General features: G+C 47.0%; 216 protein-coding genes and 6 tRNA genes (1 of these 222 cut by a window edge). 112 read left to right on the top strand and 110 right to left on the bottom strand.

Annotated elements, in window-relative coordinates; genetic code table 11:
* Positions 1 to 547: the final stretch of an aminomethyl-transferring glycine dehydrogenase gene (gcvP, locus tag B9N89_RS02265; RefSeq protein ID WP_132314428.1), read on the top strand. The gene continues 2324 nt to the left of window position 1, outside the view; only the last 547 of its 2871 coding nucleotides appear in the window; its start codon lies off the left edge, out of view; its stop codon occupies positions 545 to 547.
* Positions 548 to 587: 40 nt separating this feature from the next.
* Here the strand turns inward: gcvP and B9N89_RS02260 are convergent, their stop codons facing one another.
* From B9N89_RS02260 to B9N89_RS02215, 10 genes are all read right to left on the bottom strand, one after another.
* The gene (locus tag B9N89_RS02260) at positions 588 to 1898 is read right to left on the bottom strand and encodes a TRAP transporter large permease (protein ID WP_132314429.1); all 1311 of its coding nucleotides are present in this window, start codon (positions 1896 to 1898) and stop codon (positions 588 to 590) included.
* A gap of 8 nt (positions 1899 to 1906) precedes the next feature.
* A complete protein-coding gene (locus B9N89_RS02255; protein WP_159455085.1) occupies positions 1907 to 2455 on the bottom strand; it encodes a TRAP transporter small permease subunit in 549 nt (182 codons plus the stop codon).
* Positions 2452 to 3531 (bottom strand): TRAP transporter substrate-binding protein, encoded by a 1080-nt coding sequence (locus tag B9N89_RS02250; RefSeq protein WP_132314431.1) that lies wholly within the window; start codon positions 3529 to 3531, stop codon positions 2452 to 2454. The genes B9N89_RS02255 and B9N89_RS02250 overlap by 4 nt, the downstream gene beginning before the upstream one ends.
* Before the next feature lie 103 nt (positions 3532 to 3634).
* A complete protein-coding gene (gene rapZ / locus B9N89_RS02245) occupies positions 3635 to 4516 on the bottom strand; it encodes an RNase adapter RapZ (protein ID WP_132314432.1) in 882 nt (293 codons plus the stop codon).
* Positions 4517 to 4528: 12 nt separating this feature from the next.
* Positions 4529 to 5989: an RNA polymerase factor sigma-54 gene (gene rpoN, locus B9N89_RS02240; protein ID WP_132314433.1), complete on the bottom strand. Its 1461-nt coding sequence runs from the start codon at positions 5987 to 5989 to the stop codon at positions 4529 to 4531.
* A gap of 70 nt (positions 5990 to 6059) precedes the next feature.
* Positions 6060 to 6794, bottom strand: a complete 735-nt coding sequence (gene lptB / locus B9N89_RS02235; RefSeq protein ID WP_132314434.1) for an LPS export ABC transporter ATP-binding protein — start codon at positions 6792 to 6794, stop codon at positions 6060 to 6062.
* Between the two features lies 1 nt (position 6795).
* Positions 6796 to 7458, bottom strand: coding sequence for a lipopolysaccharide transport periplasmic protein LptA (gene lptA, locus B9N89_RS02230; protein ID WP_132314435.1), 663 nt, complete (start codon positions 7456 to 7458; stop codon positions 6796 to 6798).
* A complete protein-coding gene (gene lptC, locus B9N89_RS02225) occupies positions 7436 to 8026 on the bottom strand; it encodes an LPS export ABC transporter periplasmic protein LptC (protein ID WP_165931677.1) in 591 nt (196 codons plus the stop codon). The genes lptA and lptC overlap by 23 nt, the downstream gene beginning before the upstream one ends.
* A 61-nt stretch (positions 8027 to 8087) precedes the next feature.
* Complete coding sequence (locus tag B9N89_RS02220) at positions 8088 to 9059, bottom strand: KpsF/GutQ family sugar-phosphate isomerase (protein ID WP_159455083.1); 972 nt, start codon at positions 9057 to 9059, stop codon at positions 8088 to 8090.
* On the bottom strand, positions 9049 to 10674 hold the full coding sequence (locus B9N89_RS02215; RefSeq protein ID WP_132314438.1) for a CTP synthase: 1626 nt from the start codon (positions 10672 to 10674) through the stop codon (positions 9049 to 9051). Before B9N89_RS02215 ends, B9N89_RS02220 begins: the two co-directional genes overlap by 11 nt.
* Before the next feature lie 221 nt (positions 10675 to 10895).
* Here B9N89_RS02215 and B9N89_RS02210 point away from each other — a divergent pair, with 221 nt between their 5' ends.
* The gene (locus tag B9N89_RS02210) at positions 10896 to 12113 is read left to right on the top strand and encodes a hypothetical protein (protein WP_132314439.1); all 1218 of its coding nucleotides are present in this window, start codon (positions 10896 to 10898) and stop codon (positions 12111 to 12113) included.
* Positions 12114 to 13157 carry a hypothetical protein gene (locus B9N89_RS02205; protein WP_132314440.1) on the top strand — a complete coding sequence of 348 codons (1044 nt, stop codon included), beginning with the start codon at positions 12114 to 12116 and terminating at the stop codon, positions 13155 to 13157. It abuts the gene before it with no gap.
* Positions 13158 to 13189: 32 nt separating this feature from the next.
* Here B9N89_RS02205 and B9N89_RS02200 read toward each other — a convergent pair whose 3' ends face one another.
* The 9 genes from B9N89_RS02200 to dnaA form a co-directional block, all read right to left on the bottom strand.
* Complete coding sequence (locus B9N89_RS02200; protein WP_132314441.1) at positions 13190 to 14311, bottom strand: NAD(P)/FAD-dependent oxidoreductase; 1122 nt, start codon at positions 14309 to 14311, stop codon at positions 13190 to 13192.
* Positions 14301 to 15344 carry a serine hydrolase domain-containing protein gene (locus B9N89_RS02195; protein WP_132314442.1) on the bottom strand — a complete coding sequence of 348 codons (1044 nt, stop codon included), beginning with the start codon at positions 15342 to 15344 and terminating at the stop codon, positions 14301 to 14303. Before B9N89_RS02195 ends, B9N89_RS02200 begins: the two co-directional genes overlap by 11 nt.
* The gene (gatB, locus tag B9N89_RS02190; protein WP_200820646.1) at positions 15328 to 16812 is read right to left on the bottom strand and encodes an Asp-tRNA(Asn)/Glu-tRNA(Gln) amidotransferase subunit GatB; all 1485 of its coding nucleotides are present in this window, start codon (positions 16810 to 16812) and stop codon (positions 15328 to 15330) included. Before gatB ends, B9N89_RS02195 begins: the two co-directional genes overlap by 17 nt.
* Positions 16793 to 18247, bottom strand: coding sequence for an Asp-tRNA(Asn)/Glu-tRNA(Gln) amidotransferase subunit GatA (gene gatA / locus B9N89_RS02185; protein ID WP_132314443.1), 1455 nt, complete (start codon positions 18245 to 18247; stop codon positions 16793 to 16795). Before gatA ends, gatB begins: the two co-directional genes overlap by 20 nt.
* 8 nt (positions 18248 to 18255) lie before the next feature.
* Positions 18256 to 18549 (bottom strand): Asp-tRNA(Asn)/Glu-tRNA(Gln) amidotransferase subunit GatC, encoded by a 294-nt coding sequence (gene gatC / locus B9N89_RS02180; RefSeq protein WP_132314444.1) that lies wholly within the window; start codon positions 18547 to 18549, stop codon positions 18256 to 18258.
* A 3-nt stretch (positions 18550 to 18552) separates the two neighbouring features.
* Positions 18553 to 20994: a DNA gyrase subunit A gene (gene gyrA / locus B9N89_RS02175; RefSeq protein ID WP_132314445.1), complete on the bottom strand. Its 2442-nt coding sequence runs from the start codon at positions 20992 to 20994 to the stop codon at positions 18553 to 18555.
* Between the two features lie 15 nt (positions 20995 to 21009).
* Complete coding sequence (gene gyrB / locus B9N89_RS02170) at positions 21010 to 23451, bottom strand: DNA topoisomerase (ATP-hydrolyzing) subunit B (protein ID WP_132314446.1); 2442 nt, start codon at positions 23449 to 23451, stop codon at positions 21010 to 21012.
* Positions 23452 to 23506: 55 nt separating this feature from the next.
* Positions 23507 to 24625: a DNA polymerase III subunit beta gene (gene dnaN, locus B9N89_RS02165; RefSeq protein ID WP_132314447.1), complete on the bottom strand. Its 1119-nt coding sequence runs from the start codon at positions 24623 to 24625 to the stop codon at positions 23507 to 23509.
* Between the two features lie 256 nt (positions 24626 to 24881).
* Positions 24882 to 26351 (bottom strand): chromosomal replication initiator protein DnaA, encoded by a 1470-nt coding sequence (gene dnaA / locus B9N89_RS02160; protein WP_132314448.1) that lies wholly within the window; start codon positions 26349 to 26351, stop codon positions 24882 to 24884.
* Between the two features lie 181 nt (positions 26352 to 26532).
* Here dnaA and B9N89_RS02155 point away from each other — a divergent pair, with 181 nt between their 5' ends.
* From B9N89_RS02155 to B9N89_RS02085, 15 genes are all read left to right on the top strand, one after another.
* Complete coding sequence (locus B9N89_RS02155) at positions 26533 to 26778, top strand: hypothetical protein (RefSeq protein WP_143478094.1); 246 nt, start codon at positions 26533 to 26535, stop codon at positions 26776 to 26778.
* Complete coding sequence (locus tag B9N89_RS02150) at positions 26775 to 27161, top strand: hypothetical protein (protein ID WP_132314450.1); 387 nt, start codon at positions 26775 to 26777, stop codon at positions 27159 to 27161. The genes B9N89_RS02155 and B9N89_RS02150 overlap by 4 nt, the downstream gene beginning before the upstream one ends.
* Positions 27162 to 27262: 101 nt before the next feature.
* Complete coding sequence (gene atpB, locus B9N89_RS02145; protein ID WP_132314451.1) at positions 27263 to 28069, top strand: F0F1 ATP synthase subunit A; 807 nt, start codon at positions 27263 to 27265, stop codon at positions 28067 to 28069.
* A 35-nt stretch (positions 28070 to 28104) separates the two neighbouring features.
* On the top strand, positions 28105 to 28410 hold the full coding sequence (locus tag B9N89_RS02140) for an ATP synthase F0 subunit C (RefSeq protein ID WP_132314452.1): 306 nt from the start codon (positions 28105 to 28107) through the stop codon (positions 28408 to 28410).
* A gap of 1197 nt (positions 28411 to 29607) precedes the next feature.
* Positions 29608 to 30453 carry a ParA family protein gene (locus B9N89_RS02135; protein ID WP_132314453.1) on the top strand — a complete coding sequence of 282 codons (846 nt, stop codon included), beginning with the start codon at positions 29608 to 29610 and terminating at the stop codon, positions 30451 to 30453.
* Positions 30446 to 31363, top strand: a complete 918-nt coding sequence (locus tag B9N89_RS02130) for a ParB/RepB/Spo0J family partition protein (protein WP_132314454.1) — start codon at positions 30446 to 30448, stop codon at positions 31361 to 31363. The genes B9N89_RS02135 and B9N89_RS02130 overlap by 8 nt, the downstream gene beginning before the upstream one ends.
* A 148-nt stretch (positions 31364 to 31511) precedes the next feature.
* A complete protein-coding gene (locus B9N89_RS02125) occupies positions 31512 to 31946 on the top strand; it encodes an ATP synthase F0 subunit B (protein WP_132314455.1) in 435 nt (144 codons plus the stop codon).
* Between the two features lie 10 nt (positions 31947 to 31956).
* Positions 31957 to 32457 (top strand): ATP synthase F0 subunit B, encoded by a 501-nt coding sequence (locus B9N89_RS02120; protein ID WP_132314456.1) that lies wholly within the window; start codon positions 31957 to 31959, stop codon positions 32455 to 32457.
* Between the two features lie 2 nt (positions 32458 to 32459).
* Positions 32460 to 32999 (top strand): ATP synthase F1 subunit delta, encoded by a 540-nt coding sequence (atpH, locus tag B9N89_RS02115; RefSeq protein ID WP_132314457.1) that lies wholly within the window; start codon positions 32460 to 32462, stop codon positions 32997 to 32999.
* A 16-nt stretch (positions 33000 to 33015) separates the two neighbouring features.
* Positions 33016 to 34530, top strand: coding sequence for a F0F1 ATP synthase subunit alpha (atpA, locus tag B9N89_RS02110; RefSeq protein ID WP_132314458.1), 1515 nt, complete (start codon positions 33016 to 33018; stop codon positions 34528 to 34530).
* On the top strand, positions 34523 to 35395 hold the full coding sequence (gene atpG / locus B9N89_RS02105) for an ATP synthase F1 subunit gamma (protein WP_132314459.1): 873 nt from the start codon (positions 34523 to 34525) through the stop codon (positions 35393 to 35395). The genes atpA and atpG overlap by 8 nt, the downstream gene beginning before the upstream one ends.
* Positions 35396 to 35430: 35 nt before the next feature.
* Entirely contained in the window at positions 35431 to 36834 is a 1404-nt protein-coding gene (gene atpD / locus B9N89_RS02100; protein WP_132314460.1) for a F0F1 ATP synthase subunit beta, read from the top strand.
* A gap of 10 nt (positions 36835 to 36844) precedes the next feature.
* The gene (gene atpC / locus B9N89_RS02095; protein WP_132314461.1) at positions 36845 to 37261 is read left to right on the top strand and encodes an ATP synthase F1 subunit epsilon; all 417 of its coding nucleotides are present in this window, start codon (positions 36845 to 36847) and stop codon (positions 37259 to 37261) included.
* A 57-nt stretch (positions 37262 to 37318) separates the two neighbouring features.
* Positions 37319 to 38392, top strand: coding sequence for a glycosyltransferase family 4 protein (locus B9N89_RS02090; protein ID WP_132314462.1), 1074 nt, complete (start codon positions 37319 to 37321; stop codon positions 38390 to 38392).
* A 59-nt stretch (positions 38393 to 38451) separates the two neighbouring features.
* On the top strand, positions 38452 to 39408 hold the full coding sequence (locus B9N89_RS02085) for an SDR family oxidoreductase (RefSeq protein WP_159455082.1): 957 nt from the start codon (positions 38452 to 38454) through the stop codon (positions 39406 to 39408).
* A 31-nt stretch (positions 39409 to 39439) separates the two neighbouring features.
* Here B9N89_RS02085 and ftsZ read toward each other — a convergent pair whose 3' ends face one another.
* The 11 genes from ftsZ to rsmH form a co-directional block, all read right to left on the bottom strand.
* Positions 39440 to 40813 carry a cell division protein FtsZ gene (gene ftsZ, locus B9N89_RS02080; RefSeq protein WP_132314464.1) on the bottom strand — a complete coding sequence of 458 codons (1374 nt, stop codon included), beginning with the start codon at positions 40811 to 40813 and terminating at the stop codon, positions 39440 to 39442.
* A gap of 118 nt (positions 40814 to 40931) precedes the next feature.
* The gene (gene ftsA, locus B9N89_RS02075; protein ID WP_132314465.1) at positions 40932 to 42128 is read right to left on the bottom strand and encodes a cell division protein FtsA; all 1197 of its coding nucleotides are present in this window, start codon (positions 42126 to 42128) and stop codon (positions 40932 to 40934) included.
* 9 nt (positions 42129 to 42137) lie between these two features.
* The gene (locus B9N89_RS02070; protein WP_132314466.1) at positions 42138 to 42962 is read right to left on the bottom strand and encodes a cell division protein FtsQ/DivIB; all 825 of its coding nucleotides are present in this window, start codon (positions 42960 to 42962) and stop codon (positions 42138 to 42140) included.
* On the bottom strand, positions 42937 to 44334 hold the full coding sequence (murC, locus tag B9N89_RS02065; RefSeq protein ID WP_159455081.1) for a UDP-N-acetylmuramate--L-alanine ligase: 1398 nt from the start codon (positions 44332 to 44334) through the stop codon (positions 42937 to 42939). Before murC ends, B9N89_RS02070 begins: the two co-directional genes overlap by 26 nt.
* A complete protein-coding gene (gene ftsW, locus B9N89_RS02060; RefSeq protein ID WP_132314468.1) occupies positions 44321 to 45433 on the bottom strand; it encodes a putative lipid II flippase FtsW in 1113 nt (370 codons plus the stop codon). Before ftsW ends, murC begins: the two co-directional genes overlap by 14 nt.
* A gap of 8 nt (positions 45434 to 45441) precedes the next feature.
* Positions 45442 to 46788, bottom strand: a complete 1347-nt coding sequence (gene murD / locus B9N89_RS02055; protein ID WP_132314469.1) for a UDP-N-acetylmuramoyl-L-alanine--D-glutamate ligase — start codon at positions 46786 to 46788, stop codon at positions 45442 to 45444.
* Positions 46785 to 47858: a phospho-N-acetylmuramoyl-pentapeptide-transferase gene (gene mraY / locus B9N89_RS02050; protein WP_132314470.1), complete on the bottom strand. Its 1074-nt coding sequence runs from the start codon at positions 47856 to 47858 to the stop codon at positions 46785 to 46787. The genes murD and mraY overlap by 4 nt, the downstream gene beginning before the upstream one ends.
* 44 nt (positions 47859 to 47902) lie before the next feature.
* Entirely contained in the window at positions 47903 to 49303 is a 1401-nt protein-coding gene (locus tag B9N89_RS02045) for a UDP-N-acetylmuramoyl-tripeptide--D-alanyl-D-alanine ligase (RefSeq protein ID WP_132314471.1), read from the bottom strand.
* Positions 49303 to 50982 (bottom strand): peptidoglycan D,D-transpeptidase FtsI family protein, encoded by a 1680-nt coding sequence (locus B9N89_RS02040; protein ID WP_234996055.1) that lies wholly within the window; start codon positions 50980 to 50982, stop codon positions 49303 to 49305. Before B9N89_RS02040 ends, B9N89_RS02045 begins: the two co-directional genes overlap by 1 nt.
* A gap of 85 nt (positions 50983 to 51067) precedes the next feature.
* The gene (locus B9N89_RS02035; RefSeq protein ID WP_132314473.1) at positions 51068 to 51352 is read right to left on the bottom strand and encodes a hypothetical protein; all 285 of its coding nucleotides are present in this window, start codon (positions 51350 to 51352) and stop codon (positions 51068 to 51070) included.
* A 7-nt stretch (positions 51353 to 51359) separates the two neighbouring features.
* The gene (rsmH, locus tag B9N89_RS02030; RefSeq protein WP_132314474.1) at positions 51360 to 52340 is read right to left on the bottom strand and encodes a 16S rRNA (cytosine(1402)-N(4))-methyltransferase RsmH; all 981 of its coding nucleotides are present in this window, start codon (positions 52338 to 52340) and stop codon (positions 51360 to 51362) included.
* 453 nt (positions 52341 to 52793) lie between these two features.
* Here rsmH and B9N89_RS02025 point away from each other — a divergent pair, with 453 nt between their 5' ends.
* On the top strand, positions 52794 to 54017 hold the full coding sequence (locus tag B9N89_RS02025) for a LysM peptidoglycan-binding domain-containing protein (RefSeq protein WP_132314475.1): 1224 nt from the start codon (positions 52794 to 52796) through the stop codon (positions 54015 to 54017).
* 216 nt (positions 54018 to 54233) lie between these two features.
* Here B9N89_RS02025 and B9N89_RS02020 read toward each other — a convergent pair whose 3' ends face one another.
* The 3 genes from B9N89_RS02020 to B9N89_RS02010 are packed head-to-tail and all read right to left on the bottom strand — an operon-like array spanning position 54234 to position 57238.
* Entirely contained in the window at positions 54234 to 55184 is a 951-nt protein-coding gene (locus B9N89_RS02020; RefSeq protein WP_132314476.1) for a nucleotidyltransferase family protein, read from the bottom strand.
* Positions 55185 to 55191: 7 nt separating this feature from the next.
* Positions 55192 to 56259 (bottom strand): aminoglycoside phosphotransferase family protein, encoded by a 1068-nt coding sequence (locus B9N89_RS02015; RefSeq protein ID WP_159455080.1) that lies wholly within the window; start codon positions 56257 to 56259, stop codon positions 55192 to 55194.
* Positions 56260 to 56305: 46 nt separating this feature from the next.
* On the bottom strand, positions 56306 to 57238 hold the full coding sequence (locus B9N89_RS02010; protein WP_132314478.1) for a diacylglycerol/lipid kinase family protein: 933 nt from the start codon (positions 57236 to 57238) through the stop codon (positions 56306 to 56308).
* A 31-nt stretch (positions 57239 to 57269) separates the two neighbouring features.
* Here B9N89_RS02010 and B9N89_RS02005 point away from each other — a divergent pair, with 31 nt between their 5' ends.
* The gene (locus B9N89_RS02005; protein ID WP_159455079.1) at positions 57270 to 58163 is read left to right on the top strand and encodes an RNA polymerase factor sigma-32; all 894 of its coding nucleotides are present in this window, start codon (positions 57270 to 57272) and stop codon (positions 58161 to 58163) included.
* Between the two features lie 47 nt (positions 58164 to 58210).
* Here B9N89_RS02005 and B9N89_RS02000 read toward each other — a convergent pair whose 3' ends face one another.
* On the bottom strand, positions 58211 to 60268 hold the full coding sequence (locus B9N89_RS02000) for an ATP-dependent helicase (RefSeq protein WP_159455078.1): 2058 nt from the start codon (positions 60266 to 60268) through the stop codon (positions 58211 to 58213).
* Positions 60269 to 60411: 143 nt separating this feature from the next.
* Between B9N89_RS02000 and B9N89_RS01995 the strand changes: the two genes are divergently transcribed.
* From B9N89_RS01995 to purF, 8 genes are all read left to right on the top strand, one after another.
* Positions 60412 to 60993: an isoprenylcysteine carboxylmethyltransferase family protein gene (locus tag B9N89_RS01995; RefSeq protein ID WP_132314481.1), complete on the top strand. Its 582-nt coding sequence runs from the start codon at positions 60412 to 60414 to the stop codon at positions 60991 to 60993.
* A 57-nt stretch (positions 60994 to 61050) separates the two neighbouring features.
* The gene (gene yajC / locus B9N89_RS01990) at positions 61051 to 61383 is read left to right on the top strand and encodes a preprotein translocase subunit YajC (RefSeq protein ID WP_159455077.1); all 333 of its coding nucleotides are present in this window, start codon (positions 61051 to 61053) and stop codon (positions 61381 to 61383) included.
* Positions 61384 to 61453: 70 nt separating this feature from the next.
* Complete coding sequence (locus B9N89_RS01985; protein ID WP_132314483.1) at positions 61454 to 62425, top strand: PorV/PorQ family protein; 972 nt, start codon at positions 61454 to 61456, stop codon at positions 62423 to 62425.
* A 19-nt stretch (positions 62426 to 62444) separates the two neighbouring features.
* A complete protein-coding gene (locus tag B9N89_RS01980) occupies positions 62445 to 65015 on the top strand; it encodes a M16 family metallopeptidase (protein ID WP_132314484.1) in 2571 nt (856 codons plus the stop codon).
* A 191-nt stretch (positions 65016 to 65206) separates the two neighbouring features.
* A complete protein-coding gene (locus B9N89_RS01975) occupies positions 65207 to 65884 on the top strand; it encodes a succinate dehydrogenase cytochrome b subunit (RefSeq protein ID WP_132314485.1) in 678 nt (225 codons plus the stop codon).
* 41 nt (positions 65885 to 65925) lie between these two features.
* Positions 65926 to 67839: a fumarate reductase/succinate dehydrogenase flavoprotein subunit gene (locus tag B9N89_RS01970; RefSeq protein WP_132314486.1), complete on the top strand. Its 1914-nt coding sequence runs from the start codon at positions 65926 to 65928 to the stop codon at positions 67837 to 67839.
* A complete protein-coding gene (locus B9N89_RS01965; RefSeq protein WP_132314487.1) occupies positions 67839 to 68588 on the top strand; it encodes a succinate dehydrogenase/fumarate reductase iron-sulfur subunit in 750 nt (249 codons plus the stop codon). Before B9N89_RS01970 ends, B9N89_RS01965 begins: the two co-directional genes overlap by 1 nt.
* 15 nt (positions 68589 to 68603) lie before the next feature.
* Complete coding sequence (purF, locus tag B9N89_RS01960; protein WP_132314488.1) at positions 68604 to 70028, top strand: amidophosphoribosyltransferase; 1425 nt, start codon at positions 68604 to 68606, stop codon at positions 70026 to 70028.
* On the opposite strand, the gene B9N89_RS01955 is transcribed toward purF, so the two are convergent.
* The gene (locus B9N89_RS01955) at positions 70017 to 70220 is read right to left on the bottom strand and encodes a hypothetical protein (RefSeq protein WP_132314489.1); all 204 of its coding nucleotides are present in this window, start codon (positions 70218 to 70220) and stop codon (positions 70017 to 70019) included. The two genes, purF and B9N89_RS01955, sit on opposite strands and share 12 nt — an antisense overlap.
* A 105-nt stretch (positions 70221 to 70325) precedes the next feature.
* Here B9N89_RS01955 and B9N89_RS31180 point away from each other — a divergent pair, with 105 nt between their 5' ends.
* The gene (locus B9N89_RS31180) at positions 70326 to 70487 is read left to right on the top strand and encodes a C1orf53 family protein (protein WP_159455076.1); all 162 of its coding nucleotides are present in this window, start codon (positions 70326 to 70328) and stop codon (positions 70485 to 70487) included.
* On the opposite strand, the gene rph is transcribed toward B9N89_RS31180, so the two are convergent.
* The 13 genes from rph to B9N89_RS01890 form a co-directional block, all read right to left on the bottom strand.
* Positions 70484 to 71218, bottom strand: a complete 735-nt coding sequence (rph, locus tag B9N89_RS01950; RefSeq protein WP_132314490.1) for a ribonuclease PH — start codon at positions 71216 to 71218, stop codon at positions 70484 to 70486. The genes B9N89_RS31180 and rph overlap by 4 nt on opposite strands.
* 127 nt (positions 71219 to 71345) lie before the next feature.
* Positions 71346 to 71717 carry a hypothetical protein gene (locus B9N89_RS01945; protein WP_132314491.1) on the bottom strand — a complete coding sequence of 124 codons (372 nt, stop codon included), beginning with the start codon at positions 71715 to 71717 and terminating at the stop codon, positions 71346 to 71348.
* A gap of 94 nt (positions 71718 to 71811) precedes the next feature.
* Positions 71812 to 74445, bottom strand: a complete 2634-nt coding sequence (gene secA / locus B9N89_RS01940; protein WP_132314492.1) for a preprotein translocase subunit SecA — start codon at positions 74443 to 74445, stop codon at positions 71812 to 71814.
* A 189-nt stretch (positions 74446 to 74634) separates the two neighbouring features.
* Positions 74635 to 75579: a M23 family metallopeptidase gene (locus B9N89_RS01935; RefSeq protein WP_132314493.1), complete on the bottom strand. Its 945-nt coding sequence runs from the start codon at positions 75577 to 75579 to the stop codon at positions 74635 to 74637.
* 17 nt (positions 75580 to 75596) lie between these two features.
* Positions 75597 to 76346: a Stp1/IreP family PP2C-type Ser/Thr phosphatase gene (locus B9N89_RS01930; RefSeq protein WP_132314494.1), complete on the bottom strand. Its 750-nt coding sequence runs from the start codon at positions 76344 to 76346 to the stop codon at positions 75597 to 75599.
* 147 nt (positions 76347 to 76493) lie between these two features.
* The gene (locus tag B9N89_RS01925; protein ID WP_132314495.1) at positions 76494 to 77489 is read right to left on the bottom strand and encodes an isocitrate/isopropylmalate dehydrogenase family protein; all 996 of its coding nucleotides are present in this window, start codon (positions 77487 to 77489) and stop codon (positions 76494 to 76496) included.
* Between the two features lie 112 nt (positions 77490 to 77601).
* The gene (locus B9N89_RS01920) at positions 77602 to 78147 is read right to left on the bottom strand and encodes an NUDIX hydrolase (protein ID WP_159455075.1); all 546 of its coding nucleotides are present in this window, start codon (positions 78145 to 78147) and stop codon (positions 77602 to 77604) included.
* A 13-nt stretch (positions 78148 to 78160) separates the two neighbouring features.
* Positions 78161 to 79792 carry a ribonuclease J gene (locus B9N89_RS01915; protein WP_159455074.1) on the bottom strand — a complete coding sequence of 544 codons (1632 nt, stop codon included), beginning with the start codon at positions 79790 to 79792 and terminating at the stop codon, positions 78161 to 78163.
* A gap of 65 nt (positions 79793 to 79857) precedes the next feature.
* Complete coding sequence (locus tag B9N89_RS01910) at positions 79858 to 81471, bottom strand: AgmX/PglI C-terminal domain-containing protein (protein ID WP_234996054.1); 1614 nt, start codon at positions 81469 to 81471, stop codon at positions 79858 to 79860.
* A gap of 45 nt (positions 81472 to 81516) precedes the next feature.
* Positions 81517 to 82041: a hypothetical protein gene (locus B9N89_RS01905; RefSeq protein ID WP_132314499.1), complete on the bottom strand. Its 525-nt coding sequence runs from the start codon at positions 82039 to 82041 to the stop codon at positions 81517 to 81519.
* Positions 82038 to 82508: a hypothetical protein gene (locus B9N89_RS01900; RefSeq protein ID WP_143478093.1), complete on the bottom strand. Its 471-nt coding sequence runs from the start codon at positions 82506 to 82508 to the stop codon at positions 82038 to 82040. The genes B9N89_RS01905 and B9N89_RS01900 overlap by 4 nt, the downstream gene beginning before the upstream one ends.
* A 37-nt stretch (positions 82509 to 82545) precedes the next feature.
* On the bottom strand, positions 82546 to 83343 hold the full coding sequence (locus B9N89_RS01895; protein ID WP_132314501.1) for a MotA/TolQ/ExbB proton channel family protein: 798 nt from the start codon (positions 83341 to 83343) through the stop codon (positions 82546 to 82548).
* 221 nt (positions 83344 to 83564) lie between these two features.
* Complete coding sequence (locus tag B9N89_RS01890; RefSeq protein ID WP_132314502.1) at positions 83565 to 85112, bottom strand: HD domain-containing phosphohydrolase; 1548 nt, start codon at positions 85110 to 85112, stop codon at positions 83565 to 83567.
* Positions 85113 to 85275: 163 nt separating this feature from the next.
* Between B9N89_RS01890 and B9N89_RS01885 the strand changes: the two genes are divergently transcribed.
* Both B9N89_RS01885 and B9N89_RS01880 read left to right on the top strand, forming a co-directional pair.
* Positions 85276 to 85707, top strand: coding sequence for a hypothetical protein (locus tag B9N89_RS01885; protein WP_132314503.1), 432 nt, complete (start codon positions 85276 to 85278; stop codon positions 85705 to 85707).
* 182 nt (positions 85708 to 85889) lie between these two features.
* Complete coding sequence (locus B9N89_RS01880; protein WP_132314504.1) at positions 85890 to 86471, top strand: phosphatase PAP2 family protein; 582 nt, start codon at positions 85890 to 85892, stop codon at positions 86469 to 86471.
* 166 nt (positions 86472 to 86637) lie between these two features.
* Here the strand turns inward: B9N89_RS01880 and B9N89_RS01875 are convergent, their stop codons facing one another.
* Positions 86638 to 88779, bottom strand: a complete 2142-nt coding sequence (locus tag B9N89_RS01875; RefSeq protein ID WP_132314505.1) for a 3-hydroxyacyl-CoA dehydrogenase NAD-binding domain-containing protein — start codon at positions 88777 to 88779, stop codon at positions 86638 to 86640.
* A gap of 11 nt (positions 88780 to 88790) precedes the next feature.
* Positions 88791 to 90110 carry an acetyl-CoA C-acyltransferase gene (locus B9N89_RS01870; protein ID WP_132314506.1) on the bottom strand — a complete coding sequence of 440 codons (1320 nt, stop codon included), beginning with the start codon at positions 90108 to 90110 and terminating at the stop codon, positions 88791 to 88793.
* Between the two features lie 183 nt (positions 90111 to 90293).
* On the opposite strand from B9N89_RS01870, the gene B9N89_RS01865 reads away from it, so the two are divergent.
* Positions 90294 to 92270, top strand: a complete 1977-nt coding sequence (locus B9N89_RS01865) for a hypothetical protein (protein WP_159455073.1) — start codon at positions 90294 to 90296, stop codon at positions 92268 to 92270.
* A 12-nt stretch (positions 92271 to 92282) separates the two neighbouring features.
* Here the strand turns inward: B9N89_RS01865 and B9N89_RS01860 are convergent, their stop codons facing one another.
* Together B9N89_RS01860 and B9N89_RS01855 are read right to left on the bottom strand one after the other, a co-directional pair.
* Positions 92283 to 92666: a PilZ domain-containing protein gene (locus B9N89_RS01860; protein ID WP_132314508.1), complete on the bottom strand. Its 384-nt coding sequence runs from the start codon at positions 92664 to 92666 to the stop codon at positions 92283 to 92285.
* A 95-nt stretch (positions 92667 to 92761) separates the two neighbouring features.
* Entirely contained in the window at positions 92762 to 94024 is a 1263-nt protein-coding gene (locus B9N89_RS01855) for a hypothetical protein (protein WP_132314509.1), read from the bottom strand.
* Positions 94025 to 94209: 185 nt separating this feature from the next.
* On the opposite strand from B9N89_RS01855, the gene ileS reads away from it, so the two are divergent.
* From ileS to B9N89_RS01830, 5 genes are read left to right on the top strand one after another with little or no spacing between them, the layout of a single operon-like run.
* The gene (ileS, locus tag B9N89_RS01850) at positions 94210 to 97386 is read left to right on the top strand and encodes an isoleucine--tRNA ligase (RefSeq protein ID WP_132314510.1); all 3177 of its coding nucleotides are present in this window, start codon (positions 94210 to 94212) and stop codon (positions 97384 to 97386) included.
* Between the two features lie 59 nt (positions 97387 to 97445).
* Entirely contained in the window at positions 97446 to 98477 is a 1032-nt protein-coding gene (locus B9N89_RS01845; protein WP_132314511.1) for an aminopeptidase, read from the top strand.
* A gap of 1 nt (position 98478) precedes the next feature.
* A complete protein-coding gene (gene mgtE, locus B9N89_RS01840) occupies positions 98479 to 99843 on the top strand; it encodes a magnesium transporter (RefSeq protein ID WP_159455072.1) in 1365 nt (454 codons plus the stop codon).
* Between the two features lie 3 nt (positions 99844 to 99846).
* Positions 99847 to 100518, top strand: a complete 672-nt coding sequence (locus tag B9N89_RS01835; RefSeq protein ID WP_132314513.1) for a lipoyl protein ligase domain-containing protein — start codon at positions 99847 to 99849, stop codon at positions 100516 to 100518.
* Between the two features lie 35 nt (positions 100519 to 100553).
* Positions 100554 to 101192, top strand: coding sequence for an alpha/beta hydrolase (locus tag B9N89_RS01830; protein ID WP_132314514.1), 639 nt, complete (start codon positions 100554 to 100556; stop codon positions 101190 to 101192).
* Here the strand turns inward: B9N89_RS01830 and B9N89_RS01825 are convergent.
* Together B9N89_RS01825 and B9N89_RS01820 are read right to left on the bottom strand one after the other, a co-directional pair.
* The gene (locus tag B9N89_RS01825) at positions 101187 to 101540 is read right to left on the bottom strand and encodes an arsenate reductase family protein (RefSeq protein ID WP_234996059.1); all 354 of its coding nucleotides are present in this window, start codon (positions 101538 to 101540) and stop codon (positions 101187 to 101189) included. The two genes, B9N89_RS01830 and B9N89_RS01825, sit on opposite strands and share 6 nt — an antisense overlap.
* Positions 101524 to 102441, bottom strand: coding sequence for a hypothetical protein (locus tag B9N89_RS01820; protein ID WP_132314516.1), 918 nt, complete (start codon positions 102439 to 102441; stop codon positions 101524 to 101526). The genes B9N89_RS01825 and B9N89_RS01820 overlap by 17 nt, the downstream gene beginning before the upstream one ends.
* Before the next feature lie 25 nt (positions 102442 to 102466).
* Here B9N89_RS01820 and B9N89_RS01815 point away from each other — a divergent pair, with 25 nt between their 5' ends.
* A complete protein-coding gene (locus tag B9N89_RS01815) occupies positions 102467 to 103129 on the top strand; it encodes a radical SAM protein (RefSeq protein WP_132314517.1) in 663 nt (220 codons plus the stop codon).
* Entirely contained in the window at positions 103129 to 104370 is a 1242-nt protein-coding gene (locus tag B9N89_RS01810; protein ID WP_132314518.1) for an aspartate aminotransferase family protein, read from the top strand. The genes B9N89_RS01815 and B9N89_RS01810 overlap by 1 nt, the downstream gene beginning before the upstream one ends.
* A gap of 3 nt (positions 104371 to 104373) precedes the next feature.
* Here the strand turns inward: B9N89_RS01810 and B9N89_RS01805 are convergent, their stop codons facing one another.
* The 5 genes from B9N89_RS01805 to B9N89_RS01785 all read right to left on the bottom strand — a co-directional run bounded on the left by B9N89_RS01805 (position 104374) and on the right by B9N89_RS01785 (position 110471).
* Positions 104374 to 107034: a valine--tRNA ligase gene (locus tag B9N89_RS01805; protein WP_132314519.1), complete on the bottom strand. Its 2661-nt coding sequence runs from the start codon at positions 107032 to 107034 to the stop codon at positions 104374 to 104376.
* A gap of 151 nt (positions 107035 to 107185) precedes the next feature.
* A complete protein-coding gene (locus tag B9N89_RS01800; protein ID WP_132314520.1) occupies positions 107186 to 108073 on the bottom strand; it encodes a matrixin family metalloprotease in 888 nt (295 codons plus the stop codon).
* Between the two features lie 183 nt (positions 108074 to 108256).
* Positions 108257 to 109090: a LysM peptidoglycan-binding domain-containing protein gene (locus tag B9N89_RS01795; protein WP_132314521.1), complete on the bottom strand. Its 834-nt coding sequence runs from the start codon at positions 109088 to 109090 to the stop codon at positions 108257 to 108259.
* Positions 109091 to 109180: 90 nt separating this feature from the next.
* Complete coding sequence (locus B9N89_RS01790) at positions 109181 to 109459, bottom strand: hypothetical protein (RefSeq protein WP_132314522.1); 279 nt, start codon at positions 109457 to 109459, stop codon at positions 109181 to 109183.
* Positions 109460 to 109505: 46 nt separating this feature from the next.
* Positions 109506 to 110471 carry an ATP-grasp domain-containing protein gene (locus tag B9N89_RS01785; RefSeq protein ID WP_132314523.1) on the bottom strand — a complete coding sequence of 322 codons (966 nt, stop codon included), beginning with the start codon at positions 110469 to 110471 and terminating at the stop codon, positions 109506 to 109508.
* Positions 110472 to 110571: 100 nt separating this feature from the next.
* Between B9N89_RS01785 and B9N89_RS31800 the strand changes: the two genes are divergently transcribed.
* The 8 genes from B9N89_RS31800 (at position 110572) to B9N89_RS01745 (ending at position 120138) form a co-directional block, all read left to right on the top strand.
* Positions 110572 to 111759: a phosphoglycerate kinase gene (locus B9N89_RS31800; protein ID WP_132314524.1), complete on the top strand. Its 1188-nt coding sequence runs from the start codon at positions 110572 to 110574 to the stop codon at positions 111757 to 111759.
* Between the two features lie 15 nt (positions 111760 to 111774).
* A complete protein-coding gene (gene tpiA, locus B9N89_RS31795) occupies positions 111775 to 112527 on the top strand; it encodes a triose-phosphate isomerase (RefSeq protein WP_132314525.1) in 753 nt (250 codons plus the stop codon).
* Between the two features lie 100 nt (positions 112528 to 112627).
* On the top strand, positions 112628 to 113968 hold the full coding sequence (gene trmFO, locus B9N89_RS01770; RefSeq protein ID WP_132314526.1) for a methylenetetrahydrofolate--tRNA-(uracil(54)-C(5))-methyltransferase (FADH(2)-oxidizing) TrmFO: 1341 nt from the start codon (positions 112628 to 112630) through the stop codon (positions 113966 to 113968).
* Positions 113969 to 114094: 126 nt separating this feature from the next.
* On the top strand, positions 114095 to 114937 hold the full coding sequence (gene asd / locus B9N89_RS01765) for an archaetidylserine decarboxylase (RefSeq protein WP_132314527.1): 843 nt from the start codon (positions 114095 to 114097) through the stop codon (positions 114935 to 114937).
* A gap of 12 nt (positions 114938 to 114949) precedes the next feature.
* Positions 114950 to 116365 (top strand): pyruvate kinase, encoded by a 1416-nt coding sequence (locus B9N89_RS01760; protein ID WP_132314528.1) that lies wholly within the window; start codon positions 114950 to 114952, stop codon positions 116363 to 116365.
* A gap of 95 nt (positions 116366 to 116460) precedes the next feature.
* The gene (locus tag B9N89_RS01755; RefSeq protein ID WP_132314529.1) at positions 116461 to 117408 is read left to right on the top strand and encodes a hypothetical protein; all 948 of its coding nucleotides are present in this window, start codon (positions 116461 to 116463) and stop codon (positions 117406 to 117408) included.
* Between the two features lie 8 nt (positions 117409 to 117416).
* The gene (locus B9N89_RS01750) at positions 117417 to 117995 is read left to right on the top strand and encodes a CYTH domain-containing protein (RefSeq protein ID WP_159455071.1); all 579 of its coding nucleotides are present in this window, start codon (positions 117417 to 117419) and stop codon (positions 117993 to 117995) included.
* Between the two features lie 184 nt (positions 117996 to 118179).
* Positions 118180 to 120138 carry a hypothetical protein gene (locus B9N89_RS01745; RefSeq protein WP_132314531.1) on the top strand — a complete coding sequence of 653 codons (1959 nt, stop codon included), beginning with the start codon at positions 118180 to 118182 and terminating at the stop codon, positions 120136 to 120138.
* Here the strand turns inward: B9N89_RS01745 and dapB are convergent.
* From dapB to B9N89_RS01700, 10 genes are all read right to left on the bottom strand, one after another.
* Positions 120135 to 120917: a 4-hydroxy-tetrahydrodipicolinate reductase gene (dapB, locus tag B9N89_RS01740; protein WP_132314532.1), complete on the bottom strand. Its 783-nt coding sequence runs from the start codon at positions 120915 to 120917 to the stop codon at positions 120135 to 120137. The two genes, B9N89_RS01745 and dapB, sit on opposite strands and share 4 nt — an antisense overlap.
* Entirely contained in the window at positions 120914 to 121816 is a 903-nt protein-coding gene (gene dapA / locus B9N89_RS01735; protein WP_159455070.1) for a 4-hydroxy-tetrahydrodipicolinate synthase, read from the bottom strand. Before dapA ends, dapB begins: the two co-directional genes overlap by 4 nt.
* Complete coding sequence (locus tag B9N89_RS31175; protein ID WP_159455069.1) at positions 121806 to 121991, bottom strand: hypothetical protein; 186 nt, start codon at positions 121989 to 121991, stop codon at positions 121806 to 121808. The genes dapA and B9N89_RS31175 overlap by 11 nt, the downstream gene beginning before the upstream one ends.
* A complete protein-coding gene (locus B9N89_RS01730) occupies positions 121988 to 123184 on the bottom strand; it encodes a hypothetical protein (RefSeq protein WP_132314534.1) in 1197 nt (398 codons plus the stop codon). Before B9N89_RS01730 ends, B9N89_RS31175 begins: the two co-directional genes overlap by 4 nt.
* Positions 123185 to 123258: 74 nt before the next feature.
* Positions 123259 to 124875, bottom strand: coding sequence for a hypothetical protein (locus tag B9N89_RS01725; RefSeq protein WP_132314535.1), 1617 nt, complete (start codon positions 124873 to 124875; stop codon positions 123259 to 123261).
* A gap of 159 nt (positions 124876 to 125034) precedes the next feature.
* Positions 125035 to 125865, bottom strand: a complete 831-nt coding sequence (locus B9N89_RS01720; RefSeq protein ID WP_132314536.1) for a TIGR00282 family metallophosphoesterase — start codon at positions 125863 to 125865, stop codon at positions 125035 to 125037.
* Entirely contained in the window at positions 125862 to 127427 is a 1566-nt protein-coding gene (gene rny / locus B9N89_RS01715; protein ID WP_200820644.1) for a ribonuclease Y, read from the bottom strand. The genes B9N89_RS01720 and rny overlap by 4 nt, the downstream gene beginning before the upstream one ends.
* Positions 127428 to 127715: 288 nt before the next feature.
* The gene (gene pal / locus B9N89_RS01710) at positions 127716 to 128210 is read right to left on the bottom strand and encodes a peptidoglycan-associated lipoprotein Pal (RefSeq protein WP_132314537.1); all 495 of its coding nucleotides are present in this window, start codon (positions 128208 to 128210) and stop codon (positions 127716 to 127718) included.
* Between the two features lie 137 nt (positions 128211 to 128347).
* On the bottom strand, positions 128348 to 129787 hold the full coding sequence (locus tag B9N89_RS01705) for a UDP-N-acetylmuramate--L-alanine ligase (protein ID WP_159455068.1): 1440 nt from the start codon (positions 129785 to 129787) through the stop codon (positions 128348 to 128350).
* Entirely contained in the window at positions 129787 to 130668 is an 882-nt protein-coding gene (locus tag B9N89_RS01700) for a S66 peptidase family protein (protein ID WP_132314539.1), read from the bottom strand. The genes B9N89_RS01705 and B9N89_RS01700 overlap by 1 nt, the downstream gene beginning before the upstream one ends.
* 47 nt (positions 130669 to 130715) lie before the next feature.
* Here B9N89_RS01700 and B9N89_RS01695 point away from each other — a divergent pair, with 47 nt between their 5' ends.
* Both B9N89_RS01695 and B9N89_RS01690 read left to right on the top strand, forming a co-directional pair.
* The gene (locus B9N89_RS01695) at positions 130716 to 131843 is read left to right on the top strand and encodes a glycosyltransferase family 9 protein (protein WP_132314540.1); all 1128 of its coding nucleotides are present in this window, start codon (positions 130716 to 130718) and stop codon (positions 131841 to 131843) included.
* Between the two features lie 156 nt (positions 131844 to 131999).
* On the top strand, positions 132000 to 132830 hold the full coding sequence (locus tag B9N89_RS01690) for a DUF3050 domain-containing protein (RefSeq protein ID WP_132314541.1): 831 nt from the start codon (positions 132000 to 132002) through the stop codon (positions 132828 to 132830).
* Here B9N89_RS01690 and B9N89_RS01685 read toward each other — a convergent pair.
* Positions 132801 to 133466, bottom strand: coding sequence for an HAD family hydrolase (locus tag B9N89_RS01685; RefSeq protein WP_132314542.1), 666 nt, complete (start codon positions 133464 to 133466; stop codon positions 132801 to 132803). The genes B9N89_RS01690 and B9N89_RS01685 overlap by 30 nt on opposite strands.
* 76 nt (positions 133467 to 133542) lie before the next feature.
* On the opposite strand from B9N89_RS01685, the gene B9N89_RS01680 reads away from it, so the two are divergent.
* The 3 genes from B9N89_RS01680 (at position 133543) to B9N89_RS01670 (ending at position 138609) form a co-directional block, all read left to right on the top strand.
* The gene (locus tag B9N89_RS01680) at positions 133543 to 135993 is read left to right on the top strand and encodes an ATP-dependent Clp protease ATP-binding subunit (RefSeq protein WP_132314543.1); all 2451 of its coding nucleotides are present in this window, start codon (positions 133543 to 133545) and stop codon (positions 135991 to 135993) included.
* A 7-nt stretch (positions 135994 to 136000) separates the two neighbouring features.
* The gene (locus tag B9N89_RS01675) at positions 136001 to 137947 is read left to right on the top strand and encodes a transglycosylase SLT domain-containing protein (protein WP_159455067.1); all 1947 of its coding nucleotides are present in this window, start codon (positions 136001 to 136003) and stop codon (positions 137945 to 137947) included.
* An 80-nt stretch (positions 137948 to 138027) separates the two neighbouring features.
* The gene (locus B9N89_RS01670; RefSeq protein WP_132314545.1) at positions 138028 to 138609 is read left to right on the top strand and encodes a hypothetical protein; all 582 of its coding nucleotides are present in this window, start codon (positions 138028 to 138030) and stop codon (positions 138607 to 138609) included.
* On the opposite strand, the gene queA is transcribed toward B9N89_RS01670, so the two are convergent.
* Together queA and B9N89_RS01660 are read right to left on the bottom strand one after the other, a co-directional pair.
* Positions 138599 to 139693 carry a tRNA preQ1(34) S-adenosylmethionine ribosyltransferase-isomerase QueA gene (gene queA / locus B9N89_RS01665; RefSeq protein WP_132314546.1) on the bottom strand — a complete coding sequence of 365 codons (1095 nt, stop codon included), beginning with the start codon at positions 139691 to 139693 and terminating at the stop codon, positions 138599 to 138601. The genes B9N89_RS01670 and queA overlap by 11 nt on opposite strands.
* The gene (locus B9N89_RS01660) at positions 139687 to 141801 is read right to left on the bottom strand and encodes a hypothetical protein (protein WP_132314547.1); all 2115 of its coding nucleotides are present in this window, start codon (positions 141799 to 141801) and stop codon (positions 139687 to 139689) included. Before B9N89_RS01660 ends, queA begins: the two co-directional genes overlap by 7 nt.
* A gap of 188 nt (positions 141802 to 141989) precedes the next feature.
* Here B9N89_RS01660 and B9N89_RS01655 point away from each other — a divergent pair, with 188 nt between their 5' ends.
* The 4 genes from B9N89_RS01655 to B9N89_RS01640 are packed head-to-tail and all read left to right on the top strand — an operon-like array spanning position 141990 to position 145700.
* Positions 141990 to 142781: a segregation and condensation protein A gene (locus B9N89_RS01655; protein ID WP_132314548.1), complete on the top strand. Its 792-nt coding sequence runs from the start codon at positions 141990 to 141992 to the stop codon at positions 142779 to 142781.
* A gap of 18 nt (positions 142782 to 142799) precedes the next feature.
* The gene (gene scpB / locus B9N89_RS01650) at positions 142800 to 144047 is read left to right on the top strand and encodes an SMC-Scp complex subunit ScpB (protein WP_132314549.1); all 1248 of its coding nucleotides are present in this window, start codon (positions 142800 to 142802) and stop codon (positions 144045 to 144047) included.
* Positions 143956 to 144708 (top strand): pseudouridine synthase, encoded by a 753-nt coding sequence (locus B9N89_RS01645; protein ID WP_159455066.1) that lies wholly within the window; start codon positions 143956 to 143958, stop codon positions 144706 to 144708. The genes scpB and B9N89_RS01645 overlap by 92 nt, the downstream gene beginning before the upstream one ends.
* Before the next feature lie 8 nt (positions 144709 to 144716).
* Positions 144717 to 145700: a fumarylacetoacetate hydrolase family protein gene (locus B9N89_RS01640; RefSeq protein ID WP_132314551.1), complete on the top strand. Its 984-nt coding sequence runs from the start codon at positions 144717 to 144719 to the stop codon at positions 145698 to 145700.
* Between the two features lie 14 nt (positions 145701 to 145714).
* Here B9N89_RS01640 and B9N89_RS01635 read toward each other — a convergent pair whose 3' ends face one another.
* The 3 genes from B9N89_RS01635 to B9N89_RS01625 form a co-directional block, all read right to left on the bottom strand.
* Positions 145715 to 146491 carry an SDR family NAD(P)-dependent oxidoreductase gene (locus B9N89_RS01635; RefSeq protein ID WP_132314552.1) on the bottom strand — a complete coding sequence of 259 codons (777 nt, stop codon included), beginning with the start codon at positions 146489 to 146491 and terminating at the stop codon, positions 145715 to 145717.
* Complete coding sequence (locus B9N89_RS01630; protein ID WP_132314553.1) at positions 146481 to 147266, bottom strand: R3H domain-containing nucleic acid-binding protein; 786 nt, start codon at positions 147264 to 147266, stop codon at positions 146481 to 146483. Before B9N89_RS01630 ends, B9N89_RS01635 begins: the two co-directional genes overlap by 11 nt.
* 227 nt (positions 147267 to 147493) lie before the next feature.
* Positions 147494 to 147799: a hypothetical protein gene (locus B9N89_RS01625; protein WP_143478091.1), complete on the bottom strand. Its 306-nt coding sequence runs from the start codon at positions 147797 to 147799 to the stop codon at positions 147494 to 147496.
* 169 nt (positions 147800 to 147968) lie between these two features.
* On the opposite strand from B9N89_RS01625, the gene B9N89_RS01620 reads away from it, so the two are divergent.
* From B9N89_RS01620 to recN, 3 genes are all read left to right on the top strand, one after another.
* Positions 147969 to 148044: transfer RNA gene (locus tag B9N89_RS01620), tRNA-Lys, on the top strand.
* Positions 148045 to 148060: 16 nt separating this feature from the next.
* Positions 148061 to 148138: transfer RNA gene (locus B9N89_RS01615), tRNA-Glu, on the top strand.
* 110 nt (positions 148139 to 148248) lie between these two features.
* Complete coding sequence (recN, locus tag B9N89_RS01610; protein ID WP_132314555.1) at positions 148249 to 150009, top strand: DNA repair protein RecN; 1761 nt, start codon at positions 148249 to 148251, stop codon at positions 150007 to 150009.
* On the opposite strand, the gene B9N89_RS01605 is transcribed toward recN, so the two are convergent.
* The 3 genes from B9N89_RS01605 to B9N89_RS01595 form a co-directional block, all read right to left on the bottom strand.
* Positions 150003 to 151541, bottom strand: coding sequence for a hypothetical protein (locus B9N89_RS01605; protein WP_132314556.1), 1539 nt, complete (start codon positions 151539 to 151541; stop codon positions 150003 to 150005). The genes recN and B9N89_RS01605 overlap by 7 nt on opposite strands.
* A 113-nt stretch (positions 151542 to 151654) precedes the next feature.
* Entirely contained in the window at positions 151655 to 152371 is a 717-nt protein-coding gene (locus B9N89_RS01600; RefSeq protein ID WP_132314557.1) for an outer membrane beta-barrel protein, read from the bottom strand.
* 17 nt (positions 152372 to 152388) lie between these two features.
* Positions 152389 to 153495, bottom strand: coding sequence for a PorV/PorQ family protein (locus B9N89_RS01595; RefSeq protein ID WP_132314558.1), 1107 nt, complete (start codon positions 153493 to 153495; stop codon positions 152389 to 152391).
* Between the two features lie 261 nt (positions 153496 to 153756).
* Between B9N89_RS01595 and B9N89_RS01590 the strand changes: the two genes are divergently transcribed.
* From B9N89_RS01590 to lpxC, 5 genes are all read left to right on the top strand, one after another.
* Complete coding sequence (locus B9N89_RS01590) at positions 153757 to 154350, top strand: TetR/AcrR family transcriptional regulator (RefSeq protein ID WP_132314559.1); 594 nt, start codon at positions 153757 to 153759, stop codon at positions 154348 to 154350.
* Between the two features lie 100 nt (positions 154351 to 154450).
* The gene (locus B9N89_RS01585) at positions 154451 to 155539 is read left to right on the top strand and encodes a tetratricopeptide repeat protein (RefSeq protein WP_234996053.1); all 1089 of its coding nucleotides are present in this window, start codon (positions 154451 to 154453) and stop codon (positions 155537 to 155539) included.
* On the top strand, positions 155536 to 156450 hold the full coding sequence (locus B9N89_RS01580) for a hypothetical protein (RefSeq protein WP_132314561.1): 915 nt from the start codon (positions 155536 to 155538) through the stop codon (positions 156448 to 156450). Before B9N89_RS01585 ends, B9N89_RS01580 begins: the two co-directional genes overlap by 4 nt.
* Positions 156422 to 158230 (top strand): hypothetical protein, encoded by a 1809-nt coding sequence (locus B9N89_RS01575; RefSeq protein ID WP_132314562.1) that lies wholly within the window; start codon positions 156422 to 156424, stop codon positions 158228 to 158230. The genes B9N89_RS01580 and B9N89_RS01575 overlap by 29 nt, the downstream gene beginning before the upstream one ends.
* A 196-nt stretch (positions 158231 to 158426) precedes the next feature.
* Complete coding sequence (gene lpxC / locus B9N89_RS01570; RefSeq protein WP_132314563.1) at positions 158427 to 159365, top strand: UDP-3-O-acyl-N-acetylglucosamine deacetylase; 939 nt, start codon at positions 158427 to 158429, stop codon at positions 159363 to 159365.
* Between the two features lie 21 nt (positions 159366 to 159386).
* Here the strand turns inward: lpxC and B9N89_RS01565 are convergent, their stop codons facing one another.
* Entirely contained in the window at positions 159387 to 160358 is a 972-nt protein-coding gene (locus tag B9N89_RS01565) for a tetratricopeptide repeat protein (protein ID WP_132314564.1), read from the bottom strand.
* A 79-nt stretch (positions 160359 to 160437) separates the two neighbouring features.
* Between B9N89_RS01565 and B9N89_RS01560 the strand changes: the two genes are divergently transcribed.
* Together B9N89_RS01560 and B9N89_RS01555 are read left to right on the top strand one after the other, a co-directional pair.
* Positions 160438 to 161727: a ComEC/Rec2 family competence protein gene (locus tag B9N89_RS01560; RefSeq protein ID WP_132314565.1), complete on the top strand. Its 1290-nt coding sequence runs from the start codon at positions 160438 to 160440 to the stop codon at positions 161725 to 161727.
* A gap of 39 nt (positions 161728 to 161766) precedes the next feature.
* Positions 161767 to 162174: a response regulator transcription factor gene (locus B9N89_RS01555; RefSeq protein WP_132314566.1), complete on the top strand. Its 408-nt coding sequence runs from the start codon at positions 161767 to 161769 to the stop codon at positions 162172 to 162174.
* Positions 162175 to 162220: 46 nt separating this feature from the next.
* Here the strand turns inward: B9N89_RS01555 and B9N89_RS01550 are convergent, their stop codons facing one another.
* Entirely contained in the window at positions 162221 to 163348 is a 1128-nt protein-coding gene (locus B9N89_RS01550; protein WP_132314567.1) for a hypothetical protein, read from the bottom strand.
* Between the two features lie 176 nt (positions 163349 to 163524).
* On the opposite strand from B9N89_RS01550, the gene dnaK reads away from it, so the two are divergent.
* On the top strand, positions 163525 to 165432 hold the full coding sequence (gene dnaK / locus B9N89_RS01545) for a molecular chaperone DnaK (protein WP_132314568.1): 1908 nt from the start codon (positions 163525 to 163527) through the stop codon (positions 165430 to 165432).
* Positions 165433 to 165495: 63 nt separating this feature from the next.
* On the opposite strand, the gene B9N89_RS01540 is transcribed toward dnaK, so the two are convergent.
* The 4 genes from B9N89_RS01540 to B9N89_RS01525 are packed head-to-tail and all read right to left on the bottom strand — an operon-like array spanning position 165496 to position 170071.
* Positions 165496 to 166140, bottom strand: a complete 645-nt coding sequence (locus B9N89_RS01540; protein ID WP_132314569.1) for a hypothetical protein — start codon at positions 166138 to 166140, stop codon at positions 165496 to 165498.
* 41 nt (positions 166141 to 166181) lie between these two features.
* Positions 166182 to 167696, bottom strand: coding sequence for a tetratricopeptide repeat protein (locus B9N89_RS01535; RefSeq protein ID WP_132314570.1), 1515 nt, complete (start codon positions 167694 to 167696; stop codon positions 166182 to 166184).
* 48 nt (positions 167697 to 167744) lie between these two features.
* On the bottom strand, positions 167745 to 168476 hold the full coding sequence (locus B9N89_RS01530) for a tetratricopeptide repeat protein (protein ID WP_132314571.1): 732 nt from the start codon (positions 168474 to 168476) through the stop codon (positions 167745 to 167747).
* A gap of 8 nt (positions 168477 to 168484) precedes the next feature.
* A complete protein-coding gene (locus B9N89_RS01525) occupies positions 168485 to 170071 on the bottom strand; it encodes an HDIG domain-containing metalloprotein (RefSeq protein WP_132314572.1) in 1587 nt (528 codons plus the stop codon).
* 198 nt (positions 170072 to 170269) lie between these two features.
* Here B9N89_RS01525 and B9N89_RS01520 point away from each other — a divergent pair, with 198 nt between their 5' ends.
* The 4 genes from B9N89_RS01520 (at position 170270) to rplT (ending at position 172668) form a co-directional block, all read left to right on the top strand.
* Entirely contained in the window at positions 170270 to 171073 is an 804-nt protein-coding gene (locus B9N89_RS01520) for an inositol monophosphatase family protein (RefSeq protein WP_132314573.1), read from the top strand.
* Between the two features lie 58 nt (positions 171074 to 171131).
* Positions 171132 to 171875, top strand: coding sequence for a hypothetical protein (locus B9N89_RS01515; protein ID WP_132314574.1), 744 nt, complete (start codon positions 171132 to 171134; stop codon positions 171873 to 171875).
* Between the two features lie 209 nt (positions 171876 to 172084).
* Positions 172085 to 172282, top strand: coding sequence for a 50S ribosomal protein L35 (rpmI, locus tag B9N89_RS01510; RefSeq protein ID WP_132314575.1), 198 nt, complete (start codon positions 172085 to 172087; stop codon positions 172280 to 172282).
* Between the two features lie 29 nt (positions 172283 to 172311).
* The gene (gene rplT / locus B9N89_RS01505) at positions 172312 to 172668 is read left to right on the top strand and encodes a 50S ribosomal protein L20 (RefSeq protein WP_132314576.1); all 357 of its coding nucleotides are present in this window, start codon (positions 172312 to 172314) and stop codon (positions 172666 to 172668) included.
* A 237-nt stretch (positions 172669 to 172905) separates the two neighbouring features.
* Here rplT and B9N89_RS01500 read toward each other — a convergent pair.
* Positions 172906 to 172989: transfer RNA gene (locus B9N89_RS01500), tRNA-Leu, on the bottom strand.
* Positions 172990 to 173121: 132 nt separating this feature from the next.
* Here B9N89_RS01500 and B9N89_RS01495 point away from each other — a divergent pair.
* The 9 genes from B9N89_RS01495 to dnaB all read left to right on the top strand — a co-directional run bounded on the left by B9N89_RS01495 (position 173122) and on the right by dnaB (position 180575).
* Positions 173122 to 173373 carry a DUF1844 domain-containing protein gene (locus B9N89_RS01495; RefSeq protein ID WP_132314577.1) on the top strand — a complete coding sequence of 84 codons (252 nt, stop codon included), beginning with the start codon at positions 173122 to 173124 and terminating at the stop codon, positions 173371 to 173373.
* A 71-nt stretch (positions 173374 to 173444) separates the two neighbouring features.
* Entirely contained in the window at positions 173445 to 176078 is a 2634-nt protein-coding gene (locus tag B9N89_RS01490; protein WP_132314578.1) for an ATP-dependent Clp protease ATP-binding subunit, read from the top strand.
* A 100-nt stretch (positions 176079 to 176178) separates the two neighbouring features.
* Positions 176179 to 176253, top strand: a tRNA-Gln gene (locus B9N89_RS01485).
* Positions 176254 to 176340: 87 nt separating this feature from the next.
* Complete coding sequence (locus tag B9N89_RS01480; RefSeq protein ID WP_132314579.1) at positions 176341 to 177276, top strand: ribose-phosphate pyrophosphokinase; 936 nt, start codon at positions 176341 to 176343, stop codon at positions 177274 to 177276.
* 171 nt (positions 177277 to 177447) lie between these two features.
* Complete coding sequence (locus B9N89_RS01475) at positions 177448 to 177729, top strand: hypothetical protein (RefSeq protein ID WP_159455064.1); 282 nt, start codon at positions 177448 to 177450, stop codon at positions 177727 to 177729.
* A gap of 14 nt (positions 177730 to 177743) precedes the next feature.
* The gene (gene pth / locus B9N89_RS01470) at positions 177744 to 178286 is read left to right on the top strand and encodes an aminoacyl-tRNA hydrolase (RefSeq protein WP_132314581.1); all 543 of its coding nucleotides are present in this window, start codon (positions 177744 to 177746) and stop codon (positions 178284 to 178286) included.
* A 61-nt stretch (positions 178287 to 178347) separates the two neighbouring features.
* Positions 178348 to 178704, top strand: coding sequence for a 30S ribosomal protein S6 (rpsF, locus tag B9N89_RS01465; protein ID WP_132314582.1), 357 nt, complete (start codon positions 178348 to 178350; stop codon positions 178702 to 178704).
* Positions 178705 to 178706: 2 nt separating this feature from the next.
* Complete coding sequence (gene rplI / locus B9N89_RS01460) at positions 178707 to 179150, top strand: 50S ribosomal protein L9 (RefSeq protein ID WP_132314583.1); 444 nt, start codon at positions 178707 to 178709, stop codon at positions 179148 to 179150.
* A 51-nt stretch (positions 179151 to 179201) separates the two neighbouring features.
* Positions 179202 to 180575 carry a replicative DNA helicase gene (dnaB, locus tag B9N89_RS01455; protein ID WP_159455063.1) on the top strand — a complete coding sequence of 458 codons (1374 nt, stop codon included), beginning with the start codon at positions 179202 to 179204 and terminating at the stop codon, positions 180573 to 180575.
* A 31-nt stretch (positions 180576 to 180606) separates the two neighbouring features.
* Here dnaB and B9N89_RS01450 read toward each other — a convergent pair whose 3' ends face one another.
* On the bottom strand, positions 180607 to 180969 hold the full coding sequence (locus B9N89_RS01450; RefSeq protein WP_132314585.1) for a helix-turn-helix domain-containing protein: 363 nt from the start codon (positions 180967 to 180969) through the stop codon (positions 180607 to 180609).
* A gap of 312 nt (positions 180970 to 181281) precedes the next feature.
* Between B9N89_RS01450 and grpE the strand changes: the two genes are divergently transcribed.
* The 10 genes from grpE (at position 181282) to B9N89_RS01400 (ending at position 190945) form a co-directional block, all read left to right on the top strand.
* Entirely contained in the window at positions 181282 to 181881 is a 600-nt protein-coding gene (gene grpE / locus B9N89_RS01445) for a nucleotide exchange factor GrpE (protein WP_132314586.1), read from the top strand.
* A 5-nt stretch (positions 181882 to 181886) separates the two neighbouring features.
* Positions 181887 to 182279: a DnaJ C-terminal domain-containing protein gene (locus B9N89_RS01440; RefSeq protein ID WP_132314587.1), complete on the top strand. Its 393-nt coding sequence runs from the start codon at positions 181887 to 181889 to the stop codon at positions 182277 to 182279.
* 123 nt (positions 182280 to 182402) lie between these two features.
* A complete protein-coding gene (lon, locus tag B9N89_RS01435) occupies positions 182403 to 184847 on the top strand; it encodes an endopeptidase La (protein ID WP_132314588.1) in 2445 nt (814 codons plus the stop codon).
* 12 nt (positions 184848 to 184859) lie between these two features.
* Complete coding sequence (locus tag B9N89_RS01430; protein ID WP_132314589.1) at positions 184860 to 185102, top strand: hypothetical protein; 243 nt, start codon at positions 184860 to 184862, stop codon at positions 185100 to 185102.
* Between the two features lie 124 nt (positions 185103 to 185226).
* Complete coding sequence (gene def / locus B9N89_RS01425) at positions 185227 to 185787, top strand: peptide deformylase (protein ID WP_132314590.1); 561 nt, start codon at positions 185227 to 185229, stop codon at positions 185785 to 185787.
* On the top strand, positions 185784 to 186449 hold the full coding sequence (gene rpe, locus B9N89_RS01420) for a ribulose-phosphate 3-epimerase (protein ID WP_132314591.1): 666 nt from the start codon (positions 185784 to 185786) through the stop codon (positions 186447 to 186449). The genes def and rpe overlap by 4 nt, the downstream gene beginning before the upstream one ends.
* A 36-nt stretch (positions 186450 to 186485) precedes the next feature.
* The gene (hutH, locus tag B9N89_RS01415) at positions 186486 to 188015 is read left to right on the top strand and encodes a histidine ammonia-lyase (RefSeq protein ID WP_132314592.1); all 1530 of its coding nucleotides are present in this window, start codon (positions 186486 to 186488) and stop codon (positions 188013 to 188015) included.
* Between the two features lie 10 nt (positions 188016 to 188025).
* Positions 188026 to 188439: a hypothetical protein gene (locus B9N89_RS01410; RefSeq protein WP_132314593.1), complete on the top strand. Its 414-nt coding sequence runs from the start codon at positions 188026 to 188028 to the stop codon at positions 188437 to 188439.
* 12 nt (positions 188440 to 188451) lie between these two features.
* On the top strand, positions 188452 to 189501 hold the full coding sequence (locus B9N89_RS01405; RefSeq protein WP_132314594.1) for a rhomboid family intramembrane serine protease: 1050 nt from the start codon (positions 188452 to 188454) through the stop codon (positions 189499 to 189501).
* 130 nt (positions 189502 to 189631) lie between these two features.
* Positions 189632 to 190945, top strand: coding sequence for a citrate synthase (locus tag B9N89_RS01400; RefSeq protein WP_234996052.1), 1314 nt, complete (start codon positions 189632 to 189634; stop codon positions 190943 to 190945).
* A gap of 58 nt (positions 190946 to 191003) precedes the next feature.
* Here the strand turns inward: B9N89_RS01400 and B9N89_RS01395 are convergent, their stop codons facing one another.
* Positions 191004 to 191603, bottom strand: coding sequence for a hypothetical protein (locus B9N89_RS01395; RefSeq protein WP_132314595.1), 600 nt, complete (start codon positions 191601 to 191603; stop codon positions 191004 to 191006).
* Between the two features lie 210 nt (positions 191604 to 191813).
* On the opposite strand from B9N89_RS01395, the gene B9N89_RS01390 reads away from it, so the two are divergent.
* Complete coding sequence (locus tag B9N89_RS01390; protein ID WP_132314596.1) at positions 191814 to 192170, top strand: hypothetical protein; 357 nt, start codon at positions 191814 to 191816, stop codon at positions 192168 to 192170.
* 54 nt (positions 192171 to 192224) lie between these two features.
* Here the strand turns inward: B9N89_RS01390 and B9N89_RS01385 are convergent, their stop codons facing one another.
* Together B9N89_RS01385 and B9N89_RS01380 are read right to left on the bottom strand one after the other, a co-directional pair.
* Positions 192225 to 193334, bottom strand: coding sequence for a tetratricopeptide repeat protein (locus tag B9N89_RS01385; protein WP_132314597.1), 1110 nt, complete (start codon positions 193332 to 193334; stop codon positions 192225 to 192227).
* Positions 193335 to 193450: 116 nt separating this feature from the next.
* The gene (locus B9N89_RS01380; RefSeq protein WP_132314598.1) at positions 193451 to 193780 is read right to left on the bottom strand and encodes a hypothetical protein; all 330 of its coding nucleotides are present in this window, start codon (positions 193778 to 193780) and stop codon (positions 193451 to 193453) included.
* 76 nt (positions 193781 to 193856) lie between these two features.
* On the opposite strand from B9N89_RS01380, the gene B9N89_RS01375 reads away from it, so the two are divergent.
* The gene (locus tag B9N89_RS01375; RefSeq protein ID WP_132314599.1) at positions 193857 to 195059 is read left to right on the top strand and encodes a hypothetical protein; all 1203 of its coding nucleotides are present in this window, start codon (positions 193857 to 193859) and stop codon (positions 195057 to 195059) included.
* 8 nt (positions 195060 to 195067) lie between these two features.
* Positions 195068 to 195685, top strand: coding sequence for a winged helix-turn-helix domain-containing protein (locus B9N89_RS01370; protein WP_132314600.1), 618 nt, complete (start codon positions 195068 to 195070; stop codon positions 195683 to 195685).
* Here B9N89_RS01370 and B9N89_RS01365 read toward each other — a convergent pair.
* From B9N89_RS01365 to scpA, 3 genes are read right to left on the bottom strand one after another with little or no spacing between them, the layout of a single operon-like run.
* Entirely contained in the window at positions 195661 to 196044 is a 384-nt protein-coding gene (locus B9N89_RS01365) for a HesB/IscA family protein (protein ID WP_132314601.1), read from the bottom strand. The genes B9N89_RS01370 and B9N89_RS01365 overlap by 25 nt on opposite strands.
* Positions 196044 to 197021, bottom strand: coding sequence for a methylmalonyl Co-A mutase-associated GTPase MeaB (gene meaB / locus B9N89_RS01360; protein WP_132314602.1), 978 nt, complete (start codon positions 197019 to 197021; stop codon positions 196044 to 196046). The genes B9N89_RS01365 and meaB overlap by 1 nt, the downstream gene beginning before the upstream one ends.
* Positions 197021 to 199156 (bottom strand): methylmalonyl-CoA mutase, encoded by a 2136-nt coding sequence (gene scpA, locus B9N89_RS01355; RefSeq protein ID WP_132314603.1) that lies wholly within the window; start codon positions 199154 to 199156, stop codon positions 197021 to 197023. Before scpA ends, meaB begins: the two co-directional genes overlap by 1 nt.
* A 164-nt stretch (positions 199157 to 199320) precedes the next feature.
* Here scpA and B9N89_RS01350 point away from each other — a divergent pair, with 164 nt between their 5' ends.
* The 4 genes from B9N89_RS01350 (at position 199321) to rplS (ending at position 201980) form a co-directional block, all read left to right on the top strand.
* Positions 199321 to 200052: a glycerophosphodiester phosphodiesterase gene (locus B9N89_RS01350; protein WP_132314604.1), complete on the top strand. Its 732-nt coding sequence runs from the start codon at positions 199321 to 199323 to the stop codon at positions 200050 to 200052.
* A complete protein-coding gene (locus B9N89_RS01345) occupies positions 200042 to 200851 on the top strand; it encodes a c-type cytochrome (protein WP_132314605.1) in 810 nt (269 codons plus the stop codon). The genes B9N89_RS01350 and B9N89_RS01345 overlap by 11 nt, the downstream gene beginning before the upstream one ends.
* 149 nt (positions 200852 to 201000) lie before the next feature.
* A complete protein-coding gene (locus B9N89_RS01340) occupies positions 201001 to 201459 on the top strand; it encodes a hypothetical protein (protein WP_132314606.1) in 459 nt (152 codons plus the stop codon).
* Between the two features lie 143 nt (positions 201460 to 201602).
* Entirely contained in the window at positions 201603 to 201980 is a 378-nt protein-coding gene (gene rplS / locus B9N89_RS01335; RefSeq protein WP_132314607.1) for a 50S ribosomal protein L19, read from the top strand.
* A 13-nt stretch (positions 201981 to 201993) separates the two neighbouring features.
* On the opposite strand, the gene B9N89_RS01330 is transcribed toward rplS, so the two are convergent.
* Genes B9N89_RS01330 through B9N89_RS01310 form a run of 5 tightly spaced genes read right to left on the bottom strand, consistent with a single transcriptional unit; the run spans position 201994 to position 204151 of the window.
* Complete coding sequence (locus B9N89_RS01330; protein ID WP_132314608.1) at positions 201994 to 202362, bottom strand: YraN family protein; 369 nt, start codon at positions 202360 to 202362, stop codon at positions 201994 to 201996.
* Positions 202359 to 203018, bottom strand: a complete 660-nt coding sequence (locus B9N89_RS01325) for a ribonuclease HII (protein ID WP_132314609.1) — start codon at positions 203016 to 203018, stop codon at positions 202359 to 202361. The genes B9N89_RS01330 and B9N89_RS01325 overlap by 4 nt, the downstream gene beginning before the upstream one ends.
* A complete protein-coding gene (locus B9N89_RS01320) occupies positions 203008 to 203337 on the bottom strand; it encodes a thioredoxin family protein (protein WP_132314610.1) in 330 nt (109 codons plus the stop codon). The genes B9N89_RS01325 and B9N89_RS01320 overlap by 11 nt, the downstream gene beginning before the upstream one ends.
* Positions 203318 to 203632: a hypothetical protein gene (locus B9N89_RS01315; protein ID WP_132314611.1), complete on the bottom strand. Its 315-nt coding sequence runs from the start codon at positions 203630 to 203632 to the stop codon at positions 203318 to 203320. The genes B9N89_RS01320 and B9N89_RS01315 overlap by 20 nt, the downstream gene beginning before the upstream one ends.
* 9 nt (positions 203633 to 203641) lie before the next feature.
* Positions 203642 to 204151 carry a hypothetical protein gene (locus B9N89_RS01310; RefSeq protein WP_132314612.1) on the bottom strand — a complete coding sequence of 170 codons (510 nt, stop codon included), beginning with the start codon at positions 204149 to 204151 and terminating at the stop codon, positions 203642 to 203644.
* Between the two features lie 77 nt (positions 204152 to 204228).
* On the opposite strand from B9N89_RS01310, the gene B9N89_RS01305 reads away from it, so the two are divergent.
* The 6 genes from B9N89_RS01305 to B9N89_RS01280 all read left to right on the top strand — a co-directional run bounded on the left by B9N89_RS01305 (position 204229) and on the right by B9N89_RS01280 (position 210464).
* Positions 204229 to 205254 (top strand): GHMP family kinase ATP-binding protein, encoded by a 1026-nt coding sequence (locus B9N89_RS01305; RefSeq protein WP_159455062.1) that lies wholly within the window; start codon positions 204229 to 204231, stop codon positions 205252 to 205254.
* Positions 205255 to 205274: 20 nt separating this feature from the next.
* Positions 205275 to 207530 (top strand): lytic transglycosylase domain-containing protein, encoded by a 2256-nt coding sequence (locus B9N89_RS01300; protein ID WP_159455061.1) that lies wholly within the window; start codon positions 205275 to 205277, stop codon positions 207528 to 207530.
* A 322-nt stretch (positions 207531 to 207852) separates the two neighbouring features.
* Positions 207853 to 208776 (top strand): heme o synthase, encoded by a 924-nt coding sequence (locus tag B9N89_RS01295; protein WP_132314615.1) that lies wholly within the window; start codon positions 207853 to 207855, stop codon positions 208774 to 208776.
* On the top strand, positions 208773 to 209711 hold the full coding sequence (locus B9N89_RS01290; RefSeq protein WP_132314616.1) for a phosphoglycerate dehydrogenase: 939 nt from the start codon (positions 208773 to 208775) through the stop codon (positions 209709 to 209711). The genes B9N89_RS01295 and B9N89_RS01290 overlap by 4 nt, the downstream gene beginning before the upstream one ends.
* A gap of 38 nt (positions 209712 to 209749) precedes the next feature.
* A complete protein-coding gene (locus B9N89_RS01285) occupies positions 209750 to 209971 on the top strand; it encodes a NifU family protein (protein ID WP_132314617.1) in 222 nt (73 codons plus the stop codon).
* 190 nt (positions 209972 to 210161) lie between these two features.
* The gene (locus tag B9N89_RS01280; protein ID WP_132314618.1) at positions 210162 to 210464 is read left to right on the top strand and encodes a hypothetical protein; all 303 of its coding nucleotides are present in this window, start codon (positions 210162 to 210164) and stop codon (positions 210462 to 210464) included.
* On the opposite strand, the gene map is transcribed toward B9N89_RS01280, so the two are convergent.
* Entirely contained in the window at positions 210461 to 211231 is a 771-nt protein-coding gene (map, locus tag B9N89_RS01275) for a type I methionyl aminopeptidase (RefSeq protein WP_234996051.1), read from the bottom strand. The genes B9N89_RS01280 and map overlap by 4 nt on opposite strands.
* Before the next feature lie 161 nt (positions 211232 to 211392).
* Between map and B9N89_RS01270 the strand changes: the two genes are divergently transcribed.
* Together B9N89_RS01270 and B9N89_RS01265 are read left to right on the top strand one after the other, a co-directional pair.
* Entirely contained in the window at positions 211393 to 212508 is a 1116-nt protein-coding gene (locus B9N89_RS01270; RefSeq protein ID WP_132314619.1) for an FAD-dependent oxidoreductase, read from the top strand.
* Positions 212505 to 212693 carry a DNA gyrase inhibitor YacG gene (locus B9N89_RS01265; RefSeq protein WP_132314620.1) on the top strand — a complete coding sequence of 63 codons (189 nt, stop codon included), beginning with the start codon at positions 212505 to 212507 and terminating at the stop codon, positions 212691 to 212693. The genes B9N89_RS01270 and B9N89_RS01265 overlap by 4 nt, the downstream gene beginning before the upstream one ends.
* On the opposite strand, the gene B9N89_RS01260 is transcribed toward B9N89_RS01265, so the two are convergent.
* From B9N89_RS01260 to ppk1, 4 genes are all read right to left on the bottom strand, one after another.
* Entirely contained in the window at positions 212656 to 213492 is an 837-nt protein-coding gene (locus B9N89_RS01260) for a hypothetical protein (protein WP_132314621.1), read from the bottom strand. The two genes, B9N89_RS01265 and B9N89_RS01260, sit on opposite strands and share 38 nt — an antisense overlap.
* A gap of 155 nt (positions 213493 to 213647) precedes the next feature.
* Complete coding sequence (gene holA, locus B9N89_RS01255; RefSeq protein ID WP_132314622.1) at positions 213648 to 214652, bottom strand: DNA polymerase III subunit delta; 1005 nt, start codon at positions 214650 to 214652, stop codon at positions 213648 to 213650.
* Positions 214649 to 216199 (bottom strand): Ppx/GppA phosphatase family protein, encoded by a 1551-nt coding sequence (locus B9N89_RS01250; RefSeq protein WP_132314623.1) that lies wholly within the window; start codon positions 216197 to 216199, stop codon positions 214649 to 214651. Before B9N89_RS01250 ends, holA begins: the two co-directional genes overlap by 4 nt.
* Positions 216200 to 216227: 28 nt before the next feature.
* A complete protein-coding gene (gene ppk1 / locus B9N89_RS01245) occupies positions 216228 to 218468 on the bottom strand; it encodes a polyphosphate kinase 1 (RefSeq protein WP_132314624.1) in 2241 nt (746 codons plus the stop codon).
* A 101-nt stretch (positions 218469 to 218569) separates the two neighbouring features.
* On the opposite strand from ppk1, the gene B9N89_RS01240 reads away from it, so the two are divergent.
* Entirely contained in the window at positions 218570 to 220003 is a 1434-nt protein-coding gene (locus B9N89_RS01240) for a hypothetical protein (protein WP_132314625.1), read from the top strand.
* Here the strand turns inward: B9N89_RS01240 and B9N89_RS01235 are convergent.
* Complete coding sequence (locus tag B9N89_RS01235) at positions 219981 to 220964, bottom strand: bifunctional riboflavin kinase/FAD synthetase (protein WP_165931678.1); 984 nt, start codon at positions 220962 to 220964, stop codon at positions 219981 to 219983. The two genes, B9N89_RS01240 and B9N89_RS01235, sit on opposite strands and share 23 nt — an antisense overlap.
* 204 nt (positions 220965 to 221168) lie before the next feature.
* On the opposite strand from B9N89_RS01235, the gene B9N89_RS01230 reads away from it, so the two are divergent.
* Both B9N89_RS01230 and B9N89_RS01225 read left to right on the top strand, forming a co-directional pair.
* Complete coding sequence (locus B9N89_RS01230) at positions 221169 to 221582, top strand: hypothetical protein (RefSeq protein WP_132314627.1); 414 nt, start codon at positions 221169 to 221171, stop codon at positions 221580 to 221582.
* Between the two features lie 20 nt (positions 221583 to 221602).
* A complete protein-coding gene (locus B9N89_RS01225; RefSeq protein ID WP_159455060.1) occupies positions 221603 to 222439 on the top strand; it encodes a shikimate dehydrogenase family protein in 837 nt (278 codons plus the stop codon).
* On the opposite strand, the gene B9N89_RS01220 is transcribed toward B9N89_RS01225, so the two are convergent.
* Entirely contained in the window at positions 222426 to 222851 is a 426-nt protein-coding gene (locus B9N89_RS01220) for a VOC family protein (RefSeq protein WP_132314629.1), read from the bottom strand. The two genes, B9N89_RS01225 and B9N89_RS01220, sit on opposite strands and share 14 nt — an antisense overlap.
* Positions 222852 to 222898: 47 nt before the next feature.
* Here B9N89_RS01220 and queG point away from each other — a divergent pair, with 47 nt between their 5' ends.
* Complete coding sequence (gene queG / locus B9N89_RS01215) at positions 222899 to 223960, top strand: tRNA epoxyqueuosine(34) reductase QueG (protein ID WP_132314630.1); 1062 nt, start codon at positions 222899 to 222901, stop codon at positions 223958 to 223960.
* A gap of 45 nt (positions 223961 to 224005) precedes the next feature.
* On the opposite strand, the gene B9N89_RS01210 is transcribed toward queG, so the two are convergent.
* The 3 genes from B9N89_RS01210 to B9N89_RS01200 form a co-directional block, all read right to left on the bottom strand.
* Positions 224006 to 224090 (bottom strand) — tRNA-Leu (locus tag B9N89_RS01210).
* A 17-nt stretch (positions 224091 to 224107) separates the two neighbouring features.
* Positions 224108 to 224440 (bottom strand): preprotein translocase subunit SecG, encoded by a 333-nt coding sequence (gene secG, locus B9N89_RS01205; RefSeq protein WP_132314631.1) that lies wholly within the window; start codon positions 224438 to 224440, stop codon positions 224108 to 224110.
* A gap of 22 nt (positions 224441 to 224462) precedes the next feature.
* Positions 224463 to 224538: transfer RNA gene (locus tag B9N89_RS01200), tRNA-Phe, on the bottom strand.
* A gap of 157 nt (positions 224539 to 224695) precedes the next feature.
* On the opposite strand from B9N89_RS01200, the gene kdsA reads away from it, so the two are divergent.
* Genes kdsA through B9N89_RS01185 form a run of 3 tightly spaced genes read left to right on the top strand, consistent with a single transcriptional unit; the run spans position 224696 to position 226529 of the window.
* Entirely contained in the window at positions 224696 to 225556 is an 861-nt protein-coding gene (kdsA, locus tag B9N89_RS01195; RefSeq protein WP_132314632.1) for a 3-deoxy-8-phosphooctulonate synthase, read from the top strand.
* 58 nt (positions 225557 to 225614) lie between these two features.
* Entirely contained in the window at positions 225615 to 226307 is a 693-nt protein-coding gene (locus tag B9N89_RS01190) for a TVP38/TMEM64 family protein (RefSeq protein ID WP_132314633.1), read from the top strand.
* Positions 226308 to 226310: 3 nt separating this feature from the next.
* Positions 226311 to 226529 carry a hypothetical protein gene (locus tag B9N89_RS01185; RefSeq protein ID WP_132314634.1) on the top strand — a complete coding sequence of 73 codons (219 nt, stop codon included), beginning with the start codon at positions 226311 to 226313 and terminating at the stop codon, positions 226527 to 226529.
* Between the two features lie 16 nt (positions 226530 to 226545).
* On the opposite strand, the gene B9N89_RS01180 is transcribed toward B9N89_RS01185, so the two are convergent.
* The 3 genes from B9N89_RS01180 to pilB are packed head-to-tail and all read right to left on the bottom strand — an operon-like array spanning position 226546 to position 230644.
* Positions 226546 to 227811, bottom strand: coding sequence for a type II secretion system F family protein (locus B9N89_RS01180; RefSeq protein ID WP_132314635.1), 1266 nt, complete (start codon positions 227809 to 227811; stop codon positions 226546 to 226548).
* 2 nt (positions 227812 to 227813) lie between these two features.
* Positions 227814 to 228917, bottom strand: coding sequence for a type IV pilus twitching motility protein PilT (locus B9N89_RS01175; protein ID WP_132314636.1), 1104 nt, complete (start codon positions 228915 to 228917; stop codon positions 227814 to 227816).
* Positions 228917 to 230644: a type IV-A pilus assembly ATPase PilB gene (gene pilB, locus B9N89_RS01170; protein ID WP_159455059.1), complete on the bottom strand. Its 1728-nt coding sequence runs from the start codon at positions 230642 to 230644 to the stop codon at positions 228917 to 228919. Before pilB ends, B9N89_RS01175 begins: the two co-directional genes overlap by 1 nt.
* Positions 230645 to 230686 lie beyond the last annotated feature (42 nt).

The raw sequence follows: 230686 nt of genomic DNA, 5'->3' as shown, positions 1-230686 counted from the left end.
GAAGGCCACTCAAGTTGCCATCCTCAATGCCAACTACATGGCGAAGCGTTTGGAAGGAGCATTCTCAGTAGTTTATCGTGGTAATAAAGGCCTGGTAGCTCATGAGTGCATCATCGACCTTAAAGAGGTCAAAAAGACAGCAGGAATCACCGTTGATGACATCGCCAAACGATTGATCGACTATGGTTATCATGCTCCAACAGTATCTTGGCCTGTACCGAATTCAATGATGATCGAGCCCACAGAATCAGAATCGAAAGCCGAATTGGATCGTTTCTGTGATGCTATGATCTCTATTCGCGAAGAGATTCGCGAGATCGAGTCCGGCAAGGCGGATAAGGATCAAAATCCACTGAAGCATGCGCCTCACACTGCCGCTATGATAGGCTCCGATGCCTGGGATCAGGCCTACTCCCGAGAGCAAGCAGCATATCCATTGCCTTACGTGCGGGACAATAAGTTCTGGCCGTTCGTGGCTCGGATTGATAACGCTTTTGGAGATCGCAACTTAGTGTGTTCTTGCCCTCCTCTTGAAGACTACGAATAGACTTTAATCGATAGAGGCCCCTTTGATGGGGGCCTTTTTGTTAAAAAACGATCTTAGGTAGCCACAGAACAAGTTGCGGGAACACCGTAATCAATACTAAGGCAAGCATCTGGATACCCACAAAGGGCAGGACTCCCCGATAGATATCCATAGTCTTGATGTCCTTTGGCGCAACTCCTTTTAGGTAAAATAGGGCGAAACCGAAAGGTGGGGTGAGAAACGACGTTTGCAGGTTGACGGCGATCAAGATAGCCAACCAAAGTGGGTCAAATCCAAGACCAGTCATAATCGGCATGATGATTGGGATCACGATAAAGCAGATTTCCAGAAAATCGAGAAAAAAACCCAGAATAAAAAGAAGAAGCATCAGAGCGAAAAGAATCCAATATTTGCTGAGCGCCAGTTGGTCTATCACATCGACAATCAGCTCGTCTCCATGAAGACCTCGAAACACCACGCCGAAAAACTGAGCTCCAAGAAGTATCATGAACACCATCGATGTCGTCTGAACGGTCTCTTGACTCACCTGGCGAATTAAATCCCATGAGAACTTACCCTTCCACAGTGCAATAATTAGAGCTCCTGTGGCACCGCAGGACGCCGCCTCAGTTGGGGAAGCCAGTCCCCCTAGAATGGTACCCAAAACCAAGATAACTAGGAGCAGGGGAGGTGCCAGCGCTGACAGAAGCTCTTGCCAAGAGGCCCTGGTATCTTCACTCATTGCACTTGATGCTGATTGCCCACGAGACTTGAGAAGAACATAGAAAGCGTAAAAAAGAACCAGGAGAAGGCCAGGAATGATCGCACCGGCAAATAGGTCCCCAACGTCAACATTCATCATGTCACCAAGGAGCACTAGCACAATTGAGGGTGGGATGATCTGCCCCAGGGTTCCTGATGCTGCAATAGTACCTGTCGCCAGTCGCTTATCATAGCCAGATTGAATCATTGTTGGTAGGGACAATACCCCCATGGTTACCACGGTAGCGCCAACAATCCCCGTAGACGCAGCAAGCAAAGCACCCACGGCGACGACTGCTATGGCAAGACTCCCACGGAAGCCGTGAAACAGCTGACTGATCGATTTTAATAGGGATTCCGCCACTCCTGACTTTTCCAAGGTAATGCCCATGAATACAAACAGTGGTACAGCCAGCAGAGTGAAATTTGAGATGATGCCAAATACCCGCGTGGGAATGAACCCTAGGTCTTGCCAATAAAAAATATCCAAGTACGTACCTAAGGCAGCAAACAGAAGAGCCACTCCAGACAAGACAAAGGCCACCGGATAACCCGAAAGCAGGAATAAAAGTAGAGCAGGGAACATCAATAAAGGAAGGTAGTCTTCCATCGTACAACCTATTTTTTCGTGATGAGTTGAATACTGTGAAGCAAGCTTACGAATGCTTGGAGTAGTAGGAGACATGCCCCCAAGGGAAGGAATGATTTAACGATCCACCGAGCGGGTAAACCACCAGGGTCTGGCGATCCCTCTCCTCGAATGAAAAATTCCCAGAGTGAATTCATTTGCCCTGAATCGTTCATTCCAACGGATGAAAAATCTCTTGCCTGCATAACATCATGTATTCCAAACCAGATAAGAACCAATAGAGAAGGAATCATTAATAATATGCAGCCAAGAACGTTGATAAGTGATTTGACCCTTGATGAAAAACCACCATAAAAGACATCAACCCGAACGTGCCTTTCGAAATGCAGGGTTGAAGCTGCTCCGATTAGAAAAATAAAGCCAAAGAGATGCCAGAGCAGTTCTTGAATCGCAATAGAGCTAGCTTGAAAAAAGTAGCGAGCGATCACCTGCTGTGTCGTAAGCAAGACGAGCAGCAAAGTCGCCAAGCCGGTAAGACCCAAAAGGACCTTGTGGACAGACTCCAACCAACGATTCACGACTGCAAGGCTCCCATGTAAGCCCGTTCTGTAACATCCTGATGTGCTGTAAATACATCCTGAAATTCTTGAAAAGAGCGATAGATTTTCTTTGCTAGGGGACTGGTAGCAGCTACCTCATCCTTGGCTTGTGCAGCATAGGTCTTCATGACCTCAAGTACAGGTTTAGGGAATGACAAGACTTCCACCTTACCTTCGCTACGAATCTTCTTAAGGTGCATTGCATCCTGGAAAATCCACTCGGCGTACATGTCCCGATCAAGTTCAGCAGCACAGCTTCTAACCACTGCCTGAAGTTCAGCAGGCAGTTCCTGCCACGCCTTCCTATTGATCATAAGTTCAAGAACAGGGCCAGGCTCATGCCATCCAGGGTTATAGTAGTAGGGGGCAGCCTTATGGAAGCCCATCACATAATCATGATAGGGACCAACCCATTCAGTGGCATCGATCACCCCTGTGGCAAGACTGGTGTAGATTTCACCACCAGCCACCAGAATCGGCTTAGCCCCTGCCTTAGCAATCACCTTACCACCCAAGCCTGGGATCCTCATCTTCAGGCCTTTGAAGTCATTGATCGACTCAATTTTCTTTTTGAACCAGCCACCCATTTGCATGCCAGTGTTCCCTGCCGGGATAGCCATCAATCCATGTTTAGCATAAAGCTCGTCCCACAGCTCCTGACCACCTCCGTAGCCGAGCCAGGCTCTCATGCCATTGGCATTGAGACCAAACGGAACCGCTGTAAAAAATACCGCCGAGGGGATCTTGCCTTGCCAGTAATAGGATGCAGAGTGCCCCATCTGAAGGCGACCAGCTTTAACCGCATCAAAGGTTCCAAGAGCAGGCACCAGCTCACCGGCACCGTAAACCCTGATCTTTAAGGCTCCTTCGCTGATCAATTCAACTTTCTTAGCAAACTCTTGAACCCCTGTGCCCCAGATAGGCAAAGTCTTTGGAATGGTCATCGCCATACGCCAACGATATTTTTTCCCTCGTGCGATTGCAGGCATGCTAATAGCTGTTGCCGCACCGGCAGAGGCGAGTGACGACTTTATAAACTCACGTCGTTTCATCATGAGATCCCCTTATTAGCAATGAAAAGCTACCAGGGTTATAGCGGAATTGAGCGGCCAACCCAATAGGGGAGGGAGCTACAGGTCACACTTAAAATACCCATGTCTACAAATCACGATGGGAAACACTTACGTAAATGTTAGGTAGGGAAAGATCTGCAAGAGCAAAGGCTAGCTTTTCAGCAAGAGCTACACTGCGGTGCTGGCCACCGGTACAGCCAATACCGATACTAAAGTAGTGTTTTCCCTCGTCGTAGTAACAAGGCAAAAGAAATTTATGGAGATCAATTAACTTATCGAGCAAATCCCCGGCGTGAGGATCAGAAAACACATAGTCGCTAACATCCTTCTCCAAACCAGTTCTAGGCTTCAAACTAGGCTCAAAGTGGGGGTTTTTCAAACAGCGAACATCATAAATGCTATCAGCAGGCTTTAGGGCCCCATGCTTAAAACCAAAGGATGTCACCGTCACAAATAGACTCCGTCCCATGACACCATCACCATAGTGTTTCTCCACCTGCCTCATGAGGTAGTGGGGGCTCCAGGCGGTAGTATCAAACACCACTTCCGCTTCATCAATCATGGGAGCCAGTGCCTGAGCCTCTCTCCTGATAGCCGCGATCAACTCTCCAGACTCTTGGTGTAAGGGGTGACGCCTACGATTGGTACTAAACCGAGTTGCCAAGGCCTCATCGCTAGCAGTAACAAACAGCACCGACAACTGGATCTTCTTTTTAAGCCGATCACGCAAAGCCATGAATCGTTCCACGAAATCGGAACTTCGAACATCCATTCCCAAAGCCAATCGAGAATGATGAAGATCATTGGTTATAAAGTAGCTCACGGCGTCTTCGACAAGTTCAAGGGGAAGGTTATCAATGCAATAGTACGACATATCCTCTAAGGCATTGATGGCGATCGACTTACCTGCACCAGAAAGCCCTGAGACTATCACAAGACTTGGAATTTGTTCTGTTTTCTGACTCACGGGATCTAAATCCTAAAAGTACTTTTTACGTTTGCTGCTAGGCAGTATCCCCATCTGCTCTCGGTATTTGGCAACGGTACGGCGCGCCAGCTGAATGCCACGCTCGTCCAAAATATCTACAATCTTCTGATCTGCCAAAGGTTTTTTGGGATCTTCAGCCTTGATAATATCAGCGATCATCTTCTTCACAGAGGCACTCGCTAAATCATCGCCACCAGCCCGAGACACCGAACTGTTAAAGAAGTACTTCAGCTCGAATATACCTTGCGGCGTATGCACGTACTTATTGCTAGTCACACGACTGATGGTCGATTCGTGCATTTCGATATCTTCGGCAATATCCCTTAGAACCATCGGTTTGAGATATTCGATACCTTTTTCAAAGAAGTCTTTCTGCCTTTCAACAAGCTTTTCGGTAACCCTTAATATGGTTCTCTGTCGCTGTTGAATGCTTTTGATAAGCCAGGAGGCCGACTTCATTTTGTCATTGATGTATTCTTTCTCTTCGCTACCTTGAGCCATGCTCTCGATCATGTCTTCGTAGACTTTCGATATCCTGAGATGGGGTAAACCTTCCTCATTTAGCGAAACAATCCATTCGCCCGAAACTTTGAAAACGTAGACATCAGGAACCACATATTGAGTTTCCATACCACCGAACTGGCGCCCCGGAACAGGCTCCAATTCCGCGATGATCTGCACATTCTCAATCACAGACTCCAGGGAAATCTTCAGAGCCTTAGCGATAGCCTGAAAGTTTCGAGTTTCGAGGTCTGGTATATGGTCTTCAACAATTTTTTCGACGATGCCATTGCGCAATCGCCCCAATCGTAGCTGAACTTGCAAACACTCTTTCAGATCCCGGGTGCCAACACCGACTGGCTCCATACGTTGAACCACATCCAAGATATCTTCAACTTCATCCGCACTGACGCCAGCAACTTGGGCCAGGTCTTCGATAGGGCTCTGCAAATAACCTCGCTCGTCGATATTACCAATGATAAGCATCGCCAAAGAGCGCTCCTGCTCATCCAAGTCAGTCTCGCCAAGCTGAGATAATAGAAAGTCATTGAGTGTTCCCGCCCGAGATAAATTCTCATGATTGGGGAAGTCGTCATCTTTCGAGGCGGTTTGCGTCGATGGGGTAGGGGCTTTCTCAGGCCGGTTTAAGTAGGACTCCCAATCCTGCTCACTACCCCGTTCGCCGGAGTCATCAACGATCTTTCCAGCTTCCGCCATGTGATCGCTCACCGCCTGGGCTTCTGTACGCTCTGCCTCACGTTCCACTTGAATTTTTTCTTCGTGAGACTCAACCACACCTTCTTCAAGGACCGGGTTTTCCGCGAGCTGTTGGGTGACAAACTCCTCTAGCTCAAGGCGAGACAATTGGAGCAACTTGATGGCCTGCTGTAACTGCGGGGTCATCAAGAGCTGCTGACTGAGTTTTAAAGACTGTTTCAGATCAAAGGCCATACGTCACACCAAACTTCTTAAGGAACATATCTATTTTAGCTTATCGGCCACCTGTGGCAAAATTTTTGCATCACAATCTGAAGTTTTCTCCTAAGTAGACCTCTCGCACAACCTGATTATTCGCAATTTCATCAGGAAGTCCGTGAGCCACAATATTTCCACTGGTAAGTATGTAAGATCGATCACAGGCTCCTAGGGTTTCTCGTACATTGTGGTCTGTAATTAAAACTCCCAGCCCTTCTTCATCTCTAAGTTTCTGAATAATTCCCTGTATTTCTTGAACGGTAACAGGGTCAATACCCGCGAAGGGTTCATCGAGGAGCAAGAATTTTGGCTTTATGATCAAAGACCGGGCAATTTCAACCCGCCGCCGCTCTCCCCCGGATAAAGCCGCGCCCATACTTTTCGAAATATGACCAATCTGAAATTTAGTGAGTAGTTCTTCTAGCAGGTTTTTTCTTTCATGGGCAGGAACACCCACAACTTCCATAACCGATTTAAAGTTATCTTCAACACTCATCTTGCGAAAGATCGACATATTCTGAGGTAAGTAAGAAATACCCCGACGGGCTCGAATGTGCATCGGTAGCTTCGTGATATCACGCCCCCCCATCAAGACCTTGCCTGAATTGGGATAAAGCAAGCCAACCACCATATAGAAGCTGGTGGTCTTACCAGCACCATTTGGGCCCAGAAGGCCTACAACTTCCTGCTCACGGATCTCAAAGCTTACAGACTTAACAACTTCCCGCGACTTAAAAGATTTTCTTAGCTCGACTGCTTCGAGTTTTAGGGGCTCCGCCAAACTATTGGGCCTCCTCTGGTTGAACGACTCCCTGAGCTTGGTCTACCGTAATCAGACCCGTTTGTACATCGTAGACGATCTTTTTGCCACGGATCAGATGACCGCCCTTATACAAGCGAGCATTGCCAATGAGTTGTACAATCTGAGTCTGGTTGATAAAAATTGCACGGTCACCATGAGCTGTCACTCGTTCTGTAGGGTCTTCAGAAAACTTGGACATTTTCACCTGGCCTTCAATTTCAACTTTCTCAACCGAGTCATCTTTTTTCTTCGGATCGACAAAAATTTTCGCCTGATCGGCCTGGAGTCTTAGTTCATCTTGAGTGATCACAACATTCTTCCGCATCACTATGATGCCACCATTCTTGGTGTAGGTAGAACGACCATCACTTTTTAGCTTAATAGGAGACTTGGCTGCCTTCTCTTTATTGCCTTTTTTATTTGGCTTTTTGGGTTCTTGATCGATGTCGCTGTCATCATCTGCTGGCTTTGTATCGGTCTTCGGCGACTCCTGAGTTGGCTGTCTTGGAGGCTGCCTTGGTTTAGGTTTCGATTGATCTTGTTCGAGATCCTCGATGCTATCGATAATGTCGGCCACACCTAAAGGAGCTAGTAATAACAGCCAGGCGCAAACAAACAGATTAAAGATTGGGAATCGCTTCACTTTGCAGAGTTCCTTCTATGGGGCCAATTAGGTCGAGATCCTCGGTCTTGATATCGTATTGGAATCCGCCCTGACCGGCAAATTGACTGTTAGGCCCGGTAAACTGTACCGGCACATCCGAACGAAGGATTTGCTCAGCACCGAAGTACTGTGCGTATTGGGTTTGGATCACACTATCCCGAGACCCGACTTGAACATTATTCTCGACTTCACAGCGTTTTACTTCGCTATTTTTCATAAGCTGAACAATGCCGTTCGAATTGAAATACACCGTAGCGGACTCAGCAGCAAAGTGCTCCCGCTTTTCTGTATTATGCCGCAAGCCGCGGATATCCCCATAGACTTCTAGGATATTTGGCTCACGGAAGTGAGCCATACGCCCCGTCAGTGTCGACTGGACTTCGTGCTTCTTGTAGCGATACAAGGTGAATTCTTCGAGGATGATACGAGGCTGCTTCGCATCGGGGTCCACTTGGTCCCGCAACGTGCGATCCTCTCGACTTAAAAAGACCCAGAGAGCCAAACTGCTTATGACTAGAAATATAACCGTAACGACATTTTTGCCCACACACAAGACCTTAAGCTAAAGGGGCACGATGCCCCTGTCTGTTCAGTCTCTACTATAGTCGTTAAACTATTTTTGCAGCAAGCAGATCGTACATGCGGATCAAACCTAGGGTGACGCCTTGATCATCTTGGACAAATAGACTGGAAACGTTTTGCTGTTCCATGAAGTTCACAGCATCAACCGCGAGAGTATGATCGAGAATCGATTTTGGCTTACCACGAACAAAGTCTTTGGCCGTGGCCGTAAAAACATTGGACTCACGATCGATGAGGGCCCGCCTGAGATCACCGTCGCTAATGGCTCCCACAAGGGAACCCTCGGCATCAAACACGCCCGCAATACCGAAGTTTTGCTGTGTGATCACCTCAAGGATGCGATGGAAGCCATCATCCAAGCTAAGTTTCAGGGGTAGACACCGAATGTGGTCTTTCACAAGGGAGAGCTTCCTTCCTAAGCTCCCACCCGGATGAAACGCAGCAAAGTCCTCCTCACGAAACCCTCGCGCCTTCATTAACGATACCGCTAGGGCATCACCAATTGCCATGGCAACGGTTGTGGAGCTTGTAGGAGCTAAGTTCAAAGGGCATGCCTCACTCACTACACCGCCATCCAAGACAATGTCAGCCAAGCTCGCCAGAGTTGACTCCAACTTTCCCGTGATCGCGATGATGGTTTGCCCGTTGCGCCTGGCCGCCTTGGCAACTTCTACAGTTTCCATGGTCTCCCCACCGAAGGCGATGGCCAATAGGATATCTCCTGCGTCCATCATTCCAAGATCGCCGTGGAGGGCTTCTGCTGGATGGAGGAAGAAAGACGAAGTTCCCGTGGATGCAAGGGTCGCGCTAAGTTTGCGGCCAACGTGCCCCGATTTCCCGAGTCCTGCCACCACGACCTTTCCTTCTGAGCGCAGGATAGCTTCCACGGCATCAGTGAAACTACCATCCAAGACATCCGTTGTTTGCTTTAGAGATTCAATTTCCGCTCGAATGGTCTCTCGGCCCCAAGCCACGATCGCGTCGCGATTAACGGCCATGCTCATCCTTCCTGGCTTCAATACTGGCTCGTACAAAGTCTCGGAATAAGGGATGCGGCTCCATAGGAGAACTCTTGAGTTCTGGGTGAAACTGGCAACCCACAAACCAGGGGTGGTCTTGGAGCTCAATCATTTCCACAAGGGTTTCATCAGGGCTCATGCCACTAAACACCATTCCTTTTTCTCGGAAGCCGTCGCGGAAGTCATTATTGAATTCGTAGCGATGGCGATGACGCTCTGAAATTTGCTCTTTTTTATAAGCTTCCATAGCTTTGGAACCGGACGTAATTGTACATGGATAAGCTCCAAGCCTCATCGTTCCACCAAGCTCTTCCACATCTTTCTGTTCTTCCATCAAATGGATGATGGGATATTCAGTGTTGGGGTTTAACTCCACACTGTGAGCGTTAGACAATCCCAAAGCATTTCTAGCAAACTCCACAGCAGCGAGCTGCATGCCAAGACAAATTCCAAGAAATGGCTTTTTACTTTCACGTAGGTGCCGAATGGCTTCGATTTTACCTTCGGTACCGCGATTTCCAAAGCCGCCGGGTACAATAACCCCGTCGAAGGCGTCGAGAGCTTCAGCTACGTTGTCTGAATTGATTTCAGTAGCGTCTACGTATTCGACTTCAATCTTTGCTCGGTTGGCGATCCCTGAGTGAACCAATGATTCATTGATACTCTTGTAGGAGTCGATTACATCCGTGTACTTACCCACGATCGCCACTTTACATGTAGTGCGTGGATGATCAAGGGCGTCCTCAATTTGTTTCCATTCAAGAAGATCAGGGTTCCTGGTCCAGATATTAAGATGATCCACGATCAGCTGATCCAGGCCTTGGTTGTGAAGATACAGAGGAACCTTGTAGATATTATCCACATCACAGGCATCGACTACACATTCTGCTTTCACATTACAAAATAGGCCAATCTTGTGCTTAAGCTCTTCGGGTAGCGGGCGATCTGCGCGACACACCAGAATATGCGGCTGGATTCCAATTTGCCGCAGCTCTTTAACCGAATGCTGGGTTGGTTTGGTCTTTAATTCGTGGGCGGCCCCTATATAAGGAACCAGGGTGAGGTGAAGGTAGAGCACATTCTCTTCACCGAGATCGTACTGAATCTGGCGAATCGCCTCTAAAAACGGCAAACTCTCAATATCCCCTACAGTCCCCCCGATCTCGATAATGCCAACATCAGCACCCTCGGAAGAGGCATAGATATTTTGCTTAATCTGATCGGTGACATGAGGAATAACTTGGACCGTGCCGCCTAAGTAGTCGCCTCGACGCTCTTTAGAAAGGACGGTGTCATAAACCTGCCCTGTGGAAAAGCTGTTAGCCCGGGTGAGTCGAGCTGAGGTATAGCGCTCGTAGTGTCCTATATCGAGATCTGTTTCCGCTCCATCATCGGTGACAAAAACTTCACCATGCTGAAAAGGACTCATGGTTCCTGGATCCACATTGAGATAGGGATCAACCTTTGTCAGGCTAACCTTTAAACCCCGATTTTCTAGTAATGCTCCCACGCTAGCTCCGACAATGCCTTTGCCAAGTGAAGAGACTACGCCGCCCGTAACAAAAATAAACTTGGTGCGATGACGCCGACCCATCTCGTAAATTCCATAAATTATTAACGATTTTAGATGCTTATATCCAGATTGGTACAGTCTATGTGGACGGGAGTGTATCCTACCTAAGCATCTCAGGTAGGTCAAGTAAGTTTCCTTGATCAATCTGGCCAAACTTTTTTGGCACCTCCCTACACGGTTGACCCACTTGTTGTTAAAATAGAGGAAGAATCCAACTCGCTCATTTTCTCGGCAGGCTGACTATGTCTAAAGCTAAGGGATCACCACGTCTTTTGAGTCTAGTAATTGGCGTAGCCATGGTCGCGTCCTGTAAGTTCCAGCCTAATCAGCTGAGGAGTACCCATCAGGCCCCCAACGTTTATCAATTCCTGGTGAAAGGTAGTATTAAGTTCGATCGATCAGCAGCCCAGACTGGTGGAGATCTCAGCTTTCAACTGACAAACTCCTATAGCTGTGGTGTGGAGTACTGGGCTGACGACCTCAATCAAGAGCCACAAGCCACTGCCCCTAAATACGTTCAGTGCCCCGAAGGCAATTTGAGCCCTCTAATTTTCATTCCTGGTCTGGACCCCAGCGTGCCGTACACCTTCAAACTCATGGTGTGGCCAAAAAGTCTTACTGTCGCCAGTGCTGCTTACATCGTCCTCAAAGAACGACTAAGCCTCAGCGATCAGGCCACAGACCACATCATCTTTCACAATTATAATGCACCACGCCAATCAGGAGAGACTTATACCTTCCTAAGTTCAGGAGAAACCTCACTTCTTGAACTAAGAAACGAATTGCTGGGAAAGTATCCCGTTGAAGAAGGTATAACCTGCCAGGCTAAGCAACCAATTGAACAAAACTTCAATTTCACTCGGAATCGATCCTTGGATGATGGAGAAAAGCGTCCGCTCCATGGCTTACGTTCACTTTCAACGGATGGCTACGCGATAGGGCCTGCTAAGCAACACAGCTTTTTTGAAACAAGACTAAAGCACTTCTTCTCCTCGGTTGAAAGGCTTAAAAACTGGCAGTGGAACTTCCAATGGGAAGACTTAGCCTATGAATTTACTACTTTTCCCCCCGGACATATCGAAGATCTGTCAATCAAAACCAGTCAAGGGGAAGCTAGCCTAGGAAACCGCGATCTTCTGGGAACACTTCCTAGTTACGAAGTCGGGGAAGAGGCTCCTGAATTCAACTTGAATGCGATCTTTCCGGGTCAGATTAATTTTGTTCATGTTGAAATCAAAGACCCATTCGCCCGTAATCGAGCTCTGTATTGCTCTTTGCTATATGAAAATTCAACATTCATCATACCGGAGGAACCCTATAAAAGCCTCGATCCCGGGAATTACGATATTACGGTGATATTTGAGTCCATTCAGATTCACTACAAATCAAATCTTCCTTATCCACCTTGGGTTATTACGAGCCAAGACTGGATTCACGCCAAGATAAAAAAGGTACTTTAGATGAAGCAAATAATTTTTCTTATATCTGTCTTGTGCGGATTTTCAGCCTATAGTGCTGAGGTCACAAAAAAACTGAAAAAAAGTAAGAAGATCGTTATTTCCGAAGGCAAGAATAATGGCTTCACCAAAGATTCTGAAGCGTGTGTATACGATGATGAAGATACCGAAGTCTATTGTGGCACAATTCAAAAAGCCAAAAAGACAAAGTCCCTTATGAAAGTGAAGAAACGCAAGGTCTTCAAGAAGATCAAAAAGGGCATGACAGTAAAACTCAAAAATGCCGACGGAGCTGTGACTCAAACAGCAGACGCATCAGGAGCAACAAGCACGGAGCCCAAGGGTGCTACCAATTTCAAGTTGGGCTATATCCTAACTCCATTAACCCCATCGGTTTATAACGTTATCAGCTACCTCGATCCCGATGGGAATACTGTCAACACTTTATGGGACGCCGACAGGGTCTCCAGCCTATCGCTGTTGGGCTTTGGTGCTGAGTTCGGCTTTGGTATTTTTGGTTCGAAAGCCGCTGTCGGAGTTCGGATGAGGGAGTACAAGGGCTTCACGATTAAGGCAAACTATACTGGGGATCGCAGTTTATACGCTGAAACGACCCTTAATGCCTCGGCAACGGGATTCTACTTTGACTTCAATTATTTAATTCTCGACTACGGTTCAATGTCTTTAGACTTTGGCAATGGACTTGATATCGATAGCGCTGCCTTAACAATGACGACTGATCAAAAGTCAGACAGCTCAGAGGAATCGGTTAGGATTTACGAAGCAAGTTCTACTGCAACAACAATTTCTCTAAGAACCAACATCAATATCAATTTCTACTTTGATCCCATTGGTGTGCAAGCGGGTACATCTCTGTTGATACCCCTTACTGCATCGGTGTCTGACTCCATCACAGCTACGGATAGTCAAATAGATACTAATCTTGGGGGAGGGGTCACGGCTGAAGACGATGTTCGCCAAGCAATCGGGCACGACAAAGGTAGCATAGGTCTAGAAATGTTTTTCTCTGCATACTTTGCATTCTAGGGGCTTTTGACGTTTGGAACACACATCGTTGCTCAGTCTGGGTAGAAGCGCTCAAGTCGAAAATTTTCTGCTAGCTTTGGGATATCTTGTGCGGTAACTAAAGCGGCGAGTGCTTCTCCAAGATAGGGACCTAACTGAAGTCCATTTTTATACATACCGCCAATGGAAAATAGTTTTCCAGCCCAGCCCTCTTCTGGGATCGAACCAAAGTAAGGCATTCTATCTTTTGTGCATGATCGCACCCCCCAAATAGGACTAGTTCCAGATCGAACCATATCGAAATCTTGGATTAAAGTTCTCCCATAGTCCTCTAGCTCGCCAATGCTTTCTACGAGCTCCTTTGAAGATAAGTTTTGCCCTCTTCTTGATGAACTACCGACAAAAAATTCATGGTTACGAACGATCAAACTTTTAGTACCCGATACAACTATAGATTGTCCCAAATCTCTTTTTGAACGGCAGGATAGGGTATGGCCGCAGACGTCTTTGAGAAAAGGAAAGGAAATGTTGGAACGATCACAAAGGGCCAAGGTATCAAAGCCTGCAGCCAAAATTACTCGATCAAATGCATGAGGCTCGCCATTCATCCACAAATCTAGGTCTGCACCTCGGAGACTGATGCGATCGACGGACTCATCTATAAATCGGCAGCCTTCATTCGAAAGGAGGAAGCGAATCGCTTCAAGAGCCGAAGGGCAATGGAACCAGCCTTCCGAAGGATATTTTAGATAACCTTCCATCGGCAATGTCCAGCTAGCAAAGGAGCCTCTGTAATGCTCTGTTTGAAAGCAACCCCAGAAATTGCCTTTGTAAACTCGCTTGACCAATTTTTGGAACTGTTCGAGATCAAAATATGGCTCGCAAACTGCTGAAAAGTCTTTGGGAATGGTCTTGCCAGAAAGGGACTCGATATCTTTCAACCACTTTTTTACCCATGCCAAGCTTTTCAATTTTGCTTCGAAAAGTGGCATTCGAGGGAACAATAAACCCTTGTTGCAAACCACGCCCTGGGCCGCATCCGAAGCTCGGGGATGTTTTTTAGGATTTCGAATCAGGGTGATTTCTGATTGTGGTGATCGGAGTTTCAAGCTACGAGCGGTGGACAAGCCCGAGATACCGTCACCTACTATGGCAATTTTGAATTTATGAGTCATGATGTATGCTTTGTAAAAAGCTAAAAGCCTCTTTTCTGAAAGTCTTAATGCGAGGATTCACTCTCCCTGATACGACTCGATTGCTTAGCACAAGCCCATAGATCTGTCGATTCCAATCCAGCCAGAAGGCAGTCCCTGTAAATCCCAAGTGGCCAATTGCATGCCCATTTCCAAAAGGGCTTGAGCTAGGATCATCTCCAACACGCAGACCAAACATTGGATGACCATCCATGGCCGCCTGAGCATTCAAACTTAAGAACCGGCTCATCTTAGGATGTCTACTCAGTGACTCCAAGTACCCTAGCAGAGCATTTCCCGACGAAAATAGCCCAGCATGCCCCGCAATTGATCCGAGCGCCGCACAGTTTTCATCATGGACTTCTCCCACTAGAGCCCTCTTCCTCAAGGCGCACGTTCCTGTGGAAATAAAGTCTTGTGAAACGATATCAGGAGCAAACCCCCATTCGTCAGATGAATAAGCCAATTCCTGCTCGCAAAATTCCATAAAAGCTTCGTTGAGATCTTTAGCCATAATCTTTTCTAACAGGATCCCTAGGGCGATGAACCCTATATCACTGTATGCTTCACCAGCCTCGGGCTTTAAATCAACCCGCTTCAGAACATCTGAGACCAAGTCTAGACGTTCCTTCCTCTGCATAAATCGCGGGCTACTCGTATCGAGACGATTGATCCAGAAATTCCTCCAAGGTGGCAAGCCGGATCTGTGAGCCAACAGATCATGGATTGTCATTCGATCGAATGGTTGTGGCAGAAGATGAGGAAGGTAGTACGAAAACCGCTGATCAATGCTTAAGCAACCCTTGGTGCAATAGAAGTATACTAGAGGAGCTGTCACAAGGGCTTTAGTGAGTGAAGCTAGGTCAAAAATTCTTCCCGTGCTTAGATTTCTTGCAAGATTTGACACCTGAGGCTTCGATCCAAAGGCCCCAGTTGCTAAATAACAGTGGCTAAAAAATCCGTCCTCAAGGCATTCAGTTACCCAGGGAGTATTGGTCTTATTTACGTCTGTCATTAAGCTGATCTTTTAAGATTTTATTGACTAAGCTAGGATTGCATTTACCTTGAAAAGCCTTCATCACCTGACCTACGAAAAACCCCAAAACCTTATCTTTTCCTGAAAGGTACTCTTCGACCTGAGCGCCATTTTTATCCAAGATCTCTTTTATCACTGACTGAATCTTCGATTCGTCCGAAATCTGAACGAGCCCCTCTTGTTCTACAATTTTCTTAGGGTTTTCTGTCCGACTCAACATTAGTTCGAACACCCTCTTTGCAATTTTGCCAGATATGGTTCCATCGCTGATGAGGTTTAGCAATTCCGCGAGTTGAGTAGGGGAAATGGGGCTTGCCTCGATTTCTAGGTCGTTTTCAGAAAGTACGCGCAGCACCTCGGTGAGAGTCCAATTTGCAGCTAGCTTGGGTGCCACCCCATTGCCTGCCTGGCTAACGACTTCTTCAAAATATGTCGCAAGACCCTTCTCAGTAGTTAATTGCGTCGCATCGTAAGAGCTTAAAGAGAATTGGTCCTGAAATCGCTGGGCTTTAGCTTCTGGAAGCTCTGGTAGATTGTCTCTGATTTTATCTATCCGTTCCTTCGAAAGCATAAGACAGCCTAAGTCAGGATCTGGAAAGTAGCGGTAGTCGTGACTATCTTCCTTCGAACGAAGGGCTTGGGTTTTACCTAAGGCGGTATCGAACAGAAGGGTCTGTTGGATCACCCGATCTCCAGCATCAATCACATCGATTTGCCTAAAAATCTCATAAGTAATGGCCCGTTCAATGCTCTTAAATGAGTTCAGATTCTTGATCTCTGTACGTGTGCCTAGCTGCGATTGACCACGAGCACGTACTGATACATTTGCATCACAGCGAAACGAACCTTCTTCCATATTTCCATCGGATATTTCTAAATATCGTGCCATTGTTCGCAGCTTCTTCAAGTACTCCACAGCTTCTTGCGGTGTGCGAATAACAGGCTCGCTCACTATTTCAATTAAGGGAATACCTGCCCGATTCAAATCCACATAGCTGGCATTATCTCCATGAACATTCTTTCCCGCATCCTCTTCGATATGGATTCTTGTCAGCTGTATTTCGTATCCACTGTCTAGGCGAATAGCCCCACCTAGGCAATAGGGGAGGTCATACTGTGATATCTGATAGCCTTTTGGTAGATCGGGATAAAAGTACTGTTTCCTAGCAAAGACACTGGTCTCTTGAATAGAGCCTTCGATCGCTAAACCCATAGCCACCGCATAGTCCACTGCTTGCCTGTTAAGTACAGGTAATGTGCCTGGTAGTCCTAGGCAAACGGGGCATGTGTTATGGTTGGCCCCTGCTCCAAATTCCGTGGAGCAATTGCAAAATAACTTACTCTTCGTTGCCAGCTGACAATGAACTTCTAGTCCGATTACCGGCTCAAAGCGTTGCATCAAGGGATGATCTAAGAAGCCAAGCCCTTCAGGCTCTTGACTGTTCATAAACGTAGGCTCCTTTAAACAGCAGATCTTCTCGAAACATTGGGGTCATAAGCTGAACTGCAATCGGCAAGCCTTTTTGATCTGTACCACAAGGTACAGAGATCGCGGGAATCCCGGACAGGTTCGCGCCAATGGTATACACATCACTGAGGTACATGGCTAAGGAGTCTCGTGTTTTCTTGCCAAGCTCAAAAGCAGTAGTAGGAGCCGTGGGCGACACTAAGATATCGATACCAGAATCAAAGACATTCTGAAAATCCTGTCGAATCAATTCTCGAACCCTTGTAGCCTTGTCATAGTAGGCATTATAGTAGCCGGACGACAACCCAAAGGTTCCCAGCATTATTCGCTGCTTCACTTCTTTGCCAAAACCTTCAGAGCGAGATGCAAGGTACATCTGCTCAAGACTTTCGTGGTCCTGCCGTTCACCGAAACGAACTCCATCAAATCGAGAGAGATTCGAAGAAACCTCGGCGGTAGCAAGAACGTAGTAACATGCAACGCTATACTTTAGATGGGGTAGGCTGACAGTTTTGATTTCAGCTCCTGCGCGACGCATAGTCTCAATCGCCTGCTGGACTTTCACCTTGACGTCGTCCTGTAAGCCATCATCAAAACATTCTTCGATAATTCCGATGCGATGGCCTTCCAGGTCTTGCCAGCGATTTACCAAACCATGTATCGGTTCTATGGGCCGATTTGCGGAACTTGAATCTTTAGGATCGTGGCCTGCGATGACATCGTACAAAAGGGCTGCGTCCCGGACCGTTGTCGCAATAGGACCAACTTGATCCAAAGAAGAGCCAAAAGCAACTAGGCCATAGCGGCTAACACGACCATAGCTAGGTTTCATTCCAACTACACCACAGAAGCTAGCTGGTTGCCGAATGCTACCTCCTGTGTCTGTCCCTAGGGCAAGGGGGGCTAAGTGCGCAGCAACTGCTGCTGCTGATCCACCGGAAGACCCACCAGGAACGTGTGATTTATTGACTGGATTTTTAACTGGGCCCCAAGCGGAGTTTTCATTGGACGAGCCCATAGCAAACTCGTCCATATTAGCTCGACCCATGAAAATAGCTCCAGCGGCTCTTAGTTTTTCAATAACCGTAGCGTCGTAAGGACTTCTGTAGGACTTAAGGAATTTAGAGCCACAGGTGACTGTTGTCCCTTTGGTCATCAAATTGTCTTTGACGACAATTGGTACTCCAGCTAAGGGCAGCAGCTTCTTGGCTTTTTTTGCAGCCACAATATAGTCGTTTTGTTTCTCAGCAGCATCGATAATGGCTGCCTTGTCCCAATTGATATGGGTGTTTAGATCGCGATGATTGATTTCAACCCGATCTGCATAAGATTTTGCAACTTCAAGAGGGTCAATAAGATCTCGATTGACGCTTTGCGATATGGTCCAGGCTTCTGCAGTTATAGGATCCAACATAACCCCACCTACTCAATGATCCTAGGCACCTGAAAAGCCGTTCCCACAGCCTTTGGAGCTGATTGCAATACATCATCCAAGACTCCAGAGGTCTGAACTGTATCAGGACGCTCTGGAGTCTCAGGCTTATGAATATCCGATCGCCAAGAGTCACCAAGTGTGTCAACGGCTTGATCTAGCGCAGAGAAATAGGACGTGACCAGGGAGAGCTGATGGCGATAATACTCTGCTTCGTCATCAGAAAGAGCAAGTTTTGCAAGCCTAGCAACTTGCAAAACAGTCTCTTTGTCTAGTTGGGTCACGAATTAAACCTCTTGTCCTTCAATCATGGTAATCTTGGTCAGACTGATTATCTTCTCACCTTCATCCACATTCATCAAGCGAACACCTTGGGTTAATCGTCCAATCACTCCAACTTCGTCCACGGTAAACCTCATGACCTTACCAGACGAGGTCATCACCATGATGTGATCATCAGGAGAAACTTGAAGTGTACCTACGACCGGGCCATTTCTCTCAGTGACCTTGATCGTGTAGATGCCTTTGCCAGCCCTCGTCTGAACTCGGTACTCTTCTAGAGGAGTTCTCTTTCCATAGCCATTCTCACAGACCGAGAGAATCGGGTCGACTGCATTTAGAACCGTCAAGCCTATGACATTATCACCATCTTCGGAGAACTTAATGCCGGTGACTCCGCGAGCTGAGCGACCCATAGCTCTTATATCCTTCACTGGGAATCGAATGGCCTTACCCAGCTTTGTTGCAATGAGAAGGTGATCTTCGTCACAAGCAATCATACAGGATACCAGTCGGTCTCCCTCTTCAAGTTTTAGACCAATGATGCCACTGGATCTCAACTTGTTGTAGGACATCAAATCGGTTTTCTTCACATAGCCGTTTGCGGTGACAGAAACCACGTAGGTACCTTCAGAAAACTCTTTAACCGGCAAAACGGAAACAACTTTTTCGCCTTCGTTGAGTTTAATCAAGTTGGCAAAGTGCGTCCCTCGCCCCGCAAGGGCAACTTCTGGAATCCGGTAAACTTTCTTGTCATAGACACGGCCCTGATTTGTGAAGCAAAGCAAAGACTGGTGGTTTGAAGCAATGAAGATGTCATGAACAAGGTCTTCACTTTTGGTTTTCATTCCAGAACGTCCCTTGCCACCCCGTTTTTGGGCACGGATCTCGTCAATGGGGGTTCGTTTGATGTAGCCAGCATGGGTAATGGTGACGGCTACATCTTCATCCGCAACCAAGGCTTCCATAGTTAGCTCATCCGCATCGGAAGCGACAATTTCCGTAGCGCGCTCATCTCCAAACTCCTCGCGGAGCGCTATAAGCTCATCTTTGATGATGTTGGTCACTCGTTGAGGAGTGTCTAAGATGTCTCGCAAATCGCGAATGACTTCCATGATTTCTTGATAGTCAGCAACAATCTTGTCACGTTCTAGACCCGTCAATCGAGCCAATCTCATATCTAGAATGGCTTTCGCCTGAATATCACTGAGATCGTACTTAGCGACTAGTTGTTCATGAGCAGCCTTGCTGTCTGCCGCCGATCGTATGGTTTGGACTACATCATCTACATTTTCTACTGCGGTTTTCAAACCGAGTAAAATATGCGCTTTTTCTTCTGACTTTCTCAACTCATAGGCGGTTCGTCGGATGATAACTTCCCGACGATGTTGATAGAAAGATTCCAAGACCTCTTTAATATTCAAGAGCTTGGGAATGCCATTCACCAGGGCAACCGTATTGATGCCGAATGTCGATTGAAGTGGGGTCAGCTTGTAAAGGTTGTTGAGAATAATCTCCCCTTGCTCACCTTTTCGAAGCTCAATTACAACGCGAATATCTTCCTGTGCTGATTCATCCCGAAGATCCGAGATGCCTTCGATCTTCTTGTTCCGAACCAAATCAGCGATCTTTTCAAGGAGCTTCGCTTTATTGACCTGATAGGGTAGCTCGGTGACAATAATTCGCTGACGGCCACTGGTACTCATATCTTCCACTTCAGCCCGAGCACGCATAACGACCGAGCCACGGCCGGTCATCATTGCCTGGATGATCCCCGCTCGACCATGGATGATTCCACGTGTCGGGAAGTCCGGCCCCTGAACAATCTCAAGAATTCTATCAAAGCTTAAGTCCTCATCTTCAATCAAGGCGAGCAAAGCATCGATGATTTCCGTCATGTTATGTGGCGGTACGTTTGTGGCCATACCAACGGCAATACCACTTGCGCCGTTAACGAGAAGACTCGGGACTTTTGTTGGCAGAACCAGGGGCTCAACTTCTTTATTGTCATAGTTCGGCCCAAAGTCGACCGTTTCCTTTTCAATGTCTTCGAGGAGCAAGTCGCTCAATTTTTTGAGTCGTACCTCGGTGTAACGCATGGCAGCGGGCGAGTCACCATCAACGGAACCAAAGTTACCCTGTCCATCCACCAGGGGGTAACGCATCGAAAAGTTTTGAGCCATCCGAACGAGTGCATCGTACACAGCGCTATCACCATGGGGGTGGAAACGACCGATCACTTCACCGACAATCCTAGCTGATTTCAGGTAGGGGCGATTGTGAAAGTTCTTCAGAAGGTTCATCGCATATAAAATCCGTCGGTGAACTGGCTTAAGTCCATCGCGAACATCAGGAAGAGCCCGTGAAACAATCACGGACATCGAATAATCGAGAAAAGACGCTTTAAGTTCGTCTTCGATATGAATTGGCTGAATTTGTGTATTTTCCATGGTCACCTAACCAGTTTAAGCATCTAGATTCTTGACATTAAGGGCATTGCTTTGGATGAAATCTCTACGTGGCTCGACATCATCACCCATAAGAGTGCTGAACAGTTGATCCGCATTCATCGCATCTTCGATTTCTACACGCAGTAGATTTCGCTTTTCTAACTCCATTGTCGTTTCCGCAAGTTGGTCGGGATTCATCTCACCCAAACCCTTATATCGCTGTACATAAGCACCTTTGCGCCCCTCTTCGAGGATAAACTCCTTCAGAGCTAGCATGGATGGAAGAGACCCCGCCTCTTCACCTTTGGTGTAGGAAAATGGGGATTGGGCAATCTCATTTATTTGCTTATGAATTCGTCTAAGCTCAAGAATCTCCCCACCTGCGAACAATGGAGCATCAATGACCGATCGCTTAGGAACATCAGCAATCCTAGTGTCAAACACAACACGATATCGGCTGTACTCTTCGTCGAAGGCAACTGTCCCTTCAACATAGATTCTCTCACCTTCGTGCTTCTTTTCTAGGTAGGCTATAATATCGTCCTTGAGCTTTTCAGCACCTTCATCGCTTGCTAGTGTGCTGGCGTCAATCTCGTCATGACCAACGATGTATTCCAAAATCTCTTGAGCACGCCTTCGAGAAGCCATTTCCAACACGGACTCATACTTTTCAAAGCGAGTCAGAAGCCCGCTGATCAAGGCCTTGTCCAAATTCTTTTCGTTGCTATCTTTGATCTCAAGGTGGCTCATCCCAACGTCACTCAGAAACTGTAGCAACTCGCGATCGTCTTTCAGATAGCGCTCAATCTTACCTTTTTTATATTTAAAGAGCGGCGGTTGCGCGATGTATAGAAAGCCCTTCTCAATCACCTGAGGCATTTGCCTGAAGAAGAAGGTTAGGAGTAGGGTTCGAATATGAGCACCATCGACATCCGCATCAGTCATGATAATAATTTTGTGGTAGCGGATCTTTGAAATATCGAAATCTTCGCGACCGATTCCCGTACCTAAGGCCTTAATCAGAAGCTTGATTTCTTGAGACGAAAGCATCTTGTCAAAACGAGCTTTTTCAACGTTGAGGATTTTTCCACGTAAAGGCAAGACTGCCTGTGTCGCTCTATCACGGGCTTGCTTTGCCGACCCACCCGCAGAGTCACCCTCGACCAAGAACAATTCACTTTTTTCTGGATCCTTCGATTGGCAGTCTGCCATTTTACCAGGCAAACCAGCAAAGTCTAGGGCACTTTTTCGCCTAGTAAGCTCTCTGGCCTTGCGGGCTGCCACACGAGCTCGTGCCGCTTCGATGATCTTCTGAATGACTTTCTTCAACATGTCCGGGTTTTCAGCGAAGTAGTCAGTCAGTTTTTCGGATACAATTGACTCAACCCAGCTTCTGACTTCGGGATTTCCCAACTTGGTCTTGGTCTGACCTTGAAACTCGGGATTTTTCACGCGAACGGCGCAAACGCCAACTAACCCCTCTCGAATATCATCACCTGTGATGCCGTCTTTGAAATTTTTGAGCATCCCTGATGACTCTGCAAAGGTGTTGACGACCCTTGTGAGTGACGTTTTCAAGCCTGTAAGGTGAGTTCCCCCCTCAACTGTGTGAATGTTATTCACATAGCTAAAAAGGCTCTCATTGTACGCTTCCGTCCATTGTAAAACCACCTCTATTTGGCCCACCAATCGACCGTCCTCTTCCTGAGACGAGGCAATATAGAGCGGGTTGGGGTGAAGCGGCGTTCGGCTCTTAACAAGGTGCTCACAGAAAGAGACGAGTCCGCCCTCAAAAAAGTATTCTTCCTCTCGATCAGATCGCTCATCTTTGAGATGAATACGGACACCTTTGTTTAGGAAAGCTAGTTCTCGGAGCCGCTTGCCTAGGGTATCGAATACAAAATTTGTTTCTTGGAAGATCTCTGGATCTGGCTTAAAGCAGGTATGGGTGCCATGATCATCTGTCGTGCCAACGATCTCAAGAGGGCTAGTTGGCTGACCACGTCCGTAGCTCTGCTTGTGAAGGTGACCCTCGCGACGAACTTCTACAAAACACCACTCTGAGAGTGCATTCACCACAGAAGCTCCGACACCATGCAATCCACCTGAGAAAGCAAAGGCCTTGTCATCAAACTTCCCACCAGCATGGAGCACAGTCATAACGACTTCGACAGCTGACCTTTGCTCCTTAGCATGCTGGGTCACGGGAATTCCGCGACCGTTATCACGGATCGATACGGAACCATCCATATGTATGGCAACTTCAATCCTATCACAGTGTCCGCCCATCGCCTCATCTATCGAGTTATCGACGATTTCATAGACCAAGTGGTGGAGGCCATCAAGGCCAGTGGAGCCAATGTACATACCAGGTCGTTTTCGAACCGCTTCGAGACCTTCTAGAACCTGTATATTGTCGGCAGAGTATTCGTTGCTTTGAACTTCGGTGGTACTCACTATGGGAGATCCTTCTTACAAATTAATTCGATCCGATTATATTTGGCCCTAACGGCTAGCTTTCGCGAATTGGCACAAGAACATGCATCGATTGGCATGAGGCTGGCTCAGAGTTAGGCACCAAGACAATGGGATCCTCTTCTGAATGAAAGTTCAGCGTCACCTCGTCGCTACTTATTGTCGAGAAAACATCAGTTAAAAACTTCCCATTGATGGCCAACTCGCGATCGCCATCTTTGTAGTTGGAAAGCGCGATACTCTCCTGGCTCTCTGAACTTCCAACGGTTCTAGACTTTAAGGTAAGCGAGGAATCTGAAAAGCACAACTGTAAAGCACGAGTCTTATCAGACGCTAAAAGCACCCTCTTAGTAACACTTTGAAAGTAAGGCCTTGGTATTGAAATAGGAGTTAGTTTTTTCTTAGGCAAAACCCCTTGATAGTTCGGGTACTTTACAGCAGAAAGGCGCACATAGATTTGATAGTCGGGGACTTCCGTGAGGAGAGTTGTTTTATCTTCCGAGATTGAAACTTTCACCGTTTCGAAGCCCTCACCACACATCCGCTGAAGCTCGTTTAGCGCCCGCTTAGATAAACAAACGCCGCTGTCGAGAAAGTTTTCTGGGAGTTCACTCTCCATTTCGGAAAATGATAAACGGTAGCCATCTGTGCCAACTAAGCGCATTCTATTGCCTTCGGGTTTGTGAAGGAATCCTACTGCCCCATAGTTACGAGGAGATTCGTGCGCGACACAAAACTGAACCTGATCGATCATATAGGAAAGTTTCTCGGTAGGAAGCTCAGCAGTGTTACTGGAGTTGATGCTAGGGGGCTCTCTCCAAACCTTAGAGTCAATGCGAGGCAGCTTCATTTCGAATTCACCTCGTTCTCCAGCAGTGATTGTTAAAAAGCTGCCTGTGAGTTCTAAGATGACAGGCCCGTCAGGTAACTGGCGAACGACATCCGCGAACAGTCTAGCTGGAACAAATGACTCACCGTCTTCATGAACTGTACATTCCATACTGCAATAAATCACAAGAACTCGATCCGCTACTGAGACATGCAACCGACCGTCTTCTGCCCGGAGCCCAATCTGGGCTAGGCTTCGTTCTGAGATAGCACCTTGGGATCTGGTGGTAGCTGTGCTGAGCTGGCTTTTTCCAATGCTAACTTTCATCTGAGCTCCGTTGCCTGTTATTAGATAAATAAATAGTTATCTCTTTAAATAGTAGTAATAGTAGTTGTAGGCTTGATTTTGTGGATAAGATTGTAAGTGCCTAATATATTATTAAAAATCATGGTCGCAGCCTGTGGTTAAGTTATGGATAACTCGGGGGATAAGCTAGGGATAAAAATGTGGATAACTTTTTCACCTGAACTTATCCACGGCTTGTCCATAGGTTTTCAACAGCTTATCCACAGCGTCGAACTGGTTAATGTAGTTGGTCAAGTTTGCGTTCAATGGCTTCAATATGGGTTTTTACCTCTATGTCACGTTTCTTATCCTGCTCGATTTTCTTGACAGCGTGCATGACAGTGGTGTGGTCTTTACCACCAAAACCAGCGCCAATCTCTGGAAAAGATGACTGTGTGCGATTGCGAGACAGAAACATAGCAATTTGCCGGGGGATTGAGAAGGCTCGTTGCCGTTTCTTAGACTTCAGGTCGGCGACTCTGACTTTGAAGTGCTCAGCGACAATTTTTTGAATGCTCTCGATAGTAATATTCTTAGTGCCAGTGTCACCAAGGACATCTTGGAGAATCTGGGATGCCAGTTCAATATCAATCGGGACCCCTTGCAGTGCAGCAAACGCAGCCACTCGCCGGAGTGCTCCCTCCAAGACGCGCACATTACCTTTTGCGTGGTTTGCAATATATTCAGCGACATGCTGACTTAGTGGTACTCCTTGCTTGTCGGCTTTGTTCATCAGAATAGCGACACGATGCTCAATATCTGGTGGTTGAATATCGGCTATCAGCCCCCATTGGAAGCGGTTTCGTAGACGGTCTTCTATGTCTGGAATGTCCTGGGGAAAAATATCTGATGTCACAACAATCTGTTTTTTGGCTTCATACAAGGCGTTGAAGGTATGGAAAAATTCTTCTTGAGTCCGTTCTTTACCAGAGATGAACTGGATATCATCAACCAACAGAACGTCGCAGTTTCGGTACTTGCGACGAAAGTCCCACATCTTATTAAAACGAAGGCAGTATATCATTTCGTTCATGAATCGTTCGCTAGTGATGTAGGTAATGACGGCATTTTCTTTGACTTTCAGCACTTTATTGCCAACAGCGTGGAGTAGGTGGGTTTTGCCCAAGCCGGTGCTGCCATATAGAAATAGCGGGTTGTAGTGTTGACCTGGAGCATCTGCTACCGCGAGGCAAGAAGCATGAGCGAACTGATTACTCGGGCCGTTAACAAAGTTTTGGAACGTGTATTCGGTGTTGAGCTGAGAGTGATGGGTGAGTGCTCTTGACACCGGACTTGAAGGCTCTCTCGTGTAGTCAGGTTGTGGGTCGGGGTCGGAAACTTCGTTGTGGCTTAGAAGTTCATTAAGCGTAGAGCTATCATCTTCAAAAACTTCAGAGGCCGTAGACTCGGTGCCTTCTATCTCGAACCGGAAGAAAACCTGAAGCCCTAGGGTTGCTTTGCAGTAGTCAAATTGATCTATAAAGCGATCCAAGATCACTTGGTAGGAAGTCATATCGGGCAGAGATATAACCACTTCGTCGTCACTGTGAGATTTAGAGTCGAGGGGTGCGATCCATTTGTCAAACTCATCAGGCTCGATAAGCTCTTTAAGCTGCTGCTTAATTTTTAGCCAGGGGCTTTGCTTAGGGTCGAGATTTTTGCTGGATTCGTTTGACTCACCAGACTCTGGAGGAAAGAGCGTTTGCATTAGGAGATTCCTGGGTTATATGCTCCGAGATTGGACGACGCGTATAGGCATGTCTACGAAACAGGAAAAGTACCATAAGTTTGATGTCCCAATCAAGGTTAAAAGATTCACTAAAAGTTCAATAGAAACAAGAGTTTACAGATCGCAGTACCTGTGGATAAGTCAATGAATTAGGGAGCTTATGAAGCCGCAAGAAAAATATCGAATGTACGCATTAGTCGTGGGTGCAAACTTTGAGTCGATTACCTACATTATCGCTGCTTGGTTTGCTGGAGACTGGCTGGACGAGAATTATCCCAGAGATTTCACCTGGTCCATAGTAACATACCTTTTGGGCTTGATTCTCATCATCAGATCCTGGTATGTCATGTTTCGCATAATGATTCGAGCACAGAATAGAGATAAAAACGAGGGATCAGGATCATGAACTTCAAACCTATATTAATGTCTCTTGGTTTCGTTGGACTTGTCATCTTGGTTGGCGGGCTTCAGTTTTTGAAGCCATTGGAAGCTCTGGCTCTCATGATCGGTTTCTTGCTTTTTGCCCTCAATATTATGACCATGGGATTTCTTGCTCTGATGACCGTACGGGCATCGAAAGGGCAGGTCAGTCGGGCGCAAAAGCCGCTGGCCTTGTTGCTCGGCTTATTCAAGTTCGCGATTCTAGTTCTAGGGCTTTACTTGAGCTTGATACACTATAAACTCCCAGGGATATACCTAGGCTGCGGTGCACTTTTAGCTCTTGTTGTGATCCTTTGGAATTATACGACTCAGTACCTTAAATCAATGAATGCGACTGCGTCAGAGTAGCTTTTTTGTCAAAAAAATTGTCTATTAATTGTTCTGAAAATCATATAGTAAGGACTTCCATTTTTGTTTTTTAGAGGTTCAAGTAAAAGGAAGCTCTCCCAATGAATTTTCCGCGTTCGACAAAAGCAAAGCTAGGCGCAATTGCCGGCCTTTTCAGCTCAATTAATGCCTACGCAGCCGGTGGTGGTGTTCAATTTATTAGCTACTACCAAATGTTGCTTAACACTTTTGGTATCTCTGATGAACATGTCATCGAAGAGTGGAAGCCGGTTCTAGGTGCGGCATTCACACTTATTATCACTCTGTTGATAGGACTGAAGTATCGCGCTAAAGTTGCTGCAGCAGGAGACGATGTGACGCCTGATGCGGGATTTAGTGTGCGAAGCATCATGGAGATGATTATGGATTTCGTTCATAATCTCGGCAAAGGAATCATCGGCGAAACCGAGGTTCGTCCCTACCTTTCGGTGTTATTTGGACTCTTTTTGTTTATTCTGATCAGCAATGTGTCTGGTTTGGTTCCTGGTTTCACACCAGCCACTGAAAGTATTAGCACAAATTTAGCTCTTGGGCTTTTTATCTTCATCGTTTTCAATATCGCAGGTGTCAAAGAACACGGTGTTTTTGGATATTTGAAAACATTCGCTGGGCCTATGGCGATCATGGCACCATTCATATTTTCAATAGAAATGATCGGGTCTTTTGTGAGGCCAGTATCACTAGCCTTAAGGCTTTACGGAAATATATTTGGTGATCACTTAGTACTTTCAGTATTCACAGGCTTGACTTATTTAGTTTTGCCTTCGTTTCTTCTTTTCTTTGGTTTGATGGTAGCTTGCTTGCAGAGTTTTGTGTTTACCCTTCTCAGTGGTATTTATATCTCTCTTGCAGTTTCTCATGACCATTAATTTTATCTTTTTTACTTTTTGCGGGGTAAGGATTCATGAAGCGTAATCTTGGAAATGTTTTGACCGTTCTAGGTGGTCTTTTAATCAGTTCTTTCGCTTTTGCAGCGGAAGGTGGAGACGCGACTGGCTGGATGGCAATTGGTTCCAGTTTGGCAATCGGATTGGCTGCTCTAGGTGGTACCTATTCTCAGGGTCGTGCTGCTGATGCTGCTCTTTCTGGTATCGCAAGAAACCCAACGTCTGCGGACAAGGTTTTTACACCTATGATCATCGCTCTCGCTTTGATCGAGTTCCAGGCTATCATGGGCTTCATCATTGCATTCTTGTGGTACAGCAAGTAATGACTATGGCGTATTTTTATACGCCATAAACCTCTCTTCTACTCGAACTCCTTCAATATAAACTCCCCGATCTTATTCTCTGAAATTCACAATCCAATGCTAAATTTTCCGTGTAGAGGCACGAAAGTTTTCTTCTATTCAATCTGATGGGACAAACATTTGTAGCTACTTGCTATGTATATATGGCGCTTATAGAAAAGGCTCTATACCAATGGTCGAGCCTTTTCTCTTTTCTTTCCAACTCTGATCTCCATTCATCGTTCTGATTAACATACTTCTCAAAGATTGAGTGAGCATACCTAGTTCCACGTGAAACATAAGGCAAAGCTACTTGGTGGTATAGACAGATATATTTCCTAGCATCAAATCTATTGAGTCTTCTTTACTGGAAAATTTTGGCATTCGGGAATATGCGAGGTTGGCATCATTGCTGAATAAACCAAGGTTAGGAGATCAAGAAAAAGTCAATTTGGAAATGCTGTCATACTGCACGACAGCAAGTTGTATTTGTCTACATGTATCAAGTGCTTGTGCTTGAACCATTAATACTTCCGACTCAGTTGAATAGCATCATACATACTTGTCTTAAAGACATAGAAATTTTCTTATAAAAGTATCAAATTTTGATCAGCAACTTCTAACTAGTAATACTTATTCTAAAGCTCTTCCATACATCTCTATCTAATACTAAAGACTAATCCAAGTCTTGTATTCTAAATGATCTCTCAAAATTTTATCCAATCAGTATGTTTCACGTGAAACATACTTAATCAATCTGTTTGGGCTAGATTTAGCTTCTCTTTGAACAGATTCCATACATTAGATAAGAAATTCTATTTAATTAATTCTCTAACAGTAGAGAGTGCAAAAATTTGTCTCAAAAGCTTACATTCTGCAGAAATGCAAGGTTTTTGTATCGAAAACATATTATTTTCGATTTTCACCACTATTCGATGATATAGCTGGATTGATCTTGGATTGGGGGCGAAGGCTTAATTGAAGACTAGTTCCACGTGAAACATATATGAGGTTTTGTTTGATAGGTAAAAATGGCCTACATAATGTTCTGAGAATGTTCCACGTGGAACGTTGAAAGAATATGTTTCACGTGAAACATTGGATCAACTTGTGATAATAAGTTGGTTCGGTGTCTGCGATTTCCAAACAATTCGATCACCAAACTCAAGGAGAGCTTTCATGGCACGAGTGATTGCGATTTCTAACCAGAAGGGTGGAGTTGGCAAGACTACCACTGCTATCAACATCGCAAGTTGTATCGCTGCGAGTGAAAGAAGAGTTCTCTTAATTGATATGGACCCTCAAGCAAATGCGGGGAGCGGGCTCGGGATTTATCAGAACTCTGAGTTAAAAAGTATGTATCATGTGCTAGTAGACGATTTGCCTCTGCTCGATGTTGTTCAGGGAACAGAGTTGACGTTCCTAGACGTCGCCCCTTCTAGCCAAGATTTGAGTGGGGCTGAGATTGAATTGGTATCTACTATCGGGCGGGAGTCCCGCCTAAAAGATGCTATTGAACCAGCTTTAGCCGAGTATGATTTTATTATCATTGATACTCCTCCAACTCTCGGACTTGTGACCGTTAATGCATTAACTGCTGCTGACTCGGTTCTAATACCTCTTCAGTCTGAATACTATGCACTCGAAGGCCTTTCTCAGCTCTTAAAGACCACAAGCCTCATCAAGAAACGCCTGAACCCGAGGTTGGAGCGAGAGGGAATCCTCTTAACGATGTACGATCGTCGCAATAATCTTTCCCAGCAGGTGGAAAAAGAAATCCGGAAGCATTTCGAAGGGGAAGTATTCAAACAAGTCATTCCACGGAATGTGAAATTATCTGAAGCACCGTCTTATGGGAAACCAGCCATACTTTATGACTATTCCTCGCTTGGTAGCGTAGCATATATCCGGGTTGCCGATGAGATACTAAGTCGCTACCCAAATGGAAAGGATGTTTCAATTAGTAGAAAGCAGGTCATGAGATCTGTAAGAATCGAAGATGAAGGAGCTAGCTTAGATGGCTAATAAGGCAAAAACACCAAAAAAAGGTGGGTTAGGGAAGGGCTTGAATTCCCTGCTGGGATTTGAAGATAACGTAGAATTAGACCTTAGCTCCAACAATAACAAGCAGGAGCGAGAGGCTGCGAACCTCATTGAAGTTCCGGTTGACTCAATTCGTCCGAACCCAAGGCAGCCTCGGAAGGTCTTCAATCAGGTCGAGCTTGAAGAGCTTTCAAGAAGTCTAAAGGAAGATGGCGTCGTACAACCACTTATCGTCTCAAAAACTGATGGTGGATATACCCTAATAGCAGGGGAGCGCCGTTGGAGAGCCTCCAAATTAGCTGGATTTAGCCAGGTTCCAGTTCTTGTGAAGAGCGTTAGCCCCGATGAAATGCTACGCATTGCAATTATCGAAAATGTTCAAAGGTCCAATCTAAACGTGATTGAGGAAGCTGAAGCTTATGCGACTCTCATCAAAGACTTTGGCTTAACTCAAGAGGAATGTGCTAAGAAAGTCGGCAAGGATCGTGTGACTGTAACAAACCTGCTGCGTATTCTTGCTCTTCCGCGGGAAGTTCAAGACGACCTGATGGAAGGGACACTCAGCATGGGGCATGGCCGAGCAATGCTTGGCCTGAGTGAAAAAAAGCTCATCCTTAGAGCTAGAGACATCATAGTTAAAAAGAAGCTTAGTGTGCGTCAGACTGAGCAATTGGTTAAAAAGTTTAAAAAACAAGGTGAAGAACCTATTGCGGACCCTGAGGCCGATGATCCAAACTTGGAATACCTGGCCGAAAGCTTGAGAAGCTTTCTCCGTACCAAAGTAAGAGTTGCTGGTAATGGTTCAAGAGGGCGTATTGAAATATCCTATTTTTCTGCTGCCGAACTAGAAAGACTCTTGCGTTCTATTGGCGGGCCGCAGTTTGATTCCTAGTAAAAAGATGTTGATTTGTAAGTTCCTTTAATATCAGCTCTAATTCTGAATGCATAAATCAGATGTTGAGAAGATGATCATAATAAGATACTTAGGTACGCCTTACGAAAGGCTTTTCTGATCTCATAGCAAATGGGGTTTTCATTACATGTCCTCACTAAATTTGGTTCCTAATCCAACAGTTATGACCGTGCAAGCGGGCATATTCATCGCAAACTTTTTTGTCATAAAAAAGCTTCTGCTTGAGCCCTATCTGAAAGTTTATGACAAGCGTCAGAATCTGACAGTCGGCAATAAGTCTGAGGCGGAGTCTTTGCTGCAAAAGAACGAAACGACTCTTAAGCAAATTAAAGAGACATTGCAAGCAGCGTCAGACGAAGCTACCAGCATTCGGTCCGAGCTTACGGCTCAGGCTTCCGTTAAAAAGGGTCAGCTAATCTCGTCTGCTGAGCAAGAAGCTAAGGCTACCATTGAGTCGGTCCGTAGCCAGATCACCGAATCTTTAGCGGAGGAGCGACGCAAAATTCCAAATCTCGTAGATGATTTGACTGCGACCATCGTTAATCAAGTAATAAATGCATAAGTGAGGGACTGTGGAAAACTTTAATTGGGTCATGGGTGCTGTAATACCTTATGCCAACTTAGCTATTTTCCTTTTTCTAGCTGTGAAGGTGTTCAAAGGTCCCCTGATGGGCGCACTGTCTGGACGAAAAGACGAGTATGTCTCTCAATTAAAAGAGGCTAATCGGGCTAAAGAAGAGGCGGAAGCTAAGCATCGAGACTTGTCAGAGAAGCTTGCGAAGCTAAATGATGAAGTTGCTGAAATCAAGGCGAGGGCCAAGAGCCAAGCTGAGTTGGAAGCTAAGAAGATTATCTCTGACGCTGAGACACTCGCGGCTCACCTGACCAACGAAGCGCGCCGTATCGCCGACGCCGAAGTTGCGAAGGCTAAAGCTACTCTCCGTGATGAGATTCTGAGCGGTGTTAAAGAAAAAGTTGTTTCTCGGATCAAGGCTGAGATGACATTGGATCGTCAAAAAAGCATGTTTAGCGAGCAGCTAAAAAACATTAGCCAGGCGAAAGGGGAAGCTTAAATATGAGTGCAGAACGAGTCGCCAAGCGCTACGCTAAAGCTCTATTTGATCTCTGCGAAGGTGATCTTGCTAAAGCTAAGATCTATCGGGAGGCTTTTGGAGCTATTTCCGAGATTTTCGAGCATGAAGATATTCGTAAAGTTCTGGCTAGCCCTGTAGTGAATTCTGAATTGAAACGCAAGGTGCTAAAAGACGTAGCTGAGCAGATCGAAGCTGATCGCCTTTTGAGTCTCTTCCTTGACTCCATTGCCGAGGCAAATCGTGTTGGGGTTATTCCAGAAATCTCGAAGTCTCTCCACAAGATGATTCTCAAGCAAGAGGGAATTGTGGAAGCAGAAGTCTTGACAGTTTTCGAACTAGATGACGAGAGTCTTTCTTCAGTGAAAACCTCGCTCGAAGATCTAACGAAGACTAAGGTTCAACTATTCAATAAAGTCGATAAGTCTATTCTAGGTGGGTTTGTGGTCCGCATCGAGAATAGTGTCTTAGATATGAGTCTCAAAACCAAACTAGATGCAATGACACAAAGTGCCGTCAGGTAAGGAGCAAGGGTTTACCATGGAAAAAATCCGTGTAGAAGAAGTCAGTAAGATAATCAGTGAAAAAATCAAGAACTTCGACCACAAGGTCGAGCTTGAAGAAACTGGAACCGTACTTACCGTAGGTGACGGCATTGCACGTATCTATGGTTTGGAAAAGGCAATGGCTGGTGAACTAGTAGAGTTCTCCAGCGGCATCAAAGGGGTTGTTCTCAACCTCGAAGAAGATAATGTCGGTGTTGCGGTTCTCGGTTCAACCAAGGGCATTAAAGAAGGTGAAACTGTAAAGCGAACGAAGGAAATTAACTCTGTACCAGTCGGTCAGGGTCTCGTTGGCCGTATCGTTGACGCTCTTGGTAATCCTCTAGATGGGCAAGGACCTATCGAAAATGCCGAACTTGGAAAAGTCGAAGTGAAGGCACCTGGTATTATTGCTAGAAAGTCAGTCCACGAGCCACTTCAGACTGGTCTAAAGGCGATCGACTCAATGGTTCCAATTGGGCGCGGTCAGCGAGAGCTTATTATTGGTGACCGGCAAACAGGTAAAACAGCAATCGCAGTCGATACTATCCTCAATCAAAAAGGTAAGGATGTTGTCTGCGTTTATGTTGCTATTGGTCAAAAGGCTTCGACTGTTGCACAGGTTGTAGACAAACTAAAGCGTGAAGGCGCCATGGATTACACGATCGTGGTTGCTGCGACCGCTCTTGACCCTGCTCCAATGCAGTTCTTAGCACCATACTCTGGTTGCCGTATGGCAGAGTTCTTCCGTGATAGTGGCAAGCACGTTGTCATTTTTTACGACGATTTGTCTAAGCAGGCGGCTGCTTACCGTGAACTCTCGCTTCTCCTTCGTCGACCACCTGGTCGTGAAGCATACCCAGGTGATGTATTCTATCTCCACAGTCGTCTCTTAGAGCGTGCTTGTAAGCTCAACGATGAGTTAGGATCGGGATCAATCACGGCATTCCCAATCATTGAAACTCAAGCTGGCGATATCTCGGCTTATATCCCGACCAACGTTATTTCTATTACCGACGGCCAGATTTTCCTTGAGTCAGACCTTTTCCACAGTGGTATTCGCCCAGCTGTAAACGCTGGACTTTCAGTGTCCAGGGTTGGTGGTTCAGCACAGGTTCCCGCGATGAAGAAGGTTGCTGGTACTCTTCGCCTTGAATTAGCTCAGTATCGCGAACTTGCGGCATTCTCTCAGTTCGGGTCGGACTTGGATGCTGCGACGCAAAGGACGTTGAAGCGCGGTGCGCTGCTCACAGAGCTCCTGAAGCAATACCAGTACTCGCCACAGGAAGTAGGTTTACAGGTTGCCGTTATCTATGCTGGTACAAAAGGCTTCCTAGACAACTACGAAGTAGGCCAGGTGAAGGAATGGGAAGCTGGCTTCATCAGTCACGTGAGAGCTAATCATGGCGAGATGCTCAAAAAGATCGAAGGTCGCGCTAAGCTCGATGCTGTTGAAGAAGAACTAAAACAAGCGATTAAGTCTTACGACGAAGGATTCAAGGCCAATGGCTAACCTGAAAGATATTAAGCGTCGAATTGGTAGTGTTAAGAGTACTCAGAAGATTACCAATGCCATGAAGCTTGTATCAGCAGCAAAGTTCGCGCGAGCGAATGCTGCTGTCGAGGCCTCTCGTCCCTATGCAGAAGCCTTCAAGGGTATGGTTTCTCGATTGATTGCTTCGGAAGGGGCAAACCTGAATTCAGAGCTTCTAAAACAGAAGTCTGAAAAGAGGGTGCTTTTGGTTCTTCTGGCGACCGATCGTGGTCTTTGTGGTGGTCTGAATACTAACTTATTCAAGGAAGCGCAAACATTTATAGAGCTTAAGGAGAGTGAAGGGGTTGATGTCGATCTCTTCGCCTGCGGTCGTCGTGCCATTTCATTCACCAAGCGGATGCGAAACCGTACGGTGGGAACACGTGAAAAAGTGCTCGAAAAGCCAACGATTGAATTGGCTCGTGAAATGACAGCGGGATGGCTCGATGGATTCAAAGACTCTACTTACGAGTCTGTTTACGTGCTCTTTCCAAAGTTTAACTCCGCGCTGGATCAGGCTCCGACTGTAGAGAAAATACTGCCACTAGTGATGGATACTCAGTCAGCAGATCAAGAAGCTGGAGAGGGCGATTTGATTGTCGAACCTTCGCTCCATGAGTTTCTCGATAGTTTGCTCGAGAAGAAGCTCCTTGGCAGTGTCTACAACGCCTTCTTAAACGGTTGCGCCTCGGAGCACGGAGCCCGTATGACGGCCATGGACTCAGCGACGAGCAATGCTCAAGAAGTAATTAAGAAGTTAACTCTGCAATACAACCGAGCACGACAGGCTGCGATTACCACTGAGCTAACAGAGATCATTAGTGGCGCTGAAGCCCTCAACTAAAGACGAAACAACCTTGTGAGAGGTAAGGAGATAAGATGCAAACTGGTCACATTGTTCAGGTCCTCGGACCTGTAGTCGACGTTGAATTTACCGACGGCGAGCTACCAAAGATTTATAACGCGCTTACATTAAGCAATCCTGCGATTAGCGATGAAGCGGATAACCTAGTTCTTGAGGTCGCACAACACCTTGGTCAGAACATGGTTCGAACAATTGCTATGGATTCAACCGAAGGCCTAACCCGTGGTGCAAGTGTCAAGGATACTGGCGACCAGATCACGGTTCCTGTTGGTAAGGCTGCTCTAGGCCGAATTCTAAATGTGACTGGCGATCCTGTTGACGAAGCAGGTCCTGTTAACGCTGACAAGCGTTACCCAATTCACCGTCAAGCGCCAAGCTTCAACGACCTTTCTACTCAGACTGAGATTCTAGAAACAGGTATCAAAGTTGTTGATTTGATCGCCCCATATGCCAAAGGTGGTAAGATTGGTCTTTTTGGTGGTGCTGGTGTAGGGAAGACCGTAACAATTATGGAGTTGATCAACAACGTTGCAACTCAGCACGGTGGATACTCTGTATTCGGTGGCGTAGGGGAAAGAACCCGAGAAGGAAATGACCTTTACTATGAGATGAAGGACTCAGGAGTACTGGATAAGACAGCTCTCGTTTATGGTCAGATGAATGAGCCTCCTGGTGCTCGGGCACGAGTGGCACTTTCAGCACTAGCGATTGCTGAATATTTCCGTGACGAAGAGAACCAAGACGTTCTTCTCTTCGTTGACAATATTTTCCGCTTTACCCAGGCTGGCTCAGAAGTATCGGCACTTCTAGGCCGTATCCCTTCAGCTGTTGGTTATCAGCCGACTCTAGCAACTGAAATGGGTGAGCTACAGGAGAGAATTACGTCAACTAAAAACGGATCGATTACGTCGGTTCAAGCGGTCTATGTACCTGCTGATGACTACACGGATCCCGCACCTGCAACAACATTCGCTCACTTGGATGCCTCGACCGTGCTTTCCCGTTCGATTGCAGAGCTTGGCCTCTTCCCAGCGGTCGACCCACTTGCATCAAACTCCAGAATCTTAGACCCTGCGGTTGTTGGTGAGACACATTATCAGGTAGCACGAAAAGTTCAGTCGATTCTTCAACGATATAAAGAGCTTCTCGATATTATCGCCATCCTCGGTATGGACGAACTTTCAGAAGAAGATCGCCTTACAGTTGCTCGAGCGAGAAAGATTCAGAGATTTATGTCTCAGCCATTCTTCGTTGCCGAGCAATTCACTGGAAACCCAGGTAAATATGTGAAGCTAGAAGACACCATTCGCGGGTTCAAAGGAATCTGTGAAGGTGAGTATGATGATCTCCCAGAGCAGGCGTTCATCTATGTTGGAACGATAGAAGAGGCAGTCGAAAAGGCTAAGACTCTCCAGTAGGTAGGAAATTATGGCCACAGAATTTGGATTAAGTATTGTATCCCCGAGCAAGTCTATTGCGTCTGAGAAATCGACAGCAGTGACTTTGCCCGGTTCCCAGGGCTATATGACTATTTTGCCTGATCACTCAGCAATGGTTGCTGAACTCGGTATCGGCGAAATGATCGTCACCAACGCAACGACCAAGGAAAAAGAAAGCTTCTTTATTTCTGGTGGATTTGTAGAAGTGAGAGGTGACGACGTTGTGGTGCTGGCTGATATTGTCGAGTCACAGAAGGAAATTCAGCTGGAAGCTGCTGAGGAAGCCCGCAAGGAAGCGCTACTCGCACTGGAAGGTAAGAAGGACCAAGGTGACATTGATAAGTCTACAAAGGCTTTGAAGGAAGCTGAGTACCGCATTAAAGTCGCAAAGTCTGTTGCAAGTTAAAATCATAAGCCAGTATCCTCCTAAGTAGCTCTAAGGTGCAAGGGGGGAGCCATTACTATGACTCAAAACATTGTATGGGATGGCTATGGACTAGGGGGTCGATACTCAGGTATCGGCCGTCATGGTTTTTACCTAGCTCAACAATTGAAAAATTCGGGGCGATACCCAATCATCCTCGGGTACGGGCCGATCGAGCATTTAGGTTTATCGCAGGTCTTTTCGAATAAGACTCTCCCCGGAAAACTTCTTTATCCTCATCAGATTCTCAAAAGCATCACAAGTCTAGACCAGAAAGTCGATGTATTTCACGGCTTGAGCAATTTCAATGTACCGCCGTCTGAGATTGGTGGCCTCAGAGTTTTGACAGTGCACGATGCGATACCACTTATTGCGCCAAAGGAAGTGTCATGGACTCTAAGAGAACAGATGAAATTTTTGATGCCGCGAGCAATATCAGATGCAGACATCGTGATCTGCGTATCTCAATGGACGCTCAAAGTGCTGGCAGACTTGTTTCCAGAAAGCTCTAAAAAGCTTGTCTATATACCGAATGGTCGAACCAAGTGGAAAGGCAGTGTTTCACGTGGAACAGTGTCGAAAAGGCTCATAAAGATCTCACGGTATGAGCCTTATAAAGGCTTCGACCGTGTGGTCTCAACCCTCTCTCTTTTGGACAGGGAATACGAGATCGATTGGATCACTGATAAGAAGGGGGCATGCTGGCTCAGTAAGCACGGGGTGCCACAGCTTGGCGGACAACGCCTCAGAATTCACGCGGGAATAGCTCAGACTTCCTTAGATGCGTTACTGTCATCCGCTGATGTGCTGATCCATGGTAGCAAGTTAGAGGGCTTTTGCCTTCCAGCAGCCGAAGCCCTTGCCAACGGAAAACCTATTCTGTACTGCAGCGGTAGCGGAATTGATGAGGTCGTTGGAGATGGGGGAATCGGTATGAGTCCCTATGCACACGCAAGAGATTGGGCCGACGCCCTTGAAGCCTTGTTTTGTGATTACAGCCGCTGGCAGAGCAAAACCTCTTCAGCCTTCCATAAGCTTCTATCTTGGGAGGCAGTGGCAAAAAAGACATGCACTGTCTATAATGGTGAGAGTTCATTGAACGCATTGAGTTAGCCGTAAGCTACTGGATCAAAACGTTGCCGAGGGATGATGTGGGAAAAAACAAACAAGACGTGACACGAACGGATTCTGCTGAGGACGCTATACTGGTGGCGGGGGGGTCAGGGTTTATCGGGCGTCACCTCGTGCCATTCTTAGCCGATCGAGGTCATTCAGTTGTCTCCATGTATCATATGCGTCTACCGGAACCTTATCCCAATGTATTTCCTGTATGCTCAGACCTTGGTTCTGTTGACCTCCTTGCAGCTCCTTTGAGAGGAGTAGAAACTGTTATTTTTCTAGCCTGGGAAAATAACTTCATGGGCTCATCCGATGAGATAAAGTTTGACCCAAGCTATAAGCGATGTAGTACCAACGTGCGACTTTTGAGTAACTTACTTACGGCAATGGAAAAAGCTGAAACTAAGAGAATCATCTTCTTAAGCGCAGTTGGTGCCAATCGTCGGGCAAAGCTACCATTCCTTAAAGAGAAATACCTTGCCGAAGTCGCCGTCCTAAATTCCAAGGTCCCTGAAAAAATCATCGTACGAAGCAATCTAGTGTACCATCCAGATTCAGCCCACGATCAATTCATTAAGTCCGTGATGAATGTAATGAAGTTCCCTGGGGTGTACCCTGTCCCACGGGTCGATGATAAAATTGCTCCTGTTCATATCGATGACCTATGTCAGATACTTGGCGATGCCAGCGAGTACGAAATGGAGCAACCTTCGGCGATTGTAGAGGTTGCTGGCCCAGATGACCTGCGGGTAGAGGATATTTTTCGTTTGGTATCGGAAAAATTTTCAAAAGGTGCTCGAATACAGCTGAGGGGTTCGCTTGGAAATAGCCTGGTACCAATTTTCGAAAGGCGAGGGGAGCATTATTCACCTTCGGGCCCGAAGGTAAAGGACTACCTATCGATTGCTAATATCCGGGATAGCAATACCGAGACAGATAACCCTATCTCGGGAGTGCTACTAAAGAAAACAAGAGGGTTTCGAGAAGCTCTCGGTGCTATCTCGAAGTGATCATCTTGCCCCAGTGGTGTTTAATTCAACCTTAGCTAAGGCTAAGGTCTCGGCTTTCCCCACGGAGAAAAGAAGGAACATCTAGTTCATCATCGGATTCCGCCTTAGTTTCCTGACTCAGCTTTTCAGCAATCTTAAGGGCAGCGTCAATTTTCTTGTCCATATCGTCTTGTTCGCTATTGATCTCGAACTCAGCTTCCTGCTCCTTACTAGATCGTGCGCCTTCGATTCTGGTCTTACTCTGCTCTAGGTCTTTATCTGCTAATACTGGTGTAGGCTCTGGCTCAGAACCATCTTCTAGATCATCATCAAATAGGGGTGTTTGTTTAAGTTCCAAGCTTTCTTGCTTGTGACTCTCTTCAGGGCTAGAGAGAGAAAATGCAGGATCTGGTTGAGCCCGCAATGCCCCTTGGAGGCTTGTCTTGTCTGGTGTTTCCAGTTCATCGTCAATGGGAAACCCTGTAGCGATGACTGTGACCCTCAATTTTTGCCCGATGTCTTCATCGATCACGGCACCAAAGATAATATTGGCATCTTCATGGGCTGCCTCTTGCACTATGGAGCAGGCCTCGTTGACCTCCATCAACGATACATTTTCCCCTGCTGTAATGTTGATGAGAATTCCTGTCGCCCCTTCAATGTCAACATCTTCGAGAAGTGGTGATTGGATGGCACGACGTGCCGCCTCTGGGGCCCGACCTTCGCCTTCTGCTTCACCGATGCCCATCAAGGCCATTCCCATGCTCGCCATAACTGTTTTTACATCAGCGAAATCAACATTCACCGTACCTGGAATATTGATAATATCTGAGATGCCTTTAACGGCATTTACCAAGACATTATCAGCCATCCGGAAAGCGTCAATCATACTCAAATCGGGACTAGCTACCTGAAGAAGCCTCTGATTCGGAATTGTTATGAGGGTATCGACATTTTCTTTTAGTCTCTGAATGCCTTCTTCGGCGTGCTTGCGACGGCGTTTGCCCTCAAACGCGAATGGCCTTGTCACGACTCCAACTGTGAGTGCCCCCTGCTCACGAGCAACTTGAGCCACGATCGCTGCACCACCTGTCCCTGTTCCACCACCCATACCAGCAGTGACAAAGACCATATGTGAGCCTTGCAACGCTTCTGCAATCGCATGACGGTCTTCTAGCATAGCATCTCGTCCAATATCAGGGTCAGCCCCAGCACCAAGACCCTTTGTGAGTTCCTTACCTATCTGAATCTTGCGCTCGGCAAGTGAGAACCGTAATGCTTGGACATCAGTATTGGCAGCTATAAACTCTACGCCCTCGATATTGGTCCGAATCATGGTATTGACGGCATTGCCACCGCCTCCACCGATGCCGATAACCTTAATATTGGCGGCAGGCGGGACGAAGTTTTCAGGATCGAACGTCATGGTGCTCTCCCAGCGAGATTGGAATTTTTTGGGTGATCTTTGCAATTATAGGAAGGAATGACTTAGGGTGTCAAATTGATTAATTTGAGTTCTTAGGAACAAGATCTTGCCGTAGCTTCTAGGATAGCTCCCGAATCCAGTTCACAAATTGGTAAACGTAGCGCTTGGGCCAAGAAGCACTGGATTCATCGTGAAGAATCTTACGCCGACCAATTTCAAGATTGATAAGACCGATCACTGTTGCGTAAGTTGCAGGATACTCCCAGTCGTGGGACATCCCGAGTGAAATGTGGGGTTGTTGCGATTTTACAGAAACTCCGAACTTTGCACCTAAGAATTTATCAATTCCCTTGAGATAACTGCCTCCACCTGTGAAAAGGATTCCTCCACCTAAGTTGCCTTGATGGTCAACGAGTGAGTGGAACATAAATTTACCAAGCTCCAAGATCCTTGCCTCCAAAATACCGCGAATTCGCTGATCTGAAAAACGAACCAGTGTTCCATGGATATCTTTTAGGTCCAGAAATCCTGGTAAATCTGTTAGGCCGTAATGCTCCTTAATCCTGAGGCCATCGGAGAGGGGAATATTGAGACCAACGGATAGATCTCGATGCATATGATTACCAGCTGTATTGATGGTAAACATACTAACTGGTCTACCATGTTGGAATATAATTCCATCGGTGGTTCCACCGCCGATATCAGCAAGGGCAACACCTAGGTTTTTGAGTTGATCGTCAACGGTCACTGACGCTGAAGCAAAGGGTTCGGAATAGAGTTGGCAAACTTCAAGGCCGCAGTGATTGCAAAGTCTTATCATGTCTTTTAGGTATGAACGATCGGCGTCTATGACAAAAAAGCTGCCTGAGAGATGAGACCCAGAGAGACCAATAGGGTTATTAACAGAATCCCGACTATCAACATCGAAGTGTATGGGAATGCAGTGAAGAATTTCACGATGAGAGGAGCGACACTGATTTTCCACGTCGACTGTTAGGCTTTGCACATGAATCGTCTTAATAAGGCTATCTTGAATCTCCATGTTTCCAGTCACAGTACGACTTTTCAAATGACTGCCAGCGACACCAACTACAACACGACGGATATCGCATTTGAAACGTGCCTCTGCTTCTTCAACAAGTTTGTTGAGGGCGCGGGAGGCTTCTTCAAAATCAACCAGCATCCCCCGTTTCATTCCAAGAGCTGGCACTTCACATACTTGAATATCTGGTCTTCCTGCAGATTGATGTAAAGCTGCAAGACAGAATTTTGTTGTACCTAGGTCGAGAGCAAAGATTTGTTTAGAACGAGCCACTCGTTGTCCTTATAAGGTAGATTCTTTTATAAAAGCCTTCCCTTGGTAATCCAGCTCTATGCGGGCTGTATTTACTCGTTTCTTGGAGAGGTTTGAAAGTATTTTTTCGAGTTTGATATATCTCTTATTAAAGGGGCGACGGCCCATTTCAACGCGAATGCGTTTGTCAAACAACAAAACTTGAAAACCTCGAAATGAATCGAAGTGAATTGCCTTGTACCTTATATTGTAGCGCAAACCATCATTGATTAGTAGAAGGGCCTCTTGAAGGACCTCATTATTTCTCTCACTCATGACAACACTTTGCTCGTTATCGAGATCTAGTTTCCTGTCTATCGAGATACCGCTAATCATTGGCAGGTGATGATGGTGCTTCTCACTATACTGGCCAAAAACCTTACCTTTGTCGGAAAGTAGGCGCTTAATCCCGTATTCTATAGCTGCTAGAGATTGGTGGAACTCTGCTTTTAGAAGGATTTTATATGGTGTCAAAGCAAGTGTGCTTAGAGATTTCGCTGCAAGTTTCTTCTGGAGATCTAGCTTGAATGACTCGACCTGCTGAAGGTCTTGAATCGGATTGCGGCTAATATAATCCTTAATAAACTCCTGATGCTGGATGGCAATCTGATGAGGATGCACTTGGATGGGGCTTAAGGGAAGTGGGATAGCATACTGTTCAAGAGATTTGAGAACACCCAAGAAAGATAGTGAAAACATGGCTATGACGATTATAGGAGCGCTGACTTTAGTAAACCACACGGTAGGAATATGATGTCTACGCTTAAGTTTTTGCTTGGTCAGTAAAGATTCATGTTTCTTTCTGATCTTGGCCATTGATAAAGTCCCTCAAATCATTGCTCGCCTGGTATACATTGCCAGCGCCAACACTAAGAAGAACTGATCGATCTTTTGTTTCCACAAGGCTTAACAGCATTTCTGGATTCGGAAATCGATCGAAGACCACAACTTTGGTATCACATTGCTGTTCGATATCGTTTGCGAATTGCTGAGGAGAATATGAACCACAGTCTTCTTCCCCAGCAGAAAAAATCGGCAGCAGTACAAGAGTGTCGGCATCTTTAAAAGAGTCCACAAATTCATTATACATGGTTTTCATCCGACTATAGCGATGGGGCTGGAAGACGACAGTATTCCAGTGATCAGGGTATGCTTCTCGAACAGCTTCAATGCATGCTTTGATCTTGCCGGGATTATGAGCGTAATCATCTAAAATTTTGATACTCTTACTATTGTATAAGCGATTTAGCCGCCGCTTGACTCCAGGGAAGCTAGCCAGAGCTGTAACGGCTTCTTCAATGGGTATTTCAAGTGCCCGGACTACGCTTAAGGCACAAAGGATATTCTGGAAGTTGTGCTGACCTATAAGGGGAGTCGTTCCTTCCACCAAGTCTCGTTCTACGACTGCCTTAAAAAACGAAGCATCCTGTTTTGTTGTAAATGAAATACCGCGTACATCGCAGCCAATTCTTCGCCCAAAGCTAAGTCGATGATTCAAATCAATTTCGTGGCCTAGCTCCTGACAATGGCCATTATCCCAATTCAAGACAATAGCCCCATCCGGATCGGTTTGTTTGGCAAATTTGTGAAAGGCTGCTTTGATTTCCTCAAGGTTCTTATAGAAGTCCAAATGATCCAAATCAATATTGTTTATCACACTAACAAAAGGGGAAAATCTTAGGAAGCTACCATCTGATTCATCTAATTCAGCCACAAAGTATTCGCCATGTCCTGTATAGCTATAGGATTTTCGCCCTCCTACTTCGCCACCAATAAACGCTGTTGGTTGACATCCACATTGATCTAGGATGTGAGCAATCATCGCTGTGGTTGATGTTTTTCCATGGGTTCCAGAAACTCCAATAAGCTTTTGATCACCGATCAAGAATTCCAATAACTGCGATCGGTGCCAAAGTGTTTGTCCCGAATTCTTGGCTTGGACCAGCTCAGGGTTGTCTTGCCGAATAGCAGATGAATAGACAACTATGGCTTGTGAATCAAGGTTTGAGGCCTCGTGACCCTTAAAGATTTGAATGCCGCTGGCAATGAGTCTTTCACAGTTAGAATTTATTTTTTGATCACTGCCAGATATTTTATACCCACGGAATGACGCAATCTCTGCAAGAGGTGTCATTCCCGAGCCGCCGATTCCAATCAGATGAAAATGCCTTTGATTATTGTCGCTCATGAAGGTGGTCCGATTCGTAGTTGAGTCTTGCCAGAATAGCAACCACCCAAAGGAATACCACAAGAGAGCTAGATCCATGACTAATAAATGGGAGAGGCATGCCTTTTGTTGGGAGCAAACCCATAGCGACACCCATGTTGATAGTAGCTTGAACGCTAATTAGGCAAGTGAGTCCGAAGGCTAGTAGTTTGGCAAAAATGTCTGTCTGACGTTCTGTAATTTTGAAGCCATTCCAGATCATGAAACCGAATAGCAAGATGATAAAGGAAACACCAATTAAACCAAGCTCTTCTCCTATCACCGAAAGAATGAAATCGGTGTGGGCCTCTGGAAGAAAATAGAGTTTTTGACGTGAACCCCCTAAACCTACCCCTAAGAGGCCGCCATTATGAAAACCAAGGTAACTTTGGATGATTTGGAATCCCCCAGATTGGGCGCTCTCCCACGGATCAATGAAGCTTGTGATTCTCTTCATCCGATATGGTGCCTGCCAGATAGCAATGCCGATCGCGAGCAGGCCAGTAATCAGTCCTGATGCGACAAGTTTGATTGGCAAGCCGCAAACGAAAACCATAGAGAAACAGATAAGTGAGAGAAGAAAGGTCGTGCCAAAGTCTGGTTGTAACATGAGCAAGATCGAAAAAACCATCAAGGGGAATATGCAGGACAATAAGCCCGATAGGCGATGAAGTCCTGAAAAGTTTGGACGAGCAAGGTTTTTGGCAAGAAATAGAATTAGCACCAACTTGCTGAGTTCTGCAGGTTGAAACGAGATCATGCCCCAGCGCAGCCATCGAGAAGCACCATTTACTGTGTGACCAAAATAGGGAATAAGGGTCGCGACGAGTAAAAGTGTAGTGAGTATAAAACCCGGAAATGCCAACCTTGCGATATTACGGATAGGTAGCTTCAATAGGAGGGCACCAGAGATAACTCCAAGGCCAAGTGAGATAAGTTGCCTTTTAGGAAAAAAAAATAGATCACCATACCGCTGTGCAGCAGGAATACTGGATGCCGTGAAAATGAAAATAATGCCAAATACCGAAAGAATAATCGCAGATATGATTAGGTTAGCGCTATAGCTTGAGGCAGATTTCACTGAAAGCCTTAATTGATGAGTCGTTGAATCTCCTTGCTAAAGTATAGTCCTCTTTCTTCAAAATTCAAAAACTCATCAAACGAAGAACACGCCGGTGAGAATAGAATGGGAGCTGGATTCTCGTGAAACAGTTTGCTCAGCCCAACGAGTGCATTCTTCAATGATTTATAAGAGATGGGATTAAGAGACTTGAGCTGTGAACTGATCATAGCACCCGCTTCACCAAAGGTAATTACCTTAAAAATATGATCTTTTAGCTGCAAAATCTCTTGATAGGGTGCGCCTTTGTCTTTGCCACCCAAAAGCAGATAGCAAGGTTGCTTCATAGATTTAAGAGCAACAAGAGTGGATTCGACGTTGGTCGACTTAGAGTCATTGATAACTATTTGGTTGCTACGATGACAAACGGTTTCAAAACGGTGAGCCAGCTTGCGATAGTTTTGTGCAATTAGACAGGCTTGATCGAGCGATTGATTCGGGAAAAGGTGCCTAGTAGCAAGGAGGCAGGATGCAAGGTTCAAGTTATCGTGAATACTAAATGATTCCGCCAACGGTACAGTTTCGCCTTCAACTGATAGTTGACAGCGCTCATGATCTACGAGGATAGGCTCAATGCCTGGAGGCAAGCCTTTGGGGTACTTCGATACGAATGCATAGATTTTGTGTACCTTTGGTATCTCGCTATTGAAACTCAGAAGTGCCTCCAAAACCGACTCGGATAAGATGATGATACCTCCAGAGTTTGTTTGGTGGGCAAGACGCCATTTAGCATTAAAATAGCCTTCAAGGGTTTTGTGCCGTTCGAGGTGATCCGCTGAGAAAGATGTGAATATAGAGACTGCTGCGGCTAGCTTCTCGGTGGCCTCTAGTTGGTAGCTTGAAAGTTCGAGAGCAAGAATCTTGGGGCTTTCATCTGCTGCCAGAATCTCGGATGGTGGTCTTCCGAGATTGCCCCCTGCAAGACAGTCTTTGCCTATCCCCTTTAAAATATGCTCTAGCATCGTGACTGTCGTAGATTTACCATTAGTCCCGGTAACGCCGATGGTAACGCCACTGTAAAACTCTAAAGCTAGATCAATTTCGCTGATAATGGCGATACCTTGTTCCCTAGCAGTTTGGAGTAGTGGGATATTCAGTGGTATTCCGGGGCTCGGAATGATGACATCGATATTGTCAAGAAGCCGCGAATCTTGTGGGCCAACGACTATGGGGCAGCTAACCTTGGCAAATTCAGACTGCTCCTCCTTCGAAGGAGGTTTTAACGTCGATGCGCGGCCTTGGAGGCCTTTTTTGTGCAGCAGTCTTGCAGCGGCAAGGGCGCTTAGGCCCGTGCCAAGTATGAGGTAGTTATTCATCGTAGCTTCAGACTCATCAGGCCAACGATAGCCAAAATGATGGATATGATCCAGAATCTAACAATCACCTTCGGTTCAGGCCAACCTTTTAGCTCAAAGTGATGATGAATGGGAGCCATTCTAAAAACTCTCTTGCCGGTCATCTTAAATGAAGCGACCTGAGTTATAACGGATAAGGCTTCCATTACAAACACCCCACCGACAATAGCGAGAATTATTTCGTTTTTGGTAAATACAGCAATGGCTCCTAGAGCGCCGCCAAGCGGCAAGGAACCAACGTCCCCCATAAAGACTTGAGCAGGGTAGGTGTTATACCAAAGAAAGCCCATACCAGCTCCTACAAGGCAGGTACAGAAAATCGCGAGCTCCCCAGCTCCAGAAAGAAAGGGTATCTGGAGATATTCAGCGATCTTAATATGCCCTGCGACATAAGATAAGATTGCAAAGGTTGAGGCTGTTGTCATTACGGGCCCGATTGCGAGGCCGTCAAGGCCATCAGTTAGGTTGACAGCATTACTTGCGCCGACGATTACAAACATGCCGAATGGTACGTATAACCATCCAAGGTCGAAGGTCAGTGCTTTGAAGAAAGGGAAGTGAAGCTCGCCATTACCAGTTTGCAAGTAATAAAGAGTACAAGCACCACCGGCTGCACCAAATTGCCCCAGCAGCTTGAGTTTGCCGGACAAGCCTTTGGTGTTCTTCTTGGAAACCTTGAGATAGTCGTCTAAGAAACCAATCAGGCCATAGATAAACGTAATCGTTGAAACATACCAAAGAAGGGGATTTCGCCAGTCCATCCAAAGCAAAGCTGGTAGTAGGGTCGCAAAAAGTATCAGACCACCACCCATGGTGGGAGTGCCAGCTTTTGAAAAGTGGCTTTCAGGTCCGTCATTTCTAACTTGCTGGCCAATCTGCTTACTTTTTAGTTTGCGAATGAACCAAGGTGAAAGAAGAAAGGACATCCCTAAGGCTGTTAACAAAGCAGCGAGAGCCCGAAAAGTAATATAGCGACTGACATTAAAAACACTGACATAATCAGTTAATTCAACGAGTAAGTGATAAAGCAAAGTTAGACCCTCACGATCGATATGTGCGGCAAGTTAGATTGTTGTTAAGCCTTCTCAAGAATTTGCCTCGCATTCTGGATAATTCGGTTCAATTTTATGCCATTGGATGCCTTAGCGTAAAGAAGGTTCCCCTTTTGAAGAATCTCCTCTAATTGAGGAACAAAGTCGTCAGCACTATCAAAGTGCAAGAGCTTGTCTTCTGAGATTCCCCCCTTGCGAGCGCCATCAAGCATGGCGCGACTTAGTGGTCCAATCGCAACAAGCATCTTAGGTCTAACACTTTCTGCACAATAATATCCAACGTTATAATGAGCTTGCTGGCTTTCATCCCCAAGTTCCAGCATGTCACCGAGAACCAGGATCGTGTCGGCGTTAGGAAAAGCTGCATTCACTGAAGAAAGGCCAGCATCCATGCTCTGTGGATTCGCGTTGTATGTGTCATCGATTAAAGTCATCGTTGGAAATCGAGAGATACTAAACCGCTGGCTGACCCCACCAAAGCTCTTCATTCCTTGACGTATACTCAGGGAAGAAAGGTCCAGCCCGAAGCTAGCAGCCACGGAAGCAGCGAAGTTGATAGGGTAGGCTTGGTGGTAAACGGGAACCGTTTCTTGAAATGCTTCCTGAGGAGATGTGATAGCGAGTGTCATAGCTCCATCTGTCAAGTACTTGAGCTTAACTTGAATGTCTCCCTCTTCAAGGCCGAAGGTCAATACTCGGTCATGATGCTTTTTAGCGACATTCACAGTGTCAGAGTCATCATGAGGGACAATCGCGATCGCATCCTTGCGTGTGGTCGTGAGCATTTCTTGCTTGGTTGATCTTAGGGTTTCACGACTACCGAACTCCCCAAGGTGAGCAACCCCTATATTGAGGACGATGCAGATATCGGGATTGGCAATGTTGCACAGTGCCTCGATATCTCCCTTATGGCGGGCCCCCATCTCAATCACTGCGAATTGGTGGTCTGTAGTCAGCTGACAAAGAGTTATGGGTACTCCGATTTCGTTATTGTAGCTACCTTTGGTGTAGAGTGTATTTCCTGCTTTTGTAAGGATATGGCTGAGCATTTCTTTGGCTGTGGTTTTACCGTTTGAACCGGTAATAGCAACGACTTTGGCTTTGTGCAGGTTTCTCCAAAATGAGGCAAGACCTTGAAAAAACTCTAGAGAGTCTGGAATTTCTATTCCTCGGCTACGAAGATCGGATGGTATCTGATCACAATGATCCGCCTGGTAGAAGAAGCCTTGGCAGCCTTTTTCCATAGCCTGCCTAATGAAGTCGTGGCCGTCAAACGTCTCACCAATAATTGGTAAAAACCAATGCTCCGGCCTGATGGATCGACTATCCGTCTGGATTATATTGGGAAGATTGGAAGGAATATCTCTGATTTCATCAGGAATCGTCGCATTCAGGTGTTGGATCAAATCTTGTCGTTTAAGCATCAGTGAATCGCCTTCTTAAGAGGTTGTGTGGCTTGGTGGCGCTTGCTTGGGGCTACGTTGAGATAGCGTAGAGATTTTTCATTGATTTCCTTAAATACCGGAGCAGCCCAAACCCCACCATAGTAAGGCTTCTTCCTTGGTTCATCAATCACAACGTAGATCACAAGATGGGGATCTTTTACTGGACTGAAACCTGCAAAGCTGGCGATACGCAAGTGTTTAGCATAGCGCCTGGTTTCCGGGTCAACTTTTTCAGAGGTGCCTGTTTTACCAGCAACGTGGTAATCGGAACTTTTTGCATTGCTGCCCGTACCGACTTCAACCACCTCAGCGAGAGTCTTGGACATGACTTTTGCGACTCTATGAGGAAGCACTCGACGAATGACCGTAGGGTTTTGACTGCGAAGTACTTGCCCCTTGTGATCTTCAATTCTCTCGACCAGTATTGGCTTCATAAGCTGGCCACCATTGGCGATGGCACCATAGGCTTGAACGATTTCAAGCCCAGTCATCATTAAGCCTTGGCCGAATGATATATTAGCGAACCGTACCTCTCGCCACTTTTGCCAAGGCATCATCCGACCAGCTGCTTGATTCGCGGCCTCAGTTTTGAATGCAGCCTCGCCGAGACCAAAATCTTCGTAAACTTGGTAGAGGGCTTGCGGCCCCATCTTCTTAGCAATTTTGTAAGTTCCAATATTACTCGATTCAATTATGATTTCGGCAGTCGACAGTTCTTCGGATGGATGAGAGTCTCGGATGCGCAGAGATCCTTCTCGAAATAGCCCTTTATGGGTTTCAAAGGCTTCGGCCATACTCGTTTTGCCAAGGGCTAGGGCGCGGGCCACAACGAACGGCTTCACCACTGATCCGGGTTCGTAAAGATCCATCAGTCCATGGTTTCTGGTATTAAATTGGTCAATGGTAGACGAGTCGTTTGGGTTAAATTTAGGGTAGTTTGCTATGGCAAGGATATGGCCCGTGTGAGGATCTGAAACGATGGCAAAACCTGATTTGGCTTCTGCATTTTTGATACCTCGTTCGAGTGCTTTTTCTGATATTTCTTGAACCACGCGGTCGAGTGTTAAGTATATTTTCTGACCAGGCTTTTGTGGCTCTGCCGCATCGGATTCACCACGGATTATCTTGCCCCTAGCATCACGGGTCAGGAGGTTTGTTTCGCTATTACCGCGGAGAGTTTCATCGAATCGAAGCTCCAAGCCCAGCAGTCCTTTGTTATCTGTACCAACATAGCCTATAAGCTGACTGGCAAGGCCTGATGGATAATATCGTGAAGGTTCGAGTACAGAGTGCAAGCCATCTATGTTAAGGGCCATTGCTTGATCAGCTAGCTTGCTATCGATCTTACGCTTGATCCAAGAAAAGTATGATCGCTTTTGGCCTGCTTTTCTAATTCGATTTGGTGGAATATCCAGAATCTTGCCAAGAGCCTTTGTTTCCGTGGGGCTAGGGTCGAATACCCGGGGGTTTATGAACAAGGAAGGTTTCCGAATACTGATGGCAAGGGGTTCACCCCGACGATCGAAAATAGTTCCTCGATATGGGGAGAGGTCGATGGATCGATGGTACTGCCGTTGAGCGAGTTGGGATAAGACATCTGCAGAAGGTGGGGTGATTAGAATTAACCCGGCTCTCACCAAGAGCGCTAGAAAGGTCATAAAGAATGCAAAAGATACGAGACGCAGGCGACTTTTTTTAAATTGTAGGGACGATTCGTTAGGCAATCTTTGGTGGGTAAAGTGCTCAATTTCTTGAGTTTGGCTCTTGGCTTTCAATGGCTGCTAGAACCTCAAATGGATCATGATGCATGGGGTCTTTAGAAGCCAGTATGGTTAAATTTTGCTTACTAGTCAACTTGGCTAGAGTCATCTTCAAAGAGCTTCGCTCATCCATCAAGCGAGATTCTTGGTCCTTAAGATCACCGATCTGATAGCCAACGAGGGTACACTGAATTCTCATGTAGGCTGCAAATAATGCAGCACCCATTGATACGGTAAGCAGGGTGACGTCGATCCACTTAATCTTCATGAAGACCTCATAGTTTCTCAATCGTCCGCAGTTTGGCACTACGGCTCCTCGGGTTTTCAGATTGTTCCTCTTCACTAGGAATCAACGGAAAGGGTTTAACGATCTTGCCCTTAACATCCTTATAGGCTGCTACTTGATCTTCTGTGAGTGGGGCTCTAGAAAGATGAGCAGGGATTTTTTTGCCTTTTCCCAAAGTATTGAAATATTGCTTCACAAACTTATCTTCTAAAGAGTGGAACGTTATAATACCGATACGGCCACCTGGTTTCAGAATATCGAAGCCATCTCTGCACAGGGTTTCAAGTTCTTCGAGTTCCTGATTCACATAGATTCGCAGGGCTTGAAATGTCTTGGTCGCAGGGTGCTTCTTACTCTTTGTCTTGTAATGAATGGCGTTTGCTACGATTTCTGCTAGGCGTAAGGTATTAGTAATAGGCTCCTTGCTTCGTTCCTGTACAATAGCCCTGGCAACAAATCGGCTTTTCGGCTCTTCACCGAATTTATAGATAATGTCTGCAAGTTCTTGTTCGTTGTACTCATTGATCACGTGAGCCGCGTTGTCGCCTGAGCTCGTATCCATTCTCATATCAAGGGGACCGTCCTTATTGAAGGAGAAGCCCCGCTCCCCAAGATCAAGCTGTGGGCTTGAAACCCCTATGTCTGCGCAGATACCATCGATTTTTCCCGCAATTTCATACTTCTCAGCAACTTCCTGAATTTCTGAGAAAGGGTTAGGGCATAAGACTAAGCGCTTTGTAGCGAGGTCCTTGGCGAACCTTTCAGACAGGAACTGAAATGCCATAGGATCTCTATCAAACGCAAAAACTTTACCCCCAGGTCCTAGAGCATCGAGCAAGGCAGCCGTGTGGCCGCCGCCTCCAGCAGTGCAGTCAATTGCAATCCCATCGACTGGGAGGTTGAGGCTTTGCACCATTTCGTTTTTAAGTACTGTAATGTGATCGAACATGAATATCTCAGCTTTAGTCATCAGGATCTTCTGCTATAGGATAAGCAGTACCCAGTGGCAAGCGATACCCGACCAAAGGCTGAAAAACAGCAGTTTGGTCTCTTTCCATCATAGCGGAACCCTAAAACCTAAGCAAACTGGCGTATCTGACCTCTTTTTACCTACTCATCATGCTGTTGACCAGAACCTTGTTGCCTAGTCATCACTGCTTAGACTTTGTAGGGCAATCGATTCCGTCACTTAGCAGCCCTGTTTACCCACGATGATCAGTCATGTGAGAAGGCGAGATCGTTCTGGTCTTCATGGAAATAGCTGCCTCTTGTTCCCTCATTTCATCCCCCGGGATAATAATTAAAGGCAGGCATGCGCTTGCCGATGAACCTTTACGAGATCTCGAAAAATTTTAACGTGAACGACATGGAGGTGTTTAGATGGCACGAAAACGATCGTCAACACTTAGCAGGAGGAATCAGGATGAGACTTAGGTCAGGCCTATTGATTCTCCTTATGATGTTCGGTGTCCCCATGATGTCGACATCGTGCTCAACGTCCGGTCAGGAAGAATCTCAGGAAGAGTTTGGTGATCAGGAGGATGGGCAAGAGGAGAATTTTGCAGATGAGGAACAGCTCCAAAACCAAGAGGGTGAGGATAACCTCAACAACCTTAACAACTTTAACAATATGAATGAGAACCTGGAAAGTGCAGGATTCAACAATGCTGCAGGAGGCAATAACCAATTTCTCAACAACGAAGGTAATCAATTCGCAAACAACAATTTTCAATCTGATCTAGGCAACGAAGAACTGCAAAATGAGGGTGAGCTGCAACAAATTATTGAGGACATGAACGCTAGCAATGGTGATCAGTTCGCTCAACAAGATGCTGCACTAAATAACCCAATGATGCAGAACAACGGGATGCTGATGAACGACCAGGGTATGGGCAACCAGATGATGGAAAACATCAACCAGGGTATGGACCAAGGCATGATGATGAATCAGGGCATGAACCAAGCTATGGATCAGGGCATGATGAACCAGGGTATGGAAAACATGGCTCAGGCTCCTATGGAGCAACAGTCTATGGCGACGGCTGGTAGCCCTATGGCACCTGGGCTCCCAGAGTTGGGTTCAAAGATGTCTTACATTGTCCAGAAGGGAGATACTCTTGCTAAGATCGCAACTCGCGTCTACGGTGATCCGCAGAAGTGGGCAGAGATCGCGGACTTTACTGGAATTGCCAACCCTAAGTTAATCTACCCTGGGGATGTGGTCTACTACCAACTTACAGAACAGACCATGGCATTTGCATCGAGCTACGAGTCAGTGACTCGCTCTGAAGTTAGAGTGATGGAGGGCGACACACTTTCAACGATAGCAAGTCGTGTTCTAGGTAATGCTGCGAACTGGAAAATGATCTGGCGTCAGAACGACAACATCGCTAATCCAGATCGGCTTGAAGTTGGTTCTACTCTTTATTACATCGAGCCAGGAATGCTGTCCGCAACTTTAGAAACAGCGAGAGATTTCTTTGTCCAAGCATCAGATACAATGGTTGACTTAGCCGAGGCAACACAGTCTCAAGTAGATCAGGGTGATAAGCTAGAAGATAAGCCAGAAACAATTAACTCAGTAACCGCAGAACTAGACGACGAATTTGCAATGATGAACACCAGTGATTTTGAACGAGTGATTTAACGATTAACATCTCAATTTTTTAAGATTTAGTTTTCGACATAAACCTTAGATTAGAGATGCTAAAAGGAATTTGTTTTAAAATTTGTCTTATAAATAACTTACTAAGATAAGACTTGTTTTTAGAAGAAATTTAAAAATAGATACCTTTAAGCACCAAATATCAACTTCAAAGCATCCTCAAAAGCAAATCCTCCAAATTAGAGTCCTCCCAACTCACTAGAAAGAAAGCTCCACTTCATCGATGTATAGTCGCCGCTGTATAGGCTGATTATGAATGGTCATCTTGGGATGAATGATCAGACTATCGTGGATAGTCTGTTGAATAGACTGATCACTGTCGACCAGGCTATTAAAGCACCGCCCTTGAAGATTGATCGTGTCTCGCCAGGCAGAGTGGTTCTTCGTATCACAGACCAAAGAGGGGTACATAAATTTCGCCCGTGCTTCAGTGACCCCAAGTTCGGATAAGAGTTTGTTTGGGTTGCTCTTCAAGACTTCAATATGGCTTTCCCAAAGACTTTGGGGAGTTCCTAGGTCGGACCAGAATCCAGAGTGAAAATAAGCCTGGACTCGATGGCCTTCTGCAATGAGTTTTTTGTAAGTATCGATCACGCTCCATGGGACTGTTTCGGGAATACGAGAGACAAACTCAGAAGATACAATATGGATACCTGAAAACGTGAATTTTCCGTTTGAACTTGGTGGTTTGTCCCCAAATGCGAGAACTTGAGAGTCTTGACAATAAACAGGGGTTTTTAAAGGAATAGCGTGGGGAAGCATCACCATGGTTGCAATGGAATTCGATTTGCGATGGGCATTGATCACCCTAGAAATGTCGATATTGCTGATAATATCAGCGTTATATATCAATAGTGGTTCGTCGCCTAACCAGGAGCGGAGAGGAAAAAGTGCTCCTCCGGTCCCACGGATTTCAGGTTCATGGAATACTTTGAGTGGCTTCTCTTGGTGGTGTAATGCCAAGTATTTTTCTATGGTTTCACCAAGGTAGTGGGTATTCACCGCAATATCTTTAGCTTCCTTGCTTACTCGTGACAATGCAAGCTCTAAAAATGGAACTCCAAAGAAGGGACATAGAGGTTTTGGTCGGCTGTTGGTTAGAGGTCTCAGCCTAGTTCCGAATCCAGCAGCCAATATGAGAGATTTCATGAAATTATCAACCTATACTTTGTTCGATTCTTGCGAGTAGACTAGCTGAAAGCATTGGCCAACGTTCGTCGTAAACAAGGTCCGAGCTTAGCGTATTCAAGGCTGGCTTGACATATTTTAGGTAGTTGCCACGGTTCTTCTTCATGGATAAGTAGCCGAAGCTACCAATGGCCTTAATCTGCCTTTGTAGAAGAGTGGCGGACCATTGCTTTTTCAAGGTATCTTGCAGAGCTGGGTCACCGTCAGACAAGATCTGAATACCTTCTTCCAATAAGAAGTGCCGAGTTTCGTTTGGTAGAGGTACGTAGGAGTCGAAGCAAAGAGATACGAGATCATATGCGGCCGGACCGTATCGAGCATCCTGAAAGTCGATTACAGCGAGAGTATTATCGTGGACCATGATGTTTCGTGAGTGGAAGTCTCGGTGAACAAAGTAGTCTGAAGAAGATGAAATGTGATCCGAGAGCCGCATCGACTCTTCTTCAAAGATCTTTAAGTCTTCGTGATTCAAATGAATGCCGGCAACAGGTTCAAGAAATTCTTTACGGAAGAAATTGAGTTCCCACTGGAAACGCTCTGAATCGAATTTTCGTTTGCACCAAGGAGCATTTGGCTCACCGGAAATTTTGAGAAACTTTTTTAGTATATAGAAGCTGCTTCGATAAAGCTCTAGAACCTCATCTGAGGAGCCTTCGGATAGAGCTTGCTGGGCCACTGACTCCATCATAATATCGCCATAGTCTTCGATGATAATAGCAGCGAAGTCAGGCATTGTTCGTACGGTCTTTGGTACGAATATTTGGTACTGGCTTAGAATATCTCCAATTTGAATCCACTCATAGCCGTTCTCTCGTAGTGCTTCAGCGTCTTGTCCCGAGAGTTGCATAAGAACCAAGGAGCTGGGGATTTCTGGAGAAAATAGCCGGTAGTAGCAGCGGTCGGAGCCATCCCCCGCCAACCAATCGATTGTTATCTGAGTGACACCTAAGGCATCGCATATCGCGCTTGGGGGCGGCGGTGGTAAGGCATCGCCGCGCTTCTTACTGGTGAATGAATCTTTTAAAGGCTTATTCATTAATTTCGTTCCGTGTAGCGGTTCTTTATCCATGTTCGTCTGACCATCACAGCTTTATGAACTCAACCTCTGGCCCTTGGGAAATTTTCAACGGTGTGGTCTCATCATGAATAAAGAGTTCACCATCTAGGGTGTAGTGCAGTGGAGATTGAGAAGAAATTTCTAGCTCATCGCAGCAAATGGAATATTTCCCTAATGAAGTTCCTTCCTTATGTTTTATCATGATCAATGGCAATTGCCATAATAGTTTTTCCTTGGGACAGGTGATAAACGTCGCCTGAAACAGACCCTTCTGTTTCATAGCAAGAGGTAGAAGGGGAAAGCCCAACGGTAACTTACGAATGGTGCCTGCAAAATTACCTAGACTTGTAAACTCCATGGTTTGAGCGCCGCTCTTGGCTTTGACCGTTTCTTCGTAAATAAGCTTGCTCACCAGGCGACCCTTGCGCAGAAATGATGAGACCAGTCTAAGCCCGAGCCAGATGGCTCCTAAAATTCCGGACTTTTTTCTATAAAACTCTTTCAGGATTCTAACGGCTGATCCATCAGCATAGAGAAAGCCGAAATGATCGCCAACTTGTAATGTCTGAAGTTTCGATGTAGTGAGTGCTGACCTTTGCTCAACGCGTCGGATCAAACGCCGTAGGACCGAGGCCTGGGAGCCTTGGATATTGATTTGCGATGCCACCAGATTCATGGTACCGCCCTTTAAAATTGCGATTTTGGGTAGTTCTTTTCTGGTGTACCAACGAATAATTTCGGTCATAGTGAGTGCAATGGTGCCATCACCACCGCAAATTGCAATGACATCGAAACCTGTGTTTGCCATTGTCTTCACTTTTTGGCTAAGGTCTTGAAGGGAGTCGGTGACGAAGAAGTCCGCATGCTTGCTAGCAATGGTACGCAGAGTCTCAATTTGGGCTGGATTTCGCTTATTTAATTTAGAGTAGGGATTTGCTATGATCCCGATTCTCGACATAGTTGAGCCCTCAAGGTTGAAAAGGTTAGATATGAGTCAAAAGTTACCTGCGAAGCAGTCAGGCGGCGTTCCCGCAAAAATGTCGCCTCTTCAACTTTATTTACAAGAAATTGCAAAATATCCCTTACTTTCCCCTGAAGAGGAGTTTGAAACAGCTCGGCAGCATTTCGAAGACGGTGATATCACAGCAGCTCATCGTCTGGTAACCTCGAACCTGCGCCTCGTTGTCAAAATTGCCAATGACTTCCGGCAGGCACAAGTGAATCTCCTCGATCTCATTCAAGAGGGAAACTACGGCCTCATGCAGGCCGTCAAAAAATACAACCCCTATAAGGGTGTCAAATTATCAAGTTACGCGGCTTGGTGGATCCGAGCCTTTATCTTGAAGCATATCATGGATAATAAGAGCCAGGTCAAAATTGGAACAACAGCGGCTCAGCGTAAATTGTTTTTTAATCTCAAGAAGGAAGCTGATCGTCTTTTAGCGGAGTACGATCGGATCGATACGAAGTTGCTGGCTGAAAATCTGAATGTGAAGGAGAAAGACGTTATTGAAATGCAGATGCGTCTGAGTGCTCCGGACTATTCTTTGGATGCTCCTATTCAAAAAGATGGTGGCGAAAGCGTGAGTCGTGGCTCAATGATACCCACTCAGGAAGAATCTGCCGAAGACCAACTGGCCGAACTGGAAGTGATCGATCTTTTCGCTGAGCATCTTGAGGAGTTCAAGGACACTCTTAAAGATCGGGACTTAGAGATTTTTGAAGATCGGATTATTTCCGAAAACCCATTGACCTTGCAAGAAATTGGGGATCGCTACGGAGTGAGTCGTGAGCGAGCACGTCAGTTGGAAGTTAAGATCATAAAGAACCTAAGGCAATTTGTGAAAGATAAGGGTGTGATCGATGTGGATCTTGGCGATTAATCAGGCGTCCACCATATTAGGTTCTCCCTACAACCCTACCTGAATTGCTAACTGAATCCACCCTTAATACTATCGCGAAGTCGGCTTAGCCTTTTAGCATTTCGCTCCCTTCTATCCTGCTCGCTTGTAAGGTGATTCAGCGATTGGAGCTCCGTATCGGTTACGACACCGGTTTTAGGGAGTTCTTTTAGGAAGCGACTAGGCTTGCGATCTTGCTTTTGAAAATTGGAAAATCTCTCGCGGGCAAAGCTGAGGTGTAGTTTTACCTTCGCACGAGTGATCGCAACATAAAAAAGCCGCCGCTCTTCTTGGACAGACATAGGGCAGTCGATGCTATTTTTGTGGGGAAGCAGGTCATCCTCAATACCGCAAACGAATACTGCTGGGAACTCTAGGCCTTTGGATGCGTGGATTGTCATCAGTGAGATGTGGTTTTCAGGGCCCTTATCATTCTTTCCCGACTTGTCATCTGAAAGGGTGAGCTGGTCAAGTAAGTCTAGTATATTCAGAGATCCACGTTCCTCGACCTGGTTTTCACCAATGCCTTTGATCCACTCGGGGAGTTTTTTGAGAGACTCCAATTTCCGTTTTTTAGCCCCTTCGTGACTTGTCTTTTGCCGAATGTCATCCTCTAAGCCAAAAGCTTTGATAATTTCGCCGCCTCGTTTTTCTAAATCGTCAATGTGGATGATAGGCCACTTGGATTGTGATTGGACATCTTTCACGAATTGACCCACAGCGTCATTGGCCTTGCCTACGAGTTTCACTTCATTTCTGACTAGAACTTCAAATGGTGAAATTTTAAGCTCCTTGGAACGCTCTTCGATCCGTTCCAATGTTTTGAGGCCAACCCCTCGTGAGGGCGTATTAATCACTCTCCAAAAGCTCATGCGGTCGTGAGGATCGAGGGATAATTTGAAATAAGCAAGAAAATCACGCACTTCCTTTCTTTCAAAGAAGCTTGATCCGCCATACACCTTGTAAACAAGGTTCCTTTCTCGCAAGGCCGTCTCAAGAGATCTCGCCTGAGAGTTAGCTCTATACAGAATACCTATATCCTTGGGGCGATAGCCCTGACCCAGGAGACCGAAGCACTTTTGAGCAATCCAACGGGCTTCTTCGCCATCGTCTCGTTTCGAGGTAAGCGTGATATACTCTTCACTTTGGGATTTACTCCAAAGGGTCTTATCTTTCCGACCTTGATTGTTTTTGATCACGTTGTTAGCTGCATTGAGGATCACGTTGGTGCAGCGGTAGTTCTGTTCGAGTTTGATAAGCTTGGTGCCTTTGAAGATGTTTTCAAATCGGTCAAGTGTCTCGACCATCGCTCCTCGCCAGCTATAAATCGATTGATCATCGTCGCCGACAACGCAAATATTGTTGAGCTTACCGGCTAGTAGCTCCAGGATTGAGAGCTGAGCAAAGTTGGTATCTTGAAACTCATCCACTAGAAAGTGGGTGTATTCCCCTTGAAGACGCTCTAAGACATCCGAACGGCGACGCAACACCAGAGCAGTCTTCAAGATACAGTCATCAAAGTCGATGACCCTGTTGAGTTTGAGTTGCCGTTCGTAGAGTTGGTAAACTTCTTTGAGGAAGCTAAGGTCTTCATCTTCAAACTTAGCCTGTAAAGCTTCTTCAAGCATTGTTTCAGGAATTAGCAATGCGTTTTTAGCGCGACTGATTCTAGAAAGTATATCATCTGGCTTGTAGAGACCGTGCCAGCCTTTTTCTTCTAGGGAGCGACGAACTAAGTCAAGTTGATCAGAGGTACCAGCCAAGGAGAACCGTGGATCGAGATCAGCTTCTTCAGCGAAACGCCGCAGAATCTTAATGCAGAAGCTATGAAAGGTACCTACCATGATACCTTTACCATGACTTCCCACTAAAGAAATCAGCCGCTCTTTCATCTCCCGAGCTGCTTTATTAGTAAATGTCATAGCGACAATTTGCTCGGGCTGAATCCCCTGATCGATCATATGACCGATCCGATAAGTGATGACCCGCGTTTTACCTGTGCCAGCGCCCGCAAGGATCATAGATGGCCCTGATATCGTGGTAACTGCCTCATGTTGTTGGCTATTGAGTCCGCTTATGTCGATCATCAAATCCTCCGACTGCTCGTTGCATTGGGCTTCATACGCGGAACCGGTTTTTTTTGAAAGAGGGTTTTCGTGCACTAGCTCTTTATGGCAATCTATTATACTGAGCGTCCAAATGTATAATAGAATCCACTGAGGGAGTACCCATGACCCCATGGTTACTAGCAAGTTCCGTTGTATCAGGGTTTGCTCTTAGTATACTGGCTGAAGCTCGATTACAGCGTATGAATCTCCCTTTTTTGAAGCACGCTGGGGGTGAGGAGCTAGGCCGAAGTTTATTTCGGCGCTTCTACGTCTGGCACTTTTTAGCTGTTCCCCTTGGTATCATAGAGTTTTTTGTGATTGACCGAGACCCAAGTCAAGTCAGTCAGCTCCTAGGGTGCTTACTGACATTCATGGGTTTAAGTCTACGCACATGGTCGATGCACTCTTTAGGGCGTATGTGGTCTCGCTACTGCATCTACATCTATGGAGTGCCGAAAGTTGAATCAGGGCCGTACCGTTTTTGCGCACATCCCGAGTACCTTTCACGGTTCCTTGAAATCACAGGTATTGCCCTTGTCTTGGCAAGCTACTATTCCGGTTTCATGTGCCAGATTATGATGGTAGTCAGTTTGGCGAAGATGTTGCCCCTAGAGCGTTTACAGATTCAAACCATGGCTTACCAAAACTTACAGCCTCCTCATTTTGACTCTGCTAAGCAAGGGCCGTCAGCCGTTGCAAACTAGCTTCGACTAAAGTAGATTCGTGGGCTAATCAAAATGTCCGTTGTCTGGAGTATGTCAATGATTAATAATCTTTTTGTTGGAACGGCCCTCGCACAAGGTAAGGCGGCAGCTGAGCCGTCTATGTTAGAACTGCTGGCGATGCCTGCAATGATCCTTGTGATCATGTACTTATTTATGATTCGGCCTCAGCAGAAAAAACAAAAAGAGCACCAAGAGCTGCTTCAGAACCTAAAGTCTGGAGATGAAGTTGTCACAACTGGTGGGATTATCGGTCGTATCAAGGCTGTCTCGGACGCGTTTGTGACGATCGACGCGGGCGCCAACAATCAGCTGAAGATTCAAAAACATCACGTTGTGAGTCTCTCGCCAAAAGCTGCCGCCAAAAAATAAGAGTTTCTTGGGAAGCCAGGACCAGCTGTCCATTGCCCAAGAAACAAGCTCTATCTGTAAGGAGGTTTCTGTGAAGTGGATTGCTCGGGTGTCCTTGATGGGGGCCCTAAGCTCGCCCTGCCATGGGGTCGAGAGAGACTTTAGAATACCGGATGAATACGAGTTAGCTGGCTCTTCGACTCTTGGGGTCATGAATGCAGGTGTAGCTCAGGCTACAGGGATCGACGCTATTTACATCAATCCTGCATTGCTAGTCCTCGATCGTGAGTACTCGGTCTCCGCAAGTTATCACTGGCCTACCGAGGGGCGAGATTATTACCGTTTAGGAATAGTCGATGGTAAGACGTCTCAGTATGCTGCGGGTGCGTCTTATGTTGGTTTTCAAGGAGATGCCAACGATTCATTTGTTGACCCACTTAGCCGGGATAGCCGCGTTCTAAAGCGTGCCTCGCTCGGGGTGGCTTATCCTTTTAGGTGGTTTGCTGTCGGTATCGCAGGCTACTATGTCGAAGGACTTGAGCCGGAATTAGAACAGCAGAAAGTCGTTGATGGCTTATCCCTCGGTGTAGGGGCAGTGGCATACCTAGCACGCTCACTACGAGTGGGGTTGTCGGCCCAAAACCTCAATAATGACAAAGTCCAGGCCTTTGCTCCTCGATTCTATAAGGCAGGTCTCTCCTGGGATATGATCGAAAACCTAGTCTCCTTGCATGCGGACTACCGGCAACGAGAAAGGGTGAAGGACTTTGAAGGCTCGCTTGTAGCGATTCCGGGGCTGGAGTTAGATGAGTCTTCCTTAAAGGGTCTACAATCCCCAGAAAAAATGGTATTTTTGGGCGGAAAAGCAACCGTATATAATCTCTTAAAAGTGGCCACAAATTTTGGAACTACGGTAGGCGACGATGAGCGTCGTAGCAGCATTGCAGGCAGTATCGGTGTTTATCAAAAAGACTACTCATTCGTGTACACGGTTTCTCAACCCCACATGAATTACAGCGATTTACAGTCTGCTCTCACGCTGCAAGTGTTCATGAAGATCTAGTGGCTAAGAATGGATAAGTATGCTCCACAGAAAGCTTAGCAACGGAACTGAAGTTGCAATCAAGGAAACCCACTTTTCACGAATGGTAGCCATTCAGTGTTGGGTGGGAGCTGGCTCGATTCACGAACAACCTGACGAATATGGGATGGCTCATGTTCTTGAGCACATGCTCTTCAAGGGAACAGAGGCCCATGGAGTTGGCGAAATCTCGCGTCTCGTCGAAAGTTACGGTGGCGATATCAATGCTTTCACCACCTTCGATCACACGGTATTCTACCTAACCCTGACCACGGAACATTGGCGGAAGGGGCTTGAGCTTCTTGCTGATGCAGTTTTTAACAGTGCCTTTGATGAAGACGAGTTGACCCGTGAAAAGGAAGTCATCCTAGAAGAAATCCGGCAAGGTCTCGACAATCCTGGCAACCAGTTGGGCCGCAAGGTATTCGAAGAGCTGTACCAAGGGAGCCCCGCGGCCAGGCCGATCATTGGCACAGTGGAATCAGTTTCAGGGTTTGATCGTGATAAAGTGAAGGGCTTTCATCAGCGATGGTATCAGCCGAACAACATGAAGGTGGTTGTAACCGGTGATGTTGATACGGCAGAGATTTATGAAGCCATCAAGAGCCTGTTTGGCAAAGTTGAAGGGCAAGCGCCTCATGTGGAAATTCCCCTCAATTGCTCTCATCCGTCTACAATTCCTGTTCATCTAATCGAAGGTGAATATGCACAGCCTAGGATTGAAATTGCCTACCCGGGGCCTGCGATGGAACACCCTGATCACGTGGATCTGGATCTCGCTGCTTTTGCCCTAGGGGCTGGAGACTCGTCACGTTTAACTCGCAAGCTTCGGGATGAGCAAGGTGTTGCAAGTTCCGTGGGCTGCTCGCTTTATAGTCCTAAGTTCGGTGGGATATTTGGTGTGAGTGCGATTCCCGAACCTAGTAAAATTTTAGAGTGCATTTCTAGCCTTGCGGAGCAATTAGGTCGTTTGAAAGCTGTCGAGCCAGTGACCAGCCGCGAGTTAAGTCGGGCGATTACAAACCTGAGAGCTGATCAGCTCTATCAAGAGGAAACAGTCAATGGTCAAGCGCGCTCCCTCGGCTTCAGTCTTAGCACCAGTCACAAAACCCAGTATGATGTGGTCTATGAAGCAAAGGTTTTGCATGCGAGTAGTGATTCAGTTACGAATGCTATTAATGGCTGGCTAAAGCGGGACCAGGCAGTTCTTGTGGCTATTGTTCCTAAAGGCATGACACTGGCGGAAGAGAATGTGCGGCAGGCTTATATCAAGGGCTTCACGTCCGGAACTGGAGATCTCAAGGAGGCTGCTCCTTCGGCGGTTGTCAATTCAGTTAGTAAGAAGCTTGGACCCACGATTCTAGATATCAAGCCAGGTTTAAAACTGGTCTACAGACGTCATGCCGGTCCATCGCTTTTCAATCTTGTGGCCGTGACAGAAGGTGGTTTGCGGGCTGATGGCTCTAATCCGGGGATCCAAAACTGCTTTGCGAACTTATTAACCTGCGCATCCAAGTCTGCAAGCTACGAAGAGATCATCGAAGAGATTGAAAGTAACGGCGCTGTAATGGCTGGTTTCTCGGGGAAGGACAGTCTTGGCATCAAGCTTCAGTGTTTCTCGGATCACGTTCACCATATGGCGAAAATTTGGCGCGACTGTCTTCTGCATCCGGTATTCCCTGAGAGGCAATGGGAAATTACCAAACTTGAGATCCAAGATGATATGAGGTCCGAACAGGATTCTCCTGCAAGTCTTGCTGTGCGACGGTTTCAAGAAAGAGTCTTTGGCGATCACCCCTATCGCTATCCACTCTATGGTAGCTGGGATTCAGTGTCAGCAATGACTCCATCAGCCTTAGTCAGCGACTTTCAAAGTTTTCGTGATCAAGGCCCTTGGGTGGTGGGTGCGGTAGGTGATCTTCCCGAAGAGGAGGTTGAAGATTTAGTCCGAGAGCTTTTCGATTCTTGGGAACCTCAGGCCGGTCGCCGTAGCCTTTACCCTGCTAAAGACTTCGAGGTGGTTTCAGAGCATGCCAAGATTGAGGCTGATAAGGAGCAAACTCATATTGTTTATGGTGGAGCTGGGTTGAGCTGGGATGATCCCGACCGATGTGCCTTAGATGTACTATCTACCATCCTTGGCGGAAGCGGGGGACGCTTTTTTGTCAACTTAAGGGACAAGGAAAGTCTTGCCTACACGGTGACGCCAATGCTCACATATGGTCGTCATAAAGGAGCTTTTGGAGCTTACATGGCTTGCGCCCCTAGGAAGGTCGATCAAGCTCTACAGGAGCTTCGTCGTGAGTTTATGACTATTGGCAAAGAACTTTCGTCCGCCGATGAAATAGATCGAGCCAAAAACTATCTGATTGGCTCCCACGAATCCGAGATGCAGCGGGGCGATGCTCAGGCAATGACCATGGCTCTGATGGAAGCTTACGGCCTAGGCTATAATGACTTCCTGCTTTATTCTGACCGTGTCCGCTCTGTGAAAGCAGAGGATGTCATGCGCGTCGCAACCCGTCTTCTCGATCCTGATCGCTTGACAATGGTGACTGTAGGTCGGCAGTAACTGCGGTGGGTGGACCGCCCCAGTCCTCTCTATATGCTTAATCTTCTTTTCATGTTATCTTGTCAAAGCTTGGTGCGCCATAGCCGCACCTATTTCGCCTTTATCGTGGAAAAACTTTTGCCGATCAGTTAAGTAACAGCGGGTTAATTCCGTTTTGCGACTATGTTTATTTCCGTGCGGAGACATCATTTATGAGCTGGATGCTACACTTTTTTCGTTCGTCACTAGGTTCAAAGTACCTTATGGCAATCACCGGGCTGGGGGTTTATGGCTTTTTCATCGTTCACATCCTCGGCAATCTCACATTATTCGCTGGTCAGGATGCGATGAACAATTATGCGATCGCTCTGAGGGAAATTCCCTTTGGCGGGCTTTGGATCGCTCGGTTAGGTCTTGTGGCCATGTTTGCGATTCACATTGTTACCGCGATTCGCCTCACTGCGGCCAACAAGAGCGCCCGCCCGCAGGGCTATGCAAAGGGCAATACAATTCAAGCGTCATTCGCGTCCCGTTTCATGCCGCAAACTGGCATGATCATTCTTGCCTTCGTCATCTTTCATTTGGCTCACTTTACCTGGCGTGTTGTCGCCTACGATGGGCCTTATGTAGATAGCATGGGTCGCGATGATGTCTACACCATGGTTGTTGCAGGCTTCCAGCAACCTTTATTGTCAGTTTTCTATATGGCCGCTGTGATACTAGTGGGAATACATCTCAGCCACGGATCGAAGAGTATGTTTCAGTCGCTGGGTCTCAATCATCCCAAATATCGTACATTCATCAACTTAGTTCCCCCTTCGATCGGTTGGCTCGTAGCACTCGCTGGCGTCAGTATTCCGCTCGCTGTGCTCTTGGGTATTGTCAAGTAAACCGATAAGAAGTCATTGCAAAGAACGCAAAAGGAGTCGACATGCAACTAGATGCTAAAATCCCAAGTGGACCCATTGCAGAGAAGTGGGAAAAGCATAAATTCGAAATGAAGTTGGTGAACCCAGCAAACAAGAGAAAATATCGTGTGATTGTCGTGGGTACAGGCCTTGCAGGAGCCTCGGCTGCTGCGACTCTCTCAGAGCTAGGCTACGAGGTTTATAACTTCTGCTATCAAGATAGCCCGCGAAGAGCTCACAGTATTGCGGCTCAAGGCGGAATCAACGCAGCCAAAAACTATCAGGGAGACGGAGACAGCGTCTTTCGACTTTTCTACGACACGGTAAAAGGTGGCGATTTCAGGTCTCGCGAGGCCAACGTTTATCGTCTTGCTCAGGTGTCAGTGGATATTATTGACCAGTGCGTGGCCCAGGGCGTTCCCTTTGCTCGGGAATATGGCGGTCTACTAGCGAACCGCTCCTTTGGAGGCGCTCAAGTGTCTCGGACCTTCTACGCTCGTGGCCAAACGGGGCAGCAGCTTCTATTGGGTGCATATTCCGCGCTAAGCAAGCAAGTTGGTGCTGGTAAGGTTAAGATGTTTCCCCGAACGGAAATGTTGGATCTCGTTTTGGTTGATGGCCAAGCACGAGGTGTCGTTGTTCGCGATATGACAACCGGTAAAATATCGTCTTACGCAGCAGAAGCTGTAGTTCTTGCGACGGGCGGGTATGGGAATGTCTTTTACCTCTCAACCAATGCGAAAGGTTGCAACGTAACTGCGGCTTTCCGCGCTTACAAGAAAGGTGCTGGCTTTGCCAATCCATGCTACACCCAGATTCACCCTACATGTATTCCGGTGAGTGGTGACCATCAATCGAAACTGACTTTGATGTCGGAGTCTCTAAGGAATGATGGGCGCGTGTGGGTGCCAAAGAAACAAGGAGACAAGCGGGCACCTGGGGACATTCCAGAGTCAGAACGGGATTACTACTTGGAACGAAAATATCCAAGCTTTGGAAACTTGAGTCCTCGCGATATCGCGTCTCGAAGTGCCAAGGAAGCTTGCGATGCTGGCAATGGTGTTGGCGAAACGGGCCTTGGTGTCTATCTCGACTTTGCTGATGCGATCAAGCGCGACGGTGAAGATACGATCCGGCAGAAGTACGGCAACTTATTCCAAATGTACGAAAAGATTACCGCAGAGAATCCTTATCAGGTCCCGATGCGGATATTTCCTGCGGTCCACTATACAATGGGTGGACTCTGGGTCGACTATAACCTCATGAGTACCATTCCAGGTTTGCACGTTCTCGGTGAAGCTAACTTCTCAGATCACGGTGCAAACCGCTTGGGGGCAAGCGCTTTGATGCAAGGTCTCGCGGATGGCTATTTTGTGATCCCTTACACCATCGCCAATTACCTAGCCAATCACAAGCTAGATAAGGTCGATACAGATCGCCCCGAATTCAAGCAAGTCGAGAAAGAGGTTACCGAAAAAACTAAAAAACTTCTAAACATCAATGGCAAGCGGAGTGTTGATTCATTTCATAAAGAGCTTGGCAAGATGATGTGGGATAAGTGTGGTATGGCCCGCAATAAGGCTGGGCTCGAAGAAGCGATTCAAAAGATCCCGGCTATCAAAGAAGAGTTCTGGCAAAACGTTCGCGTGCTCGGTGATGGAGACTGCACTAACCAATCTTTGGAAAAAGCAGGACGAGTTGCAGACTTCCTTGAGCACGGAGAGTTGATGTGTCGAGACGCATTGGCTCGTGAAGAGTCTTGTGGTGGTCACTTCCGAGAAGAACACCAAACAGAAGAAGGGGAAGCTCTTCGTCACGACGATCAATTTGCTCACGCTGCTGTCTGGGAATACAAGGGAGAGGGGCAAGAACCTGTTCGCCATAAAGAACAACTTGAATTTGAAAACGTCAAGCTAGCCACAAGGAGTTACAAGTAATGAACCTCACGCTACACGTTTGGAGACAAAAATCTGCCAACGATAAAGGCAAGCTAGAAACTTACAAGGCGTCAAACATTTCTGAGCATAGCTCCTTTCTCGAAATGTTGGATCAAGTGAACGAAGAGTTGATTGAGAAGGGGATTGAACCAATCACCTTCGATCACGACTGCCGGGAAGGAATATGCGGTGCCTGCTCGATGGTTATCAATGGGGTGGCCCATGGTCCGGATCGAGGCACCACGACTTGCCAGCTCCATATGCGCAGCTTTAAGGATGGCGATGAGATCTTCATAGAGCCTTGGCGGGCAAAGGCTTTCCCTATTATCAAAGATTTGATGGTGGATCGCGGTGCCTTCGATCGCATTATTCAATCGGGTGGGTACGTGACCATAAGCACCGGCGGTGTTCCAGATGCCAATGCCTTACCCATTCCTAAGGAGAGTGCAGATCAAGCAATGGATGCAGCGGAGTGTATTGGCTGTGGCGCCTGTGTTGCCTCTTGCAAGAACGCGTCTGCGATGTTATTTGTCGCTGCGAAAGTTTCACACTTGGCCACGCTCCCTCAAGGTCAACCAGAACGTACTCGTAGGGTTCTCAACATGGTAGAAACAATGGACAAAGAAGGCTTTGGCAATTGTACCAATCAATTTGAGTGCGAAGCGGCTTGTCCGAAGGGTATTTCTGTTGACTTCATCGCTAAGATGAATCGGGAGTATTTAAAGGCCGGTTTAACCAGTAAGGATTAAATCCGGGAGCTACATATGGCTGGATTCCGCGAAGAATGCGGGGTAGTAGGTGTCGTCGGCGACAAAGAAGCAGCAAACCTCATCTACCTCTCCCTTTATGCGCTGCAGCACCGCGGACAGGAGGCTGCAGGCATAGTAACCCTCAATAAAGAGGGCTCTTTCTCCGGCCATAAAGCGTTCGGGCTCGTAGGGGATGGCTTCAACAAGGACATCCTTGATAAGTTAGAAGGAAAGGTTGGAATTGGGCACAATCGCTACTCAACTGCGGGTGGGAAGATGGTCCAAAATATCCAGCCTTTTTCATTTAATACAGCGATCGGCTCCTTAGCCATTGCCCACAACGGAAATCTCACCAATGCCTCTCAATTGAGGAAAGATCTCGAAAAATCAGGCAGCATATTTCAATCCACTTCGGATACGGAAATTTTCATGCACCTCCTAGCGAGAAGCAATGAGGAGTCCATATTGGAGAGGATCATCGAAGTGATGAAGGTGGTCAAAGGTGCATACTCTTTACTCCTTCTTACGAAGGACAGGCTCTTCGCCCTTCGCGATCCTTTTGGGTTTCGCCCTCTAGTACTCGGGCGTCGTGGAGAAGCTGTCGTTGTGGTGAGTGAAACCTGTGCTCTCGATCTGATCGATGCTGAATTTGAGCGTGAGATTGCACCAGGGGAAGTGGTTGAGATTCATAACGATGGCTCAGTGAAGTCTTACTTTCCAGTTGAGTCGAGTCGCAAGGCGTTTTGTTCATTCGAACCCATTTATTTTGCCAGACCGGATAGCCAGATTTTCAACGAGGAAATCTATGAGCTTCGCAAGAAGATGGGAGCAATACTTGCTCGGGAATCTCATGTAGATGCTGATGTTGTCATTGCTGTACCAGATTCAGGAGTGCCTATGGCTCTTGGGTATGGCAATCAGACGGGTCTTCCTATGGAACTTGGTCTGGTCCGAAATCACTATGTGGGACGCACATTTATTGAGCCTTCGCAGTCCATAAGAGATTTTGGGGTCAAGCTGAAGCTCAATCCGGTCATGTCTTGCCTCAAGGATAAGCGAGTGATTGTCGTTGATGATTCCCTAGTTCGAGGGACAACATCTGTAAAAATTCTTAGGATGATTCGACAAGCGGGTGCTCGAGAGATCCATATGCGGCTCGGTTCTCCACCGATTACGCACTCGTGTTACTTCGGTGTTGATACTCCGGAAAGAAGTCAGCTTCTAGCAGCCCAACGTGATGTTGAGGAAATGAGAGACTTTATCGGGGCTGACTCCCTAGGATTCCTTAGCATCGAAGGCTTGAAAGAAGCTTTAGGAGCGGCAAATAGTCATAACTACTGCTACGGTTGCTTTAATGGCGACTATCCTGAGGACACAGGCCGCGAAATCGAACCTCAGCCAACAGATGATCGAGGGCCTGGGCTTCGCTCAGGAATTTAGATCGTCATCAGGGGGGAACTCTCGGTCTAGGTAGGGAACCCCATACTCCATCAGTTTTAAGATGATTGACGCACGGGTGACGTGAAAGCCTGTTTCACGCCTGATGCGCTTGGCTACATCCTCAAGATATTGAAATTGCTTTTCAGTGATTCGCATGGAAACCATGCGAGACTTCGTTTCCCGCTTTTTCACAGTAGCCTCGTGAGATTATGCTATAGTATCGGAAAGATTAGAAAAATCATGAGAATTAGACGATAACTACCGAATATTAATTTATAAATTACAGGTGTGGCGAGCTTGGAAAAGCTGATCGAGAATGAGGATTATTACTTCGAAGATGGCTTGATGGTGTTAACAGAGGCCTATCTGAAAAAGCGAGGGTACTGCTGTGGCAACGGCTGTCGCCATTGCCCCTATGAAGGAGAGCCAGATGAAAGGCCCTCCAAGCCAAAATCTTAAGACTCAACCTCACGGCCGTCAGCTGCTTCATGCTGCAGGTCAAACACAGGGTTTAGTGCGGCTTCAGCTGCATTCATGATCTCAAGAACCTGCTCTTTGGAGAAGGCTGCTCTTTCAGCTGTTCCTTGGATCTCTAAGAACTTTCCACTCTGAGTCATGACGACATTCATATCTAGGTCAGCGGTACTATCTTCTTGGTAGTCGAGATCAACCAAAACTGCGCTATCACGAAGACCAACAGATACTGCAGCGACAGCATCTGTGAGCGGGTTCTGATTTAGTTTGCCAGATCGAAGAAGCTTATCCACGGCGATCTTCAGGGCCACGTAGGCACCAGTGATCGAAGCCGTTCTCGTGCCGCCATCTGCCTGTATGACATCACAATCCAGTGTAAACGTGAAATCAGGGCATTTGGTTAAATCAATGATGCCGCGTATTGAGCGACCAATAAGTCGTTGGATTTCCTGCGACCGACCTGATGGGGAAGGGCGCTCGCGCCTTGAACGAGTTTGCGTGGAGCCGGGAAGCATTGAGTACTCTGCAGTAAGCCAACCTTGAGCCGGTGTTGCATTGCGTAGAAATGAAGGGACTCCCTCGTCAACCGATGCCGTACAGATAACTTTTGTTTCGCCAAATTCGAGAAGTACGCTACCAGCAGCGTGTTTCGTGTAGTTTGGGACTATTCTGAGGGGGCGCATCTGGTCTGAAGACCGTCCGTCGTGTCGTAACATATAGATTCCTTACAAGTAAGAGGCGCAGTATAAAACGCAGATTGTTCTGTTTAACTAACCGAGCAGCTCTTGACAAGAACTAAGAAAATGATTCTACCAGGCTCTTGCTCGGTAAAAATCCAAGATACTAGCCAATAACGAAGTAAACAATAAGAGCGCAGATCGCGATTGTGATAATGCCAATCAAGCTCTGCTTCCAGAGTTTCTGCTGAAATAGTTCTTTTGAAAGTGTTGGTTCGTCTTCGGGAAGCACGGATTCTTCGGAAACATAGAGTTTCTTCTTGGGAGCGGTGTCTTCCATATTGATCTGAGCCCACTCTCCTCCACCAACACCTTGGGTGAGGGTAGGTTCATCGCCCCCAAAAGCAGTTTTTGCAAATCTTTGTGATGCGGGTGCAGCATTCGGGAACGCTGCATCAATGGCCTGATGAACCATGACCAAGGTACGTGAGACGATGATATCATGGTCCGTTGGGATAAATTCAAAAACCCGCTTCACCAGCTCCTCCCCGTGACATTCAGTGCTTATTATGACAAAAAAGCCAAGCTTTCGTAAGCTTGGCTTTTAATTTTCCATCTGTATGAGCTTGCCCCTAGGCGAGAGGTTCAGCTCCGGGGCGACCGTGACACTTCTTGAATTTTTTGCCAGAACCACAGGGACAAGGATCATTGCGCCCAATTTTATCCAGATCCCGCTTAAATGGTTGAGCTTTTGGCTCGGTCTCGACATGCCCTGAACGAGAGCCATGGTAGATCATGCCATCATCTTCTGCATTGCCACTTGGAGCAGGAGCCGCTTGTGCGGGGCCAGCTTCAGGGTGTGCGAAGTTCATTTGCGTTGTGTCGGGCTCTTCGACTTCCAAATCTTGCTCTGTGGCTAGCTCCGGTGGAGGCATCCGTACAAGTGCTAGAGTTGTCTCGTCTTCAATGCGGCCCATCATGCTTTCGAATAGATTGAAAGCCTCTTTTTTGTATTCTTGAAGTGGGTCTCGCTGTGCATAGCCACGCAAGCGAACATTGTCTTGCAATTGATCCATCGCCCGGAGATGATCTTTCCAAGTTTGGTCAAGAATTTGAAGATAAACAAAGGCTTCCACCTTTTTCATGATATCTTCGCTAACCTTGAGTTTCTTGTCATTGTAGTGCTTAAGGACGATTTCCTGTGTTGCATGAAGGAGAGCGTCCATACTTGCATCTTCGGCATCGATATTGAGATCTAAATCCATATGGAATTCGTTGCTGAGCTCTTCTTGAATGGCCTTCATATCATACGACGGCTGATTGGTAAGCTCAGGAGAGTACTTTGCGCATATACCCTCTGTGATTCCCTCGACGGAGTCTTTCATGAAGGATAAGTCAACCGTACCGTCCAAGATGTTACGGCGACGACCATAGACCACTTTTCTCTGCTGATTCATGACATCGTCGTACTCAAGGACGTGTTTTCGGCTGGAAAAGTTTTGCTCTTCCACACGTTTTTGAGCTTTTTCGATGGCTCTTGTAACCATGGGAGAAATAATCGCTTCCCCTTCCTTCATGCCGAGCCTGCTCATAATTGCTGACAGTCGGTCGGAGGCGAAGATTCTCATGAGATCGTCTTCGAGAGAAAGGAAGAACTTACTGCGACCAGGGTCACCTTGACGTCCAGAACGACCACGAAGCTGATTATCGATACGTCGCGACTCATGGCGTTCGGTACCGATAACAAAAAGTCCGCCTACCGCTGAAACCCCTTCACCGAGCTTAATGTCAGTACCTCGGCCGGCCATGTTTGTGGAGATTGTGACATTTCCCTTTTGGCCCGCGTTAGCAATGATTGACGCCTCACGGCCATGGTTTTTCGCGTTAAGGATCTCGTGGGGAATATTGCGTTGGCGTAGTAGCGACGCCAATAACTCTGATTTCTCAACCGATACGGTACCCACAAGGACCGGCTGGCCTTGCTTTTGAGCCTTAGCAATCTCGTCGGCGATCACATTGAACTTCTCCCGTGCTGTGCGGTAGATCTCATCTTGATCATCCTGACGAGCGATGGGTTTGTTCGTGGGGATGACAACAACGTCAAGCTCATAGATTTTCTTAAATTCAACCGCCTCAGTATCAGCAGTACCAGTCATACCAGCGAGGCTACTGTAGAGTCGGAAATAGTTTTGAAAGGTAATCGAAGCGAGAACTTGGGTCTCGTTTTCAACGGGTAAATGCTCTTTGGCTTCCAGTGCACCATGAAGGCCATCAGAGTAACGTCGACCAGGCATCAATCGTCCGGTGAACTCATCAACGATGATGACTTTATTATCACGGACAACATAATCAACGTCCTTCTTAAAGACTACATGGGCCTTCAGAGCTTGCTGAACGTGGTGGAGGTACTCAATGTTAGATGGATCGTAAAGATTTTCAACCCGCAGCCTTTTCTCAAGCTTGCTGATGCCATCTTCTGTTAGAGAAACGTTCCGCGACTTTTCGTCGACTATATAGTCGCTATCCTTTTGCAAGCCAGGAATTGTCGCATTGACCGTTGCATAGATTTCGGTGTTGGTTTCTGCAGGGCCAGAGATGATGAGAGGCGTTCGCGCCTCGTCGATAAGGATGGAGTCAACCTCATCGACGATACAGAAGTTGTGATCTCGCTGCACATAGCGGCCGAGATCGGTTTTCATATTATCTCTGAGGTAGTCAAAACCGAATTCGTTATTGGTCCCGTAGGTAATATCTGAGTGATAGGCTTCGCGACGTTGCTCATCATTGAGTCCATGAACGATCAGGCCCGTAGTCATTCCAAGGAAGCCGTAAAGCTGGCCCATTTCTTCTGATTGAGTCGAAGCCAGGTAGTCATTGACGGTCACCACGTGGGCGCCTTTGCCTGACAAGGCATGTAAATACACAGGAAGGGTTGCTGTGAGGGTTTTACCTTCACCAGTTTTCATCTCAGCGATACGTCCTTCGAACAGCGCGATACCACCAACCATCTGAACATCAAAGTGGCGCATGCCAAGGGTTCTCTTCGAAGCCTCGCGGACTGTGGCGAAAGCTTCTGGTAAGATATCGTACTGAGTTGCCCCTTTAGCCAGTTTGTCTTTGAACTCTTGGGTCTTTTGCCGTAGCTCGTCGTCGCTCAGCTTCTCCAAACTTGATTCTAGTTTGTTAATGTCGTCGACGATCATACGATATCGCTTGAGTTCCCGATCGTTTTTAGTCCCAAAGATTTTCTTGGCCAGATTTAACATGCTTGTCTCGTTTTATTTATGATGCTCTTCTTGTATGTTGTTTAGACTCACTAAAACGCTGGTAAGTATACTTGCTGCGTGGCGAGAAAAAAAACCCAAAATCCACATTTACTAACAATGTGACTATAGGTCGAGAACCATTAAAGAACTTTAAGGGTTATTGACGGTGTGGCAGGTCAAAATATAGACTTATTGGATATCCAGGATGAATTTCTTGGGGTCTGAGTATCTGCCATTGACCAGAATCTCGTAGTGGAGGTGAGGTCCAGTGGATCTTCCAGTCATTCCAACGGTGGCGATTTGGTCGCCTCTCTTGACTTTTTGACCGGGTTGAACCATATTCTGCGCATTGTGACCAAAGCGGGATACAACCCCGTAGCCATGTGCAATCATGATAAAGTTGCCAAAGCCTGCCTTGGCCCCACTGAAGATCACAACTCCATCTGCAGGGGCGTAGATGGGAGTTCCCATGGGGGCGGCGACATCAATACCTTTATGCATCGTCTTTTGTCCGGTGAAAGGCGAAATCCTAGGGCCGAAGCCAGAGGTGATCCAGCCATCAACTGGTGTGGCCGACGGAATCGATGATAGGAGGCTGCGTTGCTGGCTAAGCGTCGACAAAAGCTTTTGCATCTCAAGAGCATTGCGATTGGCACGATTACCAATGCTTTGGACCCGATCGAAGACGGAGCGAAACACAAGTTTGTCCATATCGATCCCCAGGGGTAAATTCTTCTGGGCCGTGTTTTCGGTCATATTCTTTTCGGCATAGCGAAACTCTTCGGGGGTGAGAGGGCCAATGCCCGTTTTGCGAGAGAACTTCTTAACCTTGAGCTGGGTAAGATCACCTAGTTTCTCACTATAGTCCTGAACTCTCTGGAGTGAGTTTTTTACCTCATCTAGATTGCTCATAAGAAGACGGGCCTCGCCTTTGAGTCCCTGATTTTCAGCAAGTATTTTTTTGTAAGAGGTCCTGATCGAACGCAGTTCGATATAATCGAATACTAAATAGCCCAAAAGACTGGTTAGAAATAGGGACCCAACAGCCAAGGAACGTAAGGCAAACTTGGGGATCTTCAGTTGCTTGGTTTGGCTCGCATTTTCAGGGATAATTAGTATTGTCAAACGCTTCATTGCGTAGGCTCACTCCATTATTCGATTTCGACCACGAGGGCAGTAATATTATCCTCCCCTCCGCGCTCATTTGCCAGCCTTACCATACTATTGACAGAGTTTAAGCCGTTTCGACTGACAGCATTCGATAGCTCTGCATCACTTATTTTACCATGAAGACCATCGCTGCATAGTAAGAGGTAGTCATCCGACTCTAGTGCGAGGCATGAGGCATCGACGTCCTCTTCTTCCTGATATCCTACACTACGGGTGATAACATTCTTTAAGTGATGAACTTCCGCCTCCTCTGGGGTTAAAATACCAGCTCTCACCTGCTCATTCACCAACGAGTGATCGAAGGTGATCTGGTATATAAAACCTTTTCGGACCAAATAAAGCCGACTATCACCCACATGGGCAAAATATGCGTAATTATTGAAAATTTTAACCGCAGTTGCCGTCGTACCCATACCTCGAAGTGTGGGGTCTTCGAGAGAATGTTCGTAGATTTTAGCTGAGGCAAAATTCACCGAATTCGCTAGGCTGGTCATGATCTTTGGATCAGGGTGCCTTTCTGCTTTCTCCATCTCAGCCTTCTTATCCTGCACCCACTGCTGAATTCGCTCAACGCAAATTCTACTGGCGATTTCTCCACCAGCATGACCACCCATGCCGTCTGCCACTATAAAAAGGCCAAGTTCGTTATTCACTAAAAAAGAGTCTTGGTTTGTTGATCTGACACGACCAACATCGGTAGCTCCGACTCCTTTAACTCGCTTGATTCTCACTTGGAAACGGCCTTTTTTGCAATAAAATTAATGATGTAAATGCTAGATTACATGGAAGGTATCGGCTTGATTGAGACATTCTTTAACTTAGATTTCCAAGTTAAAGAAGGGAGTTAAGAGAGCGATGTACGCTCTCTTGGAGGGAGATTAGAGGTTGGATATAATGGCTTCTGTAAAGCCTTTGCACCCTAGTGTCCCACCTAAGTCTTTTGTTCGCGTCTCTGGGTTCGCGAGCGTTTTTTTCAAGGCCGATTCGATTCTAGCAGCCACATCACTTTGGTTGATATGATCGAGCATCGCCGTCGCACTCATAAGGAGGGCGGTCGGGTTTGCTAAGTCTTTGCCGGCAATGTCTGGAGCAGATCCATGAGCAGCCTCAAAGATCGCCTGCTTTTGCCCGATATTGGCACCGGAAGCTAGTCCTAGGCCGCCAATTAATCCAGCAGCTAAATCCGAAAGAATGTCTCCGTATAGATTTTCGGTGACAATCACATCAAACTGCTCCGGCTTCGTCACCATCTGCATACAGCAATTGTCGACAATTAGCTCATCCAGCTCGATGCCTGTGTAGTTTGCAGCGACCTTTCGAACGGACTCCAAAAAGAGACCGTCAGTAAACTTCATGATATTCGCTTTGTGGACGACGGTAACTTTTTTCCGACCAAGCTTTTGAGCAAGTTCGAATGCATGACGGCCAATGCGCTCCGAAGCCTCGGCAGTAATCAATTTAATACCCTGGGCAACACCTTCTGAGACTTTGTACTCGATACCTTTGTAAAGGTCTTCCGAGTTTTCACGGACGATAATCATATCGACATTTTCGTATCGACTCGGGAGTCCTTTGATGGTCTTGATGGGGCGTACGTTCGCATAGAGCTTAAAGAGTTGTCTCATGGATACATTAATTGACCGATGGCCACCGCCAACGGGAGTTGTCGTGGGGCCTTTGAGAGCAACGCCATTATTTTCAAGGCTATCGATGAATTCCTGCGGAATAAGTGTGCCAGTTTTTTCATATGTTGTAAGGCCGATTTCGTGTGCGTCCCACTCAATTTGGGCACCAGCAGCTTCTAAAATGTGCTGAACGCTTTGGGTGATCTCTGGTCCGATGCCATCACCTTCGACTAAAGTAACTTTTCTCATTGGTGTCTCCGATCGTTGATTCTATCGAGGGATGATCTCTATAGCCAAGAGTCCGTCGTTTTGCAAGACTAAGTTCCAAAGACACATTGACACCTACCTGCGTCAGGACATTCTAGGAAAAGTAGTCCCGGCACATGTGAATGGTTAAGGCTGCAAGGGCACTGTTGATTTCCTGGTTCAATGTTTTAGGTATCAGTTCCTTAACGTCACAGGTGATAATGTCGATAGACTCGTTTTCATCGGGGAAGAGCTTTCGGTCTTGCGGTATGGCGCAATCCAAAGCGACGAACATATGGACATTGTTTGTCATTATTGCCGGATTGGGGTTGATTGTTGCGACGTGCTCAACACGTTTTGCTCGGTAACCAGTTTCTTCCTCAAGCTCTCGAATGGCTGCTACCTTAGGGTCTTCACCTTCATCAATCACGCCCCCTGGAATTTCCAGAGTATCTGTCATAGTCCCCACACGTTGCTGCTTCACAAGCACGGCTTTTTGACCCTCTGTAATGGCGAGGACATTGACCCAATCAGGGGCTTTCAGTCTATAAAATGGGTAGTTCAACTCCTTCTTTTTGCGATTATCGATCAGATCGATAGCTTGTACGGCAAATGGTCTGGCCTCTAACAGCGTTCTAACTTGCTTCACCGTCCACTGCATAGGACGCCTCCCTTTAAGAGAAAATCTTTGAAATGACCACGGGCTTTTTAACAAATAGGCTAGAAAGGTAGCGCCGGCAGTGAAGCCTGGCCCACTCGTTAAGATCGTCGAGATTCTCGGTTTTGTGGTGACCCTCGGCGATAATGGCTCTGATGTCTTCTGCACTCTTGGTTTGATGGGCTTCATTGTCAAATGGCAGACCAAAGAACTCAACGTCAATGTTGAATAGGTGGCCGCTTATAACGGCAAGCCCTGAATCACCAATCTTATGTCGCTTTCGCATGGATTCGTAGCTCATAGGCCTCTGCGACCAGGAGTCAACAAATAGCTTATCGAAGTCGAAAGTGTCCTCAACCTTTACGTTACGCTCGGCAACTCGAACGAGACTACCGTTTTCTACTGAAACAGAATGGGGGTGTAGCTCTTCATTGGCTTTTAGCTGAGTAAATGTTCCGTGAACAGGGATATAGTGCTTGGGTTGAATCAGTTCAATGAGTTCTGATAGATCACCACGATGAGCATGGCCACTCACATGAATTCCTGGATCTGATTTATTGGTACGAACATAGACGCCCTTTTTATGCGCTTCACTGGTAATCATAGCCACTGACTTTTCATTTCCTGGGATGACTCGTGACGATAGAATGATGGTATCACCTGCATTCAAGCTCACATGTTTGTGTTCACCAAATACGATTCGTCGCAGACCAGATCGGGGTTCTCCTTGGCTACCACTTGCAATCACCACTAGACTAGATCGCTCTTGGTGTGGAATTTGGCTTTCGTCAATAATCAATCCTTCTGGCGGATGATATCCAAAGACTTGGCTGGCTATCTCTAAGGTCTTTAATATGGAAGCACCCGAAAGGAACACCTTTTTCTTCAGCTTTGAGCAAGCCTCTAAGACAATACGGAGTCGCCAGAAATTGCTTGAGAACGTGGAAAAAACAATCATCCCTTGACTGGTTTTAAAGCATTGGTAGATCGTCTCCTGGACGCTTGTTTCACTGGGACATTTTCCTTCATGACCGCTGTTTGTGCTGTCGGCAATCATTGCTGTCACAGGGGCTATCGACTTAAGGAAGCCCACATCAGGTCCTGGCTCTCCAAAAGGCTGATGGTCGAATTTAAAATCTCCTGTATGAAAAACTGTGGTCTTATCAGCAGTTATCAAGAGACAGCAGCATCCTGGAATTGAGTGAGGGATATGAACCCAATCGACAAAAAGATTTCCGCCACGAATACGATCACCGGGGCTGACCACATGGACCTCTGGCTGGATTCGAGAGCCAAACTTTTGAATTCGATCCATAAAAATTTTTTCGGTCCAAGCAGTCATGTAAACAGGAGCCGGCCACCGCTCTAATATCAGCGGCAAGGCTCCCACATGATCCTCATGTCCATGGGTGATGAAATAGGCTTCTACTTGATCGAAGCATTCCATCAGGGAGGTCAAGTCGGGCACGTGGCTATCGATGCCAATCTCATAGTCGCTGGCAAAGGCGAGGCCCACATCCACGAGATAGAGCTTATCCCCGTAAATGTAAGCAGTTATATTCATTCCAAATGATCCACAGCCGCCCATAAACAGAACGTGGAGCTTTTTTGGGTCTAAAGATTCAATTGTGGTTTTTAAATGGCTCATATCAGTCTCTTTGTCCGAGCAAATTTTGTCGGAACTAACATGGATCACAGACATTAGAAAGTCAATTACCCCTTGGCTGGTGCAAAATAGAAGGGGTACTTAATTTCAACACTACCTCGACGAGGTCGGGGAAATCTCCAATTTGCAATTTTCTTTCGAACGCAGCGAATCATTCTCCGGTCAGAGATGGTTGTATCCAAAAGTTCAATGTCAGAAATTCTCCCTCGTGAGTCGAGCCGCCACTGCCACTCCATGCTGCCTTGAAGGTTTTGGTTGCGCCTCAATGCTAACTCGAAACATAGCTGAAGTTGGAATTTGTTGCGGGTGATTGTTTTGTTGATCAATTCTGGGTTGATCTCTCCTAGCAAAGGCTCCTTGAGCATACCTGTTTTTCGAAGGTCAAATGTAGACGCTTTGATCAAACTAAGTTTCTCATTTAGTTGAGAGAGACCCTCCGGGCTTAAAAAGCTGACATATGGATTTTTTGGACTTACTGCTATCGGCTTAGCATTATCAGGATTTAGGGCCACAGACTTTTCCCGCATTCGTCTCATATCGCTTTGCTGCACCGCTGCAAAGTTCGCAAGTTCCTTAGCTTCTTTGTACATCGCTTTTTCGTCTGCTGTGTTGGGTTCGTCTTCCTCTTCATCCTTCACAGCGGGGCCAGTCATAAGTCCTCGTCGAATCGGTTTCACGCTTCGATAGTTGCTAAAAGCATACTTTTCATCGTTCTCCCAGGCTTTGGATACTTTACGCCGATATTTCAAGGAAAGTTCAAGATTTTTGTGAATGATTTCGATTTTGTCGTGAAGTCGCAGAAGCTGCTGATCCAAGGTTTCCCCTTTAATAGCCGGAATTACAATTAATGAGCTAAGCTTATCCTGGGAAATTTTTCTATCGATCAGGCTTTGTTCGGTTAATAGCTGGCGAATTTCAACTTTCTGATCTCGGTGAAGGTCTTCGTACATATTGTAAGTTGACTTATATATCGCAGGGTTCCAACGACTGCTAAAACCAAGGATCGTCGATGCAAGGTTCATATAGTATTCGAAGGATGAACCAATAAGATCGGTACGATCCAGTCGCAGCTGTAGCGCTTCTGGCAATAGCGCAAGGTGTTTAGGGTGAATGAAGGGTAGGGTGTAAACTGGTTGTAGATCAAAGAAGTTTTTCGGTCGCGTGTCAGGCCTCTTTAGAAGGGCCAATGTAAACGAACCAAATAGCCATGCGGCCGCTAGAAATCCTATAGCCAGTATTTGAAAATCCCGCTTCTCACCAATCCAAAGATTGAAAATCTTACCTCGGTATTCTCCTGTAGGCTTGCGATCTGCTTGGCGTTTAGTTTTTGGGCGTTCCTTCCCAATGCGAATCAGCACTCTTAAGTCATTATAGGCGATACTCCCATAATCACCCTTCTTCATAATATGAGTATACTGAGTATTACGATGAGAGCTGATGTCTTCAATGCGACCTTCAAAAGTCGTAAAGCCTTCCCAATTGGGGTCGAGGTCAACCTCTGCGCCACGCTTGGTGATCTTGATAAGATCAATATCAGTTGGTAGCGGGTAGAAAGGAGCTGTTAAGTCGCCATCTGGTTTAGATGTGAGTCGGATGGTGCCCATTTTATCGAACGGTCGTGATATTTTTGATAGGAGTTCACCGTTCTGTAGAACTTCCACAAAAATCTTATATTCTTCAGATTTTTTTCTTCGGCGAAACATTCCTTAGTTTATAATCCTTGTTTCGAATCCATAGCGAGTGATTTTAGCTGACGATAGTGCAAAAATTAAGGGTTTCAAATGTGCATATTTTAGTCGTTGATCAATTGCTATTACTGCAGTGATCTTTGTTAAACTACTCTCCATCTTGAGTGCCATTGAAAAAGATTCATGATGGGTTTGGCGTTTAAGGTAGTTGATGAGTGGCTCAATGGATTCTAAGTTCTCTGTATTGCTGGGCCAGGAAAATTTTTTCCGATCGGAGGTTACAACATTGATCCTACCATTGTCTTCATAAATCCCCAGCCAGATCCCACCATCCTGGTGACGAGGTGCATCGAGAGGTAGAACATCTACACGGGCTCCGAGTCTCGGATTTAAGTCTGTTAAGAGATGGCCACCGAGTATCATGACCAACATAAAGCCTATCATTGCTGGAAAGGGGTACCACTGAACCGGCTCCTCCAATCGTTCTTTAAGTTTTGTTATCGCCAAGACCCAAGGGCGATCGAAGGCGTTGGGTGATTTCATTTAAGTCCCCCCGCAAGCACCACGCGGGTGAAGGTGCCCGTCTTTCTAAGACCATCTATTGTCTGAACGACCAGAGGTGACGGAATGCTGTCAGTAGGAAGCAGGATCACAATACCCTGATTAGTGATTTTCTTTTTGCTACTGCGAGCATAGACCCACTTTTCAATATCTTTGACTAAAGTGTTGATGTCTGGCGATCCTTCAACGTGCTTTACAATGAATTTGTTTCGAACACTCGATATTTCTTCAGAGAAAGCGTTTACATCACCAAAGATAAATTCTTCCTTTGTTAGAACTACCATGGGCGTCGTGCTAGCAATCTCTCCTGATGTTGCGGCTTGAAAGTTGGATAATGTCGGATCGACAATAGGAACCGACAAGACTGGAATTTCAACAGGAATGAGCCCGTATTTCCCGGCCATGGAAATAGAGCGCAAGGCGAAGGATAAAAGAAGAAATAATCCCATGGTACTTAGAACGATAATTGGTAAGTACCATATAATATTAGATAATCTCTTCTTCGTCCTTAATATCTTCAACTGAAGCATCGTCGAAGCTATCATCTTCTTCCTCTGGTTCGGCTTCTGGTTCATCCAAGTCTGCAGCCGAATCATCAGGCTGCTGCGGAGCCATGGCGACAGGCGCCTCAATAGGTGCGGCTGCGACATACGTTGGTACTTCGTTCGGCACTAGTAAGTTCATGATAACTGAGACTCCGTAGTGAAGTCGCTCCGTGAGCTTGATGGCCATGCCTTTTAGGATTTGGTGGCCGGTTAGAAATATCATGGATATAAGCAAGCCCATTGTTGTGGGGTTTAGTGATTCAGCTATACCGTTAGCTAGCCGAGCTTGTTTTTCGGATGTGTCGAGAATCTCAATTGAATCAAATGCATTCCATAATCCGTCAATAGTTCCTAGAACGCCGATGAGCAGGATTAAAGTAGAGAGTGCCGGTAGAATGCCGATTCGGGTTTCCAACTTGGGAAGGAAGTCTATAGTTTCTTCTTCAATGGTCCCTCGAACTGTTGTTGGATCCCGCTCAGCAGCTTCAAGAGCTTTAAGTCCGATTGCTGGCAGTGACGTGTTTGATGCGTTCTTGCATATACTGACAGCTCGATCGAGGTCTTCTGCTTGAACTGAACGCCTCAAATTGTTGAGAAATTTTCCAAAATCTACGTAATAGCGAAACTGTAGGTTGATGAATCGCTCGAAAATGATCGTTGTGCCTAGAAAACCTAGAATTAATATCAGAATGAGGTAGGTATTACCATTCTGCAAGCTGACGGCTAGCTGACTCCACATGGGACTTCCTCTTTCTAAGAAAGATTAATATTCGTCCCTTTGATTGTAATCTTATGTCCTGGGAAAAATCTTACTAGTGCCTAGTCGATTTTGTGCCTCGGCGTTGTTGACTTTGTCACTCGCTCGTCACCCTACCTAGCACGTACTGTCTTCTCGATCGTTCCTTGTCGCCGAGCCGAGAATTCAATTTGACTAGGCACTAGCAGCATTTGGTCGCTGCTTTATTTGATTTTTGTGATTTCTGTGACAACTCTAGACTCTTCAGCAAGAGCATTGTTTTGAGTCGATGTTTTTTGGGTGAGAGTTCCTTTTTCATGGGCCCGAATGAGTGCCCTTAGAATTTCAGGATCAAATAACTCCCGCTCCTCGTGAATTCGCTCGATCGCATCATCTTCGTTAACAAAGCCCGAATACGACCGCCCAGAGATCATCGCATCATAAACGTCGCCCAGTGCAACGATACGTCCGAAGAAGGGAATGTCTTCGCCTGCTAGTCCATCCGGATATCCTGTGCCATCCCATTTTTCGTGGTGGTACTTCACGCCAGAGATGATTCTCTGGGCATTTGGAAGGTGACTGATGATACTTGCTCCGATAGTGGGATGAAGCTTCATCTCAGCGTATTCTTCTGCACTAAGTAGGGATGCCTTTTTGAGTATGGAATCAGGAATCCCAATCTTCCCGATATCATGACAAAGAGCACTGATCATTAAAAGACGTTTGATCTCTTTATTCAGTTTTAACTCATCAGCGATAGCCATACAGTAATTGGCCACGCGTTCGGAATGACCTCTGGTATAGGTATCTTTTGCTTCAACGGTTGCGATAATCGTATCCATGATTCCGACGAGCCAGCTATCTATTTCTCTTCTTAAAAGTAGAGACTCCATGATAGGAGATGCTCTAAATAGCAGGGCTTGGGCGGCCTCTAACTCAGCAGAGCGGAACTTGTGTCTCGGATTGTCGATCTCTACATGGATTAGTGCTATGATGCTATCATTATGAGTGATCGGCATGATAGCCCTGTTACGACCCGATTGGGTTGTCCGGGTATCCGGCTCTAGTAAGACAACTTGCTTACGAGATAGACAATCCTCGAACGCTCTTTGGCTTAACTGAAATGGAATTGAGAGCTGAAAGTCCTTCTTAGCAAACGGTAGAAGTTGTCTGCTTTTCTCAGACCAGATAAAAAGCGCGGCCCGTGAAGAATTAGGGATCATCTTGCCGATGGATTTTAGCAATGTCGAACACATCTCATTGAGGTCTCGAATAACCATAAGATTACTGTGGTAATTAAAAACCTGCTTGATCGTAGATTCGTTAGACATCACGTTATTTGCAAGGACCGCTGGGTCCAAGCGATTGGCAATGAAAGGGGTGCTGCTAGCGATCTCGCTGATCCCGATAGGGCCTTTGATACCAGCCTTTTCATCAATCTGCATGTCAAACGATAGGAAGTCAGTTGGAATTGTGATTTCACTGTCCGGTGCAAAAAATATAAGCTCGGTGCTACCAAGCAAAATTTTATCGCCGCCTTTCAAGGTTGTGTTGATGACTCTGTCACCATTCACATAGGTGCCATTTCGGGATTCCAGGTCTTCCAGGATATACAGCCGACCCCGTTGTTTGATCCGAAAATGATATCGGGATGCCTCGCCATCAGCGATGACAACAACGTTCTTAGGGTCCCGGCCAATTGTGGCTGGAAACACCTGCAACTCATATCTTTTTCCCGCTTCTTTTCCCCGCTCCACTGCCAGAAACGTCATCTTCGCCCCACGTGTCTATTTTTCTGCCCGACTTATCGGCTCGTTGAGAGGAGCCCTTGAGGGAATATTTTTCCAACTAGTTTCGGAAGGATACATAGCAGTGTGTCTAAAGTTTTGACAGCAAGTTCCGAACAACTAAGAAACTACCTTTGATGGGTGACCGATGAGAATTACATACCTATATGTAGCTCTATTGCTGGCAGAAGTTTCGCAGGCAAAATCGTTACCACCGGTTGGCAAGCGAGTTTACATCATCGAGGATGAAGCACTATATGCCCCAGTGACAATCAAAGGCGAACAAAAGCCCCTCCGACGCCGAGGTGTTCTCAGGGACCCCATTCCGTTGGGCGAAGCTGGCCTGACACGAAGGCGGGAGATTGAGTTCCGCGATCCTGGGATGGAGCCTCGAAAGGAATCACAGCTTAAATTTTCATCACTTGCCATCAAAGGCCGAATTGCATCACCCAGAGTGCAGTTCCAACTAGAGCCCCTGGATCTATACAGAGCCGATCAAGAGCTAAATATCCCCTTGAAAACTAGGCTATTTAGGCAAGCAAGCCAGCAAGAACATCACGCTCGCAAGAGCTCTCGTTAAAGGCTCCCCTGGCATCCCATTGTTCCTGGTTTTCTCCGATCCATCGCGATATATAGATCGGGGTGCCCTTTCCCGTTTTGTGCCGCCGTTCAGACTGTCTTTTTTGAATGTGTATGGACGTTTTTCTAGCAATATCTGGCTGGCTGGTCAATTAAAAAATCTTTTTTGGTGTCAGGAGATTCATGAATTTTGGTGACGTGCTCAATTTCTTAAAATCTGCAGACCTCTACCTTCTATATCAAGTCAATTTGGGATGGTCTAATCCAGCTCTTGATCTCATCATGAGAGCTATTTCAAGTCATACAATATGGCTTATTCCCCTTGGGGGGTGGGCTTATCTTTGCATCCGAAGGAAGCAAAAGTTTTGGTGGCTAGGAGTACTCTTGCTACTCATCGGTGTCGGGCTCGCAGACTTATTTGCCTATCAAGTTCTCAAGCCATACTTTGGTCGTTTGAGGCCTTGTAAGGTTGATGAGATGGTACGGGTGGTGCATTCATGTGGCGGGATGTATAGTTTCCCGTCGAATCATGCCACTAATTCTATGGTATTGGCTGGGATTCTTTTGTGGTGGTCGCGGCCATTGGTAGGTGGGGTTTTTGTCGCTATTAGTTTGCTCGTCGGCTTATCTCGTGTGTATCTAGGTGTTCACTACCCTCTCGATATTAGCTTCGGTTTTTTGCTTGGACTAACTTGGGCTAGTGTTTTGTCTTTAATGATGAAGCGGGTTGAGTGGGTCAGGGTGAGGATGATCAACGTCTTCTAGTGCCTAGTCGATTTGAAGCCTCGGCGATGTTGACTTTGTCACTCGCTCGTCACCATGTCCAGCCCGTACTGTCTCCTCGCTCGCTCCTTGTCGCCTAGCCGAGAATTCAACTTGACTTGGCACTAGAGAGAGCTTGAGAGGTTTGAGTAGCCTCTCAAGCGGGATGTTAATTCTCTTCGGGGAAGAACTTACCACCTTCTTCAGCCATCTTTACGAGTGCTTTAGCGGGCTCGAAGCGCTTTCCGTACTTGTCGGCGAGACCGCGGAGGCGATCCACAATGACTTTTGCGCCCATGTGATCAACATATTTAAAAGGTCCTCCCCAGAATGGAGGGAAACCTAGCCCAAAGACTGCACCGATATCGCCATCGTAGGGATGGTTTAACACGCCCTCATCGAGGCAGTGGGCAGACTCGTTGATGAATACTAGGGCGCAGCGGTCTATGATTTCATCAGTTGGCAAGCTGGATGCCTTCCAGTTAGGTACAAGTTGGTAGATTCCTTCATCAGGATCACCTTTTTTGCCATCGTGATACTCATAGAATCCTTTGCCATTTTTTCGCCCTAAACGACCAGACTCTTTGATCGCTTCCAGGCCATCTGGGATCGAAACACGATCAGCAAAAGCCTTTTTCATAGTATCGAGAACGTGAGAACCGACGTCGATTCCTACCTCGTCCATCAAAGTCATTGGTCCCACAGGGAATCCAAACTCGGTAAGTGCAGCATCAATCTTCTCAATTTTGTTGCCTTCAACCAAGATTAGAGCGGCCTCGGCCATAAAGAAAGCAAGTGCACGAGTGGTATAAAAACCAGGGCTATCTTTCACGATAATGATCTGCTTGCCCATGGTTTGGCCTAGTTCGAAAGCTCTTGCTGTGGCCCACTCAGCTGTCTTATCCGTAACCACAATCTCAAGTAGGGGCATCTTCTCGACAGGAGAGAAAAAGTGCATGCCCAAGACTCGCTCGGGATGAGCACTTTGAGCCGCAATATCAGCAATGGGAAGAGCAGAGGTGTTACTGGCAAAGATCTGTCGATCGTGGCCCTTCTCTTCTACCTCTTTTAAAATCTTTTGTTTTAATGCAACGTCTTCAAAGACTGCTTCGATAACGACATCAGTACTCTCAAAGCCGTTCGTATTGAGTCCCGGTGAGATGTGCGCCATTTTTTGATCAACCTGAAATGGTTTGATCTTTTTACGCTTGGCTTTCTTGGTGAAGTATTTATATGCGCCACTCAGAGCGCGACTTGTAGACTCTGGGTTAGGGTCCGATAAGCGTGAGCAAACACCCTTATCCGCTAGCACCGTGGCAATCCCAGCGCCCATGAAGCCTGAGCCGATCACCCCTGCAAGTGAGGTCTTTTCGCCCTTAAAAACTTCCTTGTTCGCACTTTCGAACGGGTTTTTCTTAGCATGAGTCGTAGCGTGAAAAAGGTGGATAAGACTCTTACTTTCCTTGGTCTGAGAAAGCTCACCGAAAAGCTTAGCTTCAAGCTCTAGTCCCTTCTCAAGCTTCTTCTCAAAGCCATCAAAAACTGCGGACAAGGCCTTAAAAGGAGCAGGGTAGAATCCTTTGGTGTTTTTTTCCACCATCTCTCGTGCTTTTCGTTCCATTACTTTTCGACCAAGGGGGTTACTCTCGGTTGCGAAACGTGTGATATTGTCACTGAGGCCTTTGGTTTTGGGCTTGAGCTTCTGAGAGCGTTTTTTCAAAGCATATGTTTTGGCGACTTTGAAAAGAACTTTCTCATGGCACGCTGCGTCTACAAGGCCCATTTTTAGGGCTTTCTTTCCCTCAATGCGTTTGCCTGTGAGAATCATGTCGAGAGCGGATTGAATGCCTATCAGCCGGGGCAAACGTTGGGTGCCACCGGAGCCAGGAATCAAGCCTAGCTGGATTTCAGGAAGCGCGAGTTTCGCGCTTTGCTCAGCAACACGCCAATCACAAGCAAGTGCTAACTCTAGTCCGCCGCCGAGACACTGGCCTTTGATAGCAGCAACTGTAGGGATGTCCAAGTTCTCTAGTTTGTTGAGAATTCCTTGCATTTTTAGAGAACCGTCACGGGTTTCTTCAGCGCTTTTGAAGGCCTCAATCTCCTTGATATTTGCACCTACGATGAAGTCTTTTTTATCGCTGGTGATGATAAGGCCTTGCGCGCTTTTCTTTTCAATTAGATCGTCAAGAAGGTCATTGAGTTCCCGAAGCGGTTCCTCTCCCAGTGTGTTTACGGCTTTATCTGCGTGACCGAAGGTAAAGACCTGAATGTCGCCTTCAATCTTTTCTACTTTAAAATATCCAGTCATTTTGGTCTCCCTTACTTGGTTCGTTCGATCAGCATAGCTCCAGCCATGCCACCAGCTGCACAAATTCCAATCAGGCCGATGTTCTTGTCACGACGAATCAGCTCATTACTCAGTGTGGTGACCAAACGAGAACCTGTTGCTCCGAATGGGTGACCAATAGCAATAGCGCCGCCGTTAACATTCAGTTTGTCTTCAGGAACAGCTCCGAAAGCTTTACTATCGCCGAAGTATCTTTCGCAAAAATCAGCTGAGTCCATAGACTTCGTGCAACTCAGTACTTGCGCAGCAAAGGCCTCATGGATTTCGAAGAGGTCGATATCGTCGAAAGTCATGTTATTGCGCTTGAGAAGTAGCGGAATAGCAATCGCAGGGCCGATAAGAAGTTGCTCTGTAGGGTCAATCCCAACAAACGTGAAGTCAAGAATCTTGGATTTTGGAGATAGTCCCAAATCCTGTGCTCTCTTCTCGTCCATGATAAGCGATACTGATGCGCCATCGGTTAAAGGTGAAGAATTCGCTGCAGTCAACGAACCGTACTTCTTATCAAATACTGGCTTTAACTTAGCCATTTTTTCTGCTGAGGTGTCAGCGCGAATAATGTTATCCGCTTCCACGCAATCGAATGATGGCGATGCCCATACAGGAATCACTTCTTCATCAAAGCGGCCATCTTTTTGTGCAGCTGCGGCTTTCAGGTGAGAAGCAGCGGCGAACTTATCCTGATCTTCCCTCGAAATCTCGTTGATTTTGGCCATGATTTCTGCGCTTTCGCCCATGGTTAAGCCGGTCAAAGGCTCAGCCAGAGCGGGAGGCTTGGGTAACCAGTCCTTAGCGGAGAACTTTTTCGCTATGGCAAGCCTGTCCGCCCCTGTTTTTGCCTTATTAAGCTCTAATAGGAATTGCTGAGCCTTCTTTGAGTAGGCGATGGGAACATCACTTAGGCATTCGACACCACCTGCTAGTATCATCGCCGGATGGCCGAACTTAATCTCCTTAGCTGCATCGGCAATGCTATGCATGCTCGAAGTACAAGCTCGATTGAGAGTGTAGCCATGTATGTGGTCTGGCAAACCAAGATTGATGATCGCATCACGAGCGACATTGGCATTCTTAGTTTGGGGGATGACAACTCCTGCACTAACTTCGTCGATTTGCTCTGGGTCAATTCCTGTTTTTCGAAGGAGGCCCTCGACGACCCGGCTGAATAGCTCCAGAGTATCAGCTTTCTGAAATGCTCCAAACGACTTCACGAATGGAGTTCGGACACCATCAATAAACACCGGATTACCGTTTCCCTCGGGGAATGCTCCACGATACTTTTTCACTTCCATACCTAGCTCCCGAATAGTTACAACGTTTCTGCTCAAACGCTCGCATTTAGTTTCAAACTTGAATCCAAGTCAACATGGTTGGGTAGCTTGTTAGGATGAGCTTCACTGTTTTGATCACCCCAATCATGTCATAATATGGGTACGCGCATCCTATCATAGCTTCTCCATTCCATCGACATCTTTATGTCACTGCAAAGGGATCGAAAAGTGCCGATTTTCAAGGATATCTTAAAGACTGTGAAAGTAGGATTAGGGCTTTGTTATTTAGTCTCCATGGTTTTGGCTTGTTCGAAATCGGGGAATGGCAAAGACGCTCCGCAACTCGCACCGAGCTTTCCTAGTGATCTCCCGGTAGAGGATGATCTTGTAAAAAAACAAGGAGTCAAAACTCTAGATTTTACAACCCCTACCTTTGTGTTCGAAAGCTGTATCATTCAAGATCTATTCGCAGCGCCTTCTGCGGAGGAAGAGCTTGTCCTCGATGGCCAGCACGATGAATGGGAGAAAATTGCTATTGCCCGTCAGGAGGTGGAGTTATGGGAGAGTCCTGCCTCGATCAAGATTCAGAACTATAACGAGGGACTTGCCTTTGCTATGACCGGTGCCATGCAAAGCTCTTGGGCGATCGTCCTGCAGCCTTCTTACCTCGAAGATAATTTCATCAAACTCGGTCCTGCGACACGGGTGAGCCTGAGCGAGGACGGTGTTCGAGTTGATGGTGATCTTGTGCCAGGTAATCAGCTTGTAAGGGCAATGGGAGCAGAGGGGCAGTGGGAAGTTGTGCTGTCTCCGTGGCTTCTTGATCGAGTCCGATACTTCCCACTGTGGGAATTAAGCCTGGAGTTTGAGCGCCAGGGTGTGACACGAAAATTTCTGCCCTTTTTGTTTCAATCAAACTTTTCGGGAAGTCGACAGTTCATACTTCGTCGGTGTAAGGCGCAGGCTGGAGCTGCATCGATTGCATGGTACACCCAACGCAACATTGCGGAGGAAATCATGACCACAACAGAAAGCTTACTCATTAAGGCTCTGCGGGCAACAAATGCCATCAATAGGGCGATCGATATTGTATTGGTGGCGGGGCAACATGCAGCTGAAACTCTCGATGACTCAGAAAGCTTGACTATTAGGATACAGGATTTTCCAGGCGGCTCAGAATTTAATCAGCTTTTCCAAGACTCTCAGTGGTATCGGGAGGCCTTGAGGCAGTACTTTTTCCATTGGTTAAGGCAGCTGCCACTTAGCGACTTGGCCTATCCAAGAGTTTTGCAGGGGGCCCTTGAACAATCAGCGATGAGGTCTGCTTTTGGAGATCTTCAATCTCTGATTAATGTTGATCTGCAGAGCAAGGTGTGGGGTGAGCCAAGTGAGGAATCTCTGGCTTTGGCGTTGGGTCTTCGATTCAGTGACAAAGAAATCATTAGCGCGGTTTTTCAGTGCCTTAGTGAAAATGAGAAACTCCACCTCGATTGCATTTTGGCAAATCTGTTGCCCGAGCAGGATACAGATCAGTTTCTGGTCCGTTGGAAGGCCGGAGACGAAGGTCTTGCTCTGAATTTGAGCCTTTTGTCTGATCTAGATGGTGATGGTCTGCCTCAAATCGTGGAAGTGAATCTTAAAACCGATCCCAGTAATCCGGATACAGATGGTGACGGCTGGACCGACTTTACTGAGTTTATCGAGGGATTTGATCCACGGAATCCGGTCAGCTATCCAGAAGGGATTGTATTTGATGGCTCTTTTGGAGAATGGTTCGATCTCATCCCGGCACGGATTCTGGTTGATGATCGGGTGGGTACGACCACATGCCCTGGCATAGACCTAGCTTATTATTCCGGTTTGAAAGTGGATGGTAGCCTTTATGTGGGAGCAAGTTTGATAGATGAGCGTTCTGATACTGAATCGGTGGTGTGGCGAATTTCAGTGGACTTCGCTGAAACACAAAATTTCGGTATCGTCGTGGATAGTCGGCAGCGATCCTATCGATATGTCGACGGTCCCAGTGTGAATACCCCGTTCTCCCTCGGTTTTCGAGATTTTGAAATCAAAGTTCCGATCAATGCTGCGCTCAATGTAGAAGAGGTTAGCTTGCAGATATCCGTAGAGAAGTCGGGGCAGTTTTGCGATGATACCCCCTGGTTTAAGCCTAGCCAAGGATGACTACTAATTCCACTAAAGCTGGCCGCGGCTTTTGAGGCTTGAAACGATCTGTTCGATGAGCATCTGCTCGGTCTTGGTTAAATCGATAAATGTACCACCGATCCGATAGCGAGTATCGTCGAACCATCGACATTCTGATTTGCAGATAAGTCTTTTGGGTGCATAAATACCTAGAGGAGAGAGGGGAATGTTCAGCCAGTACTGATTGCCGGGAACGACCTTAATCTCTCCTGTAAATTCGAGTTTAAAGCCACCAATACTGATGTCCAAGAGTACTGCGCTATCACAAAAAAAAGGCAACAGCTTGAAGCGGCGCACTTCCACAAGAGCGTGTGAGATATATCGTTGAGCCCGGTTCTTGGCTATCTTTTGTATAGGCTTCGATTCTGAAGACACCGAATCCCCCTAGGGCGTAAATATTGGTCTATTTCTAAATTATAGGCCATCGGGGAATATGAAGTCCATGGGCCTTTGAAAAAAGCCAGCAACTGCTAAAAATATTGAGTGAGACCAAGCTCTAAGAAGTGGCTGTCATGATCCCACTCATCCATGAAGTCGATTGTGGTGTCTGTGCGGAGGCTCCAAATCTGCCCGGGGCCGTGGATCGCGATTTCAGATTGATAGCGTTCAGCTTCGATAATGTGATGAATGTTTGCAGAAACATTCTTGAAGGCGGCGATACCCAAAAGTGAAACTTTTTGAACGTCCCAGTCCATGTTCATTTCGTTTCGATAGACAACGCCACCCAAATCTACTTGGATAACGTGTAGCATCTGCTCGGGTTCAAGATCTGAGTTCGTAATAAGTTGCAATGAGTAGATCCCATTGTCCTGGTTCAGTGAAATCACTTGAGGAGGCAATCCTTGACCAGCAGTCGCTTTGGGGTCGGGGTTGTGGGGCCGAACGTTTCCTGAGATCTTTAGGCTCGTAATCGGGTCTATGATACGCTTATGGAACCAGCTCAAATATGGGTTAGCGATCGTACGATCAGGCTCAATAGAAACTTGATATGGATTTCGTGGAACGTTCTTAAGTACTTTCTTTTCAATCCCCCAAAGTACCTGAGCCTTCGGTGCAGAGTCGATTAAGTGGTAATTTTCGTGGCCTAAAGCAGCTGTAAGATGTTGATCCTCACTTGGTTTGATGCCTTTAACTACCAATCCGTAGCGAATGGGATCGTTAATTTTAGGGGCAGTAGGCTGTGATTTTTTGGTAGACTCCTTAAAGTCCCACTTAAAATTGAGCCCACCTTTGAAGGATTGAAAGAAATCAATCTTCTGAACTTCTCGTTCAGAAAAAGCTAGGAATAAATCATTGAGAGCTTGTTGTTGCCCAAAACTCATATTGCGATCGAGAAGCTCGAAGCTCCGAATCGTCTTTGGGTTTGCTGCCTGGCTAGCGTCGTAAGACTCTTGGGTCCGTCTCCAGTTCTCACCATCTAAGAACATGCTGCGAGTTGTATTATCAATCCAATGACTCCATGCAGAACGTTCCAATTTCGCCTTGGGGGCAGATTTGATGTGATCCAGAGGAAGCCACTTGTCGGCGAAACAATCTGAGGTCCAGCAAATGCTGAGTGCGGCAAATAGAATTACATTTATCCAAGCAGGCATGGTCGTTCGGCTCCAGCAACAGTCGGTCAGGTCGTCTAAACCGCTGCTGCAAGGCCTCGGCCAAGCATGATCTTTCTGATCTCTAGATAAAATATTGATATGACTGCCTTTGCCGATGGATTGCTCCAACGTTATTACCATCTGGAGTGTTTAGAAGTTGTTCGTTTGATAAAAAGGTGGGCAAGCTCTAATAATTGCCCTGACATGCTTGTTTTCGGAAGCTTTCCTATTTCTCTAAAGAACGATAGGGTGTAGAAGAATAAGTTTCTAATTCTATAGAGCTATTAACTAGCGACACAGCCAGAATTTAAACCAAAGAGAGTGTGATGAAGCCCGTAAAGTCCAGTGTCAACCTTCCAGAACTTGAGCAAACGATCCTAAACTTCTGGAATCAAAACGACATTTTTAAAAAATCCAATGATAACCGCAAAGGGGCCAAGGAGTTTAACTTCTATGATGGGCCGCCCTTTGCGAACGGTTTGCCTCATTACGGACACCTCCTGGCCAACACGATTAAAGACACGGTACCTCGTTATTGGAATATGCGGGGCTACGATGTTGACCGTCGCTTCGGCTGGGATACTCATGGCGTGCCTGTAGAATTCGAAGTTGAAAAGAACGAAGGGCTCAAGGGGCGTCAAGATATTATTGACATGGGTGTCGATAAGTTCAATGAGAAGTGCCGTGAGTCCGTACTTCATTATGCCGGAGAGTGGCAGAAAACCATCACCCGCTTGGGTCGATGGGTTGATTGGGATAGACAATATCGGACGATGGACCCATCTTTCATGGAGTCGGTCTGGTGGGTCTTCAAATCCCTATATGACAAGGGCATGGTTTATCAAAGCCATAAGGTTGTGCCTTACTCGCCACGTATCACAGCGGTTCTTTCAAATTTCGAGGCGAATCAGAACTACCAAGACGTCCAAGATCCAGCGATTACCGTTAAGTTTAAGCTTTCTGATGAGGATGTCTGCTTTCTTGCATGGACCACAACGCCCTGGACTTTAATTTCGAACTTGGCTCTGGCTGTCGGGCCAGAGATTGAATACGTGAAAGTTCGTGTGCGTGAAACCGATGAGCAGGTTTATCTTGCCAAAGCGCTTTTGGATAAGGTCTTTAAGAAGTCGAAGAAAGATAAAGAGCCAAAATATGAAGTCCTAGAAGAACTCAAAGGTCAGGATCTGATCGGAAAATCTTACGAGCCACTTTTCCCGTACTTCAAGGATCACAGCAATAGCTTCAAAGTCTTGGGGGCTGATTATGTCACGACAGAAGATGGTACCGGGATTGTTCATCTGGCACCAGCATATGGTGAGGATGACTTTGCTGCCTGTCGCCAAGCTGGCATCGAATTGATCGACCCTCTCGATGACGAGGGTTGTTTCAAGGATGAGATACCCGAATACAAGAGTTTATTTGTTAAGGATGCGGATAAGCAAATTATCAAGGACTTGAAAGATCAAGGCAAGCTCTTCAAGCAAGATACTATTGTCCACAGCTACCCCATGTGCGAACGAACCAATGGTCCTTTGATCTACAGAGCGATTCCCTCATGGTATGTGGCAGTGGAGCAAATCAAGGATCAGCTTGTCGAGAACAACAAGACTATCAACTGGGTGCCCGGACATTTAAAAGCTGGCCGCATGGGTAAGTGGCTGGAGAACGCCCGTGATTGGGCTATTAGTCGCAATCGTTTTTGGGGAACACCTTTGCCAATCTGGGTTTGTGATAAAGATGAGTCCCATATTGAGTGCTTAGGCGACATCAAATCTTTGGAAGAGAAAACTGGAACAAAGGTTGAGGACCTGCATAAACACTTCATCGATGATCTGACCTATAGCTGCCCCGATTGTGGTGGAACGATGAAGCGAATCAACGAAGTATTCGATTGCTGGTTTGAGTCTGGGTCCATGCCTTATGCTCAGTTACACTATCCCTTCGAGAACAAAGATCGATTTGAAGACAACTTTCCAGCTGATTTTATTGCTGAAGGCCTCGATCAAACACGAGGCTGGTTCTATACGCTTGCTGTGTTGAGTGCTGCACTATTTGAAAGGCCAGCTTTCAAAAATGTTGTTGTTAATGGTTTGGTTTTAGCTTCTGATGGCCGCAAAATGTCGAAGCGTTGGCGGAACTATACGCCACCGCTAGAGCTCATCGATGAGTTCGGTGCCGACAGTGTGCGCTTGTATATGCTTAATTCCGCGATTCTTCGCGGAGAAGATCTGAAGTTTACCAACGATGGCGTTAAGGAAACCACCCGAGCGGTAATTCTGCCACTGTGGAACTCGTTGAGTTTTATGACAACCTATGCGGATGCTGATGGTTGGCAGCCTTCAGCAGATTTGGTGAACCAAGCACCAAAGGTAAGTGGTGAGCTGGATCGCTGGTTGATTTCAAAACTTCAGACTTTGGTTGGTGCGGTGCATAAAGAGATGGAGCTCTATCGCCTTTACAACGTCGTACCAAATGTTCTGGAGTTCATCGAAGATCTAACTAATTGGTATATCAGGCAGAGTCGTCGTAAGTTTTGGGGCGGTCAAAAGACGATGAGTCAAGAGACCCGAGAAGCTTATGAAACTCTATTCTATGTTTTAGCAAACTTCGCCAAAGTATTCGCACCGTTTGCGCCGTTCACAGCAGATAAGTTATATCGTGTCCTAACAGAAGGGCTCGATGGTGTGGCCGAGTCTGTACACTTGTGTGACATGCCTGAATTTCAAGAGCAGCTTGTTGATCAAGGGCTTGAGCGAAAAATGGAGCTGGTGCGGAACGTTGCTGAACTTGGCCGTAGCCTTAGAGCGAAACACCAGATCAAAACGAGGCAGGTTCTTCCTGGAATGATGATCATCGCTCGATCTGATGAAGACATCCGTAAGGTCGAAGAAGCAGCTGATCTTATTAAAGGGGAACTCAATCTCAAGGAATTGACCTTCGCTACTGAAGAAGCAAAGTATGTGCGACTTTCCGTGAAGCCAAACCTGAGAACTTTAGGTCGCAAGTTAGGAAAGAGACTCAACGAGTTCAAAAAGCATTTAGAGTCGGTAAGTCAGGACCCCGATGCAGTTGCTGCCCTACTTGGTGAGGTGGAAGATAAGGGTCAGGTGAGTGTTCTTGGTGAAACCTTGAACCTTGAAGACTTTTTGATTGATCGAGGGCCAAAGGACGATCGCTTAATTGCGACCCATCGTGGGGTCACGGTTCTTCTCGATACTCAGCTTACCGATGAGTTGATTCGTGAGGGGCTCGCCCGTGAGGTTGTGAACCGGATTCAAAATCTTCGTAAAGATAGCGGCTTCCAAGTTACCGATCGAATTGCGATCCAATTCGCTGGCTCACAGATGCTTCAGGATGCAGTACGGGAAAATACTGACTATATTTCTACAGAGACTCAGGCAGACAGTCTAGACTTGGTAGGAGAGGCAGATGTGAAGCATCAGTTCATTGAAGGCTTCGAAATCGGTGATGAATCCTGTAGAATCGGAATTCAAACAGTTTGACAGATGGCCCCAGGAACTGAATCTCCTGGGGCCATTGTGAATTTCCAGGATTTTCTTTTATGCCGCCGTTTCTCTTACTTGTCATACTCGCGAGCGCCAATTTCTCTTGTTACTCTCTTCGTCAGGCTTATCATTTCAATAACCTTTTCAATTCAAGACAAAAAGTTTCAGCGGTCTTAGGTGATGACAATACTCGGCCCAAGGTAAAAGAGAAGCTTAGCTATGTCACAGAGGTGATTCAATTCGCCGATAGTCAAGGGCTCAACACGGAGGGAGCCTACGAATACTATATCCACAGTAAGTCTGGCAGTGTTTCCTATCTCGTCCAAGCTGCCGAGCAGGATCGGCTTAAATTCAAAAAGTGGTGGTTTCCGATCGTAGGGTCGGTGCCATATCTGGGCTTTTTTGACAGTGTTGAGCGGGATCAGGAGTTTCAACGCCTATCCGCAAGCTACGATGTCGCTAAAGGCAATGTAGGAGCATTTTCAAGCCTGGGATGGTTTGAGGATCCTATTTATACTTCAATGATTCGTCGTTCGGATCTAGACATCGCCCACCTTTTTTTCCATGAGTTAGTCCATCGGACCTTTTGGTCCGCCGGATCAGTACGTTTCAATGAGAATCTAGCTGAGTTTGGAGCAGAGGTTCTGATGGTAGCCTATCTTGAAACGACCGGTGAAGCGACCTCTTCGGAAACATACTTTGCCAGACGTCGTGATAAGGCTAAGTTTAAGGAATGGTTGGGCCAATTACGACAAGAGCTTGAAGAGATGTATCAAAGAGAAGGCCTTTCTAGGCAAGAAAAGATCGATCAGAAATGGGTAATAATCGATCGTTATCGAACAAGAGAGCTTCCCCAATTTGAAACGAACAGGTATGACTATGTGCGGCGCAAGGCATGGAACAATGCGTCCATCCTGGGAGCATCTCTTTATACTCCCGATACACAGCGCTTCTATCAGTCTTATGACTGTGTCGGGCGGCCGTCGCTAGGTAAGTTTCTGAGTGCCTTGAAAGATGCTGAGGGGCAATTTGAAGATAATTTCAAAGCCCTCGATAGTTTGTGTGAAACGACGGAACTTCGGAGGTAGTGTGCACGAAGAGCTAACGGCTGAAAGCCTTACCCAGTATATGGATTCAAAGAATTTTGAGGAAATTCGGTCTGCATTCAAGTCGATGGAAATTGCAGATATCTCAGAGATTCTTCAAGATCTTGATCTATCCTATACTATCGCGTTCTTTCGTATGATTCCAAAGGATCGCCGATCAGAAGTGTTCTCATATCTACCGTTCGAGCGGCAGAGAGAGATGCTAGAAAAGCTTCCCCAGATCGTTGCAGTCAATGTCCTCAACGAGATGGAGCCTGTCGATCGAACTCAGCTTCTCGAAGAACTGCCCGAAGATGTGCGGGTTAAGAAGATTGCAATGCTCGACCCCGAAGAACGGAATATGGCATGGCAATTATTAAGCTACCCCGAAGATTCCATCGGGCGTTTGATGAGTCCTGAGTTCCTTGCTATCGCTGCAAAGATGACAGTTCGCGAAGCATTGGCAGACATTCGATGGAATGCAGAAAAAATTAGAGAAAGCCTACTCAATCATATTTTTGTAATCGATGAGAAGGGGCGTCTTCAAGGTCATTTAAACCTTGCGTCTCTCGTTGTAGCTGATCCTGGATCAAAGAAAGTTTCCGAACTTGTTGACCCGACCCCCTATTCAATTTCAGTCTATGAGGACGAAGGGGTGGCTGTTGATTATTTTAGAAAATACGATCGGCCCTACATTCCAGTAGTTGATAATGATGGGGTATTGGTTGGTATCGTCGAAGCAGATGATATCTTCGACGTTGCCGAAGAAGAGGCGACAGAAGATATTCAAGCCTTTGGTGGCCAGGCCTCACTCGAAGATAGTTACCTTCACACTCCGATGACTACTTTGTTTAAAAAGAGAGGCGGTTGGTTGGCAACTATCTTTCTCATGATGATGTTCACAGCCAATGTCCTACAAGCCTATGAGGATTCGTTTGCTCTTAAGTTTATCATTATCTTTTTACCACTCATCATTTCAAGTGGCGGTAACTCAGGCTCCCAAGCTGCATCCCTAATTATCAGGGGACTTGCTGTCAAGGATATCAATTTGAGCGATTGGGCCAAAGTCTTGAGACGGGAAATTGTTATGGGGCTTGGCCTGGGCATCGTTCTAGGCGCTCTAGGTTACTGGCGAGTGGTTTGGATTGGGGATCACGGTCTGGGAGCAGGAATTGCAATCGGGTTTTCCCTTGTAGCTGTGGTCACATTTGGTGCTGTAGCTGGCTCGATGCTGCCTTTTATTCTTAAAGGCATGAAACTTGATCCTGCTGTCTCATCATCGCCTGTGATTGCATCCCTCGTGGATATTTTTGGGATCTTCATTTTATTTAACATAGCGATAATTATATCGAAATATATGGGTTTTTGATTCGTGTGGATAGACGACCAAGTTATTCGGCATTGTGATAAGCCGCTGCATATTGAAACTTTTATTCCAAGTGGGCAATCAGTTGTTCTCGGCCGTAGCAACAAAGCTGAGCTAGAGGTTCATGAAGATCGATGTGCAGAAGATAATATTCCAGTTCTGAAACGTTATGGTGGCGGTGGAACGGTACTTCTTCATCCTGGTTGTGTAGTAGCCTCAGTAGGTTGCTGGGTTGAGAGTCCGTATAATAACGATCTCTATTTCAAGCTCTTAAATCAGTCTTTGATTGACTGCTTTATTGAGCACTTCAAGGGCTATGAATTCTTGCAACGAGGCTTCAGTGATATTGTCTATGAAGATCGCAAGTTCGTTGGTACATCTTTATTCCGTAGCCGGCAGTACCTTTTGTATCAAGCATCCATTTTGGTGGACCTAAATATTGAAACGATCAATCGTTATCTGCAGCATCCTAGTAAAGAGCCAGACTACCGGAAAGGCCGCCATCATCGGGATTTTCTGGTAGGATTACAGGAATTAGACAGTCGCTTTAGCGCTGAAGTATGTCATCGAATTCTAGAGGGTGAATTGGAATCTTATGTCAAAAGTCATCTAGGTGCAGAGCTGACAAGTCCTTTGGAGAGTCATATTCCTCACCTTCTCAAGCGTGCTAATATTTAAAGAGACCGATATGATTGTCGCCGTGTGGAGTCGTCATGAGAATTTGTCTCTTACTAGCAGGCCTTTGGGGGTTCGAAGGATATGGCCAGGAAGCTTGCTATGGATCTAAAAGCGCCAAGACAGGGATGATCTATTTCCATGGTATCGACAATCCCAGTCCAGACGCCATGGAGCGAGAGAATCGTCGGCACTTAGAAAAAGTGGCTCTTAAAGAAAATCTCCGAATATTTGTCCCTCGTGGAACTCTAGAATGTAGGCCAGGCAAAGTGTGTTGGGCCCACTATACCATAAACCGTGCTAGGCAAGTATTCCAGCGGGTGAAAGCTCAAAGCCAGAATTGCCTCGGTCAAGCAACCCTCAAGATTGCTATGGGCTTCTCAAATGGTGGCTACTTGGTTAATAGGTTGTTCGTATCGTGTGCTTTCAACAAAGAGCAGGTTGTTATTGTAGCGGGAGCTCGTGGACACAGCAGTTCGGTGCCAGACCAGGCTAAAGAGTGTGGCTCTCTTATGATTCATATTGGTAAGCGAGACCAAATGTACGCAAGAGCGCAGCGGTATCATGAGGATCTTAAGAAAAGAAACTTTCCAGTCTTTTTCTCACCGTTTGATGGTGCCCACGAACTTCGATATAAACCGCTGAAAGAACTAATCTCTCAAGCAAAGTCTTTATAATAGAAGGTCACTCCAGCGATCTTCTTTAAATCCAACAGTCCCAAAGTCCTTCCCGATCAGAAAGGGGCGCTTGATAAGCTTGCCATGCTCAGAGAGTAACTCTATAGCTTCAGTAGAGGACATATTTGGTAACTGCTCTTTGAGCCCCATCTCGCGATAGACTTGGCCTGAGGTGTTGAAGAGCTTTTTAATATCGCCATCCAGATAGCTAAGCATCTTCTTTATTTCCGCTTTGCTAGGTGGCTGATCCACGATTGGGATCGCTTTGTATTCAAGGTCGCTACTATCAAGAAACTTAATTGCTTTTTTACAAGTGCTACAATTTTTGTATTCATAAATCTTGAGCATCAAGAAGGTCCTCCATGGATCGCGTCTGCCTGATTATCATAAAGAAAGTGGTGGTGATAACGGCGAATGCTGCCAACAATAGGCCCACCAAAAATGAGTAAACAAAATGAGCAAGTATGTAGGTCCAACTAAGCGGTGGCCAAGGGCTGCTCATAGCCCAAATGGATCGAGGAATACCGAGGGCTAAGTCCAAATTTACAATATAGTGCTTTAGCATCGCAAAGAATATCATCAATGCTACTAGGAACAATAAAGCGCTACTTAGCTGGAAGAAGATACTCCATTTGATGCCGGGAATCGGTGGCGCATAGCGAAGGGTTAGTGAATTTACGATAGCTTTCCAAGGGCCTTGCCCTTCCACGACCAGTAGGTAGGGGATTGCGCAGCAGAGTGCCATGGCAGTCAGAAATAGCAATTGCCCAAAGATGCTGAATACCGTCATCGTCAGCACGGTGAGCATCACCGTGAGAACGCATAGTATCAACGTCGCCAGAATTCCTCGGGGCACTAAGGTCTTCAATGAATGCTGCCATAAGATGGTATCTTTTACTTTGTTCCCAAGAAAGTGGTCGGAGCAGAGCTTGACGAAAGTGAAAAACACGAGTAGCAAAAAACAGGTGATGCCGAACCAAGATATGCCGTAATGGCTAGCATACTCGCTCAGTGGAATCAAATGATCGGTGAAAGTTCGATTGACTCCTGCTTGGTTCAAGTTATAGAAAACCTCAGACTTTTTTTCCGCTATTACAGCGAGATAGACCTCGAACACCGTTAAAGGTATTGCCATTCCGACCAGGCTAAGATAGACCAGTCTAGTTCTGAGTTGCGCTATAATATCGAACCCCATTTTCCAAGGGGAGAATCGATAGCTAGTGGAGTAATCACGGTCATTTTTTTCCATAAACACACTCATTCGGATACGTAGGATGAATCATACCGTCGAAAGTCAATCCTTAGTCATAACTGAGATCTATAGAAGCGTTCAAGGAGAGTCTTCGTACGCAGGCTTGCCGTGCACGTTCGTGAGACTTACAGGCTGCCCTCTTCGTTGCCGGTGGTGTGACACGGTTTATGGTTTCGAGGGCGGCCAAGAGCGAAGCATTGGCGAGCTTGTTGATGACATCAAAGCCTTAGGGGTGCCTTTGGTGGAGATTACTGGCGGGGAACCTCTTGCTCAGAAAAACACAGTGGGTTTGATGAAGGCGCTGATTGAGGCCGGCTTTCAGGTTATATGCGAAACTGGTGGCAGTGAGCCCGTAGAGGGGGTTCCTCCAGAAGTGACACTTATCATGGACTTAAAATGTCCTGGCAGTGGTATGGCGGATCGTAACCTCTGGGAGAATTTAAACCACCTCAAACCGAGCGACGAGATCAAGTTTGTCATTGCCAATCGGGATGACTTTGATTGGGCCTGTCATGTCATTTCGAGACATGATCTCACATCTCGATTTCATTGTCTGATGTCTGTTGCTTTTGGGCTCCTAGCGCCAGCAGAGTTGGTGGATTGGATTCTCGATGCTGATATCAACGTACGTCTTAATTTGCAGCAGCATAAATATATCTGGAGCCCTAAAAAGAAGGGGGTTTGATGAAAAACGAATCATGGCTGGCTAAGCTAGACCAAACTGAATGTCCTGATAGTACATACACAAAAGCAAAGCCGCCGTTAGTGTTCTCCTCCGCTGAAGGCTCGCAGATTTGGGATGTCGAAGGTCAGGCTTACATCGATCTGTGCGCAGGTTTTGGCGTGATGGCCTTAGGGCACAACTCACCAGAGATCCAAGAGCTCTTTCGCGCCCAGCTTGAGTCCCCACGAGCACCAATGGTGCATGGTATGGGCGATGTGTATCCGTCTGAAGCTAAGATAATGTTTATTCAAGAGCTTCTGGCTTTGATGCCTGTTCACTTAAAGCGGGCAGCTCTTTCTCTAACAGGATCGCAAGCTGTTGAAATAGCGTTAAAAACATGCCTTTTATACAAGCCCCAAGGCGACTTCATATGCTTTCAGGGTAGCTACCATGGGCTGGACCTAGGGGTCTTGCCTTTGACTTCGCGCCGAGACTTCAAAGATCCGTTCGGATCTTGGTTGCCCCAAGGCCGAGTGGTCGAGCTACCGTATCATTGTGAGCGTCATGAGATCGAGAAAGCAATCGCAGGTATGCCACATGGCCTCGCTGGGATTTTTGTCGAGCCCATCCAAGGTCGTGCCGGTATTCGACCTAGCGATCCTAGTTGGCTGCCTATGTTAAGGGACGTTTGCGATCAAGAGGATGGTCTTCTGGTATTTGATGAGGTGTTCACAGGTATGGGGCGGATTGGGACCTTAACCAGTTCGTTTGAAGTCCATGCCGACCTGATATGCCTTGGCAAGGCTCTCGGGGGCGGTTTTCCTTTGTCAGCCTGTATCGGTACTGAGGAAGCATTTCAGCGCTGGCCACAAAGCAGTGGAGAAGCCATCCATACAGGAACATTTTTTGGCCACCCTCTTTCTTGCAGGATGGGAGTGTCGGTATTGCGCCGTATGAGTGAAGATCGCCTTTGGGAGCGCTCTAAGAGTCTTGGTAAAGAAGCGGTTGACTATCTTTCAAGTCAGTTAGCTAACCAAGAAGCAGTTAAAGCGGTTCGCGGGACTGGCTTGATGTTAGGTATTGAGTTCGAGAAAGCGGGCGAGGGCGCTGCATTGATGAACGAACTGAGAGCTAAAGGCGTGATTGCCTTGGCGAGTGGGGAGCATGGAGAGAGTCTATCTATGACGCCAGCTCTAACCATAAAAAAAGACCTCCTTTGGGAGGCCTTCGATCGAATTATAGCTCATATACAAGACCGTTAAAGCCTACTTTAAGGCTTCTAGGTTCTTCTCGATTACATCCAGCTGAGCAGCAAGATTGTCCTTTTGGGATGTGGTCTGCTGGATCACATCCTCTGGCGCACGTTTTACAAAGTTCTCATTGCCTAGCTTTTTCTCAAGACCAGTAAGAACTTTCGTGAGGCGCTTGGCTTCTGTTTCAAGCCTAGCGATTTCCTTGCTGACATCTAAGAGACCTTCTACGGGAACGAACAGCTCATAGCCGGGGCCAGCCTGTGTCAGGGATTGCTGGGGTTTCTTCAAGTTTGCTTCGGTTACGACTTTCGAGACGTTTGCTAGGCGGCAGATCCAAGGGCTGCCCCGCTCGATAACGTCCTTCAAGTCAGGGTCTTGGGTGCTGATATATAGCTCAAGAGTTTCCTTCGGAGATATTTCAGACTGTTGTCGTGCTGAACGAACCTTTGTAATGATGTCCTGCACCTTGGCCCAGTTGTCAGCGTCAGTCGGATTCTTCTCAGCTTCGAAACTAGGGAAATTCGCCACGACGATACTTTCAGGGCGATCCCAATCGGGGTGCTGTGGAAGCTTTTGCCAAAGCTCTTCTGTAACAAAAGGCATTACCGGATGAGCTAATCGCAAACAGCCATCCAAGGCATAAACAAGAACCGAAATTACTCGGTCTTTGGCGTCTTGATCGTCACCAGTCATTGCTTCCTTGGCGCATTCAAGGCCCCAGTCACAGAAAGAGCCCCAAATGTAGTGATATACGTGCTCGACGGCATCGTTTACCCGATAGCTCTCTAAGCAACGGTTGACCTCATTAGCGGTATCTTTTAGGGCAGAAATCAACCAGGTGTCGGGTAGGGTGAGCTCCAGTTCATTTAGGGGCTTGATGGGCCGCGACTCATCAACATTTTGTAGTAGAAACCGTGCAGCATTCCAGATTTTATTGATGAATCTGGCGCCATTTTCGAAATCTGAGACATCCATCCGCACCCTGCCCCCAAGAGGTGCCAGGCTGATGGCTGTGTACCGCACTGCGTCAGCACCGTGCTTCTCGATGACCTCTAGAGGATCGATCCCATTGCCTAAGGTCTTACTAAACTTACGACCCTTTTTGTCGCATACGGTTGCATTGAAATAGATCGACTTAAATGGCAGTCTCTGTTTGAATTTGAGATTGACCATCACCATTCTAGCGACCCAGAGAAAGATAATTTCAGGTGCTGTGACGAGCACATCAGTCGGATTGAAATACTCTAAATCTTCGTTTTGCTCATCGTCGCTTGGCCAACCAAAGGGGCTTAGGGGCCAGAGCCAGCTACTGAACCATGTATCGAGGACGTCTTCATCCTGACGAATGTTCTTCGACTCGCAGTGATCGCAGTTTGTTGGATCTTCGATGCCGGTCGATACACCTTCACAGTCATTACAATACCAAATGGGAATCCGGTGACCCCACCAAAGCTGGCGTGAGATGCACCAGTCTTGAATATTGTCTAGCCAGTGCAAGTAGGTTTTTTTCAAGGAGTCCGGGTAAAAGCGAAGCTCTCCGCTCCGGGCGACATCTGCTGCTGGTTTTGCCAGTTCCTGCATCCGAACATACCACTGTAGCGATAGCTTTGGTTCGATAACAGTTTTGCTTCTTTCCGAATGAGGCACTGCATGTTTGTAAGGTTTTTCTTCATCGAATAAATCGAGATCTTTCAGGCCTTTTATGACCTGTTTACGAGCTACGAAGCGGTCTACACCCACAAATGAATCTGGGCAGTTATCTGCCATAGTTCCATCGTCATTCATGACCGAAATAAATGGCAAATTGTGGCGCTTGCCAATTTCAAAGTCATTGGGGTCGTGAGCAGGTGTGATCTTGACCGCACCAGTACCGAACTCACTCTTCACATAGTCATCACCAACAACGGGAATCAAGCGATTGGTAAACGGTAGCCGAACCTGCTTGCCAATGAGGTGCTTAAAGCGCTCATCATCTGGATTTACAGCGACAGCAGTATCACCCAGCATCGTTTCAGGGCGAGTGGTGGCGATGGGTATAAACTCTTTAGTGCCTTCGATAGGATAGCGAAAATACCATAGGTGGCCATTGACTTCTTTGCTTTCCACCTCATCATCGGAGATCGCCGTTTTCAAAACGGTATCCCAGTTGACGAGGCGCTCACCACGATAGATCAAACCTTCTTGATAAAGCTCGACAAACACATGTCTCACTGCTTCTGATAACTGTGGGTCCATGGTGTAGGCTAGGCGGCTCCAGTCACAGGAGAAGCCCATACTCTTGAACTGGTCGAGGATAATTCCGCCATACTTTTCTTTCCAGGCGTGTAGCCGCTCAACAAAACGTTCCCGCCCCAAGTCGTTCTTGGTCTTTCCCTCTTTTTCGAGGTCCTTCTCGACCATCATCTGGGTGGCTATGCCAGCATGATCAGTACCTGGTAACCAGCAAGCGTTGAGGCCTTTCATGCGGTTCCAGCGAGTGAGAAGGTCTTGAATGGTGTATCCTAGGCCGTGGCCCATGTGGAGCTGCGACGTCACATTTGGCGGAGGCATTAAGATGGTGAATGGCTTTTTGTCTGAATCCACTTTAGCAGAGAACAGCCCCTTGTCCTGCCAGGTCTTGTACCACTTATCTTCGTATTGCTTGGGATTGTAAGTTGCCTCTAGTTCGATCATCGCTGGGAATCCTGTGTGTCAAATAAAACTAGCTGTAGAGGAGAGAATATAGGGCGTCCTGATCTATACGTCGATGGCTTTTTTAGTGGAAAAAGCAAAAATGGCCCGATATCGAGCCATTTTGAGAGCTTGTCTGATTTGATGATGGTTCTTAGTGGGCTCGAAGGCTTGGAGCATTCGAGTCGAGCCATAGTGCAGCAGTCTTTTCGAAGGCCTCGTTGCTGTACATGTCTTCGGCCTCTTCAAGCAATGCGTCAACATCGCAGGAATTGCCTTCGCAGCCGTACACAAGTTGAATGCGGTCAATGTCTCCCCGAGATAAGCGTCGCGATGTAAGACCTTCGCCTATGAATAGAGAAGGGTTCATGATCGAGAGCGAATCGACTTCGGCATCCACATGAGCTAGGCCGAGAAAGTGTCCAAGCTCGTGAAGGGCTAAGGATTGCATATCGACAACTTCTTTTGTGTCAGTAGCGAAGTTCGTAAGGCTGTTACCGATGATGTAGTGCTCCTCATTAAAGCGAATATCTGCTTTTGTGATCAAACTGTAGTCTGGGCCATTATTCCAGATTGTTGTGGCAAGAACGTAGTTTGGTTTCTTAGTTTTTACCCAATTGGCATCTAGGTACTGACCGTTCACCTCGTCTGTCAACGAGCTGTAGAGGTCCACAAAGGTATCGCCATTCGTCTGCTCATGAGTACCGAGGTATTCAAAAAGGTTCTTTCCTACGGCCCATTCCCAGGTTTTAATTGCTGCCAGAAAATGGACTTTTTGTTCTTGATTCATGTCCTTGCCGAATTGGAATCGAATCGGAAGCTCTTTCCAGCCGGAGGGTGCATGGATCCCATAAAGGGTTGAGTCAGGATTCTCCATCTCTGGGTTTGCTGCCTTGACTTGCTCGGAGGGGGAAAAGTCTTCTTTCACCGAGACTTGGTAGAGTTGGCTACCGCAAGCGACGAAGTTGCCGAAGGTTACGATGATACCTGCGACCCCTGCAGCATATCTCATCATAACACCCTGAAAATATTTGGATCCCATGACTACCTCACACGAATAGATTGGCTTAGAGTCTTATCGACTGGCCCCAGCAGCCACTTGACGTTCTGAGAAATGAAAAAATATAGCTAGGTATTTCGGTAGGTTGATCGTTGAAGAGACCAAAAAAAACCCTCAGTAAGAATTCTGAGGGCTCAAGTTTAGGGTTCAATCGTCATTAGTATATTAATGGGCCATGTTGAGGCCTTTGTCAGTCAATGTCTGCGCGACTTTCTTGGGATCAAGGTAGCGTATGATTTGACCGGAGTAGATCAGATTTGGATTTGGGATTTCGTTACGGTTAAGGAGCCACATAGGCTTCCAGTAATCGCGGCGACCAAAGAGTCGTTCGGCAATCACTTCGAGTGAGTCCCCGTCCTGGACCATGATAACCTCTTGCTCGACGGCTTCGTATGCTGATTTAAAGTCTCTTGCTCGATCGTTGACTCGGTACCGAATCACATCTCCAGGATAGATCAAGCTCGGTTGGTTGATGGCGTTGTCGCTCGCTAGCTGAGGCCAGCGCGAGCTCGTCCCATATACCTTTGAGGCGATCGCTCCTAATGTATCCCCGGGTTGAACGACGTATTCTGCAACTTCACCATCGATGACTGGTAGCTGTTTTGGTTCTGGTATAGATGTATCCATAGGTGCGGGTTCTGAAGCTGCCATCGAATTGTCCATCATTGTCGGGTCAGAAACCGTCTCCATTCCTGTCATCGGGTCTGCCAAAGCATCTGTTGGTTGGCTATCTGGAGCTGCCAGCTTATCCAGCTCAGATGCTAAAGACTCCGAGCTTTCCTCTACTAGCTCTGTTTCCTCAGATGCTTCGTCGGAGCTTATTTCTGATGATCCTATGGCCGGTTCTTCCACAAGCTCTTCTTCGACCATTTCTTCTTGGTCGTATTCTTCCATTGCGATGTCTTCCATTTCCTCATCGCTACTCGAAGCGCAAGAAGAGGTGAGTCCAACGGCAAACGCAAATATTGTGGCCATAACCGGCTTAAAAGATCGAATCACGGTAAATCTCCCTAAACAAGTCTTAGTGATTGAGTAAATTGAATGGTCTTAAAGTCGGTCCTTGGGGGGAGTTCTTTAGGGTTGTAATCATTAGTTGCTAACATTACTTGCATTTTCTTTGGCGTCAGATTCTTGGCGTTCCATGTCCTCTTTGGATTTAAGTTCTTTTTCGATCAGAAGCTTAAAAAGGGACCGTCCATTTTCTGGATGAAAATAGTTAGGTATTTTTGTGTCGTTAGTCCTGTTTGTTTTGACTACAAGCTCAGACTTGATCTTCGAACCTGAAGGTGTGAATAGGATAAAAGATTCGGCGCCCAGAAGTTTAATTGGGAAAAATGCAAGCCCACAAGCGATACCTAGTCGTTTCATTGATACCTCCCCATTTTAGAGAAGGTTCGGCTAATACAAGCAGTTTCTAAGGAAGCAAGTTTTGCTCAATCAATTGAGCCATACGGCTGTAAGATGGCCGTGGATCGACCCCCTCAGGGAGTAGAAGTCTTGGGCTAGTGATGTTGATCTCAGAAATAACTCCCCCAATGATATCGTAGCCAACCATTTGAATTCCCATTTCAGCGAGTCTTCCAGAGACTTCAGTAACCATAGCCAGTTCGCTCTCAGTTGGAGTGTAGGGCTCCAGCGTGGCTCCAGTTCGAGTATTGGCCAGGTATTCTCCCTTAGCAGGAACCTTAAGGCACCACGAGATTGGTTCGCCGCAGCAGGTGAAAGCTCGAACTTCGCCTTCGAATATAGCCTTATTAAAAGGCTGCACCAGACGCATGTGCTCCCCTTCCTGTGTTTCATCGGAAACCAGGTTTCTAGCCTTTTCCAAACCAATTTTGTTGATATTGAGACGAACGACCCCCCGGCCGCCATAAAGATCCAATGGCTTTAATATACCATCTGATTCGGCATGATTTTGGATGAAGTCCACAATCTCCTGGGACTGTGAACTAACAATGCCATCATGGCAATATCTTGGAAACTCAAAAATAATTAGTTTTTCATTGAGGCTGCGAAGCCTTTCGGGGTCATTGAAAACGCGAGCGCTCTTTGCTGCCTCAGAAAGTAGCCATGTACAGGCGATGTAGTCCATGTTGAAGGGGGGGTCTTTCCGCATGTGAATGGCATCGCAATCCTTTAGAAACAAACGGCTTTCGCCACCCAGCTCCGGTGTTTCCTGGTGAGATGGTAGAAGTTCTATGGCGTTACAAACGGGTTGTGATTGACCCTTTGTATGCAGCATGCTCATGGCCTTTGGGTTGGTCATAAAGCACTGGTGCCCTTCGCTCAATAGGGCTTGGGCAAGCCTTAAGGATGAGTCAAGTTTCAGGTTTAGATTTTCTACTAGATCCATTACAAAGAGGTGTTTGTGTTGTGCCATCGGTGAATCCTGTCGTAAATCGAGTCGGCCTTACGGGGTCAGAGTGTAGATGGATTCCCGCGGCTATGCAACAACTGTGAAACTCCAGGAAGGTGCGAGCATGGATCTTAGAAAACTTGATCAATTAGAATTAGATGGCAAGAAGGTTTTAGTCAGACTCGACCTGAACGTCCCTCTGAAAAACGGCCAAATTACCGACGACACCAGAATTCAAGCTGCGCTTCCGACTTTGAAGTACATCACAGAGCGCACAAACAAAATTGCAATCATGTCTCATTTAGGGCGACCGAAGGGGCAGGTTGTTGAAGGCATGAGCCTGGAAACAGTGGGTTTGAGACTAGCGGAACTACTCGATAGAGACGTCGTTTTTGTCCGCGATTATACGACCGAGCCTCTCGAACAGGTTTTAAATCAATTGGATCGCAATCAGATTATTCTTTTAGAAAATCTGCGTTTCCATGAGGGCGAAACTAAAAACGATCGAGATTTTTCACAATCTTTGGTCCAGGGTTTTGATTACTACGTGAATGACGCGTTTGGTACCTTGCACCGGGCTCATGCCAGCGTTGTCGGCGTTCCGGAGCTATTGCCAGCTGAGAAAAGGGCTGCAGGCTTTCTGGTGCAAAAAGAAACTCGCGTTTTGTCTGAGGTTCAAAAGAATCCCCGCGCACCTTTTGTAGCGATTGTCGGCGGTGCGAAGGTGTCGGACAAGATTGGTGTTACCCTAAATCTCCTGAACAACTGCAATCAGCTCCTAATCGGCGGAGCGATGGCCTACACCTTTTTGAAGTACAAAGGCCACTCTGTGGGTACATCCAAGGTCGAAGAAGACAAGCTGGAACTGGTTGAATCTATTTACCGCAATGCCGAGTCTCGGCGGGTGGAAATCCTTCTGCCGATCGATCATCGAGCTGCGCCTGCTTTCGACGAATCGAGCCCTGCTCAGATAATCGATGGTGCTGACATTCCAGAAGGTTTGATGGGCCTTGATATCGGCCCAAAAACAGCAGCTCTGTACAAAAGTAAAATTCAACAAGCCGCAACTGTTCTTTGGAATGGGCCTATGGGAGTATTCGAATGGGAGGCTTACTCCCAGGGAACTATGGCGGTTGCGGAAGCCTGTGCTGAGACCAAGGCGTACACTGTCATTGGTGGTGGGGATTCTGTGGCGGCAATTAATAAGGCGGGCGTTGCGGATAAGGTGGATCACGTGTCTACCGGTGGTGGTGCATCTTTAGAGTTTCTTGAAGGTAAGGTGCTTCCTGGTGTTAAGGTTCTTTCTGTTTAATGAAGAGGTAAACAAATGGCTCGTAAACCACTCATGGCTGGCAACTGGAAAATGAATAAGCTTCCCTCGGAGGCAGCTGACTTTTTCCCTGAGTTTCTGGAACTCTCAAAATGGCAGAAAGAGCAAGTGGATGTCGTATTTGCGGTGCCTGCGACTCATCTTGACCGTTTGCTCGATATCGGCGAGGAGTCTGGAATTTCCTTCGCCCCACAAAATGTCCACTGGGAAAGCGCAGGGGCTTTTACTGGTGAAATATCGATTCCAATGATTCAAGACCTAGGGCTCAACTATGCCCTTGTGGGCCATAGTGAGCGCCGTCAGTACTTCGCAGAAACTGATGAAACTGTTGCTAACAAGGTCGGAACGCTTTTGTCAGCGAAAATGACGCCAATCATCTGTGTTGGCGAAACCCAGGTGGAACGTGAGTCCGACAAGACGGTCGAAGTCATTACCCGACAAATCAAGTCCTTTGCTAGCAAACTCACAGGTGGAGATTTTGTTGTGGCTTATGAGCCGGTATGGGCGATTGGGACAGGGCTAACAGCGAGCCAAGAGCAAGCGCAAGATGTTCACGCGCTTATTCGCCGCTTACTCAAAGAGGAGATCGGGGAGCAAGCAGACACCGTCCGTATCCTTTATGGCGGCAGCGCAAAGCCGGCCAACATCTCAGGTCTGCTAGCTCAAGATGATATCGATGGTGCTTTGGTTGGTGGAGCTTCGCTTAAACCAGCAGACTTCGCAGCTATGGTTCAGGCGGCAATGAAGTAATTCTCTGTTTTTATTAAGATCATTAAAGATTTGCTGCGCCAATCTTCTATTGTGTGTATAAGGCCTTCCTATTTGAATATCAGATAAAGGGAAGGCCTTTATGTCAGATAATTGGGTCCACATTGTTGGTGGTGGCTTGGCTGGTTCCGAAGCTGCCTGGCAAGCTCTCAGGCAGGGGTGTAAAGTACGGCTTTATGAAATGAGGCCAAAAAAGCTCACGCCGGCCCATAAGACAGGGCTTTTAGCAGAGCTCGTCTGCTCAAACTCACTCAAATCACTTAATGAGGGGTCAGCCCCAGGCTTGCTCAAGCGCGAGATGGAACTATTGGACTCCCTCGTGGTGAAGGCTGCGAAAGAGGCCCGGGTTCCTGCCGGTCAAGCCTTAGCAGTGGATCGCGAGCAGTTTTCTGGGATTATTTCCAAGACTCTTCAAAATAACCCAAATTTTGAGTTAGTCGAAGATGAAGTTAGCTCCTTGCCCACTGAAGACGAGCTTCTCAAATCTGGTGACTGCTGGATTGTTTCTTCTGGTCCTTTGACCAGTAATGATCTTTCAAAAGAGCTTTTGAAGCTATGTGGTGAAGAAGACGAACTTCATTTTTATGACGCTATCGCTCCCGTGATAGAGGGGGATAGTATCAACCGGTCTGTTGTATATAGTGCAAGTCGTTGGCAAGAAGGTGAGGGGGATTACCTCAATATACCACTCAACAAAGACCAATATAACGCCTTCGTTGACGAAGTGATCGCTGCGGAAAAAATGCCTCTTCATGACTTCGAAGATGTGAAATATTTTGAATCCTGCTTGCCCATTGAAGTCATGATCGAACGAGGGCGTGATACCCTACGGTTTGGGCCAATGAAGCCATCAGGGCTAAACGACCCGGCGACTGGGCGGTGGGCATACGCCAATATTCAACTTCGCATGGAAGATCGTGAGGGAGCGATGTACTCCATGGTGGGCTTCCAGACAAAGATGAAGTGGCCGGAGCAGAAGAGGATTTTTAGAACCTTACCTGGCTTGGAAAATGCCGAATTTTTCAAGCTCGGCTCTGTTCACCGAAACACCTATCTCAATAGCCCTAAAGTACTAACTGATGATCTCTCATTCAAACGAAACCGTCGGATTTTGCTGGCCGGGCAAATTACTGGCGTTGAAGGTTACACCGAGTCAGCAGCTATGGGGCTCTTAGCGGGCCGAGCGGCTGCCGCCAAAGTTCTTGGAAAAGCCGCAGCAGCAATGCCTCCCCAAGAGACCATGATGGGGAGTCTCCTGAGTCACGTCGTATCTGGCGGGCGGGGTGACTATTCCCCGATGAATGCAAATCTTGGATTGCTGCCTACAATTCCCAAAAAGCGAGGCGTTAGCAAAGCCGATCGCAAGGCCGAGCAGTGCTCCCGTGCTTTCGAAAAGTTCCAGGACTTTTCGTCTACAATCTAGTAACTTATGACATGTATCACATGATTTCCTTAGATAGCCGACTTCATGTGATACATGTTTTCTTTGCATTTCTTGTGACTAGTTGTTTCCAGTTTTTATGTTTCGCGAAAAAAGGAGTGCCTCACCTTGGCAAAGAATCATCCGCTTGAAAAGCTTGTCCCGTTAAATCTTCTCAGTTTCTTACTAGGGGTCATGGTTCGTGTGAAGTGGCCAAAGCCGATTTCTTGGCTTGTGAATAGTCTGTTTGTGACGGTTTTTCGCATTGATATGGAAGAGGCAGAACGACCGATGGTTGAGTACACATCGATCGAGGATATTTTTACCCGAGGCCTTAAGCCTGGAGCGAGGCCCATTGATGGTTTGTTTATATCGCCAGCAGATGGGGTACTTTCTCAGCGTGGTGGTGCTCAAGAAGGCCGTGCGGTGCAGGCTAAGGGGCTGGACTATGAGCTTATAGACCTTGTCTTTGAAGGACAAGTTGTACGCCAGGGAAGTTTAGTCTCGTTCGCTACAGTTTATCTTGCACCTCACAATTATCACAGAGTCCACGCTCCTGTTTCTGGGGCTATCAAGAAAATTCGCTATATCCCAGGACAGCTCTGGCCTGTGAACGAGCCATTTGTGAAATTCATGCCCAAGCTATTCAATCGCAACGAACGCTTGGTTTTTGATATTCAGCTGCCAGGAGGTGGCTATGTGTATGCCGTTATGGTGGGAGCGCTCAACGTTGGCCGTATTAGTAGCCCACATTTGCCGGACTTTGTGACCAATGATTGGTTTAAGAACTCAGGTAAAGGTTTTGAGAATGACCTGAATATCGACATAAAGGCAGGTGATGAACTCGGAACCTTTATGCTAGGGTCTACTGTTGTTTTGGTCCTCGATGAGTTGGCCGCAAACGAATTTGAACTGTCTGATTTATCGCAGAAAAAGCCCATTCGAATGGGTGAAAATCTGCTGAATGCCTAGAGAGGAATCGTCATGTTGAAGCAGGGAAGGCGTACCACAGTAGTTTGGTCTTTCGAAAGCAGCTGCCTTGGACCAGATCTTATCGAAACCATTCGATCGCAAGATGTTGATGCAATCCGACTTAGTCCTGAAGCAGGGAAAATGACTCACTGTCTTGAGTTTCTGGAATCCGCAAAGTCTAGCGGTGCCCTCAGTGAGCGAACCCCTGTTCTCGTTGATCTTTATAGCCAGCCGCGCGCGATCATCAAGGGTGGTTCGGATGCTGGCATTGAATATAAGTTCGGTGACCGCTTGACCTTTTCTCCAATCGATGGGGAAGGAGATTTTTTCATTCAAACGAATGAGTGGGATACCTTGTTCAACGAAGGCCGGTCGGTATACCTAGGCACGGGTGATGTGGCACTCAAGCCAGTGTCCATTTCTAAGCGCAAGGTAGAGTTGGAAGTTGTGCAGGGAGGGCGAATTTTCGATGAGATGGAAATCCACGTACCTTCGACAAAAACGCCTGTTAAGTTTGAAGACCTGCCAGAAGACTCATGGCTAGCCACCAAGTCTTCGAATGTAGATTGTGTGATCCTTCCCTCATTTGAGAACGCAGAAGACCTGAAGCATGTGATCAAGCTTATTGAGGATCAGGAGCATCATCCGTGGGTTTTGCTGAAAGTAGGTTCTATGGCGACCTATGAAAGTCTTGAGTCGCTCCTTCCACTCGTGCAAGGTGTGGTGATTTCCAGGGTAGAGCTATCCATGGGGATGGACCCCGCCAAAGTCCCTATGCTAACCAAAGAAGCGATTGGCAAGTGCAACCGCTATGCGAAATTGTCTCTCGTTGCTTCCGAAATGCTCGGGTCGATGAGACACAACGCTACGCCTACTCGTGCGGAGGTTTCTGACATTGGAAATGCCGTGTTTGATGGAGCCGATGGCGTTGTCCTTTCAGAGGATTTGGCTCATGGCCCTCACGGTGTTCGGGGCCTAGAGCTGGCTAAGAAAACTGTTTGGGACGTAGAAAACTCAGATGAAGAGCCCCTAAATTGGCAGAAGTATACCCCCAAGGTTGAAGAAGAGATCGAGGCTGTAACCTATGCAGCCTATCGGGCAGCCTATCGAAATGATGCCAAAGCTATTGTTTGTATTACAAAAATGGGCAATACAGCCCTCCACCTAGCATCTTTTGACATTGAAACTCCTATTATTGCTGTATCACTCAGTAAGGAAGCCGTGCGTAGGCTGGAGTTAGTGCGCGGTGTGGAAGGTGTATTCCTCGATGAGCTTCCTCCGATCGATGAAGTCTTGCCATTGATCAACAACATGCTGCTCCGGGATAGCTGGCTTAAGGAAGGTGATAAGTATGTATTTGTTTCCGTTTCGATTTCGTCTTTGAGCCGGGAAGATAGTAATCTCTTCACCATCCAAACTTTGGATTAGATCATAGCTTAAGAAGACAAAGGCCACCTGCTGTAGTCATGGCGTAGTCATAGTATAATTATGACTGAGTACTATCGCTGGAGCAGGAGGTTTTCGTGTTTCGCTTGGGAACAGCCATCTTATTTTTTCTAGTATCGGGAAGCCATCTCGCCCATGCAGAGCTAGATCGGGAAGTAGAGCTAAAAGCAGAACGTTTGTCGCTTCGCCTCGATCCACAACTCTTCAGCTCAATCGCTTTGAGTCATCAGAACCTTCAGCGCATCGATCTAGAGACATCAGAGCCACGAGAAGATGCGAGCCTTCATGTTCGTGGGAGGATTGGGACAAGCTTCTGGGGAGGGCAAGGTGAGTTGTATGGCACCTTTGGAGCGATAAAAAAGTCCCAAAGCCTCAAAGTTATTCAAAAGCGACCTTATCTTGAGCTGGACCTCTATCCTTGGATCTCTCCATTCGGGCAAATTGCAATCTATCAGATGCTTCACCTCCCCTTTGCAGAGTCGGACTATAATCCCGACTATGGATTGCCATCCCAGCAGGGGAGTATCTATACCATAGGTCTGGCACCCACATTTCTGCTACCGATTAAGTTTGATTGGTTTAACTTTCACGGCAAAGTAGGAGCTGATATTTGGACTCGACTCTACTCACGAGAACAAGTAGTGCTTGCGGAACATGCAAGCCAGGATGCTCTTTCTCTTATTGTGAGGGATGAGGTTGCAGAAAGCTCCGCCACGATGCAGGCTATTGCAAAGTTAGGCTTCGCCATATCCCCTCTGTATCTTAAGAGGGCGGTATTCTCTGTAACATCTTACATAAAAATGACTCATTACCCGTACTACGATCTAGATGAGCAAGGCCGTCTAAACGACCGCTATAAGGTTAAAAAAGAGTCATATCATCGCGTCGAATTAGATTATGCAATCGCGACAAGGATTGTGCTTTCAAATGATTTTTACTACCACTATACAGGATTCTTCAGCGGCAGGACCCGAGGGGCTGAGCCAGCATTGCGGAATATCATGCGCGTAACCTACCACCTGTGAGATTGAACTTGGAAAATATTGAATTTGTTGAAATCGAACACAAGTTTCTACTTGAAGATGATTTTGACCAGCAGCCATTTTTGCAGATGGTGGAAAGATTAGAGCCGAGCGGCCGGTCTCAAGTCCGGGTTAGTGATCGGTACTATCTTTGTGAGTCCAACCCAAGCCATATTTATCGTCACCGTTTGGATCAAGAGATTCAGCATCTCACCCTTAAGGGGTTAGGAAAGGATTCAGAAACCAGGATTGAAGTTAATCTTGATTTGGGGCTTCATCGCGGTGATCAGGGCGATAGGGTTGCTGCATTTCTTAAGCCGTTGGGCATCCAATGGTCTGGTGTGATCGAGAAGGATGTTTGGGCCTATTATTTCAAAAACTGCGAAGTTGTGTACTATGAGGCTCACTTTAAGGAAAAAAGCGTTCGATGTATCGAGATCGAAGCGACTAATTGCCAAACTTTAGATGAAGCCAAAGCAACTATTGCAAATTTCGAAAAAAAATTGGGCTTGAACCCAACGAACCGTTGCGGGGAGTCACTGTTCCATCTGTTGCTACTCCCAGAAGTGAATGCTCAGGTTAATCCCTAGCGAAGAATCACATAGTTTTCTAATGGTTCTTTAGCTATAGAAATATCTTTTAGGGTCGGGGGTTTTTGCTCTGCGCGAAGCAGCAGCTATCATGCTAGGATTATCACAATTCCCATTAAAGAGTCCTAGGCTCCTTCCGACTAAGTTACTGAATTCATCGCATTCGATCGGGAAGGATTTTTAGATGCAACCCGCTACAAACATGATCCTTGTGCTTGGTATTTTCTTCATGGCAAATCTTGCTCATAGTCAAGATAGTCAGGATCTTTTCGTCGCACAAACTCCACTGGAGATTCCCTACCGTAATCTCGATAAGCCAGTAAGTCAGCTTTTGAGCCAAGAGCTTCAAGCTGTCGAGACTTTTTTTGGAGTGCCTGTCCTGAGAGGGCAACCCGTTAACCTTAAGTCTCCTGAGCCTGCTCCAGAAACTCCAAGCGACGAGGCACCCCTTAAAGAGCTTACCATTGCCGGGCTAGGCTCGTCCGCTAAACTCCCATTTGGCCAAGACGTAAGTGGCACCCTATTCGTTCGTGACCCTGATGTAGTAGCGTGGAACGATGAGACCCATGAGCTTGAATCCAAATCGTACGGTAACTCAGAAGTTTATATTGTCGCTGAAAACCAGATGACCATTGTCAAGGTCGAGGTAAAAGATAATGAAGCAAACCCCGCCAGCGACTTGGCAGTCGATGTGCAGTCGTCGGCCTTGAAAAATATTCTCTCGCAATCAGGAAAGCCCCTGAGTCAGCTTTCTGTTCCTTATGATACCAAGGGCATCGCGCCAAGCCTTAGGGATAGCGACTCTGAGATCGTTATTGATGCAGGAAATGAGCTTGGTGTAGAAGTCGTGCGCAAAGAGCAAGAAAGTCTCTACAAAAATATAGCAATTCAGGTGGTTGATGAGCGCTCAAAACCAGAAGAGAAAGAGATTTACCCGGTTGAAGGTGTTTCGGTTCAGTTAGTGGGCAGCGACTTTCGCGCTCGAACCAATGCTCGTGGACTTGTTGAGATTGCTGACGTGCCAGCGGGTGGTCGCTTCATGGTTCGTCTTAAAGATCAAAGTGGTAGGGTATTAGATCAGGTGATTGAGGTGGCAACAGAGCCAAATAGGGATAGTGAGCTGTTCCGGGTTAGAGCCCTCTCCTTTCGCTCCTATTTTCTCTACAGCAGCGTCTTTGGGGTCGCGCAGCGCTCGAACCTAGCGTCTCTTTGCCTCCGCGCGATGACTCCAGATGGCTTGTCGACTTTAGCTGGGGTGCGTGCGGAAATTAATGTAGGGGCTGATGGTCCTTACTACTTTAACGAATTCGGGCCCGATGGCAATGAGGAATCTGGTGCAGAAGATGGTCGGATGTGCTTTTTCAATGTTGATCCTGGTCTAGTCGAAGTAAGTTTTTTTGATGGTGAAGACTACTTGAGCGCGGTGACGATACCGCTGGTCGCTGGGAATCATTTGGAAGACGACATTTATCTGGCTAATGGTCAAAAAGTTGATTCTCATTTGGTAGCGATGCCCAGCGCAGTTCAAGCCATGTACGGTGGACGTGAACTACGAAATCAGTTTCTTCCGGTAGACTACACTGAGATGATTGCTGTTGGTGACAACGATGACGTTAATTATCACGGCCCGGGCGTCTTAAGATTTGAGCCGGGACATACCTTTTACCGCGGCCGTTTATACGGGCTGGTGCAAGGAGCTGAATTTGAGACATCTCTCTACTCCTTCGATCCAGTCATTCATGGTAAGGCAAGTTCTTTCTCTCAGGTGGCACCGCTTTTACAAAGAGGATTCATCGAAGACCTTTTCAATGAACTCTACTTGCAAGACAGTGCGCCGAGCATCGCCTTCGACCCTTCGCTAGGAAGTGTATTTGTAAGGCATGGTGCCCAGGCTGGTGAGAACCTTGACCAGCTCTCGATAAGACTTGTCAACCACCTAGGACAAGACGTTCAAGATCCTTGGTTCTTTGGTTCCACAGATAGCGGGTTTATCAAGGCGGTGTTTTTTAACTTGCAGCCAGGGATTTATACCTTGATTGTTGAGTCCTCCCGAAATCATTGGGTCGATGCAACCACGATTCCGGTAGACTACTGGCTTACGACCGTGACACAGACAGGAGCGCCCCTAGTGCCGAAACGCTAGGCGAGGTCATTAAGGTCCACATCTGGAAGCCCATAGTGCTGGCCGGGCTTCTGCTTCTGGATCCATTTTGCTAGTAAAAGAGCCCCTTTTGCGAAAAGGGTCCGAGATAAGGCACGATGTGATATTGCTAGCTCTTCATGGTCGCCCATAAAGCGGACTTCGTGCTCTCCAAACACCGATCCACCGCGCAATGCAAATACCCCGAGTTCATTAGCCTCCCGTTTCCCCGTGCGATGGGTACTCACTTTAAGGTCAACCTTATCGCAGATTCGGTCGGCTAGAAACATCGCAGTTCCGCTTGGTGAATCGACTTTGTTGCGGTGGTGGGACTCAATAATCTCAATATCAAAACCCATGGGACTTAGAACTTGAGCCATTTGCTGGCTCATTTTCATTGTGAGTAAAACTCCAAGACTAGTATTGGGCGCAAACAGCAAACGATGACCAGCTTCACGGCAAAGGTCTTTCCAGGCGTTGCGAGCGCCTCTATCTAGTCCTGTGGTGCCAATTACAAAGGCCTTGGGTTCAAGTTTATGTGTTTTGCAAGCCTTAAAAATAGCTTGATTCCCAGCGATATTTGAAAAATCGATAATCACGTCGGTTTCTCCCAAAGACTCGACGAGATCGTTTGGAGAATAGCCATTCGGCTCTCTTCCAGGAAGAATCAGTTGGTTACGGCTTGATCCTCCTAAAAACTTCAAGTGAGAATCTTCTTCAAGCAGGTGCAAAATTTCTTGGCCCATGCGGCCATGGTATCCATGAAGCCAAACCTTGGTCATACTTCCACTCCCAGGTCGCTCAATGCCCGCTCAGTGTCTTCCACTACATTCATGATGTGGGCATAGCTTTCTTGGCTAACAGGTACCATTGGTGCGCGGAAATAGTTTTGGCACAGGCCTTTATTTGCGAGAATGGCTTTGCTTGGGCCAGGATTCGATTCGTAGAAGAGAACTTCGATAGCCGGGAGCAGAGCCTTGTGGATTCTGGCAGCCTTAGGGTTGTCGCCAGCTTTAAACGCATCGTAGAGCACTCGAAAGGCTTGCGGGTATATATTGGTGACGACACTGATGACGCCATCGCCCTCTACTGCCAATGAGCCTAGAAACGTAAAATCATCGCCACTCAGATAGTTGGCTTGGGAAATACGTTCAGCCCGGCTGAACAAAGAAATATCAGCACTAGCTTCCTTTACAGCGACCACTTGCTCAATAGCGCAAAGTTCGGCCAGTTCTGCTGCGCTCAAAAGCTGTCCTGTGCGACCAGGGACATGATAGAGACAGATCGGGTGGTTGGTTGCTGTAGCTATGCTACTGAAGTGAAGCTTTAAGCCATTAAGGCTCGGCTTGTTGTAGGGTGGGGTTACAACAAGAAGAGAGTCAGCGCCCGCATCTACAGCCAGCTTCGCCATTTCTACCGATGCTTGAGTATTGTTACTGCCTGCCCCGGCCATGACTTGGATGCTTTCGGGCAGATAGGCCCGGGCCTTTCGTATGAGAGCCAGCTTTTCCTGAACAGTCAGAGTTGGAGACTCCCCTGTGGTACCGCTGATCACGACCCCATCCACCTTACCCTTTGCTTGGTGATCGAGCAGCTTCTCGAATGAATCCCAGTCTAAATTGCCGTCCTTGTCGAACGGGGTGACGATTGCGGTATGAACACCCTTGATACTAAAGTTCACGTTTGACTCCTTTTTCTTTACTGTTCTGAGGCTTCTTTGCTTCATCCTGTGGAGGCTCTGCAGGTGTTTTATAGGGAATGCTGGGGCGCAGGTCCTTCACATCAGAACGGGGTGCCGTTTTAACACCACAGCTTGCTAGCATTAACAGTAGGGTTATTTGTAGGGAACACTTCATATTTCTTGCCGAATATTTTGGGTTAATGCCATTGTCCTGGTCAGGATGAGCTCTTTTTCAGAAGCCTTACGCTGATTGACTGACATATCTTTAGCGATTTCTTGAAGCTCATGCAAGAGCCTGGGTGAGACCTTTGGGCTGATCCTACCGATTTCGACGGGTGTGATATCCTCTATCCCGATTTTGTTAACATGACAATATTTGGCTAGTTCGTCAGCAATCTTTGACGCTTCCTCTGGCTTCACCCCACGCTTTAGTAGGCAGGTAGTGGCACGATCAAACATAGAGCGAGGAGGTAGAAAGCTAGATTGAATCGACTTAGTCTTAACTGCAGAGGTGAGATCTGCGAGTATGTTCGTCGTTAGCTGGACCAGTTTGCACCAGTAGTCTTCAACAGACAGTAGGACATGCTCCCATGGAATCAGAGAGTCTTGCCAAGCGAACTCCATCGTGCGGAGGGTGTGGCAGATGGAAATGGCCTCGCTGAGCATGACAGGAATAGGGCGGCCTCTTTGAGAATCGATGGGCTGAATATTGTGCCTTAGTTGGTCAAAAATCAGCCTTGTACAATCCAATAAGGACTCAAAGCTGTGGGCAAGGTCATGAATCATTCGGTTTTCGGCCAGTAGAGGCAGGTGACTCGGTTCACCCACCGTCAGCCCCAGCTCTTGGCTCCAGGCCTTGTCTAATGATGGTTGGTCAAGGCTTAAAGTAAGACATGTTGATTCCTTGTAGGTCTTTTGCAGCCTTTGGCGACACTCGATGATGGATTCAGCAAATAGGAGCAGGACACCGCTAAAGAGGCTTTGTGCTTCGAGCTGCTGATTTCGAACCAGCTGAAAGGGGCGGTTGAACATGAGCTGGGATCGATCCAAAACGTCTTCACCACAGATTCTGAGTTGCTCTATCACAGGAGGTAGCCAAAGGCGGAGCAGGCCTTTGAAATAGTTGCTAAACAAGGCATGATCACTACAGTATGACCTTGCTGCTATGGAAAATCCTGGTGCATCAGTAATCAAGCGTTCAAATAGTGACTGAGATGGATCACACTGGAAGAGTTGCTGTCTGAGGAAGTCTCTAAGTGAGTCGGCGGTGTCACTGTCAATTAGCCTTTCAGCCTGCAGACTCGCAGCGACTGCTGTGTGGTAATCACGAAAACATGAAACTTTGGGAGCATGAAATGATTCTGCCATGATTGCCTCCTGTTTGGTGTCCCATTTAGGAGGCTATCACGGCTGGTAAGTCTAAAGAAGCTATGTTCCTTGGGCTAGAATTGAAATGAAATGTGCCCTTGAAGAAGATAGTTATCTTGAGCGGATTGTGAGTCTTTAACTTTCCAAGCATCACCACCCTGAGCGATGGCTCCAGCAACGCCTAGCTCAAGCCCTTCACCCAGGCTTTTTGAGTATGAAACATCAAGCTCCATGCCCAAGCTATCGCCGTAGAAGCCTATAGGTCGCTCCTTGTTGTCTCTCTCAGCTTGTGTCAGCTCATCGTCCCCTGACTGATAAAAAGATTTCGCATCGCTTGAGATAGACTCATTGAGTGAGGCTGTGACGAACTTGATTTCAAAGTTGCCATTTACCAAGCTTTTGTAGCGATAACCGAGAGAGAAAACGCTAGCATTCATCACGCGGTAAGGGTCGAAGATCCCATCAACTCGCTTGTCGTCAATTCCAGTAGTGCCGTTGAACAATAGTAAACCGGGCTTGAAATTGCGGTGGAATGCGACTGCCTTGACCGAGCGATCACGAGCGCTCTCAGGATCAGAAAGGCTTTCGTATTCGGGCAAGTAGCCATCGGGGTCGCCAGGTGCAAAAGCGTAGTCAAAGAACAATGAATGGCTGGTAGCCGTTCCTTGCTTAAACTTTGCTGGACCCAGGACAGAGCCTGAGCGGGATAAGAAGTACTCGATGGAGCCTGCTGCGGCAATGGATTGCACGTTGTTTTTAAACTCGTCAGTGTCGTTCAGGCGACGAGCACCTCCTAGCAATGCTAGGTTAGGATCTGCAGATTCACCTAAGCGGAAAAGAATCTCGTTTTGAATGACGAGGTCTGAAATGATGAAGTTAAGGTAGAGATCAGCGACTTTGATATCAGTGCCAGTGTTGCCGCCACCGAAAATGTTGGCGAAGTAAATACCGACTTGCTGAGAGAAGCCTTTGCCAGCATTGGTTTTATGATCGTTATACTCGATCGTAAAAAAGATCTGATCGAGATCATCACTACGATTATTGGGACCGTAGTTCTGATCTGCGATGCCAGTAGCATAGATACTACCACCGGTTTCCGAAATCTTGTCGTATCCCACGGAGAAGCCAAGAGTCTGGCTCTTCTGAAGATTGATGTCACAAGTTACACCATCGTAAATCGAGGCATCGGTATCGAAGACATCGTTACCACCGTCAAGGTAGAGGCCGAGTCCCCAATGTCGATCGCGGCGGCCAACGGTCAAGAGACAGTAGTCCATGGCGTACTGAGCATATGCCTTAGTGACACGAGGTTGGAGGTCTTTGTAACGAGGTTCGATGGCGTCCTGCTGCAAGCCCGACTGCTCAGCACAGTTGTAGTCTTCACCAGCACCAATGGGTGTTGGGCAGGTATCGAGTTGGGTATCATCGCCCAAGTTAGACTCGCGATCCTGGTCAAACAAGCGAAACTCTAAGAAAAAGCTAGCCTTATCAGAGGTTCTGATCTCTGTATCAAGTTGAAAAAACTGATCAACAGCTTGGTAAACTCCCGTTTCTTGATTAAAGCCAGGCTTCGTTCTTGTTTCTCCGCGAAGCGCATAGCTACCATGTCCGTCGATGAAAACGGCAAGCGCTGGGCTGCTTGCCATAGTGGCCATGGCCAGTGAAGTAAAGATTGCGCGTTTTAAAATCATTAACTCTATTTCCTATGCTACATTCTAAGCAGACACGTTAGCTCTCAAGAATAGGCACTAGAAAAAATACATACCACGCTTTTTTCTTGATAAGCTATGTAAAACCAAGTTCAGGGCGACGGCAGCCTTTAAGCCTATCTGAATAGGCATGGCGAAACGTCAATCTAAAGGTGAGTCATTTATCTCCAGATCCATGCGTTCCAACTCCCATCGGAAGCGCTCGATCTTTAGGCATGCACCCGATTGCTCATCGATCTCTGCGGCAACAAAAGGCATCCACAAGTCTTTTGTGGCTGGTTCGAACTTCTTCCGTTCTCCCCCAGTCATGCGGGCGATGGCGGCCTCTTTGCGAATCCCGATCACGGAGTCGTATGGGCCTGTCATGCCAATATCGGTAATAAAGCCCGTATAGTTGTCGAGGATGCGCTCATCGGCTGTTGGCACGTGGCTATGGGTTCCGAAAACAAGAGAAGCTTTTTCTGCCAGATAGCGACCCATTCCCTGTTTTTCGCTGGTGGCTTCCGCATGAACATCCACAACCCGGATGCGAACCTGCTCCGGAATGTGCTTCATAATCTCATCGACACAGTGAAAAGGATTGCGATTATCTGGGTGCATGAAGGCACTACCTATGACGTTGATCACTGCGAAGGGAGTGCCCGATTTGGTCTCAAGGATCTTATAGCCATGATGAATGGAGTCCACGTTCATCATATTGCCGGGGATCACAAGCCGCTCCGCAGACGGGATCAGCTCGTAGATCTCGCGCTTGTCATGCCAGTGATTGCCTGTTGTAACGCAGTCTACACCGAAGCTTTCAATAAGCTGTTTATAGATTTTTTTTGTAATTCCAAAACCACCGGCAGCATTCTCGCCGTTGACGATCAATATATCGGGGGCGTGGAGTTCCTGAATCTTGGGTAGGGCTTTAGCGAGGCAACGCCTGCCCGCCTTACCCATCACATCGCCAATGGCAATCAATTTAATCATTTCGCAAAGTCAACTTGTCTGCTCTCTCTTACGACTGTGACCTTAACCTGCCCAGGGAAAGTTAACTCTTTTCTGAGTTTGAAGGCGATATCGTTTGATAAGTCGATCACTTCGGAGTCTGATATGCCAGTCGGTGAAACGAGAGCTCTAATTTCCCGGCCAGCTTGAATCACAAATGATTCACTAATACCTTCGAAGCCGTTGACGATGTCTTCCATCGCTTTGAGGCGTTTGATGTAGGTTTCTAGGACCTCGCGGCGGGCGCCAGGTCGTCTCTCTGATAACACATTGGCGGCGTGAACCACAATGGTTAAGGGGCTTGCAAAGTTCAATTCTTCAGTATGGTGTCCCAAAACGGCCTCGATAACATCAGCTGATTCGTTATACTTTGAGCACAAATCAGCGCCGATTTTTGAGTGATGCCCTTCTACTTCCTGATCAACCGACTTGCCAATGTCGTGCAAAAGCCCAGCACGTTTCGCTTTTTTGACATCGATGCCCATTTCAGCGGCCATAATCCCGCAAATGTGAGCAACTTCGACAACATGTTGAAGCACCGTCTGCTGTCCGGCAGTGCGATATTTGAGCTTCCCTAAGTGCTTAACCAACTCAGGGTGTAGGTCAGTAATACCACTGTCGAATGCCGCTTGTTCGCCGTTTTCGATGATCACCTGATCAAATTCAGAGCTTACTTTTTTAACAGTTTCATCGATTCTTGCAGGGTGGATTCGTCCGTCAGCGATGAGTCGCTCAAGGGATATCTTTGCAATTTCTCGATGGATGGGGTTAAAGCATGACAAAATAACAGCTTCAGGAGTGTCATCAATGATCAGGTCGACACCTGTAGCCTGTTCGATGGCGCGTATATTACGACCCTCACGACCAATGATGCGACCTTTCATCTCGTCTGAAGGTAGCCCAACAACGGTAATTGTAGAATCATTGACGTATTCACTGGAAACCCTTTGTACCGCGAGGCTGACGGTCGACTGTGCGATCCGGTCGGCTTCCACACGAGTTTCTTCTTCTATTTGGCGTAGTCTTTCCTGAGCAGCTTTTTTAGCATCTGCTTCGAGAGACTTGATAAGCTCCCTTTTGGCTTCTTCCTGAGACATGTTTGCGATGGATTCTAAGGTCTTGCGATTCTCTTCCAAGTTGAGTTCGCATTCTTTGATCATGCTTCGATAGTGAGCTTCTTGCTGATTGAGATGACCTGTCATTTTTTCTAGGTCAGACTCTTTCTTCTCTAGTACACTTAATTTCTTCTCAACAGATTGCTCGCGATTCTTGACCTTATTTTCAAGTTTCTGGAATTCAGTGCGACGTTTCTTAATTTCAGCATCGAACTGAGTTCGTCGCTGGCGGTTTTCTTGTTTGGCCTCCTGATGGGCCTCTTTGATGATGCGATCCCGTTCTTGATTTGCTTCTTCAAGGATCTTTTCCGAATCCATCTGAGCCGCGTCAAAAGTTTTTTTAAGACTCTTTCGGTGAAATAGTATGCCAAGCATAAAGCCGACGATAACAAAAAAGAGCCCTACTGTTATAGAGATGACCGTATCCAATGGGTAGCCTCCGTGGTGTGCAAATAGCCAAACTGGACAACCTAGTCGAGCCGACACAGTTGACTGGACTGGTGATGGTATCCCGATCAAGCGAAGTTTGCAACGAGGTGAGATTAAATTTGTAAACCATGATTCCGATTGTACGTAAACATTAGCCAAGAGGGCAAGATGCTTTCAGAAATCTGAATCTAAGGGAACTTCGGGCAAAGGTCTATGCAAAAACCAGGAAGGCTTTAAGGGGGCAAAACGAGAAAAGCCTTCCCAATCGGGAAGGCTGAGTCTTCGATATTAGGGGTTCGATAGAACGAACTCTGCGCGGCGGTTCTTTTCCCAGGCCCCTTCATCGCTGCCTTCCACTGCTGGGCGCTCTTCGCCGTAGCTCATAGTAGGAAGACGGCTTGGATCGATACCAAGCTCAACAAGGTAGTTCTTAACCGATTGAGCCCGACGCTGGCCAAGGGCTAAGTTGTATTCAATTGAACCACGTTCGTCAGCGTGACCTTCGACTTGTACCACAGCTGCGGTGTTATTCTTCAAGTAGTCAGCGAGCTGGCTTAGGCTATCTTGACTGGAAATGCTTAGAGTATAGTCGTCAAACGCAAAGTACACAGGCTGTGTAACTTCTTCAACGCTGACCATCTCTTCGGGTGGAGCTGCTGGCTCTTCAGTTTCCGTCGGCTGAACAACTTCCTCTGCGGGCTGTTGATCTTCAGCACAACCAAAGCCAAGTCCTAGAGAAAGAACCAATACTGCAATCGGCTTCCATGTCTTCTTTAACGTCATCCTATCTTCTCCTGACAACCTAGAATATTTATGAAAAATGATACTCAGCTTCTAGTGAAGCTCAATCGTAAACATTAACTAACTACTATGCAATGAGTTTTCGATGAAGAGGCATCTCTCATCAGTGCTTTTACCTATTAAACCGAAAGCCTATTGGCAAGTTTATACTGGATTCCCGAAAAACTGCCACTGGACATAAAGATTATAGCATCTTTCGGCTTCATCTTTGCAACTAATGAATTGAGCAGATCCTCGTTACTTTCGAAGAATTCTGCCTTTGAGCCGATGCTTTCTGCAATCACTGCAGTGTTCATCCTCAACTCTTCAGGAATTCTCTTATCAACTGGACAATAACCTAGCAAGACCTGGTCAGCGATATTTAATGCTTCGGCATATCTTTTTGTGAAAATGTTCCTCCGACTGGTGGCATTCCGTGGCTCAAAAGCAACAAATAGCCTTCGGTCGGGGTATGAACGCTTAAAAGTTTGCAGCACAAGGGCGACAGCAGTTGGGTGGTGAGCGAAGTCTTCGTAGATTTCAATATCATTGACAGAGGCAAGATGATCTAGACGGCGCTGAACGCCTTCAAAGCTCGCGATACTCTGACTTAGGGATAAACTGTCTGGCTCCGGAATAACCTGGGCAGAGACGAGTCGATCAATGCAGGCAACAACTTGAGTAAAATTGGCGATATTGTGCTGACCAATAGCACTGGTCTCGAAATTCAGTTGACCCCAGCGTGGCGTTTTTACCACAGCACGCCAAGATTTTTGCCCAGGAATGACATCCTCTAGATGAAAGTCGCAGTCTGCATTTTCCCCTACCGTACTGACCCGAGTGACCTCATGAGCCAGCTTTCTGGTTTCAAGGAAGTTGCGCACGCCAGGATCATCCCAATTTGCCAGAACATTTTTTTTATTGTCCATCCGATCGAACAGTAAATCGAATTGGTGCTCTATGGCCGCCAAGTCTTTGAAGATGTCGGCATGATCAAATTCAAGATTGTTGAAGATCAGGAATTTGGGATAGTAGTGAAGGAACTTAGAGTTCTTATCGAAGAATGCTGTGTCGTACTCGTCACCTTCTATGACAAAGGGAGCATCGGACCCAAGATGAAAGCTTTTGCTGAAGTTTTTTGGAATTCCGCCAATAAGGTAGCCGGGATCATGTCCAAGTGAACGTAGAACATGTGCCATCATCGACGTCGTGGTGGTTTTACCGTGAGTCCCTGCAACGACGATGGACTGCCTTTGTTTGAGTATCATCTCACCCAGGAACTCTGGAAAGCTTGTGTAGGGAAATCCTTGGCTGAGGATCTCCTCAAGCTCTTCATGACCACGGGACAAAGCGTTTGCTATAATAACCATATCGGTTTTTAGGCCATTGATATTGTCCTTGCTATAGGGCGTTCGGACCGGGATTTTTAAATCGTCTAGAAGGGTCGACATCGGTGGATACAGGTTTGCATCACTCCCTGAAACCTGGAAGCCTGCCTCTTGGGCAAGTCCGGCCGTGGATGCCATGCCGGTGCCGCCGATGCCTATAAAGTAAAGTTGGGCGTTGCTACTAAGTTTCATTAAGTCCTCCATTGCCAGCTTAGAGTCAAATCATCAATGCACCCATGAGACCCAATGCCCACCGGATAATTGGGGGTGCAGTGTCCAAACGCCGAACTAGAAGATACACTTAGCCCGTAGCGCTCGTGTACGTCCGCGCAAAATTCGTGCTTATCATAGCCCATATCCCCAAGGCCACAGAAGTCCCCTAGAATAAGGTGTTCGACGCCAGCAAAAAGCCCTGACTGATACCATTGATTCAAATAGCGAAATAATTTTCCGGGGTGTTCGTTGACATCTTCGAAGAATAGAATGTGTCCGTCGAGCTGCTTGGGCAGATAGGGTGTACCGATCAAGTTGGACAGAACAGAAAGGCAGCCTCCAAATAGAATCCCCTCCATGTGAGGTTTTCCGCCCCAAGAAGCATCAAGGGCGATCTTATTCTCACGTTCCGTATGTATTAGTGCTTTCCAAAGAGCGTCAATATCGGAGTCTGAGAGCTGCCCCCAGTAGCTTGTCATGGGCATAGGGCCATGTAGAGACTGCCATCCTAATTTGGTATAGCAAGCTGATTGCAGTGCGGTGAGATCTGAATAGCCCACAATCATCTTGCGACTGCTGGATTGGAGCTTGTCCCATGGCAAATCTGGGAGGAGGTCACTCATGCCGTAGCCTCCTCTTGCGGCTAAAATTACATTGATATCAGTGGCTAGAAGGGCGTCGCTAAGGATGCTCAGGCGATCTTGAAAGCGGGCTGCATGAAAATTCCATTTGCCGGGCTCTCCAAGGGGAGCTTCGTCAATCTTGAAGCCAGCTTTTTTTAGTTCTAAAATCGAGTCTTTCGGGGTATCGTCTGGGGCCTTACTGGCTGGGTAAATGAGTTTAATCTGAAGTTGGTCCATCGCTCGCCTAACTTTTTTTGTTATTATAGCACCTTGGAAAGGAACTTATGGCATATAATTTCGATTGCCGCCAATTCACAGGCTATAAACCTTGTAAGTACAAGAGGGCTTGTGAAGCATGTCCGCACTATGACCCAGTGACCCAAAGAATTGCCATTGTTAGTCTTGAGGCTATGGGGGCGGTGCTACGTTCCACTTGCTTGTTGCCGCCTATCAGGAAAAAATATCCTGGGGCTCATATTACGTGGATCACCTTAAAGAATGCTAAGCCACTTCTTGACAATAATCCACTGATCGATCGCTTGATTGTGGTGGAGCCAAAGACACTTCCCTTGCTGCAAACCTTAGAGTTCGATGAGCTGTATGCAGTTGATAAATCGAACGAAGCGGGAGCGCTGAGCAGCCAGATAACTGCTAAGAAAAAGTATGGGTTTGCTTGCGATGGCAACGGCGTGATCCGACCGTTTACCGAGCATGGCAACTATCAGTTTGATGTGGGACTCAATGATGATCTCAAGTTCTTTATCAATCAAAAACCTGAGACGCAGCAGATAACCGAGACGATGAACCTCACTTGGGAACGCGACCCATATATCCTAGAACTAAGCGAGGATGAAAAATCTACGGTCAAGGCGAGACGTACCGAGATCCTGGGTTCGACCGGAGCCAAGAAAATTATTGGTTACAATACCGGCTGCTCTGTTCTGTTCCCATATAAAAAGTTCACGGTTTCCCGTGCGATTGAGCTGGTTGCTGGATGGCGTAAGGAATTCCCCGACTATGCCGTGGCCCTGCTTGGAGGTCCAGAAGATACTGAGAGGCAAGAGTCAATAAAGGCGGCTTTCGCAGACGATTCAGCTGTGATCAATACGCCGACTCGTGAGGGCTTGCGCTCAGGAATGATGTGGGTCGATACCGCCGACATGGTTTTCTCTGGCTGCTCTCTTGGTCTTCATATTGCAATTGGCCTTGGAAAGCCTTGTATCGCATGGTTCGGTGTTTCTTGTAGCCAGGAAATCGATCTTTATGGCAAGGGTGTCCATCTTAAGGCAGATGTTCCTTGTACCCCTTGCTGGAAAAAAAGATGTGACCGTGAGATCAAGTGCTACGACCAAGTGTCTGTAGAACGTGTGATTCGGGCAACATCTGAGATTAAATCACAGTTTCTAGACTAGTACAGTCGTTCTTAAGGGTGCGCTTGTTCGCACCCTATAACCGAAGTCCCCCAGTGTTTGCAAGCCTAGGCGCTTGGCTATTTTTTCCTTATACTAAAAGTATTCCTCAACGACTTAATTCCCAAGGTCTGGTGTTCCCACTGGAGGTGGATTTTCATGTCTTTCATGACCGATCGATACTTTCAAATGCTTGAAAACCATAAAGTTTATGACTTGGTTTTCAATCGGCAATCATTGACCTATTTTATGGAGCGGCACGTTATATGTGTTTGGCTCTACCATAGCCTTATCAAGAGCCTTCACAATGAACTTGTGAATGATCTAAAGTCCATCAACTCATGTGAGCAAAAGGAATGCCTTCGGCTCATAACAGAAGTTATTCTTGACGAAGTAGTGGAAGACCAGGGTGATGGTCAGATTCAGAGTCACCTTGAACTCTATATCAATGCTATGGAGGATATCGGAGCCAATATTGGGCCGGTATTTTGCTTTTTTGAACTTATTGATAAGGAAAAGGACGTTTATCGAGCCTTGCGTTGTGCCCGATTGCCTGAGGAAGTCCAGAGATACTGTCGAAGTATCTTGCCTTTTCTATCAGCTCCAGCATATCAGAAAGCAGCAGTTCTGTTTTATGAGGGTGAGCCTTACATCCCGGATCACTTTCTGATGAATATTGAATCGATGCTACCAAAAGTTGAAGTTAACGCCTTGCTTGACTACTTTGAAAGTCATATTGAAGGCTTGAAGCGACCAGGTTTTTCAGCTTCAGGTCGCCTGGTTGAGATTCTGTGCATGCAAAGTGGGAGTTATCAGAGCGAGGCAGAAAGAACGGCTGAAAAAGCCATGAAAGCTCGCTTGGATCTATGGAACAGCATCTCTTATAGCCTAGAAGACTACTCGGAAAAGTTAGGTGTCCAGGGAATGCCGTCTCTCACTCTTCTCCCTGGCGGAAAAAATCTAGAGGGGAGGCAAAAGTCCAAGGGCTAAGGCTTCGTCGAGATGCGCACAGGTGTGATGTGCCCCGACTCCCGCAAGGACATCGGCGCTGTGCTGGGTGGTAACCCCAACGCCTATCATGGAAGCCCCTAGGGCAGCTTTTAAACCATGAACGCTATCTTCGAAAACCATGATATTTTTATAGTCGGAGAAGGTGAACCCTGCTTTCTCTGCACCGAGAAAGTAAGGCTGTGGGTGAGGCTTGGGCTTGGTGTAGTCCTCAATGCCAAGAAAAAATGGAACATCGAGGTCGTGAGCCATAAGGAGTCCTCCGATAAATTCACGACTGGCGTTGCTGACAATTCCAAAGGGGATTTTTTGTGAGTGCAAGCTTTGGAAAGTTTCTCTGACACCCGGTAGAAGGGCGACGTCAGCAATCAACCCCTGCAAGGCCATAATCTTGCGTTGGGCCAGCTCGTCGGAGAGTAAGCCCTTATTCATCCGAGCAGCGAGAATGCCGCTGATAACTTTGGTGGATTTACCAACAAGCCTATCGAGGTCTTCAGCGCTTAAGGTTTCGTTGAAAAGTTCTTCATAAGCTATTTTCCAAGCTTGGAGGTGAGCGGGCATGCTGTCCACGACGACACCGTCAAAATCAAATAGAACTGCTGCAAGGTTTTTTGTCATCTGCCTGCCTTCCGTTTTAAAGCGAATCGTTGATACTATAGAACAGTCTTTTCGAAGTTCAAGAGCTGGGTGATTTATGGTTCAAAGACTTATTAAAAACTCCACAGTCAAAGTTACAGAGGCGTTGCAGGCTGCTTTGATGGAATATGCGAATCAGAGAAAGTCAGTAGTTGGGCCCGAGGGCATCTTGGTTGCCTTGGTAGACCAAAAAGATTCGATTGTTATTAAAGTCCTCAATGAGTTGGATAAAGATCCTGGGGATGTGCGCGCTAAAATCGTGGACATTGCTATTTCTTCCATTAACAGCCTCCCGCAGTTTCATCCTGGCCAAGTAAGTCAAATTAGGATGACAAAGGAAGTTGAGAACCTCTTCGAGGCAGCAGATCGTGAGCGTCGGCGCATGGGGGATACATACATCTCCACGGGAGCGCTATTTTTGGCTTGTTTTGATGGGTCAGTCCCAGCCAACGCTAATATCCTGAGCGAGGTAGGATTAGACTATCAGGCATGCTCTAAGGCATTGGAAGATATTCGTGGCAATCAGAAGATCTCTGATCGCGAGGAAGAATCTCGCCAGTCAGTATTAGAAGAATACACAACCGATCTGACTTTGATGGCTCGCCGTGAACAACTGGACCCGGTGATCGGGAGAGATTTTGAGATTGATCGGGTCATTCAGATCCTGTCGCGGCGCAAGAAAAACAATCCTTTGCTTCTTGGAGAGCCGGGAGTCGGTAAAACGGTGATTGCTGAAGGACTCGCCAATCGTATCATTTCCGCAGATGTTCCTGATTATCTGAGAAACAAGCGTATTCTGAGCTTGGAAATTTCTAACATCTTGGCTGGCGCTAAGATGCAGGGTGAATTCGAAGAGAGGCTCAAGGCCATTACAGATGAAATTGTTGCAGCAGCGGGCCAGATCATCCTATTCATTGACGAGATCCATACTGTTGTTGGAGCTGGTCGCTCATCAGGTGGGCTTGATGCATCAAACATGCTCAAACCAGCGCTAGCACGTGGTGATTTACAGTGTATTGGGGCTACAACCAATAAGGAATACAAGCAATATATTGAGTCTGACAAAGCTCTAGAGCGACGATTCCAGGTGGTGCGCGTTGAGGAGCCATCGGTCGCTACAACGATCGAGATCTTAAAAGGTCTTAAGGCACGCTACGAAGCCCATCATGGGATTCAATATACTGATGATGCCTTGGTTGCAGCGGCGGAGCTATCGGATCGCTACTTGCAGGAAAGGAGCCTCCCTGACAAGGCCATAGACCTCATCGATGAAGCAGGGTCGGAGCGTCGCCTCAAAGTAATCTATGTGCCTCCAGAGCTCCGTAAACTAGAAAAAGAACGACAAGATTTGATTGATGAAAAATCGAAGGCATTCAATGAGCAAGACTTCGAACAAATGTCTATGTTTCAGATGAAGCTGGCTCAATTAGAGGATGAGCTAGCAGAAAAAAGAAAGGCTGTGGACTCGGCGAGGGAAGGCTTAGACACTTTCGTTGATCATGAAACGATCGCCAATCTCATTAGCAAGAACACTGGTATCCCAGCTCAAAAGATGGTCTCAGATGAGTCAGAAAAGCTCATGCAATTGGAAAGCCATCTACAGAAACGAGTGATTGGCCAAGAGCATGCGGTAGGTTCTGTGGCCAACGCTATCAGAAGAAACCGATCAGGGCTCAAGAAAAAAAATACACCGATTGCGTCGTTCTTGTTTTTGGGTCCTACTGGTGTCGGAAAAACTGAGCTAGCCAAGGCGATTGCTGCTGAAGTGATGGACGATGAGAGTCGTATCATTCGCATCGACATGTCGGAGTACATGGAGAGGCATGATGTCAGCAAGTTGATTGGATCGCCACCTGGTTATGTCGGCTATGGAGAAGGGGGGCAGCTAACAGAGAAGGTCCGTCGTCAGCCGTATTCTGTGGTATTATTCGATGAGTTCGAAAAGGCTCACCCAGATGTCTTTAATCTCTTGCTTCAAATTCTCGATGAAGGGTGGTTGACAGACTCTGAAGGCCAGAGGGTTAGTTTTGCCAACACCGTTGTCATTGGGACCTCAAACCTTGGCTCTGAAGTTATGGGTGAAAAAAAGACTCCCATTGGTATCGGGTCGAGGGTTACAGAATGGTCTAAGGATGACGAAAGCAAAGAAGTTTTCAAGGTTGTAAAACGACATCTTCGCCCTGAGTTTATCAATCGACTCGATGAAATAATTATTTTCAATCGACTGAATGATGACGAGTTCCGAGCAATATTCGATATTGTTCTCGAAGACTTGCGCGACCGGGTCGTAGGGCTTGGAATGAAGCTTGAAGTGGATGAAGAGGTGAAGCAGCTCGTCTTGGGTAGCATCGATACCAATCAATATGGTGCTAGGCCCTTAAAGCGCAAGGTTCAAGATTTATTGGAAAACGAAATCGCCAATCATCTGATAGTAAAATCTTCTGACTCGATTAATTTAATCAAAATAGGCTTAGTGGATGGTGACATTGCGGTGTCTTCGGAATCTTAGGAAGATCTTGGCGGTATGGATTGTCGTTGTCTCAACTGGTGGGCTTGAGGGTAATTCCGCGTCGGCAGATACCATAAACACCTATCGCAAGCTCTTACTAGATTACCGGCAGCATGCTCAGCAGATCTCTCAGGGTATGAGTCTGCTGCGGCAATCGTCACAGGATCCCTGGCACAAGGCTCAAATTCACTACTTCACTGGTGCTTATGCAAGTGCCTATAAGACCCTTGCAGCCGTGGATGATAAAAATCTACCACTTAGCGACTATATTTTTTTTCTTGAAATGAGGTTCAGACTCCAGTTGGAGCTGGGCCACAAGCGCAAAATTAGAAATCAGATTTCGCGAAGAACTAGAGCGAGTAAGTATTTACACTTCCTAGAAGAAACGGATATCTTCTACAGGGTTAAGGAGCAAATCTCATCTCGGTATCCAAAGGTATGGCAGAGCTATGCTCGTAAGGCACTTTCAGACTACCCATATACGGGTGCGTCGCTGGCGTCATTCGCTCATTTTCAAGAGAGTTACAAGGCAGGGTCGATACCATATCGTGTTGCGCGGAAGCTAAGTCGTTTGGGACGGCGAGCACCGAACATTCGCGACTGGTTGCATGACAAAGTCCTTAGCAATCAGGTGAGCTTTCGCGGTCAGAGGCGCAGTTCACACTATCTAAAAGTGAGACTTCTGTTTTATATGAAAGATAACCTAAGGCTCATCGATCTTGCCAAGAATAAGCTTGAACGTAAGCTTAGGGTAAAGGATACGGCTGATATTGCGGAGATGCTGGCCCGTGCCTACGAAGCTCGCCAAGATCTAGACCAAGCACGGAGTACCTATGAGTCCTACCTAGAAAGGTTAGGTCGAAACTCGGCGACGATGAGGCTTTGGGCCAGTTATGGGAGATTCTTGGCGCGGCGAGGGTTTCTGGATCAAGCGTCGGATGAATTGAGCAAGGCTTCAAAGAAGACGTATAGCCGTTCGATTCGATGGTCGGCTTTTTGGTCGAACTATCGTGCTAGGAACTTAGATAAAGCTAAAACCATGATTCAATCCAGGCGCTACCGGTCTCTTGATCGTCATGTCCCAGAAATGCGAGACTATTGGCGTGCTAGGGTGTTAGAGAAAAGCGGTGATACTCCGGGGGCTTTGGCTCTCGATCGAAAGATTCTCGATAGGTGGGGTAATGGGTTCTATGCTACCTTGGTTATGCAAAAATATCTTGGTCAACTGAAACCTGGAGATTACACTGCCGGTCGCGGAAAAGTTATCCCGATTTCTATGAAAACTAAAGGCCGCGATGTCTTCGATGTTAGAAGATGGTATGAGGAACAAAGCAAACCTAGACCTGAAAAAAGATCGAAGCTTCGCTCAGTGACTAGCTTATACACCGATATTCAAGAAAATCCAGAGTACTGGCAACTTAAGTACCCACAGCCATTTCAGGATTGGGCGCAAGCTGTGGAAGACTTTTGGGCACTCGACCCGCTGCTCCTATACAGCGTAATGCGAGCGGAAAGCTTCTATAATCCGAGTGCAAAGTCTCCTGTTGGTGCCCGTGGGCTTATGCAAATCATGCCATATACAGGCTTTAATATCAGCCAGGATTTAGGTGATCCTCAGTTTCAGGTCACCCAACTCACGGACCCCGCTATCAACATCCTTTACGGGGGGTACTATTTGGCTAAGCTGCTCAAACACTACAAAGGAAATGTCTTCTACGCGGTAGCAAGCTACAACGCAGGGCCATTAAAAGTCGACGAATGGCTGAATACGTGCCAGGTTTGTGAAACTGATGAGTTCGTCGACTCGATTCCCTTTCGAGAAACCCGAAACTATGTGAAAAAAGTTGTCGCGAATTATGCTATGTATTCCAGAATTTATCGTGGTCAGTTGATTCCAAACCTTGTTGATCAACAGTCCAAGCTCCACAATGGCTTCGAGAATCGCTTATACTAGCTAGAGTTTTGGCTTCGTTAGAACAAAATTTGCCTAGTGACGCTTGTTATAATGAGAACAGACATTGTTTAGGGGGACTCATGGCTGAACAGTGGATGTCGATTGTAGAGTACGCTCGCACCTTTTCAATTTCAGATATGACTGTCAGGCGACGCATCAAAAATGGTAAATTGAATGCAGTGCTTCGTGATGGAAAATATTTTATTCAAGTTGATAGTCCCAATGTGGCAAAGCAAATGAGTGCTCCCACTCTGGATACATTTACAAGCCCTCCCTCTAATACACCTGATATAGCCCCATCGGCAAACCGTTCAAACAGTGTGCCGCGGCAGCCCATGCTTCATCATGAAAAGGGGGGAGCGGTGAATGCTGGGAACTGGTCGAAGCCTGAAAACCTTATTAAGTCACGGCATGAGGATCTCGATCACATGCTCGATCGGACTGATCAAGACCCTCATATGAAAGCTATGCTCGACTACTGTGAGCGATCAATCAACCGTATCAACTCGATTGAGCGTCATCTTGCTGAGTCATACCAACACAAGTTTGCCCGCCTAGAGTCTGAAAATAAACGCAAGGATATGGAAATCGCACAGCTCAAGCAGCAGGTTGAGGATCTCCAAATCCTGATTAAGATGTACGATCGTGAATCTAAAACATAAGTAGGCTAGAATCACCATAGCTGAAGAAACGGTACCTCTGCTCGATAGCATGCTGATAAATTCTTCTTACCTCATCATACCCGAACATTGCACTGATAAGCATGAGGAGTGTGCTTTCGGGTTGATGAAAGTTTGTCATGATCCCATCGATGAGGCCTGGGCGAAACCGGTCATTCTTAGTTTTAGGTCGAATAAACAGATTGGTTTGGTGCCACAGGTCCAGGTAGTTATCCCACGAATGGGTATCGCACCCTAAGCGGAAGAAAGACTCCAGGCATCGTAAGGACGTGGTGCCGACTGCAATCACTTTCCTATTTTCAGCGCGAGCCTTCTGAATTGCTTGAAAGCTAGCCGATGGCAGCATGTAAGTTTCAAAATGCATCTTGTGCTGGTCTATGTCTTCTGATTTTACAGGTAAAAAGGTGCCGGCCCCGACATGCAGGGTGATGTCGACAAACTCGATACCTTTGTCATTGACCATGGTTCGAATCAAGTCGTCTGTGAAGTGTAAGCCCGCTGTTGGCGCGGCGACACTGCCTTTCGGCTCTGCGTAAACGGTTTGGTAGCGAATAGCATCGGTGCTTTGCGGTGCTGTTTCCGCTTTTTCCCTCTTTATGTAGGGAGGCAGGGGTATGTAGCCGACCTTATCAATCCATGAATAAAATTCAGCCCAGCTCTTATCAAATGATACGATCAAGTAGGGTGAGTCTTCATCTTGAACTCGGTCTTCAATGTATGCGTTGCCTCCATTGAAGAATAGCTTTGAATCAGGTTTCATTTTCTTGAGGGGCTTGCCAAAAGCTTTCCATGTAGCATCCCCGTTCCCTGGTATGGGCTCAATCAGCATAAGTTCAACTTTGCCGCCGTGTTGGGTTTCACCGAGAAGTCTACTAGGAATGACACGACTGTTGTTTCTCACAAAGACGGCGTTTTCTGGAACATGCATTGCCAGGTTGCGGGTGACGCTATCGTTAATGGATTGGTCGCGATAGACCAATAGTTTCGAGTCGGTGCGATGGTCTGCAGGATACTGAGCGATCAATTCGTCAGGCAGATTATAGAAAAAGTCAGATCTTTTTAACATCGGTCGAGATCCTTTTGTGTTTCGAATAGAAATAATGGCTGTCCTTGGTGGTAGCCGCTCCAAGGATTGCGGTTGGCGGATCCAAGGCTATAGAAGGATTTCAAGTTTTGTTTCTCAGCTACGCCTTGAGGGACTCCCGTTCTAAGAAACGGTTGTTTGTTTATCCAAATCCAAAACGATTTTTCATCCTCTGGACGAATGAGAACCGTTGCCTGAGAAAACTGCTGGGGCAGGAGATAGGACTCAGGCTGCAATTGATCGTCGAAGACAAAGGTTTGGCTAATAGAGCCGTCAGCAAGCTGTTGAGCTGAAATACCTCTACTCCAAAGACTCCACAATGCTTGGCGACAGCCAATGATTTGGGCATCAGAGAGGACTGGCTTTTGTGAATGATCCCAATTGGTTAACTCTTTGTCGTCTTGCGCATCACGAAGCAATACAAAACGAATTCGGCTCGATAGGCATCCTAACTGAGCAAGGGCGAGCATGTCCCTCTTGGCGGAAGCTAGTTGCTGAGACTCCCCTACGTCCGTAATGATACTGGTACTAATAATCGTCCCAAAGCCTCTTACAGGAGCCTGGCTAGCGGAGCGTATGGTATCGATAGTTTCATCGCTGCCGAAGACAAGGATAGCGTCCCAATCTTCTTCGACCTCACCGATCTTAAACTCGTTGGGAAGCCAAGTGGTTGCACAGCCTTCTTGTTCTAGGAAATTTGCAAGAAGTGCATCCATTTTTGGATGGCCACGTCGCTGGCGGACCTTGACGTTTAAATTTAAGAGGTTGGCAACAATTAGAGGGTAGATGATCGCAACACCATGAGTTTGTGGAGGGATCAACAGCCATTGTTTGGGAAGCTTGCTATTCATACCGGCGGCGACAAGGGTTTGTTGCCAAGTTGCATCATCTTTTGGAATATCTGCAAGCAAGTCCTCAATGGCGGCTGAGGTAATCTGCTGGGAGCCAAGTTCTGCGTCCACCGCCTGATAGTATTCTTTTGATGCTATAAGTCTCTGAAGTCGATGGCCGAAGCCAGATTGGAGTCTCTCTTGCCAAGATTGGTCTGGTCGTATCCAGAGCCCTTGCTTTGCAGGAACCTCGGCATGAGGAATAACTAAGCTTTCGGCATTCAGTGAGCACCCTTTCAGCACACTTCCTGGAACTCGGCCTAAAAGGGCAAAGCTTCCATCGGAATTCAGCTTTACGAGATCTTGTGTCCGGATAGGGTATGGACAATCGATGCGAGCCTTGTCGTGTACCACCAAGGCACCAATGCCTTGATCTCCCAGTTCTCCATGACTATCTTGTATTTTACACTCCACCCATCTAGGGAATCGAAATAGTCTGATGTTCGAACCAGAGGCAGTGCTTTCATATGCTTGAGATGCCAGTTCACACATTCCATACTCACTGACAATTTGCTCGTCGGCGAGCGCAAACACCACTTTGATCATTTGGTGTAACTCGTTTCGGCTTACGGACCTAGACTTACCCTTGGTACCGCCGGTTTCTATAACGATGCTGCCTGGTGGCAAAGGCACTTTTAAGCCTTGATCGAAGGCATGAACAATGTGGAATCCGGTGGCGAAAACCCAACCGGCTTGGCTCCAGCCTAGAGGGCTTTGAATGTCACGAGAGACAGGGTTATGCTCGCCAATCCATTCAACCATCTGTGCAAGGCTAGAATCAGGCCATTCTTGGCTGGTAGGGATTAGGCTTAGGCCAGGAGCATGAACAGGATCCTCAAAGTATCTACTGAGTACCTGATAGAAATGAAGTACAGAGCTGCGGCGATAGATTTCTAACCCGTCTGGTGAGAATGACGAACGAGATCGTTGCTCTTGCGTGGTGCCGCTTGAAAGGAAGTAGCGCTCTTCGTGTGTAGGTTTCAGGGTTTCTGGATCGGTTTTGAATGCTTCAATAGGAACGAGTGCAGCTGATTCGCCGATGAGATTTAATTTGTCTTGGATCACTGAGGGAATCGCAATCGAAGTGTCTTCTGATTTATTCATACTATGAAAATATAGCGTAGATATGTCGTCCCAAAGCTTTGCTGCCAGCCTGGTTTGCCAAGGGAATGGGGCGGGGAATAGTGATTGGGCCTTCATTGCACTTTCCTTGTGTGATATCACAAATCGTACGTTTTTTACCTCGAGGTGCTGCCTAGCCTGGGTTTCGAACTATGGGCTTTCAATCGCAGCTATTTAGAGTAATCTTAAAGTGTCCCTGGACACCTCGAAAAAGATGTCAAAATAACGGTATATATAACGATCTTATGCCAAAGGCAAGCTAGTAAATGGCAGGACACTACTATCTCAAGTTGGACCAGTTCGAAGGCCCCCTCGATCTGCTACTTCATCTCATTAAGGTGAATGAAATCGATATCTTCAATATCGATATCTTTCTCTTAACGACTCAATATCTTCAGTATCTTAGAGCTATTCGTTACGACGATCTTAGTACTGCAGGAGAGTTTCTTGAGATGGCGGCAACCTTAGTCCACATCAAGACTAGAATGCTTCTCCCAAATACTGAAGGAGAAAATGGCGAAGACGAGCTTGAAGAGGAAGATCCTCGAAAGACTCTCCAAGAGAGGCTGATCGCTTACGAGCAGTTCAAAGGGGCCTCAGAGTTTTTAGGAGTTCGGCCTCGCTATGACCTAATTCTCAAAACATCCTATGAATCTGATCGATTAGCTCCGCAGTACGAACACATCGAAGCGCCTTTGGAAGGGGATTCAGCTTCACTTGTTATTCTTTACGAACAGATGTTAGCGAAGATGGCTGAACGCAAGCCGCCTGCGAAGGTTGAAGCTAAGATGCACATGGTCACCGTGGAACAGAAGATAGACGAGCTTTTGCACCTGATTGAAACGGTGAAGTTTGCATTGTTCCAAGGATTCTATAAAAAATTCAAGTCCCGCTATGAACTTGTGGTCTATATTCTAGCCGCGTTGGAGCTTTCGAAAGGCGGTAAAATAAGGATTTTGCAGCAGGATATCAATGGCCCTCTTTGGTTGTATCGCAGCGACTTTGATCGAGAGCAGCTTCCCATCGGTGCAGCATCGGAAACCTCGCAGTCAAGCTAAGCGAAAAAGGAGCACTGTGTGACAGAGAAGAAAGATGATCAAGAAAAGCAAGCCCCGATTCAAGAGTCTGAAGCAGATGAGTTTGAATTTGAAAGCGACGAAACTGAGCTTGATGGAGATGACTCAGAGCCGGATGAGGCTGAAGAAGCCTTAGCTTTTGCAATCGAGGATCACCCTGAGAGCGAAGTGATCGGCGAAGAAGACGACGATGAGGTAGACCATAGCTTTGAAGACCTTGATGATGAAGATAGCGAGGCTGAATCCGTAGCTCCTACTGATGATCCTATTAGTATCTTCGAGGATGATGATGAGGAACCGAAGCCCATTGCAAGCCATCAGCAGACGATGGACCCTGCTGGGTTAAATTTTGACGAGGAACTCACCTTAGAGGGACAAGTTGAGGCCGTAATCTTCGCTAGCGCGAAACCCCTTAAAATTCAGGATATTCTTGATATTGTTCAAGATGAAGATCAGAACTTGAAGCCGAAAGACATCGAGTCGGTCGTATCACAATTACAGAAGCTCTATGATGAACGATCTGGTGGCTTTACTCTGGTTCACGAAGCAGGCATTGGTTATCAATTTCAAACGGTAGTCGCAGCAAGCTATTTGATGGAAAAAATGTTTTCCTCAAGGCCTCGCCCCTTGTCGCGGGCCGCGCTTGAAACTCTTTCTATCATTGCCTATCGCCAGCCCGCGACGCGAGCAGAGATCGAATATATTCGGGGAGTTGACGCGGGCAGCATCATTAAAAACCTGATGGAGCGTGACCTGATTTCGTGCGTTGGGAGGAAAGAGGATGCTGGGCGACCTATGTTGTTTGGGACAACGGCTGAGTTTTTAAAGGTTTTCCGGATCGAGAGTCTTGATCAACTCCCGCCTCTCGCCTCGTTTCAACCGCCGGCAGAAACCGCCGAAGCGTCGCAAAAAGAGCCAGAAGATGCTGTTGATGTTGAGGGGTTCGTCGGTGATGACACACTTGAAGCCCCAGAAGTGTCTGAGGGCCTTGAGTCAGAGCCTGAAGACCATGAGCTAGAAGAAGAAGCTAGACCTTCAGAGTCAGAAGAACTAGATAGTGAAGACTCGTTTGAAGTGGACTTCGGCAGCGAAGAGCAGGATGTCATGCGGCCAGGCGCCGAGCATGGCCAAAATGAGCAAATTATGGAAGAAGATGATGGAACCCTTAAGAATACAGAAGTGGATATCTCAACTGGGCCTAGCATCCCGTCGCGAAGCGGAGAAGTGGATTCAGGAGGGGAGAGTTAGCATCAATGGACAGATTGTCCGTGAGCTAGGAACAAAAATAGACCCACAGCAAGATGAGCTGGCCATTGACGGCAAGCCGGTGGAGTCCAAGACACCTCCACTCGTTTACTGGATGCTAAACAAGCCAGACTTTTATTTAACGAGTCATAAGGGCGATGGTGGCAAGGATACGGTCTTCGATCTTCCTGTTTTAAAAAATGTTCCCTTTAAGCTGAATACCGTCGGCCGGCTTGACTATCGAACCGAAGGCTTGTTGTTGCTTTCAAACGATGGGGCGTTCATTCACCACCTGACACATCCCAAGTACAAGATGCCACGCCATTACTATGCTCTTGTGAATCAGAAGCTTAGCAAAGACCAAGAGGCTGAGATCAAAAAAGGGATCACACTCGATGACGGAAAGACGGGGCTTGTCGACATTCGTCATGCCCAGCGTATGAACCTTGGAAAGAGTCAGGGTAGCTGGTACTATCTCACGGTTCATGAGGGTCGCAACCGGCTGGTTCGACGGATATTTGAGCATTTTGATATCAAAGTTGTTCGCCTCATTCGCTTTGGCTTTGGCGATCTGAGACTCCCCGAAGATTTGAAGCCGGGTGAATACCGACAGTTAAGTTCGGAAGAGATTGCCAAGCTAAAGAAAGAGTCGCAGCAAATCTAGGAGGTCATATGAAACTAGGAACTGTCAAAAATGGAACTCGCGATGGTCAACTCGCGGTGATTTCAAAGTCAGGTGAAAGCTATACAACAGTCACAGATATTGCACCGACTCTACAATTTGCCTTAGATCATTGGGATCAAAAAGCTCCTCAGCTCGAAGCCATCTATCGTGATCTTAACGAAGGCAAGATATCTGGGCAGGAGGTTGAGCTTGCCAAGTTCATGGCTCCCCTTCCAAGAGCCTATGAGTGGATCGACGGTTCAGCCTACATCAATCATATAGTATTAGTTCGCAAGGCACGTGGTGCCAAGCCTCCCGAGACTCTAGAAACAGATCCGCTCGTCTATCAGGGTGGTTCAGGGGTTTTGCTGGGACCAACTGATGATATCAAGCTTGCCAACCCTGAATGGGGTTGTGACTTCGAGTCTGAAGTTTGTGTAGTTTTGGGAGATACTCCTCAGGGCGTGAAGCCTGAAGTGGCATCCAAGTATGTTAAGTTAATTGGGATTGTTAATGATGTATCACTCCGTAATCTGATCCCTGGTGAGCTGGCTAAGAACTTTGGTTTCTTTAACTCTAAGCCAGCCTCAGCTTTTGCACCTTTTTTCGTGACTCCCGATGAGCTGGGAGATGCTTGGCGAGAGGGGCGCGTTCATTTGCCACTCATCACTCATTACAAAGGTGAAAAGTACGGTGACCCAGATGCCGGTCCAGAAATGCACTTTTCTTTTTTCGACCTCGTCAGCCATATCACAAAAACGAGATCCTATACTGCGGGAACTATTTTAGGTAGCGGCACGGTCTCGAATGAGGATCGTGCCCGTGGCTCATCTTGTTTGGCAGAAAAGCGAATGATTGAAAAGATCGATGATGGGGAAATTAGAACCCCGTTTATGGTTGCTGGCGATACGATTCGCATTGAAATGCTCGATAAGAATGGGGCTTCGATCTTTGGAGCTATTGATCAAAAAGTGGTAGAGGGTTCCAACTGAATTGCAGAGGCCTCTCAGGCCTCTAATCCACTTCGATCGACCTTGTAAACAGTGGCTTGCTCCCGCGGCATGATAATCATATCGTCGATGTTGACGTGAGCGGGCCGCGAAGCGATAAAGCCAATACACTCAGCGATATCTTCAGCTGTGAGTGGTTGAAAGCCTTCATAAACTTTCTTAGCTGCATCTTCATCTCCTAGTCTTACCAATGAAAACTCTGTTTCCACCATACCAGGATCTACAGATGACACACGTATCTTGGTGCCGCTGAGTTCTAGCTTCAAAGTTTGATAGATTGCTTTGACGCTGTGCTTACTTGCGCAGTACGGACCACCACCTTCATAAACCTGATGGCCTGAGATTGAGCCAACAAAAATCAAGTGACCGCGCTGAGCCTGCTTCATCTTTGGAATAAACGCGCGGCAAACCCGTAGAACGCCCATCACATTTGTATCAAGAATGGTTTGCCAGTCTGAAATCTTGCCGTCGGCAATGTGATCGGTCCCTAAAACCAAGCCAGCATTGTTCACTAGGATGTCGGGGCTACCTAAGTCGGAGTTAACAGCATCGTAAAACTCGGTGACAGAACTGTCTTGCTGAACATCCAATGGCAGAACTGCAACACTTTCGGCTCCCAAATCGAGTAGCTGGCTGCGTAGGGCCTGGAGCCGTTCTATACGGCGTGCGCCGAGAGCAATCCGGCAGCCTTCTTGGGCAAAATACTGAGCTGTGGCTGAGCCGATGCCTGCAGACGCCCCGGTGATGCAGACAGACTTACCTTTAAGCTTCATTGGCTTCGTCCTTGCCTCGTTTGACAACCACCGATCGGTCGTTGCCTTCACCAGATGATATCGATTCAAAGCCTTGGGAAATTGCGTGCTTGTGTTGGAGGCGACGATAGAAACTGTTGGTCGGACTGAGCTTCACTTCGTTCAAGTTGGGGTCCTTTTTCAGCTTTTTCACCGCATTGTTCACATCGAGTAGCGCGCTTTTTTCTTTTTGCTCTGACGAGCCACGGCGATCACCTCCACCTTGGCCTCGTTTTTGGTTGCCTCGTGAGTTGCCCTTACGATTGCCGCCTTGGTTACCGCCACGTTCGTTTCGGTCGCGATTCGCTCCGGTGCGGGCGCGGTTACGAAACGAAGGTGCATATTTGCCAATTGGTGGCCGGCTGCCTATTTCCCAGGTTTTTTCTTCCTTTTCACCGTAGGCCCATTGGAGATAAGCCAACGTTTGCTTGGAGAACCCAGGGATGCTCTTTTTTAGAACCTTTTCAATCAAATTCCAAAGTTCATGGTTGGGGCGGGCTTCGTTGTAAACAAGGACTTCGTGGGTATTATCGTTTGCAACAAGGGTGCGTAAATCGAGCCCAATAAAGACCACACCAGGAATGATGCCGTTAATGTTGCTCAGATTGAGAGTATTTTCAGTGATGAGATAATTAAATGTTTCGGTATACCATTTGAGGCAGGCCTGCATTTGTTCTTCGAGGGTGCCTAGGTTGGCGAGTTTACCTGTTTCTCCTTCGAAGTACTCAACTAAGGCTGGCCAACGTTCTGAACCCAATGATCTATGAGGCGTAGCCTTGCAGGTTTGCTCAAATTCAAAACAAGAATACAGAAAATAATCAAGTTTTACCGAATTGGACCGTTTATTTGGACTTTGCGTGTTAATGGCTTGCCTCGACGTAAATGAGTTTGTGTGACGCGATTCGTGTACTCTTATTATATTCCATCAGGGGGCTGAGAAGAAGAATTCTTAGGCCTCCCCCAAGTTTGGGTGGAGGGGTGAGCCTAGACTCGAATGCGTCTGGCTAGGCTTAGTACTCTTGAACTGGCTTGGGAAAGCTCTTCAACTTCAGTCCACTGCTGCCCTTCTCGCTGCATTGTATACGCCATTAATTCATGATCACCTTCAAAGGCGTCAATGATGATGGCAATGGCGGCTTTCTGGTCGTTGGTTTTCAGAAGGTCCTTCGCTTTATTAAGGTCTACGATAGCTTCATGCTCGCCCTGTCCCTCTAGCAAGAGACAAAGTTTGTCGATTGCTTGCATAAGAGATTTCGCAGTTTCGTTTCGATCTCGTTTAATGACTGTCATATGTAGAACTAAACCTTTAAGGAGAGTTTAGGGTGGATACGGAATTCGAGAACTCGATAGTAAAAGAAGACGTATCAAAAATCAATTCTTACCCGCATATTTTTTTATAAAAAAACGTTGACATCAAAAGGGCTCGCCTGTACATACTTTAATCCCACGGAGATGAGACGGGCTCTTAGCTCAGCTGGTAGAGCAGCACACTTTTAATGTGCGGGTCGATGGTTCGAATCCATCAGGGCTCACCATCCCGTGGGGAAAAATGTCCCTATCGTCTAGCCTGGCCCAGGACACCGCCCTTTCACGGCGGCGACGCGGGTTCAAATCCCGCTGGGGACGCCACCCTCTCTTCACTTGTCTTTATTCCCTACAATCGATAAAAAGTCACTTGTTTTGTAATAGATTCCTTGTATTTTCTAGTGTCGTATACCGTCTCTTATCCGGGGTTTTTGATGCTGCATAGTATCTATATTCGAGGTCTCGCTGTAATTGATGAGCTCAGTATCGAGTTCTCATCCCAACTAAATGTGATCACTGGTGAAACTGGTGCCGGTAAGTCTATTCTGATCAAGGCCCTTAGTTTGATTCTTGGTGGCAAGGGGAGCCCTGATGTGGTTCGCAAGGGGATGGATCAAGCCGTTGTGTCGGCTGTATTCCAGCTACCGGCAGATCATCAGGCTTTCGAGCAACTGACAGCATCCGGGCTCCCGATGCCATCGGAAGAGTCGGACCTTATTCTCAGGCGACAGATTAGCACCAAGGGGCGAAGTCAGGCATGGATTAACGATGTGCCGGTTACCTTATCGATCTTAAAATCTGTCGGTATTCATCTCATTGATGTCTTCGGCCAGCATGATAACCACAAGTTGCTTGACCCACAGTACCACAGTCACTACCTCGACCAATTTCTCAGCCAAAACGAGATTGTGAAGCGCTATCAGAAAGACTACCAAAGACTCTCAGCCGATGTTCGAAACCTACGAAAAGCCATAGAACACTATCAGACGAAACTGCGAGACAGAGATTACATCGAGTTTCGGAAGGCGGAGCTCGATCAATTAGATCCCACCACCGAGAACTACTATGAATCGCGTGATTTTTTAGTCAACTCAAAGGCTGGAATCGCGCAGCATGAAGCCTTGCGTTGTGTAGAAGACATTATGGACCGTGGTTTTCAAGGAAAAATGCTGGCAGAAGCGTTTCAAGAAATCATTCGTCATCTGCAAAAATTTTCAGACGACCACTTTCTCTTGGAGCAGGCGCACAACATTGAGGAGCAGCTCAATCAGTACAGTTTTGAAGTAGGCAAAGAAATTGGCAAAACTGATGTCAACGAGCGCGATATCGAGTTAGCGAAAGATCGATTGAATCGCTACCATGAACTGTTTCATAAGCTCAATGTCCGCGATATCGAAGGCCTGATGGCAAACTACGAGCAGCTCTGCAGCGAGCTTGATTTCCTTGACAGTGGAGCTAGCGAAATCAATCAAAACTTGAAGTTGATTGCACAGCAGGCTGAGTCATTGCAAAAATTGGGGACGCGCCTTTCTCAGTATCGTCAGAAAGCCTTTCAAAGAATCCATCGTCAAATTAAACAGGAGCTTACTCAGCTTAACATGAAAGGGGCTGAGCTGACTTTGCAAATGCTGCCTTGGGAGTACAAAAGCCCCAGTCTTGATGCATCCTGGTTCACAGATGAGCAGAGGGAGCTTTGGGCTATGGTACAAGATGTCATGAGTCAGTGCGGCCCGGACGGTATGGAGCGTGTGCAGTTTCTCCTGCAGTCTAACCCAGGTGACGAACCAAAGCCTCTATCGAAGATCGCCTCAGGGGGAGAAATATCTAGGATCATGCTTGGAATTAAAAAGGTTCTGTCTGAAGGTGCTCATACCTGCGTGATGGTCTTTGATGAAATCGATACGGGTATTTCCGGTCAAACAGCGAATATTGTAGGGGCGAAGCTGTCAGAAATATCGAAGCGCTTTCAAGTTATCTGCATCTCTCACCTGCCTCAGGTGGCGGTGTATGGCGATTGCCACTTCAAAGTTTCTAAGTCTATTGTGAAGGGGCGGGCTGAATCTAAGATTAGTCGGATGAACCGCGAGCAATGCCTCGAAGAAGTGGCCCGGCTTCTTTCTTCCGGAGAGATTACGAAGTCGAGTCTTCAGAACGCTCGGGACTTGTTTAAGGTAAGTCAACGGGGACTTCACTGAAACTCAATGGGAATAATGGTTTGGCTTAGGTGCTTATGTTTGCTGGATTCGGTTGGCTGTGGTCGATCGTCACGGCGAGCTTGGGCTTTTCTGATTTTCTTAAGTCTTTTCTCGGAAACGTATACCTTATAAGAAACCTCTGGGATTTTACCTTGTTCAATGAAAATCGAACGTCGTACCCGGCGTCGCTCGTAGTCCTGCGAGTACAAGGAAATATACTGATCTAAAAAGTACTTACCTTCGACAAGAGGTACGGTGATCTCGCGATCCAGAGGCAAGTCAAGGGTATGGCCGATCATCGGCAAACCCGCTGCTTCAATCCTCGCAAGGTCTGTGTATTGACTCGCTCGATAAAAATGCTTTGGAGTCAGTTTAATGAGACCGATTTTCAAGCGAAAATCTGTTCTATCATCTTTCAACTGATAGCGAATATCCCGTGAGCCTTGGATGCTAACCCAGACATTGGTTTCGAAAAATAAGATAGGCACATCAGCGATGCCCTCGGTGAAAGCATAGGGTTTCTCTCCTTCGTAGAGAAATATCTCTCGCCTGCCGAGACAGTTCCAATCCCAAGGCGGGCAGTCACTCTCTACCGTCACGGAGCGGGCTTTCTTTTCTACGAGTTGATTGGCAACGAAGTCCACTTCAACCGATGTGATAGAGCTATTCAGTTTTAAAGTTCCTTTGCCTGGCAGAACGGGATAAGTCTCGTTAAGGTCAAGCCAGTGATGCTCATTGAGAGCGACATAGAGTGGTGTTCCAAGGATATTTGACGATAAGTCGATATTGAGGTCATGACTGGTCGAGACTCGAACAAAGCCTGGGTCGATTCGCAAGCTTTCCCCTTGTTTGAGAGTGACCTCCCGACGAGTTCCATTTACCTCTACAATATATCGACCAGGGAGTAAGTAGAGCCAGTGGCCAAATTCCTGGTTTTCCGTGACTGAAATCAAGTTGTCAGCTGGCGACACAAAGTAGAGTGTTTTAGGCTTCATGCCGTCGAAGCCATTGAGCTGAATCGCCGAAAGATCGTAGGAGAGCTCTTTTGGTTGTTTGGGCTGTTCCATGATCTTAAAGTCAATCCGCAAGGGGACCATTCCCACAAGTAAGTCTCGTTTGCCATGAAGGATGTTCAGTTGGTAGCGGTTCCGGATATTCTGTCGAGACTTGGTTTTAGAAAAGCGATCGCACTGAACCGAAAATTTATCGTCGGGCTGAGTCTCGTGAGGAGGAACGAACTTAACGGAGTGCGCGGTGAGTTCATGCGTGTCGTTATGACTAATGTTAACCATTTTATGAGAACAGTCAGCTAAGATGAGATAGGTGCCAACGAGGAGCTCGGTTGGTTGGTTGAAGGAACCAATCTCTTCGGCCACAAATTGAAGGGGAGCTTCGCCAGCAACACGATAAATTTCGTAGGTCCCACCCGTAGGTGCCTTGACGAGAAGCAGGCCAGTAGGTTTTTTTTCCTCACATGAGCTACTCAGGACTCCACTCAAAAGAAATGAAAATAGGAGCCAAAGCGACTTCATGTCAACATATCCCTTCTTGTGTTCTAACCAGAAGCAACCAGAGGAAGTTCCAGCTTTCAATCCATGCCACAGTCTTTGATACTTAAACCAAAGGTCGATCTGGTGCAATGAGCTTATAAGCTCACTGTCGTTGAAACGCCAAGTTGACTGTATTGGAATGTTCCGGCACCCAGGGATAAGAATGCTCCAAGCCAGACCTTCGAACTTACGAGCCATTGAGCTCCCCCTCCTAGCGAGATGGCAGCGCCAGACTCCTCAGGGTCCTCAGTGCTGGTGAGAGTTCCAGTAGGCTTTAGTGACGAGCTTGCTAGGCCGAGAGCACCATGAGCTGTGATATGAAGTTTGGAGGCAAGAACGTAGCGGGCTGAGGCCCCAAAAAGGTGTTGCTCCACGACTCCCTTATATTGATTGGCATTTTCAGTAACAATGATGTCTACCGGAACAAAACGATAGGTGCCATAGAGTTGAACTCTGTCGCCCATGATTTTCATGAATCTCACGCCAAGCTCAAAATCCCCTGAAAAACCTGTATCCCAGCTACCGCCGGAGCCCTTTAAGCTGGCGAATCCAAAACCGAGACCCAGGTAAAACTCGCCATCACCGGTGGGCTCTTTTTTTTCTACTTCTTTTTTGATCTCCTGCTGCTTGTCTTTCTTGGGTTCTACTTCTTTGCCTTCTAGCTTTTTATCAACCGCTTCTTTTACTTGATCGATGGTTTCTTTCGCTTTTTCAATGGTTTCTGAGTCGGGTTTTAGATCTTTTAAGCCTTTGGCAAGGAGAGCCGGGCTCACCAAGGCAAAGGAGATAGATATAATCATAGTTTTAAACATGGAGATGGTCCTCACCGTTAGAATAATAGTTTTATTTGGAGCGCATAACGGCGGCTAGGTTGGTACCCAGCGACCGAACCGATTTCTTCCGCATATGTGACGAGCCTCAAGTTAATGATGCCGACGTCTAACTGGAGTCCTGCCGTGGGGTACCCTTTGTAGAGACCTCCTTGGACTTTGAAGAATTGTCCATAACCATATTCTACGCCAAGCTGAAGCTTCTGAGAGAAGGAGTAAGGGTGATTGATCGAGTGCATATCGATGGCTGTCGTAACGTAGGAACGATTTTTTTTGTATGGCTTAAGGCTAAGCCCCACGTTGACACTGGGAAGCACTACAGGTGGTGCCCCTAAGGCTTCTCCGGAGATATTGGCTTCTTCGTAGGCTGTGCCGCCAAAGTCGGTGATACTCAGGCCGATCGTAGGCTCCAGCGTTTTAGTCGGGGTAAACAGAAGCCCAAAGTCAGTCCCGACGCCGAGGCCCCCTAGGACGAAGTCCGATAGCTCTTGCGTGTCATCGTTGGTAGTGTCGGAGTCATTATTGTCGCCTAAGGCCTCGATATCTTCCATGCTAAACTCCCGGTCGACACCTCCGAAGGCGCGGGCTTTTATAGAAAACCCAAGGCTCAGGCGATCGTCTAGGAGGTTAAACGCAAATGAGAATGGCATAATCACGGTCACCCCTGACTGAACATCCACCGATATATCGCGATGAAAGATCATGGAAAGTTCTACATCGACCCCAAGCCCGAAGCCAAAGTTGCGAAACACCAAGTGAGGGGTGAGATTGAGTCCGAACATCTGGCTTTCACCGGTATTCTTTTCGATGAGCTCAAGGGTTTCGCTCGTTCCACCCAAGTCTTGAAAGTCTTCCACGAGGCCTTGTGCCTCAGCCGACCACTTCAATGTTGGGTTAATGAGTTCAGCGTCCCAGGTATCCAGGCGAGCCAGGCCCGCGGGATTATAGAACAAAGCATTGAAATCGTCGGCCACAGCTACAAACGCATTCCCCATCCCTAACGGCCTGAGTCCGTAATGAGTCCAGGCTGGTTGCTGTTTTGCGATGAGTGTGGGACCAAAGAACAAGGTTATAAGCGTCAAAGTGACGCTAATAAAAATTCGCATACCTGCTCCCCAGAAGGAATCGGGCCCTCGATGGCAAGGGATTATTTTTGGTGATAATTTCCATTAAATATATCATATCGTCGGCCTTAATCCAAAGCCATCGAGACGAGGTAAGTTTTAAGGCTGAGAGAAAATAGATATTTTCCCTGGTGGAAAAAAGTTATATCAGTGAAGGGTATCAGTTGATCCTAGCCCGAAGCGTGCTACACTCATGAAACTGGTACCAAAATTACGTATGACTTTGTTAGGAGAGTAGGAACCATGTCGAAGCCGGATGTGGCTGCTGAACGAAAAGACCAGATTGTACGAGCGACTGTCGAGTGTATTACTAAGCATGGTTATCATAACTTTTCTATGCAAGATGTTGCCCGAACTGCTGGCGTCAGTAAAGGAATTATTCATTACTACTTCTTGAACAAAGATGACTTGATGATGTCGGTGTTGGATCGCGTCGCGGGGGACATCGAGGGAGTCCTCGCTGAAGATATGAAGTCCATAGACGATCCGATCAAGAAGCTTGAGATCTTTATGTCGGTGAGCTTCGATGTGGTTCGAAGCACCAAAGAATACTATCAGGTGAACATGGATTTCTGGACGCAGATCAACCAGAAGAAAGAAGTCCGTCAGGTCATCTCTCGCCACTACGCGAAGTTCCGGGACACATGTGCGAGCGTCATCTCTGAGGGGGTCAATGCTGGTGTGTTTAAGAATGTTGATTCTCATATCTATGCATCTTTTATCGTTTCGGTCATTGATGGTCTCAGTTTGCAGTGGCTCTTTGATGAGAATGTGTTCGATTACGATGAGATGATCAAAACGGCGAAGGATATGATTCTTAAGGGACTTGTTTCTTAGTCTTGCGGCCCTACCTTCAAGTAAACCCCTCCTGATTTACAAGAGATCGAGTCGCATTTCTGATATGATTTAGGGTAAATTCATGCGACGGAGGTTTATCTTGGCTCAGCAGCCTGACCAATCGATCCCCATCGAAATAGCTATCAGAGATCTAAAGTCTAGAACGATCGATGAAAAAAAAGTCGATGCCTACTTGGATGTTCTCGAAGAGTATGAATGCTGGAAGCCGTTGTTTCGGCTTCTATTTGCGAAGATTAAAGATAGCGCTCGTCGCAGAGCCAGAGATTACGTGCGTCTGGCTCGTATCTATGCTATTTGCCTAGAGGATACCCCTAAAGTTGCTGAAACCTGCCGCGATTTAGTCAAAAATCATAGGCTCTCATACCAAGAGTTTCGTCAGAAAGTTTTGGTGAAGCTTTTGGGCGAAGACGATTTTGGGAAAGAGGCTCAAATTCTTGAGAGCATCAAACCTGTACTTACCACTCAAGATGAAAAAATCGCCTGTACCGAACGTCTTTGTTTAATCTACGAGAAGAAGAAGTACGATGAAGATGGGTTGAATCGTAGCTACGAAGCACTGATTAAGTTAGATCAAAATAATTTGAAAGCTTTACGCTATTTTAAAGCTGTCTATACCCAGAACCAGGCTTGGGAAAACGTGGTGGAGGTGCTGAAAAAGCTCTATAAGGGGGCAAAACATGTCAATGATGGTTATCGCATCGCGCAAGAGCTGGCTACGGTATATCTGTTTCAGATGGATCTTCCTGAGCAGTCCATCTCTGTTCTAGAAAAATATTGCAAAGACAGTCCATTGGATACCTCCTCCATTCACTATGAAGCCTATTATCGGCTCAAGAACTGGAAGGGCTGCCTGGAAGTTTTGGAGTCTTATTTACCCAAAGTTGAGGGTAATACAAATAGGGCTATTATCTACCTGAAAATAGGAGAACTTCAGGAGCTTATTGGCGAGCAAGAGAGGGCGTTGGAGTCGTATCGTGTGAGTGCTGAAGCCCAGCCTAGAATTCTAGAGCCCCTCGAAAATATGGTAGAGATTCATATTCACAACCAGAACTGGAAGCAAGTGGTAGAATGCTTACAGCTCATGAAGTCGCAAGTGGATGAAGAGCAGTTGAAGGAACGATTGCAAGAGGCGGTGACGCGACTAGAAGGTGAGATTAGTCACGGATGAAGGGCTTTTCGGAACTAGGTCTTGAGACTATAGAGCTTGATTTGGTGGGAATTCGCTACTTGCGCGCCCCTCAGGGCTCGTTTCCCAAGAAACTTGATGAATATAAGTATCTAAGTTCATTGGCGTTTGGTCTGGTAGATGACAGCGCTAGCAACTATCATTGGATCTCTTTGGTTCAAGAATATCAGGAGCCGACCCAGTTGGTTAGACACTTTCGAAGTTACGAACAGTGGGATACTCACCGACTTGATGTTTTTCACCTGTTAGCTCGTGCTAGCCAATCTCCCATGATATTCACCGTAGCCAATTCAGAAAAGGTTCGAGGGCAGTCAGCCACACTGAAGCATCAAGATACACTTTCCAGTTTTTTTAACACAACTATGGATAACCCTAATCGAGGCCCCCGTTCCCTATTTTCTGTGGGTGGAGAGATTTTTCAAGGGACAGATGGCCATTTTTATGACCTTGAAGAGTCGGTGAAGCTCGGTAGCTCGGCGTATGGGCGACAATCAGGGCAACTGCTCGGCGGTGCTAGCTTGCGGCCAGGAAAGGGTGTAAACATTCGCCGCCTACGCGTTCGTGCGGAGCCTCAAAGGCAATATAGCTATGATTTTTTTAAAAGCTTTCCAAGCTATCTTGAAGAGGCCATTGCACAGTACTGCCGCCGGGGGGCGACTGTGATTCTGGACTCAGACGACTTGTCTCTGCTTGCTTGCCTTCATAACTTGATTTACCCATCCCGCATCACGAATCTCAGTGTTCCGCAATTCTACTACGGCTACCACAGCTTAGGCTCTTTAATGAACTGCTTACACTTAGCTATAGAGAGTGGAAACTCTGATGTAGTTTGGGTTCACTGCCATAGCACGGGAGACATTGATATTGCATTCCTCTCAAAAGGATCAAGTTAAATTGGGCTATCTCGTGGTAGAGCTTGATGGAGCGATTCATCTCTTGAGCCGGGGAGGGCGACCGACTCTTGATAAACTCTATCAGCTGGCTTTATCGCTATACCGACAAGAGCAAGATCCCACAACGGTTTTGCTGTTGCAAAATGGTCCAGCTCAGGCATTTTCTCATGAATTTATTAAGGAAATTCGGCTCGATACTTATCTGGACGAGCTTCGATTTTCTGTCTACAAACTGAGATTTATTTGTCGTGCCATGATCAAGTCTTCGTCACGTTGGATATACTGCTGCCACGAAGACTGCCTATCGACTTTTGCTGAGCTAGCCATGGCCTGCGATCACTTTATTTCCTTTCGCGTTCCTATAAACTTTGGTTTTCCCGAGATCCGAGCACGGATCTTCCCCTTGGCTGGAGTTTTTGAACGTGCCTATTTTCGCAGCCATAAACTCATGGAGCAATGGGAGACAAAGCCTGTGAGGCTTCTTGACGAAGCTGGTACCATTGGCCCTCAAGTGATGATACATGCCGAAGACTGGATCGATTCTGCTAAAAATTGGGTTGAAAGCCATAGCTTTCCTACAAAAGAGCCTTTTAAAGGACCCGATGTTCTGCTTGATTTTTATCTCGATTGCTTGGATCGGCTTCCGCCTTTGCAATCAGAGTTAGAGTCAGCAGATCATTGGTCAAGTGCCCTGCTGCGCCTGAAGCGAAGCCAGGATCGGCTTGATACTGCTCGATGGATGGTGGACAGTAGTGCTTGCTTTCTGTTTACCAATTACTTTATGAGAACGGTAGAAAAGCCTAGGGTGATTCCAGCTCATCCCGCCAGAGTCTTCAACGAACAAGTGATTTATTTGGATGTGAACCAAAGACCAGCCCCCGTGGTGTCTTTGGTGTCATTGTTGGAGCATGGCTGGTCGGTTGTCATCATTGCCAGCCAAAGATCAAAGTTGAAGCGATCTTTAGACTCTCTCTACAAAGGGGTGGAGAGGCAGGGGCAGCCTCGTTTGCTCGATCTTTGGCGGCATCAAGTGACGTGGGCGGAAAAGAGGCGTCAGCCTTATATGGATTGGGTTGCTTGGCAGGACGATGGCACGCTTTCGGTCTCTATTCTGGGGCAAACCTGGTCTGCACTCACGCTCTCTGAAGAAAGAAATCGCTCGATCACTGTAGAAATGCGAAGGAATGAGTCTTTTGATCAGGAGTTTTTGGAAATTTGTGGCTTTCGCATGATTCTATCCCCAGGCGAAACTTATCTGTCAGATTTCTTAAGAAGTTGGGCGCTTGAAGAATTGATTCGGGTGTCATCTGGATTCCGAGGCGGCATCGAGCAAATTTTGAAGCTAGCAAAAGACTATGGCTGGCGGTTCTTAGCTTCGACAGAGATGTGGGAAAGCTTCCTTACGGTGCGATCTAAACGAGACGTTTGCTCATCTTTAGGAGGCAAGGTTCTTGACTCTCGCCATCTCGCCATTGGCTCTTGGCGAGATGTCAAGGTGGAGTCGACTCGCAATCAAGGGCAAGAACCGCAACTCTATGGTGAGAATATCAACCTGCACTTTGAAATGTTTGCGATGCTTATGTTTGCGACGGTAAAGAGGGAGTTTCAATCGGATGCCCATCAGGATATTGGGGTGCTTATTGGCGCATCTCTCGGAATGCCTTATGGCAGCTGCTTACCCCACCTAAGCCATTATGATAGTGGAGTGCGTCGGCCTATTTACTACCTCGAGCAAAATTGGCCGGAATGTTGTAATGACATCCGAGATCACTTCTGCTAGGACACTCTTTCATTGTGGTAAAACTGCAACACACCTTGCCGAGGTAATGTTGCAAGATCACCACAGAAAATCCTGTAGTGCCTCGACTTGCAGAGAAGTTGAAATAATTACAGTATATTATATAATTATCACAGTGGCATGAGGATTGCATCATACCTAGGGTTCTTACTTTTTGGATAGAGACAAGGTAGCATTCATGGGAATTATGACGAAACAGACTAGCATCCAATCCAAAGTTCGGTTCACCGGCAAGGGGCTTCACTGTGGACGAATTGTTCATCTTGATGTTCTTCCTGCGAAAGCTGATACAGGGATCGTTTTCCATCGCAATGACGACCCAGCAGCTGAACCTATCCAAGCTCACGCATTTAATATTACCTCGACGGCACTCTCCACGACTATCGGACTAGGCCCGTCTTCAGTTTCTACGATCGAGCACTTGATGGCTGCATTTGCAGGCCTAGGGATATCAAACGCAATTGTGAGGCTCAATGCGCCAGAGGTTCCCATTATGGATGGAAGCTCAAAGCCGTTTGTAAAAAAATTGATGACTGCCGGTATTCGCGAGTTAGATAAGGCACAAAAGATTTGGAAGGTGATCAAGCCCTTTGAAATCAGAGAAGGCGATCAGTTTATACGTATCGAACCATCTCGTCGGCAACGATACCAATGCAGTATCGACTTTCCGTTCCACATGATTGGCAAGCAGTCGGTTGATTATTGGGCGAGTACTGAGAATTTTATTCGTGTCGCGAATGCCCGTACGTTCTGTCATATCAAAGACGTGAATATGATGAAGGAACAAGGCCTTGCTCTTGGTGGTTCCCTAGAAAATGCTATTGTGATTTCTGATGATGGCTTGCTAAACGCTGAAGGCTTACGTTCCCAAGAGGAGTTTGCTGAGCATAAGCTTCTTGATTTGATCGGTGACATGGCATTGTTAGGTGCTCCGTTCCTTGGCGATGTCAAGGTTCACAAGCCAGGACACGCTTTAACGGCAAAGTTTACAAAAGCACTTTTGGAAAATGAGTCCGAGTATTTAGAAGCGATGTTCATAAGCCCTTTTGTTCGGCCCAAAGAACACGTTTCAACAGCATCACAAGTTTTCAGGCCTGCTTGGGCCAATCTCGGCTAGTCTCGTTTCTAAGTAATTTGGTCATGCTCTGAGGGCTTCCTGATATTTTTCTAGGAAAAGTCGGTTTGTCTCGGGCCATGGCTTACTAGCTAGCTCCCTTAGGATTGAGCCTAACTTCCCTATGAATTCTGTATTTCTGGCAAGGCGCTTGAAGTTGATTTTTTCGATGAGAGCGTGAGTGTAGCTCTCATCGCTCATCTTAAAGCCGATGCCAAACATGAGCTGAGCCAGGAAACCAGGATCCTCCACATGGTCGATGAGTGGCCAAAGTGCATTCCAAGCGACTTCTAACTGGCTCTGTCGAGGTCCATCTATTTCTGTCGTAATCATTCCAAGTAGCACGCAAGCTTCAGCATTGTGGGGTAAAAGGTTCTGGCACTCTTTTGCTGATTGCCATGCCTCGTCAGTAAGTCCCAAAGTGAAGGCCGACTTTGCATGCCAAAACCAATGGATGGGATCGAGTGGCGCCATCTCTGTGGATAGCTCGAAGCATCGATGGGCCTTGTCGAACTGTTCAAGCTCAATATATGCTTGACCGAGTAGACTGTGAAAGTCGGCGTTCTTTTGATCTGATAGCTCGTAGAATTCTAGGCAATCTTCACGTTTATCGGTGTTGAGGGCCATCCACGCTGACATAAAGCAATAGATTGACATTTTTGATTTTCTTGCTAGAGCAGATAGGGAGCTATATAGCGACTGCCAGCAATCTTCTTTAATACTTCGTTCTACAATTTGAACAACTAGATTGTGATAGTTGGTCTTCATAGCGCTACAGTAAGTCTCTAAATCTTCCAAGGTTTCAATAAGGTCGTTTTCAGACAAGTTCGTCAAATTCAAAAAGAAAAATGAAATATTGTCACAGACTTCGTTGAACCCCTCGGCATTCAGGGAGCGGCAAAGGCGAAACAGAGTTCGGTTTTCGTCTTGCAGGCCCTTATGAAAGTACCACTGCTCAAGGTTTGGGTAGTGAGATAGGTAGCTGCTTGTGCTCAAAATGTCCCCTTAAATCGTAGAGATGTCTTCTTTAATGTTGTTGTTTTTGCGCTAGTAAAGGTCCTTTGAATGGGGGCTTATGCTAGAGTTTATTGCTTCGTTTTACATTTTCGCTTTGCTAGCAAAGCACTATTCGGATTCCATATGGGTCGGAAGTTTGGCTTGGCCGATTTACCCAATTGCTGCCCTCATTATATTATATTTTCGCGACCGATTTCATCGTGTGGCTGTGAAGTGCGTGACGATTGCACTAGGAGCTATTTGGGGCTGGGGCAGTTACCGGGTGCAAATACCATTAGTCGTTAATGATTGCGCTGTTGTATCCAAACAAGGTCTGGGCTTGGAAGGGCCATGGCTGGTTGCTTGTTCCAAGGGAGATTGGCTAGCCTTTGCAGATACCAAGAAAGGCCAAATTGGAGTTTTAACTTGCTCGAATCGAAGCTGTCGCTTCAAAGGTATGGAAGATTCTCCAGTTGGTTCAAGTTTGGTAAGTAGCTGGCGTCGTGATTGGCGAGCCCGACAGGCGATGGTTCTTGACCATCAGATTCCATCTGATCTTTTGTACATCTATCGAGGAGTGATTCTCGGCATGAGCCGGGAGTATCATTATTACAAAGATCTTTTTAAAACTTTGGGTATTTATCATCTGCTTGTTCTCTCGGGCTTTCATATGAGTTTGGTATTCAAGTTTGTAGGTGGCCTTGTGGCTCAGATACCTAAGTCACTCTATGTTTTGACTCTGATTTCGCCGAGGCTCTGGCGGTGGGTCAAGAACTGGGTTTTCCCAACACAAGTATCTTCAGTTATTATTGCTTCTTACTTTCTGGGGTTCTCAGTTCCTTGCCAGAGGGCTTGCCTTACGAGCATTTTAGGACACAAACAGTGGCTTGGTTCTGGGTTGAGCCTGAATCATCGATTGCTATTGGTGCACTTTATTCATTTGTTTTTAGCCCCTTACGCGGCTCTGTCAATGTCATTCGCACTGACTTGGCTGATTTACTTGGTTCTTGTAAGTCGTGATTCTGGCAAGACCTGGATGAACGCTGTTATAAGCCAGGTGATGATATCAGCAATCCTATTGGTCTTTCTGCCTTCAATTACAGTCTTAAGTATCCTGATAAACTTGCTGTTAGCTCCCTTCTTTGCGTTGCTGCTTAGCTCGATCTTTGGCGCCTACTTGTGGGTGACGTGGGGCGACTCCGCCTCGTATGTGTTCGAAGGGCAACGGATGCTACTTTCGTTGTTCCAATGGCTGGATCAATTCGCAACGTGGGATCTGTCGTTGAGCCCTAGCGAGGAGTTGAAGGTTCTACTTCTTGGGGTTCTTCTAATAAAAATTTTTTCTGATTTATTGCGGAAACAAGACTAGAATCGAAAATGGATCGATATCGAAAAGGAGTTCGGCTTCATGGATCAAGCTCTCAACATACTCGTTGTAGATGACTCACAAATACTACGACAAGATCTAAGAAACCGCTTTGAAAGCCTAGGTCACCGTGTCGTCGGAGAAGCAGAAAACGGCTTGGAAGCTTTGGATTTAATCAAGGAACTAAGCCCTGACTTAGTTTCCTTAGACATCATTATGCCTGAAATGGATGGTTTGGAGTGCTATCGCATTATGCGGAGCCTTTCGTATCCACCACGGTGTTTGATCGTATCGGCTTTGGCGGATGAACCTAGGGTCATCGAAACCTATGAAAAAGAAATTGAGCCAAATCACTATGCTTCAAAAACTTGTTCCCTTGATGAATTAGCAGAGAAATTAAGCCACGTGATGGCAATGCCACCGCTGCCCATTCCAGAGAGTCATGAATAGGGTGGAATAAGTGCGACGCTCGTTGGTACAGGCGATATGCTTCCGTCTATGAGGCAGCTTGTGCACTCTTGGACGGGTCTGTGCCAAATGAGTTTGAAATATTCTCTAATTGTGCTAGCTCTTTGGCCTTGAGCGCTTGAGCACTTTGGTAGAAGCTGGTTCCAGCTACGATCAATGCGAAAAGGGCAACCACAATAAATGCAGGATGCCACAGAATTCCAACGAGCAAAAAGAAGAATGCAGCCCCACTTGTAACATACCCATTAACGAGCACTTTATCCGTGTGAACCATAGCTAATTGACCAGTTAGAACTCCCTTGCCGTGACCATCGATCAGGAGCCTCTTTTCACGGCCTTTGTAAAAGTGTCTCAAAATATTTTTAGGTCGATAGAGATACCCGACTTTCCAAACTGGTATGTGAATGAGCTGCACGCCGGCGACTTCTACCTCTGTTCGGTTATCAATGAGAAAGTCTGCATTGAGGGTGGAGATTTTGTAGTGGTATAGCTCAATATGATTTTTGGCCCGCCTTAAGGCCTCGTGCTCATCAACCTGAACTCCGAGGATCGGCAAGCCGTTGGCGTATTTGAATTCAAAGAAATTTCGTGCTTCGTAGGCAGACTTCTGGTCGTCATCCAGAAGACGGCCGCGGGAAAGGGTTGAATCGAGAGGAAAACCATCCCACTCGGTATTAATTGGTTCTGGTGGTTCGTGCAGCCGTGTGAGGCCCCAGGTTTCGCATATATTGGCCCGAGCTGAAATCGCCCAGCGATATCCTCTTCGGAACTGTCCCGATTCTAAAAGGTGCTCGCCCGCTGATGACAGGTTCACGTGAAGTGGGTTTTGGCGCTTCACCAGGCCTTTCCACGCTGTGTGGGCTTCGAGGGATATCACCCACACGGGCAGACTGAAGCCTTGAACATCGACGACGAAGAACTCCTTGTCTACGGCTCCAGGACGGTGATGGAGCCGTCTGAGCCACTCAAGAGATAGCTCTTTCACCGCTCCAGCATCCAGTAGGTTTGGAACAATGTAGTGGTCGCCAAACAGCTCTTTCTGCCCAGAGTCTGTATCAAACCGGAAGGTGGCCGAGCAAAATGGGCACATGAGCAGATAGTCAGAAAAGACATATTGCGATGGTTTGTTACAGGATGGACAGGTTAGCTCATGCAATTCTGGCAACTCCTTTTTCTTTCATATTATCACGATTGATGTGTTGACAGGGAGGATATCGGTCTTAGGTTGTAGTGGAGACGGCATCGAACCCGGTAAAAAAGTCATCTCATCACGAAAACATGATTAATTTTATTAATATAGCCTTTTGGCCAGCTTAGAATGGAGAGAAGAACATGGGTAAGATTATTGGTATAGACTTAGGAACGACTAACTCGGTCGTTGCTGTGATGGAGCAAGGGCAACCTAAAATCATTCCAAACTCTGAAGGTAAGCGTACTACGCCAAGTGTGATTGGCTTCACCAAGTCTGGCGAAATTCTGGTCGGTGATGCAGCACGACGTCAGGCAGTAACAAATCCTGAAAAAACGATCTACTCAGCCAAGCGATTTATGGGCTGTACGTTCGGCGAGCGTAAAGACGAAGCTGGCCAGATGCCTTACAAGGTTGCCGAAGGTAAAGGTAGCATGGTCGTCTTCGATGTAGATGGCAAGCAGTACACGCCACAAGAGATCGGTGCGAAGGTTCTTGGTAAGCTTAAGCAAGCTGCAGAAGACTACCTCGGCGAATCGGTCACAGAAGCTGTGATCACAGTTCCTGCTTATTTCAACGACAGCCAGCGTCAAGCAACCAAAGACGCAGGTAAAATTGCTGGTCTTGATGTGAAGCGGATCGTGAACGAGCCTACAGCAGCAGCCTTGGCCTACGGTCTTGATAAAAAAGCTGACGAAAAAGTGGTCGTGTTCGACTTTGGTGGTGGTACGTTCGACGTCTCCATTCTTGAAGTTGGTGAGAACGTTGTTGAGGTTCTAGCAACAGGTGGTAACAACCACCTTGGTGGTGATAACGTCGACGAAATCCTAATTGACCACCTTGTGAAGACTTTCAAGTCAGAAACTGGTGTTGACGTGACTGGCGATCCAATGGCTATGCAGCGTCTGAAAGAAGCCGCGGAAAAAGCCAAGATCGAGCTTTCTTCGGCACAGTCAACAGACATCAATCTACCGTTCTTGACTGCTGATCAATCAGGACCGAAGCACTTGAACGTGGCGCTAACACGCTCACAGTTTGAGCAGCTGATCTCTAGCCTGATCGACAAGACTCTTGAGCCTTGTAAGCAGGTGATCAAGGATGCTGGTTTATCTACAAGCGAGATCGATGAAGTTATCCTTGTCGGTGGTTCGACACGAATTCCTCTTGTACAGCAGCGCGTGAAGGACTTTTTCAACAAAGAGCCTAACAAGACAGTAAACCCAGATGAGGTTGTTGGTATCGGTGCTGCAGTTCAGGGTGGTGTTCTTGCTGGTGACGTGAAGGATGTTCTACTTCTAGATGTAACACCTCTTACCTTGGGTATCGAAACTCTTGGTGGAGTTATGACGAAGCTAATTGAGCGTAATACAACGATTCCTCACAAGAAGAGTCAAGTATTCTCGACAGCTGCAGATAATCAAACATCCGTGGAGATTAATGTCCTCCAAGGTGAGCGAGAGATGGCAACGGATAACCGCCAGCTAGCACGATTCACCCTTCAGGATATTCCTCCTGCACCTCGTGGGGTTCCACAGGTTGAAGTAACCTTCGATATCGATGCGAACGGTATCCTTTCCGTATCCGCAAAGGATCTAGGGACTGGTAAAGAGCAGAAGATTACTGTCGAAGCAGCAACTAAGATCGACGATAACGAGATCGATCGTATGGTTAAAGAAGCTGAGTCCAACAAAGAGGCTGACCAGGTCAAGCGCGAAGCTGCGGAAGCTAAAAATGGTCTCGACTCTTTGATCTTTACAACTGAAAAGTCTCTAGCAGATGCTGGTGACAAGGTTCCTGCGGACCTTAAGACCGAAGTTGAAGCAGCCCTAGCTTCTGCTAAAGAGAAGCTTAATAGCACTGATGTGAGTGCTCTCAAAGCAGCTAAAGAAGAGCTGGAAAGTAAGACTCACAAGCTTGCGGAAATCATGTATAAGCAAGCTGGTGCTGAAGGTCAGCAAGCACCTGGACAAGGGCCTGCTGGTGGTGCGCAAGACTCAGGTAACAAGTCCGACCCTAACGTGGTGGACGCTGAGTTTGAAGAAGGTAAGTAATATCTGTAAGATTTGAATAGAATCGACTAAAGGGCCCTAAGTTGGGGCCCTTAATTGTTTGTTTCAGGACAGTTTGAATAGCTGTCGCAACCCCTTCCAAAAGATTGCTTTAGCTCTTGGGTCAAGTCGGTCCAATGCTGGGGCAGCCATGACCTGAATGTCGTAAGCTGTTGTTTGCGGGGCTTGGCAAATGTCATGGAAATCTGCGTCCAGTATCAACTCGCTCAGCTGTTCGTCAAGAATGATAAGTCGCTGGCAGCTTGCTGATTCTAGCTGGTCTAAGAACGCGCCTGGATCCGGGTTGTCAGTCAATTCGTGGAAAACGAACTCACCATCTTTCAGTCGAAGGGCCCTAATAAGCTTGGTCAGGGTCTGAAGTGACTCGGATTCCGGCAACCCCTTCGCGATGATATAAGTCTTGGCTGCCTGGAGAGCAAGTCCCTCATGCCTGGCATCCAATAGCTTGGAGCTTATGGCATCAGCTTCATTTTTGAGGTCGATATCAGCGACTAGCGTTGGTGGAGCTTCGAAATTCTGACTCGACGTGGGTGTAGGCGGAGCTTCAAGGTTTTGATCCGCCGCTATGGGGGGCGATTCTGTTGCTGCTTCTTGGCCTTTCTCATCCATCGGAATCTTGAATAGGCGCGGAGTTTCGAGTCCCCTGTCGGATAACCAGCTAATATAGTTTATAAGTTTTTGTTCCAGCATCGTTCCTCCCGAAACCTCTGTATACCACAGAAAATACCAAGCTAGGAGGCTGATTTCTTTGGGCGACGACTTTCGCGGCGGTTAATCACCAAGTTCTTGAGTTCGCGGTGCTTTGCGACAATTGTAGGGTCTTTATGACCCAACTTAAACATGCGTTTTTGAATGAAGTAACCCTTGGCTAACTGCTGGGTTTTTAGGGTGCATATACAAAGTAATTTCAATAGCTTGCCATGATCTGAGGATGCAGCCATACCATTGTGAATCGCAGAAATGGCTTGAGCATAGTTCTTAGCTTGAAGATAGATTTCGGTCTGGTAAAGGTAGCCCTCATGGTCCTTCGTAATCGCAATGTAGCGATCGAAAACTCCAGACGCACTGTCAAGCTCACCTTGATCTACGAAGTGCTTCGCAAGCATTTGATAGGCACTTAGATTGCTGGGATTTTTTTGAACAGCTTCTTCTAAGGTGGCCAAGCCTTCCTCTTCTTTACCCTCGCTTAGGTATAGCTTGGCCAAGATTCGGTAAGTATCAACTCGTTGAGGGTGACCTTTCTTCTCATCGCGAAGGACCATTTCTGCCAGCTTCTCCTTGTGGATAGCCTGGCAAAATTTAACGATTGCTTCAAGTGGCTTAGAGTTGTCTGGATACTGGCGCCTGAGGCGTTTGAAGTAGTAGATAGATTTTTCTAAATTATTCTCTTTGGCGTATGCGACACCCATTCCATAAAGGGCTTCGGGGTTTTTATTGTTTTCCAAAAGAGCTAGCCGTAGATGCTCGATGGCCTTCATGTTTTGGCCAAGCTTGAGGTGAATGTTTGCAACCTTGATTTGCCTGAGTAACTGCTTAGGGTTAGCCTCTAGCTCTTTCGTTAGAGCGTCTACAGCTTCTTCTTGGCGACCCTGTTCGATATATAGGTCAGATAGAGTTTTGTAGTTTTTCAAATACTCGGGATATTTCTTGATATTGGCTTGAAGTTTGGCAATGGCGAGATCCACTTGGGAGTCTTTGTATAAAATCAGAGCCTTCAGATACTCTGCCGTTGGGTGATCTGCCTTTCGCTGTAAAATCTTCTCGATGATGCTAAGTGCTGGAGCATAGTCCCCTGAATGGATAAGCTGCTCAGCCTTGCGAATCAGCTTCACCACAGGGCCTGGTGAGTGGTATTGGGTCAGGACCGTGATAATTTTCTTCTCAAGTTCTTCTGGCTGGAAAGGCTTTAATAGATAGTCGTTAGCCCCTAGGTCGATGGCTTTAACAATATCATCGCGATTGGCTTCGCCAGTGATAGCGATAATCGGAGTATCGGATTGGATGTCTTTATTTCGGATCATCTGAAGGATGTCGAAGCCGTCAGTATCACTGTAATAGAGATCCAAGATATAGAGATCGAATGCTTCCGCCTGGATCATACGTCTGACATCACGGCCGTGATGAGCGTCCACATATTGCACGACCCCAATGCGCTCGAGCACTCGCTCAATAGACTTACGCATAAGGTCGTGTTCGTCACCCACAAGGACGCGGATCTCGCTCGGTTTGAATGGCAATTGATCCATAAGCTTTGAGTTCTCCTGAAGAGTCCTTCGGTGCTTATGTGAATAACTTTAAGCTTTTGGAGCTTGTGGGGGGGCTTCTCTAAGGCAGCGAATCAGCGATCGAGAGATCCGATCCTCGGTATTGATCTCCTGGGATTTAGTCCAATAGTTATGAGCATTTGTGTAATCTCCTTCGCGGTAGTGGATCAGGCCGAGAAGATTGTATACATTTGTATTAGGAGCAAACTTCCCAGAAAATTCCCTCAGGCGGGCCTTGGCCTTCTCAAGATGACCAACCTCGTATTCCAGGCTTGCTAAAGAGTAGATTTTATCTGGCATGCTCGGAAAGATGCTGAGAGCTTTTTCATACTCTTTGATCGCTTCAACGCGAAGTCCGGCTTTCTCGTAGTACTCTGCGGTTTGGCAATGAAGATTGGCAAGGCGACCCAGAAAAAGACTTGGAAGCTGTCGGCTACCTGAAGCAAAAGTTTGGTTCAGATTTTGATATTGCTGCTCTCCTTGCTGATAAAGGCCGAGATCGCAGTAAAGGATTGTTAGGTTAAGGCCCGCCTCGATAAACTTGGGATTAAGCTCCAAGGCTTTTTGGAATTGCTGAATCGCGAGGCCAAATTTAGATTGTCGATGAAATGTAAGGCCTAGCAAGTTGTGGAGGTTGGATAAGGCACCTAGCTCTTCGATGGATTCATGAAGCAGCTTTTCCGCTGCCCCAAAACGGTTGACACTCAGATAGATGCTTACTTTCTCTTGAATCTCTCTGAGCTTGGCTCTGATCGAGGGCATACCCTTTCCTATGCAACAGCAACGGACTCGAAGCGGCGAGATACCAGAACTTTGATTTGCCCTGGAAACGCGACTTCCGCTTCAATCTTCCGGGCGATATCTTGAGTGTACTTATTTAATTCGTTCTCTTTAACCTTTTTGTGATTCACATCGATATGAACCTCCCGGCCACCATTCATAATGGCAATTTTTAGAATCCCCGGGAAGCTACGAACGACGTCTTCGATCGCGCTAAGACGGATCTGATAGCCTTCCTCCAAATTGACCCTAGCCCCTGGGCGTGCTCCAGAAAGCGTATCGGCGGATTTCAATACGTAGCTCATCGGAGTCTCAAGGACGAGATCGTTATGGTGAGACATCACCGTATCACATACCAGTTTTGATTCTCCAAATCGATCTGCATAGTCGCCGCTAATTACAGCATGACTTCCCTCGATCCGGTAGTCAATGCCCTTGCCAATGTCGTGTAGCAGGCCGCAACGTTTTGCGGTTTGAGGGTCGACGTCTAGCTCGGAGGCGAGAATTCCTGCTAGTTTCGCTACTTCTAAAGAATGAAAATATTGATTTTGACGATAGCTTGTTCGCCAGTTTAATGCTCCCACCATCCGTTGGATCTCAGGGGCAATACCCTCTAGGTGAAGCTCCCTAACTGCCTGCTGGCCAAGCTTAAGTGCGGTGTTCTCTAGTCCACGTTTGTGCTTCGAGAATACTTTTTCTGCTTTAGCCCAGGCTCCAGGCCCTTTTGGAATGAGCTCTTCTAAAGTTAGGCGAGCAGCCTCTTTATCGATTCCATAGCCGCCCCCTAGCTTAATCACGGGAGCGTCTTGGCTTTTTTCCTCGCTCATACCAATTTCTACCTGATCCACTAATTCTTGCAGATCTTCGATCAATCGGTGCTTATCACCCGACAAGGCTTCTAGAGATTTTTTGTTAGCGATTTCCACATGGCTCACTGGTTTTGGCCAGACAAATTTTGGTTCATACCGCGAAAGAACGCGGGCGAGGGAACGATCTGCCAACTTTTTACTATTGGTTTGAAGGTCTTCGCTCATGTCTTTAATGCGCTTTTGGCTTTCGAGCATTCGCGAGTTGATGATCTCTTCAGCAAGGTTCGATTCGACGGTTTCAAGTTCGCATTCAGCGTGCTTAGCCAATGCTCCTTGTAGCTCACGTCGGTGATTGTTGACATCTCCAGAGACTTTGTCCAGCTGCGCTTTCACAACTTCGACTTTTTGCTGGTAGGAATTGCACTGGTTTTCAATTTTAGCAATTCGCGATTCTTCTCTCGATAGGAAGTCTTCCTGCTGCTCGATTTCCTGTTCCTGGGCCTCCAAGTCTTGGGCGCGATCTTCGAGCTGAGCGTCGAGCTCCTCTTGGTAAATGCTGAGCTTTTCGTCCTGGCGGGCGATCGACTCCTCGACGATATGCTGCTTCCTGGCCAATGCTTTCTGGACAACTTTTTCTCGCTGCTGCACTTGCTCGGCAGTAAGCCTTTTCGGAAGCGAGCGCTTCATAAAAACAAAAAAAGCATATCCTGCAACAGTTGATATCGCCATGATGGCGATGATGGTAGAAAGTGAAATATTGACATCCATGAGACGGGTACCCCATTCTATATTCAGTATCTTTTCGGTTCTTATAGGTGTTTAATTGAGGAGTCATTTAGACGCTCAATCTATGGTTAAAAAGTGAGTATGACTCGCGCATTTTCATCAAGCGTGTCACAATACTAGATCATACAACAAGCAGGCAATCTAAGATATAGAAGAAGCAGAAGGGGCTGAGGGAGAGGCATGGAGATTGAAGGCGATCTCAAGACACTGGACCAGATCATCCGCGCTGCAGGCGACAAGCTGATGTCGTTTTATCGACGGGATGATCTGAGGGTAACTCAGAAGAAGGATGATTCCCTGGTAACTGAGGCGGATCTAGCGAGTGAGAAGGTGATCATTGATGCTCTAACAGAGCACTTCCCCGGTGATAAGATTTACTCCGAAGAGGCAGGGCTATCTTCGGCTGATCGTCACGAGGGAAGCTACATCTGGATTGTGGACCCTTTAGATGGAACTACAAACTTCTCAAATCATTATCCATTTTTCTGTGTTTCCATGGGTCGAGGGGTATTCACGAAAGATGGAAAGATCGAGATCGTCCAAGGTGGGGTCTACGACCCAGTTCGAGAGGAGTGCTTTCTTGCAGAGCGAGGTCGCGGTGCCTCTTGCAATGGGCGAGACATTTCAGTTCGTCCTGACCGCCCACCAGAAGAGGGCTTTATCGTAACAGGCTTTTCCTATCATAAAGGCCCAGAGCTTGAGGTCGATGTGAATCGTTTCTTACGAGTGGCTGAAGTATGCCAAAGTATACGAAGAGATGGCGCTGCAGCTTTGGATCTAGCCTATGTGGCCTACGGAATTTACGATGGATATTGGGAGTTTGGCTTGAGGCCTTGGGATATCGCGGCTGGGTCTCTCATAGTCCAAGAAGCCGGCGGCTATGTTTACGATACCGGTCGGGGGGCAGACTCCTTCGACCCGGAGTCTGACGGGATACTGTGTGGTACTCGGTCCATGTCTGAGTACCTACGTTCAAAGATGTAAAATTGGCCTAATTGTGGTCTTCCTGTTACACTATAAGTGTAAAAGGAGGATCGTGAATATGCGCCTTAAAGTTAGCTTATTAGCATGCCTTTTTCTCCATTCACCGGATTCGAGTGCCGTTGACGGCCAAAGCTCCTACGAGAGGGTGGAGCTGAACTGGGATACTATGAGAATTCGCTTCTATGGTGAGGCCAAACAGTCAGGAAGCCTTCGAGACACAGAAAAAGAGGCTGTGAAGGAAGGTATCTCGTATATAGTAGAAGCTCTTCCTGCAATCCGTATGGCGAATTTAGAACAAGGGCTCCTGGGTGAGCAGGACGATCGCAGCATTGTTCAAGGTGTTTCAACCAAGACCTATACCTATGGCACAACTTACTTTAGCGACGGGCGGGTTCGCGTCGACTTGGAGAGTAGCCTACCCAATGCATTGGCACCTCAAGGCCTTGATTTCACGAAGGATGAGCCAAGTGAATTGAATACTAGGAATACGGGTATAGTGGTGGAGCTGCCCAGTGCTATGGACCCCCAGATGATCTATGAAATCCAAAATCAAGCCGGTGAATCACTCTATCGCCTAAAAGATGTTGCCAGGTCTGAGTTTGCCAAAAACTTTATGGGCCGTTTTTTCGACGGTGATAGCAAGAGGCGCCTCAACTACTTTAGCGGCGAGAAGCCTATCAATATTAAAGGCAAGTCCAAGGGTGATCGTATTATCGTTGTCGACGGCAAAGAATGGCAGAGTCTTGTTGATGGAAATTATGGCTTACTTGAGCAGGCAAAAGTTGCCATCGTTGGTCCCTAATTCAACCGACTTAGGGTGAGTCCTCGGCTCCCTAACTTACTGGATAGACCTACCTCATCGAAATCTCTTTTTAAGCTTGAGTCTACAGTGCTTATTTGTTAAACAGCTCAATTCGAGCCGTTACAGGACAAGTCGTCCTGCAATTTGTGCGGGCTCCCTAAACGTTCGGCAGAACTGCCTAGCATAAACACTAGAAAGGGTCATTAGACATGCCTAAAGTAAAGACGAAACGAGCGGCAGCTAAGCGATTTCGTATTCTTCCTTCCGGTAAAATTCGTCGTAACCACGCGAATAAGCAGCACATTCTTACAAAGAAAAAGCGTGCTCGCTTGAACAAACTTAAGAAGTCAGCCTACGTAGTAGCTTCTGACGTTAAGCTTGTGCTTCGCTGCTTACCAAACGGATAATTAACAACTAGAACAGAAGGATACAAAATATGTCTCGCGCTAAACGGGGTTTTAAAGCCCGACGTAGAAGAAAAAAGATACTTGGCCTAGCAAAGGGCTACCGTGGATCTCGTAAGAATAGATTCCGCAACTCGGTTCACGTTGTAAAACGTGCATTGGCGTTCTCTTACCGTGACCGTCGCGTCAGAAAAAGAGAGTTCCGTCGTTTATGGATCGTACGTATTAACGCGGCTGCAAGGTCCGAGGGGCTTCGCTACTCAGAATTCATGAACGGTCTTAAGAAAGCTTCGGTTACACTAGACCGTAGCGTACTTGCTGATCTTGCTATCAACGACCCAAAAGCATTTGCTCAGTTGGTTGTCACTGCTAAGGCAGCGCTAGCATAATCATTAGTGAACTACAAATCTTATCCACAGTTTTCAAAAGAAACTGTGGATATTTTTTTTGTACTGATATTAAGGTTTTAACCCCATATTCAGGATATGAATGTTAGTTTATCCACAAGGGTGTGGGGAAAAGTTGCGACGATCTGATGATGCTCGACAATTTGAATTTAGATGTATTTTTGAGAGATGAGTATGTTTGATTTTTATAAAGAGTGCAAGACCAAAAAGGAAGGTCGATGGTGCGGACGGTGAGACTTGAACTCACACGCGCAAGGCACTGGCTTCTAAGACCAGCGTGTCTACCAATTCCACCACGTCCGCTCGTGGAATGAGTATTTGCCTTGATTCTGGCATAAAGTCAACACCTTTCACTCATTTTTTTTCAGATTGCTTAAATCCTTCCATGTTTATCGTAAATCTAATACATTGGGGTCTGTGAAGGGAGGATAACGTATGTCAGATCAGCAGCAACAGGTTGAATTTTCTGGATTGGTTCTTGGCTTTTGCTCAGCGGCGCTCTCGTACATGGGTTTCGGTGACTCTAGTGCACCTCGCAATCTAGCTCTAGCTAAGCAAAATATTGATATCCTAGGTCTTCTAGCCGAAAAAACGAAAGGCAATCTCAGTGAGGAGGAAGAGCGACTTCTGAAGGACGCCTTGCTTGACTTAAAAACGAAGTACACTGATCAACAAAAGAATTCCTAACTCTCCCAGTTCAGCTCCCTAAAGAAAATCCATAGCTATCCGAAAAGTTTACAAAAATGACTAGGTAGCTCATGGATCTTGCTAAGTATAATTTCGAATGTCGGAAAGCCCTTCACTTTGGCCTTCGCTATGCGAAGGGTCTTGGCCATGACCACCTTGAGTGTGAACACGTTGCGCTGGCGATCCTGCGTTCCAATTGGGATATCTTAGACGCTATGACCCATGGGGTCGTGGAAAGAGCTCTTGAATCGTTCCTGCAGAGCTATCCCAAGCACTTCGGAGCGGTCAAGGTCGAGTTTGGACCAAGGCTCAATACTGCCATGGATGCCGCTGAATCGGCGTCGCCAAACGAACCCATTGATTTAGAAACTTTGTGGTCTCACCTGCAAAGAGAATCTACGGCTATCAAGAATGCTCTCTACAAAGGTGAGCAGGAAACTCGCAAGCATCATCAGTTTGAAGAGCTCTTTCCTCACAAACAGAAGCCGAACGGGCAAGAGGGTAAAGATCCCGATGACCCGGATTTTGTGGAGCGTCGCAAACGACCTAGAGACCAATCGAAAACCCTGGAAAAGTCCCTCGATAAGAAGCTACGGCAGTATTCGGTAGACCTTACTGAGGCGGCTAGTCGTGGCAACCTGGATCCGGTCTTAGGTCGAGATCGGGAGATCCGTAGAGTGCTCGAAGTTCTGGGGCGCAAGAAAAAAAATAATCCGATCTTACTGGGGGACCCAGGAGTTGGCAAAACAGCAGTGGCCGAAGGTATAGCTTTAAAGATTGTAGAAGGAAAAGTACCAGAGTCTTTGACTGGAGTTCGTGTCTTGTCCCTCGATCTCGGTTCGATGATCGCAGGCAGTAAGTATCGCGGCGAATTTGAAGATCGCTTGAAGGGTGTCTTGGAGTGCCTGGAAGAGTTAGGTGACAAGGTCATACTATTTATTGACGAAATTCATACGGTTGTTGGCGCTGGCCAATCTGAAGGGAGCATGGATGCAGCAAATTTACTCAAACCTGCATTGGCGAGAGGTGAAATGCGTTGCTTGGGTGCTACAACCTTGGCCGAATATCGGAAGTACTTTGAAAAAGATGCGGCTCTTGAACGGCGATTTCAGCCGATCATGGTCAACGAGCCTGATAAAGCCAGCTCAGTGGCTATCTTGCGAGGGATTAAAAAGAAGTACGAGATCCATCACGGGGTAACCATAGAGGATGAAGCTCTGTTATCAGCTGTAGAGTTTTCTGTAAAGTACCTGCCTAGCAGGCGCTTGCCTGATAAGGCTATCGACTTAATCGATGAGGCCTCGTCGCGAATGAGGCTTCAGATCGATAGCACTCCACGGGAGCTAGATGAGCTGTTTACTAAGATTTCCGAGCTTGAAATCGAAAAACAATCTTTAATGGGTGAAGGTCATAGTAAGGCTCTAGCATCCTTGAATGTCAAAATTGATATGCTTCGCAAGGAGTGTGAAATTTTGGAGGGGGTCTGGCGCTCCCATCAAGAGCTTCACGAAATGCTACGTAGTGAGGAGCAGAAAGCGGAAGACTTGGCTTCCCTTCATCGTGATGCAAAAGATCAGCAAGATTTTGAACTAGCAGCGCGAACCCAACATGTGGAGCTGCCAGAAGTAGAGGCTCGGGTCCAGGGGGTACGCGAAAAGCTGGAGTCTCTCGAAAAAGACCATCCTTTTTTAAGGCAGATTGTGGGCGTCCGAGAGGTTGCTGAAGTTTTGAGCCAGTGGACAGGTATCCCTAGCCGCAAGATGATGGCTAGCGACCGCATGCGATTGATGACTATTGAACAGCGAATCAGCGACCGAGTTTATGGGCAGGAGCAAGGTATTCGTGTTCTTTCCAAGGCAATCAAGCGGGCCCGAGCTGGTATTAACGATCCAACAAGACCCCTAGGTGTCTTTCTTTTCTTGGGTCCAACGGGTGTTGGAAAGACAGAAACGGCTAAGGCGATCGCTGAAGAGCTGTTTGATGACGAATCGAAGTTGATTAGAATTGATATGTCTGAGTACATGGAGTCCTTCAGTGTGTCTCGCTTAATTGGTTCTCCGCCTGGCTACACCGGCCACGACTCTGGGGGGGAGCTTACCGATGCTGTTCGCAACAAGCCTTACTCAGTTGTTCTTCTAGACGAAATTGAAAAGGCCAATCCCAAGGTACTCGACATACTGCTACAGGTTTTTGATGATGGGCGTTTAACAGATGGTCAAGGGCGTACAGCTGACTTTAAGCAAACCATCATCATCATGACATCAAATTTAGCAGTAAACAGCCTAGCTGATCATCCCCTAGGCAAAGGGGAGGCTCTTCGCCAATCGGTGGCGCAGGAGCTAAGGCCGGAACTGGTGAATCGCATCGATGAAATTGTTAGGTTTAAAGCTCTTGGGGAGCTCGAGTTTCGTGAGCTTCTAGCGAAGAGTTTGCGGCAGCTGAATGATCGCCTCCAGGACAAGGACATTCGCCTATCGCTAAGTGAGGAGCTGGAGCAAGAGTTGATAGCCTTCGGCCTAGACAGTAATTTTGGGGGGCGAGGTTTACATCGGATCTTCAAGGATACCGTGGTGGATTTCGTCACTGACAAGCTCATCGAAGAGGAGCAGTGGAAAGGAGCCTGGGTTCTTGGGTACGATCATTACGGCATGCTTACCTTCCAAAAAGATGAGCGTCAACATCGCTTTCTTCCCCCTGCCCGATAATGGTGAAAATTATTTAAAAAATGTGAAGAGGGCCTATTGACTTTTTAATATTCTTTGAAGTATCTTTGGGTCCCGTCGAGGAGACTACTTCTTCCTGAATTGGGGCGTCGTCAAGTGGTAAGACACTGGATTTTGATTCCAGCATCCGCAGGTTCGAGTCCTGCCGCCCCAGCCATATCCATTTTCAAGCACCTAGACAAGTCCCTAAAAGCTTTTTAGCTTTGATGATATTTATCCTCTCACATACAAGGACTAATCTGCCATGAGTCATGATCTCGTATTGCTTTCAGGAAATGCTAATCGGGCCCTTGCCGGACGAATTGCTAGCTACTTAGATCTTAAGTTAGGTAACGCAATCGTCGAGCGCTTTTCAGACGGAGAGACACGAGTCGAGCTCAACGAGAATATCCGCGGCCGGGACGTGTTCATCATTCAGCCAACCTGTGCACCAGCTAATCAGCATATTATGGAAGCTCTTGTGATGGTTGATGCCTGTAGGCGGGCCTCTGCAAAGCGCATTACCTTGGTGAATCCATATTTTGGTTATGCCAGGCAAGAGCGAAAAAGCGCGCCGCGGACGCCCATTACGGCGAAACTTGTGTCGGACTTGTTCACGGTCGCTGGTGTGGATCGCATGCTTTGTATGGAATTGCATACTTCTGCAATCCAAGGGTTCTTTAATATCCCGGTAGATCATTTGTTTTCGAAACCGGTGTTTGGCCCTTACTTCCAAGGGCGGGATAACCTATTAGTAGTGTCTCCTGATGCTGGGGGTGCTGAAAGAGCGCGTGCCATTGCGAAATACTATGATTGTGGCCTAGCGATTGTGGATAAGAGGCGTGATCGCCCCAATGAAAGTGCAGTTATGCACATTATTGGCGATGTGACAGACAAGGACTGCCTGATCGTCGACGATATCTGTGATACTGGTGGCTCTCTATGTAAGGCTGCCCAGGCACTTGTGGACAAGGGTGCCCGATCGGTTAGCGCTGCCATCACTCACCCTGTGCTGAGTGGACCAGCAGTTGAGAGAATTGCCGAGTCTTGCCTAACTGAGCTAGTCGTGACAGACACTATCCCTTTATCTGAAAAGGCGAGAAACTGCTCGAAAATTAAGCAGTTATCTGTAGGGGAACTTCTTGGTAAGGCGATACGACGCATTCATGGGGCTGGTTCGATCAGCTCCTTATTTGTTTAATGACGTATTTTTATCCACAAGGCACTTGCATGCCTTGCGGGTTCCTTATATAACGCTAACCTCAAGTTCAAATTGTCTACCCGCAGACGCAGCTTGAGTTAGATATAAGTATTTATTTAAATTGAATAATTGAAGTAGATGCCTCTAGCGGGCTTGAGGATAGGAGATCGTATGTCTGAGAATCTCGTTACAATCGAAGCGGTTGTCAGAGAGCAAACTGGTAAAGAATATGCGCGCAAGCTAAGAAAAGCGGGAAAAATTCCTGCAAACTTGATGGAAAAGGGCAAGGCAACAAGCCTTGAGCTAGATCCTAAGTGGCTTGGTAAAGCTTATAAAGAAGGCAAGAAGTTTAACCTCACGCTCAATGGTGAGACTAAGCTGGTTGTGATCAAAGAGGTTCACCTCGATGCGATCAAGCGCATGCCTCTTCATGTCGACCTCATGTACGCTTAATTGCGGATGAATCGTTGAAGCTACTTGTCGGCCTTGGCAATCCAGGGCCAAAATATGAACTCACCCGCCACAACGCTGGCTTCCTTGTCCTTGATCAAATTGCCGATCAGTGTGGAATTCAATGGGAAGGTCAGAAGTTTCAGGGAGAGTTTGGGAAGGGGCAAATTTTAGGAGAGGCCTGTCTTCTTCTAAAGCCAAATACCTTCATGAACTTAAGCGGTCGTTCTGTGAGTCAGGCGATGCGCTTCTACAAACTAGGCGTCGACGACTTATTGGTCTTCCATGACGATATCGACGTTCCATTTGGCAAGGTAAAGGCCAAGATGGGCGGCGGTCATGGTGGCAATAATGGCATTCGCAGCATTATAGCGGAAACCGGCCTCAAGGACTTTGTCCGTATCAAACTTGGCGTTGGTCGACCCCAGAAACCCGAAGACGGACAGGTGTCTGATTGGGTTTTGAGCCGTTTCTCACAAGAGGAATTGGACGTATTAGCTAAAGACATGGTTCAAGACGCAATGGTGCGACTTGATTCTATTTATAAACAGAAAAGATGACATGTCTCTCTTGCTCTTGCCGAGGGCATAGGGCTGCTTCAATCCATAAGGGAGGTTCGTTTTGCTGAGAGAATACGAATTTACATTTGTAACAAAGGCAGATTTGCCTGACGCTGATAAGACAAAAGTCCTATCTGGCTATGAAGAAATCCTTGCCCGGAACGGTGGCGAGATTCTTAAAAAGTCTGACTGGGGAACTAAAAAACTAGCTTACCCAATCAAGAAAAACTTCCGTGGTCACTACGCGTTCTACGATCTAACAGCAAGCCCCGATAGCATTGCTGAGTGTGAGCGACTTCTTCGTATTGACGAAAATGTCCTTCGCTATTTGGTTGTAAAGATCGACGAAGACGTAAATGTGGAAGAGCGACGAGCTGAGCTAGCTAAGCTTGACGCACAGCAGTCTGAGGAGAAGTAATCATGAGACTTATCTTGAACCAAAACGTTGACTCCCTTGGCAACATTGGTGACATCGTTAAAGTAAAAGCAGGATATGCACGTAACTACCTGATTCCTCGCGGCATCGCGTCTGTTGCTAACGAAGGCAATGAAAAAGCATTGAATCAGCAACTCAAGGTTCTTGAGAAGAAAAAAGCTGAGCTTCTTGCTGAGGCGAAGAAGGCTGCTGCAGCTATTGAAAAAACTTCTGTGACAGTAACCAAGCAAGTTGGCGAAGACGAAAGAATCTTCGGATCTGTCACTACGGCTGAACTTGAAGAGCTGTTGATCGCTGAGGGTATCACGGTCAACCGCAAGGACATCAAGCTTGACGAAGAAGTTCGTAAAGTAGGTGTTTACGCCGCTTCAGTTAAAGTACATCCTGAAGTTGTCGCTAAATTCAAAGTTTGGGTTGTTGCCCAGTAAAAATAGGCGCTCCGATTCTGGGGCGCACTATGCTTCCTCAGGATCGCAGAGTTGACAGACTTAGATTTGAGTACAGATCAGCATCAGGTGAGTGGCAAATTACCTCACTCGGTGGATGCTGAAAAGGCTGTCTTGGGCTCTATCCTCCGTGACTCTGAGACCTTGTCAGTGGTGGAAGGGGTTCTGGAGCCCCGACACTTCTTTATTGATTCCCATCGCAAGATTTATGAAGCTATTTTTACGCTTTCATCGGCCGGTGAGTCGGTTGATATTGTGACGGTCGCAGAAAAGCTCCGTGAACTTCAGGAAGACGGCAAGCAGCTTGGCCCGTCATACCTTGTGGATCTTACCGAAAACTGTCCTGTTACACAGAATGTTGAGCACTATGCAAAGATAGTTAGGAACCACTTCTATCGCCGAGGCATCATTACATCATGTGAAGATGTGATTCAGGGTGCGAAAAGCTTTGACGGCTCCATTGAGTCGTTTATCGAGAAGGTGGAAAAGCAGTTTCTAGCTATTGCGTCAGAGTACGACAGCCAAGGTATCGTGACGGCAGACCGCGTTCTTGAATCGACGATTGAAGATATTCAGAAAAAACTGGAATCAGATGGTTCGTTAAGTGGTGTCACCACCGGCTTTAACGATCTTGATGCTCTGACTGGTGGTCTCCAGCCCAGTGACTTGATTATTCTAGCAGCTCGGCCTGGTATGGGTAAAACAGCATTGGTTCTGAATGTGGCCACGAATGCGGTTCTCGCTGGCAAGTCTGTCGTAGTGTTCAGCTTGGAGATGAGTAAAGAACAGCTCATGGCCAGGGTCTTGTCGAGTGTAGCGAGAGTCGACTCGTCGCGGTTGCGCAAGGGAGACCTTTCGGATGAAGAGCAAGATCGCTTGATGGAAGGTGCGCGTCGTATTTATGAGTGTAAGGATGCCTTAGGGATTGATGAAACACCTGGTATTTCTCTTATGGAACTTAGGTCTCGGTGCCGACGTTTTCACAAAGAGAATGGCGTCGATATGATTATTATCGACTATTTGCAGCTCATGTCTGGTTCATCACAAGCAAAGTCAGAGAGCCGTGAGCGTGAGATATCCGAAATCTCCATGGGCTTGAAAAATCTGGCCAAGGAATTGGGTGTGCCCGTGATCGCTTTGGCACAGCTTAATCGTGGTCCAGACTCTAGACCGGATAAACGTCCAAAGCTTTCAGATCTACGAGAATCAGGGTCGATGGAGCAGGACGCCGATATGATCTTTTTTGTCTATCGAGACGAGTACTACAATCCAAATTCAGAGATGGCAGGGATTGCCGAGTTGCTGGTCGCAAAAAACCGGCACGGTTCTCTTACTACTATCAAATTGGCCTACCAGCCTAACTATGTCTCATTCCAGAACCTCTTCCACGAATCGGACGACGCCTAGATTGAGTTTTTAGGATCGAGCTCAATAGCATCTAAATCCCGTAGAGCTTTATCTTTTTTCTGAGTGTGTTGCGATTGATGCCGAGGATCTTAGCAGCTTGGACTTGATTTCCACCCACTCGGCGCAGTATCTGAATAAGCAGCGGCTTTTCCACCTTGGACATGATCAGCTCATGGACATTTTCCGGATAAAAAGTACCAATTTGATCTAGGAAGCGCGATATTTTTAGCTCTACCACGTCTTCGATCGAGTATTTATCCAAGCGCTTGATCAAATCCACATCATCGATATTGATGCCGCGAGATGTCATATTCGCTGGTTTACTGGGAATCTGAGACTGTGACGATGAAGAGCCCTGGCCTGGACGAGGGGTCTGGGAGATGATTTGATCCACTAGTAATCCATCCAAAAAAGAAACCGACGATACCCGGTGCTGTCTGACCCTGCAAGAACAGGTGACGTTTTTTTATCAAGGCGGGGGATAGGCTGTCAACTTTCTGATGGAATTTAAAGATCTTGCTTGCTCGGCAGGCTTTTCCCATTTTTCGCAGAAGGGCCTGCGTTACAATCTTTAATAGTGAAACAAGCAATAGGTCACACTAACGTGTTATCATCTCTCAACTTTGCCCCTACGAAAGCCTTGATATGAATAAACTGGCGATGTAAAACCTTTTGAAGCAGTTTAACTATAGGATTTCTAGGCGGTATGGAAGTTAACCAAGAATCAAATCAAGCACCAAAATCAGCGAACGATAGCGATGCTCAAGAAGACAGTCGTGACAACCAGGATGCCAAGGCTCAAACAGCTGAGGTTGTAGATGAGTCATCTGAGCAGGGGTCCTTGCAGGAAACTGTAAAAAAGCTCGAAGCAGAGAACAAGGAACTTCAAAATAAGTTTCTGCGAACTGTTGCTGATATGGAAAACCTTCGCAGGCGTCATGATAAAGAAAAGTCAGACTTGGCTAAGTATGGCAACGAGAAGCTATTGGAAGACCTTCTACCGGTGTTAGACAGCTTCGAGAAAGCTCTAGCGACAGGTGAAGGTGATGAAAGCCAAAGCTATGTAGAGGGTGTCAAAATGGTATTCAAGCAGCTTACAGATATGGCTGAAAAGCATGGTCTGACAGGCTTTGAATCCCAGGGAGAGGAATTCGATCCTAACCTTCACCAAGGCATTCAGCGGATCGAAGATGAGTCGGTCGAAACCGAACGAGTCAAAGATGTATTTCAAAAGGGCTATATGCTCAATGAAAGGCTTCTCCGGCCGGCGGTGGTAAGCGTTGCCGTGCCTGCGACAAAGGATTAAGGCCCGTGGCGTCTCGGCGAGATAAGAAAAAATCACCCTCTGATCTTGCCGAGTCCACCCAAATCGACTTTGATGCTCTAGACGAGTTCTGCGCTGGGATAGAGCTAGAAGATATTGAATTTGATAAGTGGTGTGATCACCACAACTCCCTCGACCTAGAAATATCACTCAAGGTTGACCCCCAAGAAGCTCGTCACGGATGCATAAAGGAAGTCGAGCTGTCGCGAGCTGTCACCGAGACAGTAGGTGACGAAGCTGTGTCTAAACGGGAAAAGATCAAGCACCAGATCGAAATTAAGCCCGGCACCCCCAACGGACACAGGATTACGCTAGATGGTTACGGCGACAAGGAACATGGCCAGTGCGGCCACCTCCACGTGACTATCCGATACGCCTAAGAAAAACGTTTGTTTTGGAAATTATAGAAAAGTGACTTCTTTGCCAGGTCTCAAGGTTTCTCGATTTAGTTCCGAACTTAAGTTGAAAGATCCTGCTAGACCTATAACTCAGGGAGTGAGTCAATGACCCAAGGAATCGATGGAAAGCTAACTGTTGTCAACGCTGAGTTGCCACTGCTGCCGCTGAAGGATATTGTCGTCTTTCCTAACATGATCGTTCCAGTCTTCATCAACGAAGATCTTTGTATCAACGCTGTAGAGAGTGCTCTCGAAGGCGAGCGTAAGATCTTCCTCTCGGCCTTTCAAGTCATGGGACAAGATGGTGAGGGACTGGAGTCAAAGTTGGACGCTCCTTTCGATGTCTACGATATAGGAACTGTTTGTTCGATCATGAGAACTCGAAAGCTTCCTGATGGGCGCATGAAGGTTCTTGTGCAAGGGCTTCATAAAGCGGTTGTGCAAGAGCTGTTGGAAACCGAGCCATATCCTAAGGTTGCCCTCATTAATGTCCAAGATCCAACGCTCATGAATAGCTCTAGCGAAGTGGAAGCCTTAGTTCGTGCAGTAAGAGAGAATCTAGAAAAAGTTGTCAGTCTTGGTAAAGTTCTCTCTCCAGACATTTTGATGATTTTAGAAGACGTTTCAGAGCCAGGGAGACTAGCAGATCTTGTCGCTTCAAATTTAGGCTTAAAGGTAAACGAAGCCCAATCAATATTGGCGGTCAACAATCCGGTCGACCGCCTTAATAAAGTCTACACCTGCCTTTCCCGGGAAATCGAAGTTTATCAAATGCAGGTACGCATTCAGTCCCATGCCAAGGATGAGATTGGCCGCATGCAGCGAGAGCATTACCTCCGTGAACAGATGCGAGCGATTAAATCTGAGCTTGGCGATACCGACGGCAAGGACGAACTTGACCAATTTTGGCAGAAACTTGAAGAACTGCCATTGAATAAGGAAGCAAAAGAAGAAGTTGCCCGTCAATTGAAGCGCCTTGAGCGCATGCATCAAGACACGAGCGAAGCAGCTTTAACCCGAACCCATGTAGAAACTCTATTGGCCATGCCTTGGGGAAAGAAATCCAGAGACAATCTTGATATTCGACATGCGAAACAGATTCTAGATGAAGATCACTATGGATTGGAAAAAGTTAAGGATCGAATCATTGAACACCTGGCTGTCAAAAGTCTCAATCCCAACGCAAAAAGCCCCATCATCTGCTTCTTTGGCCCTCCAGGTGTGGGGAAAACAAGTCTAGGGCGTTCGATTGCACGATCTCTCGGTCGGGAATTTCAACGGATTGCCCTGGGTGGCGTGCGTGACGAAGCTGATATTCGAGGGCATCGAAAGACTTACGTGGGGGCCTACCCTGGTCGTATCATGAGCGCGATAAAATCATCTGGTTCGTCCAATCCGGTGATCATGCTTGATGAGATTGATAAGTTAGCGTCCGATCATCGTGGTGACCCATCCTCTGCCTTACTCGAAGTCCTTGATCCCGAGCAAAATAAGAAATTCGTTGACCATTATCTGGGAATTCCCTTTGATCTTTCTGATGTTGTTTTCATTGCCAATGCGAACACCTTAGATACAATTCCAGCTCCCCTGCGCGACCGTCTTGAAATCATTGAAGTATCGGGCTACTCCGAAGAGGAAAAAGTTAATATTGCCAACCAATACTTGATTCCTAAGCAAATCAAGGAAGCTGGCCTCGATAAAGAGAAACTCAGTTTTTCCAAGAACTCGGTTTCGGCTATCATCAATGGCTACACGAGGGAAAGTGGCTTGCGTGGGCTTGAGAAGAAGATCGCATCGATCTGCCGTAAGGTTGCGCGGAAGTACGCAGAGGTCGAAGAAAAAGAGCGAACGGACATGCCGAGGGTTAAGTTAACCCCAACTTTGGTGCAGAAGCACCTGGGTGCAGAGAAATTTGGCGATAACTTCTACCATGAAAATGCCCAGATCGGGGTTTCTCTAGGCCTTGCCTATACCCAATATGGTGGTGAAGTCATGGCAATTGAGTCTAGCCTGATCCGTAGTGGTAAGCCTCGGCTGGTTTTGACTGGAAAACTTGGAGATGTGATGAAGGAGTCTGCTCAGGCAGCCCTTAGCTTTATTCGCGCTCAGAGCGAGGAGTTTGGCGTGGATGTTTCGATCCTTGAAGAGTGCGAGCTTCATGTCCATGTGCCAGCGGGTGCTGTCCCTAAAGATGGTCCATCAGCTGGAATCGCAATGGCAACCTCGATCCTATCAGCTTTAGGTGGTAAGGAACCGAAAGAGAAGGTCGCAATGACGGGGGAGATCACGATCCACGGTAAGGTCCTTGCGATTGGAGGATTGCGTGAGAAGCTACTGGCTGCCCAGCGAGAGGGCATGAAGGAAGTAGTAGTTCCCATGAAAAATAAACCTAACTATAGCGAATTACCTGCGTCTTTAAAACGTAACTTGAAAGTACACTTCGTCACGGACTATAATGAGGTTTTCAAGATCCTTTTCGGGTCGATGAATAAATCTGGTGCGTCATTTAGGAGCGTGCCGGAGTCCAGAGACAAAGGTCTAGCAAGTTAGGAACATTTATTTATGAGTGCAATTCTCCGTTGGATCGGAACCCACCTCTTAACAGCCGTGTTTTGGGTGTTCGTGCTCTCGATCAACTATGACGGGCGCACTCTTTTCTCATACGCTCACGAAACTATAATCCAGAATGACATTGTAAGGGCTTTGGACGAAGAGCTTGAAGATCTCTGGGTTCGTGTTTACGAAACTGCTCGAATCACATTCGCGGAACTGTCTGCCCCCGACGATAACGAAGCAAGTTATTGATAATCCAATAAAAATTAGGTGTATACCTCCTGTATGACAGGACAGATTCTGTGTGATATATTGCTGCGAATTCCTACGTGGCGAGAGTCACGGAGCTAATGTCCTTCAACAACCAGGAGAGTTTATGAGCGTCCTCAAAGTGGTTGAGTGGCCCGCAAAAGTCCTCGAAACAAAGTCAGAAGAGGTCAAAGAGTTCGATGAGGATCTCAAAAAATTTGTCGCCGACATGCATGAAACCATGGATGAAGCTGGTGGTATCGGTCTTGCCGCTAATCAGGTTAATGTCGCCAAAAGAATTTTGACCATTTGCATTCCTTGGACCGAAAATAAATACGCTGAACAAGAAGAAAAGAAAGAGCACTGGCACGATAAGCGCTGGACATTTGTCAATCCTGTGATCACCAAAAAGAAGGGTAAGTTTCGCTGGCAAGAAGGTTGCTTGAGCTTCCCTGAAGTCTTTGAGTTTGTGGACCGTGCCGAAGAAATTTGGGTAACAGCTCAAGATGAAAATGGTGAAACGTTCGAAGTTCATGCGAACGGATTATTTGCTGTTTGCTTGCAGCATGAAATCGATCACATTGATGGCATAGTCTTCATCAATCGAATGAGTCGTCTCAAATCTACCATGGTGCGAAAGAAGGTGCTCAAGCGTCAGAGACTGATGAATACGGAGGTTGAAGAATGAGTGCACAGGACATCTGGGTGGCTCCTTCGCTTCTCGCCGCAGACCCACTAAATTTTGAAACAGAATCTAAGAGTGTTGAGGATGCCGGTGCTGACCTCCATCATGTGGATGTCATGGATGGGCACTTTGTACCGAATCTCACTTTTGGAATTCCGTTTGTGAAGGCTTTGAAAAAAGTTTCCGGAATCCCCCTAGATGTTCACATTATGATCTCGAATCCAGATGAGATGGCGATGGAGTACGTTAAGGCCGGAGCAGATTACCTCTTGTTCCATGTCGAGGCTGCAACACACGCTCATCGTTTGACTCAAGTGATTGCTGAAGCGGGAGCAAAACCAGGATTAGCAATCAATCCAGGCACGAGCCTGAGCTTGCTAGAGCCACTTTTACCTTTTGTGAAAATGATTAACGTGATGTCGGTGAATCCTGGGTTTGGCGGGCAGAAATTTATTCGCGAATCTCTGTCACGAATCTCGTGGCTGCGCAATGAAATTGAAAAGCGCTCTCTGGATATGCGTATTCAGGTTGATGGTGGTGTGAACAAGGAAACTGTTGGATCTGTTGTGGAAGCAGGTGCTGATGTTCTTGTTGCGGGAACAGCGGTCTATGGGGCAAGTGACCGCAAGGCCGCAATCGAACTTTTGAAAAATCAAAATAGCTAGGTATGAGTTTCATACCAATCGAAAAGGTAGTTTCATATGGCGTTTCACTTAGGGGATGACACTCTCAATACCGAGCTACTCGCTCGGTATGCAAAGCAGCAAAGCAAAGATCTAGCAGTATCCGAAAAAGCCCGCGAACGGCTGAAAAAATTCCGAAATTTGGTGAATCAAGCTCTTGGTTCTGGAGATACCTACTACGGAATTAATACCGGCTTTGGCTACTTGGCAGATGTTTCGATCGAAACGAGCCAACTTGAAGAGTTGCAACGCAACTTAGTTCGGTCCCATGCCTGTGGGGTGGGAAATTATGTCGAAGACTCTATTAGTCGCGGTTTGCTCGTACTTCGGGCCCACACCTTTTACCTCGGCCACACTGGAATTTCCCAGGAGTGTGTGGACCTCATTTTGGAGTGCTACAAAAACAATATACTCCCAGCAATTCCTGAGAAAGGTAGCGTGGGAGCGTCGGGAGATCTGGCGCCTCTGGCTCATCTGGCTCTTACTCTCATGGGGGAGGGCTTTGTAGTCCAGGAAGGCAAAGCCATTGAAGCCAGTCAGGCCCTTCAGGACGCTGGCCTTGCAGCCCATCAACTGCAGGCAAAAGAAGGCCTTTCATTGATCAACGGCACTCACTTTATGACTGTTATTGCAGCTCTTGCTGTGGAAGAGGCCCGGGAGCTGGCTAAAGCAGCGGATATCATTTTAGCCCTTAGCCTCGATGCCCTGAGAGGGACGGTGCAGGCCTTTGATGAGCGTATTCATCGGGTACGTCCTCAGCACGGTCAGCAAGATGTGGCGGCGAATGTGAGAGATCTGTTCTCCGGTCCTGATCAAATTCAAGAAAGTCACAAAGACTGCGGCAAAGTGCAAGATCCCTATAGCTTTCGCTGTGCTCCGCAGGTGCATGGCGCCAGTCGTGATGGCATCGCTTATGCCAAGAGTAAAGTTGATATTGAGCTCAATGCTGTCACCGACAATCCCCTATGTTTTGACGAGCTGGATATTCTCAGTGGCGGGAACTTTCATGGTCAACCGATTGCTTTAGCCATGGATCTTTTAGCCATGGCTTCAGCTGAGTTGGGTAGTATTTCTGAGCGACGAATTGAGAAACTAACCAATCCCAATATGAGCGGTTTACCTGCCTTTGTAACGAAAGACAGTGGCCTCAATTCTGGGTTTATGATTCCTCATGTTGTTGCGGCAGCCTTGGTATCAGAAAATAAGATTCTTTGTCACCCGGCTTCTGTGGATAGCATCCCTACGTCGGCTGATAAGGAAGATCATGTAAGTATGGGACCTATAGCTGCTAGGAAAGCTCGGGAAGTGAATCAGAATGTGGCTCAGATCTTAGCCATCGAACTTCTTACGGCGTGCCAAGGGATTGATTTGATTGCGCCTCTGAAGCCTGGAGCGGCACTTGAAGCTGTCTACAAGAAAACCAGAGAAATAAGTGCTAGTATGCCTAGTGATCGTTCCCTTCATGTGGACATCAAAAATGTGGCAAACTGGATACAGCAGGGTGGGCTTCGGCAGACCCTCGAAGACCAAGGCTTCACTGTGCGTTAGGAGCAAGCCAATGATTAAGACCATCGCAGTTTTCGTAGCACTTGTCTGCCCCATGGTTGGGCTGTCACAGGTGCAGCGAGTGGGAGGTAACTTTGAAGTGGTGCGCATCAAGCCCAAGCCTCAAGGTTTGGTGGAAGTTGTGTTCCATGCCTTGACTCCATCTGGAAAATACGATCAGCTGCAGCTTATCAGTGACCATGTTCATATGGGGGTAAAAGTCGGAGACCACCTCCGTCTTTCGGCAGAGATCGTTGAGCCAAAGCCCCATGGTCTTAGTCAGGTGAGTCAGGTCTTGATTTTCTTGCCAAGCCGGCAGGGGGAAACTCCCGTGTGGATGTTGTCTCGCACCCGTCCACCCCAGAAACTATCAGGAGCCAAGCTCCTTGAAATGCATGCCCCTGGAGCCGACTACCAAATTTTTTAGGCTAACTATCACGTGTACCAAGTTGATAAAGAATACCAGCCACCGATCATTCCACCCGTGCCTCAGCCAAAGGGCTTAAAGTTTTTTTGGGGCACATGGAGTGGACGATTTATCCTCATTAACACCGTCTTTTTTGTGATCCTTACCCTAGAATCAGGTAGTCTTATGGACCCTGGACCAGAGTCACTGATTCGCTGGGGTGCGAAGGAAAATATTTTGATCGCGCAGGGTGAAATCTGGCGACTGATTACCCCTATTGTCTTGCATGTGGGCTTTATACACTTCGCCTTCAATAACTGGGCCCTCTATGCCCTCGGTTATCAAATTGAACATCTGCTCGGGAAGAAATGGTTTGTAACCCTCTATATTTTAGCCGGGTTTGGGGGAAATATTGCAAGCTCTCTATTCTCGATCAACTTGAGTGCTGGAGCGTCTTCCTCCCTGTTCGGGCTACTTGGTGCTGGGTTCTACATGGAGCGGGTCGTCGGGGAGAAGCTCAAACAGATGTTTGGCAAAGGTAACCGTCAAAGCATGTACTCAGGTATGGTAATTGCGAACGGTATCTTGGGTTTTATGATTCCTCAGATCGACAACGCTGCTCATATGGGTGGCCTAGTGTGCGGTGTGGTATTTACATACGCTTTGATTCGGGCTAGGCCAAATCGTTTGGTGCCTCTCAATATTCCGCGGGCTCGTGCCGTAGTGGGGGCTTTACTCTTGGTGATGACGGTCGGTGGAGTCTTGGCGGCATCACCGACAGTTTTGCAGCAAAGACTTCTGTTTGATGTACGATCAGCGGAAGATCCAAGGCTTCAGTTCTACCTGCTGTCGAAAATTCTCTCCTTGACTCCCGAGGATGATGGCGCAAGACTTCAGAGACTTGAGTTATCGCTGAAGTATGGTAATTATAGCACTGCAAAGAAAGATTTTTTTCTGCTTATTCGACGCCCTCAGAATGACAGCAAAATAAAGCGTATCGAGACAAAGCTTTCCGAAGATGGGCATCGAGAGGCGGTCATCAAGCTCCGGGAGTTCTGGAGCCAAGTAGGGCCTAGCCTCTAAATATCAAGCAAACTTAGTGTTTAGTAATTTTGTTAGGGAATTTTTTTAACTTCTCTCTTTCGAGGCCGATATTAGGTTGTTGCGGGGATTCGTACTGCATGAAAACCAGTAGAGTTTCGGGAGGAGACACATGACAGCAGTGAGAAAAGAGATTATGAGTAACGAAACGGCAGAATTAAGTATCGACGGCAAGAGTATCGAGCTTCCGGTTGTGGTTGGCTCCGAAGGAGAGAAGGGTCTCGACATTTCCAAGCTACGGGCCCAAACAGGCATTGTCACCATTGATAACGGATTCGTCAACACAGCATCTTGTGCCTCAGCTGTCACCTTCCTCAATGGCGAAGAAGGAGTCTTGAAGTACCGCGGCTATAAAATCGAAGAATTGGCTGAGAAGTCTAACTTCATCGAAGTTGCTTATTTGCTTGTCTATGGCGAACTGCCCGATCGTGATCAGCTCACTTGGTTTCAAGAGAAGATTAATTCTTTCAGCGAAACAAAGGCTGAGGTGAAGAACCTCATGAAGCAGTTCCCGAAAGATGCTCATCCCATGGGTGTTTTGTCTTCAGTACTATCCTCAATGTCTGCATTCTACCCTGAGTATCTGGACCAGGATCTTTCCAAAGATAAAAAAGATGCAATCATGGCTCAGTTGATTGCCCAGGTGAAAAATATAGCGGCATACTTCTACCGTGTCAGCCAGGGCCAGGATTTAGTTGACTCTAAGCCAAATCAATTTGATTACTGCTCTGATTTCCTAAACATGATGTACGGTGGTGGTGACTATAAGCCCGATCCAGAAGTTGCAAAAGCATTGAATGTTCTCTTGATTCTTCATGCTGACCACGAGCAAAACTGTTCGACTTCGACTGTGCGCCTGGTTGGCTCCTCAAAAGCGAATCTATATGCGTCCATCGCATCTGGAGTGAGTGCGCTGTGGGGACCACTCCACGGTGGTGCCAACCAAGCTGTGATTGAAATGCTCATGCAGATTCAGGATGACGGTGGCGATTACAAGAAGTTTTTGGACAAAGCTAAGGACAAAAATGACCCTTTCCGACTCATGGGCTTCGGACACCGCGTCTATAAGAACTTCGATCCACGTGCGAGGATTATCAAAAAGGCGTGCGACACAATTCTTGAGAAGCTTTCGATCAAAGACCCACTTCTTGACATAGCGAAGGGCTTGGAAGAGGAAGCCTTGAAAGATAGCTATTTTGTAGAGCGTAAGCTTTATCCAAACGTCGACTTCTACTCTGGTATTATCTACAAGGCGCTCAACATCCCAACAAATATGTTTACAGTCATGTTTGCTCTAGGTCGCCTTCCTGGCTGGATTGCTCAGTGGAAGGAGATGATCGAATCATCTGCGACTAAGATAGGTCGACCACGCCAAATATTTGTAGGTGAAACAGATATGGCTTATAAGCCCATCGATCAGCGCTAGGATTTACCCTAATATATCGCTAATAGCCCAGCCTGTTGCTGGGCTTTTTTGTTGATGACTACTGGATCTTTTTGAAGCTGACCGAATCAGGAGAAAGGCCTTCGTTTTCTAGGAAGGTCTTCAAGGTCGTTGACTGCGTGTCGCACCACTTTTCGTAAATCTTAAGCAGGTTGTGGTTTTCTATAGGCAGGTCGCCTGCGATCCTTGTGACAACGCTGACCAGAGTCTTGAACTCGCGGGATAGGTTCGAGTACATTTCGGTGAAATGAAGCTCGTTATAACGTCTCTGCATGATCGAAGACATCTTTTGATATGCCGAAGAGCCCATGGATATATAATAGCCAGGGCCTACTGTTTTACGGCTCAAGGATGCCTGGAAATATCCAGCAATATAGAGGCTGATATCACCAAGTTTTTTATAGACCTTGAGCTGCATTTGGGGACTAGACTCCAGGGCCTCTTTATAGATGAGAGCTAAGGGCGTATCGAGTAAGTCAATATCGCCAAGGATTAGGTTTTGAGGTTGAATGAATTCGCATAGCAGATTGACAAGATAGAATTCAAGATCGGCATCGAGATCAATGTTGAGCCCATCGACCGCATCTCCTACCTTGTCCCTAAAAAAATCATTAGGTTTGACTAGATCAACGACAGACAAAGAAGCCTCCTTACGTCCTTTATCGCCTCATGGCAACTCTCCTGACACCACTCCCCCCGTATCGGTAAATTTTTCAAATTCCTTAAGTCTTCATAAGGACTTAGGGGATTTGGTTTATAAGTGACTGAAATGCTGCAAGAATAAATTAGCAGACGGCTTTGCCAGTTTGTAATATACCTAGTGCGTAGGGCTGTCCAACTGAGGATTTGAATGAATTCACGAGACCAAAAACCCTCTGATAAACTCGGCTTAGAAGAGATCGTCAAGCTTGCCAACAAAGTCGGGCTAGAGTACGTCGAAGCTAAAAAGCGAGCAGAGTATCTGGAGCTGATGAAGTCCCCTACTAAGGCTAAAATTGCGATTAAGTATGATACTGGCGAACATAATGAAGCCAAACTTAAGCGTCTCACTGAAACCGACCCTGAGTACCTATCCTTTATTGAGCAGCTTGCCGAAGCTCGCCGCGATTCCGATAGACTTAAGGTTCGTTACGAATCTTATAAAAATCTATTCGACGCACGACGTTCGCTACTCAGTTATCAAAAAGAAGAAATGAAGCTTATTTAAGATCCCCCAATGCCTATTGGGTAATGGCGTGAATTGCAACCTCACGCTTCTTAATTATAGCTGACTATCCAAAGATTCCAACTCACTATTTGAAGGTGTTTTTCTTACCTTTTGGAAAAACTCACGAACTTCAGATACCTGTTCGTTGAATTCTGGATCACCTGCTGCGAGGCGGTTAAATTTTTGAAAATATTTTTGCGACACCTTCGGCTTGGTCTTGAGGTAGGCTTGACCCAGATAGTAATAAGCTTCCACGAGGCTAGGCTTGATTCGTGTGGCCCGCTCAAGGTAGGTGATTGCAATATCTGGGCGCTCTCCCGCTTGTAAGGTTAGTTTTGCCAAGCCGAGTAGCGCACCAGCTAGAAGCGGTTGGTCTTTTAAAGCATCTCTATAAGCTTCCTCTGCTTTCTCTCGATTGCCAATGGAGAGGTAAACATCACCGAGAACACTCTTCAGGTATGGAGCCTGATCCTTGGGAGCCTTAAGAAGAGTTTTTCTGAGTCGCAACATAGCCTTCTTAGGTTGTCCAACTTTATTGAGGACCCGAGCAAGAATGATAGTCACCTGCATGTCATCTGGCTCTTGCTTGTACAGGACATGAGCGGTTCGGAGAGCAGCTCTGTAGTAGCGAATTTTGTAATAGCTCCAGGCTAAGGCTTTAAGAGAAAGAACATGATTCGGCTTTTGGGTTAATGCCACCTTATATCGGAAAATCGCGTCTCCGTACCGGTCTTGGGTCCGATAGGCCTCTGCCAAGTAGTAGTTGGCCTCAAAATCATCTGCTCTCTGATCAATGATAAGCTCTAAATGTTTGATAGCTTTACGGTACTCACCAATTTTAACGCTGATCACTCCAACCATACGATGGGCCAAGGTATGAGTATCATTTTTCTTTAGTATTTTGCTATAGGCTTGCAGTGCTTCGCGATACAATCCATCGACGGCGTATTGATTGCCCTTCTCTAATAAGTCGTTTTCATCTTTTCTAAAGCTAGATGTTGCAGGTTTTTCTGCTGGTTTCTCGGAGCGAGTTTTCTTTTTTACCTGTCTATTTTTATCATTGGATGTCTCTGATTTAGGAGGAGAAGAGGACTCTGGTTGCTTTTTACTATGACTACATCCAAGCATGATAACAAATGTAAAAATCGCTAAACTCAGTTTCATGGAAACCTCTTGAATCTAAGAATTGCTTGGGCTCAATCTCTCAATGGAGAGGGCTAAACTTGAGACTGGCTCTAAATAGATTTTACCAGAAAATGGGGGCAAGGTGATTTGTCTCTTCAGTCTGTCACGTAATACTCTTCGAAGAGAGACCAGCATTGCTCGTCTGTTGAGTAAAATGAAAGAATGATATGCTTGTTCTTATAGTCTTTATAGAGGGCTGATTTATAGGTGTAGTAGCGGAGTCTTAATTTGCCGCTCCGTCCCGAGACAAGATTGTCAGGAATAGGCATAAATTCGTCTAAATAATAACATTCGTTTGCGGTATTCTTAATGTAGGGAAGTTGGACTCCGTCGCGTACCACATCCATGGTCACGGTGGTTTGGCAAGAAATAAGCGAGAGACTCATGCCAAGATACAAAAATTTAAAAAACAATCCACTTTTCATAGATTAACCAATCAAGTACCTGTCCATACCAGGGATTTTCGTCTCTGTTTAACGAAACTTTAGGGATTCTGATTTTATGAAATGTAATCTCTTAATATTAATAAGTCTTTTAACAACATCTTGCCAAATGGTAAACCGTGCCGGGCTCAAATCAGAGTGGGTTGTTTTGCAAGAAGCGAAGTCTGTTGACTGCGAGGATTGGCCTCAGAAACGATCCGAGATTGAAATCCTTAACCTTGCCTTGGCACAGGTAAAAGAACAAAAGGGTTTCGTTGTTACCGCTCGCGATCGATCTGGGCGTCGGAGTCACTCTTTTAAGCCGTTCTCTGGTGGAGATGTTGCTACGGAAAGTGGTGTTATCGACCTTAACTGGGGTGGCCGCGGGCGCTACCTCGGTACGGTTAGAGCTGGAGGGAGGCGACTCTTTGCAATAGAGCTGAGTTCCAGTCAGGGGATGAAGCACATAGAGTTGAGAGACCCAGAAAAAAATGTCGTCATTCATAAATCTCAAAGCCTTGGTATCAACTTTTATGGACAAGAGGTCTATCCGTCTGCGAAGGGTTTTTGGTTGGTTTCAAAGGAACTTAAGGAGGACTCATCCCGAGATGATTCGCCCAGCTATATCTTTGAGTTTTTGATTGACGAGAAAAAGGAAATGATGAGCTATCAAAGACTCTCAAGTTTGAAAATAGAAGGTGATGTAAAATCTGCTCCTGTTGGTGATGGAGAGTTATTTTTAATGTGGAAAAAAGATCGAATTGGCGGGAATGGCAAGTCGTTTCCTAAATTTAGGTTTGCTGTCTTGGGCTCATCTAAGGCGAAGCCTTCGGTCTACGAGCTAGGTGAGGAGGTTAAGGATCGGGTAGAAAGTTGGACTATGGCCAAGCATCGTGAGGGTGTCCTATTAGTTTATGTGGTTGGCGATACTCTTATTTGGGAAAACGCTAGCATGGAAATTCGTTTTTTAGACCAGAAAGGTGATCAACTGTGGGCGAAATCCTTTGTTATCGAAAACGAGCACATTGGTGACCCTGTGCTCCTCCCGACCACTACATTCTCCTATTTACTGACTCCTAAATGGCTTGATGGTGAAAGCACACTAACCGTGCAAAAGATATCAGCCACTGATATCAATGATCTTGGCAACCATGGAGTTTATCAAGAAGGAACCTATCTAGTTATGGGGGTGATGGGCGACGCTGATGACGAGCCATTTGTGATCAAGCAATACCCTTCGGGCTTTACGAAAAAGTTTTCGATCTGTGAAATTGATCTGTGAGGTTGAATATGGGCGTAGTCTGGCTCTTGGAGCGACCTGATGGATCAAGAAAACGAATTCTGCCTCTGATTCAGGGGGCGGTAGCAGTTCGTTCAATTGCCTCTCTCGACAGCCTCATAACTCTGGCCAGAATAGCGGGAAGTATTGAAAAACCCCAGGCCTTGATTGTCAATGGATTGGATTTCGATTCTCTAGACGCGCTCAAAGATCGGAGTCTGCGGGGTGTTCGTATTTTGATTGTAGCAGACAATTTGTGTGATCTCGACGATGAAGTTTTGCATTTTGATGAAACTCTACCATTTAGGATAAAGGCGGCACTTGAAAGGCAGGGAGCTTCGGCTGAGCCATTCACTTTGGACTTCGAATCCATGAGGCTTGTGATCCATGATAACGAAGTTGAAATAGCGCTTTCTCATAAAGAGGCTAAAATCATAAAGCTTCTATTGAGTAGTCATCACAAGCCAATTTCCAGGCGGCGGCTGGCTGAGCTTGTCTGGGATGGAGCTAAGATATCCCGCAGCACTATTGATAGTCACATGTCTCGGCTGCGGAAAAAATTGGGTAATACCTGTCTTGAAATTGAAAGTGTCTATGGCGGTGGCTATCGCTTGGTAGAATTGGATTGAGCCGAAACTTTCGCTGTCAGTTTATCTTGCCAAGCCTGTCTTTTGTAGAACTTGCCTCTAAATTTTCGGTGCTGAGGGTTTTCGACCAGAAAGCCTCGACCCCGCTCATCGTCAACCCAGGTGATGGTTGAGCCACTGCAAAACTCAAGAGTATCTGGATCACAGATGACTAAGAGGTTTTCCTGCGGAAATTCGAGATCTTGCTCAGTTTTCTCGTCGAAGGTCACGCCATAATAAAACCCATCGCAGCCTTTGCCTTCCAAATACAGCCGCAGTGGAAGGTTACGGAAGTTGTCGTTGCTCGACTGCATGGTAATTGCGTTTTGTCTGGCTTCCTCGGTAATAAAAATTTCTGACATTACTTAGATCCAATCATCAGAGCGTTGGTAAACTTAAATGCTGCCTGCCTCGCGGACTTTTCTTGTCTCGCAACACTGGCCTCGGCCTCTTGGTAGAGACGCTTAAAGTCCTCGTTTTCGAAAACCCGCTCTACTAAAAGTCGCTGAACTTCATCGCGATACCAATCAAGCGCCTGTTGGGCCCGTCGGGAGTGAAGCTCCTCGTTAGATTTGAGCCCATCTATGAGAGCGAGGATTTGCTGGTATACCTGATCAAGGCCTGTTTTCTCTAGAGCGCTCATCAGGATAACTTCGGGGCGCTCTTCTGGGCGGTTCTGATAGATAAGATTCAGGGCGAGGTCAAGGTCTGTTTTGGCGCGTTTGGCGGCCTGGACATGCTTGCCATCGCATTTATTGACTAATATCAGATGAGCGAGCTCTAAAATACCTTTCTTGATGCCCTGCAGCTGGTCTCCAGAATTGGGTAGCTGAAGATAGATGAAGGCATCGACCATGGAGTGGACAAGATGTTCAGATTGGCCTACACCAACGGTTTCAACAATGATGAAATCGTAGTTGGCAGCTTCGCATAAATAGATGGCTTCCCGGGTGCGGCTGGCAACACCCCCCAAGTGTCGTCCCGCTGGTGACGGGCGGATAAACGCTTGGGGATGGGCAGACAAGTGCTGCATTCTCGTTTTGTCTCCCAAAATACTACCAGAGCTAATAGGAGATGAAGGGTCAACAGCTAGGACGGCAACTTTATGGCCTTTTTCAATAAGAGCCATTCCGAAGGCCTCGATAAACGTGGATTTGCCAGCTCCTGGAGTGCCGCTGATCCCAATACGGATCGAGGGTTTAGGGGCTTTCATCACTTGGTCCATCAAAGCGTTGGCCTCAGCACGGTGCTTGGGGCTTTGGCTCTCGATGAGGGTGATTGCTTTGCCTAGGGCTCGCCGCTCGCCACTAAGAAGCCGCTCAAACAGATTATCAGTCATCAGCCCTGCGCTCCAATCGCCTTAAGCGTTCGGAGTGCAGCCACGGGAATTGGGGTACCTGGTCCGAAGACTTCGGCGGCGCCGTCATCGAAAAGTTGCTGATAGTCTTGCTCAGGAATAATGCCACCAACGACTACCCTAATATCACCAGCTCCTTGTTTCTTTAAGCTGGCAATGAGTTCAGGGACAAGGGTGAGATGGCCTGCCGCTTGGGATGAGACACCTATCACGTGGACATCGTTTTCAACGGCTTGTTTCGCTGCCTCATCGGGGGTTTGGAACAGGGGACCCATGTCCACATCGAAACCTAGATCGGCAAAGCCAGTGGCAATGACCTTAGCACCACGATCATGGCCGTCCTGCCCTAGCTTTACGATGAGGATACGGGGTTGGCGACCCTCGTTTTGAGCGAAGGCTTCGATTTGATCTTTGGCTTTCTGGTAGTTTTCGTCCACCTGGTACTCCGTTGCATAGACACTGGATACGGTTTGCACCGCAGCTTGATGCTCACCGAACACTGACCGCAAGGCATCGGAAACTTCGCCGATGGTTGCTCGGGCGCGAATCGCAGGAATGGCAAGCTCTAAAATATTGCCATTGGAGCGCGCCCCTGCTTCCAGATTCTTTAGAGCCAGGCTAACCTGCTCTTGATCGCGCTTGGATTTTAAGGCATCGAGTCGCTCAATTTGTTGGCGACGAACTTGGGTGTTATCGATGCTGAGTACATCATAGTCGCTCTTGCTGGTGGTTTGATATTTGTTAACGCCAACAATCACATCCCGGCCACTGTCCACCCGAGCCTGCTTGCGGGCGGCTGCTTCTTCGATTTTGAGCTTGGGGTAGCCGGTATTGATCGCTTCTACCATGCCACCCATCTCATTCACTTCCGCGATAATCTCTTTAGCCTTATCGATAAGATCTTGGGTGAGCGATTCCATAAAATAGCTGCCGCCGAAGGGATCTACCACATGGGTGATGTCAGTTTCTTCTTGAAGGATCAATTGCGTGTTCCGGGCTAGCCTAGCGGAGAAATCAGTAGGAAGTCCAACGGCCTCATCAAATGAGTTGGTGTGGAGTGATTGGGTTCCGCCCATGGATGCAGCCATAGCCTCAATCGTGGTCCTGATCACATTGTTGTAAGGATCTTGCTCAGTAAGGGTGTAGCCTGAAGTTTGGCAGTGGGTGCGTAGCATCAAGGACTTGGGGTTTTTGGGCTGAAATTCGCCCATCATCTGGGCCCATAAAGTTCGCGCAGCGCGGAGCTTGGCCACTTCCATGTAAAAGTTCATGCCAATGGCAAAGAAGAATGATAGTCGCGGAGCAAACTGGTCGACGTCGAGGCCCCTTGCCAGCGCGGCTTTCACGTATTCAATACCGTCAGCAAGGGTGAAGGCGAGTTCAATAGCCGAGTTCGCACCCGCTTCCTGCATGTGGTAGCCACTGATCGATATACTGTTGAAGCGAGGCATATTTTCTGCGGTGTAGGCGATAATGTCTCCGACTAAGCGCATGGAGTGGTCGGGGGGGTAAATATAGGTATTGCGGACCATATATTCTTTCAGGATATCATTCTGAATCGTACCGGATAGCTTATCAGGGCTGACACCTTGCTCCTCAGCAGCAACAATGTAGGCAGCCATGATCGGAATCACGGCACCGTTCATGGTCATGGAAACGCTCATTTGATCGAGTGGAATTTGGTCGAAGAGGATTTTCATATCTTCCACAGAATCGATGGCAACCCCTGCCTTACCCACATCGCCGACCACTCTCGGGTGGTCCGAGTCATAACCTCGGTGGGTCGCAAGATCGAAGGCTACGCTAAGGCCTTTCTGGCCGGCGGCAAGATTCTTGCGATAGAAGCGATTCGACTCCTCTGCTGTGGAAAAGCCAGCGTACTGGCGAATGGTCCATGGTCTTCCTGTGTACATGGTCGCCCGCGGCCCTCGCGTGAACGGCGCTTCCCCTGGGACGGTGTTCGTGTGAGGCCGCTGCTCCAGATCCTCGGCGAAGTAGATGGGCTTCATGGGAATGCCTTCAGGGGTCTCTCGGGTTAGCTCATCAACGGGTTTGCCACGAAGATCTTTCTCTGCAAGTTTTTTCCAGCTTTGATATTTAGTATTTGTATCTGCCACGGTTTGCACCTTTATATGGAATCGAGTCTCGCTATTACACTTGACTGTCGTCAGTAATGGTGGAGAAATGAAGCGTTGCACCTCTAGAAGGCGCTGCAGGCCACATTGTAGTGAAAAAGTATAACGAGTTCTATAAGTCGTATTCGCAACCTCTAGGAGCCACTATGTCGCCCATCAATTGGATCAGTCACCGAGGATTTCACCAGGAGCATGTGGAAAATACCAAAGCGGCATTCGATGCAGCTCTTGAAGCTGGTTTTGCCTCATTAGAGACCGATCTGCGAACCACAGTTGATGGCCACATTGTCTTGCATCATGACAGCTCCATGGAGCGTACAGCCGGTCGGGATATTTGTGTCGAGGATATGACTCTGGTGCAGTTCAAAGAAACTCAGTTGGTTGATGGACAGTTTGGTATGTCTCTTGAGGAGTTTTTGACTGAATACGCAGCATATAACTGGATTTTCGATATCAAGCCAGAAAGCGCCGAACGAAGCATCCAATTACTCGCGGCCTGGGCTAGCGATCGCGACGCTCAGCACTGGCTTCTCGCTCATGCTCGATTCTTACTTTGGAGTGCTGAGCACGACCGACTCCTCTTGACAAAATTTCCTGGAGCTACCACTTTAGCTCGGGAGTCGGAGTGTCGACGAGCCGGCTTCAGTATGCTTCTGGGAGCATCGTTCCTTTCAGGAGTAAAGCCCAATCGGGTTTATGCTCTTCCGCCGTCATTTTGTGGGATTCCCTTGTTCAAGCCGAAGCTTGTTGAGAAATACCGATCCCGCGGTGGACGTGTCCTTGCCTACCTTCCCGAAAGGAATGTAGAAGTGGACATGGCGATCAAGGCAGGAGTTGACGAAATTTTAACCAACGGTTTACCGCAGCATGAGACTTAGCATTTTCCTAGTGCTTATAAGTTTAGGGACGAGCCTTTCAGCTCGTGACACCAAAGAGCAAAAGCGACAGCACACCTATAATTTGCGGCGTTGGCTACAACTTCTTGAATTTACAGTTGATGATCGATTAGACGCAGAGCGCCACCAACAACGAGTGTCTGAAATGGATGCTCTCTTTGACAAAATCAAGGGCAAGCTGAGTAAGAAAAAACAGGACCGATTTGTGAAAGCATACGCAGCCTACAGGGCGAAAGGAAAGCCGAGCCCTAGCTTAAAGGCTGATTTCCTAAAGCTAAGGCAGCTTACCTTTGAGTTATATAGGATGGTTACCTCGCCAGCGCGGATTCCCGATCAAGCTCATGGTGAAAGACTTTATCGAGAGCAATGCGCCTCATGTCATGGCGCTACTGGTGGTGGCGACGGACGATTTACGAAGAATCCAGCGCTGCCAATGATACCGCCACCAAAGGATTTGAGGAAGCAGTTTCAAGAAAGCGTTCGGTCGCCCTATTCCTACTTTAACACTATTTTAATTGGCTCATCTGGAACGGCCATGTCTAGCTATCAGAAAACTTTAAAAGCTCATGATATTTGGAGCTTAGCCTTCTTTATGAGCGAGGGCTTCTCTAACAAGAAGCCTAAAGCACCTGCAAAAAATCCAAACCTATCTCTCAATGACCTGTCAATACTCACCAACAATGAACTGATTGACAAAGTCAATAAGACCGGTGAACAGGGGGATATCCATTACGTGCGATCGATCATGTCTTACAAACCAAGCGTTCTACGGCGAAAATAATTCATGCTGTTCTCATCTTTAGGCCGCTAAAAGTCCCCAAAGATCGGCTTGTAAGTGGTTTGAGCCTGTATTATATCTAGCCAACAACTTATTCCAGAAAAGCCATTTTGGCATCCGATCGACTCAAAATCTTCACCGTGGAGGTTAGTATGGATGTGCTTCAGTATTTAAAGACTTGGAATCAGGAAGTCATAGGGCTTGCTGGTGAACTGCTCAACGCTAGCCCAGATACCCGCGAACAGAAATGGACCGCTTTGAAGAGAGAGATTCTCAGTAGAAGCGCCCTCGATAAGAACTATTTGCTACCAGAGGTTTTGGAATTGTCCCATCAGGGTAGTTATCTGGCTTCCCTAGCGCAGGACTCCCTAGACAAGCTGGAAACCATGATCCGAGATATCGAGTTGATAGGCTCATCGCGTATTGATGGCGTGGAAAAGGCCTTTGCTCCCTTGTTAGCTGCTTTGACCTCCTACACGGAATTAATGGCTGAAAAGGTTATGCCTCTGATTCGTGCCAAGATGTCTACATCCGATCGAGAAGATCTTTACGAACTATTTCAGGATGTAAGTGGAGAGCCCGACTTCTACGAGCAAGCAATGCAAGCCTAATTGGCGTGATTTGAGGGATTCTTTCAGTAAACTCTTGACGGGTTCAGGCAAGTCATGTAACAAAGCTCATTCCGAAATGGGGTCTAGGATCCTGAGGATCAAACAGAATAGCGTGCGATTAGAGAAAAAATAGGTTTCGACTCATGAAAAACAGTATCATTTCAGCATTCGAAAAGAAAAAATTCGACAACGAGCCAAATCTTCCTACCTTCCGCTCTGGTGATACCATTAAGGTTCACTACAAGATCAAAGAAGGCAGCAGCGATAAATTCCGCGTGCAGGCTTTTGAAGGGGTTGTCATTCGTTATAAGAAAGGTGGAGTTGAATCAAGCTTCACAGTTCGAAAAATTGGTGCGAACGGCGTTGGTGTTGAGCGGGTTTTCCCAGTGTACTCACCAAACATCGACAAAATTGAGGTTCTTGCATCAGGTATCGTAAGACGATCTCGATTGTTCTACCTCCGCAACCTTTCTGGTAAGGCTGCAAGAATTAAGAGTCGTTACATTCCTCGCGGCAAGTAAGACCTGTTCTTCCCTAGTCGGAAAGTGAATTGAGCCTGATATTTTTATATCGGGCTAATTTATCTTGCCTCATACCCATAACAACTACCAGATCCATGCGTATACTATCGATGTCGAGCAGCACTTCTGATAGGAAATGTACTATTCCCTTTTTAATTTTAGATATTTGCCGGTCAGTGAGGTAATCGCCGGGGCGTAAGTCGTTCTCATCATGAATAGAGGGGCGGGATTTGACCTCCGTGACCAATAGAGTCTTGCCCTGAACTGAGACGATATCCAGTTCGAAGCCAATGTGACGGTAGTTGCGGGCCAATGTTTTCCAGCCTTGTCGTTCAAGCCAAACTGAAACCTTCTCCTCAGCCAACGCGCCCTTGTGGTTCATGGAGCTATTGAATCGACGTACTTGGCGATGGGGGCGAAGTTCCGCCGGTGGATAGGGCAGATGCCATGACTGCTAATGCCATCCATATGCTTCCTCGTGCCATAGCCAACATTGGAATCGAAGTCATACTGTGGATAACGTTTAGCTTGGTTTCTCATGTAATGGTCGCGGGCTTCTTTGGCTAAAATTGATGCGGCAGCAATAGCAAAACACAAGGTATCCCCCTCGACCACAGTGATTTGCTGTCCCCCGTAGCGGGGTAGCTTAGCATTGCCATCGAGCAAGAGAATATCCGGGGAGGATTGGCAAAGTCTCAAGGCACGACGCATAGCGCGAAAGTTGGCATCGACGATTCCCAAGCTCTCAATTTCCCGGACAGATGACGAGCAAACATGATGCTCGACCGAGATTTCTTCGATTACCGGTATGATCTTTTGCCTCTGTAAGTGGCTGAGCTTCTTAGAGTCGCGGATAAGTTTAAGTTGTGATTCGGGTAATTGAAACAGAGATTTATAGTCTAAAATTACACAGGCAGCATAGATGGGGCCTGCTAAGCAGCCGCGACCAACCTCATCGATTCCAACGATGGTTTGGTAACCGTCTTTGATAAGCTTTTTTTCAAGATCTCCACGCTCTAGGCTCGTTTCAACTTTCATCGACTACCTTTGCCACAAACTCGCGAATTTTAACTTTTGCTTGGCGACCCATTAGCGATGTTTGGATCTGGCCGTGATTGATTCGGGCCAGCATAGGAATATGGCTAACCCCCAAGCTGGCAGGGATGTTAGCATTTTCATCGACGTTCATACAAAAGATTTCTAGCCGTTGGTCATAGTTGGTCTGGAGTTCTTCCAAGGTGTCCGTGAAAGACTCGCATGGCTTTGACCAGGGTGCCCAAAAATAAACCAAAGCTGGTTTTTTACTTTGAGTTAAGGCTTGATCAAAGGTGTTGTCATCAAGTTTCTGAAACTTCATTCTCCCACTCCTTCCTGCTTTGAGCCCGCTGCTTCAGACCTCGCATTTTCTGACAGACTTCTCGATGGACAAATCGCAAGCTGGGCGGATGGCGGTGGTTTTCCGCTTTTTTGAAAAGAGGCGGCAAGACCTCATCCAAAACCAAGAGCACCTCGTCTTCATGGCCAAGTTTTAGCCACTGGTCAATGTACTGATACTCGCGGTACGGTAGTACGAAGCCGCTCTTTCTCAACGAAAGAACAAATTGGGCGATGAGATTTCGGCCTTGCAGTGAGTCAGGAGGGATGTAAGACATAGGACCCTTTCAAACATTAAGTCTCTTCTCTATCTCATTAATCTGTTCTTGCATAGTATCGAGCTGATCCTTGTAGCGCCAGAGTTCGTGAAGGTGGTCATGAATACGTAGAAGATTGGCAACGCGAATCGGCATAGACTCTAAATGCAGAGGGTTCAGGATGTCGAAGTACCAGTTGTTGTCGGCAAAATCATGGATCTCAGAAGACAGGTCAACGAAGTCCGTTTCGGAGAATATCAGTGCGGGAGTCCAGATTTGGCCCTGATTCACGATGCGCTTATTGATCCCCTGAAGCCATTGGGAAAAGTCCTCGGAGGGGATGTCCTCCGCACTAATGATTAGAAGATCGCAAGGTGCGAACTTTTCATCATCGAGAGCCTTAAGGGTAACGAGATCGAACTCGGGGAGAAATCGGAGGTGTCGTTCGAAATTTAGTTTCACAGCACCGACGCTTTTTTTCTGGCTATCCCAGTAACAGAGTCGTCGCTTGCGCTGTTGTTGTGTCTTAGGAACGCTCACAGTGTATTCTCCACGACGTTATTGCGATGGCTTGTTATACTAGTCTAACTAATTTGGAACCCAACGAGGAGCCCTTAATGTTAACTGTGACTGCTGAAGCACCGACTCGCATTGATCTTGCTGGGGGAACACTCGATATCACCGCCTTGTCGCAAGTCTTAGACCGACCAAGAACAGTCAATCTTGGCATCAACCTCAATGCCAAAGTTTCCATAAAAGAGAGTGAAGACGGTAGGTTTTATCTGCATAGTCTTGATCAAGAGAAAGAGTGGTCGGGGCTCTGGGGCGATCTTCAACTGGCCGTGACGCTTCCCCTTTTTGCTCACCTAATTTTGGCAGCCTGGCGCGAGGAGTGGCCGGGGTTAGTCATTGAAAGTGAGTGTCAGTCTCCTGCTGGGGCTGGCTTGGGAGGCTCCTCATGCCTTGCTATATGCTTGACCCAAGCACTTCATCAAATGGCCTATGAGTTGGGCTTAGGAAAGACTTATTCGGAAGTAGAGCTAGTGCGCTTGGTTCAAAATGTGGAAACCAAGCTGATTCATTGCCCGACTGGTTGCCAAGACTATTGGGGAGCGATTCGCGGACGTCTCAATGTCTTATCGTTTGAGCCACAGGGTACTGTGGTTGAAACCATAGAAACTGAGGATGCTGGGGCTCTGGCTGATAGCATGATTGTCTGTTACTCGGGTCGGTCCCGAGCGTCTGGAATGAATAACTGGTCGATTTTTAGAAGTGTTTTTGATGGTGATCGGCAGTTGCTTGATAAACTCAATCAAATTGGTGGACTTGCTCGTCAGATGGCAGATAAAATCCAAGGCAATCGCTGGCAAGACGTCATCGAGCTATCCCATCAGGAATGGCAGCTCAGAAAATCTCTGTGGCCAGAAATCGAGACATTGGAAACCAAAGCGATCGACCAAGCTGCTATCGATGCTGGGGCTAAATTCAGCCGTGTCTGTGGTGCCGGCGGTGGTGGAGTTATGGCTGTATTTGTGGATAAGAAAAAAAAGCAGCATGTGATTCAAGCGATTGAATGTGCTGGTGGGCAGGTATTGGAAGCAACCATCAGCGACAGCGGTCTCGATGTGAGAGTCCAACGCTAAACAGTATTGCGAAGGTTAAAATGAAATATTTTGTAGTTTCAATGATACTGGGTTTTCTGGGGGTATCGTGCACCACGCAGCGAGTTCTACCGACTCTTGAAATAACGGTTATTCCCATGAAATTCGATCAAAATACAGAGCCTAAACAGCAGTTGCAAGCGCTTCAAGGCCTCGTTAAAGATCGTCCCGAATGGCAAAAATACAGTGCAGACTTGAAGTTAGCTTTACAAGCTGAGCATCATCAAAAACTTGCGGAATGGCATCTGGCGAGTGAGGCTTGGTTGGACATAGTATCCAACTTTGAGGGGGATATAGCTTTTTATGCCTTTGACCAATGGCAGATTGTTATCGCCAAAGTCCTCGGCTCAGAAGCTGACTCTGAAACGATAGCACGCTTTTTTTGGAAAGAAACTAATGGCCCTCAAAGTTGGTTTGCTAGAAAAAACAAGCTAGAGTCACCAAATGATATGAAAGCTTTTCTAAGTAAGGACCAAGATGAGTCTGAAGAAAAGTTCGCCGATGACTTTCAATCCATTAAGACTAAGGACCCCTTATATCTGCGATCGGCAAAACTTTACTGTAAAACTAAGAGCAGAAATGAGTGGCGGGCCTATGTAAAGGCAATACCAGTAGGCCTCCGCGACTATTGGCAGGCCCTGGTACATGTCTGCTCTGATCAACGGCAGGCAGCCTTAGACTTATTTTCAAAGACGCTTTTTGAACTTAGAAAGAAAAAGGAGTCTCTACCTTTTGCGGTGTCATCAGCTAGGCATATTGTCGACTTGGAACGCTACTTCGGGAATCGTGAGGCTGCAGCCAACGGCTTTCTAGTTCTTGTCACGTTGCTTAAAGACGATCGGCTCGATGCGGTAAGCATGGGAATGGACTCAAAATATGATTGGCACTACGAGCTTATCAATACCACCCTATGGGCTGCACGCTACCGGGCTATGGTGGGGGACTATCTATCTGCAAGAGCTTTCGTGCAGGACGCCCTTAAGAAAATCGAGGCGAGTTCAGAAAAAATTGGTCAGATGACACGCAAGCAATCAGACAGCATTCAAGAATTGCGAGCCGAGGCTCATCATATTCATGGTTATCGGATCTCCCTAGAGCAGCAAGACTTCTCTGGAGCTTATTTTCAGAATCGTCAGGGCCTGGCACTGGAGAACCTATCTGAAACTTGGCAAGACAGGTTCGCGTGGTTTGACGGTTGGTATCAGTACCTAGATGGAAAACCAAAAGCTGCTTTAAAATCTTGGAAAACTCTGCTCACTAGTACACGTAGCAAGAGCCTCAAAGAGCAGGTCCTTTTCTGGATGGCTAAAGTGCATCGTGATCTTGGCAATCGAAGTAAGTTTAGCGAATACTTTCGTGCCCTTGAGAAAAACTACCCCTTAGGCTTTTACGGGCTCTACGGTGCGGATTACTATAAATGGGAGAAACCCACGTGGCTTGACAAAAACGAAATGGCAATGAGGAAAGAGCTTTCCAATTGGGATGTTGATATTGGGCCACTATTGCGTGACGAAACCTTGAACCGTCTGCGACTTAGGGCAGAGATTGCTCTCTTAATTGAAGCTAAACACCTCGCTCCCATGACTGCCAAAGAACTCTATCGAGAGGCTCGCAAGAGATTGAAGCTCAAAAATACAGAGGCCCATCTCTTTGTGACTCGCATTCTTTACATGAATAATCTTTTCCCCCTAGCAATGGGACATACCACCAATGTGGCAATTGCAGAGCCTAAAATTTGGCATAAGTATCCCGAGCAGGTTCTGGTCTATTACCCTGCACCTTTTGAAGATGTTTTTTCAGAAGGGTCGAGCCGTTACCCCCTATCCCGCGAGTTTTTACTGGCTATCGCAAGGCAAGAAAGTGGGTTTCGTGCGGATGCCACCAGTTGGGCAGGTGCTAAGGGCTTGCTGCAATTGATGCCAAAGACTGCTGGTAAATTCTCCAAGCAGGAGCTGAGTGAAAAGGAGCTGATCGATCGGCTGGAAGACCCAAAATTCAACGTCCATGTGGGCAGTCGCTACTTAGATCATCTAAGAAGCTATTATAAAGGCAATTGGGTCTCGGTGATTGCTTCGTACAATGCTGGAGAATACGTGGTGGATCGTTGGAATACGAAACGGTCATTCAGCGACGATATGGTATGGATCGAAAATATTCCCTTCACAGAGACTAAGAATTATGTCAAAAAAGTGATGAGAAACTGGCTGATCTATAAAAGTCTTTATAGCGCCACACCGCAAAATGTGACATCGCACTAAAGCTTGTTTTATGCTTTTTATTGGCTTTACCTCGTGATAAAACTTCACCGTCTAGTAGGCACAACAAAATTCGGAGAATGATTTACATGTCCAGCAATGAGCTTCAAGAAAAGAATGCAAGAGAGTCCCAAGGTTGGTTGACCCTCGTTTTTATGATGGTTCTCTTCCCAGTGCTTTTTTTCCTTTGCGTTTGGGCTCCCATGTGGTTCAGTGATACAACTCCGTATTAACGACTTGGTAGATTCCTATTGCTCCCCGACCGGAAAACATAGTAAGTCAGTTAGCCTTTAGCGTCGGTATAAACCGTGTTTAAGGGATCACGATGAAGACGAGTTCGAATCTCAATTCAATGGTCAGCCAAAACGATGCCTCTACACCAATTTTGGCATCGATAAGACCAATCTATCAAATGATGAAGCCAACCATCTCACTACTGGTGGTTGTTACCGTCGTTCCGACGCTTATCATGGCTAATGGTTCCATGCCTAGCCTGCAATTGACCCTTGTCACTTTGCTTGGAACTTATCTAGCGTCTGGTTCCGCTGGCATATTTAATCACCTGGCTGATTCAGATATCGATGGCCATATGAATCGTACCCGATCGCGGCCTTTGCCGACGGGTAAGGTATCGCAGCGCCTGGCTTTTTTTGTCGCAACCTTCTTAGGAATTATATCGTTTGTGATGCTGTACCGATGGGCGACGCCTCTAGCGGCATGGGTAGCTTTAGCTGCTAATGGCTTTTATGTCCTTGTCTACACTATGTATCTAAAGCGCCGGACGGTGCAGAACATTGTGATTGGTGGAGCCGCCGGTGCTGTTGGTCCTCTTATTGGCTGGGCTGCGGTGCAAAACACTCTAGCAATGCCTGCTTGGTATTTGTTTGCTGTGATCTTTCTCTGGACACCCCCACATTTTTGGGCCTTAGCAATCAAATACCGCGATGACTATGCGAAGGCAAAGATTCCTATGATGCCTTCTGTGCGTGGCGTTCCTGAGACAAAGAAGCAAATCTTTTACTACACACTCTCATTGCTTCCGCCGATATTCCTATTGTTTTGGGGCGGAGATGCTGGTTGGGTCTATCTCAGTCTGAGTGCTTTATTGACAGGTTACTTTATTTGGCTTGCGTATAAGCTTCTCCGTTCCACTGGAGAAGCTAAGGCGATGCCTCTTTTCTACTATTCCTGCTTTTACTTGTTTGGAATTTTCGGTGCTCTGACTCTCGATCGGGTCCTCCTCCTATGACAGCCCCAGTGGTGGCAGTTTCAGCGCAAAGCTTCGCCAAAGATGAGAGGCTCCGTCGTTCGGCTGCGGAGCGTTTTCCTCATTTCGAATTTCGCTTTTGTAATCCAGGCATACCCTGGACGTCCGCAAGTCTTTTACAGTTCCTACAAGGTGCCGATCTATGGCTTGTTGGCAAAGAACCCGTGACCAAGGCTTGCCTAAGCCAGCTGCCTCAGCTAAACGGGATTACCAAGTACGGAGTCGGTCTCGATAATATCGACTTTGAAGCCTGCCATGCCCGCCAGTTGCCTGTTTACTTTGAGTCTGGAGTGAATAGCCAAGAGGTCGCTGAGCAGGCCATTGCTATGATGATTGGTATGAGTCGTAAGCTGTTTTACTCGTCTGAGCAGATGAAGGCTGATCGCTGGGTTAAAAATGGTGGCGTTAACTTTACTGGTAAGGTGGTTAGTGTGATTGGCTGTGGTCATGTAGGCTCCAAAGTGGCTACACTTGCCAGAGCATTCCAGTGTGAAGTGCTCATTTGCGATATATTAGACAAAGCAGCCTTTGCTGCGAGCATTGGCGCTAAACAGGTATCCTTCGAGAATGCTTTACAAAGTAGTGACTTTCTAACGCTCCACGTGCCCTTAACCGATAAGACCTTGAAATTCGTCGGAGAGCGCCAACTGGAAGGCATGAAGCCAGGCTCTTTCTTGGTGAATACGTGTCGTGGTGAAGTGGTGGATCAGGAGTCTCTCAAGCACTGCCTCAAAACGGGTCCATTAGCTGGTGCCGCGCTGGATGTTTTTGAGGAGGAACCTTGCTTGGACAAGGATTTGTATTCACTAGATAATTTTGTTGGCACTGCCCATATCGCAGGCAATAGCCGCGAAGCGGTATGGAAGATGGGGCAAGCTGCTCTGAATGGGGTTGAAAAAATCCTACTAGATCGGTAAAGATTTAATCGTAGATTTTCCCACCTAAGGGGTGACGTATGATTGAAGAGATTAAGCAAATTATCGAGCAAGACATCAACCCACAGCTTGAGCTGCATGCCGGAGGCTGTGAGCTTCTAGATGTAGACGATGGCATTGTTACTCTGCGACTATACGGTGGGTGCTCTGGGTGTCCATCCTCGCAGATCACGCTATTTAACGGTATTGTGCCGATTTTAAAAGAAAAAATTCCTGATATCAAAGATGTGGTGCTCGGCTAGGCCTGGGCATCACCGCTTTCGGTAAGCTAGCCTGTCTACACCCGTCCGAGCCATACGCGCTCTCTATTCTCTAATATGCTGATTTTATAAACCTCGTGATTGGTACGCCTCTTGCTCGTAGCAGCAATGCAGGGCTGTTTCCCTGTTGATCAAGCTGAGCTGTTACCTGCGGATGTTGGAGAATTTTTCTATGGCTACTGTAATTTTCGATTGTGATTTCGCTCCTGAAACCATTCATGCAATTGGCGAGTTAAGACGATTGCGCAAGGATGTTCTTTCAAAACAGATAGAAGAGATTGGATCGACGTTAGAATCATTGGTTGGGATGGGAGCTTTAAAGAGCTCTGAGCGTCTTAGCTACCAAAAAGACATTTTGGCTGAGTTGCAATGCAAACTATCTGTGATTGATGAGCGCCTTGCAGCTCCTGAAACGGTTTACTCCGATGAATTGGAGCTATACCTAGAGCTGCTTGCGAATCCAGAGGAAGGCTAATTGCCTCGGTAGTTTTCTATTAGGGTTAGGATTTCCACGGTGCCGTTGGAACGGATGGCGATGGTATGCTCGAATTGAGCACTATCGCCGCCATCAATGGTTACAGCTGTCCACTTATCCTTTTTAATCTTAGTTTTCCAGTGCCCCTCATTAATCATCGGCTCAATGGTGAATACCATTCCAGGTTCTAAGCGCTTACCCGTTCCAGGTTGACCATAGTGGGTGACTTGAGGGTCCTCGTGAAAGTTGCGACCGATACCATGGCCTACAAATTCGCGAACGACAGAAAACTTTTGAGCTTCCGCGTGCTTTTGGATGGCAGCACCAATGTCGCCCACCCGTACACCTGGCTCGACGACCTGTATACCCTTATCGAGGCATTCCTTAGCAACCTTGACTAGCTTTTGTCGCTTTGGCGACACGTTGCCAACGAGGAAGGTTTTGGACGTATCGCCGTGAAAGCCATTGACAATGGGAGTGACGTCGACATTGATGATATCGCCATCCTTTAGCTTGGCTTTTGCGCTTGGTATCCCGTGGCAAACCACATCGTTGATGCTGGTGCAGATAGATTTCGGGAAGCCTTTGTAGTTCAGTGGGGCTGAGATCGCTCCGTAAGACATTGTGAAGTCGTGACAAAGATCGTTCAGCTCAAGGGTTGTGATCCCTGGTTTGATGTGCTCTTCGACAAGCTCCAAGAGTTTAGCGGCGAGTCCGCCAGCTTCCTTCATATCATCGATTTCTGCATCGCTTTTTAAGTAAATCAAGGTGCTTCCTTTCTCTTGGATATCATGGTCTACTTGCTTTGCTGCCTTTTACAGGGAGTTGCCTAAGAAAACCTCGTCAAATTTTCCATGGATGGTCCATCGAATAAGTCCTAACTTATAGGCGACCATCTTTTGACTGCCAAGAAGAACTTGGAGAGTAAATGGATCATTATGACGTAATTGTTATTGGTGGAGGCATTGTTGGAGCCTCTACGTCTTACTTCTTATCACAAAAGGGATATCGCGTCCTAGTCCTATCCCAAGAAGACTCAGCAACAAGGAGATGCATGGGGGCTGTCCAGGCAGATATGGCTGACTTGATTACACGGGTCGAACATGCTCGGGGACAGCCTGTAGCTGAGGAACTCTTGGGATTTGTGGCTAGGGGATTTCAAGAGTTGGAGCAGTTCTGTAGGCCAAAAGGTTTTGTAGAAGCTAAGGGTGACCTGCTGTTTCTGTCAACGGATCCGTATGAGCAACAAGAGCTTGAGAAGGTGTGTCAGGTTATGGAGAAGGTCTATCCAGGGACCAAAGCCAGTCTGATCGATAGCCGCTTTGGTGGGCGTTACAGTCTTAGGATTCCAAAGGCTAGTATGATCTTGAATCAAACGGGGCTTTTGCAAGCCCTCCTTGAAAGTGTGACAAGATTGGTAAGGCATGTCACCCTAGTCGAGGAGAGAAGTGACGCTATCTACCTCGAAACAGATGAAGGTGAACTCTCGGCTGAAATGGTTATTGGTGGCGCACACCTTGCCAATCAAGGCTTGCTGGGTTTGCCAGAAGGAGCCTTGGTGCCATATGCGGATCAGTGGCAGGAACTGCAAAGCCCTTGCGAAATCTCTGAGATTGAACCAGGATCGACTCTGTTTTGGAAGTACAAGCACTTCCAGCTATGCTTGCTTGACGGCTGCCGAATCAGAATTTCTGGGGCACGATTCCTCAGGAAAAATGCAGGGATTGGCGACTTGGAAGCTAGCTATTCAGAGGCAGTCGCGAGCGAGTTGACGAAGCAGGCACAGAGCACGTTAGGTGTCGAAAATCTGCAAAAAATACACGATCAAGAGATGCTAGGTTGCCGGCCATGCGACGAATTGCCATTGATAGGCCCAATTTTCGGCAGGCAGAGAAGCCTGCTCGCGACAGGCTTCATGGGCCAAGGTCTAGCCCTTGGCTTCGCAGCAGGGCGATCTCTGGCAGATATAGTGGATCAGGGGAAGGCTCCCAAGCTACCGCGAATTCTTTGGCCTGAAAGGCTACGATCACTGGGAGAACAATGAATATTAAATGTCCATGCTGCAAGAATATGACTATTTATAGCCCTGAAAATCTATTCCGCCCCTTTTGCTCCAAGCGTTGTCAAACTATGGATACTGCGGCTTGGGCTGAGGAAGAGTATCGGATTCCCACGCAAGAGCTAGCAATGCCTAGTGAAACTGATGACGATAGCTGGCTTCTTTCCTAGGGTACACAACGGGAAAGTTTTTTGTGATACCCACAATCACGGATGGACTCACTAAGAGTGAATCTAAAGCTGTCGTGAGCCTGTAGCTAGCCTGTTGCTTCTCTTGTAAGTCATATACCTCAAGGGTGCCATTTTCGAACATATAGGAATGGAATCGAGTATTGGCAGCCCAAGCATGCACAAGGTGGGGGGAGCGGTTAGCAAGAACCTGTAAGAGTTTACCCGTTGCATCAAATCGATAAACTTTATCATTGCAGTAAGTCAAGAGGCTGTCGCGACTGATATGAGGGGGTTGTTGGTTCCCCGGGCAAGGAAGGACATTGAGCCATCCGTCTTCAGTATCGTAGCGCTTAAGACCATTGTAGAAAGACCAAATCTGTCCAGCGAAAAAGATAGCCGGACTGCTGATTTGGATGCTGTCCAGGACCTTGATTTGCCGTGACCGAGGGCTTAGGGTGAGCACCTTCTGCTCCGTCGCAATTTGGAGTTTCTCATCGATTACATCGAGTCCTTTGATGGAACCAAATTTTTCCATAGAGTAGCTCTTGCTTGCCATGGACAAACCATCGATTTCCAGTAGCAGCAAGCCCTGGCCGAGCCAGAGAGTGTGGCCGATCATCGCGGAGTATCGATTTCCCTCAGATCGAGGTAATGGCAAACGTTGCAACTTCATGGATGTTAGGTTCCATCGCCAAAGAAATTCTTTGCCTTGAAACAGTAAATTGTTGTTCTGCTCATCCCACTGCACGTGTGCCAGTGGAGCATCACGAGCTACCAAGGTTTCTTGGTATGGCTTCATCCTTAGCGGCCTTGCCAGGCTGAGGCCTAGGCAAGGACTGGTTAGGCAATATATAAGAAGATACTTGAGAACTTGTTTGCAAAGCCCAAGCTCTTTGTCTCTATTTGCTTTGCCAAGCCTCGACCTTAGTCTATTAAAATAGCCTCTAAGCAAGTTTAGTCCTGGGCTAGGGTGGCCAAGATATCGCTTAAAATAAGCTCGCTTTGGATACGCGATGACTTGAATATCATATCAGCTTCTTGGCACTGGAATAAAGCAGACTTAAATTTGGCTGCCGAAGATCGCCTTGCGTAGGGGATGAAGTTTTTGACAACCCCAAAAGGTAAGCCTAGTGCTTGGCTCATTTCCTTAACTTGCTTGCCCTCCTTTGCGAGTTGCTTGATTAGCAGGGCCTTGCGACAGTGATGCGTGAGAATCCCTAGAATAGCCAAATGACTTTCGCCACGTTTTAGAAGGTTGTGAAGCAGAGCTTGGCCTTGAGCGGCGTGACCACTCATGATGCACTGATCAATTTTAAAGGCGTGTTCCTCGCGAAGAACTTCCAAATAGGGCTTGAGATGATCGACTGATATTTCCCCCGGTTCTTCTGCAAAAATAAGGCTCAGTTTACGCAGCTCATTCTCTAGCTTGAAAAGGTCGGTGCCCACGGCATCGATAACAAGCTTGGCGGTAGGGGGAGCGATTTTAAGCTGAAACTTTTTCGCCAATGAAACGGTAAACGTCGACATCTCATAAGGGTTTGGCTCAAAGCACGGGATTGTCTTTACTTGCAGTCGCTGGAGCTCCTTATTAAGGCTAGGATTGAACGACTTCCCTTTAGCTAGCAGAAGTACATGGTTACGAATACTATCTTGGCTTTTTGTTCCCCTTAGGGCCTGCGTTAGCTCCCCTTTCTTGTCTACATCGCGAACGACATAGTATGACTCTGGGTCGAAGATGGAGTCCTGAAATAGCATGTCTTCGTAGTCAGCCTTTATTAGGCCATCAAAACCACGTTTCTCTACTGGTCGTCCTGCGGCTTGTTTGGTGAACCATTCCTCTACCTTAATCTTAAGGTAGTTTGAGGGCCCATGAACTGCCAATAACTTAGGGCTATCGGCTTTCGACGCTTCCTTGAGGGCCTCGATAAAGTGCTTATAGGTGAGATTATTTTTCTTCAAGCCTTGGGAGCCTTTCTCGGGCTAAACTTTAGCTCAACATCAACACCCCACCCACGGGCAATCGATTTTTCTTCTTTACGTAGTGCCTGAATTTCGGCATCCACGTTGCTGCCTTTTTTGTAGCCGAGTTCCAGAGAAGCCTTGCCCTTGGCCCAGTTAATCTTGGTTTCGGTGATCTTGTGGGATCGGCTGCGGTTGATGCCTTTCGCGACGCGAATGCATGCGCTGAGAAAATTAACAATATCGATCTTACCCTTGAGGTAAGGGTATTCGTCAGCCTTTTGCTCACTGGCCATCTTCTTACGAGCAAAGCGATTGATTAAGGCTACCACATGCTTTTCTTCCTGAGAAAAACCTAAAAGGTTGGCCTGAGAAATCAAGTAGTAGCTGTGCTTGTGGTAAGAAACAAAATTTATAAACTTGCCTGACTCGTTAAGATACGCAGCTGCTTCGAGAAGTGGCCGATATTGGACGATCTTGCTAGGTAGTTGAGATTTGGGAAATGCGGCAAGGCACTGATCAAAAATCTCAAGGGAAAAACCTCTAAGCTGGTTGGCAAAATCGAGGTCTAAATGTAAACGTTGAGCGAAGCTCTCCATGCTTTTCCATTGCTGGTTGGCCGATTCGGCATTGAGCTGAATGTTTAGGCGGCCGTATGTGTCTAGTATTATCCCTTCGCGGATGCCATAGGTGGACACTGTCCAGTCAGGAACGCCGAAGATCTCTGTTACCTTAGAAAATATCAAGGTTCCAGCCAAAATTATTTCGGCCCGACGGGAATCTATCTCGTAGTAGGACTTAATTTCAGTGGGGCTGGCGAGATCACATAGGCGCTGCTCTACAGCACCTAGCTCTTCAGATAGAAACTTGTAGCCATTGGCTTGATCAAGTGCTTCGCCTTGTGTCTCTAAATGATGAAGGCGACCAATTGCTTTGGCCGTTCCAGATGTGGCGAAGGCACGGGTGATCTTATAGGTCTTGGCGTCCTGTCCTAAAGGTGCAAGTCGTGTCAGGATGTAGTCTTTTAGGTTCTTGATCTGCGCTGGGCTGGGATCTTTCATTTGAAAAAAGCGTTTGGTGCTCGTCAAGGCTCCAAGCTTGAGAGAGGTCATAAACAGGATCCTCTCACCCTTGCCGATGACAACCTCGGTTGAGCCACCGCCGATATCGAGCCCTAAGGTGACGTCTGACGTGGACTCGTGGCAGTACTGCATCCCCAGATAGGTAAGGCGGGCTTCTTCTAGGCCATCGATGATTTCTACTTTAAGACCGACGTCTCGATCGATTCTTTCAAGAATCTCCTGGTAATTTTTGGCAGCACGCGTCGCCTGGGTCGCCATGACACGAAATACAGGCTGGTGTTTGTTGGCGATGTCTTTCATTCTTTTGAGAGCTGCCACCGCTTCATCGAGCTTGGCTTTCGGCAAGGCTCCGTGTTCACTCAATGCCTCACCAAGCCGGACAGACTCTTTGTGAGCATCCAGCACGTGAAGATAGCCTTTTTGGTCGGCCCGAGCCACGAGAAGGTGAAAGGAGTTAGTGCCCATATCGATGGCCGCAATGGCCGGATACTGACTAGGACTTATGCTCTTTGCTATCGTTTTTATGTCGTTTTCCCTTTAGCTTAAGTACCGATTTTGATTCTCGTTTCGCAATCGGGCGGCCGCGACCTTTGGTGTTGTGCCAGATAGCTTTCTCATAAGGGAGGGACTTGAGTCCTTGTTCTCGGGCCAGCTCGATCAGCTTCTGCTGAGAATGGACTTTTTTTGCACTTTTCTCAAGGGGAACAAACTCATAGTTGCCATCGGGCAAGAGCCGCCGAGCCTTGGTATTGTCCTGCCAATAGACCTCAAGAACTTCGTTGATGATACGAGCTTTTGCTAAGTCATTGAGAATGGGGAACATGATCTCGATTCTGCGATCCATATTGCGTGGCATCAAATCGGCAGAGCTAAGAAAGGTGTCATTCTCACCATTATTGTGGAAGTAGTAGATCCGGCTATGTTCCAGGAAGCGGTCCACGACTGAGCGGACTTCGATGGATTCGCTTAACCCAGGATGGCCAGGCTTTAGGCAACAGATACCGCGAATGAGTAGACGGATGGAAACGCCAGCTTGGGAAGCTTCATAGAACTTATCGATGACAGCCTTATCCACCAAGGCATTAGCCTTGATCATAATGAAGCCCTTGCCGCCCTGACGGACATTCTCGATCTCCCGATCGACCATGTCGATAACCTTATCGCGTAAGTCTACAGGTGCCGCCATAATGCGTCGGAACGTAGGATAGACCGCAGCTCGATAGCTGTGGTCTGTGGTAAAAAGGTTAAATCCAGTCAAAAGGTTAAATAGGTCTGATATGTCGTGACCAATGTCATCATCAGCAGACATCAAGCCGATGTCAGTATAAATTTTGGCTGTAGTGCTATTGTAATTGCCTGTAGAAAGATGCACATAGCGCTTGATGCCGCGATCCTCCCTGCGGATTACAAGGGTGGCCTTTGCATGGGTTTTCAAGCCGATAAAGCCATAGACGACATTTACACCAGATCGCTCCAGCTGCCTTGCCCAGATAATGTTGTTCTTTTCGTCAAATCTTGCTTTTAGCTCCACCACGGCGGTCACTTGCTTGCCGTTTTCTGCGGCTTCAATCAGCGAGTCGATGATGGGAGAATCGCCCGATGTGCGGTAGAGGGTTTGCTTAATCGCCAAGACCTCTGGGTCGGTAGCTGCCTTGCGCAGAAACTCAATCACCGTGTAGAAGCTCTCGAAGGGATGGTGGAGTAGGATATCTGCATCTTTAATAATGGAAAAAATATTACGATTGTTCTTCAGCTGAGGAGGGATTCTGGGGTTAAAAGCATCAAACTTGAGAGACTCAAACGGCAGTGATGAAAGGGAGAAGTAGTCTTTCATCGACAAGGGGCCTCGGGCAAAGTATACGTCTTCGCGACCAAGTTTTAGGTGTTTTAGGACAAAGTCAAGAATGTGGTTGGGTAGGTTCTCTGAAACTTCGAGTTTTACTGCTTTTGCTTGCTCTCTGGCCCGAACTTGATTTTGTACCGATTGCAGGAGATCCACGACCTCGTTTTCCAAAAGGCTATAGTCGAGATCACGGGTGACGCGCACCTGATAGATATCCTTAATTTCAAGGCCCCAAAAGAGCTTTTCCAAGTGCTTGGCAACCACGTCTTCGAGGAGGATGTAGTGAAAGTCTCTGATATTAACAAAGCGCTCCAGCACATGAGGAATCTCAACAAAGGCAATCGCAGGCATTTCAGGTTCTACCCCTTGAGTTTTAAACTCAATGAGAAGATAGAGGCCAAGATTTGTCAGAAATGGAAACGGATGAGCTGGATCTACAGCCAACGGAGTGAGCGTCGGGTGCACCGAGGAGTGATAGTAGTCTTCGAGTTTTGCAATCTCAGCCTTGTCTAAGTCTTCGTAGGTTCTGATCTGAACACCGAACTCGCCGAGTTCCTTGACCACTTGATGATAGGTGTCATAAAGGTCATTGAGAAGTTGGGTCGATATCTCGCGGATCTGGGTCAGAATCTCGCCATAAGGGGTAGAGTCGGGGCTGTCTCCGGTAAAAAGGCGTTCCTTTGCCGCACGTCGTTTTCCAGCCACGCGGACCATGAAAAACTCGTCGAGGTTGCTATAAGTGATGGCTAAAAACTTCAGTTTCTCTAATATGGGTGTAGTTTCGCTTTGCGCTTCCTGCAAGACACGCCGATTGAAGTGAAGCCAACTGATCTCGCGGTTGAAGTAGTTGTTTTGTGAGTCGTTTGGAATGACCTTGACTTCAGATTTCATATTTTTGCACTTCCTAGTCTATTGAGACTTAGTCTAAAGATAAAGCACAGGGCAGGTTAAACCCACTGAAATTCCTGCCTGGTTTGATATAAGGAGTTCTCATGAAGAAAAAGCTAAGAAATATAAAACTGCTAGTGGCTAGCTCCCTTCTAGTCGGTTGTGGTAATTCGAGCCTCAACGAAGTCACCAATAGCGGTTCAACCAATACGACAAGTGCCGCTGAACTACGTTATCAGGACGTGCGACCGGATGTGGCGAATGCTGGCAGTGCCACAGAGTTGGACTATCGTATCGTGTTTGTAAGCTATCGCGACACCGATACAGATGGGGAAAACGTAGCCAAAATATACAAGTATGATTCCGCGAGCACAGACCCTAGCCGCTTTCACTCAGATGATACCTTTCATCACGAACTTGACGTAAAAATCAGCTCCAATGGAGCCTACGTAGCCTTCATTACCCAAAATACCGAAGGTGCCTACCAGCTTTTTGTAGAGAAGTGGGATAACAGCTCTCGTGTTGAGATCACAGCGCCTACTGGCTTAGTTCGATGGGATGAAGTGGTGTTTGCTGATGACAATGCTGGCCTAGCTTACTCTGGTCTAGTATCCAATGATGGTACGGAGCAGTATGTCACCGGTTTTGCAAAGCTTGTGGAAACAGATAACACGCTCTCAGTGCAGACTAGCGCTACGATTGCAGACTCCTGGCAGCCACGTCTGACTTCAAGCGGGAGTACTGAGTATCTCGTTGTAAGAAGTTTGAACGATCAATTTCAAAGTTCTTTTTCAACATATCAAATTGACGATACTGGTGCTCCAACATTAAGCTCATTAAAGTCGACGACTGCTAGTATTAGCATCCAAGATGAACCTGTGGAAGTCGATGGGAGTGGGATTTACGTCCTTCGTGAGCGAGATACAGCAAGGTTGAAAGAACGAATCGGCGACGTTGCGCCCGGAGACGATAACAAAAGCGCTCGGAACTACATTTACCTCCGCAATGAAATCGCTAGTGAGCCGTTAACGACAGATTCGAACCCTACTACATTCACAGGAGAGAACTTTCTCCTCTACGAACCAAGTGACATCTATGGCCTACAATCATTGGGTGACAATCTTTTTGCTGTGCTAGGTGGCGACCCTGTGATCTGCACCAAGGGTTCGTCATTCCTCTCCACAATCTTGATCTACAATGCGAGTACAGGGGCGGTGGTGCCTCTCTATGTGAAAACAAATGCAGATACCAGGGTCTCGGAAACACTGGTTGTGCAAGCTTGTGAGCACTTTGTAGAGAATACCGATCAGCTTTTACAACCTTTCGAAAGAGAAATACGGTCGTTCAGAATCCGAAAACAGGATGAGAATACCTTCTTCATGGTGTACGAAGGCTGGGATGGTGGTGACGGAGAGATATACTACGCAAGATTTACAGTGGCTAGCCTCGAAGAAGATAATGACGCAGTAAAAACTGATGCTAATATCAGCTCGCAAGAAGTTAAGGCTATCTCTGCTAACGTTCCCAAGGATGAGTAAGCATCCTAGCAGTTTCACAGTCCTTGCCTATCTGTTCCCGAAGCGCGTCTAGCGACGGGAACTTGATTTCATCCCGTATAAAATTTGTGAGATAGTAACGGGCTTGTTGTTGGTAAAGTTCATCTGCTTGCCACTTTTTGTCGAGGATGTGTCCTTCGACTGAAGGGCTATGATCACCGTCTACAGTGGGCTTAACACCAATGTTGAAGACTGTAGGGTGGAGCAGACTCAAGTCTGGTCTAAGTTCTGTGGGGGGCGAACCCTCCCCATCGAGCCATACGAAACCAGCGTAAACTCCAAACTTGGGGATCAGCTGGTTTGTTGTCTGCAAGTTCGCGGTGGGGAACGCCAAGGTTCGGCCTAGTTGCTGGCCTTTTTTGATACTTCCTAAAAGGGCGTAGGGCCTACCCAGTAGGCGATGAGCGAGTGCTGCATCGCCTTCTTCTAGGCATGATCGAATCCGTGTGCTGCTAATATGTTCACCGGCAAAAGGTTCAATTGGCAAATCACAAACTTCGAAGTGCTCGACATATCTCTTAAGAAAATCTGTGTTGCCGCTACGATTTTTGCCAAAGTGAAAATTTTTGCCAACATATAGGTGACGACAATGAAGGGTGTCTTTTAGTAAGTCGACGAAGCTTTCAGGGGAAATCTGGCTAAAAGATGCATCGAATGGGTGTTGGATGACGATATCTACACCAAGCTCGCGAAAGCTAGCGAGTTTCTGCTCTTGGGAGACGAGCTGTCTCTGAGCTTGATGTGGATCAAAAAAAACTTTCGGGCTTGGCTCGAAAGTTAAAATAATACTGGGTGTCCCAAGCTCTTGACTGCGCTCAATGACGTTTTGGATGAGTTTTTGGTGCCCTAAATGACAGCCATCGAAGTTTCCGATACAAATTGTCGTGCCGCTTGCGAGAGATTCGTCGAGGGATGCAGCCTGGATATGATCAAAAACCTTCAAAAATGTCATCCTATCGTTCAGAGGTTTGTTTTCTTTGTGACTTTCCCTTAATGTATACTATCAGACTGGTATTCGTGGCGTATTAAAGGAAGCTAATTTTTTACCCTATTGCTTGATGGGAAGCAATGACTTAGGCCTTTCTTAGGCGCCACAGGCTTTAATACTGTTGAGTTCAAATCTGTCTTGGCAAAAGAGATAAGTACTTTGGATTGGGTCGAAAACTTAGAACTATCGACAATTGGACTGATCTCATTACTGGTTATCTTTACGTTTAGCCTAGTGATACAGTGGTTCATCAAACGCTCAAGTCGCAACGAAGGTGAGGCTAACAGCCTCGATCAGCAGTTCACGACCATTGGTTATGCTGTTGACGGCCAACCGAGCCACGACTTGAACCAGGGATATCTTCGCTCCATCTCAGAACAACGGCTAACCTTGGTCGTTCGTGGCCAGCACCACAAGGGAACCCTTCTTTCCATCGACTTAGAGCCTGTGCTAGGTTTCGACCGACGGCAGGTTCGGGGCAAGGTTATTAAATCGACCAAGTTTCATCGCGGCCAAGGCAGTTGGTTGTTAACGGTCGCTCTCGATCCTAAGGCAGTTTCTGGTGAAGCTTGATCATTGAGGGAAGCGAGGCTGTGTTGAAAATAAACGGGCAAACGAAACTACTTGGGGTTCTAGGTAACCCTATACAACATACCAAATCACCAGCTATCCATAATTACTCTGCCGAGCAGCTTGGAATCAACTGTTGCTATGTGCCTTTAGAGTTTCAAGGTGTTGACCTCAAGAGCTTGCTCGACAGCCTTTGGCACCTAGGCTTTGTTGGTCTGAATGTCACTGTTCCATTTAAGGAAACGGTTGCCGAGCTTTTTCCAAGCAGTGGGCTTACAAGTGTGAATACTCTATACCGTGGGGATAGTTGGTGGCAGGTTGCTTCCACGGACGGCAATGGTTTTATAAGCGCTGTAAATCGTCAGGTCGAAGCGAGTAGCTTCGATGCGTTTGTGATGTTAGGCAACGGGGGCGCGGCTTATGCAGTCCTCACTGAATGGCATCGCACCTTTCCTGAGATGCCTCTTGTGGTGCTCCGTCGGAATAGCAAAAAGGATAGGTTGTTTGAACAAGCCTTGGGTCGCAGGCTCAGGTTTGAAAGCTTTTCTGTAAAATCCCTTCAAGGGGTGCTCCAAAAATACCCCCGAGCTTTGTTGGTCCAAGGTTCTAGTGCGCCTCTTCATGGGGATGATTTGCAATCGCTTTGTCCGGCCATGGACATGCTCAAGGGAGCCTTTGTGGATATGCTCTATGGCGAAACTGTGAGTGCCCTGCTTCCTAAGGCACAACTGCTTGCAATTCCTGCAATGGATGGCTTAGGCATGCTTATCGGCCAAGCCTTGCTGTCTCAGCGATACTGGTGGCAGCAAAGTGCCGATTTTGACGAACTTGAAGACTTTCTTCGATCTAAGCTTTCTTAGGGAAAAAGTACAAATACTCTCCCACCATCCCTAGCGGGTCTCGAAAATAGACGCTGCGGCCGTCACTACGATCGTAAGGCCCCTTTAGTATCGATGCCCCCTTAGTCGCGACGTACTCTGCAAATTTATCGACTTCTTCGGGGCCAGCAGCGTAGAACCCGTAATGATCTAAAGTTTGCCATCCAGCTTTGTCTTGCCACTCTCGCTCTGCGCCATGTTCCGGCTTGCTAACAGCCATGGCTGGTGTCTTGGCTGCTAGAACGTCGTTGCCACACATAAAAAAGAAAAGCTCGCCTCGGTCTTCAATTAGCTTGAAACCAAGGGTTTCGAGAAACCACTCTTTTGCTAATTCGATGTCGGAAACGATGATGCCAAGGTGATTAAGGCCCTTTATAGAAAACCCTTTAGTCATAGTAGTCCTTTATGGTATAGCGGAGGATTACAAGTTACGAGGTGGGCATGGCCAAGCTAAAAGATCGAAATTATTTCAGCGAGTTATTTGCAGAGCAAGGGCTCTTGCTGATTGGTCACGTCCCTTTGGTGGGTGATGATAGGCACTTTTCACGGTTCGAGCAATGGCTTTCCCGTGGCCACCATGCGGGTATGAGCTTCATGGAGAATCATCGAGCGATTCGTCGCGATCCGAGGCTTTTGCAAGAAGGCTTGCAATCGAGCCTGGTCTTTGGTTTGAACTACTACCAGGGTGATCGGCTTCATTCCTCCAATACCCGGGTTGCACAGTATGCAAGATTTCAAGACTACCATAAACTGCTTAGGAAAAAGGCACAGAAGCTTCTGGGTCAGCTAAGCGAGTCTATACCCCAGCTTGAGGGTCGAGTGACGATCGATAGTGCGCCATTATTGGAGCGTGCGCTGGCAAGTCGTAGCCAATCTGGATTTATTGGCAAGAATACTTGTTTTATCCTGCCACGTGAGGGCAGTTTCTATTTGCTAGGAGAGTTGCACCTGAATCAGCAACTGTTTCCCTTTGATAAGCCCGCCGTTGTTGACCCACAGCAGAGATCAGAGGAGGGAGGCTGTGGAACCTGCAAGCGTTGCCAAGTTAACTGCCCCACTGGTGCTTTGGATGAGGACTACACCCTTGATGCAAAGCTTTGCCTGTCTTACTGGACTATCGAGCATCGCGGGCTTGTTCCAACCAAATTCTGGCCATGGTTTGCGAAGTATTGGTATGGCTGTGACATCTGTCAGCTGGCCTGCCCCTATAACCGAAAGGCTAGTATCAACATCCAGCTGCCTCTTAAGTCTCAGCTAGCTGATCTTGATCTTTTCCAGGTCGCTACCATGGATCAAGGATTCTACGAAGCAACTTTTGGGGGGTCACCGATGACCCGCGCAAAAAGAGTTGGATTGCAGCGTAATGCTCTTATTGCCTTATTTGTGACTCAGGATGAACGCTTAGATTCAGCAATCGGGATGATCGAGCGAGACAACGAACAGAATGGTGTGCTTCGAGATACGATTAAGCAGATTAGAGCTGAATTATCTTGTGATAGGTAACATAAAGTGTGGAGAAAATAAGAGATGCTGTGAATTGGATATAAATGGTGCGGGGGGCGGGACTTGAACCCGCACGGCTCGCGCCACTAGTCCCTCAAACTAGCGTGTCTACCAATTCCACCACCCTCGCATTAGGCTTGATATGTACTACTTCTGCTCTTCCTGAGGTGCTGCTTCCGGAGTCGTGCTTTCCTCAGCTCCCTGGTCAGCTGCTTGCTGCTCAAGACGCTCAGAAAGACCTGTTTTGCCAGAACTGCCTTGGATAACTGAAAGAGAGATACTCGTTACCATGAAGATCGCGGCAACGGCATAAGTGACTTTGCCAAGGAATGACTGAGCACCGGACGCGCCAAAAACTCCTTGAGAGTTTCCTCCGCCGAACGCAGCTCCTACGCCACCAGAGTTTCCACCCTGGATTATGATCACAAGGATCATGAAGAGTGCTGCTAGTACATGAATGACTGTTATTAGTGTTTCCATGCTGCTCACCAAAAAAGAAAGATGGTGGCTCCTCCCAGAATCGAACTGGGGACACGAGGATTTTCAATCCTCTGCTCTACCGACTGAGCTAAAGAGCCACTTCCCGATGGGAGTTAGATAACTAATGCTTTGGCCTTCTGAAGTCAATACCTGATTGCAAAAAAAAACTCATTTTATTGACTTGTAAGGTCTCAGTACGACAAAGTGTATTTCAACTTTCAAAGACGAACAACTCATATCGCAAAGAGGACTACAATGTCGCAACTTCAATTCGAACAGAATGGCGATAAACCAGTCATAATAGCTGGTCCATGCATGGCTGAATCTAAGGAGCTGGTAGACGAGGTTGCCAATCGCATGAAGGAACTAGCTGATGAATTAGACTTCGAATATGTCTTTAAGGCTAGCTTTGACAAGGCAAATCGCACGTCAATCACCAGCGATCGAGGCCCTGGCTGGCACCTAGCGCGCCCGTGGTTCGAAGGAATTCGCGACCGCCTTGGAGTTTCGGCGCTTACGGATATCCATGAAACACCTCAGGTTTCTGCTGTCGCGGAAGTCTGTGATGTGCTCCAAATCCCGGCTTTCCTTTGCAGGCAAACTGATTTGCTTGTGGCTGCAGTTGAAACAGGGAGAGCTGTCAACGTCAAGAAGGGGCAGTTTTTAGACCCCCAAAGTACCAATCATATTACGAAAAAGGTACGCGCTGTTTGCGAATCTCGGCACCTAAAGGAGAACTTGGCACTGACTGAACGGGGTAGCTCATTTGGCTATGGTAATTTGGTAGTGGACATGCGCGGCCTCAAGATCATGAGTGACACGGGAGCTGCCACAATTTTTGATGTAACCCATTCACTGCAGCTCCCGTCTACTGGTGGTAAGTCCGGCGAGGTTTCAGGGGGGCTGAGAGAGTTTGCTCCGGTCTTAGCGCGAGCCGCAGTAGCAACTGGATATCTGCAAGGCCTATTTATCGAGGTTCATCCAGAGCCAGCCAAGGCGAAGAGCGATGCAGCGACGCAACTATCGATTGAGCAAGCTAGCTCTCTCATAAGATCCTTACTCCCTCTATGGCACCAAGCTAAGGAACTCAAACGGGAAGATAATCGTTTCTCTTAGTATGTTATACTGAGGTGCGAACGCATTCCTTTTCATAATTTTTTATCAAGAGGGCAAGATGAACAAGTCGTGGTCGAAAATTGCATTGGTCGCAGTGCTGGTTGCGCTAGTCGTTGGATTCTTTTACTCAGGTGCCACTGAATATCTAACCCTTGATTATCTTAAATCACAGAAAGATAATTTTGCGGAGTTCTATGAAAACAATAGGGCGATGACGTTCGCTGCATATGCCGTAGGCTATATTTTAGTGACCTCTCTGTCGCTCCCAGGAGCCGCAATATTAACTCTAGCTGGAGGAGCCGTTTTTGGGGTGGCTTTGGGGACTGTGGTGGTTTCGTTTGCCAGCACGATCGGTGCAACCTGTGCTTTTCTAGTTTCCCGATATCTTTTGCAAGGGGCGGTTCAAGAAAAATTTGGTGATAAGCTGAAGAAAATTAATCAAGGGATCCAAGAGGAGGGGGCCTTTTACCTCTTTACTCTTAGATTGGTGCCGGCCTTTCCGTTTTTTGTGATCAACCTTGTGATGGGGATCACGCCTATTCGTACGGTAGTTTTCTTTTTTGTGTCACAGATCGGCATGCTCCCTGGTACTATTGTTTATGTAAATGCGGGAACACAGCTTGCGCAGATCGAAGCAGTTAGAGATATCCTATCAATTGAGTTGATTGGGTCTTTTGTGTTGCTTGGCGTCTTCCCGATTATCGCTAAGAAACTGGTGGGTCTCCTGAGGCCCAGACTCAGTAAGGAGTAGATCTTGGATCGTCGTTCTCAGCAGCGTTGTGATGTATGCCAGGGCCCAACGAAAGAAGTGGATGGCAAAATTGTCTGTCGAAACTCCCTGTGCTCGTTCAATCACGAAGACGTGCCGTGTCCACGTTGCCAGTCGAAGGGGCCCGATGCCATCGGATATGATGAGAGCGGCAAGGTCAAATACAGTTGCAAAGACTGTCTCTACAACTGGACAGCAGCGTAACATTTCTTACAGGGGATTAGCCTACGTTGTTGGCCATGTCGAAGATCGGCAGATACATAGCGATTAAGATAAAGCCCACAATTCCTCCTATAATGACGATCATAGCTGGTTCGATCATCGACATCATAGCAGTGATCGCATTGTCCACCTCATCCTCATAAATATCGGTAACCTTACTGAGTGTTTCATCGAGGGTACCAGTTGATTCACCTACGGCAACCATTGAACTAACCATTTTGGGAAATAAGGGTGATTCTTGCAATGGGTCGGAAAAATTTTGTCCCTTGCTAATCTCTTCTTTGACGTGAAGCACGAACTGCTCGATCTTAGCATTCCCTGATGATGCTGCACAGATTTCTAAGGCTTCCAGAATAGAAACTCCTGAATTAAGCATGGTGGACATGGTAGAGCAGAACCGACCAATTGCGATTTTGGTCATTACATCCCCTAGTACCGGGGCTTTAAGTATGTACTCATCAAATATCATGCGACCTTTATCGGTGTTGTACCAGTAGCGCAAACCAAGGACGCAAGCGATAAATACGAGGAGTATCGCATCCCAGTTGTTGACTAACGCATCGGACATATCGATGACCATCTGGGTAAGGCCTGGTAATTCATTGCCACTATCAGCAAATTGCTGGGCAAAAGATGGAACGACGAAAACTAAAAGAACCGCAATGACGCCGATTGACACCACAACAATAATCGATGGGTAAGCGAGTGCAGACTTGATCTGTCCCTTCAACTTAGCTGCTTTTTCAATGTACTTCACCAGCTGCTTGAGGATGATATCTAGACGCCCTGAAGCTTCGCCTGCCCGAGTCATGGCAACATACAAGGAGTCGAAGACTCTGGGGTATGGTTCGAGAGCATCGCTTAAGTTGGAACCCTGCTCTATGGAGTGATAAATCTTACCAATGATCTCTGAAAACGTGGCCTTCTTCTGTTGCTCTCGCAGCAGTTGAAGCGCTTGGAGCATCGGAATACCGTTTTCAATCATAAGGGAAAATTGCTTGGTGAAGAGTGCAAGTTCCTTTGTTGTCGGAAGCTCCTCTCCCAGTTGAATCTGGATATTACCTTGCTTGTCTTTGTAAATGAATCGGCTGATGCCGGTACGCATATCGTCGTTATCTTCACCTGCAGCAACAGCAACCACTTTAAGGGGACGAAGCCCTTTGTTCGCGAGCATATTTTTTGCGCGCGCCTTGGATTCCGCTGTGATCTCACCATTGATCGTTTTGCCTTCCCTGTTTTTGGCGCGGTAGGAGAATTTGGGCATCCCTATCTCCTAGGCTTCTTAGCGTTAGAGTTCGTGCTAGATGAGCGATTCGAGATAGCATCCATGAACTCATCGGGGTTTGGGCTATTACTGATGGCTACATCCTTTGTGATCAGTCGTCGATTGAAAAGCGAGAACAGCGCTTGATTCATGGTCTGCATCCCGCTATCAGCCTGACCTGACTGAATCGAAGAATATATCTGATGAATTTTACCTTCATTCACCAAGGCTCGAATCGCCTGAGTTGCTAGCATGATCTCCATAGCTAGCACACGACCTCCTTGTGGAGTTGGTAAGAGAGTCTGGCTGATTACAGACTCAAGAGTCATGGAAAGTTGAGTTCTTATCTGTGATTGTTGGTGAGGGGGAAAGGCATCTACCATACGGTTGATACTTGAGACTGCGGTGTTGGTATGCAGCGTACCAAAAACCAAGTGGCCTGTTTCAGCAAGGGTCAAAGCTGAGGAAATAGTTTCCAAATCCCTTAACTCGCCAACCATAATGACATCTGGATCTTGCCGTAGAACACTTTTCATGGCTCTGGCAAAGCTGTTGGTATCGCCTCCAATCTCTCGTTGATTGACGATACTATTCTTGTGGTTGTGAACAAATTCAATAGGGTCTTCGATGGTTACTATGTGATCGTAGCGAGTTTCATTGATGTGATTGATCATGGCGGCAAGTGTTGTTGATTTACCGGATCCAGTAGGGCCGGTAACCAGAACAAGCCCGCGTTTTAGCGAGCAGAGGTTTTCCAAAACCCGAGGTACACCAAGTTCCTGTAAGGTAAATACCTTGAATGGAATGACTCGAAATGCTCCCGCCACAGCGCTGGATTCATAATAAATGTTAGCTCGAAAGCGAGCCAAGTTACGGACGGAGAATGATAAGTCAATCTCTCTTTCTCGTTCAAAATCTTTCTTTTGAGATTCCGCTAGGACGCTATAGCAAAGCTCGGCAGACTCATTGGGGGTCAGTGGGGGAAGGTTCAAAGGTACGATTTGACCATCGATTCTGAGCCTTGGAGGGCTCCCAGCAGAGATGTGCAAGTCGCTGGCGCCTTGATCCAACAGTGTTTTGAATAGCTGAGGCAGGGTGTATTCCATCAGGCCGCTCCCTCCTCCTCTGTTGCTGAGTCAGAGGCCGTGGATTTGACCACTTCTACCACATCGATCTCTCCGCGAGCCATTTTTCGGAGAGCATTTTGTCGCAGGGTTCTCATGCCGTCTTCCATGGCGATATCTTTCAGAATCATAGCTGGATCGCCCTTCATGATAGACGATCTTAACTCGTCAGAAACAGTCATCACTTCGTGAATGGCGACGCGACCCCGTGTTCCAGCTCCGGAGCACTTATCGCATCCAGCTCCTTTATAGGCTTTTACTTTGTGAACTTCCTGGTGAGGAATTCCGAGTTCAATGAGATACTCTGGTTTAACAGATTGGTCGTGGATGCGGCAGCCGTCACAGATTTTGCGAGCCAAGCGCTGGGCAACAATGGCATTTAGTGCGGATATGAGGTTGAATGACTCGATACCCATATTTTGCAAACGGACGATGGTATCTGCGGCACTATTAGTATGTAAGGTAGAGAGAACCAAATGGCCTGTGAGAGCCGCTTTGATTGCAATTTCGCCAGTTTCTAGGTCACGAATCTCACCAAGCATGATGATGTCTGGATCTTGTCGAAGAAATGCCCGAAGCGCAGATGCGAATGTCATTCCGATCTGAGCATTGATGTGGACTTGATTGATCCCATCGATGGTGAATTCCACAGGATCTTCGGCGGTCATAATATTTTCAGTCACCTTATTGAGGTCTGCGAGTGCTGAATAGAGTGTCGTCGTTTTACCGGAGCCAGTGGGCCCTGTGACAAGCACCATTCCAAAAGGTTGATGTATGCTCTTTTTAAAACGCTCAAAGTCATCTGGCTCGAAGCCAAGTTTGGTTAGGTCAACATTAAGGGCAGATTTATCCAGAATTCGAAGAACGATCTTCTCACCAAAAACAGTGGGTAGCGTGTTTACACGAAAGTCGATCGGGCGATTAAGAATGGTGACTGAAATATTTCCATCCTGGGGCAGTCTTTTTTCAGCAATATTGAGTCCAGCCATAATCTTGAATCGTGATGTGATCGGGGGTTTGAATTGCGCTGGAGGTCGGGCAATCTCATGCAGGGCACCATCAATACGAAGCCGGACACGAAGAAAATTTTCGTATGGTTCAATGTGAATATCAGATGCTCCCCTGGAAACGCACTGGAGAAGAATCTGATCCACGATCTGGATAACTGGTCCCGACTCTTCGGAAACCCCTTCATTGATCGTCGCGCGTTTTTCTGCCCGTCCGGCATTAGTGTGCTTTAGAGTGCCAGCCTTTTGCTTTGAAAGTTGATCAATGTCCATGCTTTTTACAGGGTAGTATCGCTCGATTGCCCTTGAAATTTGCTCTTCACCAGCCAGCACAGTTTTTGCTGAGAATCCAGTTTTGAAGCGGAGTAGGTCGATTTGTTTCAGGTTTTGAGGGTTTTCGAGTGCCACAATGATATTATTACCCACCCGATCGAGAGGGATGATCCGACTTTTTCGTGCAATTTCTGGGGGGACCAGGCTGATGATGTTATTGGGTATATCCATGGCATCGAGATCAGCAACTTTGATTTTATAGCAGTGGGAGTATGCAGCAAGGAGGACCTTGGGGTCAGCAGACTTTAAGCGTATTAAGGCATGAACAAGGAGGATCCCCTTTTCTTTCGCAAGCGCCTCAGCCTTAGCATAGACGTCGGAGGGAACCTTTAGTTTGTGCGTGATAATATCTTTAAACGAGTTGCTCAAAGCTATTCCTGAAACATTTTCGGGATATAGCCTTGTCGGATT

Source organism: Pseudobacteriovorax antillogorgiicola (assembly GCF_900177345.1).
GTDB lineage: Bacteria > Bdellovibrionota_B > Oligoflexia > Oligoflexales > Oligoflexaceae > Pseudobacteriovorax > Pseudobacteriovorax antillogorgiicola.
This window is presented reverse-complemented; position numbering and strand designations above follow the sequence as displayed.

What these genes read in the sequence shown, in the direction of transcription:
- tpiA (WP_132314525.1), top strand. Translation starts at nt 111,775, where the DNA reads ATGGCTCGTAAACCACTCATGGCTGGCAACTGGAAAATGAATAAGCTT.
- B9N89_RS02010 (WP_132314478.1), bottom strand. Translation starts at nt 57,238, where the DNA reads ATGTCGAGAATCGGGATCATAGCAAATCCCTACTCTAAATTAAATAAG.
- ftsZ (WP_132314464.1), bottom strand. Translation starts at nt 40,813, where the DNA reads ATGACGTTCGATCCTGAAAACTTCGTCCCGCCTGCCGCCAATATTAAG.
- B9N89_RS01260 (WP_132314621.1), bottom strand. Translation starts at nt 213,492, where the DNA reads ATGAAGCCATACCAAGAAACCTTGGTAGCTCGTGATGCTCCACTGGCA.
- B9N89_RS01695 (WP_132314540.1), top strand. Translation starts at nt 130,716, where the DNA reads ATGGCATATAATTTCGATTGCCGCCAATTCACAGGCTATAAACCTTGT.
- B9N89_RS02260 (WP_132314429.1), bottom strand. Translation starts at nt 1,898, where the DNA reads ATGGAAGACTACCTTCCTTTATTGATGTTCCCTGCTCTACTTTTATTC.
- queG (WP_132314630.1), top strand. Translation starts at nt 222,899, where the DNA reads ATGGCCAAGCTAAAAGATCGAAATTATTTCAGCGAGTTATTTGCAGAG.
- B9N89_RS02025 (WP_132314475.1), top strand. Translation starts at nt 52,794, where the DNA reads ATGAGACTTAGGTCAGGCCTATTGATTCTCCTTATGATGTTCGGTGTC.
- kdsA (WP_132314632.1), top strand. Translation starts at nt 224,696, where the DNA reads ATGTCGCAACTTCAATTCGAACAGAATGGCGATAAACCAGTCATAATA.
- B9N89_RS01865 (WP_159455073.1), top strand. Translation starts at nt 90,294, where the DNA reads ATGTCACTGCAAAGGGATCGAAAAGTGCCGATTTTCAAGGATATCTTA.
- B9N89_RS02215 (WP_132314438.1), bottom strand. Translation starts at nt 10,674, where the DNA reads ATGGGTCGGCGTCATCGCACCAAGTTTATTTTTGTTACGGGCGGCGTA.
- B9N89_RS01475 (WP_159455064.1), top strand. Translation starts at nt 177,448, where the DNA reads ATGTCTGAGAATCTCGTTACAATCGAAGCGGTTGTCAGAGAGCAAACT.
- grpE (WP_132314586.1), top strand. Translation starts at nt 181,282, where the DNA reads ATGGAAGTTAACCAAGAATCAAATCAAGCACCAAAATCAGCGAACGAT.
- B9N89_RS02140 (WP_132314452.1), top strand. Translation starts at nt 28,105, where the DNA reads ATGAAGCGTAATCTTGGAAATGTTTTGACCGTTCTAGGTGGTCTTTTA.
- B9N89_RS01825 (WP_234996059.1), bottom strand. Translation starts at nt 101,540, where the DNA reads ATGCTCAAGATTTATGAATACAAAAATTGTAGCACTTGTAAAAAAGCA.
- lon (WP_132314588.1), top strand. Translation starts at nt 182,403, where the DNA reads ATGACCCAAGGAATCGATGGAAAGCTAACTGTTGTCAACGCTGAGTTG.
- B9N89_RS01660 (WP_132314547.1), bottom strand. Translation starts at nt 141,801, where the DNA reads ATGAAGGCCCAATCACTATTCCCCGCCCCATTCCCTTGGCAAACCAGG.
- B9N89_RS01655 (WP_132314548.1), top strand. Translation starts at nt 141,990, where the DNA reads ATGGCAGGACACTACTATCTCAAGTTGGACCAGTTCGAAGGCCCCCTC.
- B9N89_RS02150 (WP_132314450.1), top strand. Translation starts at nt 26,775, where the DNA reads ATGAACTTCAAACCTATATTAATGTCTCTTGGTTTCGTTGGACTTGTC.
- B9N89_RS01535 (WP_132314570.1), bottom strand. Translation starts at nt 167,696, where the DNA reads ATGGATCAATTGCCATTCAAACCGAGCGAGATCCGCGTCCTTGTGGGT.
- B9N89_RS02125 (WP_132314455.1), top strand. Translation starts at nt 31,512, where the DNA reads ATGTCCTCACTAAATTTGGTTCCTAATCCAACAGTTATGACCGTGCAA.
- atpG (WP_132314459.1), top strand. Translation starts at nt 34,523, where the DNA reads ATGGCTAACCTGAAAGATATTAAGCGTCGAATTGGTAGTGTTAAGAGT.
- B9N89_RS01385 (WP_132314597.1), bottom strand. Translation starts at nt 193,334, where the DNA reads ATGAAACTGAGTTTAGCGATTTTTACATTTGTTATCATGCTTGGATGT.
- B9N89_RS01640 (WP_132314551.1), top strand. Translation starts at nt 144,717, where the DNA reads ATGAAACTAGGAACTGTCAAAAATGGAACTCGCGATGGTCAACTCGCG.
- B9N89_RS02250 (WP_132314431.1), bottom strand. Translation starts at nt 3,531, where the DNA reads ATGATGAAACGACGTGAGTTTATAAAGTCGTCACTCGCCTCTGCCGGT.
- B9N89_RS01330 (WP_132314608.1), bottom strand. Translation starts at nt 202,362, where the DNA reads ATGAACCACAAGGGCGCGTTGGCTGAGGAGAAGGTTTCAGTTTGGCTT.
- ppk1 (WP_132314624.1), bottom strand. Translation starts at nt 218,468, where the DNA reads ATGAAATCTGAAGTCAAGGTCATTCCAAACGACTCACAAAACAACTAC.
- B9N89_RS01515 (WP_132314574.1), top strand. Translation starts at nt 171,132, where the DNA reads ATGCGCCTTAAAGTTAGCTTATTAGCATGCCTTTTTCTCCATTCACCG.
- B9N89_RS01730 (WP_132314534.1), bottom strand. Translation starts at nt 123,184, where the DNA reads ATGGCAGAATCATTTCATGCTCCCAAAGTTTCATGTTTTCGTGATTAC.
- B9N89_RS01995 (WP_132314481.1), top strand. Translation starts at nt 60,412, where the DNA reads ATGACCCCATGGTTACTAGCAAGTTCCGTTGTATCAGGGTTTGCTCTT.
- queA (WP_132314546.1), bottom strand. Translation starts at nt 139,693, where the DNA reads ATGTTAAAAAGATCTGACTTTTTCTATAATCTGCCTGACGAATTGATC.
- B9N89_RS01480 (WP_132314579.1), top strand. Translation starts at nt 176,341, where the DNA reads ATGAGTCATGATCTCGTATTGCTTTCAGGAAATGCTAATCGGGCCCTT.
- B9N89_RS31800 (WP_132314524.1), top strand. Translation starts at nt 110,572, where the DNA reads ATGGATCTTAGAAAACTTGATCAATTAGAATTAGATGGCAAGAAGGTT.
- B9N89_RS01555 (WP_132314566.1), top strand. Translation starts at nt 161,767, where the DNA reads ATGGATCAAGCTCTCAACATACTCGTTGTAGATGACTCACAAATACTA.
- B9N89_RS01350 (WP_132314604.1), top strand. Translation starts at nt 199,321, where the DNA reads ATGTCGCCCATCAATTGGATCAGTCACCGAGGATTTCACCAGGAGCAT.
- B9N89_RS02045 (WP_132314471.1), bottom strand. Translation starts at nt 49,303, where the DNA reads ATGCTTAAACGACAAGATTTGATCCAACACCTGAATGCGACGATTCCT.
- B9N89_RS01880 (WP_132314504.1), top strand. Translation starts at nt 85,890, where the DNA reads ATGAATTTTGGTGACGTGCTCAATTTCTTAAAATCTGCAGACCTCTAC.
- B9N89_RS01980 (WP_132314484.1), top strand. Translation starts at nt 62,445, where the DNA reads ATGCTCCACAGAAAGCTTAGCAACGGAACTGAAGTTGCAATCAAGGAA.
- B9N89_RS01895 (WP_132314501.1), bottom strand. Translation starts at nt 83,343, where the DNA reads ATGTGGAGTCAGCTAGCCGTCAGCTTGCAGAATGGTAATACCTACCTC.
- B9N89_RS01745 (WP_132314531.1), top strand. Translation starts at nt 118,180, where the DNA reads ATGCAACCCGCTACAAACATGATCCTTGTGCTTGGTATTTTCTTCATG.
- B9N89_RS01700 (WP_132314539.1), bottom strand. Translation starts at nt 130,668, where the DNA reads ATGGACCAACTTCAGATTAAACTCATTTACCCAGCCAGTAAGGCCCCA.
- B9N89_RS01975 (WP_132314485.1), top strand. Translation starts at nt 65,207, where the DNA reads ATGAGCTGGATGCTACACTTTTTTCGTTCGTCACTAGGTTCAAAGTAC.
- B9N89_RS02195 (WP_132314442.1), bottom strand. Translation starts at nt 15,344, where the DNA reads ATGACAGACGTAAATAAGACCAATACTCCCTGGGTAACTGAATGCCTT.
- B9N89_RS01320 (WP_132314610.1), bottom strand. Translation starts at nt 203,337, where the DNA reads ATGAAGTTTCAGAAACTTGATGACAACACCTTTGATCAAGCCTTAACT.
- dnaA (WP_132314448.1), bottom strand. Translation starts at nt 26,351, where the DNA reads ATGCAAACGCTCTTTCCTCCAGAGTCTGGTGAGTCAAACGAATCCAGC.
- atpC (WP_132314461.1), top strand. Translation starts at nt 36,845, where the DNA reads ATGGCCACAGAATTTGGATTAAGTATTGTATCCCCGAGCAAGTCTATT.
- B9N89_RS02090 (WP_132314462.1), top strand. Translation starts at nt 37,319, where the DNA reads ATGACTCAAAACATTGTATGGGATGGCTATGGACTAGGGGGTCGATAC.
- B9N89_RS01915 (WP_159455074.1), bottom strand. Translation starts at nt 79,792, where the DNA reads ATGAGCCATTTAAAAACCACAATTGAATCTTTAGACCCAAAAAAGCTC.
- dapB (WP_132314532.1), bottom strand. Translation starts at nt 120,917, where the DNA reads ATGACCAAGGTTTGGCTTCATGGATACCATGGCCGCATGGGCCAAGAA.
- B9N89_RS01300 (WP_159455061.1), top strand. Translation starts at nt 205,275, where the DNA reads ATGAAATATTTTGTAGTTTCAATGATACTGGGTTTTCTGGGGGTATCG.
- B9N89_RS01845 (WP_132314511.1), top strand. Translation starts at nt 97,446, where the DNA reads ATGCCGCCGTTTCTCTTACTTGTCATACTCGCGAGCGCCAATTTCTCT.
- B9N89_RS01380 (WP_132314598.1), bottom strand. Translation starts at nt 193,780, where the DNA reads ATGAAAAGTGGATTGTTTTTTAAATTTTTGTATCTTGGCATGAGTCTC.
- rplI (WP_132314583.1), top strand. Translation starts at nt 178,707, where the DNA reads ATGAGACTTATCTTGAACCAAAACGTTGACTCCCTTGGCAACATTGGT.
- B9N89_RS01270 (WP_132314619.1), top strand. Translation starts at nt 211,393, where the DNA reads ATGGATCATTATGACGTAATTGTTATTGGTGGAGGCATTGTTGGAGCC.
- B9N89_RS02035 (WP_132314473.1), bottom strand. Translation starts at nt 51,352, where the DNA reads ATGAAGATTAAGTGGATCGACGTCACCCTGCTTACCGTATCAATGGGT.
- B9N89_RS01285 (WP_132314617.1), top strand. Translation starts at nt 209,750, where the DNA reads ATGATTGAAGAGATTAAGCAAATTATCGAGCAAGACATCAACCCACAG.
- B9N89_RS01325 (WP_132314609.1), bottom strand. Translation starts at nt 203,018, where the DNA reads ATGAAAGTTGAAACGAGCCTAGAGCGTGGAGATCTTGAAAAAAAGCTT.
- murD (WP_132314469.1), bottom strand. Translation starts at nt 46,788, where the DNA reads ATGAATAACTACCTCATACTTGGCACGGGCCTAAGCGCCCTTGCCGCT.
- B9N89_RS02210 (WP_132314439.1), top strand. Translation starts at nt 10,896, where the DNA reads ATGTCTAAAGCTAAGGGATCACCACGTCTTTTGAGTCTAGTAATTGGC.
- B9N89_RS01595 (WP_132314558.1), bottom strand. Translation starts at nt 153,495, where the DNA reads ATGCGAATTTTTATTAGCGTCACTTTGACGCTTATAACCTTGTTCTTT.
- B9N89_RS01920 (WP_159455075.1), bottom strand. Translation starts at nt 78,147, where the DNA reads ATGCAGTGGACGGTGAAGCAAGTTAGAACGCTGTTAGAGGCCAGACCA.
- trmFO (WP_132314526.1), top strand. Translation starts at nt 112,628, where the DNA reads ATGTCAGATAATTGGGTCCACATTGTTGGTGGTGGCTTGGCTGGTTCC.
- secG (WP_132314631.1), bottom strand. Translation starts at nt 224,440, where the DNA reads ATGGAAACACTAATAACAGTCATTCATGTACTAGCAGCACTCTTCATG.
- B9N89_RS01340 (WP_132314606.1), top strand. Translation starts at nt 201,001, where the DNA reads ATGGATGTGCTTCAGTATTTAAAGACTTGGAATCAGGAAGTCATAGGG.
- gatB (WP_200820646.1), bottom strand. Translation starts at nt 16,812, where the DNA reads ATGAACAGTCAAGAGCCTGAAGGGCTTGGCTTCTTAGATCATCCCTTG.
- B9N89_RS01590 (WP_132314559.1), top strand. Translation starts at nt 153,757, where the DNA reads ATGTCGAAGCCGGATGTGGCTGCTGAACGAAAAGACCAGATTGTACGA.
- B9N89_RS01935 (WP_132314493.1), bottom strand. Translation starts at nt 75,579, where the DNA reads ATGAAGCGTTTGACAATACTAATTATCCCTGAAAATGCGAGCCAAACC.
- B9N89_RS31175 (WP_159455069.1), bottom strand. Translation starts at nt 121,991, where the DNA reads ATGAAGTGTTCCCTACAAATAACCCTACTGTTAATGCTAGCAAGCTGT.
- B9N89_RS02135 (WP_132314453.1), top strand. Translation starts at nt 29,608, where the DNA reads ATGGCACGAGTGATTGCGATTTCTAACCAGAAGGGTGGAGTTGGCAAG.
- B9N89_RS01315 (WP_132314611.1), bottom strand. Translation starts at nt 203,632, where the DNA reads ATGTCTTACATCCCTCCTGACTCACTGCAAGGCCGAAATCTCATCGCC.
- lpxC (WP_132314563.1), top strand. Translation starts at nt 158,427, where the DNA reads ATGGGAATTATGACGAAACAGACTAGCATCCAATCCAAAGTTCGGTTC.
- rpoN (WP_132314433.1), bottom strand. Translation starts at nt 5,989, where the DNA reads ATGGCCTTTGATCTGAAACAGTCTTTAAAACTCAGTCAGCAGCTCTTG.
- B9N89_RS02205 (WP_132314440.1), top strand. Translation starts at nt 12,114, where the DNA reads ATGAAGCAAATAATTTTTCTTATATCTGTCTTGTGCGGATTTTCAGCC.
- B9N89_RS01855 (WP_132314509.1), bottom strand. Translation starts at nt 94,024, where the DNA reads ATGGTAATAACGTTGGAGCAATCCATCGGCAAAGGCAGTCATATCAAT.
- B9N89_RS01820 (WP_132314516.1), bottom strand. Translation starts at nt 102,441, where the DNA reads ATGGAAAAAAATGACCGTGATTACTCCACTAGCTATCGATTCTCCCCT.
- B9N89_RS02020 (WP_132314476.1), bottom strand. Translation starts at nt 55,184, where the DNA reads ATGAAATCTCTCATATTGGCTGCTGGATTCGGAACTAGGCTGAGACCT.
- B9N89_RS01560 (WP_132314565.1), top strand. Translation starts at nt 160,438, where the DNA reads ATGCTAGAGTTTATTGCTTCGTTTTACATTTTCGCTTTGCTAGCAAAG.
- B9N89_RS01240 (WP_132314625.1), top strand. Translation starts at nt 218,570, where the DNA reads ATGAAGAAAAAGCTAAGAAATATAAAACTGCTAGTGGCTAGCTCCCTT.
- B9N89_RS01390 (WP_132314596.1), top strand. Translation starts at nt 191,814, where the DNA reads ATGAATTCACGAGACCAAAAACCCTCTGATAAACTCGGCTTAGAAGAG.
- B9N89_RS01250 (WP_132314623.1), bottom strand. Translation starts at nt 216,199, where the DNA reads ATGGGCACTAACTCCTTTCACCTTCTCGTGGCTCGGGCCGACCAAAAA.
- B9N89_RS01190 (WP_132314633.1), top strand. Translation starts at nt 225,615, where the DNA reads ATGAACAAGTCGTGGTCGAAAATTGCATTGGTCGCAGTGCTGGTTGCG.
- secA (WP_132314492.1), bottom strand. Translation starts at nt 74,445, where the DNA reads ATGTTAAATCTGGCCAAGAAAATCTTTGGGACTAAAAACGATCGGGAA.
- B9N89_RS01365 (WP_132314601.1), bottom strand. Translation starts at nt 196,044, where the DNA reads ATGTCAGAAATTTTTATTACCGAGGAAGCCAGACAAAACGCAATTACC.
- ileS (WP_132314510.1), top strand. Translation starts at nt 94,210, where the DNA reads ATGAAGCCCGTAAAGTCCAGTGTCAACCTTCCAGAACTTGAGCAAACG.
- B9N89_RS01295 (WP_132314615.1), top strand. Translation starts at nt 207,853, where the DNA reads ATGAAGACGAGTTCGAATCTCAATTCAATGGTCAGCCAAAACGATGCC.
- B9N89_RS01290 (WP_132314616.1), top strand. Translation starts at nt 208,773, where the DNA reads ATGACAGCCCCAGTGGTGGCAGTTTCAGCGCAAAGCTTCGCCAAAGAT.
- atpA (WP_132314458.1), top strand. Translation starts at nt 33,016, where the DNA reads ATGGAAAAAATCCGTGTAGAAGAAGTCAGTAAGATAATCAGTGAAAAA.
- B9N89_RS01370 (WP_132314600.1), top strand. Translation starts at nt 195,068, where the DNA reads ATGGGCGTAGTCTGGCTCTTGGAGCGACCTGATGGATCAAGAAAACGA.
- B9N89_RS01705 (WP_159455068.1), bottom strand. Translation starts at nt 129,787, where the DNA reads ATGAAACTTAGTAGCAACGCCCAACTTTACTTTATAGGCATCGGCGGC.
- B9N89_RS01280 (WP_132314618.1), top strand. Translation starts at nt 210,162, where the DNA reads ATGGCTACTGTAATTTTCGATTGTGATTTCGCTCCTGAAACCATTCAT.
- B9N89_RS01265 (WP_132314620.1), top strand. Translation starts at nt 212,505, where the DNA reads ATGAATATTAAATGTCCATGCTGCAAGAATATGACTATTTATAGCCCT.
- B9N89_RS01870 (WP_132314506.1), bottom strand. Translation starts at nt 90,110, where the DNA reads ATGGAAGTGAAAAAGTATCGTGGAGCATTCCCCGAGGGAAACGGTAAT.
- B9N89_RS01685 (WP_132314542.1), bottom strand. Translation starts at nt 133,466, where the DNA reads ATGACAAAAAACCTTGCAGCAGTTCTATTTGATTTTGACGGTGTCGTC.
- B9N89_RS01875 (WP_132314505.1), bottom strand. Translation starts at nt 88,779, where the DNA reads ATGACTGGATATTTTAAAGTAGAAAAGATTGAAGGCGACATTCAGGTC.
- B9N89_RS02000 (WP_159455078.1), bottom strand. Translation starts at nt 60,268, where the DNA reads ATGATCGACATAAGCGGACTCAATAGCCAACAACATGAGGCAGTTACC.
- B9N89_RS01690 (WP_132314541.1), top strand. Translation starts at nt 132,000, where the DNA reads ATGTCTTTCATGACCGATCGATACTTTCAAATGCTTGAAAACCATAAA.
- B9N89_RS01220 (WP_132314629.1), bottom strand. Translation starts at nt 222,851, where the DNA reads ATGACTAAAGGGTTTTCTATAAAGGGCCTTAATCACCTTGGCATCATC.
- B9N89_RS01680 (WP_132314543.1), top strand. Translation starts at nt 133,543, where the DNA reads ATGGTTCAAAGACTTATTAAAAACTCCACAGTCAAAGTTACAGAGGCG.
- B9N89_RS01725 (WP_132314535.1), bottom strand. Translation starts at nt 124,875, where the DNA reads ATGATTTTAAAACGCGCAATCTTTACTTCACTGGCCATGGCCACTATG.
- yajC (WP_159455077.1), top strand. Translation starts at nt 61,051, where the DNA reads ATGATTAATAATCTTTTTGTTGGAACGGCCCTCGCACAAGGTAAGGCG.
- B9N89_RS01720 (WP_132314536.1), bottom strand. Translation starts at nt 125,865, where the DNA reads ATGATTAAATTGATTGCCATTGGCGATGTGATGGGTAAGGCGGGCAGG.
- B9N89_RS01400 (WP_234996052.1), top strand. Translation starts at nt 189,632, where the DNA reads ATGACAGCAGTGAGAAAAGAGATTATGAGTAACGAAACGGCAGAATTA.
- B9N89_RS01525 (WP_132314572.1), bottom strand. Translation starts at nt 170,071, where the DNA reads ATGGATGTCAATATTTCACTTTCTACCATCATCGCCATCATGGCGATA.
- rpe (WP_132314591.1), top strand. Translation starts at nt 185,784, where the DNA reads ATGAGTGCACAGGACATCTGGGTGGCTCCTTCGCTTCTCGCCGCAGAC.
- B9N89_RS01520 (WP_132314573.1), top strand. Translation starts at nt 170,270, where the DNA reads ATGGAGATTGAAGGCGATCTCAAGACACTGGACCAGATCATCCGCGCT.
- rplT (WP_132314576.1), top strand. Translation starts at nt 172,312, where the DNA reads ATGTCTCGCGCTAAACGGGGTTTTAAAGCCCGACGTAGAAGAAAAAAG.
- B9N89_RS01600 (WP_132314557.1), bottom strand. Translation starts at nt 152,371, where the DNA reads ATGTTTAAAACTATGATTATATCTATCTCCTTTGCCTTGGTGAGCCCG.
- B9N89_RS02200 (WP_132314441.1), bottom strand. Translation starts at nt 14,311, where the DNA reads ATGACTCATAAATTCAAAATTGCCATAGTAGGTGACGGTATCTCGGGC.
- B9N89_RS01580 (WP_132314561.1), top strand. Translation starts at nt 155,536, where the DNA reads ATGAAGGGCTTTTCGGAACTAGGTCTTGAGACTATAGAGCTTGATTTG.
- atpD (WP_132314460.1), top strand. Translation starts at nt 35,431, where the DNA reads ATGCAAACTGGTCACATTGTTCAGGTCCTCGGACCTGTAGTCGACGTT.
- B9N89_RS01790 (WP_132314522.1), bottom strand. Translation starts at nt 109,459, where the DNA reads ATGAAACGACTAGGTATCGCTTGTGGGCTTGCATTTTTCCCAATTAAA.
- B9N89_RS01830 (WP_132314514.1), top strand. Translation starts at nt 100,554, where the DNA reads ATGAGAATTTGTCTCTTACTAGCAGGCCTTTGGGGGTTCGAAGGATAT.
- B9N89_RS02070 (WP_132314466.1), bottom strand. Translation starts at nt 42,962, where the DNA reads ATGGCCAAGATCAGAAAGAAACATGAATCTTTACTGACCAAGCAAAAA.
- B9N89_RS01305 (WP_159455062.1), top strand. Translation starts at nt 204,229, where the DNA reads ATGTTAACTGTGACTGCTGAAGCACCGACTCGCATTGATCTTGCTGGG.
- B9N89_RS01810 (WP_132314518.1), top strand. Translation starts at nt 103,129, where the DNA reads ATGAAAAACGAATCATGGCTGGCTAAGCTAGACCAAACTGAATGTCCT.
- rplS (WP_132314607.1), top strand. Translation starts at nt 201,603, where the DNA reads ATGAAAAACAGTATCATTTCAGCATTCGAAAAGAAAAAATTCGACAAC.
- def (WP_132314590.1), top strand. Translation starts at nt 185,227, where the DNA reads ATGAGCGTCCTCAAAGTGGTTGAGTGGCCCGCAAAAGTCCTCGAAACA.
- B9N89_RS02220 (WP_159455083.1), bottom strand. Translation starts at nt 9,059, where the DNA reads ATGGCCGTTAATCGCGACGCGATCGTGGCTTGGGGCCGAGAGACCATT.
- rpmI (WP_132314575.1), top strand. Translation starts at nt 172,085, where the DNA reads ATGCCTAAAGTAAAGACGAAACGAGCGGCAGCTAAGCGATTTCGTATT.
- B9N89_RS01625 (WP_143478091.1), bottom strand. Translation starts at nt 147,799, where the DNA reads ATGACAGTCATTAAACGAGATCGAAACGAAACTGCGAAATCTCTTATG.
- B9N89_RS02005 (WP_159455079.1), top strand. Translation starts at nt 57,270, where the DNA reads ATGAGTCAAAAGTTACCTGCGAAGCAGTCAGGCGGCGTTCCCGCAAAA.
- B9N89_RS01900 (WP_143478093.1), bottom strand. Translation starts at nt 82,508, where the DNA reads ATGGGATTATTTCTTCTTTTATCCTTCGCCTTGCGCTCTATTTCCATG.
- B9N89_RS01670 (WP_132314545.1), top strand. Translation starts at nt 138,028, where the DNA reads ATGGCTGAACAGTGGATGTCGATTGTAGAGTACGCTCGCACCTTTTCA.
- B9N89_RS01635 (WP_132314552.1), bottom strand. Translation starts at nt 146,491, where the DNA reads ATGAAGCTTAAAGGTAAGTCTGTCTGCATCACCGGGGCGTCTGCAGGC.
- atpB (WP_132314451.1), top strand. Translation starts at nt 27,263, where the DNA reads ATGAATTTTCCGCGTTCGACAAAAGCAAAGCTAGGCGCAATTGCCGGC.
- hutH (WP_132314592.1), top strand. Translation starts at nt 186,486, where the DNA reads ATGGCGTTTCACTTAGGGGATGACACTCTCAATACCGAGCTACTCGCT.
- B9N89_RS02130 (WP_132314454.1), top strand. Translation starts at nt 30,446, where the DNA reads ATGGCTAATAAGGCAAAAACACCAAAAAAAGGTGGGTTAGGGAAGGGC.
- B9N89_RS01410 (WP_132314593.1), top strand. Translation starts at nt 188,026, where the DNA reads ATGATTAAGACCATCGCAGTTTTCGTAGCACTTGTCTGCCCCATGGTT.
- gatA (WP_132314443.1), bottom strand. Translation starts at nt 18,247, where the DNA reads ATGTTGGATCCTATAACTGCAGAAGCCTGGACCATATCGCAAAGCGTC.
- B9N89_RS01815 (WP_132314517.1), top strand. Translation starts at nt 102,467, where the DNA reads ATGAATCATACCGTCGAAAGTCAATCCTTAGTCATAACTGAGATCTAT.
- gyrA (WP_132314445.1), bottom strand. Translation starts at nt 20,994, where the DNA reads ATGGAAAATACACAAATTCAGCCAATTCATATCGAAGACGAACTTAAA.
- B9N89_RS02040 (WP_234996055.1), bottom strand. Translation starts at nt 50,982, where the DNA reads ATGACCTTTCTAGCGCTCTTGGTGAGAGCCGGGTTAATTCTAATCACC.
- dnaK (WP_132314568.1), top strand. Translation starts at nt 163,525, where the DNA reads ATGGGTAAGATTATTGGTATAGACTTAGGAACGACTAACTCGGTCGTT.
- B9N89_RS01180 (WP_132314635.1), bottom strand. Translation starts at nt 227,811, where the DNA reads ATGCCCAAATTCTCCTACCGCGCCAAAAACAGGGAAGGCAAAACGATC.
- B9N89_RS01495 (WP_132314577.1), top strand. Translation starts at nt 173,122, where the DNA reads ATGTCAGATCAGCAGCAACAGGTTGAATTTTCTGGATTGGTTCTTGGC.
- B9N89_RS01345 (WP_132314605.1), top strand. Translation starts at nt 200,042, where the DNA reads ATGAGACTTAGCATTTTCCTAGTGCTTATAAGTTTAGGGACGAGCCTT.
- B9N89_RS01905 (WP_132314499.1), bottom strand. Translation starts at nt 82,041, where the DNA reads ATGAAATCACCCAACGCCTTCGATCGCCCTTGGGTCTTGGCGATAACA.
- B9N89_RS01805 (WP_132314519.1), bottom strand. Translation starts at nt 107,034, where the DNA reads ATGATCGAACTAGAGGCAACTTACAATCCCAAGCAATACGAAGATAAG.
- rsmH (WP_132314474.1), bottom strand. Translation starts at nt 52,340, where the DNA reads ATGACTAAAGCTGAGATATTCATGTTCGATCACATTACAGTACTTAAA.
- B9N89_RS02155 (WP_143478094.1), top strand. Translation starts at nt 26,533, where the DNA reads ATGAAGCCGCAAGAAAAATATCGAATGTACGCATTAGTCGTGGGTGCA.
- B9N89_RS01375 (WP_132314599.1), top strand. Translation starts at nt 193,857, where the DNA reads ATGAAATGTAATCTCTTAATATTAATAAGTCTTTTAACAACATCTTGC.
- B9N89_RS01605 (WP_132314556.1), bottom strand. Translation starts at nt 151,541, where the DNA reads ATGAAGTCGCTTTGGCTCCTATTTTCATTTCTTTTGAGTGGAGTCCTG.
- B9N89_RS01490 (WP_132314578.1), top strand. Translation starts at nt 173,445, where the DNA reads ATGGATCTTGCTAAGTATAATTTCGAATGTCGGAAAGCCCTTCACTTT.
- B9N89_RS01970 (WP_132314486.1), top strand. Translation starts at nt 65,926, where the DNA reads ATGCAACTAGATGCTAAAATCCCAAGTGGACCCATTGCAGAGAAGTGG.
- murC (WP_159455081.1), bottom strand. Translation starts at nt 44,334, where the DNA reads ATGAGCGACAATAATCAAAGGCATTTTCATCTGATTGGAATCGGCGGC.
- B9N89_RS01760 (WP_132314528.1), top strand. Translation starts at nt 114,950, where the DNA reads ATGTTGAAGCAGGGAAGGCGTACCACAGTAGTTTGGTCTTTCGAAAGC.
- pal (WP_132314537.1), bottom strand. Translation starts at nt 128,210, where the DNA reads ATGACGTTAAAGAAGACATGGAAGCCGATTGCAGTATTGGTTCTTTCT.
- B9N89_RS01965 (WP_132314487.1), top strand. Translation starts at nt 67,839, where the DNA reads ATGAACCTCACGCTACACGTTTGGAGACAAAAATCTGCCAACGATAAA.
- dnaN (WP_132314447.1), bottom strand. Translation starts at nt 24,625, where the DNA reads ATGAAAGTTAGCATTGGAAAAAGCCAGCTCAGCACAGCTACCACCAGA.
- B9N89_RS01800 (WP_132314520.1), bottom strand. Translation starts at nt 108,073, where the DNA reads ATGGGATCCAAATATTTTCAGGGTGTTATGATGAGATATGCTGCAGGG.
- B9N89_RS01530 (WP_132314571.1), bottom strand. Translation starts at nt 168,476, where the DNA reads ATGCCCTCGATCAGAGCCAAGCTCAGAGAGATTCAAGAGAAAGTAAGC.
- meaB (WP_132314602.1), bottom strand. Translation starts at nt 197,021, where the DNA reads ATGACTGATAATCTGTTTGAGCGGCTTCTTAGTGGCGAGCGGCGAGCC.
- B9N89_RS01645 (WP_159455066.1), top strand. Translation starts at nt 143,956, where the DNA reads ATGGAACCCTTAAGAATACAGAAGTGGATATCTCAACTGGGCCTAGCA.
- B9N89_RS01430 (WP_132314589.1), top strand. Translation starts at nt 184,860, where the DNA reads ATGAGTGCAATTCTCCGTTGGATCGGAACCCACCTCTTAACAGCCGTG.
- rph (WP_132314490.1), bottom strand. Translation starts at nt 71,218, where the DNA reads ATGTTACGACACGACGGACGGTCTTCAGACCAGATGCGCCCCCTCAGA.
- B9N89_RS02015 (WP_159455080.1), bottom strand. Translation starts at nt 56,259, where the DNA reads ATGAATAAGCCTTTAAAAGATTCATTCACCAGTAAGAAGCGCGGCGAT.
- B9N89_RS01785 (WP_132314523.1), bottom strand. Translation starts at nt 110,471, where the DNA reads ATGGCACAACACAAACACCTCTTTGTAATGGATCTAGTAGAAAATCTA.
- B9N89_RS01540 (WP_132314569.1), bottom strand. Translation starts at nt 166,140, where the DNA reads ATGCTGGAACAAAAACTTATAAACTATATTAGCTGGTTATCCGACAGG.
- recN (WP_132314555.1), top strand. Translation starts at nt 148,249, where the DNA reads ATGCTGCATAGTATCTATATTCGAGGTCTCGCTGTAATTGATGAGCTC.
- B9N89_RS01925 (WP_132314495.1), bottom strand. Translation starts at nt 77,489, where the DNA reads ATGAGAAAAGTTACTTTAGTCGAAGGTGATGGCATCGGACCAGAGATC.
- B9N89_RS01175 (WP_132314636.1), bottom strand. Translation starts at nt 228,917, where the DNA reads ATGGAATACACCCTGCCTCAGCTATTCAAAACACTGTTGGATCAAGGC.
- B9N89_RS01885 (WP_132314503.1), top strand. Translation starts at nt 85,276, where the DNA reads ATGAGAATTACATACCTATATGTAGCTCTATTGCTGGCAGAAGTTTCG.
- purF (WP_132314488.1), top strand. Translation starts at nt 68,604, where the DNA reads ATGGCTGGATTCCGCGAAGAATGCGGGGTAGTAGGTGTCGTCGGCGAC.
- B9N89_RS01890 (WP_132314502.1), bottom strand. Translation starts at nt 85,112, where the DNA reads ATGACGTTTCTGGCAGTGGAGCGGGGAAAAGAAGCGGGAAAAAGATAT.
- atpH (WP_132314457.1), top strand. Translation starts at nt 32,460, where the DNA reads ATGAGTGCAGAACGAGTCGCCAAGCGCTACGCTAAAGCTCTATTTGAT.